The following is a 226,167-nucleotide window of genomic DNA, read 5'->3' as shown; positions in this document are numbered from 1 at the left end:
GCCTTGGCGGCGCGCGGCGTAGCGTTCGCGGCCGTGGCCGAGGCGGCCGCGGCGGTCTTGGCAAAGTTGGCCTTGGCGACTTCGGCGGTCTGCTTGGCGGCGTCCTGGAACGACTGGTAGGTATTGCTGGCCGCGGCGACGCCCGACTGCAGCAGCGCGGTCAGCGCCTCCGAACCGGCCGGCGCATTCTTGACGAAGGTGTCGACGAAAGCCTGGACGTTGCGGTTGTGCTGTTCGTACTGGGCTTCGACCGCCTTGCTCAGCTGCGCCTGGGTATTCGAGGCGATTTCATACACGTGGCGCGCATACGCCACCGCCTTCTCGGCAGCCGGCTGGGCCTGGTTGCCCTGGGCCGCGAACACTTCGCGCAAGTCCTTGCCGGCCAGCACCGCTTCGACGTTTTCCTGGCCTTCGGCGAGCGTGGTCCTGAGGGTCTGCAGGTTCAGCTCGGTCAGCTTCTGGAAACCTTCAAATGCCGTGTTCGTCAGCGCGAACAAATGGCTCACGTTGGACTTCTGCGCCGCAGCAAATTGTTCGGGCGTAAAAGGTGACATGCAGATCTCCTGTGGGTGGATCGGGACGGAATGGCGCGCCGGCGCTGGCACTTGGTCGTCGACAAGTCGTCCCGACCGTGCCGCGCCACCAATCTTGCAGCGCACCATGAAACCCGCATCCTAGAGTGTTTACTTCAATTCAGGCCCTAGGGATAAACCCAAAAAGTATTGAAGTCAGGACAAGAAAGGTGCAGCCTTCGGCGCTTAAGTTACAAGTACTTACGCTGTATTGCTGCACTGCATGACAGATGTAAGGCGGGCTTAATGCGGCGGCCGAGCGCGGCGAAGCAAAAAAAAACCGCAGCCTGAAGCTGCGGTTTTCCTGACTGCAAGTGCCGACTTGCTCAGACTTCTTCGTACAGCGGCAGCGTCAGGAACTCGGCAAAGTCCTCCGACGTCGACATCTGCTCGAAAATCTCGGCGGCGCGGTCATAGGTGCTGGTGTCGCCACCAACCAGTTCCTTGACCTTGGCCAGCTCTTCCGGGATCAGCTTGCGCACCAGCTCGGCCGTGACCTTGGTGCCGTCTTCCAGCTTGCCCTTGGGCGAGCGGATCCACTGCCACACCTGCGAGCGCGAGATCTCGGCGGTGGCGGCGTCTTCCATCAGGTTGTGGATCGGCACGCAGCCGTTGCCGGCCAGCCAGGCGCCCAGGTAGTGGATGCCGACGTTGATGTTCATGCGCAGGCCGTGCTCGGTGATCGGCGTTTCCGGCTGGAAGTTCAGCAGGTCGGCACCCTTCACCTGCACGTCCGGACGCTGCTTCTCGAACTGGTTCGGCTTATCGCCCAGCACCGCCACGAATTCCTTCATGGCCGGCTCGACCAGGCCCGGGTGCGCCACCCAGCCGCCGTCGTAGCCGTCGGTGGCATCGCGGCGCTTGTCGCTGATGATGCCTTCCATGGCGATGGCGTTCTTCTCCGGATCGTTCTTGATCGGGATCAGCGCGCTCATGCCGCCGATGGCGGGGGCGCCGCGCGAGTGGCAGGTCTTGAGCAGCAGCAGCGCATACGAGCGCATGAACGGCGCGGTCATGGTGACCTTGGCGCGGTCGGCCAGGCAGAAGTCCTTGTCGTTCTTGAACTTCTTGATGCACGAGAAGATGTAGTCCCAGCGGCCGGCGTTCAGGCCCGCGCTGTGCTCGCGCAGCTCATACAGGATCTCTTCCATCTCGAACGCGGCGAGGATGGTCTCGATCAGCACGGTGGCCTTGATGGTGCCCTGCGGCAGGCCGATTTCGTTCTGCGCCATCACGAAGATGTCGTTCCACAGGCGCGCTTCCAGATGGCTTTCCATCTTCGGCAGGTAGAAGAACGGGCCGGCGCCGCGCGCGATCTGTTCCTTGGCGTTGTGGAACAGGAACAGCGCGAAGTCGAAGATGCCGCCCGAGACGCGCTTGCCGTCGATGGTGACGTGCTTCTCGTCCAGGTGCCAGCCGCGCGGACGTACCTGCAGCGTGGCGATCTTGTCGTTCAGCTTGTACTGCTTGCCCTTGGATTCCAGGGTCAGCGTGCGGCGCACGGCGGCCTTCAGGTTGACCTGGCCCTGCAGCTGGTTGTGCCAGTTCGGGGTGTTGGAATCCTCGAAGTCGGTCATGTAGCTGTCAGCGCCCGAGTTGAAGGCGTTGATCACCATCTTGGCTTCGACCGGGCCGGTGATTTCCACGCGGCGGCATTCCAGCGCCTTGGGCACCGGGGCAACCTTCCAGTCGCCTTCGCGGATGCTCTTGGTTTCCGGCAGGAAGTCGGGCACCTCGCCGGCGTCCAGGCGCTTGGCGCGCGCGACGCGCGCGGCCAGCAGCTCCTGACGGCGCGGCTCGAAGGCGCGGTGCAGCTTGTCTACCAGGGCCAGGGCTTCCGGCGTGAGGATATCTTCGTAGGCCGGCAGGATTTCGCCGGTAATCTTCATGCCCGCGGGCAGCGTGATAGCCATCTGTGTTCTCCTGTTAAACGATAGCGATAGCTTTGGTTGTTGGGCGCCCTGCTATGCCGCCACGCCACGGGCGCGGACGAATTCGAGCAGGTCGTTCATGTCGTGCCCGGTGCCGGCGGGGGCGACATCGAGCCGCTCCGCCGGATGGCCGGCACGGTTGATCCAGAAAGTGGTGTAGCCGTACCAGGTGGCGCCGCAGGCGTCCCAGCCGTTGGACGAGACGAACAGCATCTCCTGCGCCTCCAGGCCGAAGGCCAGCGGCCCCAGCGCATAGGCGGCCGGCGCGGTCTTGTACTGGCGCACCGCATCGACCGACAGCACGTGGTCGAACAGTCCGTGCATGCCGGCGCTCTTGACCGAGATGTCGAGCATCTCCGCGTTGCCGTTGGACAGGATGCCCAGCGGCAGCCCCGCCTTGCGCAGGCGCTTCAGTGCACCCAGGTTTTCCGGGAACGCCGACAGGCACGCGTATTCCTTCAGCAGTTGCGCCTCGGCGGCTTCGTCCAGCGGCAGACCCAGGCGCTCGGCGGCGTAGCGCAGCGCGTCCACGGTGATGGCCCAGAACGGCTTGTAGTGCGCGCCGTCGGGAGCGGCCATGGTGCGGATGCGGGTGTAGTCGATCTGGCGGTCGCGCCACAGCAGCGCCAGCGCTTCGCCGCGGCCCGGGAACAGCTGCTCCGCGCGCGCGGTGACGGAATACACGTCGAACAGCGTGCCATAAGCATCGAAGACGACGGCGCGGATCTTGTTCATGGGAGCCTGGACAACTGCAACGGTACGGGGCAACTGCGTGAGCGGCGGCCAGACCACAGCTGCGTGGCTCTGTACACCATTGAATGCATCGAATTGTAGGGAGACGCTGCAGTGCGGCAAAGTGGCCGTCGGTCACTTGATCTTTTACTTTTACACAACTAATCTTGGCTGACTAAAACAAAACTCCGCACCAAATCCTCTTCACTGGTGACCAAAGGCCCGCCTTGGCACCCTTTGCGTGGCCAGCGCGGCACCCCGCGGGACCTTCCGTGCAACTCAGGCGAAACATTCGTGGACCATTTCAAACAACTGGAGACCTTTGTATCCGTCGCCTCGCGCGGCAGCCTGTCCGCCGCCGCCGCGGCCGAGGGCGTGGCGCCCGCGATCATCGGCCGGCGCATCGATGCCCTGGAAGAGCGGCTGGGCGTCAAGCTGCTGGTGCGGACCACGCGCAAGATCAGCCTGACCTTCGAGGGCTCGGCGTTCCTGGAGGATTGCCAGCGCATCCTGAACGACCTGCACAACGCCGAAGCCAGCGTCTCGGCCGGCGGCGTCAAGGCCAGCGGCCACCTGCGCGTGACCGCACCCGCAGGTTATGGGCGCAAGCACGTGGCGCCGCTGGTGCCGCTGTTTATCGAGTCGCACCCGGACGTGTCGATCACGCTGGACCTGTCCGACCGCGTGGTCGACCTGGTCAACGAAGGCTTCGACTGCGCCATCCGCCTGGGCGACCTGCCCGATTCCAGCCTGGTGTCGATCCGGCTGGCCGAAACCCGCCGCGTGGTGGTGGCCGCGCCGGAATACCTGGCGCGCGCCGGGCGCCCGAACGCGCCGGAGGACCTGCAGCGCCATAACTGCCTGGCCTTCGGCACCAGCGCCAACATGCAGCGCGGCTGGGTGTTCCAGGAAGAAGGCCGCGCCGTGACCGTGAAGGTGGGCGGCACCATGGAATGCAGCGATGGCGCGGTGCTGCACGAGTGGTGTCTGCAAGGCAACGGGCTGGCCTGGCGCTCGTGGTGGGAAGTCGGCAGCGAGATTGCCAGCGGACGGCTGGTGACGGTGCTGGACGAGTTCCAGGCGCCGCCGATCGGCATCCATGCGGTGTTTCCGCAGCGCAAGCACTTGCCGCTGCGGGTGCGGCTGTTTATCGACCACCTTAAGAACACCTACGGCAATCCGTCCTACTGGCGGCGGGCCGAGCAGGCCGCGGCGCTCCCCGTGGCGGAAGTGCTGGCGGACTGAACCGCGGCAGGCCGCGGGCGTGCCGAGGATCCATCCGGACGCCATTGACATTACGCAATGACCTTCTCGGCACACTGACTACAATGGATTCAAGACGGGCGTTGCCCGGCGCCGCGGCCCTGCCGCGAACCGGCGGGCCGCCGCCCTGCCCCGACCCTAGTCAGCAAAGGAGCCCCGCATGTTCCAACATATCCTGCTTCCCACCGACGGCTCGGAACTCTCCAAGAAAGCCATCAACGGCGGACTGGAGCTCGCCAAGGCCATCGGCGCGCGCGTCACGGCCTATGTCTGCCTGGAGGAATACCCGTACACGCCGTTCAGCGAAATCGTGGTCGAGGCCCCGCAGGCGTTCAAGGACCGCATCGAGAACCAGGCCAAGCTGTATCTGAAAGAGGTCGAGAACCTGGCCACTGCGGCCGGCGTGACCTTCGACGCGGACATGTCGACCTTTGCCGTGCCCTACCTCGGCATCATCGACGCTGCGGAGCGCCACGGCTGCGACGTCATCTTCATGGCCTCGCATGGCCGGCGCGGGCTGTCGGGCCTGCTGCTCGGCAGCGAGACGCAGAAGGTCCTGACGCATACCGACATTCCGGTGATCGTCTACCGCTGAACCAAGGCGCAGCGCGCCAAAGCAAAACCGCCCGCACCGGCATGACCGGTGCGGGCGGTTTTTTGCTTGCACGGGCGACTTACGAAGCCTTGCTGATGCGCTGCTCGATATGCTTGGCGCGGTCTTCCGAGCCCGGGTGCGACGAGAACATGCTGGACTTGCCGCCGTCGAGCTTGGCCAGCTTCTGGAACGCAGTGACCAGGCCCTTGGTGCTGGCCTTGTTCTTGGTCAGCAGGTCGAAGGAATAGTCGTCGGCCGCGGTTTCCTGCGACTGCGAGAACTGCGCGTTGATCAGCTTCTCGCCCAGTTCGCCCAGCTGCGATTGCGACAGCGCCGCCACCGCGCCATTGCCGGCCGACGCCGCCGCGCCGCGCGCCGCGGTGGCGGTATAGGCCACCTGCATGGCCTTCTTGGTGTGGCCCAGCGCCACGTGGCCCAGTTCGTGGCCCAACACGCCGCGCACCTCGTCGTCGGTCATCATGTCCATCAGGCCGCTGTAGACGCGCACGCAGCCATTGGCCATGGCCCAGGCGTTGACGTCCTTGGTCAGGTAGACCTTGGCATTGACGTTGGGCACGTCGCTGTTCTTCAGCCCGCTCATGATCTTGACCAGGCGCTTGTTGTAGGTGCTGTTGGCAGCGGCGATCTTGTTGGTCTTGTCCGATTCGGCGCAGGCCTGGTCCGACAGGCTCTTGACGTCGGCGTCCGACAGCGTGGCCGCCTTGGCCAGCGAGGTGCCGGCGCTCAGCATGCCGTCGACATTGGTGGGCATGCCACCGGAACAGCCGGCCAGCAGTGCCGCCGCGACGGCGCAGGCAGCGAGCGAGAGAGTTGCTTTCATGATGTTGTTCTGGGTGAAGTGGCTCGGAGAGTGCCGATAAAGGCTCCGGCACTTTAAGCCATCTGTCCGCGCCAGGGAATCACCCAAATGCTGCAAGCCGCCAGAAATGACAATTTGTTGCATTTGGACAATCTCTCAGATCGAAGGGGCGCAAAAAATGCGGCGGCCCCGGGCGTGTTTGCATCGATCCCGCAGCGAGACTGCGAGGTCCGGCGGCAGCCGGTCGCTCAATGCTGAGTGGCGCAATCGCACCGCAACAAACCTTTACAAATCCGTCCGTGAAATCCCGGACCGGTGCCCTAGCCTGTTCCCATGCTTTCGAGGGAGATGGCCATGCCTTCGTCAAGAGACACATTCAAATTGCGTCGACCTGGGCGTCGCACGATGAACTGGCACGACGTCGCCCTGATCGCGATTGGATGGGTTGGCCTGTGTCTCGGCGTGGGGTGGACCCTCTCCAAGGCGGCTGGCACCTTCGAGTGAATCGCCAGTACGCGCTCCTGCAGTCGGCCGCATGTACGGCAGTCGCATACGAACAAAAAAAATCGCGCCGTCCCTGAGAGAGAACGGCGCGTCGCCTAAAAGAGAGAGCGTGATGGTCGCACGCCCCCCCGATCCCGCCGGACCCACGAGCCGGCGGGAGTGACCAGGAGAGTCAGGCCACTTTCTTGTCTTCGAAGAACTGCTCGTCTTCGGTCGAACCCTTCAGCGCGGTCGTCGACGACTGGCCGCCTTCGATGGTCTGGGTCACGGCGTCGAAGTACCCGGTGCCGACTTCGCGCTGGTGCTTGACCGCGGTGAAGCCCTTCTCGGCGGCCTTGAACTCGGCTTCCTGCAGTTCGACAAACGCGCTCATCTGGTTGCGGGCATAGCCGTAGGCCAGGTTGAACATCGAATAGTTGAGCGAGTGGAAGCCGGCCAGCGTGATGAACTGGAACTTGTAGCCCATCGCGCCCAGTTCGCGCTGGAACCTGGCGATGGTGGCGTCGTCCAGGTTCTTCTTCCAGTTGAACGACGGCGAGCAGTTGTAGGCCAGCATCTTGCCCGGGAAGCGGGCGTGCACGGCCTCGGCAAACTTCTTGGCGAATTCGAGGTCCGGCTTGCCGGTTTCGCACCACACCAGGTCGGCCACCTCGGCGTAGGCCAGCGCGCGCGAGATCGACTGTTCCAGGCCGTTGCGGACGCGGTAGAAGCCTTCGACGGTGCGCTCGCCGGTGCAGAACGGCTTGTCGTTGTCGTCGATGTCCGAGGTCAGCAGGTCGGCGGCCTCGGCGTCGGTGCGGGCGATCACCAGCGTCGGCACGCCGGACACGTCGGCGGCCAGGCGGGCGGCGGTCAGCTTGGCGACGGCTTCGCGGGTCGGCACCAGCACCTTGCCGCCCATATGGCCGCACTTCTTCACCGAGGCAAGCTGGTCCTCGAAGTGCACGCCGGCGGCGCCGGCCTCGATCATGGACTTCATCAGTTCGAAGGCGTTCAGCACGCCGCCGAAGCCCGCTTCCGCGTCGGCAACGATGGGGGCGAAGAAGTCGGTGTCGCCCGTACCTTCGCTCCACTGGATCTGGTCGGCACGCTGGAAGGTGTTGTTGATGCGCTTGACCACCTGCGGCACCGAGTTGGCCGGGTACAGCGACTGGTCAGGGTACATCTCGCCAGCCAGGTTGGCGTCGCCGGCGACCTGCCAGCCCGACAGGTAGATCGCCTTCAGGCCCGCCTTGACCTGCTGCATGGCCTGGTTGCCGGTCAGCGCGCCGAGCGAGTTGACGAACGGCTCGGTATGCAGCAGGTGCCACAGCTTTTCGGCACCACGACGCGCCAGGGTGTGCTCGACCTGAACCGAACCACGCAGGCGCACCACGTCTTCGGCGGTGAAATTACGCTTGATGCCCTTCCAGCGCGGATTGGTGTCCCAGTCTTTTTGCAGGGCCTGGATCTGCTCTTGGCGGTTCATGGTCGCTCTCCTGAACGTGATTGGGAATGGCTGAGGATCTCGTGCTCGCCTGACTCGGGCTGCGTCGTGTCGCCGCTGCGTTAACCGCTGTTTTAGCGCCCGATGTCCTGTGTCTTATATAAGAGTGTAGAGAACGCTACCGCGTTGCAACAACCCCCAACCCTGCACCCCACCAAGATTTATTTTTCTTTTAAATCATTGGCTTGCAGAAAATATTTCACGATACGGGACAGAATCTTCCATCATGAGAAATGGCGTTGTGCCACGCAAACGGGGATTTTTGCGGTCCAAAACCTTTTTCCACATCGTGAAAAATCGGCGGATGTGGCGCAAGCTGCTAGTGGACGCGGCTCGTCTGCAGCGCCCTGGGCGCCGGCGCGCCGTCGATATGTTCGCCCGGGCCGCCGGTTTGCCGGGCGCATCGGCGCCCCCGCGTAAACCCCGATGAAACAGTCGGCACTTTGACAGTTTGCTGACAGCCTTCCCCACCTAGAATCCGCCCCTTGTTGATTGGGGCTGCCGCGATGTCGAAATCATCCGGCAGCGAAACGCTCACTTCACGAAAGGACAGCCAATGCAAGACCGTGCACGCGAACAGATTTCCGCCACGCTGATTCCCGGCGATGGGATCGGCCCCGAAGTGGTGGACGCAACCGTCAGGGTGCTGGATGCACTTGGCGCTCCCTTTGCCTGGGATGTCCGGCACGCGGGCATGGCTGGCATCGACTACTGCGGCGATCCCATGCCGGAAGAGACGCTGGACAGCATCCGCCGCACCGGCCTCGCCCTGAAGGGCCCGCTGACCACGCCGGTGGGAGGCGGCTTCCGCTCGGTCAATGTGCGCCTGCGCGAGACTTTCAATCTCTATGCCAATGTGCGCCCGGTGCGCACGCTGGTGCCGGGCCGCTTCGAGGATATCGACCTGGTGCTGGTGCGCGAGAACGTAGGCGGCTTCTATGTGGCGCACGACTATTACATCCCGGTCGGCGACGACCCGCATGCGGTGGCGGTGTCCACCGGCACCAACACGCGCGAGGCCTGCCGGCGCATTGCCCGCTTCGCCTTCGAGTACGCCGTCAGGAACGGCCGCAAGAAGATCACGGTGGTCCACAAGGCCAACATTCTGAAAGCGCTCACCGGCATCTTCCTTGACGCGGCACGTGAGGTGGCGAAGGACTACGCCGGCCGCGTGGATCTCGACGACATCATTGTCGACGCCTGCGCCATGCAACTGGTGCTCAACCCGTGGCGCTTCGACATGCTGCTCTGTACCAACCTGTTCGGCGACATCCTGTCGGACCAGATCGCCGGGCTCGTGGGCGGGCTTGGCATGGCACCGGGCGCCAACATCGGCGACCAGGCCGCCATCTTCGAGGCGGTGCACGGGTCGGCGCCCGACATCGCCGGCAAGGGCATTGCCAATCCGATCTCGCTGATGCTCGCCGCCGGCCTGATGCTCGACCATGTGGGCCGCCAGGACCTCGCCACGCGGCTGCGCGCGGCGATCGCGCAGACCCTCAACCAGGACCAGGTGAAGACCCGCGACCTGCAGGGCACGGCCTCCACGCTGCAGTTTGCCGACGCGGTAACGCAACGCCTCGTTTGCGCCAGCTGAATCGCGCCACGCCAGACAACCGCCACGCAGCGCCCCGCAAAGCCTGCCCGGCAATGAGATATTGAAGAAAGATGTTGACCCTGCTCGCCTACTCCATGGTGATCGTGTTCATGGCACTGATCATGACCAAGCGGCTCTCGGCGATGGTGGCGCTGATCCTTGTTCCCATTGCGTTCGGCGCGATCGGCGGCTTCGGCCCGGATCTGGGACCGATGATGCTGGATGGCGTCAAGAAGCTGGCGCCGACCGGCGTGATGCTGATGTTCGCGATCCTGTATTTCGGCCTGATGATCGATGCCGGCCTGTTCGACCCGGTAGTGCGCGTCATCCTCAAGCTGGTGGGCGGCGACCCGGTCAAGATCGTCGCCGGCACCTTCGTGCTGGCCGCGCTGGTATCGCTGGACGGCGACGGCTCGACCACCTATATGATCACCTGCGCCGCCATGCTTCCGCTCTACAAGCGGCTGGGCATCAGCAGGCTGGTGCTGGCCTGCGTGATCATGATGGCGGGCGGGCTGATGAACATCCTGCCCTGGGGCGGCCCGACCGCGCGCGCCGCAAGCGCGCTGGGCGTGGATGTGGGGTCGCTCTTCGTGCCGATGATCCTGCCGATGGTCGTCACCGGCATGTGGGGCCTGTTCGTGGCTTTCCTGCTTGGCCGGCGCGAACGCAACCGGCTCGGCCACATCGCGCTGATGACCGCCGGGGTGGGCGAATCCGGCCATGGCGCCGCGGAGGTTGCCACCGGCGATCCGCAGATCGCCAGGCCCCGGCTGCTGTGGTTCAACCTGGCGCTGACGCTCGGCCTGATGGCAATGCTGATCCTCGGCATATTTCCGCTGCCTGCGCTGTTCATCGTGGCGTGCGCCATCGCTCTGATGGTCAACTACCCGAGCCTGCATGAACAGAAGGAGCGGATCGGCGCGCATGCGGCCAATGTCGTACCGGTCGTATCGCTGATTTTTGCCGCCGGCATCTTCGTCGGCATCCTGTCGGGCACCAAAATGGTCGACGCGATCGCCAACAGCGTCATCAGCGCCGTGCCCGACTGGATGGGCCCCTACATGGCGCTCGTCACGGGCGTGCTGAGCGTACCGTTCACGTTCTTTATTTCCAACGACGCGTTCTACTTCGGCATTCTGCCGATCCTGGCCAAGGCCGCCGCCGTCTACGGCATCAGCGCCGCCGAGATCGGACGCGCCTCGCTCATTGGCCAGCAGGTTCACCTGCTGAGCCCGCTGGTCGCGTCGACGTACCTGCTGGTCGGCCTGGCTGAAGTCGAGTTCGGCGACCACCAGCGCTATACCCTGCTATGGGCGCTGTCAGCGGCGCTGGTCATGATGCTGGCCACCGTTTTCCTTGGCGTGATCCCCATCGTTGGCCAGTCTGCGTGACAGAGATCCCGGCCATTCCCTGCACTCCGGCAAGGAATGGCTCGGATCACGCAGCGGCGTGATCGCGGGCGCGGCGATAGGCCACCCAGTCGCCGCTGTCGATGCGCGGCAGCGTGGCCGCCGCGGCTTCAGCCACCGGATACAGCAGGCAGGCGACAGGCTGGCCGTTGTGCTGCACCGCCTGTTCCTCGCGCACGAACAGCGTGGCCTGGCCCGGATAGACCTCCTCGATCTCGTCCAGCACCGGCAACAGGGCGTCGGCAATCTCGTAGATATCGCCGACCACCGGCCCGCCGCCGGCGTCCAGCACCAGGCCGGGATAAGTGCCGAAGTCATAAAGCCTGCCGGCCACAGTACCCGTGCCCAGCAGCGTGGGCGCGGCAATGCCGTGGCGCAGGGCTGCGGCGTTCAGGTCGTTGACCTCGCCGGCGCGCAGCGTGCCATAGACGAAGACGCGCGGCATGCTCAGCGCTCCAGCGCTTCGTCGGCGACCAGGATCCCGTCGACATCGACATAGATCCAGTTGCCCGGGCGCACCACCGCGCCCGGCATCTGCACCGTGACCTCGCTCTCGCCCACGTTGCGCTTCTGGCTCTTCTGCGGATGCGCGGCCAGCGCGCGGATGCCGATGTCGCACACGTCGAGCTCGGCGGTATCGCGGATGCAGCCGTTGACGACGATGCCGACCCAGCCGTTCTTCTCGGCCAGCAAGCCCAGGTTGCCACCCACCAGCGCGCAGCGCAACGAGCCACCGCCGTCGACCACCAGCACGCGCCCGCGGCCCGGCGACTCCAGCGTGGCGCGCACCAGCGAGTTGTCTTCGAACACCTTGAGCGTCGCGGCCGGACCGGCAAACGCCGGCTGCTTGCCGAAGGCACGGAACACCGGCGCCATCACGCGCAGCGTGCCGTCGGCAAGGCGGTCTTCATGCGCGTCGCACAGGTCGGTGGTGACGGGCTTCATCTCGGGTCTCCTGGTCGGTAAGAAAAAATACTGTCTGGCCGCGCAGCGTCATGGCTTCTGGCTGGCCAGCGCCTGCGCCCGGATCGCGCTCAGCGTGGTGCGCGGCGTGATCACGTCCGGGTCCACCTGGATTTCGATCAGCGTCGACACCGGCGCGGCCAGCGCCTCGCGCAATGCCGGCGCAAACGCCCCGGTGGTGGTCACGGTAACGCCGCGTGCCCCATAGGCGCGCGCCAGCGCGGCAAAATCGGGATTGAGCAGCTCGGTGCCGGACACATGGGTGGGGTATTCGCGTTCCTGGTGCATGCGGATGGTGCCGTACATGCCGTTGTTGACGACGATGATGATGACCGGGGCGCCGTATTGCATCGACGTAGCAAGTTCCTGGCCATTCATCAGGAAGCAGCCGTCGCCCGCCAGTGCCACCACCGTGCGCTGCGGGAAAGCGATCTTGGCGCCAACCGCGGCCGGCACGCCATAGCCCATCGCGCCGCTGGTCGGCGCCAGCTGGCCGCGTCCGCCGCTGGTAAACGGGCGATAGTGGAAATAGCGGTGCAGCCAGCCGGCATAGTTGCCGGCGCCGTTGGTCACCACCGCGTCGGCCGGCAGCAACTGGTCCAGCGTGCGGATGACCTCGGCCATGTCGACGCCCTGCGCCGTGAACGGCGGCGGCTGCAGGTAGCGTTCGTAATCGGCGTGCGCGGCTTCGGTCCAGTCTTGCCAGCGCGGCGCGGCCAGCGGCTGCAGGCCTGCCAGGCGCGCGGCGATGGCCGGCATCGAGGCCTGGATCATCAAATCGGCCTGGTAGACGCTGCCCAGCTCTTCCGCGCCGGCATGGACATGGACCAGCGTCTGCGCCGGCCGCGGCGCCTCGATCAGCGCGTAGCCGCCGGTGGTCATCTCGCCCAGCCGCGGGCCGATCGCGAGCACCAGGTCAGCGTTGCGGATACGCTCGGCCAGCGCGGGATTGATGCCGATGCCGACATCGCCGGCGTAGTTGGGATGGCGATTGTCGAACAGGTCCTGGCCGCGGAAGGCGCAACCCACCGGCAGCGCGAAGCGCTCGGCAAAGGCCTGCAGGTCGGCGCACGCCTGCGGCGTCCAGCCGCTGCCGCCGGCCAGCACGAACGGGCGCTCGGCGGCGTGAAGCATTTCCGTCAATCGCGCCAGCTCGGCCTCGCCGGGCCAGGCCATGACGCGCTGGTAGGCCTGCAGCTGCGGCACCGCGGCGGTTTGCGCCAGCATGTCTTCGGGCAGCGCCAGCACCACCGGGCCGGGACGGCCCGAAGTCGCGGTCTGGTAGGCGCGCGCGATGTATTCGGGAATGCGCTCGACCCGGTCGATCTGCGCCACCCACTTGGCCATCTGGCCGAACATGCGGCGGTAGTCGATTTCCTGGAAGGCCTCGCGGTCCATGAAGTCTGTACCGACCTGGCCGATGAACAGGATCATCGGGGTCGAGTCCTGGAACGCCGTATGCACGCCGATGCTGGCATTGGTGGCACCCGGCCCGCGCGTGCAGAAGGCAAGCCCGGGGCGGCCGGTCAGCTTGCCGTAGGCCTCGGCCATCACCGCGGCCCCGCCCTCCTGCCGGCAGACGATGAAGCGCAGCTGGTCACGGCGGCGGTGGAAGCCGTCGAGCACCGCAAGGTAGCTCTCGCCCGGCACGCCGAAGGCCAGTTCGGCCCCGTGCGCCAGCAGCGCATCGACGAGGATATGGCCGCCCGGCAGCGGCGCGCCGCGATCGGTGTCTTCAGGCTGGGTGGCGTTGGCCGGCGTCATTGGCATGGAAACGTTCCTCAGGCAAGCGGATTCGGAAAGCGGCGGGCGGACTGGCGGGCTCGTCTAGGCGGCCTCCGCCCGTGCCGTGGCCTGGCTGCGCGAGCGGTTGCCGTTGCCCACGGTCACCGCGGTGAAGATCGACAGCAGCTGGAAGCCGCCGATCATGAAGAAGACCCAGGCCGGCAGCCTGGCGTCCATCAGCGCGCCGAAGAACAGCGGGCCGCAGGCCAGGCCGATATCCAGCCCCGAGTAGACCACGCCGTAGACGCGCCCGGTGGCGCCGGCCGGGGCCGCCGCGCGCACCAGCAGGTCGCGCGAGGGCCCGGCGGTACCGGCGCCAAAGCCGATCACGCCCATCAGCACCGGCACCAGCAGCGCCGGCACCAGGTTCAGCCCCACCAGCACCGCCATCAGCCCCGACACGGTGAAGCTGACCGCGATCAGCCGGTCATGGTTGCTGGTGCGGCTGGCGGCAAAGCCGCCGACAATCATGCCGCCGGCACTGCACAGCATGTAGACCGTGTACGACGCGGTCGCCAGCGTGAACGGCATGCCATAGAGGTAGGTCAGCGCGGTGGGCGCGAAGCTCTGGATGCCGGCGGCCGAGAACGTCGTCAGCAGGAAGAAGCCCCAGCACACCCACACCTGCGGCAGGCGCAGGAAGCCCAGCACGCTGCCGCCCGCCCCCGCGGCCCTGGCGGCGGGCCGGCCCACGGCGCCCTGCACTTCGCGCGGGTCCAGCACATGGCGCAGCGCCACCAGCACGGCCAGCACGATAAAGGCCACCGCCGAGGCCGCCGCCAGCGCCACGCGCCAGCGGGCCAGGTTGGCAATCGCCACCAGGAACAGGGGCGCCGCCGCCCAGCCCAGGTTGCCGGAAATGCCGTGCACCGAGAACGCGTGCCCCAGCCGCGGCTGCGACACATGCTTGTTCAGCAGCGTGAAGTCGGCCGGGTGGAACACGCCATTGCCCAGGCCCGCCACCGCCGCGCCCAACAGCAGTCCGGCATAGCCGCCGCTGGCCGACAGCAGCAAGGCGGCGGCGCCCAGGCAGGCCAGCCCGCCGAACAGCACCGGCCGCGCGCCGAAGCGATCCACCACGAAGCCCGACGCGGTCTGCACCACCGCCGAGACCGCGAAAAACACCGTCATCAGCAGGCCCAGCTCGGCATAGCTGAGCCCGAACTCGGCCTTGATCCACGGGAACAGCGGCGCCAGCAGCAGGTGGTAGAAGTGCGAGACCCCATGCGCCAGCCCCACCAGCCCGATCACCTGGGCGTCGTGGCGAAGGGAATTGGGCGTGGGTTCGAGGGTGGCGGTGGGCATGGCGCTGGCGTTCGGAAGGACGATGCGGTGGGCTGGGCGGCGGGCAAAAAAATACCGGCCGAAGCCCGCATCATAGAGGAAACCCCTGCCTGCCGCTGGCAGGGTGGCGGCCACGCCGCCCCGCGCCGGCCGATCCGTGCGCCGCGCGGGCCTTCACATCTGCTTGAACAGGTGCGCGTACTGGCGCGCCACCGGCAGCAGTTCCGGGCGGTCGCGCAGCCGCAGCGAGAGCCGGCCCAGCGACTGGTTGACCGCGCTGGCGACGCAACTGATGTTGACCACGGTGCCGCGATGCACCTGCCAGAAGCGCTCGGGATCGAGCTGCTGGGTCAGCTCGCGCAGGCTGGTGCGGATCAGCGCCTCGCCGGCGCCCGAGACCACGTTGACGTACTTGTCGGTGGCTTCCAGGTAGATCACTTCGTCGACCGGGATGATGCGCACCTCCTGCCCCACCAGCGCCTTGATAAAGCGCAGGTACTGGCGCTGCGGCGCGCCGGCCGCGCCCGGCGCGGCATGCTCGAGCGATTCGAGGCGCGCCAGCAACTGGCCGAGCCGGTCGGTGTCGGCCACCGCAGCCTCGTCATCGTCGTCTTCCGCTTCCGTCGAATCGGACAGCCGGGCCTTCAGGCGCTGCACGGTCGCCTCCAGCCGTTCGCGCTGCACCGGCTTGAGCACGTAGTCGACCGCGGCGCGCTCGAAGGCCTCCAGCGCAAACTGGTCGTAGGCGGTGACGAACACCACCAGCGGCGGCGCATCGAATTCGATCAGTTCGCGCGCCACGTCCATGCCGCTCATGCCAGGCATGCGGATATCGAGGAAGGCCACGCGCGGCTGGTGCTCGCGCGCCGCCGCCAGCGCGGCCACGCCGTCGTGGACCACGGACACGACCCGCGCCTCGGGCCACAGGGCCGCCAGTTCGGATTCCAGCACGCGGGCGAGCAGCGCTTCGTCGTCGGCTATCAGCAGGGTCGGGGTCATGGGGGCGTGGGGGGCGTTGGCGTTGGCAGCTTGATGGCGCTGCAGGCGCGCCGACACGGGCGAAACCTGCTGCGCTTGTTGTTTTCAGGTGAAACGACAGCGAGTGCGCGTCAGAGCCGTGGCATGGCCGGGGCAGAGACCGGGATGCCCTCCGGCACGGCGGTGACGGTCTGGGTCAAGGTGGGCGCTTCGGCCGGGCGCTCCAGCGGCAAGGTCAGCCGCACCACCACGCCGCGCGGCGTGTTCTCTTCCATCTGCATGGTTGCCGCCGCGCCGAAGATACGCGCCAGGCGCTCGCGCACATGGGTGATGCCCAGCCCCGAGCCCTTGCCTGAGGCATGACCGAACCCGACCCCGGTATCGGCGATCACCACCTGCACCGCGTTGTCGCCGGCCGCACGCGCCGACAGCCGGATATGGCCGCCGATCATGCAGGGCTCGATCCCATGCGTGACCGCGTTTTCCACCAGCGGCTGGATCAGCATCGGCGGGATTTCCACCTTCGCCAGGTCGCGCGGCAGGTCGATGTCATACGAGAGCCGCTGGCCGAAGCGCATGGCCTGGATCTCGAGATAGCTGCGCAGCAGTTCGAACTCTTGCCGCAGCGTGCATTGCTCGGCGCGGGTATGCGCCAGCGACATGCGCAGGAAGCCGATCAGCCGCTGCAGCAGCTGCCGCGCCGCCGGCGGATCGGTGGCAATCAGGCCGTCGAGGTTGGCCAGCGAGTTGAACAGGAAGTGCGGCTCGATCTGCGCCTGCAGCGCCATCAGCTGCGCGCGCACCAGCTGCTTTTCGGCTTCCTCGCGCTGCAGCGCGTCCAGCGCCGCCTGCCGCTCCAGCGATGCCAGCTTCTCGCGCGACCAGTAGAAGTAGATCATCGACGCCGCCGCCAGCATGCCCACCACCAGGCACATGCGCAGCATCCCGCCGGCCTCGTCGGCCGACTTGGGCGGCAAGTCCAGCACCACGCGCGTGGCCCAGCTGCCGAACACCACGCCGGCCGGCACCGCCGCGGCGGCCAGCAGCAGGAAGGGCCAGCGGCGCGGCCGGTCGTTCCACCAGATCACCACGCGCGGGATGTCGATCAGCACCCAGATCGACAGCCCGATCAGCTGGCTGTAGACGAAGTTGTGCCACAGCGTGCCGCCGGTCTGGAAGCCGTAGTTCAGGCTGATGGCGATCACCGAGTTCATGCACAGCACGAACAGCAGGTCGCGCCCGAGGATATTCAGGCGGGACGGAATGGCGGTGCAGGCGTGTGAGAAGCAGCGGTCCATGGCGTTCATGTTAGCGCGGCTTTCGCCATGCGCAATACAGCGGGTGATGTGACGGCGACATGGGATGCGTCAGCCGCCCTGCCCGCTCACATCGCCAGACCGCGCGGGAGCCGGCGCGGACGCAGGCGCAGGCGCCGCGCTGCGGCCCGACAGCGCGTGCCACCATTGCCCGGACAGCACATAGCGTGGAAAGGTAATCCACTGCTCGGCCAGGATGCGTCCGGCGATGTCGGCCGGTCCGGCAAACGGCTCCGGCGCATGGGCCTCGAGCCGGTGGCCGCGGCCTTGCAGCGCCATCGACATGCCCATGCACACCAGCCCCAGCGCGATCGCCGGCAGGTTCAGGCGCAGCAGGCCATAGAGGCCCAGCACGGTGCCGGCCATGAACATCGGCACGGCCACGATATGCAGCAGCAGGTTGCGGGGATGCTGGTGGTTGCGGGCATAGCCGCGCCACTGCCAGCGCAGCAGCGGTTCGTCGTCGCGCATGATCGTCTCTCTCTCCCTTGCCCGGTCCTTGCCGACCGGCGGCCGTGCGCAAACTTTGCTGCGCTGCGGTACACGTGCGGCGCCGGCCGGGATGCCAGTGCGGGCACGTGCAGGGAATGTACCCCGCGGCGCGGGGAGAAGAAAGTCTGTTGCGACGAACGGCCGGCACGGGGTGCGAACGGCACCGGGCGGGTGCGGACGGCGTGTCCGCCGGCCCGCGGGGTGGCGCCGGCGCCGCGCGCCGCTCAGGCGGCCAGGGCCTGGCGGTCCTGTTCGGACAGCGCGCTGCTTACGGTATCGCGCGACAGGTGCGGTGCGAACATGTTGATGAAGGCGTGCGCATAGCCGCGCAGGTAGGCGCCGCGGCGCACCGCCACGCTGGTGGTGTTGGGCGCGAACAGGTGGTCGGCCGAGATCCGCACCAGGCCCGAGTCCTTGCGTTCGTCATAGGCCATCGAGGCGATGATGCCGACGCCCAGGTCCAGTTCGGCATAGGTCTTGATCACGTCGGCATCGAGCGCCGTCAGCACGATTTCGGGCTGCAGGCCCGCCTCGGCAAAGGCGCTGTCGATCTTGCGGCGGCCGGTGAAGCCGGCGTCGTAGGTGATCAGCTGGAAGTTCGCGACGTCTTCGAGCGTCGGTTCCGGCAGGCGCGTGAGCGGATGGTCCGGCGACACCACCAGCACGTGCTGCCAGCTGTAGGCCTCGAACGAGGTCAGCCCGGCCTCGGTCGCGAGCGCCTCGGTGGCAATGCCGATATCGGCCTGCCCGGTCAGCAGCAGCTCGACGATATGCGTGGGCGACGCTTCCTGCAGCGCCAGCGTCACATGCGGGTATTCACGGCGGAACGCCTGGACCACGCGCGGCAAGGCATAGCGCGCCTGCGTGTGGGTGGTGGCGACGGTAAGCCGGCCGGTGTGGCGGCCGGCGTATTCGTCGCCCGCCTGGCGCAGGTTCTCGGCCTCGAGCAGCAGGCGCTCGACGATGCGCACGATCTCGCGGCCGGGCTCGGTCAGCCCGGTCAGGCGCTTGCCGTAGCGCTCGAAGATCTCCACGCCCAGTTCCTCTTCCAGCTCGCGGATCTGGCGCGACACGCCGGGCTGCGAGGTATAGAGCGCGTTGGCGACCTCGGTCAGGTTGAACTGGCGGCGCACCGCCTCGCGGATCGAACGAAGTTGCTGGAAGTTCATCGTGCGGCCTCTTGTTTTTGGGTGGGGGCGGTGCCGTTGGCTTGCGTAAAGACGCGCAGCTGGCGCGGGCGCACGGCGAGCAGCTCGCCCTCGCGGAAGCCCGCGTGGCGGAAGCGCTCCAGCGGCAGCGCCACCTCGATCACGTCCTGGTTGTCTTCACGCTCAAGTTCGAGCTGCGCCACCGGGCCCAGCGTCAGCGCGCGGCGCAGCGTCACGGCGATGCCGTCGGCGCCAGGCGAATAGCGCTCCAGGTCCAGGTCGTGCGGGCGGACATAGGCGACCGCATCGCCGGCGGTCTCGTGGCCGCTGCCGATCACCGGCAGCACCGCCTCGCCGGTATGCAGCAGGCCGCCGCTCTCGCCGACTTCCAGGCGCCCGTGGAACAGGTTCACATTGCCGAGGAAGCCGAACACGAACGGCGTGGCGGGATGGTTGTAGACCGCCTCGGGCGAGCCGTGCTGCTCGACGCGGCCGCGGTTCATCAGCACCACCTGGTCGGCCACTTCCAGCGCTTCTTCCTGGTCGTGCGTGACGAACACGCTGGTCACGTGCAGTTCGTCGTGCAGGCGCCGCAGCCAGCGGCGCAGTTCCTTGCGCACCTTGGCGTCGAGCGCGCCGAAGGGCTCGTCGAGCAGCAGCACGCGCGGCTCCACCGCCAGCGCGCGCGCCAGGGCGATGCGCTGGCGCTGGCCGCCCGACAGCTGCGCCGGGTAGCGGTCGGCGAGCCAGTCGAGCTGGACCAGGTCGAGCAGCGCATGCACCTTCTCGCGGATCTGTGCTTCGCTGGGGCGCTCGGCGCGCGGCTTCACGCGCAGGCCGAAGGCGACGTTCTCGAACACGCTCATGTGCTTGAACAGCGCGTAATGCTGGAACACGAAGCCCACCTGGCGCTGGCGCACATGCTGGTCCGACGCATCGCGCCCGGCCAGCACAATCTGGCCGGCGTCGGCGCGCTCCAGGCCGGCGATGATGCGCAGCAGCGTGGTCTTGCCGCAGCCCGAAGGCCCCAGCAGCGCGGTCAGCTCGCCCTCGTCGAAATCGAGCGAGACATTGTCCAGCGCGACGAAATCGCCAAAGCGCTTCTCTACGTTCTTGACCTGGATGCTCATGATGCTTGTCCTTGCACTGAAGCCGGCAGGCTTGCCAGCGGCCGCTCGGGCGCGGCCTCTTCGGTTTCCTTGCTGGCGCGGAATTCCACCAGCGTCTTGATGCCGAGGGTCACCAGCGCCAGCAATGTCAGCAGCGACGCCACCGCGAACGCGGCCGCGAAGTTGTACTCGTTGTAGAGGATCTCCACGTGCAGCGGCATGGTGTTGGTCAGCCCGCGGATATGGCCCGACACCACCGACACCGCACCGAACTCGCCCATCGCCCGCGCATTGCACAGGATCACGCCGTACAGCAGGCCCCAGCGGATATTGGGCAGCGTGATATGGCGGAAGGTCTGCCAGCCGGAGGCGCCCAGCACGATCGCGGCCTCTTCCTCTTCGCTGCCCTGCGCCTGCATCAGCGGGATCAGTTCGCGCGCAACAAAGGGGAAGGTCACGAAGATGGTGGCCAGCACGATGCCGGGCACCGCGAACATGATCTTGATGTCGTGCGCTTGCAGCCACGGGCCCAGCCAGCCCTGCGCGCCGAACAGCAGCACGTAGACCAGGCCCGAGATCACCGGCGACACCGAGAACGGCAGGTCGATCAGCGTGATCAGCAGGTTCTTGCCGCGGAAATCGAACTTGGCGATGGCCCACGCCGCCGCCACGCCAAACACCACGTTCAGCGGCACCGCGATCGCCGCCACCGTCAGCGTGAGCTGGATCGCGGCCAGCGCGTCGGGCTCGACCAGCGCTTCCCAGTAGGTCTGCACGCCCTTGCGCAAGGCTTCATAGAACACCGACGCCAGCGGCACGAACAGGAACAGCGTCAGGAACAGCACCGCCACCGCGATCAGCGTGTAGCGCACCCATGGCGCCTCGCCGGTGGCGTCGAAGCGGTGATGGCCTCTGGCGCCGCCCTGCCCGCCGAGGCGTCCCGAGATTGATCCGGCCATCTCAGAACTCCTTGCCCGTGGCGGGCGCTTCTGCAGCCAGCGCGGCGCGCGCGCCGGACTGGTGGCGGCGCGTCCACGCCTGCAGCAGGTTGATCAGCAGCAGCAGCGCGAACGAGATCACCAGCATCACCACCGCCACCGCGGTGGCACCGGCGTAATCGTATTGCTCCAGCTTGGAATAGATCATCAGCGGCGCGATCTCGGACACCATCGGCATGTTGCCCGAGATAAACACCACCGAGCCGTACTCGCCGGTGGCGCGCGCGAAGGACAGTGCAAACCCGGTCAGCAGCGCCGGCAGGATCGCCGGCAGGATCACGCGGCGGAACGTTTGCAGCCGGTTGGCGCCCAGGCTGGCCGCGGCTTCTTCCAGTTCCTGCTCGACGTCTTCGAGCACCGGCTGCACCGTGCGCACCACGAACGGCAGGCCGATAAAGGTCAGCGCCACCACCACGCCCAGCGGCGTAAATGCGACCTTGATGCCGAGCGGCTCCAGGTAGCGGCCGATCCAGCCGTTGCCGGCGAACAGCGCGGTCAGCGCGATGCCGGCCACCGCGGTCGGCAACGCGAACGGCAGGTCGACCAGCGCATCGATCAGGCGCTTGCCGACAAAGCGGTAGCGCACCAGCACCCACGCCACGATCAGCCCGAACACGGTATTGACGATGGCGGCGATCAGCGACGCGCCGAAGCTCAGCTGCAGCGATGCCACCACGCGCGGCGCCGTGATCGACGTCCAGAACGCGTCCCACGTCATCGTGAAGGTCTTCAGGAACGTGGCCGACAGCGGCACCAGCACGATCAGCGTCAGGTAGAACAGCGTGAACCCGAGCGACAGGCCGAAGCCCGGCAGCACGGTGAAGCGCTGCCTGGACGGGTTGCGTGGCGCGCGCGCCGAACCGGACCCGGACGCGGACTCGGGCGGGCGGGGCGCCGCCGGCGGCGTGTCCGCCAGGGAAATGGATGGAGGCATGTCGTCTCGTTTGTGAGCGGTGCGCTGCCAGGCCGATGGCCAGGTCCGGCACGCCGTTCTTTATGACACCGGCGCATATTGCGCCGGCCTACGAGACAGATTCTGCAGATCCGTCTTTATAAAAAGAACGAATCTTTATGAATTTTCTTAGAAGGTTTAGATATAAGGGACAGTCGAGGCAACTTCAACCCCGGCCTCCCAGGGGGTGATTGAAGCACTTGGAGCGCCGGCGTCGCCGGCTTGTGCAATACGCTGCACCAGGGTATCGAGCAGCGCGAGGCCCTCTGGCCACTCGCCAAGGCCCGAGTCGGCATTGATATGGCCGAGATGGCCCACGTCGACCAGCTCGCTGCCCCACAGCGTGCCCCAGGAGAATGCGGTGCGCTGCGGCATCCAGGGGTCGTTGCGGCTGGCCGCGAGTATGGTCGGGAACGGCAGCCGGTAGGCGGGCAGCAAGGCCGCCACGCCGAACTTGTCCGGGTCGGCCGGCGCCACCAGCAAGGCGCCGGCGATGCCGACCGGGTCCAGCGCCGCCTGGCGCAGCGTGGCCAGGCAGCCGAAGCTGTGCGCCACCAGCACGGCGCCGCGCGCGGCCACGCGCCGGGCCCGCATCACGCCTTCGGAAACGCGCTCGGCCCACAACGGCAGGCTCGGCCGCGACCAGTCATGCTGCTCCACCCGCTGCCAGTCCGGAAACCGCTGTTCCCAGCGGCTTTGCCAGTGCCCCGGGCCGCTCCCGTGCAAGCCGGGCACCGTCAGCACCTGCAGGTGACGGGGAATGTCCAGCCGCGTGGCACGGCCGGGTGCGGTCCTGTCCGATGGCGTCATACCGGCTCCTCGTTCAGTGCATGCAACGTCGCAGCATGGGATGCCGCGGCTGGCCGATCCGCCGCGCGCAGCGCGGCAGCTTTCACCAGCCCGCCGGCAAAGGCGCCCTGCCCCAGGCCGATGCCGGCTGCCTGCAGGCGCTCGATGCTTTCGGCGTCCTGCAGGCGCCGCCCGATCAGCGTCACGCCCGCGCTGGCAGCGCTGGCGCGCAGGCCGGACAGCTGGCGGTCGGTCCAGGTGCGGCGCATGTCCAGCTTGAGCCAGTCCGGCAGCGCATGGGCCATCAGCGCACCCGCCTCGGCCGGATCCGAGGCCTGCAGGCTCACCGCGAAGCCATTGCGGCGGTAGTTGCCCACCACATGCAGCAACAGCCCGAGATCGTCATTGGCGCTGGCCGGCACCTGGATCACAAAGCGCTCCAGCGGCAACCCCAGCGACTGCAGCGCGCGCCGGAAGGCCGCGCCGTGGTCATCGGCCACCGCGGCCAGCAGCCGGTTGTGCACGTTCAGCACCAGCTTGTGCCCGCCGTCGGCGGCAAAGTAGTTGATGGCATGGAGCAGGCGCGAGAGCCGGTCCAGTGACACCAGCGTGTGATCGTCCGCCGCCATCGCGAACAGCTTCCACGCCGCCAGGCCGAACCCGTCCTCGGCGTAGGTATGGATCGCGCCTTCGTGCGCCACCACCTGCCGGTCCGCCAGCGTGACCAGCGGCTCGAACGCGCTGGTCAGCGAGCAGTTGAAGAACTGGCCCTGCACCTGCCCGCGCGCATCGCGCCACAGTTGCCGGTCCGCCAGCGGCTGGCGCGGCAGCGATTCGAGATAGCGTTGGAGCGCAGACGCTGCGCCCGTGGGTTCATGCTCGCCTGGCATGGTGGTCCTTGGCTTGACCGGGCCAATCGGGCCCGCGGTCTGATGGGTGATGGGTGATGGGTGATGGGCAAGCGCGACGCCAGCGGCTGCCTGCCTGCTCATGATAGAAGCTCGGCGCGCGCGAGCGTATGAAGATTAAGGACTGTCGATATGCGCCGCCCGGCACTACGGCGCAAGCCTGGCCGGGCGCGCCGCCGTCAGGCCGCCCAGCTCACATTCAGTGGCGCCGGCGCCGCGGGCGCGACTGCCTGCGCACCGGCTTGCCCGGCCGCCGGCGGCGACGGCCGCATCACCCGCTGCAGCACCTCGGCTTCCAGTTGCGCAAAGCCCGCGGCACCGCGTTCGCGCGGACGCGCCAGCGCTACGCGCGTGTCCATGGCGATGCGCCCGTCCTCGATCAGCACGATGCGGTCGGCCAGCGCCACCGCTTCGGAGACATCGTGCGTGACCAGCAACGCGGTGAAGCCCAGGCGGCGCCACAGCGCTTCGATCAGCGCCTGCATTTCGATGCGCGTCAGCGCATCCAGTGCGCCCAGCGGTTCATCGAGCAGCAACAGCTGCGGGTGGTGCACCAGCGCGCGCGCCAGCGCCACGCGCTGGCGCTGGCCGCCTGACAGCCGTGCCGGCCAGGCCTGCGCGCGGTCGGCCAGCCCGACCTGGGCCAGCACCTGAGCCGCCTCCGCGCGGCGTGCGCGCGGCAGGCCCAGCGCCACGTTGTCCAGCACGCGCTTCCAGGGCAGCAGCCGCGCGTCCTGGAACATCACGCGCACGTCCGCCGACGGCGCGCGGCCCGTGGCAGCGGCCTCGCCGTCGATGGCGATGCTGCCGCCGTCGACCGCCTCTAGCCCCGCCACCAGCCGCAGCAAGGTGCTCTTGCCGCAGCCGCTGCGCCCGACGATGGCCAGGAACTCGCCCGGCGCGACGTCCAGCGCCACGTCGTGCAGCACGGTGCGGCCGTCGTAGCGCTTGACCACCTGGCTCACGCGCAGCGCCACGCCGCCCGCAGCCTTGCCGGGCACCACGTCGGCCGCGTTGGCCCCAGCGGACGCCTCGCGCCGCGCCAGGCCCGCTTCCAGCTCGGCCAGGGCCGCCTGTTCCACCGGATACATCTGCATCTCGATCTCCTTGCCTTGATTGGTTGCCGGCGCCGCTCAGGCCGCGGCGTAGCCCGGGTGCCAGCGCAGCCAGTAGCGCTCCAGCCCGCGCGACAGCCAGTCGGCCAGCTTGCCCAGCAGCGCATAGAGCAGGATGCCGACCAGCACCACGTCGGTTTGCAGGAACTCGCGGGCATTCATCGTCATGTAGCCGATGCCCGACTGCGCGGAGATGGTTTCCGCCACGATCAGCACCACCCACATCAGCCCCAGCGCGAAACGCACGCCCACCAGGATGCCCGGCAGCGCGCCGGGCAGGATCACCTCGCGATACAGCCGCCAGCCGGACAGGCCGTAGCTGCGCGCCATCTCCACCAGCCCCGCGTCGACCGAGCGGATGCCGTGGTAGGTATTCAGGTACACCGGGAAAAACACGCCCAGCGACACCAGGAACAGCTTGGCGCTCTCGTCGATGCCAAACCACAGGATCACCAGCGGGATCAGCGCCAGCGCGGGGATGTTGCGCACCATCTGCAGCGTGCTGTCGAGCAGCGTGGCGGCGGTGCGGAAGGTGCCCGTCAGCAGCCCCAGCAGCAGGCCCAGCCCGCCGCCGAGGGCAAACCCCAGCAGCGCGCGCCAGGTGCTGACGCCGACGTGCCGCCACAGCTCGCCCGAGCGCGCCAGCTCCCACGCGGCCTGCACCACGGCCAGCGGGGCCGGCAGCACGCGGCTGGACAGCCAGCCGTTCTGCGAGGCCAGCTGCCACGCGACGATCAGCAGCATCGGCACGATCCACGGCGCGGCCGCGCGCCACAATGCCTGCGGCGCCTGGCGCGGCGGTGGCAATAGCGGAGTCGTCATGGTTGCGCCTCCCCTCAGCTTTGCGCGGCGCGCGGCACGATGCCGGTCGCCATGACTTCACCGAACGGGCCGGACAGCACCTTGCCCGGCAGCGTGTCGAACGTCGCGCGCACCGTGCGCGGCAGCAGCGGGAACACCAGTTCGGCGAAACGGTAGGCTTCTTCGAGGTGCGGATAGCCGGACAGCACGAAGGTGTCGATGCCCAGCGCGGCGTATTCGCGCAGGCGCTCGGCCACGGTATGCGGGTCACCCACCAGCGCGGTGCCGGCGCCGCCACGCACCAGCCCGACGCCGGCCCACAGGTTGGGGCTGATCTCCAGCGCCTCGCGCGTGCGGCGGGTGCCGCCCGCGTGCAGTGCGGCCATGCGGCGCTGGCCTTCGGAATCCATGTTGGCGAACACGGCCTGCGCGCGCGCCACGGTGTCGTCGTCGAGCCGGCTGATCAGGTCCTCGGCCGCGGCCCATGCGGCGTCATCGGTTTCGCGCACGATCACATGCAGGCGGATGCCGAACTTCACCGTGCGGCCGTGGCGGGCGGCGTGGCGGCGCACGTCGTCCAGCTTCTGCGCCACCGCCGCGGGCGGCTCGCCCCAGGTCAGGTAGGTATCGACCTGCTCGCCGGCCAGCGCATGCGCCGGCGCCGACGAGCCGCCGAAATAAACCGGCGGATGCGGCTGCTGCAGCGGCGGGTAGAGCACGGTGGCGCCCTTCACGCTGAGGTGCCTGCCCTCGTAATCGACCTTGCCCCCGTCATGGCTGGCGGCCAGCACCTGACGCCAGATGCGCAGGAATTCGGCCGAGGCCTCGTAACGCGCGGTGTGGTCGAGGAACAGGCCGTCGCCCTCCAGTTCGGCGCGATCGCCACCGGTGACGAGGTTGACCAGCAAGCGGCCACTGGAGATGCGGTCGAAGGTCGCGGCCATGCGCGCGGCCAGGGTCGGCGCCATCAGGCCCGGGCGCACCGCGACCAGGAATTTCAGGCGCTGCGTCACCGCGGCCAGCGCCGATGCCACCACCCACGGGTCTTCGCATGAGCGGCCCGTCGGGATCAGCACGCCTTCATAGCCCAGCGTGTCGGCGGCCACGGCGACCTGCCTGAGGTAATCGAAACCGACCGCGCGCGCGCCTTCGGAAGTGCCCAGGTAACGGCTGTCGCCGTGGGTGGGGATGAACCAGAATACTTGCATGTCGTGCTCCTGTTCTTGTTGGCCGGCGTGTCAGCGCCTGGCCTGCTGCTGCGGCGGGGCCCAGCGCGCATCGGCGACCCTGACAGGTTTGGGAATCAGCTTCAGCGCGTGAAACGCATCGGCAATGCGTTGCTGCTCGGCCAGCACCTCGGCGCTGACCGGGCGCGCGCCGTACGAGAAGCGCGACACCGCAAGCGCGAGCACATCGGCCGGCAGCCCGGTTTCACCGGTGAGCACCGTGGTGGCCTCCTTCGGGTGCTGTTGCGCCCAGGTGCCCAACGTGGCCAGTTCATCCAGGATCAGGCTGACGATCTCCGGCCGGGCCTGGGCATAGGGGCGCGACGCCAGGTAGAACTGGTGGTTGCTGACCACGTTCTTGCCATCCGCACCGCGGCCATCGGCCAGCACGCGCGCGCCCAGCTGCTTCTCGGCGGCGGCCAGGAACGGGTCCCAGATCACCCACGCATCCACCGCGCCGCGCTCGAAGGCGGCGCGCGCATCGGCCGGCGGCAGGTAGACCGGCTGGATCTCGCTGTAGGGAATGCCGGCCTGCTCCAGCTGGCGCACCAGCAGGTAATGCACGTTGGAGCCCTTGTTCAGCGCCACGCGCTTGCCGCGCAGGTCGGCCACCGAGCGCAGCGCCGAGCCCTTGGGCACGACGATGGCCTCGGCCACCGGTGCCGGCGGCTCGTTGCCGACATAGGCCAGCTGCGCCCCCGCGGCCTGGGCAAAGATCGGCGGCGCCTCGCCCACGGTGCCGAAGTCGATGGCGCCGACATTAAGGCCTTCAAGCAGTTGGGGCCCCGCCGGAAACTCGGTCCACCGGACGCTGATGCCTTGCGGCGCGAGGCGCTTTTCCAGCGTGCCGCGCGCCTTCAGCAGCGTCAGCGTGCCGTACTTCTGGTAGCCGATGCGCAGCACCTTGGCATCGATCTGGTTAGACTGCGCCTCGGCGCGGCCGGGCAGCAGCCCGTAGGCCAGGCCAGTGGCAAGCACCAGCGCGGCGGTAATGAGTCGGCGGCGCTGGCTTGACGTGCGCAGCGGCTTGATCGTTGTCATGTGAAGTCCTCCTTGGCCCGCGCCGATGTGCCGCGGGCCGTGTTCGATGTCCGGGATGTTCTGGCAGCACGCCGCCCTGCCGGCCCCGCGTGACGGGTGGCATCGCGTCGCTGCCGTCGCGCCGGGCTGGCCGGCGCCACTACAGTCAAGCCATCAATTCAGGCGGAACATCGCTCGGCCGCCGCGATCGCGGCGGCGTGCCGGACGTAGGCGCCGGGCACCACGTCGAGCGGCACCTCGATGCGGGCATGCGCCAGCGCATCGCGCACGCGCAGCACGCCTTCGTCCAGCCGCGCGGCCAGCGCGGCATCGAAGCGCGCCTGGCGCGCGCCGGCGGCATCGACTGCTTCGATCTGCTGGTCCACGGCGAAGATGCCGGGCAGGATCTGGCGTGAGCCGAGCGCGGCCAGCACCGGCCGCAGCGCGTAGTCGATCGCCAGCGCATGGGCCAGGCTGCCGCCGGTGGCGATCGGCAGCACGATCTTGTCGCGCAGGCCGGTCTGCGGCAGCAGGTCCAGGAAGGCCTTGAGCAGCCCGCTGTAGGCGGCCTTGTAGACCGGCGTGGCCAGTACCACCACCTGGGCCTGCACCACCGCACGCAGGGCGCTATCGATGGCCGGGTCCTCCGTGCGCGCCGCGAGCAGCGGCCCAGCCGGAAGGTCGCGCAGGTCGAGGTGGCGGGTGCGTTCGCCTGCAGCCTCGAGCGCCGTGCGCAGGTGCGCCAGTACCAGGCCGGAGCGGGACTGGGCCGACGGACTGCCGGAGAGCGTCAGGATGGACATCGGGCTTCCTTGTTCTGGGGCACCGGCGGGCGCCGCGGCCGCCCACGCGGCCGGGTGCGCCGGTCCCGGGTTTTTACTTCTTGCCGGGCTGGTAGATCTGGTCGAACGAACCGCCATCGGCGAAGTGGGTCTTCTGCGCCTTCTGCCAGCCGCCGAACACCTCGTCGATGGTGAACAGCTTCACCTTGGGGAAATTGGCGGCGTACTTGGCCGCGACCTTCTGCGAGATCGGGCGGTAGTAGTTCTTCGCCGCGATCTCCTGCCCTTCGTCGGTGTACAGGAACTGCAGGTAGGCCTCGGCCGCCTTGCGCGTGCCCTTCTTGTCGACCACCTTGTCGACCACGGCCACCGGCGGCTCCGCCAGGATCGACACTGACGGCGCAACGATGTCGAACTTGTCCGGCCCCAGCTCCTTGATCGCCAGGATGGCTTCGTTCTCCCACGCGATCAGCACATCGCCCAGCCCGCGCTCGACAAAGGTGGTGGTGGCGCCGCGCGCGCCCGAATCCAGCACCGGCACGTGCTTGAGCAGTTCGCCGACGAACTCGCGCGCCTTGGCGTCGTTGCCGCCCGGCTGGCGCAACGCATAGCCCCACGCCGCCAGGTAGTTCCAGCGCGCGCCGCCCGAGGTCTTGGGGTTGGGCGTGATCACCTGCACGCCGGGCTTGACCAGGTCGCCCCAGTCCTTGATGCCCTTGGGATTGCCCTTGCGCACCAGGAACACGATGGTCGAGGTGTACGGCGAGGCGTTGTGCGGCAGGCGCTTCTGCCAGTCCGGCTTGATCAGGCCTTTTTCCGCGATGGCGTCGATGTCGTAGCCCAGCGCCAGCGTGACCACGTCGGCGTCGAGCCCGTCGATCACCGAGCGTGCCTGCTTGCCCGAGCCGCCGTGCGACTGGCGCACGCTCACGGCGTCGCCACCCTGGGCCTTCCAGGCCTTGGCGAAAGCGGCGTTGACATCGACATACAGTTCGCGCGTCGGATCATAGGAAACGTTCAGCAGGTTGGCAGCGCTCGCGGTCTGCGCCGCGCTGATGGCTGCCAGAACGGCCAGGCCGATGGCCAGTTTGCGGATCATCTTGTGTTGCTCCCGTCAGTGTCGTGAATGGCGCCGTGCGCCTGTTTGCGTCGCCCGCCCTGGCGGGCCGGCTGGTGTCAGGAGCAAGACTACCGACGGGGCATTCCGAACGGAACGAAGGGTTTCGCCGATCCTTCGCTGTTTTCTGCATAAGATCCGGCGGAAATATGGGCATACCCGAGATCGGGTGCATAGCGGTGCGCAAGAACGTGCGCGCAAGTGGCGCAGGCGGCACACCCAAAAGAAAACGCCCGCACCGGCAAACCGGTGCGGGCGAAGTTTCCATTCTGGAAACGGGTAGACAAGTCATGAAGAGCGCCCCCGCATCTCCATGACAGGGCAGATCTTATCGGGCCGGCCGCCGCCGCGGCTTGACCCATATCAAGTGCGCGGCAATCCCGTCAGCCGCCCTGCCGGCTCAGCAAGTCGGCCATCTCGTCGGCATGCTCCTCTTCCACCGCCAGGATCGATTCCATCAGCCGGCGCGAAGTCGGGTCGCGCTCGCCCAGGAACCGGATGATTTCCCGGTAGCTGTCGATGGCAATGCGCTCGGCCACCAGGTCTTCCTTGATCATGTCGGTCAGCGAGCTGCCGGCCACATACTCCGCATGCGAGCGGCTGGTCAACCCGTCCGGGGCAAAGTCAGGCTCGCCGCCCAGTTGCACGATGCGCTCGGCGATCTGGTCGGCATGGCCCTGCTCTTCATTCGAATGCGCCAGGAATTCATCGGCCACGCTCTTCGAGTTCGGCCCCTTGGCCATGAAGTAGTGCCGGCGGTAGCGCAACACGCAGACCAGCTCGGTCGCCAGCGCGTCGTTCAGCAGCTTCAGTACGGTGTCGCGGTCGGCCGCGTAGCCCGCGGTCACCGCGCCTTCGTCGATGTGCTGACGCGCACGCTCGCGCAGGGTCTTGACGTCTGTGAGGAAAGGCTTGTCGTTCATAAAGGGCTCCTGGGGGTGGGGGCTGCGTGGACGCAGCGCCTTGTGCGGAAACTCAACCCTTTTGCAACGCGAAAAGCGTGCCACTTGGCATCACCCTGCAATCCCTTGGCTGCCGTAGCGCCCCTTCCAATGCGCAGTGAAATATTTGCACGGGTGCCGACCGCATTACACGGCGACCAAAAAGAAAAAAAATCCCTGCGCTCGCGCGCAGGGATTGTGCGTGGCAACGCTTGTCCAGGCGTCCCCGTGTTCGGGGAGGCGCAAGCCGCCTCAGTCCAGCTTCCGCCCGAACGTGAATTCCCCGTCGACGTAATCCACCGGCACCACGTCCTTGGCGGCGAACTTGCCTTCGAGGATGGCCCGCGCCACCGGGTTCTCGATCTGCTGCTGGATCGCCCGCTTGAGCGGACGCGCCCCGAACACCGGGTCGTAGCCCGCGCTGGCGATCTTCTCCAGCGCATGATCGCTGACCTCCAGCGTCATGTCCATGCGGGCCAGGCGAGCCTGCAGGCGCTGCAGCTGGATGCGCGCGATCGACTCGATGTTCTTCTGGTCGAGCGCGTGGAACACCACGACTTCATCGATCCGGTTGAGGAACTCGGGCCGGAAATGCGTGCGCACTTCCTGCCAGACCGCGCCCTTGATCGCTTCCTGCGGCTCGCCGGTCATCGACTGGATGATCTGCGAACCCAGGTTGGACGTCATCACGATCACCGTGTTCTTGAAGTCCACCGTGCGGCCCTGGCCGTCGGTCAGGCGGCCGTCGTCCAGCACCTGCAGCAGCACGTTGAAGACGTCCGGGTGGGCCTTTTCGACTTCGTCGAGCAGCACCACGCTGTACGGCTTGCGGCGCACGGCTTCGGTCAGGTAGCCGCCTTCTTCATAGCCCACGTATCCCGGCGGCGCGCCGATCAGGCGGCTGACGCTGTGCTTCTCCATGAACTCGCTCATGTCGATGCGGATCAGGTGTTCTTCCGAATCGAACATGAACTCGGCCAGCGCCTTGCACAGCTCGGTCTTGCCGACGCCGGTCGGGCCCAGGAACAGGAACGAGCCATAGGGCCGGTTCTCGTCCGCAAGCCCGGCACGCGAACGGCGGATGGCATCGGACACCAGCCGCACGGCTTCGTCCTGGCCGACCACGCGCCCATGCAGGCGGTCTTCCATCTTCAGCAGCTTCTCGCGCTCGCCCTGCATCATCTTCGATACCGGGATGCCGGTGGCGCGGCTCACCACTTCGGCGATCTCCTCGGCGCCCACTTGCGTACGCAGCAGCTTGTTGGGCTGCTTCTGCTCGCTGGCCTCGGCATCGGTCGCGGCCTTGAGCTTGCCTTCCAGGCCCGGCAGCTTGCCGTATTGCAGCTCGGCGACCTTGTCGAGCTTGCCTTCGCGCTGCAGCCTGGAGATCTCCAGCTTGATCTTCTCGATCTCTTCCTTCAGCGCGGCCGTGCCCTGCGCGGCGCCCTTCTCGGCCTTCCAGATTTCGTCGAGGTCGGCGTACTCCTTCTCCAGGCGCGCGATCTCCTGCTCGATCAGCTCCAGGCGCTTCAGCGAAGCCTCGTCGGTCTCCTTCTTGACCGCCTCGCGCTCGATCTTCAGCTGGATGGTGCGGCGCTCGAGCTTGTCCATCGACTCCGGCTTGGAATCGATTTCCATCTTGATGCGCGCGGCAGCCTCGTCGATCAGGTCGATGGCCTTGTCAGGCAGGAAGCGGTCGGTGATATAGCGATGCGACAGCTCTGCCGCGGCGACGATGGCCGGGTCGGTGATCTCGACGCCGTGGTGCAGCTCATACTTCTCCTGCAGGCCGCGCAGGATGGCGATGGTGGCTTCCACGGTCGGTTCGTCGACCAGCACTTTCTGGAAGCGGCGCTCGAGCGCGGCGTCCTTCTCGATGTACTTGCGGTATTCGTCCAGCGTGGTGGCGCCGATGCAGTGCAGCTCGCCGCGCGCCAGCGCCGGCTTGAGCATGTTGCCAGCGTCGATCGCGCCCTCGGCCTTGCCCGCGCCCACCATGGTATGGATCTCGTCGATAAAGACGATGGTCTGGCCCTCGTCCTTGGCGACGTCGTTCAGCACGGCCTTGAGGCGTTCCTCGAACTCGCCGCGGTACTTGGCGCCGGCCAGCAGGCCGGCCATGTCCAGCACCAGCACGCGCTTGTTCTTCAGGCTCTCGGGCACTTCGCCGTTGACGATGCGCTGCGCCAGCCCTTCGACGATGGCGGTCTTGCCCACGCCCGGCTCGCCGATCAGCACCGGGTTGTTCTTGGTGCGGCGCTGCAGGATCTGGATCGCGCGGCGGATCTCGTCGTCGCGGCCGATCACGGGGTCGAGCTTGCCGATGCGGGCGCGCTCGGTCAGGTCGATGGTGTATTTCTTCAGGGCCTCGCGCTGGCCTTCGGCCTCGGCGCTGTTGACCGAATCGCCGCCGCGCACGGCCTGGATGGCCGACTCCAGCGACTTGCGGTTCAGGCCGTTTTCACGCGCGATGCGGCCGGCGTCGCCCTTGTCGTCGGCGACGGCCAGCAGGAACAGCTCGCTGGCGATGAACTGGTCGCCGCGCTTGATCGCTTCCTTTTCGGTGGCGTTGAGCAGGTTGACCAGGTCGCGGCCGATCTGGACCTCGCTGGTGCCCTGTACCTGCGGCAGGCGCTTGATGGCGGCGTCCAGCGCCGTCTGCAGGCCCTGCACGTTGACGCCTGAGCGCGCCAGCAAGGCCTTGGCGGCGCCGTCGTCCTGCGACAGCAGCGCGCGCAGCACGTGCTGCGGGTCGATGTATTGGTTGTCGTTGGCCAGGGCCAGGCTCTGCGCATCAGCCAGCGCTTCCTGGAACCGGGTGGTCAGCTTGTCAAGACGCATAAGGAATCCCTCTCTCGGATAGGTCGTGTCCTGATGCGGGGGGCGTCGGCGGCGAAGCTTGCCGCGGCGCCCGTATGCCCTGCCGGACACTCATGTCATACCGAAAGATAAGGCTTTGCCGTGACATTTCAAGGCCGCACGCCGCGCGGCGTTGCGCCCGGCCCCGCATGGCCCGCCGGCCGGCCACCATGTGATGCGCGCGATACGCGCGATACGCGCGCCCGCTACGCGGCGCGGTCGGCGCCCTTGTGCGCCAGGTTGCGCACCAGCACCAGCGACTCGCCCTGCACCACCACCCGGCCGTCCGCGCCGGTAACCAGGCTGGCCAGGTTGACGAGATCCTTGTCCGCGCGCAGCCGCACGATGCGCACGCGCGCCGTCAGCGGCTCGTCCAGCCGGGCCGGCGCGGCCAGCCGCAGCGACTGCTTCATCCAGCCGGTGCCGCGGCCGGGCAGCCGGGTGCCGAGCAGGTCCGAGAACATGCCGGCCAGCAACGGCAGCGGCACCAGCGGGCCGGCGAAACCGCGCGCGCGGGCAAAGCCCGCATCGGCGTGGAACGGGTTGGCATCGCCGGTGAGCGCGATGTACTCGTCCAGGTCCGCCGCGGTGAAGGCCCGCACCGCGCTCGCCTGCTGGCCCGGACGCAGGCCGTACAGGGCCGCATCGCCGTCCTGCGCAAACGGGTCCGCTCCGGCTGAGTGGTCGGCCAGTGCGGCAGGACTCGCGTCCGCCAGCCAGCGCGACTCGCCCACGGCCGTCACCCGCGGCGCCGGGCCTGGCCCGCCACCACAGCTGACCGTGGTGGCGTAGGCGGCAAGCCCGACGGGCGCTGGTTGCGCAGACAGCGCAAACTGCACCGCGTCGCCAACGAACGCCGGCGCCGGGAACATCAGCGTCTGTGCAACCGGCAAGGCCGGCCGTGGCAGTTGCCGCGCGCTATGCGCGCACAGCAGCGAGAACAGCAACATGCCGTGCGCCACCGTGGCACCGAAATGCGTGCCACGGGCAAAGGCCGGATCGCAGTGGATCGGGTTGTCGTCGCGCGACAGCGCGGCGAAGCGGTCGAAATCGCGCTGCGACAGCACGCGCGGCGGTTGGTCGTGCATCAGTCGGGCACCTGTACGGTATTGGCGTTGACGGTGATGGCGTTGCCCGGGGCAGGCGTGGCGGCGAACGGCGGCACGTTGGACGGCAACAGCGCCGGCGCCGGGGTGTTGAGAGTGCCGCCACGCGGGGTGGTCCGCAACACCTGCGACGGCGGCAGCGCCCTGCCCGTGGTCAGGTTGTCGTAGACCGCGTCGAGGGCCCGGTTCAGGTAGACGTGCAGCGGTACATAGCGGTTGCTGTAGCCCGGCACCACGCCGATGAAGGCATCGAAGTGCTGGGCATTCTCGACCTCCACGTAGGACAGCTTGCTGGTCACGCCCTCCTGCTGGCGATTCAGGCCCAGGTAGGGGCGCGAGGTATGGTTGACCGGCAGCAGCGCGTCGCTGCGCCCATGGACGATCAGCGCCGGCTTGCCGCGCAGGTTGCCATTGCGCAGCGTCAGCGCCTGGCCGGCCTGCAGCGCGAGTGCCGCCGCATCGGATCCGCTCAGCAGGCTGCGCAGGCAGCTGGCGCCGTCGTAGTTGAGGTCGGCGCGCTGGGTCGAGGCGGACACGGACGGCAGATTCAGGTACGGCCCATGTTGCGGATCGCCATCATTGATCAGCTGGACCGGTGCCTGCGGCGGAATGCCATTGCCGGTGGCGTACATCGACGCCAGCGCGGCGGGCGCGATCGCCGCCGGCTTCAGGTCCGTCAACGTGGCGGCAAAGCTGTAGCCGCACAGCCGGTCGGTCACGCTGGCCCGCGCATAAGCGTTGGCGTAGGTGACCGAGATCGCGGCCGCCACGTCGAACGCGGCCAGCGACGGGTGCAGGTCATCCGATTCCGCCTCCCAGCCCGCGGCGCGCAGCGCCTGCAGCGCGCTGGCGCTCTGCTGGTCGGTGTTGGCGCCGGTGACCAGCCCTTTCTCGGCCAGCGTCTGGCAGCGCGCCGCGAAGAACGGCGCCATGGTGGGGTTGGCGTAGAACGGCGCCTGCGTCAGCGCGGTGGCGCGCCCGGCGCAGTGCTGCAGCAGGTTGGCCGTGGTGGTGTAGTCGTACAGTGTCAGGCCTGAAGCCGCCACCTGTGCCGCGCCACGCCGCACCACGATGCCGGAGTTGGGCGGCATGTTCAGGTTGGGCTCAGCCACCGCCACGCCGTCGATCAGGCCGCCGGCATCCTGCTCGGCGGCGGCCACGGCGGCGCCACCGCCATTGGACACGCTCGACGCGATCACCAGCACCTTGTCCTGGTCCAGCGTACGCTGGCGCGTGCCGTTGGCCGACACGGCGCCGACGCGGTCATTGATGGCCCACAGCGCAAACTCGACCGCCTGCAGCGTGAACTTGCCCCAGTCCTTCTCGGGGTTGCGCTGCGAATGCGCGTGCTTGAACGCCAGCCGGTGCGGGTTGGCGGCGGTGAATTCCGCCAGCGAGGTGGCACCTGCCGGCGCGGCGAAGTGCGCGTTGGTGCCGGCGGCCGCGCGCGTGGTGCGGGTGCCGTCGATCAGCGCCACCGTGTCCGTATCGAGGTCATGCGGCGCGGCGCCGGTACCCTTGTCGGTATAGGCCACCGCGCAGCCGCGCTTCAGGCCCCATTCGCCGGTGCCGATGGCGCCATACACCCCGCGCGAGCCCGACGAGGTCGCGGTGATCAGGCATGGCCGGGCGGTGTTGAACGAGGCCGGTATCTGTACCAGCATGGTCACGTTCTGCTGGCCCGAGCCGTCGTCGGAGTAGGCCATGTACTCGACGCCGGCGACCTTGCCTTCCGACGCGGTGACATTGCCCTGCGCGTCGACGTTGGGCCCATAGAGCGATCCGTAGCCGCCGCCGGCACTGGTGTCGACAATGGCGCGATAGTTGGTATAGATCGCATAGCGCCGCAGTTCCGCCGCGGTTGGCGCGGCCGGGTTGAGCGGCAGCGGTGCGGTGCTGCTCGCCAGGCCGTCCTTGCCCAGCCCTGCGGTCAGCAGGTCGTCGGTGGCGCCGTCGTAGCTGTTGATGGTGACCGCGCCGATATAGGCCGGCTTGGTATTGGGGTTGCCGCCGTTGCCGTTGCCGTTGCCGTTGTCGTCGCTGGAGCCGCATGCGGCCAGCATCGATGCGGCCGCCGCCAGCGCCGTGAGCCTGAGGCCGCGGTACCGCGGCGAATGCTGCGTGGATTGCATGTCAACCTCCTTCTGTCGCCCCGTGCCGGGGCCGTCGAGACATACGTCGATGGAAGACTGCGAAAACTGCGACCGCGAACAACGGGAACGACATCAAACCACGGCAACTGGTGCGCGCTTCAGCCGCTGTTTCCGGCCAGGTCCGCACGCAGCTTGTGCTTTTCCACCTTGCCGGACGGCGTGCGCGGCAACGCGTCGAGGAAGCGTACCTCGCGCGGCACCTTGTAGCCGGCCAGGTGCGCCTTGCAATGAGCGATCACGGCATCCGCGTCAAGCGCGGCACCCGGGCGCAGCACCACCAGCGCCATGCCGACCTCGCCCCAGCGCGGGTCCGGCGTGCCGATCACCGCGGCCTCGGCCACGCCCGGCAACTGGAACAGCACGTTCTCGACCTCGGCCGGATAGACGTTCTCGCCGCCCGAGATAAACATGTCCTTGGCGCGGTCGACGATGTAGTAGTCGCCGTCCTCATCGCAATAGGCGATGTCGCCGGAATGCAGCCAGCCGTCGCGCAGCGCCTGCGCGGTGGCCTCGGGCAGGTTCCAGTAGCCCGGCGTCACGCCCGGCCCCTTGATCAGCAGTTCGCCGCGCTCGCCAGGGCCCACGTCGACGCCGAGCGGATCGACGATGCGGGTCAGCATAGATCCCACCGGCTTGCCGATACTGCCGAGCTTGCGGCGCGCGGTGTCCTCGTCGCAAACGAAGACCGTGGGGCCGGTCTCGGTCATGCCGAAGCCGAAGCGGATGGTCACGCCCTTGGCCAGGTAGGCTTCCAGCAAGGGTCGGGGCACCGGCGAGCCGCCCGCCGCCATATTGCGCACGCCGGACAGGTCCGCCTGCGCGAAGCGCGGGTGCTGGCTCAGGAACAGGTACACCGACGGCACCGCGAAGAACATGGTGATGCCCGCGCCGCTGCCGCGGTCGAGCCGGTCCAGCACGGCCTGCGGCTCGAACTGCCGCATGATGTGCACCGTGCCGCCGGCGTGCAGCACCGGGTTGGCGTACAGGTTCAGGCCGCCGGTATGGAAGAACGGCAGCACGTTGAGCAAGACGTCGTCGCGCGTGATCTGGTTGGCCAGCATCGCATTGACGGCGTTGAAGAAAACCATGCCGTAGGTCTGGATCACGCCCTTGGGCTTGCCGGTGGTGCCGGAGGTGTAGAGCAGGTGCCAGATATCGCTCTCGTCGCGGCACGGCATCTCGATGATGCGGCCGGACGCGGCATCGAGCACGGCCTCGTATTCGGTCCAGCCGCCGGGCACGTCGGCGGCTTCGTCATCGGCCAGGTGCAGCACCGCGCGCAGCGGCACGGCGCGGGCCAGCTCCGCGGCCACGCCCAGGAAACCGTCGCCCGCCACCAGCACTTGCGGCGTGCAGTCGTTCAGGATCGGCAGCAGTTCGGCCGCGGGCAGGCGCCAGTTCAGGCACACCATCACCATGCCGGCCTTGGCGCAGCCATACAGCATCTCGAGATAGTCCGAGCTGTTGTGCGCCAGCACCGCCACGCGCGTGCCCGGTGCCAGGCGCAGATGGTCGCGCAGGTATTCGGCGAAACGGCTGGCGCGCTCGTCGACATGGCGGTAGGTCACGTGGCGGCCGCTCTCCACGTCCACCAGCGCGACCTTGTCGGGGAAATGCTGCGCGTTCCGGTGCAGCCAGTCGATCACGTACATGGGCTAGCCTCCGCTCAGCTGGCGATGTCCCGGACCGGTCCGCTGCCGCGCAGCCGGCCCACCACGCCCTGCGGGAAATAGTAGACGCTCAGCACGAACAGCAGGCCCAGCCACAGCAGCCAGCGGTCCGGATGCAGCAGCGCCGACAACAGCGGCAGCGCGGCGGTGCCGTCGCTGGCCAGCTTCATCACGTCCTGCAGGTAGGTCTGCGCCAGCAGGAACAGCACGGTGCCGATCACCGCGCCGTAGAGCGTGCCCATGCCGCCGATCACAACGATCAGCAGGATGTCGACCATGATCTCGAACGACAGCGAGGTGTCAGGGCCGTTGTAGCGCAGCCAGATTGCCATCAGCACGCCCGCCAGCGTGGCGAACATCGCCGACAGCACCGTCGACACCGTGCGGTAGACCACGGTGCGGTAGCCGATCGCCTCGGCGCGGAAGTCGTTCTCGCGGATTGCCTGCAGCACCCGGCCGAACGGCGAGTTGACGATGCGCAGCAGCGCCAGGAACAGCACCAGCGCGCCGGCGAATACCAGGTAGTAGCTGAGCAGCTTGCCGCTCAGCGGCACGCCCAGCCATTCGGCGTCGCCCAGCGTGAAGCCGGGGCGCAGCGCCTCGGGCACCTTGAAGGTCAGCCCGTCCTCGCCGCCGGTCCACTCCGACAGCTGCGAGACCAGCGTGGCGAAGGCGGTCGCCACCGCCAGCGTGATCATGGCGAAGAAGATCGCCCGCACCCGCAGCGAGAACAGCCCGATCAGGAAGGCCAGCAGCGCCGATACCGCCAGCGCGCCGGCCGTGCCGGCCAGCAATGCGCCCCAGCCCGGCTCCATGCGCGACATGGCGATGGCCACGCCATAACCGCCGATGCCGAAGAACATGGTGTGGGCAAAGGAAACGATGCCGGTATAGCCCAGCAGCAGATCGTAGCTGGCCACCAGCACCACGAAGATGCAGATCTTGGCCGCCATGTTGAGCGCGCGCGCGCCCGGGAACGCGAACGGCGCGCACGCCAGCGCCACCAGGATCAGCAGCAGCAGCGCCGCCAGCACGCGGCTGCGCGGCAGGTCGCCGGAGAGAAGTCGGATCATGGTCGTTGCCCTCAGCGCCGCGCCACCGGGAACAGCCCTTGCGGGCGCCACAGCAGGATCAGCATCATCAGCAGGATGTTGGAGAACAGAGCAACCTTTGGGAACAGGAAACCGGTGTAGTTGGCCATCAGCCCCACCAGCAGTGCCCCGACAAAGCAGCCGGTGGTTGAGCCCAGTCCGCCGATGATGATCACGATGAAGATCAGCACATTGACCTGCGCCCCGATCGCCGCCGTGATGTTCTGCTGGTACAGCCCCCACAGCACGCCGCCCAGCCCCGCCAGCGCGGCGCCCGCGACGAACACGCCGACGAACAGGCGGCGCACCCGGTAGCCCAGCGCCTCGACCATCTCGCGGTTCTCCACCCCGGCGCGGATCAGCAGGCCGATGCGGGTGCGGTTGAGCAGCAACAGCATGGCGATGAAGATCACCAGCCCCAGCGCCATCGCGATCAGCCGGTACTTTTCGATTGCCGCGTCGCCCAGCAGCACCGCGCCGCGGAAGGTGGTGGGCACCTGCAGCGCAATGGTTTCCGGGCCCCAGATGGCCTTGATCAGCTGCTCGGCGACGATCATGCCGCCCATGGTGATCAGGATCTGCTTGAGGTGCTGGCCGTAGACCGGGCGCACTACCACGCGCTCGAAGAACAGGCCGACCGCACCCGCGGCCACCATGGCAGCCGCGATTGCCAGTGCAAACACGGCCAGATTCTGCGCCAGGCTGTCGGCCTCGACCCAGCCCGCCAGCGGCAGCAGCACCGAGGCCGCGACATAGGCGCCCAGTGCGATGAACGCGCCATGGCCGAAGTTGAGCACGTCCATCAGGCCGAACACCAGCGTCAGGCCGGACGACACCACGAAGATGATCATCCCCATCGCCAGGCCGGCGATGGTCAGCGTAAGCCAGGTCGACGGGCTGCCGACCAGCGGAAAGGCCAGCAGCATCAGCAGCGGCGCCAGCGCGAGCGGGGTCCAGTCGAGGCGGACGCCGGGCGGCGCGGCCGGGGTTGCGGACGGCAAGGTGGTTGATGAAGTCGTCATGTGTCTGTTCGTGCTGATTGTGTGCTCCGGCCTGCGCAAGCGCAAAGGCCTACTGGTGCGCCGCCAGCGACAACCCCAGCAGCCGCTGCTGCAGCGCCTCGTCCTCCGCCAGCGCCGCCATCGTGCCGCTATGCACCGTGCGGCCATCGTCCATCACCGCAACCGTATCGCCCACCGACTTCGCCATATGGAAGTTCTGCTCCACCAGCAGGATCGACACCTCGGTCTGCTTCAGCTCGCGGAATACATGGATCATGTTCTGGATGATCGCCGGCGCCAGTCCCTTGGTAGGCTCGTCGACAATCAGCAGCTGGCGCGGCTCGATGATGGCGCGCGCCACCGACAGCATCTGCTTCTGCCCGCCCGACAGCACGCCCGCACGCTGGTGCCAGAACGTCTTCAGCGCGGGGAACATGCGGAACACCCAGTCCAGCCGGCGTTCGTCGATGGCGCCGGTGCGCGCGGCCAGGCGCATGTTCTCGGCCACGGTCAGGTCGGAGAACACGCTCATGTTCTCGGGCACGTAGGCAATGCCGGCCTGCGCGATCGCCGGCGTGTTGTGGCGCGTGATGTCGGCGCCGTTGAAGCTGACGGTGCCGGCGCTGGCCTGCCACAGACCCATGATGGTGCGCAGCGTGGTGGTCTTGCCGGCGCCGTTGCGCCCCAGCAGCATGGTCACGCCGCCGCGCGGCACCGCGAAGCTGACGCCATGCAGGATGTGATACGGGCCGATATGGGTCTGCACGTCACGCAGTTGCAGGATCGGCTGCGCCGCGGTCGCCTCAGCCATGGCTGCCCTCCTCTTCCGGCAGGCCCAGGTAGGCCTGCTGCACCACCGGCGACGCGATCACCTCGGCCGGATCGCCATCGGCCACCAGCGTGCCGTTGTGCAGCACGATGATGCGGTCGGCCAGCGAGCGCACCACGTCCATCTTGTGCTCGACCAGCAGCACGGTCTTGCTGCGGTCCTGGCGGATCTCGCGGATCAGGTCCAGGATCACCGGCACTTCGTCGACGCTCATGCCCGCGGTGGGCTCGTCGAACATGAACACGCGCGGCTGCAGCGCGAGCAGGATGCCGACCTCCAGCTTGCGCTGGTCGCCGTGCGGCAGCGATGCCACCGTCAGCTGGCGCTTGCCGGCCAGCGCCACGCGTTCCAGGATGGCCATGGCCTGCGCCTGCAGGTTGCGGTGGCCCGACCACATCGAGAACAAATCGATGCCGCGCTGCTGCCGCGCCTGCACCGCCAGGCGCACGTTCTCCAGCACCGACAGCTGCGGGAACAGGCTGGTCAGCTGGAACGCGCGGCCGATGCCGCGCCGGGTCTTCTGCGACACAGGCAGGCGCGTCACGTCCTCGCCGTCAAGCAGGATCTGCCCGGCAGTGGGCGGCAGCTGTCCCGAGATCAGGTTGAAGTACGTGGTTTTGCCGGCGCCGTTGGGGCCCACGATGCAGGTCAGCTCGCCGGGCCGGAACGCGCACGACACCGCATTCACGGCCACATGCCCGCCAAAGCGGATGGTGAGCCCGCGCGTTTCCAGCAACGGCCGCAAGTCGGACGCCGCCGCGCCAGCGAGCTGGCCCGCCGGCTGCGAAGGCGCCGGCGCGGTCCTGGCGAAAGAGGCTGGCGCGTCCATCAGCGGTGGTTGCGCACGGGCACGTTCATTTCCTCGGGCCTGATCTCGCGCACCAGCTCCGGCACGCCCCAGGCAAAGGCCGGGTCCACCTTGATCTTGAAGTGGTACATCGACTGCATCGCCTGGTGGTCTTCCTTGCGGAAGGTCATCCTGCCCTTGGGCGTGTCGAACGACATGCCTTCCATCGCCGCAATCAGCTTCTCGGTGCCGGTTTCGCCATGCGTCTTCTTCAGGGCTTCGACCAGCGCGATGCCCGCGCTCATGCCGCCGGCGGTGAAGAAATCGGGCGGCGCCTTGAACTTGCTGTAGTGGTTGGACACCAGCCACTCGTTGGCCTTGTTTTTGGGGATGCCGAAGTAGTAATAGGTGGCACCTTCCATGCCGGGGAAGTTCTTGTAGCTGGCCATCGCGGGCAGGATGTTGCCGCCGGTGGCGATCTCGATGCCGTAGCGTTTCGGGTCCAGGTCGGCGATCTTGAACGGGTTGCCGGCGCCGGCCCAGATGATGAAGATGACCTTGCGGCCGGGCTTGTCCTTGAGCGAATCGAACAGCCGCTGCGCGCCGGCGGTGAAGTCCGTGGTGCTGGTCGGCAGGTATTCCTCATGGACGATCTTTGCGTTCTTCAACGCGCCCTTGAAGGCCTTCACGCCGTCGCGGCCGAAGGCATAGTCCTGCGCCAGCGTGGCGATCTGCACGCCCGGCTTGTCCAGCGCCACGGCATTGGAAATCGCGTCCTGCGACGAATTGCGGCCGGTGCGGAAGATGTAGCGGTTCCACTTGTCGCCGGTGATGGAATCGGCCACGGCGGGCTCGACCAGCAGCACCTTCTTGTATTCCTCGGCCACCGGCAGCATCGCCAGCGCCGTGCCGGAGGACGTCGGGCCCACCGCGATGTCGGCGCGGTCGTCGCTGTAGGCCGCGGCCAGCTGCGCCTTGGCCACGTCCGGCTTGCCCTGGGTGTCTTTCTCGATCACCACCAGCTTGTTGCCGTTGACGGTCATGGTGCCGTTGGTGGCGTATTCCAGGCCCATCATCAGGCCGGTCTGGGTCTGCTTGGCATAGGCCTCGAGCGCACCGGTCTTGTCGTAGACGTGGGCGATACGGATGTCCTTGGCCAGCGCGGCGCCGGCGCCGAGCAGCGCGGCGGCCAGGGCCAGGGCGCGCAGGGCGTGGGGGTGGTTGCGATGCATTGCGGTCTCCTGGGTTCGGTCTCGTTTGTGTTTGTAGGGATGAAACCTGCTGCAACTGCGTGGCATGCCGGCTGGCGGCGCATGCGGGCCGGTACTGCGCAATCGCGCCTATCGCGTCTGGCGCGGCTGCAGGCCGTGCGCGATCAGGTCGAACGCGGTGTCGACCACCTTCTCCATCGATGGCGGACGCTTCCAGCGCGCATAGCGCATGCCGAGGAAATTGCTGATGCCGATCAGGCACCAGGCGCGCACCTCGGCATCGCCGGGCACGATCTCGCCCTGCTCTTCGGCGCGGGTCAGGCGCCGGCTGTAGAGCTCGGCGAACACCTGGAAATAGCTGCTGTAGATGGTCTCGTCGACCGAGTAAGAATCCAGCACGATGCGGTACAGGTTCTTGTGGCGCGAAACGAAGGACAGGAACGCTTTAAGCCCCAGTCGCTCGGCCTCCATCTGGGTTTCGGCCGCGGCCACGTGCTTGCGCAGGTGCGCGCGCACCAGTTCCAGCATGTGCGCGACCAGCGCGCGGAAGATGTCTTCCTTGTCCTTGAAGTACAGGTAGAAGGTTCCCATCGCCACCTTGGCTTCCTGCGTGATCTCGGAGATCGACGCGGCGTAGTAGCCCTTCTCGCCGAACACCTTCTCGGCGGCGCGCAGCAGCGCCTCGCGTGTCTTCTGCCCGCGCGCGGTCTTGGGCGGGCCCATGCCGCCGGCCGGGCCGGTGGCGTCGACGTCGGCTATGCCGGTGTCGCCAGTATGGGTGGTGGACATCTTGTCTCCGGTGGCGCTGCGCGCCTTGTCATGGAAATGCCGACCGCTGCCTGTATTGCCGGCGCCAACCGGTTGCCGGCAGGAGCCTCCCCGCCCCTGCCGCCACCGTGCCGTCGCCCGGAACTGACATTCAGGCAAAACCTGATATCTGATTCATGTTTCATCGTATAAATTGCGCAGCGTGGATGTCAATAGAGGGGCACCCTCACCCTGGGCGGCAGCCCGGGCATCTTTTACCCCTCCAGCCAGCCGAGACACACCGTTGGACGCTTCCGATCCGGTACCCGCCAGCCCCGCCGCGCCGCCCTATGCGACTCATCCGCCGCGCGACGCCCTGCCCGGCTGGCGCGAGGTTGGCCAGGGGCGGCCCCTGCTGCTGCTGCACGGCTGGTCGGTCAACGGCGCGGCCTTTGACGGACAGCGCGCGCTGGCGCTGGCCGGCTTCCGCGTGATCGCGCCCGACCATGCCGGGCATGGCCTGTCGCGGCAGCGCGCGGGCGCGACCGTCGCGGCGCTCGCCCGCGACGTGGCCGCGCTGGTCGCGCACCTGGGGCTGGCTGACGTGGTGGTGGCGGGCTGGTCGATGGGCGCGATGGTGGCCTGGGCGCTGCTGCGCGACCAGCCGCAACTGCCGCTCGCGGCGGTGGGCAGCATCGACATGACGCCCCGCATGGTCACCGACCAGGGCTGGCCGCATGGGCTGCACGGCCATTACGACCTGGCTCATGCCCGTCAGATGGCCGAGCGCGTCCGCGCCGACTGGCCCCGGCTGGCGCCGTCGGTGGCATCAGGCTTGTGGGCGGCAGGCCGGCGACCGCACGCGGCGGCAACGCAGCGGATCGCGCACATGGCGCAGCAGTGCGATGCCGAGACACTGGCCAGCTTGTGGGAAGACATGGCGCGGCAGGATTTCCGCGATACGCTGCGCGCGGCGCGACTGCCGCTGTTCCATCTGTATGGGGAGGCCAGCCGGCTGTACGCGCCGGCGGTAGGCACGGCCACGCGGGCCTTGCACCCGGCGGCGGGGTTCAGCATGGTGGCCGGTGCCGGCCACAGTCCGCATATGGAGCAGGCGCAGGCCTTCAATGCCGCGCTGCTGGCCCTGATCCGGGACGCGGATCAGGCCAGCATGCGATAGGTCCAGAGCCCGAGCGCGGTCAGCAGCAAGGAGCCGCCGAGATGCAGCAGCAGGTGCATCGCCGCCCAGCCGTAGTCGCCGGCGATCAGGTTGGCGACAACTTCGCTTGAGAACGTAGAGAACGTGGTCAGCCCGCCCAGGAAGCCGGTAATGGCCAGCAGGCGCCATTCCGGCGGCAGGCCGGCGTGGGTATCGAAGAAGCCGACCGCCAGCCCGATCAGGTAGCCGCCCAGCAGGTTGGCCGCGAGCGTGCCGTACGGCATCGCCGGATTAATGGCATTCCACAGCACCGAGAATCCCCAGCGCAGCCATGCCCCCGCCGCGGCGCCGACACCGACCGCGACAAACCCCAACGGCCCCATCAGGGCTCGTCCTCGCCGCTGGCGTTGATCGACTGGATGCCCCAGCGCTTCAGCGCGTCTTCATCGGTCACCCGTGCATCGACCCAGCGTGCGCCCTCCGGCGTTTCTTCCTTCTTCCAGAACGGCGCTTCGGACTTGAGGTAGTCCATGATGAATTCGCACGCCGCAAACGCATTGCCGCGGTGCTTCGATGCCACCGCCACCAGCACGATCTGGTCCAGCGGCAGCAGCGGGCCGACGCGATGGATGATGGTGACGCCGAGCAGTTCCCAGCGCGCGCACGCCGCCGCCTCGATCTGCGCCAGCGCCTTCTCGGTCATGCCCGGGTAATGCTCCAGCTCCATCGCGCTGACGGCGCTGCCCTCGCTGACGTCGCGCACCGTGCCGATAAAGCTGGCCACGGCGCCGACCTGCGGGTTATCGGCGCGCAACGCCGCGACTTCCGCGCCGAGATCGAAATCCTCACGCTGCACCCTGACGCTCATCTCAGCCTCCGGTCACGGGCGGGAAAAACGCGACTTCGCAGCCGTCGGCGAGCGCGGTATCGGCGCGGGCCACGGCGTGGTCGACCGCCATGCGCAGCGCGCGGCCCTCGGCCAGGGTTTCGGCCCAGGCTCCGCCGCGCTGGCGCAGCCACTGGCGCAGCGCGCCGACGGTGCGCACCTCGGGCGGCACCTCGGCGCGCTCGGCGGACACGCCGAGCTGCTCGCGCACGCTGGCAAAGAATCGGAGTTCGATGATCATCGCTGCCTTCTGCATCGGGTCATGCCGGCCGCTACGCGAGCAGGCCGTCAAACGGAATGAACTGCACGGTGTCGCCGCGCGCGATTGCCTGGTTGGGCGGATTGTCGATCAGGCCATCGCCCCACACGGTGGAGGTCAGCACGCCCGAGCTCTGGTTGGGGAACAGGTCCAGCCCGCCCTCGGCGTTGAGGCGCGCGCGCAGGAATTCGTTGCGGCGGTCGCCCTTGTTCAGCTCGAAATCGGCGCGCAGCGGCAGGCGCCGCGGCGTCACGTCGGCCACGCCCTGCAGGCGCAGGATGAACGGGCGCACGAACAGCAGGAAGGTCACGAAGCTGGATACGGGGTTGCCAGGCAAACCCAGGAAGAACGCCGGCCCGGCGTCGTTGTTGACCTGCCCGAACGCCAGCGGCTTGCCCGGCTTGATCGCGATCTGCCACATATCGAGCCGCCCTTCGGCCTCGACCGCTGGCTTGATATGGTCTTCCTCGCCGACCGAGACGCCGCCCGAGGTAATGATCAGGTCATGGCCCTGGGCCGCGCGGCGCAGCGTCTCGCGCGTGGCGGCGAGCGTATCGGGCACGATGCCGAAGTCGCTGACCTCGCAGCCCAGGTTCTCCAGCAGGCCGCGCAGCGTGAAGCGGTTGGAGTTGTAGATCGCACCCGGCTTGAGCGCTTCGCCCGGCATCGCCAGTTCGTCGCCGGTAAAGAACACCGCCACGCGCACGCGGCGCACCACCTCCAGCTGCGCCTGGCCGACCGACGCGGCCAGCCCCAGCGCCTGCGGCGTCAGCCGCGTTCCGGCCGGCAGGATCACGCTGCCGGCTTCGATATCCTCGCCGGCACGCCGTACCCATTCGCCGGACTGCGGCACGTGGTTGACGATCACGTCGTCGCCCTCGGCCGTGCATTGCTCCTGCATCACCACGGCATCGGCGCCAGGCGGGATCAGCCCGCCGGTGAAGATGCGCGCCGCGGTACCGGGCTCCAGCGCGGTGCCGACATGGCCGGCGGGAATCCGTTGCGACACGCGCAGCCGCGTGCCCGCGACCGGGACCTCGGCGGCGCGCACAGCGTAGCCGTCCATCGAGGTATTGTCTGCCGGCGGCACGCGCAGCGTGCTCGCCACCGGCGCGGCCAGCACGCGGCCGTTGGCGGCCAGCGTATCGATCGACTCGGCCCGCGCCAGTGGCCGGGCGGCGGCAAGCAGCGCGTCGAGCGCCTGGGCCATGGTCAGCATCGGGGGACGGGAAGGTGCTGCGGCTTGAGTCATGGTGCGATGTGGGAAAGGGTTGGCCCACGAAAAACGGCCCGCGCATTGCCGGCACCCGCGCGCGGGGCTGGCAATCCGGGGACCGTGGATCGGGCCCGCAGCCTGATTGTAGCGAGTTGGACCGGACCCGGCACGCGGCGGCGCCGCAGCCACGTCCCCAGGTCCGCACCTGCGCGTTACAGGCCGGTGTGGCGGGCGATATAGGCCTTGACCTGCGCGGCGTCGGCCGGCATCACCTCGAAGCGCTGCGGCAGGCTCTCGATGCCCTCGAACTTCGCCGGGCGCTCCGGCTCGTGGCCGAGCGCTTCGCGGATGGTGTCGGCAAACTTGGCCGGCAGCGCGGTTTCCAGCACCACCATCGGCACGCCGGCGCTGAGGTGCTCGCGCGCCACCTTGATGCCGTCGGCGGTATGGGTATCGATGGTGATGCCATAGCGCGACGACAGGTCGCGGATGGTTGCCAGCCGGTCCTGGTGCGTGCTGCGGCCCGAGACGAAGCCGAACTGGCGGATGCGATCGAATTCCGGCGTGCCGGCCAGGTCGAAGCCGCCCTGTTCTTCCACGTCGCGGAACAGCGCCGCCAGCTTGCCGGCATCCTGGCCCACCAGGTCGAACACGAAGCGCTCGAAGTTCGAGGCCTTGGAGATGTCCATGCTGGGGCTGGAGGTGTGGTACGTCTCCGCCGACTTGCGCACGCGGTAAGCGCCGGTGCGGAAGAACTCGTCGAGCACGTCGTTCTCGTTGGTGGCAACCACCAGCTTGTCGATCGGCAGGCCCATCATGCGCGCAATATGGCCGGCGCAGACGTTGCCGAAGTTGCCCGAGGGCACGCAGAACGAGACCTTCTGGCCGGGACCGTCGGTCGCCAGCAGCCAGCCCTTGAAGTAGTACACCACCTGCGCCACCACGCGCGCCCAGTTGATCGAGTTGACCGTGCCGATCTTCTGGCGCGCCTTGAAGGCGTGGTCGTTCGAGACCGCCTTGACGATGTCCTGGGCGTCGTCGAACACGCCTTCGATGGCGATGTTGAAGATGTTCGGGTCCTGCAGGCTGAACATCTGCGCGGTCTGGAACGCGCTCATCTTGCGGTGCGGGCTCAGCATGAACACGCGGATGCCGCGCTTGCCGCGCATCGCGTATTCGGCGGCGCTGCCGGTGTCGCCCGAGGTCGCGCCCAGGATGTTCAGCTCCTGCCCGGCGCGCGCCAGCGCGTACTCGAACAGGTTGCCGAGCAGCTGCATCGCCATGTCCTTGAAGGCCAGCGTCGGCCCGTTGGACAGGCCCAGCAATTGCAGCTTGGTACCGCCTTCCTCGCCCAGTGTACGCAGCGGCGTGATGTCGGCGGTGTTATCGCCCTCGCGCGCGTTGCAGTACACCTCGGCGGTATAGGTCTTGCGCGTCAGCGCGCGCAGGTCCTCGGCGGGAATGTCATCGCAGAACTTGCGCAGGACCTCGTAAGCCAGGTCGGCATACGGCAGCTTGCGCCAGGCCTCCAGCTCGTCGGCCGTGACTTGCGGATACTGCTTGGGAAGGTACAGGCCGCCATCCGGGGCCAGGCCGCCGAGCAGGATCTCGGAGAACGATTGCGGCATGTCATGGCCGCGGGTCGACTGGTATTTCATGTGGCTCTGCTGTGGCTATGCTGTGGCTGCGCTTAGTTCAGTTCTTCCATGCGCAGGCGCGTCACGTCGGACAGCACGGTCGACAGCGCCTGGATCTTGGCGATGGCGGCGTTGACGTGCTTCTCGCGCGTGATGTGCGTGAGGATGATGATGTCCGTCTGCGGCTCGCCTTCGCGCGATTCCTTCTGCAGCATGGCGTCGATCGAGATGCCGCCCTCGGCCAGGATGCGGGTGATCTCGGCCAGCACGCCGGTCTCGTCGGCCACGCGCATGCGCAGGTAGTACGAGCTGTTGATCTCTTCGATCGGCAGCACCGGCACGCTCGACAGCTCGTCCGGCTGGAACGCCAGGTGCGGCACGCGGTGCTCGGGGTCGGCGGTGTGCAGGCGGGTCACATCGACCAGGTCGGCGATCACGGCCGAGGCGGTCGGCTCGGCACCGGCGCCCTTGCCGTAGTACAGCGTGGCGCCCACGGCATCGCCCTGCACCAGCACCGCGTTCATGGCGCCTTCCACATTGGCGATCAGGCGCGTGGCCGGCACCAGCGTCGGATGCACGCGCAGTTCCACGCCATCGTCGCGGCGGCGCGTGATGCCCAGCAGCTTGATGCGGTAGCCCAGTTCCTCGGCGTACTTGATGTCGGTGGCGGACAGCTTCGTGATGCCTTCCACGTGCGCGCGGTCGAACTGCACCGGCATGCCGAAGGCGATCGCGCTCATCAGCGTGACCTTGTGCGCGGCGTCGACGCCCTCGATGTCGAAGGTCGGGTCGGCCTCGGCGTAGCCCAGCTGCTGCGCTTCCTTCAGGACCACGTCGAAATCCAGGCCCTTGTCGCGCATTTCGGACAGGATGAAGTTGGTGGTGCCGTTGATGATGCCGGCGATCCACTGGATGCGGTTGGCGGTCAGGCCTTCGCGCAGCGCCTTGATGATGGGGATGCCGCCGGCCACCGCGGCTTCGAAGGCCACGATCACGCCCTTCTTGCGCGCGGCTTCGAAGATCTCGTTGCCATGCACGGCCAGCAGCGCCTTGTTGGCGGTGACCACGTGCTTGCCGTTCTCGATCGCCTTGAGCACCAGCTCGCGCGCAATGCCGTAGCCGCCGATCAGTTCGATGACGATGTCGATGTCGGGGCGGCTGACCACCGCGTTGGCGTCGCTGACGACTTCCACTTCCCCGTTGGTCAGTTCGCGCGCGCGTTCGGTGTTGAGATCGGCCACCACGGCAATCTCGATGCCGCGGCCGGCGCGGCGGCGAATTTCTTCCTGGTTGCGCTTGAGCACGTTGAACGTGCCGCTACCGACGGTACCGATGCCGAGCAGGCCAACTTTGATGGGGTTCATGGACAATCTTCTGAGTTGCTAAGGATGGGTTGCGGCGCGGCCGGCCGGATCAGGCCGCTGCCTTGCCGTGGCGTTTTCGGTAAGCCTCGAGGAAGCGCGCGATGCGGCCGATGGCCTCGCGCAGGTCTTCCTCGTGCGGCAGGAACACGATGCGAAAATGGTCGGGCCTGGCCCAGTTGAAGCCAGAGCCCTGCACCAGCAGCACCTTGGACTCCTGCAGCAGTTCATAGATGAACTCCTGGTCGTCCTGCACCGGGTACATCGACAGGTCGAGCTTGGGGAACAGGTACAGCGCCGCCTTGGGCTTGACGCAGGTGACGCCCGGGATCGCGGTGATCAGCTCGTAGGCGAGGTCACGCTGGCGGCGCAGGCGCCCGCCTTCGTTGACCAGGTCATTGATGCTCTGGTAGCCGCCCAGCGCGGTCTGGATCGCCCACTGGCCTGGCACGTTGGCGCACAGGCGCATCGACGACAGCATGTTCAGGCCCTCGATGTAGTCGATGGCCGGGCGCTTGTCGCCCGACACTACCATCCAGCCGGCGCGGTAGCCGCACGAGCGGTAGTTCTTCGACAGGCCGTTGAAGGTCACCGTCAGCACGTCGGTCGACAGCGAGGCGATCGAGGTATGGGTGTTGCCGTCGTACAGGACCTTGTCGTAGATCTCGTCGGCGAAGATGATCAGGCCGTGCTCGCGCGCGATCGCGACGATCTCCAGCAGCAGCTCATCCGAGTACAGCGCCCCGGTGGGGTTGTTCGGGTTGATGATGACGATGGCCTTGGTATGCGGCGTGATGCGCGCGCGGATATCGGCCGGATCGGGCATCCAGTCGTTGGACTCGTCGCAGATGTAGTGCACCGGCGTGCCGCCCGACAGGCTGACCGCGGCGGTCCACAGCGGGTAATCCGGCGCCGGCACCAGCACTTCGTCGCCGGTATTGAGCAGCGCGTTGACCGCCATCACGATCAGCTCGGAGGCGCCGTTGCCCACATAGATATCGTCCAGGCCGACGCCCTCGATATTTTTTTGCTGGGTATAGTGCATGATCGCCTTGCGCGCGGCGAAAATACCCTTGGAATCGGAATAACCTGCCGAATTCGGCAGGTTTCGCATCATGTCCTGCTGAATCTCTTCCGGCGCGTCAAAACCGAACACGGCCAGGTTGCCGATATTCAGCTTGATGATCTTGTGCCCCTCTTCCTCCATCTGCTTGGCCTTTTCCAGCACCGGACCGCGGATGTCGTAGCAAACGTTATTGAGTTTGTTGGATTTCTGGATGGGTTTCACGGCGATGTCGGGCAAGCGTGGCGTGCCGCGTCGGCGGCACCGGACTGGGAATCGGGGCGATCTGACAGAATCTGAAAGAATGCGGAGGCGCTGTCCGCTGCGATGCAACGCAAACGTGGCAGACAGGGAGGCAAAAGCTATAATTTATCGGATTATGACAGACTTCGGCAGGGATTCTTGCATTGCAGCGTGCGCTGTCCGCGCGCACCGCGGCCGCCTGCACGCTGTCGTCCATCCGTTGCCCATCCGTTTATCGCCCGCCCGGCCCGCCGGCCCTCCGCTCCGCGGACCCGCCCGCCGGCCCGCGCCCGCCACCGCCGAGATCCCCAAGTGAAACTCCACGCCGACCAGCCCCAGTCGCTCAACACCGTCACGGCCTACGGGCCCGGGTATATCGAAATCAACCTCGTGCGCCACACCAACTCGGTGTTGGTCATGCCGGAGGGCGAAGTCCGGCCCTGGCCGGTCGACCGCTTCGAAGACCTGGAGCCTGCGCATTTCGAGCAGCTGTCCGAACTCGGACCCGAAGTGGTGCTGCTCGGCACGGGCTCGCGGCTGCGCTTTCCGCACCCGCGCCTGACCGAATCGCTGGCGCGCCGCCATGTCGGCGTCGACGCCATGGACATGCAGGCCGCTTGCCGCACCTACAACATCCTGATGGCCGAGGGACGCAAGGTGGCGGCGGTGCTGCTGCTCGAGCCCGGGGCCACCTGACGCGCCCCCCGGCGAAAGTTGAGCAGTCGCCACGCTTGAAGTCCGCGCGAGGCGCCCCAATCTGCTCGCGCTGAGGCGGCAGCCCCTCTCCCGATTCCAACGATCTCACCGATCCCCTGCCCCTCCCCCAAGGAGCCACAAGCATGACCGTCAGTCTCAACAAGGCCATCCCCGACTTCAGCGCGCCGATGACCGGCGACGCCACCTTCCGCCTGGCCGACTACCGCGGCAAGACGGTGGTGCTGTACTTCTACCCGAAGGACAACACGCCGGGCTGCACCACGGAGGCGATGAACTTCCGCGACCAGTACGAGGATTTCGAGAAGGCCGGCGTGCATGTGTTCGGCGTCTCGCGCGACAGCCTGCGCTCGCATGAAAACTTCAAGGCCAAGCTGGAACTGCCGTTCGAACTGATCTCCGATGCCGACGAAAATGTGTGCACATTGTTCGATGTCATCAAGATGAAAAAGCTGTATGGCAAGGAGCACCGCGGCATCGAGCGCAGTACCTTTGTCATCGACGGCAAGGGCATCCTGCGACACGAGCTGCGCGGCATCAAAGTGCCCAACCACGTCGACGAAGTGCTGGAGATCGTGCGCGGCCTCTGACGCATCGCCCGCGCGCCATTTGCCCCGCCGTTGCCCGTAAAGGCTTCGATCCGGACGCGCCGTGGCAAACGTGGGAAAGCCAATTGCCAAACCCAAAGCCTTCGGATACATTGGCCCGTAATGAGTTCAGATTCCGGATGCCACGCTGTTTCGACTCCCCGGCCCAGGCGCTTCCCGCCACAGGCCGGTAGCGGACCTGCCATGTCGGCAGTCCGCCCAAGAGCCGCCAACCCTGTTCCGCAGGCATGGCGGCTTTTTTGTTTGCAGCCGCGTCTGTCCTCATGGTTGTCCGCGCCGGGCGCCTCGCGCATGCATGCCCCGGCCCGGGTCCGCCCCGCCGCCCCGAACCCGTCGCACGCTGCCGACGCCGTGCGGCGCCGCGGACCGGACCTTCCCGCCCCCTTCTTGTCCCCCTGAAAGGAAAGCCAAGCATGCCGCTGCCTACCATGCCCGCCAAGCCTGCCCAATTGCTGGACCCGAGCGAGTTTGCTCCGGTTTCCGCGGTGCCTAAGGCCAAAGCCGCCACACAGGGCAAGAAACCTGTGCCGGCGCTCGAGCGCGTGGCATTGCTGGAAACCGGCGACACGCAGGTGCCTGAAGTCAAGGCCCGCGCCGCCGGCGGCACCCGCGCCCGCAGCACCGAAACGCCCGCCGTATCGACGCCGGCCGTCAGCGCCGCGCCGGTGAGCCTGGTCAAGCCGTCGACCGGCACCACGCGCCGCGCGCGCAAGGCCGAAGGCCCGAGCAAGCTGTTCGTGCTCGACACCAACGTGCTGATGCACGACCCGGCCTCGCTGTTCCGCTTCGAAGAGCACGACATCTACCTGCCGATGATGACGCTCGAAGAGCTGGACAACCACAAGAAGGGCATGAGCGAAGTCGCGCGCAACGCGCGCATGGTCAGCCGCACGCTCGATTCCCTGGTGGGCGGCACCGACGGCGTGCTCGACGAAGGCCTGTCGCTGGCCAGCCTGGGCAACCGCGACGCGCAGGGCAAGCTGTTCTTCCAGACGCGCCTGAACGACATCAAGCTGCCCGAAGGCCTGCCGCAGGGCAAGGCCGATAACCAGATCCTGGGCGTGGTCAGCGCGCTGCAGCAGCAGTATCCCGAGCGCCAGGTGGTGCTGGTGTCGAAAGACATCAACATGCGCATCAAGGCGCGCGCCCTGGGCCTGCCGGCCGAGGACTACTTCAACGATCAGGTCCTCGAGGACAAGGACCTGCTCTACGCGGGCGTGATGCAGCTGCCCGGCGACTTCTGGGCCAAGCACGGCAAGGGCGTCGAAAGCTGGCAGGACCCCAAGTCCGGTGCCATGTTCTACCGGCTCACCGGCCCGCTGGTGCCGTCGTTCCTGGTCAACCAGTTCGTCTACCTCGAGCCCGTGGACGGCAGCCTGCCGCTCTATGCGCAGGTCAAGGAGATCAACGGCAAGACCGCGCTGCTGCAGACCCTGAAGGACTACACGCACCACAAGAACAACGTGTGGAGCGTGACCGCGCGCAACCGCGAGCAGAACTTCGCGCTCAACCTGCTGATGAACCCGGACATCGACTTCGTCACGCTGCTGGGCCAGGCCGGCACCGGCAAGACGCTGCTGGCGCTGGCGGCCGGGCTGGAGCAGGTGCTGGACCAGAAGCTCTACAACGAGATCATCGTCACCCGCGCCACCGTGCCGGTGGGCGAGGACATCGGCTTCCTGCCCGGCACCGAGGAAGAGAAGATGCAACCGTGGATGGGCGCGTTCGACGACAACCTCGAAGTGCTGCAGAAGAGCGACGACAGCGCCGGCGACTGGGGCCGCGCCGCAACGCAGGAGCTGATCCGCTCGCGCATCAAGGTCAAGAGCATGAACTTCATGCGCGGCCGCACCTTCGTCAACAAGTTCGTCATCATCGACGAGGCGCAGAACCTCACGCCCAAGCAGATGAAGACGCTGGTGACGCGCGCCGGCCCGGGCACCAAGATCATCTGCCTGGGCAATATCGCGCAGATCGACACGCCCTACCTGACCGAGGGCTCGTCGGGCCTGACCTACGTGGTCGACCGCTTCAAGGGCTGGAGCCACAGCGGCCATATCACGCTGGCACGCGGCGAACGCTCGCGCCTGGCCGACCACGCAGGCGACGTGCTCTGACGCGGACCGCGGGCCCGGGGCACCCTTCCACACGGTAGGGGCCCGGGCCCGCTGTCGTGAGCGGCAAGCGCAATGCGGCTATGATGTCCGCACGTCCGCTTGTGTCCCGCATCCCCACTGGAGGCGTCGATGAACCCACAGCATCTCCGCCTGGCCGCGCTGATCGGCGCCGCCATGTTCCTGACCAGCCCGCCTCAGGCGCGCGCGGCGGCTGACGACCTGGTGATCCGCTCCATGGGTCCGGTCAGCTATGTCTGCGGCGGCGTCGCCGAAGACGAGCGCCAGGCGCTAAGCGCGCGCGAGAAGGATTTCAATATCGGCATCCTGTTCACGCAGGGCACCGCGGGCGAATTCCTGTCCGATGTCGCGGTCAAGCTGATACGCGACGAACAGGAGGTCGCAAGCTTCCGCGCCGCCGGGCCTCGCTGCCTGATACGTGCGCCCGAAGGCAGCTACAATATCGAGGCCAGTTACAAGGGCCAGGCCAAGTCGGTCAAGGTCAGCACCGGTACGCGCAACGCCCAGCTACGCTGGTAGCGTCAAGGCTTCCGGTGCGCCGGCAGGCCGGCGACCGGAATCCAGCGATGCCATTGCGCCGTACCCGTAGTTCTTCCAGTCCTTCCACACTGCCCGGCCCGCTTGCCCGGGCCGGCCTGCCGCTGCTGTGCGCCGCCGCACTGCTGCTGGCAGCGTGCGCCAGCTCCCCACCCTCTCGCCATGGCAGCTTGCCGCGTACGCCCGGCAAGCCCATGACCGATCCCAGCGCCGGGCTGGAGGAAATCTCGATCCAGGCGATGTCGCTGGTCGGCACCCCGTACCGCTACGGTGGCAATACGCCGGATGCCGGCTTCGATTGCAGCGGCCTGGTGCGCTATGTGGTCGCGCGCGCGGCCAATGTCAGCTTGCCGCGCACCACCGAGGCCATGGGGACGCGCGGCAGCTCGCTCGACCGCAGCGAAGTCGCTTCCGGCGACCTGGTGTTCTTCAACACCACCGGACGCGCCAACTCGCACGTCGGCATCTACGTCGGCCAGAACCGCTTTGTCCATGCGCCATCGTCCGGCGGCACCGTGCGGCTGGAGGACATGGGCAAGCCCTACTGGGCCTCGCGCTACAACGGCGCGCGGCGCGTGGTGGCCGGTGCGGTCAACCTGCCGCCGGCACCGGCGACACCGGTGCCCGCGCCCGCCCCTGCGCCCCTGGTGCCGGAACCTGCCCCGCTGCCCGACGACGACGATCCCATCGCCGCCTTCGCCAACCGCTGAGAGGCTGGCGTCGACAAACAAAAAAGCCAGGCATGTGCCTGGCTTTTTGCATGAGCGTCCGATGCCGCGTTACAGGATATGGCGCCCGATCCACCATGCGATCGCCGCCATGAAGGCCGAGGCCGGAATCGTCAGCACCCAGGCCCAGACGATATTGCCGGCCACGCCCCAGCGCACCGCCGACATCTTCTGCGACGAGCCGACCCCGACGATGGCGCCGGTGATGGTATGCGTGGTCGACACCGGCACGCCCAGCGCCGAGGCAAAGAACAGCGTCAGCGCACCGCCGGTCTCGGCGCAGAAGCCGCCCACCGGCTTGAGCTTGGTGATCTTCTGGCCCATGGTGCGCACGATGCGCCAACCGCCGAACAGCGTGCCCATGCCGATGGCCACGTAGCAGCTGACGATCACCCAGGTCGGCGGCGGATCGCCGGCGAGCACGTGGCCGCTGGCGATCAGCAGCATCCAGATGATGCCGATGGTCTTCTGCGCATCATTGCCGCCATGGCCCAGGCTGTACAGCGAAGCCGAGACCAGCTGCAGCCGCCGGAACCAGCGGTCGACGCGCGATGGCGGCGTGCGGAAGAAGGTCCAGCCGACGATGACCATCATCAGCGACCCCAGCAGGAAGCCGAGGAACGGCGACACCAGGATGAACGCCACCGTCTTCAGCAGGCCGCTGGCCACCAGCGCGCCGGTGCCGGCCTTGGCCACCGCGGCACCGACCAGCCCGCCGATCAGCGCGTGCGACGACGACGACGGAATGCCGTAGTACCAGGTGATGACGTTCCACGCGATCGCCCCGACCAGCGCGCCGAAGATGACATAGTGGTCGACCACCCCGCCCTGGATGGTGCCGGTGCCGACCGTGGCCGCCACCTTCAGGTGGAACACGAAGATCGCGACGACGTTGCACATCGCCGCCATCGCCACCGCATGGTGCGGCTTGAGCACGCCCGTGGACACCACCGTCGCGATCGAGTTGGCCGCGTCGTGGAAGCCGTTCATGAAGTCGAACAGCAGTGCCAGCGCCACCAGCAAGGCGATCACCCACAGGCTCATTTGTATGGTCTGCATGCCGATTGCCGCCTCAGGCGTTTTCCAGGACGATGCCTTCGATGATGTTGGCGACGTCCTCGCACTTGTCGGTGATCGTCTCGAGCTGCTCGTAGATCGCCTTCAGCTTGATCAGGCGCTTGACGTCGGTCTCGTCGCGGAACAGCTTGGACATCGCCGAGCGCATCACGCGGTCGGCCTCGGATTCCAGCTGGTCGATCTGCTGCGCGGTCTTCAGGATGGTGCTGGCGTTGCCCATGTCCTCGAGCAGGCCCACCGCGATCTTGACCTGGTCGCAGCACTGCACGCAGATCGCGGCCAGGCGCAGCGCCTCGTCGGTCAGGTTGGTCACGTCATACAGCGAGATGGTCTCGGCCACGTCTTCCATCAGGTCCAGGATGTCGTCCATGGTCGTGATGAGCTTGTGGATCTCGTCGCGGTCCAGCGGCGTGATGAAGGTCTTGTGCAGCAGGTCGATGGTGTCGTGCGTGATCCGGTCGGCCTTCTTTTCGGTGGCCTGGACGCGCCGGGCATGGGCCTCGGCGTTGGGCAGGTCGTTGACCAGGGCCTGCAGTTCATGCGCGGCGGTCACCGCGCAGTCGGCGTGCTGGTTGAAATATTCGAAGAACTTGCCCTCGGTGGGCATGAATCGGCCGAACATGGAATGTTCCTTGTGGCAGCGTGGTATCGCTGCGGATGGTGTTGCGGGATTAAGCGGACGCGAGCATGACCGCCGCGGATGGCGGCTGTCATCAAAGCGCAATATTTTACAGGGTTAGCGGGACATTGCCCGCGTATTTGGCACAAACGAGACGGGCAGGCACGGCAAATGGCCGACCCGCTTGACTTCGTCAGGTGTCGTTGTCGAAGAAGGCCGGGCCGCCGCTGAAGTTGTCGAACTTCGTGAACTGGCCGAGGAAGGTCAGGCGCACGGTGCCGATCGGGCCGTTACGCTGCTTGCCGATGATGATTTCGGCGGTGCCCTTGTCCTGCGAGTCGGCGTTATAGACTTCGTCGCGGTAGATGAACAGGATCACGTCGGCATCCTGTTCGATAGCGCCCGATTCGCGCAGGTCCGACATCACCGGGCGCTTGTTGGGGCGCTGTTCCAGGCTGCGGTTCAGCTGCGACAGCGCGATCACCGGGCAATTCAGCTCCTTCGCGAGGCCTTTCAGGGAACGCGAAATTTCTGAAATCTCAGTGGCGCGGTTCTCGCCGCCGCCGGAGCCCGACATCAGCTGAAGGTAGTCGATGATGATCAGCCCCAGCTGCCCGCACTGGCGCGCCAGGCGCCGCGAACGGGCGCGCAGTTCCATCGGGTTCAGCGCCGGGGTTTCGTCGATGAACAGCTGGGTGTCGTTCATGCGCTGGATCGCGTGCGTCAGCCGCGGCCAGTCCTCGTCGAGCAGGCGCCCGGTGCGCAACCGGTGCTGGTCGAGCCGGCCGACCGAGCCCAGCATACGCATGGCCAGCTGCGTGCCCGCCATTTCCATCGAGAACACCGCCACCGGCAGGCCCTGCTCCACCGCCACGTGCTCGCCGATGTTCAGCGAGAACGCGGTCTTGCCCATCGACGGGCGGCCGGCAACGATGATCAGGTCGCCCGGCTGCATGCCGCTGGTCATCTTGTCCAGGTCGATAAAGCCGGTCGGCACGCCGGTGACGTCGGTGGTCGAATCGCGGTGATACAGCTCGTCGATGCGCTCCACCACCTGGGTCAGCAGCGGCTGGATTTCCTGGAAGCCTTTCTGCCCGCGCGAGCCCTCTTCGGCAATCGCGAAGACCTTGGATTCGGCCTCGTCGAGCAGTTCGCGCACCTCGCGCCCCTTGGGGGCGAATGCGGCCGAGGCGATATCGTCTGCCACCGTCACCAGCTTGCGCAGCACCGAGCGCTCGCGCACGATTTCCGCGTAGCGGCGGATATTGGCCGCGCTGGGGGTGTTCTGCGCCAGCGAGTTCAGGTACGCCAGCCCGCCCACCTCTTCGGCCTTGCCGGCCACCTGCAGCATCTCGTAGACCGTGATCACGTCGGCCGGCTTGGTCGCCGAGATCAACCGGGCGATGCTCTGAAAGATCATCCGGTGGTCGAACCGGTAGAAGTCCGCCTCGGAAAGGAAGTCCGCGATGCGGTCCCAGGCGGCATTGTCCAGCAGCAGGCCACCGAGCACCGATTGCTCGGCTTCGATGGAGTGCGGCGGAACCTTGAGGTTATCGAGTTGGGGGTCGGCGACGGGCGCGTTCATGGGGAGGGATTATAACGGCGGGTGGACACACTTCGCCGGACATTTGGCAATAGCGCCGTCCGGCGCCGCCTGGCAACCGGGCAACAAAAAAGGCAGGAGCCGGGGCTCCTGCCTTCTTGCAATGCTTGCGGGGCTTTGGCCGGCGCGGTGCGCCGGCCGGAGCGGCGCGTCCTTAGACGCTCTCGCCCACCACCGACACGGTCACGTCGACCACGACGTCCGTGTGCAGCGCAACGCTGACCGGATGGTCGCCAACCGTCTTCAGCGGACCGTTCGGCAGACGAACCTGCGCCTTTTCCAGCTTGTAGCCTTGGCCAGCCAGGGCTTCAGCGATGTCGGCGTTGGTCACCGAACCGAACAGGCGGCCGTCCACACCCGACTTCTGGGTGATCTGGACGTTCAGGCCGTTCAGCTTCTCGCCTTCGGCTTGCGCGGCGGTCAGCTTCTCGGCAGCGGCCTTTTCCAGCTCGGCGCGCTTGACTTCGAATTCGGCGATCGCGCTTTGCGTGGCGCGGCGGGCCTTCTTGCCCGGGATCAGAAAGTTACGGGCGTAACCGTCCTTCACCTTGACGATGTCACCCAGGTTGCCCAGGTTGACGACTTTTTCCAGCAGAATGATTTGCATCGTGTTCTCTCCTTGACGGACCCTGGGGCCTGATCAGTTCTTGTGCAGGTCGGTGTACGGCATCAGCGCGAGGAAACGCGCGCGCTTGATGGCCGTATCCAGCTGACGCTGATAGTGAGCCTTGGTACCGGTCAGGCGGGCCGGCGTGATCTTGCCGTTGTCGCCGATGAAGTCCTTCAGGGTGTCCAGATCCTTGTAGTCGATCTGTTCGACGCCAGCCACGGTGAAGCGGCAGAAGCGCTTGCGCTTGAACAGCGGGTTCTGTTGCTGGAAGCGCTTCTTGTTCTTGTTGTCACGTTTGACGAATGCCATGATTCAATCCTTTTCGAATGCTTTACATCCAGTGATGTGAAAGACGAGAGCCTTGCTGTTGCGGTGCTTGCGCGCCAGGAAACCTTCGCAGTCGAGCAGCGTGCCGAGCGGAAGCCGCTCCAGACGCTGGCCAACCTGGCCGATCCCCATCGCAGCGATTGCAAACTCGACCTGCCGCGGCGTCTGTGCCTCGACGGCCTCGCCGCTGTACTGCAGGATGCAGTTCACGACGGGGACCCCGGCCGGGGTATAGCGCAGGGCATCGCGTTCCGCCAGGGTGGCGGCAAGCCGAAGCTGGTTCAACGCGGGGCCTCTTGCTGGTTGCAATCGTTGCGGTTTCCGCTCGTGCCCCGGCCGACGCTGTCAGCCACGGCGCGCACCGCAGTCCGCACTCAGGCGGCCTGGCCTTCGGTGGTCGTTTGCGCGGCCTTGCGGGCTTCTTCGCGCTGCACTTCCTTCATCATCGGCGAAGGTGCGGTCTCGGCCTTCTTGGTCTGCACGATCAGGTGGCGCAGGACGGCGTCGTTGAACTTGAACGCGTGTTCCAGTTCAGCCAGGGTTTCCTTGCCGCATTCGATGTTCAGGCAAACGTAGTGAGCCTTGGCCAGCTTCTGGATCATGTAAGCCATCTGGCGACGGCCCCAGTCTTCCACGCGGTGAACGTTGCCGTTCTGCGAGGTCACGAGCTGCTTGTAGCGCTCGATCATGGCCGGCACTTGTTCGCTCTGGTCCGGGTGGACGATGAAGACGATTTCGTAATGACGCATTGACGCTCCTTTTGGGATTAGCCACCCGGGCGTCACGAGTCCGGTGTGGCAAGGTTGAATAGCCTTAAATTATAGCCCGCCCTGCATCAACAACGCAAGCCGCTGATTTCACGGGCAAATCAGGCGCTGGCAAAGACCGACTGCAGCCGCGCCGGGTCGCGCGCCAGCCCGGCATCCGCCGCCAGGGCCAGCGCCAGCAACACGCGCGCCTTATAGGGATTGAGGTCGGCAGCTGACACGAACACACCATCGGCAGGGCTAGGCTGCGGCGGGATCGCCACATGCCCCGCACCGGTGCGCGAGCTGCGCACCACCGCCACCCCGGCCGCCGCGGCATCGGCAAGGGCAGCTGCCAGCACCTCGTGGATCGAGCCATTGCCGGTCGCGGCCACAACCAGGCCGGCGACGCCGGCCCGCACCAGCGCATCCACCACCGCCCTGCCCGGCTGCGCGTAGCTTGCCAAGATCTCCACCACCGGCCACGCCGCCGGCATCGGCCCGATGGGCGCAGCCGCCCGGGGCGCCCGGGCAAAGCGCACGTAGTCGTCCTGCACGAACCCCAGCGGCCCGCACGGCGAGACAAAGGCATCGACCGCCGACGTATGCGCCTTGGCCACGTCCCGTGCCGCGTGGATCTGCTGGTTCAGCACCGCCAGCACACCCTTGCCGCGCGCATCCGGATGGGCGGCGACGCGCACCGCATCCAGCAGGTTCAGCGGCCCGTCGGCCGACAACGACGTCGACGGACGCATCGCGGCGGTCAGGACCACTGGCACCGGACACGATTGCGTCAGGTGCAGCGCCATCGCGGTTTCTTCCAGCGTGTCGGTGCCGTGCGTGATCACGATGCCCGCAACGTCAGGCTGCGCCGACCAGTGCCCGACCCGCGCCGCCAGTGTTTGCCACAGCGCGAAGGTCATGTCCTTGCTGTCGACCTGCGCCACCTGCTCGGCCTGGATGCGGGCCACCGACTGCAGGGGCGGCACCGCAGCCAGCAATGAGGACACCGGCACGGTCGCCGCCTGGTAGCGGGCGCTGCTGGCGGCGCTGCCGGCGGCGCCGGCGATGGTGCCGCCAGTGGCCAATACGACGATGCGAGGCAATTGGGTCATGGGAGCGCGCAACGATTTAGTTCTGGATAAAGGAAAGGCGATTGTAGCGGGCGGACACGCCTTGGCGGAGCCCGCATCAGGCGCCTTGACCAGCGTCCATGCGACACGCCTCAAAATTCTGCTTGCACTGACGCCGATACTGTATAAAATCACAGCATACTGTTTAAACATACAGTGCCCGGCCCGCCGGATGCTGGATGGACGGACCAGAGCCTCCGTCATCCACACCAGCGGCCCTGCACGGAACGGCGATCCCATGGCGACCCTGACACCCCGGCAGCAGCAGATTTTCGATCTGATCCGCAACACGATCCGCCGTACCGGCTTCCCCCCCACCCGCGCCGAGATCGCAGCAGAGTTCGGTTTCTCCTCGCCCAATGCCGCCGAAGAACATTTGCGGGCGCTGGCCCGCAAAGGCGTGATCGAACTGACGCCGGGCGCGTCGCGTGGCATCCGCCTGAAGGTCTCACGCAGCGATTCGGAGCTGCCGGACCAATTCTCGTTGCCAATGGCCGGCGTATTGCAGCTGACGCTGCCGCTGGTGGGCCGCGTCGCAGCCGGCAGCCCCATCCTGGCCGCCGAACATATCGACCGCCAGTACCAGGTGGATGCCTCGGTCTTCGATGAGCGACCGGATTACCTGCTGCGCGTGCGCGGGCTAAGCATGCGCGACGCCGGCATCCTCGACGGGGACCTGCTCGCCGTGCGCCGCGCCAGCGAGGCCGCCAACGGCAAGATCGTGGTGGCGCGACTGGGCGACGACGTCACCGTCAAGCGCCTGCAGCGGCGCGGTGGCCATATCGAACTGATCGCCGAGAACCCGGACTTCACCAACATCATCGTCGAGCCCGGTGAAGAGTTCTCGCTGGAAGGCATCGCCGTCGGGCTGATCCGCTCTTCCGGCTTCTAGCCGGGCACCATCGCGGGCGCTTTGCCTGCGCGGGCCCACCCGCTTCCATTGCTTTGCAGACGCCGCCCGGCTCGCCGGGTGTTGACCCCGCTTTGCCTAAAAAGAGGTGCCACCATGCCGCAAATCCACCACGTCGCCGCCCGTCGTCCGGTCAAGCCCGTGCCGTTTCGCCAGAGCAAGGGTGTACGTGTCTACCAGGGTACGCAGCGCCGTACCATGGTGGGCAGCATGGCGGCCATCTGCCGCATGCTGGAACTTGAAACCACCGAAAAGCTGGCCGCCTGACTGATATCGCCAGACGCTTGCCGCGTCGCCGGCGCTCTGTCCCGCTCAGCTACGCGCGCACGCCTTGGCTTCGGCCTCGAGTTCCGTCGGCGTCAGCTGGGGAAACCAGGTATCGGTCTTGCGTAGTTCCAGCGCCGTGCCATCGGCCTGTGCCGTCAGAGAGATCAGGTAGGCGTATTGATATTCACCGCTTGACGCGCTCTGGCCGATACGGATCTCGGTCTGGTTTTTTGCCGGCAACTGGACCAGCGTAGCTTCATCGCCCAGATTGTTGCGCAGGCATTTCGCGACTTCCGCCATCTTGACCGGCGTAAACAACCGCATCGGCGGGCGAGCGCGGACGTCCTTCTCCGAAGTGCCAGTGGCACACCCTGCCACCATGGTTGCCATCGCTGCGCCAATCAGTGCCGTTCGAACCAACATACCACCCCCGGGGAATGCAAAACGGCGCCCTTGGACGTGCCGGTATTGTGGGCGCCGGGTGCGGATTTTAACCTGCACGCGGGGCGCACGCCATCTCGATCTTTGCCATTGGCCGGCAACGGCCTTAGGCATGGCAAGGCGCTTACCAGTTACCAGCGCTTGCACTCGATCTTCTCTTCGAATTCCCCGTCGCGCTTCCATTCGCGCTCGATCAGGCAAGGGCCTTCGCGGTATTTCTGCTTCTGCTCGTAACCGCGCGGCCCGCCCTTGCACTTGCGCTCTTCCTTGTATTCGCCATCGCGCTTCTGCTCGCGCTCCACTTCGCAACCGCCGCTACGGAACTTCTCCTTGTATTCGCCGCCGCCATGGCGATAGCCACCGGGATAATCGCGATCATCGGCCTGCGCCAGCGATGGCGCCATCAAGCACAGTAACAAGGAGACAGCGGCGGCGGATGTCCGGAGCATGGGAAATAGCAGGGGCGAAATTGCGGCCAGCATAGCAACCGGCGTCACTGGCCGCTGTATCAAAGCGTTACGCCACAGCGATCGGCGCAATTCCCCCACCACGACCCACGCTATGCTCCGCTTATATCGTGGCGCAGCAAAGCTTGGCGCGGTACCCTATACTCACGTGTTTTCGCTGGCCCACCCGCGCCTGGCCTCGGCCGGGGTGCAGTGACCTGCATATGCCACCGCGCCAGTCTCAGGGGCCTGCCGACGCCGCCGTGTCCGGCCCGCACCCAATTGCCGTATTCCATGAACGTAAATCCCCGCCGCATTTCGGTTGCGCCGATGATGGACTGGACCGACCGTCATTGCCGCATGTTCCATCGCCAACTCAGCCGCCACACCTGGCTGTATACCGAGATGGTGACCACCGGCGCGCTGCTGCATGGCGACGTGCCGCGCCACCTCGACTTCGATGCGGCCGAGCATCCAGTCGCGCTGCAACTGGGTGGCAGCGAGCCGGCCGATCTCGCCATGGCGGCGAAGCTTGGCCAGCAGTGGGGCTACGCCGAAATCAACCTTAACTGCGGTTGCCCGTCCGAGCGCGTGCAGCGCGGCGCCTTCGGCGCCTGCCTGATGGCGGAACCGGAACTGGTGGCGGACTGCGTGAAGGCGATGCGCGATGCGGTGGAGATCCCGGTAACCGTGAAGCATCGCATCGGCATCGACAAGATGGAGCACTACGATTTCGTCCGCGATTTTGTCGGCAAGGTGGCGCAGGCGGGTTGCGGCACGTTTATCGTCCATGCGCGCAATGCGATCCTGAAGGGCCTGAGCCCGAAGGAAAACCGCGAGATTCCGCCGCTGCGCTATGAGGTGGCATACCAACTCAAGCGCGAATTCCCGGAGCTCGAGATCCTGATCAACGGCGGCATCGTCAGCCATGACGAAATCGCCGCTCATCTGCAGCACGTCGATGGCGTCATGATCGGACGCGAGGCATATCACCAGCCGTACATCCTTGCGGAAATGGACGCGCGCTTTTATGGCGATACCAATGCGGCAGTGCCGTCGCGGCTCGAGGTCGAACTGGCGATGCAGCGTTATATCGGCGACTTCGTTGAGCAAGGCGGATATATGGGTGCCGTGACACGGCACATGCTCGGGCTGCATCGCGGCATCGCCGGCGGACGTGGCTGGCGCCGCGTGCTGTCCGATGCGAAGCGCATGCATGCGGCGCGCACGCGGACCGACGTCGATGCGCTGTTCGAAGAAGCGCGCATGCATCTGCGGCCGCACGCACAAGAGCCGCTGGCCGCGTAAGCGCGCACGGGCGGGTGCCGTGCCGAGGCTGCGCTCTAACTTCGAATCGTGAAAATATGCATGGCGGCGCGCGGGTTCCGCGCGCCGCACATGAGATGCCCGATCGCCCGGAAACCGGCGTCCGGAAAGGGATTCCCCTAATTCGCTGAGGCAGGGCACTTTCTTACACTGTGCCTGCCCTCGAATACAGGGCTTTCTTCAACTGATTATTAGCCCGCTCCGGCGGGCTTTTTTTTCGTCGGCGATCTCGCGCTTGCGACATCGCTCTTCGTTTACCCGAATGGTGCTTTGCCCGCCTGGCAGTTACAGTGCAACGGCCTTCAGGGCATTTGAGATCGCTAAAGTTAAGAGTCCGCGCTGCGGACTCTTTTTTTGCGCGCTCGCCCGGCACCACCTGGACGACCGATTTGACCGGCCTTCCGGACAAGCGTTCCATCGGTCACGCAAAATAGATTGCGCAGGAGATGCATCGCCGTGGCTATCGCGTATGGCTGATACCGATGTCCAGCGTGCCGTAAGTCGTGATGCTCGATTCCCTGCCATCGGTGCCGCCGCCCGCGGCGCACCCGCCCAGCAAGGCCGTCAGTGCCGCCACCGCAAGAATCCTCGCCGTCCATCTACACTTGTTCTGCATGGCCTGTTCCCTGCGTCGATAACTTCGGTTGGGCTCACGCGTGACCGAGAGGTTCCATCGCAGGCGTGGTGCGGCATGAAAACGTCGGCTGCAGGGCGAAGGAAAGCAGTGGAAGGAAAAAGAGGCAGGCGGCCCCTGGGGCGGGCCGCCTGACGGGAAGGTCGAGGGGGGTCAATGTCCCTCGGACTCGAGTATCGCTTCGGGCACGTGCCGCATGAACCCTGCAGAGGTAGGGGCTGTGCGCAGCATATTTGGCTGGCGGACATGGTCCGGAACTCACCCAGGACCCGTGATACGATTTCCGCACGCTCCCCAGGCGAAATCAGGCACGGTATGCGGACCGTGCCGGCAGGGGAGGCAGCATGGACAAAGACAACGTGGAAAAAGAAGCGCCGTTCGGCGTGGTCTATGAAGACTTCAGGGTGATCTGGGTGGCCGAACAACTCCAGGATGGCAAATGGACCGCGCGCTACTGCTGGCACCCCGGCACCTCGGAAGCCGCGGGCAAAGCGTTGCAGGAAGCCGTGCTGAACGGCAAGTCGCGCCGGCTGCTGGGCCAGTTCGATACCGAGGCCGAGACCATCGCCGCGATCAAGCAGGCGGTGCTGCTCGAGGCCAAGTGGAGCCCGTCCCGTTCCTGAGCGATGCCCCTCAAAATTTTTTGTGCGGGATACTAGCCATCTCGAAAATCTGTTTGTATAATCTTGTTTTTCGTCGATCAGCGCTTCGCTGATGACCTCTACGGTGGCTGTAGCTCAGTTGGTAGAGTCCAGGATTGTGATTCCTGTCGTCGTGGGTTCGAGTCCCATCAGCCACCCCAGATCCCTGCAAAACGGCGCCTGCTTCAGGCGCCGTTTTGCTTTTCGGGCACGGCGTCGAAAGCTGACGCTGCGCGCCTCCTCAGCGCGGCGCGTTCCGTTCGATCCAGGCCGCAAACGACGTCATGAATTTGCCCAGGAAGCCCCTGGTCGACTCGTTGGCAATCCCGCCCTGCTCGTCGAACAGCTTGTCCACGCCGCTGATATACGCCTCCGGTTGCTGCAAGATGGGGATATTCAGAAACACCAGCGACTGGCGCAGATGGTGGTTGGCGCCGAAGCCGCCGATGGCGCCCGGCGATGCGCTGATGATGGCGCCGGGCTTGCCGTCCCAGACGCTGCTGCCATAGGGGCGCGAGCCCACGTCGATGGCGTTCTTCAGTGGCGCCGGCACCGAACGGTTGTATTCAGGGGTCACGAACAGCACGGCGTCGGCGCGACGGATGCGGTCGCGGAACGCGGTCCAGGCCTGGGTCGGCTTGTCGTCGAGGTCCTGGTTGTACAGCTCCAGGTTGCCGATCTCGACGATTTCCGGCCTGAGCTGCGGCGGCGCCAGCGCGATCAGCGCCTTGGCCAGCTTGCGGTTGTATGACTCCTTGCGCAGGCTTCCCACCAGTACAACGACATCACGAGGATCACTCATTGCGGCTCCTTTGACGGTGTGGACGGATTGGCACAGGCGGCGCCCGCGCGCGGCATCGCCGTGCGCGGGCGCCAGACCCTGCCCGTCACTCTACCCGAGTCGGCGCCGGCGCGTTCCGTGCAGCGAGGTCACGCAGGCTTGCCCAGTGCCGCCAGCGGGTGCTCCTCCTGGCGCCACGGGCTGTCGAAGAACGACAGCGCCTTCTCGCGGCTGACTTCGTCGAGCCGCGCGTATTGCCAGCGCGGCTTGTGGTCCTTGTCGACCGCCAGCGCGCGGATGCCTTCGACGCCGTCGCCCTTGCGGAACACGTAGTACATCATGTCCAGCTCCATGCGCAGCTCGTCTTCCAGCGACATGCTGCGCGCGCGGCGGATCTGCTCCAGCGTCACGCACAGCATCAGCGGCGAACGGCTGCGCAGCATGGCGGCGGTCTGCGCGGCCCAGTCTCCTGGCGTGTCGCTGACGGCGGCAACAATGTCCTGCGCGGTGTTGCCCGCGAACAGCGTGTCGATCTGCTCCGACAACCCGGCCAGCGTGCTCTGCGCGGGCACGCAATCGGCGCGGTGCGCGGTGGTGAAGGTTTCGATATGCGCCAGCACCGCATCGCCGCTGGCGAACTGCTGCGCGCGCAGCGAATCGACCAGTTCCGCCAGACGGTTTCCCGGCAGGTAGGCGTCGGCCAGGCCGGCATACAAGGCGTCGGCGGCGTGGATCAGGGTGCCGGTCAGGCCCAGGTATTCGCCGATGCGTCCGGGTGTGCGCGCGAGGAACCAGCCGCCGCCCACATCCGGGAACAGGCCGATATTGGTTTCGGGCATGGCCATCTTGGTGCGATCGGTGACCAGCCGCAGGCGCGCGCCCTGCGAGATGCCCATGCCGCCGCCCATCACCACGCCGTCCATCAGGGCGATATAGGGCTTGGCGTAACGGTGGATCAGGAAATTGAGCGCGTATTCCTCAACGAAAAACTGGTCGAGCAGCGGATCGCCCGCATGCGCCGCCTGATGGAAGTAGCGGATGTCGCCCCCGGCGCAGAACGCCTTGCCACCGGCACCGGCCACCACCACGGCAGCCACCTCGGGCGCTGCGGCCCAGTCCCGCAGCGCCTGCGTGATGGCGCGGATCATGTCCAGCGACAGCGCGTTGAGCGCCTGCGGGCGGTTCAGCGTCAGGTATCCGATGCCACCGCGGACCTCGGTCGTGACGAATTCAGTCATGTCGTACTCCTCCAATGCAACTTGCAATTTTACGCCAGTCATCTTGGCAAGCGCACGCGCGTGGGCAGCTTGCGGCGCATGCCGGCATGCATGCGCCCTGCCCGTTCAGGCCAGCCGGAACGTCGCCACCAGCGAGGTAAGCCGCTGCGCCTGCTCTTCCAGCGATGCCGCGGCCGCGGCGGCCTGCTCGACCAGCGCCGCATTCTGCTGCGTCATGCTGTCCATCTGCGACACCGCCACGTTGACCTGCTCGATGCCGTTGGACTGCTCGTCCGACGCCGCGCTGATATCGCCGATGATGGCGCTGACACGCTGCACCGCGTCGACGATGTCCTGCATCGCGCGCCCGGCCTCATCGACCAGCCCCGAGCCCTCGCGCACATTGGCCACCGAGGCGCCGATCAGCGCGCGGATCTCCTTGGATGCGCCGGCGCAGCGCTGCGCCAGGTCGCGCACGTCGCCCGCCACCACGGCAAAGCCGCGGCCATGCTCGCCGGCACGCGCGGCTTCCACCGCTGCGTTCAGCGCCAGGATATTGGTCTGGAACGCGATCTTCTCGATCACGTCGATGATGTCGACGATCTTGCCAGAGCTGGCGTCGATCGACTGCATGGTATTGACCACGCGCAGCACCGCATCGCTGCCGCGCCCGGCCAGGGTCGCGGCATCGCTGGCGAGCGCGCGCGCCTCGCGCGCGCTGTCCGCATTCTGGCGCACGGTGCTGGTCAGTTCTTCCATGCTCGAAGCGGTTTCCTCCAGCGACGCCGCCTGCTGCTCGGTGCGCTGCGACAGGTCCGCGTTGCCGCTGGCAATCTGCTTGCTGGCCGCGGCGATCGAATCGGCACCGCCGCGCACATCGCCCACCATGGCAACCAGGCTGGCCTGCATCCGGCCGAGCATGCCGAGCATGCGCGCGGTCTCGCTGCGCGCGGCTTCGTCGGCCAGCGCTGCGCCGGCCCGTTCGCCACCTGCAGCGGCAACGCTCAGGTCGCCACCGGCAATCCTTTCGAAGCGCGCAATCGCCGTATCCAGCGGCTGCACGATCGAGCGGCGCAGGCGCCATGCAACCACCGTGCTGAACACCAGCCCCGCTGCCAGCACGCACACGGACAGCGTGAACAGGTTGCGGTAGCGCTGCTGCGAGGCCTCGTAGACCTGTTTTGCGCTGGCCACCTGCAGCTTGTTCAGCTCGGTGTTGACGGCGGTGAAGGCGATATCGAGCTGCGGAATGGTTTCCAGCACTGCCTTCATTACGCCGTCGCGATCGCCGGCATGCAGCGCGGCGATCATCGGCGCCACGCCCTGCTTGAACAATGCATCGCGCTTGGCGGTAACGTCTTCAACCACCTTCGCTTCGTCGGCCGAACGCGGCAGCGCGAGATAGGCCTGCCAGGCCTTCTCCGAATCGCGCGCAAAGCCTTCGGCGGTCGCGGCGCGCGCCTTGGCGTCGGCGGGATCGGCGGCAAAGGTGGCCTGGTCCAGCAGCACGCGCACCAGCAACTGGTTCGAACGCGCTTCGGCCAGGTTGACCGCGGCCGACAGCTGCTGCCCATAGATCTGGTGCGTCGCCTCGTTGCTGCGCGACATGCCAAGCCAGCCAACGGCGCCGACAATCAGCAACAACAAATTTGTGACGATAGTAAGAAACCACAATCTGGCGCCGATAGTCGTGTTCCTGAACATGGATAAGGCTCCGGGGGAATAAGGAAACTGGAATGAAGGCGGCGCGCCGCGCCGCTGCCCTGTCCAACTACGGCGCCGGCGCCGCATCCTTTACCCGTATTGATGGCCTTCACACGCGTGACAGAATTGCGTGGCAGTACAGCATCGCCATCAAGTGGCGGAAGCGGCCCACCCGACACACAGCGCCACCGTTTGGAGGATGCCCTCGTGGCAATTTCCCGGCGAACGGGCACACTGCCGGGATGAACACCGCATCGCTCGATCCCGGACTCGTGCTGCTGGCCTTCGCGCCGGTCTTCGTGCTGACCATCGGCGCCGAAGCGTGGTACTGGGCGCGCCGCGACCCGGCCGTCTACAGCCTGCGCGACACGCTCTCCAACGCCGCGCTGGCGCTGATGCACCAGGCCTCGGACGCGTTCTTCCTCTGGCTGATGGTCCGCACCGTCTACACGTGGTGCTACGAGCAGGGCCTGCAGGCCGTGCCGCAGACGCTGTGGTCATTCGCGCTGCTGCTGTTGCTGCAGGACTTCCTCTACTACTGGTTCCATCGCGCCAGCCATCGCGTACGTTGGCTGTGGGCCTCGCACGTGACGCATCACTCGTCGGAGGGCATGAATTTCTCGACGGCGTTCCGGCAGAGCCTGACGTATCCGCTGTCCGGCATGTGGCTGTTCTGGATTCCGCTGGCGTATATCGGCTTCACGCCCGACTGGGTCATCCTTGCGGTGGGCCTGAACCTGGGCTTCCAGTTCTTTGTCCATACGCGACTCGGGCAACGCTGTCCCTGGGTCGAGCGGCTGCTGAACACGCCTTCGGTCCATCGCGTCCACCATGCAAAGAACCCGCAATACATCGACCGCAACTATGCCGGCGTGCTGACGATCTGGGACCGCCTGTTCGGTACCTTCGTCCCCGAACGCGAGGCGCCGGTCTACGGCATTACGCGCCAGGTGCGCAGCCATGATCCGCTGACGCTGACCTTCCACGAATGGCGCGACATGTTTGCCGATGCCTGGCGCGACCGCGACCCGCGCTACCTGTGGAAGCCGCCGGAATGGCGCAGCCCGCGCGCCGCCGCGCCGGCGACGCTGCCGGAAACGCAATAAAAAACCGCGCCTGGCAGGCGCGGTTTTTTTGGGCAGGTCCAGCTGCACAGGCGCTTATGCGCCTTCGCGGGCGGCACGCTTGCGCTCGTGCTCCTTCAGGTGGCGCTTGCGCAGGCGGATGCTCTTCGGCGTGAGCTCGACCAGTTCGTCGTCGGCGATGAATTCCACCGCGTATTCCAGCGACATCTGGATCGGCGGCACCAGGCGCACCGCTTCGTCGGTACCCGAGGCGCGCACGTTGGTCAGCTGCTTGCCCTTGATCGGGTTGACCACCAGGTCGTTGTCGCGGCTGTGGATGCCGATGATCATGCCTTCATACAGCGCATCGCCCGGCTTGACGAACATGCGGCCACGGTCCTGCAGCTTCCACAGCGCGTAGGCCACGGCGTCGCCGTCGTCCTGCGAGATCAGCACGCCGTTGTGGCGCTCGCCCAGGCCGCCTTCGCGCACCGGCGCGTAGTCGTCGAAGATATGGCTGATCAGGCCGGTGCCGCGCGTCAGCGTCAGGAACTCGCCCTGGAAGCCGATCAGGCCACGGGCCGGGATGCGGTATTCCAGGCGCGTACGGCCCTTGCCGTCCGACGCCATGTCGAGCAGTTCGCCCTTGCGGCGGCCCAGCTCTTCCATGATGCCGCCCTGGTGGCTGTCTTCGACGTCCACGGTCAGCAGTTCATACGGCTCGCACTTGACGCCGTCGATTTCCTTGAACACCACGCGCGGACGCGACACGGCCAGCTCGTAGCCTTCGCGGCGCATGTTTTCCAGCAGGATGGTCAGGTGCAGTTCGCCGCGGCCGGACACTTCGAAGATGGTGTCGTCGCCGGTATCGGCCACGCGCAGCGCCACGTTGGACTTCAGTTCGCGGTCCAGGCGCTCGCGCAGCTGGCGGCTGGTCACGAACTTGCCTTCACGGCCCGCCAGCGGCGAGGTGTTGACGCAGAAGTTCATGGTCAGCGTCGGCTCGTCCACCTTCAGCATCGGCAGCGCGTCCTGGGCCTCGGGCGCGCACACGGTGCAGCCGATGCCCAGTTCTTCGATGCCGTTGATCAGCACGATGTCGCCGGCTTCGGCTTCCTGCACGATTTCGCGCTCCAGGCCCTGGAACTTCAGCACCTGGTTGATGCGGCCCTTGATCGGGTTGCCTTCCGGGCCGAACTTGACCACCACGTCCTGCAGCGGACGGGCACGGCCACGCGAGATGCGGCCAACGCCGATCTTGCCGACGTAGCTTGAGTAGTCCAGCGAGATGATCTGCAGTTGCAGCGGACCGTCGCGGTCGTCGTCACGCACCGGCACCTTGTCGAGCACGGTCTCGAACAGCGGCTTCATGTCGCCGTCGCGCACGTCTTCGGTCAGGCCGGCAAAGCCGTTCAGGCCCGATGCGTAGATCACCGGGAAGTCCAGCTGCTCGTCGGTGGCACCGAGCTTGTCGAACAGGTCGAAGGTCTGGTTGATGACCCAGTCCGGACGCGCGCCCGGGCGGTCGATCTTGTTGACCACCACGATCGGCTTCAGGCCCAGCGCCAGCGCCTTGCGCGTGACGAAGCGGGTCTGGGGCATCGGGCCCTCGACCGCGTCGACCAGCAGCAGCACGCCGTCGACCATCGACAGCACGCGCTCCACTTCACCGCCGAAGTCGGCGTGGCCCGGGGTGTCGACGATATTGATATGGGTGCCGTTGTACTCGACGGCACAGTTCTTCGCGAGAATCGTGATCCCGCGTTCCTTTTCCAGGTCGTTCGAGTCCATCACCCGCTCGGCGACTTGCTGGTTGTCGCGGAAGGTGCCTGCCTGGCGCAGGAGCTGGTCGACCAGGGTGGTCTTGCCATGATCGACGTGGGCGATGATGGCGATATTTCGGATGGCGCGGGTCATTGCTGCGTCTCGCTAAGAACGGGGCCCTCGCATGGAGGGCCGGAGAATCTGAGGTAACCCAACATTCTAGCATGTTGCGGCGCAAGAAGCGTTGACGGGAACCGCCCCTGGCCAAGGGAAAATATTTGCTGATTCCGCAATGACCAATTTCCTTTCTTGCGGATCGTTAAACGTGAACATATATTTGCCACAGCAAAGATTGCAAAGGCAAAGATGTCACAAGCACCCGCTTCCGCTCCGCCAGCCTCCCCTGCCGGTTCGTTCGATCCCGCCCAGTACCAGATGTGCGACAGCGTCGGCTACCTGATGCAACGGGCCAAGAACATGCTGGCGCACGGCGTCGAGCAGGAGGTCAGCAGCCTGGACATCACCCACGCCCAGGCCAGCTGCCTGATGATGCTGGCCACCGGCCGTGCCTCGACCGTCACCGACCTGGGCCGCGAATTGAACACCGACATGGGCTCGGTCACGCGGCTGCTCAGCCGCATGGAAAAACGCGGCCTGATCGAGCGCCGCCGCCGCGACGCCGACCGCCGCGTGGTCGACCTGTCGGTGACGCCACAGGGCCAGGAACTGGTGCAGCAACTGCCGGCAATCTTCTGCAAGGTCCTTGCGCACCACTTTCGAGGTTTTTCCGAGGACGAGATCCAGTTGCTGCGCAGCATGCTGCGGCGGGTCATCGCCAACAGCGGGTAGCAGGCTGCGCGCCGGACTTCCGGCACGCCAGATCGTCCGCGTTGGCCGGCCCGGCCGGACACCGCTAGCAGCCCGTAGAAACCGTATGGCTCCGCCACGGAGCAACACCATGAAACCAGCTCTTTCCTTCCGATTTACCCAGCCTGCCAGTTCCCGCAAGCTGGCGCGCCGTGCCGGCACGCTCGCGCTGACCGCGATCGCGGCCGCGGCGCTGGCCGGCTGTGCGGCGCTTGGCAATTCGCACAGCACGCAGACCATGGCCGATCCGGCCGCGATGGCGACTTCGCAAACCCTGCCCGGCGAGCACGGCCAGTGGCCGTCGCAGGACTGGGTCGTCCAGTTCAAGGACCCGCAGCTGAGCGCGCTGGTCGACGAAGCGGTCAAGGACAATCCCAGCCTGCAGGCGGCCTTTGCCCGGGTGGAAGCGTCGCGCGCCATGGCCGAGGCCACGCGCAGCGCGCTCTACCCGCACCTGGAGTTCGAAGGCAGCCTGATCCGCCAGCGCTTCTCCGAGAAGGATCTGTTCGAAGGCACGCCGCTGGCGGGCTCGTGGCAGAACCAGTCGCGCCTGCAGGTGGGCCTGTCCTATGACTTCGACTTCTGGGGCAAGCACCGCGATGCGCTCGAAGCCGCGCTGTCGGATGACCGCGCCGCCGAGGCCGAAAGCCAGGCCGCGCGCCTGATCCTGGCAACGTCGATCTCGCGCAATTACGCGCGCCTGGCGGCGCTGTATGCGCAGCGCGACGTGGCCGAGCGCGCCATCGCCCAGCGCCGCGACCTGACCGAGCTGTCGCGCCAGCGCCTGGCCGCCGGACTGGACACGCAGGTGGAAACCACCCAGGCGCGCGGCACGGTGGCGGCCTCGCAGACCGACCTGCAGCGCGTCGACGAAGAGATCGCGCTGGCCCGCAACCAGCTCGCCGCGCTGCTGGGCAAGGGCCCGGACCGCGGCCTGCAGATCCAGCCGCCGGTATTGCTGGCCCAGGCCACGCCCACCCTGCCCGACGACCTGACCATCGGCCTGCTGGGCCGTCGCCCTGACCTGGTGGCGGCGCGCTGGCGCGTCGAGGCGGCATCCAAGGACATCAACGTCGCCAGGAAGGAGTTCCTGCCCGACGTCAGCCTGACCGCCTTTGCCGGCCTGGCCGCGCTGGATCCTTCGAACCTGCTGATGGGCATCAGCCGCACCTTCGGCATCGGTCCGACCGTGCGCCTGCCGATCTTCGAGGGCGGCAGGCTGCGCGCCAACCTGAAGGGCAAGTACGCCGGCTACGACATTGCCGTGGCCAACTACAACCAGGCGCTGGTCGATGCCCTGCGCGAGACCGCCGATGTCATGACCAGCATCCGCAGCGTCGACAAGCAGATCCAGACCCAGCGCGAAGCGCTGGACCTGGCCGAGCACGCCTACGCGCTGGCCACCACGCGCTACAAGGCCGGGCTCGGAACGCAGCTGACCGTGCTCAACGCGGAAAGCAACGTGCTGCAGCAGCGCCGCCTGGCGACCGACCTGCAGGCGCGGCGGCTGGACCTGCAGATGGGCCTGATGAAGGCGCTCGGCGGCGGCTACCAGGAGCCGGCCGAAGGCCGCGAGAGCGTCGCCCATGGGCCGGCGCAGCAGCCGGGCCACACCCAGGGCCACACCCAGGCGGGCGCCCGCGGCTGATCCGCGCACCCGGTGATCGCAGACAAGATTATCCAGAAGACATCATGAGCAACAACCAGCAAGCGGCCGGCACCAACACCCCCCAGCAAGCCACGGCCACCCCTCCCAACGGCAAGCGCAAGCGCATGCTGCTGTCGCTGACCGCGGCGATCGTCGTCGCCGGCATCGGCTACGGCGTGTACTGGGGACTGTATGCCCGCCATTTCGAAAGCACCGACGACGCCTATGTCGCCGGCAACGTGGTCCAGGTCACGCCGCTGGTGGCTGGCACCGTCGTGTCGATCGCGGCCGACGACACCCAGCTGGTCACCGCCGGCCAGCCGCTGATCCAGCTCGACCGCGCCGACACGCAGGTGGCGCTGGAACAGGCCGAGGCCCAGTTGGCACAGGCCGTGCGCGAAGTGCGCACGCTGTACGTCAATAACGGCTCGCTCGCCGCCAACGTGGCGCTGCGCGAAGCCGACGTGGCCAAGGCCCGCGACGACCTGCGCCGGCGCCAGGCCATCGCCGGCTCGGGCGCGGTGTCGAATGAAGAGATCTCGCACGCGCAAGCCGCGCTCAAGGGCGCCGAGTCGGCGCTGCTGGCCGCGCGCGAGCAGCTGGCATCGAACCAGGTGCTGACCGACCAGACCACGGTCGAGAACCACCCCAACGTGCAGCGCGCCGCCGCCAACCTGCGCTCGGCCTACCTGTCGTTCGCGCGCTCGGCGCTGCCGGCGCCGGTGACCGGCTACGTCGCCAAGCGCTCGGTGCAGGTCGGCCAGCGCGTGGCCGCCGGCGCGCCGCTAATGGCGGTGGTGCCGCTGGACCAGGTCTGGGTCGATGCCAACTTCAAGGAAGTGCAGATCACGCATATGCGCATCGGCCAGCCCGTGACGCTGGAAGCCGACGTCTATGGCTCCAGGGTCGAATACCGCGGCAAGGTCGCCGGCTTCTCGGCCGGCACCGGCTCGGCGTTTTCGCTGCTGCCGGCGCAGAACGCCACCGGCAACTGGATCAAGGTGGTGCAGCGCCTGCCGGTGCGCATCGCGCTGGATCCGCAGCAGCTCAAGGACCACCCGCTGCGCGTGGGCCTGTCGATGACGGTCAAGGTCGACGTGCGCCGCGAGCAAGGCGCCGCCATGACCGCCGCCGCGCCGGCCCGGCCGATGCAGACCGACGTCTATGACAAGGTGGCGCAGGATGCCGACCAGCTGATCGCGCGCATCATCGCCGCCAACAACGGCGGCCGCGGCACCGGCCTGCCCTCGGCCAGCGCCGCTCACGCCAACGCCGCCAAGTCCGCCAAGCCCGCCAATACCTGATCATGGCCACCTCCCCATCCGCCGCACCGGCCGCGCCCGCGGCGCAGCCGGGCGCCGGCCAGGCGCCGGCGCGGGCCCTGCCGCAGCAGCCGCAGCCGCTGACCGGCGGCAGGCTGGTGCTCGGCACCATCGCGCTGTCGCTGGCGACGTTCATGAACGTGCTGGACTCGTCGATCGCCAACGTGTCGATCCCGGCGATCTCGGGCGACCTGGGCGTGGCGCCCAACCAGGGCACCTGGGTCATCACCTCGTTCGCGGTGGCCAATGCGATTTCGGTGCCGCTGACCGGCTGGCTGACCACGCGCTTCGGCGCGGTGCGGCTGTTCATCACCTCGATCCTGCTGTTCGTGCTGGCGTCGTGGCTGTGCGGCGTCGCGCCCAACCTGGAGACGCTGCTGGCCGCGCGCGTGCTGCAGGGGGCGGTGGCCGGGCCGATGATCCCGCTGTCGCAGTCGCTGCTGCTGTCGAGCTATCCGCCCGCGAAGAGCACCATGGCGCTGGCGCTATGGGGCATGACCACGCTGGTGGCACCGATCATGGGCCCGCTGCTGGGCGGCTGGATCTCCGACAACATGACCTGGCCGTGGATCTTCTACATCAACGTGCCGGTAGGCATCGTCACCGCCTACGCCACCTGGGCCATCTACAAGGACCGCGAGACCCCCACCAAGGTGCTGCCGATCGACCGCATCGGCCTGGCGCTGCTGGTGATCTGGGTGGGCTCGATGCAGCTGATGCTGGACAAGGGCAAGGAGCTGGACTGGTTCCACTCGACCGAGATCGTGGTGCTGACCCTGGTGGCGATCGTCGGCTTCCTGTTCTTCCTCGCCTGGGAAACCTATGAGAAGCATCCCATTGTCGACATCAGCCTGTTCAAGGGCCGCAACTTCAGTTCCGGCGTGGTCGCGATCTCGGTGGCGTACGGGCTGTTCTTCGGCAACCTGGTGATCCTGCCGCTATGGCTGCAGACCATCGTCGGCTATACCGCGACCGACGCGGGCATCGTGATGGCGCCGGTCGGCATCTTCGCAATCCTGCTGTCGCCGGTGATCGGGCGCAACCTGCCGAAGATGGATGCACGCTGGGTGGCGACCGCGGCCTTCATCACCTTCGGCATCGTCAGCCTGATGCGCTCGGGCTTCACCACGCAGGTCGATACCTGGACGCTGATGGTGCCCACCTTGATCCAGGGCGCGGCCATGGCGATGTTCTTCATCCCGCTGACTTCGATCATCCTGTCAGGGCAGCCGCCGGAAAAGATCCCCGCCGCCTCGGGCCTGTCGAATTTCGTGCGGATCACCTTCGGCGGCATCGGCGCGTCGGTCTCGACCACCGTCTGGGAGAACCGCTCGGCGCTGCACCACGCGCAACTGGTCGAGCACGTCAACCCGTACAACCCGGCCTACCACGCCCAGCTCAACCACCTGATGCAGATGGGCATGAGCCAGGCGCAGGCGGTCGGCGTGATCGAGCGCAATATCACCCAGCAGGCCGCCATGCTCGGTGCCAACGACATCTTCTGGATCTCGGGCGTGCTGTTCTTCGCGCTGATCGGCTTTGTCTGGCTGACGCGGCCGGCCAGGGGCGGCGGTGGCGGCTCGGCAGACGCGATGGCGGCGCATTGAGCGCCCGGTGCAGCGGTACATAGGAATGGCCCCGGTTCGGGGCCATTTTTTTTTGCCCGCATCCGGCAAGGGAAATTTCCTCTTGTATTCCGGTATCCGCCGCCCTATGATTTGCAAACCAAATTATGGAACCTTGGTTCCTAAAAACGGAACCCAAGCAATGAGCGCAGGTGGAGAGACGAAGTGAGCATTCTTGAAGGCGTGGAGAGCGTGCTGGACCTGTTCGGGCACGGCCGCCACGAGATCACGTTCAACGATGTGCTGGATGAACTGGGCCTGGCCAAGAGCTCGGCATCGCGCCTGCTGGCCCAGATGGTCCGCTACCGGCTGCTTGAACTCCAGCCGGCCACGCGACGCTATCGCCCGGGCGCACTGGTGATCCGCGCGGCGCAGGCCGCCACGCAGGCGCATCCCTTCGACGACCAATGCCGCGAGATCCTCGCCGCGTTGTCGGATTCGACCGGCTTCACGGCCTACCTGTCGATGCTCGACGGCACCGACACCGTGGTGCTGCAGCGCCTGAACGGCAGCAACCCGGTGCAGGTGCTGTCGCCGCCGGGCGCGCGACGCCCGGCCTTCACGACGGCCATGGGCCGCGTGCTGCTCTCGCGCCTGCCCGAGACCGAATTCAGCGCGCGCTATGGCGCCAGCGGCACCCGCAAGCTGCCCGACGCACCGGCCGGATGTCCGGCCACCGTGTCCGAGCTGCGCGAGCGCGTGGCCACGGCCCGCGCCGAGCGCAGTGCCATCGCCGTCAACGAAGGCATGCCGGGCATCGGCGCCGTTGCCACCACGCTGGCGGACCCGCTCTCGGGAGACGTGCGCGGGCTGTGCCTGTCCTTCACCGCGATGCAGGTCAGCCAGGCCCAGGCACGCGGGTTGCGCGAAACGCTGGTGCAGGCGGTGGCGCCGGTCGGGCAGCGCCTGGGCGATCCGCTCTGGCTCCATCCCGTCGACACCGCCACCAAATAGTCATCCCGGCAGCTCAATCCCATGGAACTCCTGTTACTCAGCAACTCCTCCAGCGACGCGGGCTACCTCGCCCACGCCCACGACGCGATCCGAGAACTGGCCGGCGGCCGCACCCGTGCCTGCTTCCTGCCTTTCGCCGGCGTCACGCGCGACTGGGACAGCTACGAAGCGCTGGTGCGCGACGCGCTGGCTCCGGCCGGCATTGCAGCGCATTCGCCGCACCGGCTCTCCGATGCCGACTGCGTGCGGGCGGTGGAAGCGGCCGAACTGATCGTCATCGGTGGCGGCAACACCTTCCGGTTGCTGCAATGCCTGCGCGAGCGCGGCCTGCTGCCCGTGATTGCACGCCAGGTGGCTGCGGGCGCGGCACGCTATATCGGCTGGAGCGCCGGCACCAATGTCGCCTGCCCCACCATCCGCACCACCAACGACATGCCGGTCGCCGACCCCGGCGGCCTCGATGCGCTCGGGCTGGTGCCGTTCCAGATCAATCCGCACTACTTCAACCTGGTGGTGCCCGGCTTCCGCGGCGAAACGCGCGACCAGCGGCTGGCCGAGTTCACGGTGCTGCAGCCGCAGACGCCGGTGCTGGGCCTGCCCGAAGGCAACTGGGTGCGGGTCTCGGGCGATCACATGGAGATGGGCGGCGCGCATGGCGCACGCTGGCTCCTTGGCCAGCAGATCCTGGACGTCGCGCCCGGCGCATTGTCCGTGCCGGCCGCTGCCCTCTGAGCCTCGCCATCCAGCCAAGCAAGCAAGGAACCCCAAGCAAGATGTCCATCAAGCAGGTAATTGAATCGATCGAGCTGCTGTCCGCAGCCAACGTCGACGGCGAGAGCGTTGCCGCGTTGTTGCGCGCACGCGGCATCCGCGACGTCACGGTGACACGCGTGGAAGAGAACGGCCTTTACACCGACTTCCTCGCCTGCACCCTGCCCGGCCGCAATCCCGACGCGCCCGCGCTGGGCGTGGTCGGCCGCCTCGGCGGCGTCGGCGCGCGCCCTGCGGTGACGGGCCTGGTGTCCGATGCCGACGGCGCCATCGTCGCGGTCGCCACCGCGCTCAAGCTGGCCGACATGGCCGCCAGCGGCGATGTGCTGGCCGGCCCGGTGCGGATCCATACCCACATCTGCCCGCACGCCGCCACGCGGCCGCACCAGCCGGTGCCGATGATGAAATCGCCCTTCGCGATGCGCACGATGATGTCGCACGAGGTGCATCCCGACATGGTGGCGATCCTGTCGGTCGACACCACGCGCGGCAACCGCTTCGTCAACCGCCGCGGCGTGGCGCTGACGCCGGTGGCCAAGGAAGGCTGGCTGCTGCGCCTGCCGGAGCGGATGCTGGACCTGATGGGCTGGGTCAGCGGCGAACTGCCGTCGGTGCTGCCGCTGACCACGCAGGACATCACGCCGTATGAGAATGGCCTGTGGCATGTCAATTCGATCATGCAGCCGGCCATCGTCACCGCCGCCCCGGTCGTCGGTGTAGCGCTGACCGCGCAGACCACCGTGCCCGGATGCGCCACCGGCGTCACCAACGCCTTCGACATCGATGTGGCGACGCGCTTCTGCATCGAGGTCGCCAAGCAGTTCGGCCAGGGCCAGTGCGCCTTCTACGATGCCGAGGAATGGGCCGAGCTGCAGCGGCGCTACGGCTCGCTCGCGCACCTGCAGACCGTCGGGGCCGAGGCATGACCATGGCCGCCCCTCGCCCGCCGCGCGTGGCCTTCGTCACCATCGGGCAGTCGCCGCGGACCGACGTGGTGCCGCAAATGATGGCCGACCTGGGACTGCCGGCCGAGGTCGAAGAATTCGGCATCCTCGACGCGCTGGGCCCGGACGAGATCGCAGCGCTGGCGCCCGCCGCCGGCGAGTACCGCTTCGCCAGCCGCCTGCGCGACGGCACCCAGGCGGTGATGGGCAAGCCGGTGGCCGAGGCCATGCTGGCGCGGCTGATGACTTCGCTCGACGACGGCCGCTTCGACGCGCTGGTCCCGCTGTGTACCGGCACCGCGCTGCCGCCGATGCAGACGCTGGTGCTGGAACCGCAGCAGGTGGTGGACCACCTGACGGTAGCGCTGGCGCAGGGCTGCAAGCGGCTCGGCATCGTGCTGCCGCTGGAGACGCAGGTGAGCGGCTTTCATCTGATCCAGCCGGTGCCCTGCGAACTGCGCGTCACGCATGCATCGCCCTATACCGATAGCGCCGACAGCGATACCGGCCGCTTCGCGCAGGCGGGCGCGGCGCTGCGCGGCTGCGACCTGGTGGTGATGCACTGCATGGGCTACACCGAAGCCATGCGGGCCACGGTGGCGCGCCATGCGGGGGCTCCGGTGCTGCTGTCGAACCGCATGGTGGCACGGCTGCTGGGACAGGTACTGGCTGGTGCGGCGGCCTGATGGCGCGCACAAGACTAGCTCAGGCTACGAACGCATTCCGGGTAAGGGCAAGCCCGATGACAGATTGCCCATGACACTGCTGGAGCTGGAAGGCATGGAAAAGGTAGGAAAGTGGAGGAAGCCGCTGACACGCGGCATGATGTGGATCGGCCTGGCCGCCGCGATGGCCCCGGCCGCGCAGGCGCAGGAATGGAAGCCGGCAAAGCCGGTGCGCCTGCTGGTGGGCTTTGCCCCCGGCGGCTCGGCCGACCTGCTGGCGCGGCTGGTGCAGGCACCGTTGTCGGAAAGCCTGGGCGTGCCGGTGGTGGTGGAAAACGTGCCAGGCGCGGGCGGCAATATCGCCGCGGACAAGCTGGCCAAGGCAGCGGCCGACGGCTACACCATCGGCATGGGTGCCGCCGGCGCGATGGCGGTGACCCACGTGCTCAACCCCAAGGGCACGCCGTACAAGGCCGATGACTTCACCCCCATCGTCATGCTGGCCACGCAGCCCAATGTGGTGATCGTCAACCCGGCCCTGCCGGTCAAGACCATGGCCGACTTTGCCGCGTATGTCAAAAAGACGCCGCAGGTCACCTATGGCACCGCGGGCGTCGGCACCTCGAACCACCTGATCGCCGAGACCATGCTGCACCGCCTCGGCATCGACATGGTCCATGCGCCGTACAAGGGCGCAACGCCAGTGATCACCGATCTGATGGGCGGCCATATCGCCATGACGGTTGATAACATCACCACCGCCGCGGCGCTAGCCAAGAGCGGCAAGGTCAAGGCGCTGGCAGTCACGGGCAGCAAGCGCTCGCCGTTGCTGCCGGAGGTGCCGACGCTGGCCGAGAGCGGCCTGAAGGACTTCAACATGCCAACCTGGCAAGGCATCTTCGGGCCGAAGGACCTGCCGAAGGCGATCGTGGCCCGCTACAACCAGGCCCTGGTCAAGGCGGTGGCGAATCCGGAAGTCAGGAAGAAGATGGCTGAGTTCGGCTCGGAGCCCGTGGGCGATACGCCCGAGCACTTTGCCGGGTTCCTCGCGCAGGATCGCAAGATGTGGGCCGACGTGATCAAGACGGCCAAGGTCACATTGGAGTAAGGGCTGTTGGTTAGTGGGCGGCTACGGCGCCGTCCGCGGGCTCACAGCTTGACCAGCCGCTCCGGCCGCAACGCGCCTTCGCGCATGCGTGCCACCCCCAGCAGCCGCGCCGGCTCGCCGGCATAGACCCGTGCCAGGCCTTGCTCGGCCAGCACGGTGCCGGCCGGCAGGTCCCGCTGGGCAATGCGCTGGCCCTGCAGGAACCGCCCCGCCGCCGCCGCATCCAGCTGCACCGGCACGCATTTCTGCAGCAGGGCATCAACCGGCGCCAGCATGGCCGGGCGCTGCGCATCATCCTGTGCTTCGATCTGGGCCAGCGTCACCGCGCCGTCGAGCGTCAGGTCGCCCACGGCAATGCGGCGCAGCCCGGTCAGATGCGCGCCGCAACCCAGCGCTTCGCCGATATCCTCGGCCAGCGTGCGGATGTAGGTGCCCTTGCTGCACGTCACCCGCATCGTGAACGACGGGGCCTCGGGCAAGGCGCAATCCAGCAATGCAATCGAACGGATCGTGACGCGGCGCGCCGCGCGCTCCACGGTCTGGCCGGCGCGCGCGTATTCGTACAGCGGGCGGCCGTCCTTCTTCAGCGCCGAATGCATCGGCGGCACCTGCTCGATCTCGCCGACAAAACTTGCCAGCACACGCTCTACCGCGGCCCGGTCGCAGGTGACCGCACGCACGTCGAGCAGCTCGCCTTCGGCGTCGCCGGTGCTGGAGCGTGCGCCCAGCCGCACTTCGGCGTCATAGGTCTTGTCCGCTTCCAGCAGGTCCTGCGAAAACTTGGTGGCTTCGCCGAAGCACAGCGGCAGCAGCCCGGTGGCGAGCGGATCGAGGGTGCCGGTATGGCCGGCCTTGGCCGCGCGCAACAGGCGCTTGGCGCGCACCAGCGCGTCGTTGGACGACAGCCCCAGCGGCTTGTCGAGCAGCAGCACACCATGGACCTCGCGGCGCGGCAGGCGCGGCGGACGGTTGGCGTTGGAATCGGTCATCGGGGAACAAGCAGGAGGCGGGTGCGCAACGCGCGGCGACCGCGCCAGGAAAGCCCATGCCTGCAGGCACGGGCGCCCGGCATCAGTCTTCGTCTTTCGAACGCGTGGCGTTCGCTTCGTTGATCAGCCGGGACATCTCGATCGCGTGTTCGACCGAGGTGTCGTGATGGAAATGCAGCGTCGGCACGGTATGGATGTGCAGGCGCTTGAACAGCAGCGAGTGCAGGTAGCCGGCCTTATCGTTCAGGATGGCGGCGGCTTCGGCCGCGTCGGCGCCCAGCACGGTGAAGTAGACCTTGGCGTGAGCGTAGTCGGGCGTCAGCGTGACCGACTGCAGCGTGACCAGGCCGAGGCGCGGGTCGCGCAGCTCGCGCTGGATCATCTCGGCCAGGTCCTTCTGGATCTGGTCGGAGATGCGGAGATTGCGGGAGGAGATATTGCCTTTCTTGGCCATTCAATACAGTCTGGTCGAGATGACAACGGCAGGCCGAAGCCTGCCGTTGCTTGCGACGCCTTACAGCGTGCGCGCCACCTCTGTGATTTCGTACACCTCGAGCTGGTCGCCTTCCTGAACATCGTTGAAGTTCTTGATCGACAGACCGCACTCGAAGCCTTGCTTGACTTCCTTGACGTCGTCCTTGAAGCGCTTGAGCGAATCCAGCTCGCCGTCGTGGATGACCAGGTTGTTGCGCAGCACGCGCACCAGCGAGTTGCGCTTGACCAGGCCGTCGGTAACCATACAGCCGGCCACCGCACCGATCTTCGGCACGCGGAACACCTGGCGCACCTCGACCTGGCCGATGGTGGTTTCGCGCTTCTCCGGCGCCAGCATGCCCGACATCGCCGCCTTGATCTCGTCCACCGCATCGTAAATGATGCTGTAGTAGCGGATATCGATGCCGTTGTGCTCGGCCAGCTTGCGCGCACCAGCATCGGCACGCACGTTGAAGCCGATGATGACCGCCTTCGAAGCCGTTGCCAGGTTGACGTCGGACTCGGAGATGCCACCCACGCCGCCGTGCACGATCTGCACCCGCACTTCGGCGGTCGACAGCTTCTGCAGCGACTGCACCAGCGCTTCCTGCGAACCCTGCACGTCGGCCTTGACGATCAACGGCAGCGTCTGCACTTCGCCTTCGGCCATCTGCTCGAGCATGTTCTCGAGCTTGGCGGCCTGTTGCTTGGCCAGCTTCACGTCGCGGAACTTGCCCTGGCGGAACAGCGCGATTTCACGTGCCTTGCGCTCGTCCGGCAGCACCAGCACTTCTTCACCGGCGGCAGGCACTTCGGACAGGCCCTGGATTTCCACCGGGATCGACGGACCGGCTTCCTTGGTCGTCTTGCCGTTCTCGTCCAGCATGGCACGCACACGGCCGTAGGCGCTGCCAGCCAGCACCACATCGCCACGCTTGAGCGTGCCGCTGCTGACCAGGATGGTTGCGATCGGGCCCTTGCCCTTGTCCAGCTGGGCTTCCACCACCAGGCCCTTGGCCGGGGCATCCACCGGTGCCTTCAATTCCAGCACTTCGGCTTGCAGAAGCACTTGCTCGAGCAGGTCTTCCACACCGGTACCCATCTTGGCGGAAACCGGCACGAACGGCGAATCGCCGCCGTATTCTTCCGGCACCACCTGCTCCGCCACCAGTTCCTGCTTGACGCGGTCCGGGTTGGCATCGGGCTTGTCGATCTTGTTGATCGCCACCACGATCGGCACACCGGCAGCCTTGGCATGCGCAATGGCTTCCTTGGTCTGCGGCATCACGCCGTCGTCGGCCGCGACCACCAGGATCACGATGTCGGTGGCCTTGGCACCGCGGGCACGCATGGCCGTGAAGGCCTCGTGACCCGGGGTGTCCAGGAAGGTGATCACGCCGCGGTCGGTTTCCACATGGTAGGCACCGATATGCTGCGTAATCCCGCCGGCTTCGCCCGCGGCCACCTTGGTGCGGCGGATGTAGTCCAGCAGCGAGGTCTTGCCGTGGTCGACGTGACCCATCACGGTCACCACCGGCGGACGCGGCAGCAGTTCGGCGTCTTCGTGCTCTTCGCCGTCGACCACCAGCAGCGCTTCCGGATCGTCCAGCTTGGCGGCGTACGCCTTGTGGCCCATTTCTTCCACCACGATCATGGCGGTTTCCTGGTCCAGCACCTGGTTGATCGTCACCATCTGGCCGAGCTTCATCATCTGCTTGATGACCTCGGATGCCTTCACTGCCATCTTGTGGGCCAGGTCGGCCACCGAGATGGTTTCGGGCACGTGCACTTCGCGCACCACCGGTTCGGTCGGCGCCTGGAAGTTGCTGCGGCTGTCGTCATGCTGCTGCTGACGGCCGCCACGGCCGCGCGGGCCACCGCGCCAGCCGCCCACGCCGCCCGACGAATCGCCGCGCGTCTTCAGGCCGCTGCCCTTCTTGCGGCTGCCTTCGTCCTGCCACGTCGACGAGGTGCCGGCCTTGACGACCTTGCCCTTCTTGTCGGTGGTGGTGGTGGCGGTGGCGGTCACCGGCTTCTTCTCGCCCGGCTTGGCTTCGGTGCCGGCCGGCTTGACCGGCTTGTGCAGCGTACCGGTCTGCTCGGCCTTCTTTTCCTCGGCCTTGCGCTCGGACGGCGCCTTCAGCACGCGGGCCGGCGCGTTCAGCATCTGCTGGATCGCACGGGCTTCGGCTTCGGCAGCCTCGCGGCGCTTGCGCGCGGCGATTTCCTGCTCGGCGCGGGCCTTGTCGGCGGCAACCTTGGCCTCGTCGGCAGCCTTCTGCGCCTCGGCGCGTTCAGCGGCGACGCGGGCCTTCTCGTCCTCGGCCTTCTTGCGCGAGGCGTCCTCGTTGGCTTCGGTCACGGCGCGCGACGCGGCAGCCTCTTCCTCGGCCTTGCGGGCAGCGAGTTCGGCCTGGCGGCGCTGTTCGGCCTCGAGTGCCTCCTGGCGCGCGCGGCGCTCGGCTTCCTCGCGCTCGGCGGCCTCGCGGGCGGCCTTGGCCTCGGCTTCCTGACGCGCCAGTTGTTCTGCCTGGCGGCGTTCTTCCGCTTCGCGGCGCGCCTCCTCGGCGGCGTCGACGACCTGGGCCTGGGCCTCGGCGCCATCGGCCTGCGATTCCGGCGCAGCGTCGTCGCGCTTGATCAGCACGCGCTTCTTGCGCACTTCCACCTGGACCGTGCGGGTCTTGCCGGTGGCGTCCGACTGGCGGATCTCCGAGGTTTCGCGCTTGGTCAGTGTGATCTTCTTGCGGGCGCTGTCGTCGGCCTGGCCGTGCGAGCGCTTCAGATAGTCCAGCAGCCTGGTCTTATCCGATTCCGTGATGATGTCTTCTGGCGTCGCTTTGCCCACCCCAGCCGCCTGCAATTGTTCCAGCAGGGCAGCTGCGCTGCGACTCAGTTCTGCGGCCAGTTGGGCAACTGTTGTGCTTGCCATTCAAACCCTTTCAATGCTTGGTTTCTACGTCGGGACAAATTGTTGCGGAAAGCGCGCCCTGCCCGGTTTCAGCGGCCAGGGCGTGTCCCTCAGTTGAACCAATGTTCCCGTGCTTTCATGATCAGCGACTTGGCTTCTTCCTCGCTGACACCGGTCATCTCGACCAGCTCGTCCACGGCCAGTTCGGCCAGGTCGTCACGCGTATGGATATCGCCTTCGGCCAGCTTGCCGATCAGTTCCGGGTTGAGGCCGTCGAGCGAGCGCAGGTCCTGCGACACCTCTTCCACCTTTTCTTCCCGGGCCAGTTCCATCGTCAGGAGCGCATCACGCGCGCGATTGCGCAGCTCGTTGACGGTGTCTTCGTCAAAGGCCTCGATCTCCATCATTTCACTGATGGGGACATAAGCCACTTCTTCCAGCGTGGAGAAGCCTTCCTCGATCAGGATGTCCGCGACTTCCTCATCCACGTCCAGCTTGGACATGAACAGCTTGCGCACGACATCGCTCTCTTCGGCCTGCTTCTGCGCCGATTCTTCCTGCGTCATGATGTTGATCTGCCAGCCGGTCAGCTCGGACGCCAGGCGCACGTTCTGACCGCTGCGGCCGATGGCGACGGCGAGGTTTTCCTCGTCGACCACCACGTCCATGCTGTGCTTCTCTTCATCGACAACGATCGACTGCACCTGCGCAGGTGCCAGCGCGCCGATCACAAACTGCGCCGGGTCTTCGGACCACAGCACGATATCCACCGCCTCGCCGCCGATCTCGTTGCGCACCGCAGTGACGCGCGTGCCGCGCACGCCCACGCAGGTGCCGATCGGGTCGATGCGCTTGTCATGCGCCACCACCGCGATCTTGGCGCGCACGCCCGGGTCGCGGGCAGCCGCCTTGATCTCAAGCAGGCCCTGTTCCATTTCAGGCACTTCGTTCTCGAAGAGCTTGATCAGGAAATCGGGCGCGGTACGCGACAGTTCGATCTGCGGGCCGCGCGCGGCGCGGTCGACATTCAGGATATAGGCGCGCACGCGGTCGCCGGTGCGCAGGTTTTCCTTGGGGATGATCTGGTCGCGGGCCAGCAGCGCCTCGACGCGGCCGGACTCGACGATCAGGCCCTTCTTGTCGGCGCGCTTGACCGTGCCGGTCATGATCTTTTCGCCGCGATCGAGGTAGTCGTTCAGGATCTGCTCGCGCTCGGCATCGCGGATGCGCTGCAGGATCACCTGCTTGGCGGCCTGCGCGCCGATGCGGCCGAACTCGACCGATTCGATCTGCTGCTCGATATAGTCGCCCAGCTCGATGCTCGGGTTTTCCTCGCGGGCCTCGAACAGCAGGATCTGCTTGTCCGGCTCCTGCAGGCCCAGCTCGTCGGGAACGACCAGCCAGCGGCGGAAGGTTTCATGCTCGCCCGACTCGCGATCGATCGCGACACGGATATCCACGTCTTCCTCGAAACGCTTCTTGGTGGCCGAGGCGAGCGCCGCCTCCAGGGCACCGAATACCACATCCTTGTCGACGTTCTTCTCACGCGCAAGCGCATCGACGAGCAACAGAACTTCGCGGCTCATTGCTTGTTCCCTTTTCTTTGATTTCCTTTGAAGTCGATCACCGGCACCAGGCGTGCCTTGTCGACATCGGATACGGCAAATTCCAGCAGCGCCGGGCCATCCTTGCCCTCGAACTCCAGGCCGATCTTCTCTTCGCCCGCGGCGCCGGTGGGCTCGCGCAGGATGCCGGTGAAGTTCTTCTGTCCGTTGACGGGCAGGCGCAGCGTCACGCGCGCCTCCGCGCCGGCAAAGCGGATGAAGTCGGCCAGCTTCTTCAGCGGCCGGTCCAGTCCGGGCGACGAGACCTCGAGGCGTTCATAGTCGACGTTCTCGACCGTAAACACGTGGGTGAGCTGGCGGCTCACCTTTTCGCAATCCTCGATGGCAATGCCGGTTTCAGGCTGATCGATATAGACACGCAGCAATCCGGCCGGGGCACGCTCGAGCTCGACCAGCTCATATCCCATGCCGCTTAGGGTGGTTTCGATCAAATCTGCCAGATGCACTGTTATCCCGAGTAATGGCCATCAACACCGTGGCAGGCAAACCCCGCCGGTGCCGTCCGGGACGACCCTGCTGCAGCGCTGCCTGTCCGCCAACCCTTTCCGCCCCAGGCGGAAGCACCGAAAACGGGCGAACCAAAAAAAAATGGGCGCAATGCCCATCATTCGCCCATCCTCGGACGAGGATGGCTTTTTGAATAGACTTGAATTATACGCGGATTATGTCGAAAAGGCAAAAGCCAGACATTACCGCGGACCGCATGCGGCGCAGGCAGGCGTTATGCCCGCCATGCGCCGCGTACGGCGCTTACCGATTGCCGCCGCGGTTGCCACCACGATTGCCGCTGCCACCACGCTGCGAACGGTTGCCACCCGACTTGGCTGCCTTCGGCATCACGTTGCCATTGGCCTCGCCACCGCCGCGGCGGGCCTTGCCCTGCCCCTGGCCGGCCTGCCCCCTGGCACCGCCCATGCCGCCCATGCCAGTACCGCCGCCGCGTCCCTGGCGCGCACCGGCGCCGCGGCCCCCGCCGAGGTTCGCGGCGTGCGAGGTCAGCAACGTCGGCCCGTGGCTGATATAGCCCATCGACGTCTTCATCGGATCCGGCTGGCTGCTGCGGCTGCCGCCGCCGCCACGAGGACCGCCCTGCTCGAAGCGCGGCAGGCCGTCCATGCCGGTATGCATCGGCATGCCGGCAATCGCCGCCTCGGTGCGCTGCTTGCGCCCGCCCACCTTGGTGGCGCCCTTGGGCGCCTGCTCGCCCTTGCCCGGCACCTTCAGGCCGACGCTGGTCATCAGCGCCTTGACGTCATTCGGCTCGACTTCCTGCCAGCGGCCGCGCTTGAGCCCGCGCGGCAGCAGGAACTGGCCGTAGCGGGTGCGGATCAGGCGCGACACGGTCAGGCCGACCGCCTCGAACATGCGGCGCACTTCGCGATTGCGGCCTTCGGTCAGGGCCACGTGGTACCAATGGTTGACGCCTTCGCCGCCACCGTCGGCAATACGCAGGAAGTTGGCCTCGCCGTCATCCAGCTTGATGCCGTGCAGCAGGCGCTGGCGGTCGGCTTCGGCCAGCTCGCCCAGCGTGCGCACCGCGTATTCGCGCTCGACGCCGTAGCGCGGATGCATGAACCGGTTGGCAATATCGCCCGAGGTGGTGAAGATCAGCAGGCCTTCGGTGTTGAAGTCCAGGCGGCCCACCGCGACCCACTTGCCGGTCTTGATGCGCGGCAGGTTGTCGAACACGGTCGGGCGGCCTTCCGGATCCGACTGGCTGACGATTTCGCCGGCAGGCTTGTGATACAGCAGCACGCGCGGCGGCTTGGTCGACACCTTGCGGTGGATCAGCTTGCCGTTCACGCGGACCTGGTCGGCCGGCAGGATGCGCTGGCCGATATGGGCCGGCAGCCCGTTGACCGAGACCCGGCCCTGCAGGATCAGCTCTTCCATCTCGCGGCGCGAGCCCAGGCCGCCTTCGGCCAGAACCTTGTGCAGCTTGGGCGCGTCGTCATCGGCAGACAGCTCGCGCACGGGCTTGGCCTTGGTGCGCGGGATGACGGTGTCTTCGCTGTCGTACTGCTCGGAGATGACGAAGCGGAACAGGTCTTCGCTGCCCGCCGCGGACTTGTCGGCGCCGGCCTGGCCCTTGCGCGGTGCCTGCGGCTTGCCGCCATCCTTGCGCCGGCCCTGCTGGCGCGCGCCGGCGCCCTGGGTGTCGCCGGTGGGCGCGGGCTTGCCGCTGCGCGGGGCCTGCTTGCGCTTGCGGCCAGGCTGCTCCGGCTTGTCGGCGCCTTCGGCGCGGGCCGCGCGGTCGATCTTGTCTGCCTTGCTGCCGCCCTGGCTGCCCTGGCCGCCCTGCCCGCCTTCGCCCTGGCCCGTCTTGCGCTTGCCGCGGCCGCGCTGGCCGCCACGCCCGGCACCGGCGGCGCCCGCGCTGGCGGCGGCACCTGCCTCGCCGGCATCGCCCTGGCCGGCCGCGCCGGCGCCTTCGGCGCCCTCGGCGCGGTCCTGCGCGGCCTGGCGGCGCGATGCCACCAGGTTCCTCAGACCGCGGCGCAGCCCCTTGCGGCGGGGCGCGGCGTCGCTGCCCGTTCCGGGTTCTGCGGCGCCGGTGTCGGCGGATGCGCCCGCGTGGCGGGCGTCTTGCTCAACGGAATCAGACAAGATATTCACTATCGGATGTTGCATGTTGTTCAGTTCGGCACGCGCTCGTCGTGCTCGCTCGGGTGCGGCGGGGTGCCGTCTTCAGGCAGTTGGTCCCGCGCCCCGTCCGGAGGGGTTGCAGCCGATTCGGTGGCATCGCCCGCACCGGCCTCAACCACCGTCTCGGCAGCCGGCTGCGCGTCAAAGCCATCGGCACCGTCTTCGCGCGCGGGCGCGCTCTCGGCCGCTGACGATGTATCGGCCGGCGTGACCGGCTCGGCAAAGGCTTCCTCGTCGGCGCTGGCCGGCTTGTTCGCCGCCAGGTCTTCGAAGTTGATCGCCTGCTGCTCCAGCAAGGCGGCCTGTGCCTGCGCCTGAGCGTCTTCCAGCGGCGGCAGCTCGTCCAGCGTGCGCAGCCCGAGGTCGTCCAGGAAGGCCTTGGTGGTGGCATACAGCGCCGGGCGACCCGGCACGTCGCGATGGCCGATGACCTCGATCCAGCTGCGGTCCTCGAGCTTCTTGATCACTTCCGTGCTGACCGTCACACCGCGGATTTCCTCGATATCGCCACGGGTCACCGGCTGGCGGTAGGCGATGATCGCCAGGGTCTCCATCACCGCACGCGAGTATTTTGGCGGTTTTTCCGGATTCAGGCGGTCGAGGTATTCCCGCATTTCGGGCCGGCTCTGGAACCGCCAGCCGCTTGCCAGCGCCACCAGCTCCACGCCGCGCGGGCGCCAATCCTGGCGCAGTTCGTCCAGCAGCACGCGGATAGTGTCTGCGCCGACGTCATCGTCGAACAGGCGGCGCAGATCGTTGACGCGCAACGGTTCCTGCGCGCAGATCAGCGCCGTCTCGAGGACGATCTTCGCCTCTTGGGTATTCATGTTGATGGTGTGCAGCCTGTCTTTGCACCTGCTCCCGGACGGATCCGGGGCACCGGAGATTTTGGATACAGCGGTGCCAAAGCCACCGCCATCTCATTGCGCAGCGAGCCGGATACCTGCCGTACCCAGGCCGTGCACTTCCCATTCTTTGCATCGAGTTGCCGGGGCTTCCGGCAGGAGATCGTCCGCATGCCGTCATGGATCGGCCAGCGAACCTCTTGCGTCGCTCGTCCGCACAAACGGACATCGCGGTCGGCGAACTGAACGCCTCGGACGCAAGAAAATACGGGTATCGGGAGCAAGGCCGGCATCTACCACGCCGCAGCGCCAACCGGACTTTTGAACCAGATCTTTTGAACCGGATGGATCGCGGGGACTGGCGCTCATCGAAAGCCTTCCGCTTCCCGCGTCCCGAGCGCGCCTTCGGATAGGAAGACCGCCAGGCGCTGATCGCCGCTGCTTACCGCAGCCTGTCTGACTCCGCGCGATACCGCAATGCTGGCGATTGTATGGCATTCCCGGCTCCGCCTGCAACCATCATCCTGCTTGCGCGGGGTGCCGGCGCCGCAGGATGCCGCATGGGGCATCAAAACACCAGGCAAAAGCCCTGTTCCGCCAGCGAATGTGGCAGCAGCACCGCTCGCGCAATGCCAAGCCCGCCGAACGCCATCACGGCAAGGCCCGCGCCCAGGCGCACGCCCGGTCGCCGCGACCACAGTCTCAGATAGCCGGACAGCCCGGACAGCACCAGCAGGTTCGGCAGCGTGCCAAGCCCGAACACGCCCATCACCAGCGCGCCCGAGCCGGCATTGCCCGCCAGCAGCGCCAGCGTCAGCGCACCGTAGACCATGCCGCACGGCACCAGCCCCCAGGCCAGGCCCACGCCATAACGCCGGGCCAGCCCGCCGCGCGCCCGCACGAAGGCCGGCAACGCGCCGGCGACGCCGCCGAGCCGCCCGGCCACCGCAGCGCCGGCACGCGCCGCCAGCCGCTCCAGCCAGTTCACGGTAAAGGTACTGCCGCGCAGCAGGCGCCAGCCCGACCACAGCAGCATCAGGCTGCCGGCGCCGAACAGCCAGCGCTGCACTGGCAGGTAGTCCTGCTTCCAGGCGGTGGCGCCCGCGGCGCCCAGCGCCGCACCGAGCAGCATATAGGTGGTAATCCTGCCAAAGTGCATCAACAGTAACTCGCCGAGCCATGCAGTGCGGCTGCGCACCAGGCTGACCGGCGCTGCCTTGCCGCGCCGCTGCTCCACGGCCAGCGCCACGCCGCCGCACATGGCGGCGCAGTGCACGCCGCCCAGCAGAGCGAGCAGGAAAACGCTGATCAATACTCCAAATGTCAATTCTGTCTCCCTGCCGGATCACATCGCACGGTAAAATGCCCATATCGTGCCCCGCTGCCATTTCTAGCAGGTTCCAATTGCTCACTTCCATCCCCATTACCGAGATGTCGCCCCGCTGCTCCACCTGTGCGATGGGACAGCTGTGCCTCCCGGTTGGCATGTCGCAGCAAGACCTTGCCAAGATCGACACGCTGGTGCAGGAACGCATCCGCGTGCACAAGGGGGAAACCCTTTACCGCATGGGTGACCCGCTCACCGCGGTCTACGCCATCCGCTTCGGTACGCTCAAGACGCATGTCACCACCGAAGACGGACGCTCGCAGATTACCGGGTTCCACCTGCCCGGTGAAATCGTCGGCCTCGACGGCCTGGGCGAGATGCAGCATGCATCCGATGCGACCGCACTCGAAGATACCGAGGTATGCGTGGTCCGCATGAACGATCTGCAGACGCTGTCCGCCGACCTGCCTTCGCTGCAACAGCAGTTCCTGCGCCTGATGGGCAAGGAAATCACGCACGACCAGCTGATGCTGGTCACGCTCGGCTCGATGCGCGCCGAGGAACGCCTCGCCGCCTTCCTGATCAACCTGTCGGAACGGCTGTCGGCGCGCGGTTATTCGGCGTCCGAGTTCGTGATGCGCATGAGCCGCGAAGAGATCGGCAGCTACCTCGGGCTGAAACTCGAGACCGTGAGTCGCCTGTTCTCGCGCTTTGCCGAGGCCGGGCTGATCCAGATCCGCCAACGGCATGTCAAGCTGATCGACATCGACGGCATCAAGCAACTCTACAGCCGTAGCTGCTGAGCCACCGCGGCGTTGCCGCGCCGCCTGCGGCGCCGGCAACGCGATAGTCCTTCCCTATTCCAGTTCGTCCGTATCCGCCAGCCGCGTCGGCATGGTGTACAGCGTCAGCCCGCTGGACAACGCGCAGAACACCCACGCCAGCAGGAAGCCGACGGTATAGACCGACTCGCGCGACGATTCGATCGGATGGCCGAAGAATTTGAGGTCGCCCGGATCGACGACGGAAAAAACCGTCGCCGTCGCCAGACCCGCCATCAGGAAGCCCGGCCACAGCACCCACATCAGCCAGCGCAACCTCATGGCTGCCTCGCTGCCGCGGACTTGGGCGCCACCGCTTCCACCTTCTCGACCACCAGGCCATGCCGCGCCGCGCCCTGCACCGGCAGGTCGGGGTGTGCCGACGCCAGCCAGATCGTCACGCCGCACGCCACCATGGCCACCAGCGGACCGGCCATCAGCAGCCATGGCCACGGTTCCTTCCACCACGGATTGCCTTGCTGACTCATCTTGCCCCCTTCGTCCTGGCGACTACGTGTGAGTCGCCTAGCTTCACAAATCGCGCGGCACGATAAAACTGGTGGATTGCCGAATTTCAGCATGCCCTTGCTCCGTGCCTTCGCTCGTTACTGTTACGTTGATCTTGTGCGTGCCTTGCCTGGCGGCCTCTATCGGCACGCGGATGCGGATCGGCAGCAGCCGGTTGGAGGTTGGCGCCAGCGATTCGGCCTGCTTGTCGTATTCGACCGTCAGGTCCTTCAGTTCATCGCTGTCGGCACGCACGCGGATCTGCATCGGCGCCTCGGTGGTGTTGATCAGTTGCAGCCGATAGACGTTCTCGATCCAGCGCCCTTCCACCTCCCGGCCCAGCGCACCGCGATCGCGGATGATGTCGACCTTCAGCGGCGTGCGCAGCATGATCGACGCCATGAACCCCGCCAGCAGCGCCACCCAGATCACCGAGTAGATGATGACGCGCGGACGCAGCAGGCGCTTGCGCGATGCCGCAGCGGACAGGCCCTTGCGCATTGCGTTTTCCGAGGTGTACCGGATCAGCCCGCGCGGGTAGTCCATCTTGTCCATGACCTGGTTGCAGGCGTCGATGCAGGCGCCGCAGCCGATGCACTCGTACTGCAGGCCATCGCGGATGTCGATGCCGGTCGGGCATACCTGCACGCAGATGCTGCAGTTGACGCAATCGCCAAGCCCGGCCTGGTGATGGTCGGTCTTGCGCGAGCGGCTGCCGCGCGGCTCGCCGCGGCCGACGTCATAGGTCACGACAAAGGTGTCGCGGTCCACCATCACGCTCTGGAAACGCGCGTAGGGGCACATGTACTTGCATACTTGCTCGCGCATGAAGCCTGCGTTGCCCCACGTGGCGAACGCGTAGAACAGCATCCAGAATGCCTGCCAGGGGCCCAGCGTCAGCGCCAGTACCTCGCCGCCCAGTTCGCGGATCGGCGCAAAGTAGCCGATGAACGTGAAACCGGTCCACAGTGCGATCAGCACCCACAGGAAATGCTTGGTTGCCTTGATGCGGAATTTGCGCAGGCTCCACGGATCCCCGTCGAGGCGGATGCGGGCGATGCGGTCGCCTTCGACCCGCCGCTCGATCCACATGAAGATCTCGGTGTAGACCGTTTGCGGGCACGCGTAGCCGCAGAACAGCCGTCCCGCGATCGCCGTGAACAGGAACAGCGCCAGCGCGGAGATGACCAGCAGCACCGCCAGGTAGATCACGTCCTGCGGCCACAGCACCAGTCCGAAGATATAGAACTTGCGCTCGCCAAGGTCAAACAGCACGGCCTGGCGTCCGTTCCACTGGAGCCAGGGCGTGCCGTAGTAGATCAGCTGGGTCAGGATCACCAGCCAGACCCGCCAGCTGGAGAACGCGCCCTTCACCGAACGCGGATAGATTTTGCGGCGGACCTCGTAAAGGGTTTCTTCCGAGGTCTCGCCCGGCGCAGCGGCCGACCGTTGCAGGTCGGCCGCCCGGGCCACTTCTTCGGTCCCGGGCGCATTCATGGGCGAGTTCTCCCGCGAGCCTCGAGCGCTCGCTCACATGAGTCGTCGATCATTGCCCGGCTCCGCCTCCCGTATTGGACAACCCCCACACATAGGCCGTCAGCATGCGGATGCGTTCGGGCGTCAGGATTTCCTCGTGTGCCGGCATATGGTTGTTGTGGCCCTTCAGGATGGCCTCGACGATGCTGGCTTCCGAGCTGCCATAGAGCCAGACATTGTCCGACAGGTTCGGCGCACCGAGGGCCTGGTTGCCCTTGCCGCCGGCGCCGTGGCAGGCCACGCAGGTGGTCTTGAACGCGCCCTCGCCGCGCGACACGCGGATCGGATCCGACGACAGCCCGGACAGCGAACGCACGTACTGCGCCACGTCGCCCGCCTGCTTGGCATCGATGACAGCGCCAAACGGCGGCATCACGCCATTGCGGCCCTTGGCGATGGTCTGGCTGATGGTCTCGGGCTCGCCGCCGTACAGCCAGTCGTTGTCGGTCAGGTTGGGGAAGCCCCGGCTGCCGCGCGCATCGGAGCCATGGCACTGCGCGCAGTAGTTCAGGAACAGGCGCTGGCCGATCTCGCGTGCCTGCGGGTCCGCCGCCACCTGCTTGACGTCCATCTTCAGGTACTTGCCGTAGATCTCGTTCTGCATGCGTTCCTGCGCCGCGCGGTGCGCGGCCAGTTCGCCCTGCGTGGAGAACTTCAGCACGCCGGCGTACGAGCCCAGGCCCGGATACAGCACAAGGTAGGCCAGGCCGAAAATGCAGGCCAGCAGGAACATCCACATCCACCAGCGCGGCAGCGGGTTGTTCAGTTCACGCAGGTCGCCATCCCAGACATGGCCGGTATCTTCCGTGCCGCCTGGGGTCTTGGTGATCTTGCGTTGGGAGAACAGCAGCCATACGCACCAGACGATGCCGATGAGCGCGATGGCGGCAATGTAGTAACTCCAGAAATCGGAAATGAAATCGCTCATGGCTAGGTGTTCCGGCTCGATGTTGTCGTAGTTTCGTCAGGCAGCGCGAACGGCAGCATGGCGGATTCGCGGTTGGCGGCCTGGCGGCCGGCGGACCAGGCCCACCAGCAGATGCCGAGGAAAACGACCATGGACACGACGGTCGCGATGGCGGTGATCATGGCCATGGCTTACTCCTTCGGTGCCGCGGCGGCGGCATCGACGCGCACGTTGCGACGGTTGGTGCCGAGGCCCTGCAGGTAGGCAACCAGCGCGTCTTCCTCGGTCTTGCCTTTCAGCTCTCCCGGCGCCTTTGCGATGTCGGCGTCGGTGTACGGCACGCCCAGCTTGACCAGCGCGCGCATGCGCGCCTGGATATCGTTGGTGGGCAGCTCGGCCTTCTCCAGCCACGGGTACGACGGCATCACGGATTCCGGCACCACGTCGCGCGGGTTGCGCAAGTGGATGCGCTGCCAGTCGTCGGAGTAGCGTCCGCCCACGCGCGCCAGATCGGGGCCGGTACGCTTGGAGCCCCACAGGAACGGATGGTCGTAGACCGATTCGCCGGCGGTGGAGTAATGGCCGTAGCGCTCGGTCTCGGCCTGCAGCGTTCGCACCTGCTGCGAGTGGCAGCCGACGCAGCCTTCGCGGATATAGATATCGCGTCCCATCAGCCGCAGCGGCGAATACGGCGTGATGCCCGGATCCGGCTCGGTGGTGGAGTGCTGGAAGAACAGCGGCACGATCTGGACCAGACCCGCGATGCTGACCACGAGGATCGTGCAGATGATCAGCCAGCCGATGTTCTTCTCCAGCGTTTCGTGGGAAAAGAAGCGTTGTTTGTCGGACATCTTTCTATCCTGGATTGATCAGTGGGCGGAGGCGGCGATGCTGGCCGGAATCGGCGCATCCACGGCGGGCTTGCCGACGATGGTCTTGGCGATGTTGTAGGCCATCAGCAGCATGCCGGACAGGAAGCACATGCCACCCAGCAGGCGAATCAGATAGAACGGATATTTGGCCTTGACCGCTTCGACGAAGGCGTAGGTCAGCGTGCCGTCCGGTTGCGTGGCGCGCCACATCAGGCCTTCCATCACACCCGCGATCCACATCGAGGCGATATACAGCACCACGCCGATGGTCGCGATCCAGAAGTGCCATTCGATCAGGCGCACGCTGTACATCTGCTTCTCGCCGAACAGCCGCGGGATCAGGTAGTAGAGCGAACCGATGGAGATCATCGCGACCCAGCCCAGCGCGCCGGAGTGGACATGGCCGATGGTCCAGTCGGTGTAGTGCGACAGCGCGTTGACGGTCTTGATCGACATCATCGAGCCTTCGAAGGTCGACATGCCGTAGAACGACAGCGCCACCACCAGGAACTTCAGGATCGGGTCGGTGCGCAGCTTGTGCCAGGCGCCCGACAGCGTCATGATGCCGTTGATCATGCCGCCCCACGACGGCGCCAGCAGGATCAGCGAGAACACCATGCCGAGAGACTGTGCCCAGTCCGGCAGCGCGGTGTACTGCAGGTGGTGCGGGCCGGCCCACATGTAGGTGAAGTTCAGCGCCCAGAAGTGGACGATGGACAGGCGGTAGGAAAAGATCGGGCGCTCGGCCTGCTTGGGAATGAAGTAGTACATCATCCCCAGGAAGCTGGTGGTCAGGAAGAAGCCGACCGCGTTATGGCCGTACCACCACTGGATCATCGCGTCCTGCACGCCGGCATAGGCCGAGTAGGACTTCCACAGCGACACCGGCATCTCGATGTTGTTGACGATGTGCAGCAGCGCGATGGTCAGGATATAGGCGCCGAAGAACCAGTTGGCGACGTAGATATGCCGGGTCTTGCGCTTGACGATGGTGCCGAAGAACACGATCGCGTAGGCCACCCAGACCGCGGTGATCAGCAGGTCGATGGGCCATTCGAGTTCGGCGTATTCCTTGGAGCTGGTGATGCCCAACGGCAGCGTGATGGCGGCTGCGACGATGACCAGTTGCCAGCCCCAGAACGTGAATGCGGCCAGCGGGCCGCAGAACAGGCGCGCCTGGCAGGTGCGCTGGACCACGTAGTAGGAGGTGGCAAACAGCGCGCTGCCGCCGAAGGCGAAGATCACCGCATTGGTATGCAGCGGACGCAGCCGGCCGAACGACAGCCACGGTGTATTGAAATTGAGTTCGGGCCAGATCAGCTGTGCTGCCAGCAGCACGCCGACGGCCATGCCGACGATCCCCCAGACTACCGTCATGACAGCGAACTGTCTAACGACGCCGTAATTGAAGGTGTCGACGCGTGAAGACGCGGCAGTGACATCCATTCAGACCCCCAAAGCTTAGAGAAAATAAAAAACCTACTGACAGTGTGACTTTAGAAAAACCATGCCACGGGTGCGTTGATCTTTATCAAGCCGCTCCGGGCACGTCTTGAACCTGCGCGCGCGGCTCCGGTCCGAGGCACGCGCCGCGGGCTCACGGCTTGTCGTTGTCCAGCAGGATCGATTCGGCAGGCCGGTCCAGGTCGTCGTACTGCCCGGCATGAAGCGCCCACCACAGCGCGCCCGCGATGACCACCACGAGCACCAGGCTCATCGGCACCAGCAGGTAAAGCGTTTCCATCGTCAGGCTCCGTTATGCCGCGAGGTAGGCCGCGGCGTGCGCCGCGGCTTGCCGGCGCGCAGCAGGCGCCAGGCATTGGCGACCACCAGCAGCGAGGACAGCGACATGCCGATGCCCGCCATCCACGCCGTCACCAGCCCGGTCGCCGCCAGCGGAATGGCGACCACGTTGTAGAAAAAGGCCCAACCCAGGTTCTGGCGCACCACCCGGCGCGTCTGGCGCGACACGGCCAGCGCCGTCGCGATCTCGGCCACGCCGCCGTGCGTCAGCACCGCGTCCGCGCCGGCCTGGGCCAGCGGCGCGCCGCTGCCGATCGCAATCGATACCTGCGCCTGCGCCAGCACCGGCGCGTCGTTGATGCCGTCGCCGACGGCCAGCACCACGGCCCCGTCCTGCTGCAGCCGCGCCACGTAGTCGCGCTTGCCTTCGGGCGTGACCTCGCCGGCCATGCGCTCGATGCCGAAGTGCGCGGCCCACCAGTGCACCGCCGCCATGTTGTCGCCCGATACCAGGTGGCAGCGCACGCCCAGTTCGCGCAAGCGTGCCAGCAGCATCGGCGTTTCCTGGCGTTCGACGTCGGCCAGCACGAAGCGCGCCAGCGCGCCGGTCTCGGCGCCCAGCCAGACTACCGTGGCGCCGGGATGCATAAGGTTGTGGGCAGCGGCCGGCGCAGGCTGGCCAGCACCGCCCAGCGCCAAGACAAAATCGGCGCGGCCGAGGCGCAGGCGGCGGCCCGCGACCACCGCCTCGAGACCGGCACCGGGAACGTTGCGCATGTCGCTGACGTGCAGCGGCAGGCCGGTCAGATCGGGCGCCGCCGCCACCAGCGCGCGCGCGATCGGATGCTCGCCGCCACGCTCCATCGCTGCGGCCAGCGTCAGGCATCGAGCGGAATCGGCTTCTCCCAGCGGCTCGACCGCCGCCACGGCAAAGCGGCCCTCGGTCAGCGTGCCGGTCTTGTCGAGCACCACGTCGGTGACGCGGGCGAGCGTTTCCAGCGCGTGGCCGCGCGCCAGCAGCACGCCGCGCCGCGACAGCGCCGCGCCGGCCGCGGCCAGTGCCGCCGGCGTAGCCAGCGACAACGCGCACGGGCAGCTGACCACCAGCACCGCGATGGTCACCAGCAAGGCCCGCGAGGGATCGATCCAGAGGCCCCAGACCATGCCGGTCAGTGCCGCCAGCACCAGCAGCGTCGCCACGAACCAGCCCGCCACGCGGTCGGCCAGTGTCGCCAGGCGCGGCTTCTCGGCCAGCGCGCGGTCCAGCACCGCGACGATCTCGGCCAGGCGGGTGCCGGCGCCGACGCGGGTCACGCGCAGTTCCAGCGGGCTGGCGGTATTGAAGCTGCCGGCCAGCACGGTGTCGCCGGCGCAGCGGCGCACCGGGCGGCTTTCGCCGGTCAGCATGGATTCATCGAGTGCGCTGGTGCCCGAAGTGATCGCGCCGTCCGCCGGGACGATCTCTCCCGCCTTGACGCGGATCAGGTCGCCCGCGCGCAGCCGGGCGACCGGGATGCGCTCGCCCGCCGCACCGGCCGTGGCCAGCCGTTCGCACGTGGCGGGCAACTGGCGCGCCAGCATTTCGGCACCGCTGCGCGAGGCCTGGCGCACGCGCAGTTCCAGGTAGCGGGCCAGCAGCAGGAAGGCGACGAACATCGTCACCGAATCGAAATAGACCTCGCCCACGCCGCGCACCGTGGCCAGCGCACTGGCGGCAAAGCCCGCGGCGACGCCGATCGCCACCGGCACGTCCATGCCCATATGGCGCTGGCGCAGGCTGCGCCAGGCGCCGGCGAAGATCGGCGAGGCGGCATAGCACACCACCGGCAAGGTCAGCGCGAAGCTGGCCCAGCGCATCAGCTGCAGCTGGCCGGGATCGATGGTGGCTTCGTGGGTATAGATCGGCCATGCGTACATCATCACCTGCATCATGCCGAGCATGGCCACCGCCATGCGCATCAGCAGGCCGCGACGCGCGCGGCGGTCCTGCAGGTCGGTGCGCGAGACTTCGAAGGGCCAGGCCATGTAGCCGATGCCGGCCAGCGCCGCCAGCAGCCCCGACACCGTCTGGGCGTCGTCACGCCAGCGCACCACCACGCGCCGCGTGGCGACATTGGCGACCGCCGATTCCACGCCCGGCTGGCGCGACAGATGCTGCTCGATCAGCCACGCGCAGGCGGCGCAGCGGATATTCTCGGGAGCCAGCGTGATCTCGGCGCGGCCGCCGTCGAGCGGGCGGACAAATTGCGCGCGCAGTTCCGGGGCATCGTAGGCAGCCCAGACCGGCTCGGCCTGGCGCCGGGCATCGTCGTCGATGGGCCGGGCGAAGCGGGCTTCGTCGCCGTACAGGTGGGCAAAGCCGGCCGCATGGAGGGTCTGCGCCAGGGCCTGGCAACCGCCGCAGCAGAATACGCGGCGGCTGCCGTCCAGGTTGGCGGCGAGCGGTTCGGCATCGGTGACCGGCAACCCGCAGTGGAAGCAGGCCAGCGCCGCGCCGGCGCCGCGCGCAGCCATGTCCGCGCCATCGTGCCCGCCGGGCGGCGGAAATGGCGCCAGCATGCTGACGGAAGGACTGGTGGCTGGGGGCGGCGACATGGGGACCTTTTTCTACCCCGTCGAGGATATAGGCCGGCCCCCGATTTCAACTTGATATAGATCAAGGCGGCCCGGGTACGTCGCCCCGGGCCTGGAACACGGTCAGGTGAGCGTCGTATCCATGGTGCGGCGCTCGGATTCCAGGTACTCGCGCGACTGCATCTCGATGATGCGCGACACAGTGCGATGGAATTCGTTGGCCATCTGGCCTTCGGTATAGAGTTCGTCGGCCGGCACTTCCGCCGACATCAGCAGCTTGACCTTGTGGTCGTAGAAGACGTCGATCAGCCAGGTGAAGCGGCGTGCCTCGGACGACATCCGCGGCGTCATGCGCGGCACGTCGGACAGGATCACCGTATGGAACTGCGAGGCCAGTTCCAGGTAGTCGTTCTGCGAGCGCGGGCCGCCGCACAGCGTGGCAAAGTCGAACCACACCACCCCGTTGGCCTTGCGCAGCGAGCGCAGCTCGCGATGCTCGATATGCAGCAGCGGCGACTCGTCGGCGACGCCGGCAATCGAAGTGAAGGCATCCCGCAGCGCCGAGTTGGCCTTGGCGTCCAGCGGGGTGTGGTAGGCCTGCACCTGTTCCAGCGCGCGCTTGCGGTAGTCGATGCCGGCATCGACATTGAGCACGTCCAGCTTCTGCTGCAGCAGCGCGATGGCGGGCAGCACGCGGTCGCGGTGCAATCCATCGGTGTACAGCAGGTCGGGCCGGTAGTTGGAGGTCATCACGAACTGCACGCCGTTGTCGAACAGCTGCTGCAGCAGGCGATGCAGGATCATCGCGTCGGCGACGTCGCTGACATGGAATTCGTCGAAGCAGATCAGGCGGAAACGGCGCGCGATGCGCCTGGCCAGTTCGTCGAGCGGGTCGGGACGGCCGCGCAGCTCTTCCAGCTGGCGGTGCACCTCGCGCATGAATTCATGGAAATGCAGCCGCGTCTTGCGCACCACCGGCACGCAGGTATAAAAGCTGTCCATCAGGAACGACTTGCCGCGCCCCACCCCGCCCCACATATAGACGCCCTGCGGCACATCGGGGCGCACCAGCAGCTTTTTCAGCGCGTTGTTGCGGCGCCCCTTGTAGGCGACCCATTCGTCGTAGCACTGCTGCAGCCGGGCCACGGCGCGCAGCTGGGCCTCGTCGGACTGGTAGCCGCGCTCCTTCAGTTCCTTCTCGTAGTACTCGGTGACGTTCATGCTCGGGGCTCACGCGGCACGGGCCGCAAGTGAAAACGGCGCGCCGCAGGACGGCGCGCCGGTACTCAGGCAGCGGCGGACATGCGCCTTACATATTGAGTTGACGCTTGTCGACGGCCAGCGCGGCTTCGCGCATGACTTCCGACATCGACGGGTGCGGATGGCAGACGCGGCCGATATCCTCGCTGGCGGCCTTGAACTCCATCGCCACCACGGCTTCGGCGATCAGGTCCGAGGCGTTGGCGGCAACGATGTGCACGCCCAGGATCTCGTCGGTCTTGGCATCCGCCAGCATCTTGACGAAGCCGTCGGCGTGGCCCATGCCCAGCGCACGGCCGTTGGCCATGAACGGGAACTGGCCAGCCTTGTACTCGCGGCCTTCGGCCTTGAGCTGGGCTTCGGTCTTGCCTACCCATGCGATTTCCGGGAAGGTGTAGATCACCCACGGTACGCAGTTGTAGTCGATATGCGGCTTCTGGCCGGCGATGCGCTCGGCCACGGCCACGCCCTCGTCCTCGGCCTTGTGCGCCAGCATCGGGCCGCGCACCACGTCGCCGATGGCCCACAGGCCCGGCACCTTGGTGGCGCAATGGTCGTCCACCTCGATAAAGCCGCGCTGGTCGACCGCCAGGCCGACTGCGTCCAGGCCCAGGTTGTCGGTATTCGGCACGCGCCCGACCGACACGATCAGGCGATCGACTTCCAGCGTCTGGGAGGCGCCATCCTTGTCGGTGTACTTGACCGTCACGCCCTTCTTGCCGGTGGTGACTTCGTCCACCTTCACGCCCAGGCTGAACTTCAGGCCCTGCTTGGTCAGCTGCTTCTGCGCTTCCTTGGCCACGCCTTCGTCGGCGGCGCCCAGGAAGGCGGGCAGCGCTTCCAGCACGGTCACGTCCGAACCCAGGCGGCGCCACACCGAACCCAGCTCCAGGCCGATCACGCCGGCGCCGATCACGCCCAGCTTCTTCGGCACTGCGGGGAACTTGAGCGCGCCTTCGTTATCGCTGACCAGGTCGTTGTCGACGGTGATGCCGGGCAGGTGGCGGGCCTTCGAACCGGTGGCGATGATGACCTGCTTGGCGGTCACCACTTCACCGGCGATCTCGACCTGGAAGCCTTCGGCACTCTTGCCGACGAACTTGCCGTAGCCCTTGAGCAGCGTCACCTTGTTCTTGCGGAACAGGAACTCGATGCCCTTGGTCATCTTGCCGACGATATCGTCCTTGCGCTTGAGCATCTTGGCCACGTCGACCTTGACGTCGCCCACGGTGATGCCGTGGTCGCCCAGGTGGTGCTGGACGTTCTCGAACTCTTCCGAGGAAGCCAGCAGCGCCTTGGAGGGGATGCAGCCCACGTTCAGGCAGGTGCCGCCCAGGCGGGCTTCGCCCTTGGGATCGTCATATGCATTGCCTTCGCAGCAGGCCACGTTCAGGCCCAGCTGGCCGGCACGGATGGCGGCGATATAGCCGCCGGGGCCGGCGCCGATCACCAGCACGTCGAATTGTTTGCTCATGGAAATTCCTTGTTGGGCGCCGGCTGCAACGCGTGCCGGCGCGCCGTGATCACGGGAGCGCGCTCCCCGCGCACGCACTGGCGTGCGCGGAGGGACCGGCTGTTACAGGTCCAGCAGCAGGCGCGCCGGATCTTCCAGTGCGTCCTTCATGGCGACCAGGCCCAGCACGGCTTCGCGGCCGTCGATGATGCGGTGGTCGTAGGACATGGCCAGGTAGTTCATCGGACGGATCACGATCTGGCCGTCTTCCACCACCGGGCGGTCCTTGGTGGCGTGCACGCCCAGGATGGCCGACTGCGGCGGGTTGATGATCGGGGTCGACAGCATCGAGCCGAACACGCCGCCGTTGGAGATCGAGAAGGTGCCGCCGCTCAGCTCTTCCAGCGACAGCTTGCCGTCACGGGCCTTGACGCCGAACTCGGCGATCTTCTTCTCGATGTCGGCCAGGCTCATCTGGTCGGCGTTGCGCAGGATCGGCACCACCAGGCCACGCGGCGAACCGACGGCGATACCGATGTCGAAGTAGCCGTGGTAGACGATGTCGTTGCCGTCGATCGAGGCGTTGATCAGCGGGAACTTCTTCAGCGCGTGCACCGCGGCCTTGACGAAGAACGACATGAAGCCCAGCTTCACGCCGTGCTCCTTCTCGAAGCGGTCCTTGTACTTGTTGCGCAGGTCCATCACCGGCTTCATGTTCACTTCATTGAAGGTGGTGAGGATGGCGTTGGTGGCTTGCGACTGCAGCAGGCGCTCGGCGATGCGGGCACGCAGGCGGCTCATCGGCACGCGCTCTTCCGGGCGGTCGCCCAGGGCGGCGAAGTCGACCGGGGCCGAAACCTGCTGCAGGGCCGGCTTGGCCGCGGCCGGAGCCGGCGCTGCCTTGGCGGCCGGAGCGGCGGCGGCAATCGCGTCGCCCTTGGTGATGCGGCCGTCCTTGCCGGTGCCGGCAACCTGGCCAGCCGACAGGCCGGCTTCGGCCATCAGCTTGGCGGCCGACGGCATGGCCACGGCACCGGCGGCGGCCGGAGCGGCGGCAGCGGCCGGGGCCGGCGCGGCGGCGGCAGGAGCCGGAGCGGCGGCGGCCGGGGCGGCGGCGCCAGCGGTGGCTTCGGTGTCGATCTTGGCGATGATTTCATCGGCCACCACGGTGTCGCCGTCGTTCTTGACGATCTGCGACAGCACACCTGCCGACGGGGCCGGCACTTCCAGCACGACCTTGTCGGTTTCGATTTCGATCAGGATCTCGTCCTGGGCAACGGCTTCGCCTGGCTTCTTCTTCCAGTTGAGCATGGTCGCTTCGGCGACCGATTCGGAGAGTTGCGGAACCTTGACGTCAACGATAGCCATGGTGGTGAATTCCTCGTGTTATGCGTGTTGTCTTGATGCTGGCGAGGCCACGGGGCGCCTGCGCGCGCCGCCGTGGCTGCCGACTGATTACTTGGTCAGAACAAAGCCCTTGAGCTTGCCGAAGGCCGCGTCCAGCAGCGCCTTCTGTTGCTCGTTGTGCTTTGCGTAGTAGCCCACCGCCGGCGAAGCCGAAGCGGGGCGACCGGCATAACCGAGCTTCTGGCCGTCCGTCATGTTTTCCATGATGTAGTGCTGCACGAAGAACCAGGCGCCCTGGTTCTGCGGCTCGTCCTGGCACCACAGGATCTCGTTGGCGTTCGGGTACTTCTTCAGTTCCGCGGCCAGCGCCTTGTGCGGGAACGGGTACAGCTGTTCCAGGCGGATGATCGCGGTGTCGTTGGCCTCGCGTTCCTTGCGGGTGTTGACCAGGTCGTAGTACACCTTGCCCGAGCACATGATGACGCGCTTGACCTTGCTGGCGTTCAGTTCTTCGTGGTCGCCGATGACGGTCTCGAAATGGCCCTTGGCCAGGTCGGACAGCGGCGACACCGCATCCTTGTTACGCAGCAGCGACTTCGGCGTCATGATCACCAGCGGCTTGCGGAACAGGCGAATCATCTGGCGGCGCAGCAGGTGGAAGATCTGGGCCGGCGTGGTCGGCTGGCAGACCTGCATGTTGTGATCCGCGCACAGCTGCAGGAAGCGCTCGATGCGCGCCGAGCTGTGTTCCGGACCCTGGCCTTCGTAGCCGTGCGGCAGCATCAGCGTCAGGCCCGAGGCACGGCCCCACTTCACTTCACCCGACGAGATGAACTGGTCGATCACCACCTGGGCGCCGTTGACGAAGTCGCCGAACTGGGCTTCCCAGATCACCAGCGCGTTCGGCTCGGCGGCAGAGTAGCCGTACTCGAAGCCAAGCACGGCTTCTTCGGACAGCACCGAGTCGATCACCGTGAACGGTGCCTGGTTTTCCGACACGTTCTGCAGCGGCACGTAGCTGCCGGCATCCCAGCGCTCGCGGTTCTGGTCGTGCAGCACGGCGTGGCGGTGGGTGAAGGTGCCGCGGCCGGCGTCCTGGCCGGTGATGCGCACCGGGTAGCCCGACGACACCAGCGAGGCGAAGGCCAGGTGCTCACCCATGCCCCAGTCAAGCGGCTGGTCGCCGCGGCCCATGTTGGCGCGGTCCTTGACGACCTTCTCCACCAGCGGGTGCAGCTTCAGCGTCTCGGGCGTAGTGGTGATGCGTTCGGCCAGGCGCTTCAGTTCCGTCACCGGCACGGCGGTGTCGGCGGCGTCGGTCCACTTGCGGTTCAGGAACGGCATCCAGTCGACGGCGAACTTGTTCTTGAAGTTCGACAGCACCGGATCGGCGGTGTGCTTGCCGGCGTCCATCGCGGCGCGGTATTCCTTGACCTTCTCGTCGCCGAAATCGGCCGGGACGAGGTTTTGCGCGGCCAGCTTGTCGGCGTACAGCTTGCGCGTGCCGGGGTGCTGGGCGATCTTCTTGTACATCAGCGGCTGCGTGACCGCGGGGGTGTCCTGCTCGTTGTGACCCAGCTTGCGGAAGCAGATGATGTCGACCACGACATCCTTCTTGAACTCCATGCGGAAGTCCACCGCCAGCTGCATGGCGTACACCACGGCTTCGGGGTCGTCGCCGTTCACGTGCAGCACCGGGGCCTCGATCATCTTGACCACGTCCGTGCAATACAGCGTCGAACGGGCGTCGCGCGGGTCGGAGGTGGTGAAGCCGATCTGGTTGTTGATGACGATGTGCATCGAGCCGCCCGTGCCGTAGCCGCGGGTCTGCGCGAGGTTCAGCGTTTCCATCACCACGCCCTGGCCGGCAAAGGCGGCGTCGCCGTGCACCTGCACCGGCAGCACTTCCTTGTGGCCGACTTCGCCGCGGCGTTCCTGGCGGGCCTTGGCCGAGCCTTCGACCACCGGGTTGACGATTTCCAGGTGCGACGGGTTGAACGCCAGCGACAGGTGGACGGGGCCGCCTTCGGTCGAGACATCGCTCGAGAAGCCCTTGTGGTACTTGACGTCACCGGCCGGCAGGTCGTCGACGTGCTTGCCTTCGAATTCGGCGAACAGGTCGGCGGGCATCTTGCCCAGGGTGTTCACCAGCACGTTCAGGCGGCCGCGGTGGGCCATGCCGATCACGATTTCCTGCACGCCCTTGCTGCCGGCGTGCTGGATCAGCTCGTCCATGGCGGCGATGAAGCTTTCGCCACCTTCGAGCGAGAAGCGCTTCTGGCCGACGTACTTGGTGTGCAGGAAGCGCTCCAGGCCCTCAGCCGCGGTCAGGCGGTCCAGGATGTGCTTCTTCTTTTCCAGCGTGAACACCGGCTTGGAACGCGTGGTTTCCAGGCGCTCCTGCCACCAGCGCTTCTGCGCCTGGTCGCTCACGTACATGAATTCGAAGCCGATGGTGCCGCAGTACGTTTCGCGCAGGTTGTTGAGCAGCTCGCGCAGGCTCATCGACTCCTTGCCGAAGTAGGTATTGCTGGCGTTGAAGACGATATCGAGATCGGCTTCGGAAAAACCGTAGAAGGCGGGGTCCAGATCCGGCAGGGGCGGACGCTCCTGGCGCTTGAGCGGGTCCAGGTCGGCCCAGTGCGAACCGATGTTGCGGTAGGCGGCGATCAGCTGCGTGGCAGCGACGCGCTTGCGGCCCATGTCGGAATCGGCCGATGCAACGATGGTGCGGATGGGACCTTGCTTGGCGCGCTCGGCGAACGAGGCAACGATGGGAGCGTGGGCGATATCCCGGCCGTTCGAGCCGTCGACGGCGGGAACGTTCTGCATGGCGTCGAAGTACGCGCGCCAATTGTCGGGAACCGAGGCGGGGTTCTGGAGGTAGGCTTCGTACAGTTCTTCGACATAGGGGGCGTTACCGCCGAAGAGGTACGAATTGCTCTGATACTGCTGCATCATGGGACGCTCACTTTTCTCCGGGTCTGCCGGAGTTCAGCGGGTTATTCAACCTTCCGCGACACGGCTTGACCGGTTAGCGGATCGCAAACAACTCTTGGGAGCCTGTGGAGGCACTTACGCAAACGGCACCACCAGGGTGCCGCATGCGATGGCCGCCTCACAAGGCGCGAAAGGGCAAGTTGTGCGGGGAAGGACCTTAAGTCTTCACGCCGGTAAGGATAGCACGGATTGCGTTTGATCAATGTGGACTTTTCGCGATACGAAACACAGTCGCGCGACAATTCCAACCGCGTTCAGCGAATTCGCAACAGCCGCACAACAATTTGAATCAGGGGACGATCTGGTCGACTGCGTCGGTGATCACCCCATCGAGCCCCCATTCCAGCAACTGCGCCGCCCGCGCCGGATCGTTGACGGTGTAGGCGAGCACGCGCAGGCCGGCCGCATGTGCGGCGGCAATCACGGCGGCATCCAACTCGCGGTGGTTTGCATCGAGCGCGACGCAGCCGAGCCGGCGCACCCGCTCCAGCCAGTCGCCGGGCAGCTGGTCCAGCAGCAGCGCGCGCGGAAGGCCGGGTGCAACACGCGCCGCGGCGGCAAGCGCTTCTTCCGAAAACGAGGACAGCAGCGGCGGCACCTCGGCGCCAGCCCACAGCGACTGGGCGTCGAGCGCCACCGCGGCGCCGGTGCGCGCCTCGGCGCCGGGCATGGGCTTGATCTCGATATTGACCAGGAAGCCGTTGGCGCGGGTGTAGCGCGCGATCGCCGCCAGCGTCGGCACCGGCTCGCCGGCGAAGGCCGGGCCGTGCCAGCTGCCGGCGTCGAGCAACGCCAGTTCGCCCAGCGTCAGCGCATCGACCCTGCCCTGGCCGCTGGTGGTGCGGTCAAGGGTGGCGTCGTGCATCAGCACCGGCTTGCCGTCGGCCGACAGCTTCACGTCGAACTCGAACATGCGGTAGCCAAAGCCCGCGCCGTGTCGGAACGCGGCCAGCGTGTTCTCCGGCGCCAGCTTGCCGGCGCCGCGGTGCGCGATGTGGCTGGGATAGCGCCAGGCGTTGTCGGTTGCGGTGGTCATGTCAGGCCTCGATGCGCTTGCCGGTGTCCGGCGCAAAGAAATGCAGGTGCTCGGCCGACGAAGTCACCGGCAGGCGGTCACCGGCGCGCACGCGCGCATGACTGTCCAGCCGCACCACCACGGCCTGTCCGCCGAGCGAACCGTAGGCGAAGGAATCCGCGCCCAGCGCCTCGACCACGCGCACATCGACTTCGGCAATCGCCTCATGCGCGGCGCACGGCTCGATATGCTCCGGCCGCAGACCCAGCAGCGCCTGCTCCGGCAGGTGCAGCCCCATCGGCAGGTGACCGAGCGTGGCATTGGCGGCTTCGCCCTCCTTCGCCACCACGCGCATCTGCGCGTTGGTGTTGCCGCCGGCGTTACGCGCCACCGGGATCAGGTTCATCGGCGGCGAGCCGATAAAGCCGGCCACGAAGGTGCTGGCCGGCCGCGCATAGACTTCCAGCGGCGTACCGATCTGCTCGACCCGGCCGGCATTGAGCACCATCATGCGGTCGGCCAGCGTCATCGCCTCGACCTGGTCGTGCGTCACATAGAGGCTGGTGGTGCCCAGGCGCCGGTGCAATTCCTTCAGTTCCAGCCGCATCTGCACGCGCAGCTTGGCGTCGAGGTTGGACAGCGGCTCGTCGAACAGGAATACCGCCGGCTCGCGCACGATGGCGCGCCCCATGGCGACGCGCTGGCGCTGCCCGCCGGAAAGCTGGCGCGGCTTGCGCTCGAGCAGCGGCGCGAGCTCGAGAATGCCGGCGGCGTGGTTGACGCGCTGCGCGATCTCGGCCTTGCCCATGCCGCGGATCTTGAGGCCGTAGGCCATGTTGTCGTACACGCTCATATGCGGATAGAGCGCGTAGTTCTGGAACACCATGGCGATGTCGCGCTCGGCCGGCTCCAGCTGGTTGACCACCTTGTCGCCGATATCGATCTCGCCGCCGGTGATGGTTTCCAGCCCGGCCACCATGCGCAGCAGCGTGGACTTGCCGCAGCCCGAGGGCCCGACGATGACGATGAACTCGCCGTCGGCGATTTCCATGTCGATGCCATGCACGACCTGGGCGCCGCCGGCGTAAGTTTTCTGAACGTTGCGTAGTGACAGTTTTGCCATTGTGTTCCGCTTATTTCTCGGTTTCGACCAGGCCCTTGACGAACCACTTCTGCATCAGCACCACCACCACCGCGGGCGGGATCATGGCCAGCATCACCGTGGCCATCACCAGGTTCCAGTCGGTGGCGGCATCGCCCGAGCGCGAGATCATCTGCGTCACGCCCACCACCACCGGCGTCATCGACTTCTGCGTGGTGATCAGCAGCGGCCACAGGTACTGGTTCCAGCCGTAGATGAACTGGATCACGAACAGCGCGGCGATGCTGGTGCGCGACAGCGGCAGCACCACGTCCCAGAAAAAGCGCAGCGGCCCGGCGCCGTCGATGCGCGCGGCTTCGGCCAGCTCATCGGGAATGGTCAGGAAGAACTGGCGGAACAGGAAGGTCGCCGTCGCCGACGCGATGATCGGAATCGTCAGCCCGAAGTAGCTGTCGAGCAGCCCCAGATCCGATACCACCTTGTAGGTCGGCAGGATGCGCACCTCGACCGGCAGCATCAGCGTGATGAAGATCAGCCAGAAGAAGGTCTTGCGCAGCGGGAACTTGAAATAGACGATGGCAAAGGCCGAGATGATCGAGATCGCGATCTTTCCCAGCGCGATGCCGAGCGCCATGATCAGGCTGTTCTTCATCATGGTCGAGACCGGCGACGCGGCCTCGCCCACGCCCTGGAACAGCACGGTGCGATAGTTGTCGATCAGGTGGCTGCCGGGGATCAGCGTCATCGGCGCGTCGAGCACCTCTTCGGCGGTCAGCGTCGAGGCGACGAAGGTGAGGTACACCGGGAACACCACGATGACGATGCCGAGGATCAGCACCGCGTGGGTCAGGAAATCGAGAAAGGGACGACGTTCTACCATGGGCTGTCTCCGTCAGTACTGGACCTTGCGTTCCACGTAGCGGAACTGCACCACGGTCAGCGCGATCACGATCACCATCAGCACCACCGACTGCGCGGCCGAGCCGCCGATGTCCATGCCGCGGAAGCCGTCATGGAAGACCTTGTACACCAGCGTGTTGGTCGAATTGAACGGCCCGCCGTGCGTGACCGCGTCGATGATGGCGAAGGTATCGAAGAACGCGTAGACCACGTTGATCACCATCAGGAAGAAGGTGGTCGGCGACAGCAGCGGGAACACGATCGACCAGAAGCGGCGCCAAGGGCCCGCGCCGTCGATGGCGGCGGCCTCGATCAGCGAGCGCGGGATGCTCTGCAGCCCGGCCAGGAAGAACAGGAAGTTGTAGCTGATCTGCTTCCAGGCCGCGGCCAGCACCACCAGCAGCAGGGCCTGGTTGCCGTTGAGCAGGAAGTTCCATTCGACGCCGAGCTTGCGCAGCGCAAACGACACCACGCCCAGGGTCGGGTTGAACATGAACATCCACAGCACGCCCGCCACCGCCGGCGCCACCGCATATGGCCAGATCAGCAGAGTCTTGTAGCCCACCGCGCCGCGGATCACGCGGTCGGCAAAATAGGCCAGCGCCAGCGCGGTGGTCAGGCCGACCACGGTCACGCCCACGGCAAAGATGGCGGTGACCTGGAATGACTCGACATAGAGCGGGTCGTTCCACAGCATGCGGAAGTTGTCCAGGCCGACGAACTCCAGGTTGATGCCGAAGGCATCCTGCTGCAGCATCGACTGGTACAGGGCCTGCCCGGCGGGCAGGAAAAAGAAGATCAGCGTGATCGCGATCTGCGGCAACACCAGCAGATACGGCAGCCACGGCGAACGGAACACGACGCGTTTTTCCATGAACGGATTCCGGCGGATGCCGCGGATGGCGGCATCGGACTAGGTACGGAGTAGGTACAAAGCGGCGGGCGGCCCCGATCGGGGCCGGCCACAAAGCAAGCGGGCGGAGGTTTCGCCGCCGCCCGCCTGTCACGTCAGCCTGCTGGCAAGGCGGTGCCTTATTCGCGCGCGGTCTTCTGGAAGCGCTCCAGCAGGTCGTTGCCACGCGCCACGGCGGAGTCAAGCGCTGCCTTGGGCTCCTTCTTGCCGGCCCAGACGGCTTCCAGCTCCTCGTCGACCACGGTGCGGATCTGCACCATATTGCCCAGGCGCACGCCGCGCGACTTGTCGGTGGTCTTGACCACCATCTGCTGCACCGAGACGTCGGCGCCGGGGTTCTTGTCGTAGTAGCCCGACTTCTTGGTGGCCTCGTAGGCAGCCATCGTCACCGGCAGGTAGCCGGTGGCCTGGTGCCAGTCAGACTGGATCTCGGGGCGCGACAGGTAATTGAAGAACTTGGCGACGCCCTTGTACTCTTCAGGCTTCTTGCCGCCCATCACCCACAGCGACGCGCCGCCGATGATGGTGTTCTGCGGCGCGCCCTGCACGTCCGGATAGTACGGCAGCTGCGCCACCGCGAACGCGAACTTGGCGTTCTTGCGGATATTGGCCAGCGACGCCGACGAGCCGGTGAACATGGCGCATTCGCCGTTGTAGAACTTGGCCTGCGATTCGGCCTTGCGCCCGCCATAGCTGAAGTAGCCCTTCTTCACCATGTCCTGCAGGTTGGTGACGTGCTTGACGTGCAGCGGGCTGTTGAAGACCAGGCGCGTGTCGGTGCCGCCGAAGCCGTTGTTCTTGGTGGCGTACAGCGTGTTGTGCCAGGCCGAGAAGCTCTCCAGGTGGACCCAGCCCTGCCAGTCGGTGGTGTAGGCGCAGTTGGTGCCGGAGGCCTTGAGCTTGGCCGAATACTGCATCACCTCGGGCCAGGTCTTGGGCGGCTTTTCCGGATCCAGGCCGGCCTTCTTGAAGGCGTCCTTGTTGTAGTAGAACACCGTGGTCGAGCTGTTGAACGGGAACGACAGCATCTCGCCCTTGGACGAGGTGTAGTAGCCCGCCACGGCCGGGATGTAAGCCTTCTGGTCGAACTTCTCGCCGGCGTCCTTCATCACGGTCGACACCGGCTTGATCGCGCCCTTGGCGCTCATCATGGTGGCGGTGCCGACCTCGAACACCTGCAGGATCGCCGGCGCGCCGCCGGCGCGGAAGGCGGCGATGCCCGCCGCCATGGTCTCGTCGTAATTGCCCTTGTTGACCGGCACCACCTTGTATTCGGACTGGCTGGCGTTGAACTTGTTGGCGATTTCGTTCACCTTGTCGTTCAGCGCGCCCTGCATGGCGTGCCACCACTGGATTTCAACAGCGGCGTGCGCGCTGCCGGCCCCGGTCAGGGCGGCCAGCGCGGCGAGTTGGAGCACGGTACGGGATACGGACATCGAGGCTCTCCTTGGGTCTGTCTGTTGCAGTCGGTTGAAAATCCGACAGCATGTGATTTTTTTGTGACAGCGGCATGTTACGCCCGTCGCACCTGCGCAAGCAAATCAGCAGATTCACCAGTATGGCCGTCTGACTGCTTTTTGCAGTGCAATAAACGAATTTGGCCGCAGATCCACGGTTACAATGGCCCGCCATGCAATCCCTGAACAAGCTCTCTAATACGGCGCTGCGCAACGTGCGCGGCGTGCTGACCGACATCGACGGCACCCTGACCACCGACGGGCGGCTGCCGGCCTCGACCTACCTGGCCCTCGACGGCCTGCGCCGGGCCGGCCTGCACGTGATCCCGGTGACCGGGCGCTGCATCGCGTGGGCCGAGATCCTGACGCGGCTATGGCCGGTCGATGCGATCATCGGCGAGAACGGCGCGTTCTATTCGCACCTGCACAACGGCCGGCTGCAGACCCGCTTCCTCGACGACGCAGAGACGCGCGCGCGCAACCTCGAGCGCATCCACGCATTGGGTCAGCGCATCGTGCGCGAGGTGCCCGGCTGCGCGCTGGCTTCCGACCAGGCCTGGCACGCCGCCGACCTGGCCATAGACCATGCCGAGGACGTGGTGCCGCTGCCCGAGGACGCCGTCGCGCGCATTGCTGCGCTGATGCGCGAGGCCGGCATGACCGCCACCGTCAGTTCCATCCATGTCAACGGCTGGTTCGGCCGGCATGACAAGCTGTCGATGAGCAAGCTGTGCGTGGCCGAGCTGCTGGGCGAGGACGTCGATGCACGGCGCGACCAGTGGCTGTTTATCGGCGACTCGGCCAACGATGCCTCGATGTTTGCGCATTTCCCGCTGTCGGTGGGGGTGGCCAACGTGCGCGATATCCTGCCGCAGCTGCCGGTGCCGCCGGCTTACATCACCACCGCCGCGGGTGGCGAGGGTTTTGCGGAGATGGCGCGGCGGCTGATCGAGGCGCGCGGCTGAACCCGGCCCCGCAAAAGAAAAAACGGCCGGGAATAATCCCGGCCGTTTTTCTTCTTTGCCTTGTGCGCACCGTGGTGGCTCAGTCGAAGCCCAGCTCCTGCAGCTTGCGCGTGATGGTGTTGCGCCCGATCCCGAGCCGGGTCGCGGCTTCGACGCGGCGGCCGCGGGTAACGCCCAGCGCGGCTTCCAGCACCGCCTTTTCGAACCGGCGCGTCAGCAGGTCCATCACTTCGGGCTGGCCGGCTTCCAGCATGGCGCGCGCCTCGGCGGCAAGCAGGCTTTCCCATCCGGCCGCCGCCGGTGCCTGCACCGGCGCCTGGGCCACCGCTGCGGCCGGCGCGGGGCGGACCACCGTGGCCGTGTCGGCCTCGGCCACCGGCACCGCAAACCCGCCATAGTCGGCCAGTTCCTGGGCGCCTTCATACTCGGCCACGCGCAGGTCGGGCGCGCGCTCCGGCCGCGGCGCATTGACCGGCTCGCTGGTGCCCGCTTCCAGCATCTCGCGCGGCAGGTCCTTGACCTCGATGGTCTGCGCCGGCGCCATCACGGTGAGCCAGTTGCAGAGGTTTTCCAGCTGGCGCACGTTGCCCGGGAACGGCAGCGTGCTGACATAGGCCAGTGCCTCGTCCGACATGCGCTTGGGCTCGACGCCAAGCTCCTTGGCGCTCTTCTGCAGGAAATGGCGCGCCAGCAGCGTGATGTCCTCGGGCCGCTCGCGCAGCGGCGGCAGGCGCAGCCGGATCACGTTCAGGCGGTGGAACAAGTCCTCGCGGAACAGCCCTTCCTTGACGCGCAGCTCCAGGTTCTGGTGCGTGGCGGCAATCACGCGCACATTGGCACGCAAGGGGTTGTGGCCGCCGACGCGATAGAAATTGCCGTCGGACAGCACGCGCAGCAGGCGGGTCTGCAGGTCGAACGGCATGTCGCCGATTTCATCGAGGAACAGCGTGCCGCCCTCGGCCTGCTCGAAGCGGCCGCGGCGCATGGTCTGCGCGCCGGTGAAGGCGCCGCGCTCGTGGCCGAACAGTTCGGATTCGAGCAGATCCTTCGGAATGGCCGCGGTATTGAGCGCGATGAACGGGCCGTTGGCGCGCGGGCTGTGCTTATGCAGCGCGCGCGCCACCAGTTCCTTGCCGGTGCCGGACTCGCCGGTGATCATCACCGTCACGTTGGATTGCGACAGCCGGCCGATGGCGCGGAACACGTCCTGCATCGCCGGTGCCTGGCCGAGGATCTCGGGCGCGTCGAGCAGGCGGTCGTCCATTTCTTCTTCGCGCAGGCTTTCTTCCAGCGCGCGGCGGATCAGCTCGACCGCCTTGTCGACATCGAAGGGCTTGGCCAGGTATTCGAAGGCGCCGCCCTGGAACGCTGCCACCGCGCTGTCCAGGTCGGAGTACGCCGTCATCACGATGACCGGCAGGCCCGGGTGCCGCGCCTTGATCGCCTGCAGCAGGTCGAGGCCGGAACCGCCGGGCATGCGGATATCCGAGATCAGCACCTGCGGCTGGTCTTCCTCCAGCGCGGCCAGCGCGTCCCGCACATTGGTGAAGCTGCGCGAGAGCAGGCTTTCACGGGCGAGGGCCTTTTCCAGGACCCAGCGGATTGATTGATCGTCGTCGACTATCCAGATCGGCTTCATGTGCGTCGCTTGTCTGCTCGGTGTCAGTTGGTCTTCCGCATGCCCTGGCCACGTCGGTGCACGCGCTTGCGGACGCCGGCAAAGGCTAGTGCAGCGGCAGCAGGATACGGAAGTCGGTACAGCCCGGCCTGCTCTCGCATTCGATCAAGCCCTCGTGCTGCTGCACGAAGGTTTGAGCGAGTGTGAGACCCAGTCCGCTGCCGCCATCCCTGCCCGATACCAGCGGATAGAAGATGCGCTCGCGGATGTCTTCGGGGATGCCCGGGCCGTTGTCGATCACATGCAAGTCCAATGCCAGCTTGAACAGGCGCTTGGCGATGGTGACCTGGCGCGCGATGCGCGTGCGCAGCACGATCTGCGCGTCGCCGCGCGCGATGCGGTCGGCCAGCGCCTGCGCGGCGTTGTGGACGATGTTGAGCACGGCCTGGATCAGCTGCTCCATGTCGCCCTGCAGCTCGGGCAGGCTGGCGTCGTAGTCGCGCACGATCTCCAGCCCGTTGGGAAACTCGGCCAGCACCACCGAGCGCACGCGCTCGAGCACCTCGTGGATATTCAGGCTCGATACGATATGCGGATGCCGGTGCGGCTCCAGCAGCCGGTCCACCAGCGTCTGCAGCCGGTCCGACTCCTTGATGATGACCTGCGTGTACTCGCGCAGCGAGCGCTCCGGCAGCTCGAACTCCAGCAGCTGCGCCGCGCCGCGGATGCCGCCCAGCGGGTTCTTGATCTCGTGGGCGAGGTTGCGGATCAGCTCCTTGTTGGCCGAGGTCAGGTCCAGGATGCGTTCCTCGCGGTCGCTGCGCACCTTCTGCTCGTTGGGCAGGATCTCGACCACCACGGTGTCGCCGACCGCCTCGAGCGCGGCGATCACCACGTGCACATGGAGCGGGTCCTGTAGCGGCGGATGCAGGATCAGGTCCTGCCGGCGCACGTCGAACTGCCGCGTGACCACGGTGTCGAGCATGTTGTGCAACTCATCCGATTTGCCGAACAGGTCCGGCAGCGTCAGTTCGACCATGCCCTTGCGCGACACGCCGAAGGTGGCCTCGGCGGCCGGATTCGCGTAGACCACGCGCAGCCCCGGCTGGCGCACCAGCAGCACCGGGTTGGCGACCACATCCAGGCCGGCATGGAACGCCGCCGCGCCGATGCTGAGCACGCGCGCGCCGGTTTCGGACGATGCCGGGTTCGCCGCGGGCGGCTCGGCCCGCGCGCCATCGGCACTGCCGGCCTTGCGTGACACTCCGCGAATCAGGCGACGCATAAGACTAGTCCTTCAGGTTGCCGAGCTCGCGCCGCAGCGACGCCGCGTTGGCCTCGCTGCGGGCAATGTCGTCGCGCAGCGCGGCGGTGCGGTCGAGGTATTTCTGGTAGTTGCGCTCGTTGCCCTGGCGCTCCGGCTGGCCGTTGTTGTATTCGGCGCGCAGCCCCTGCAGCTTGGCCTCCTCGGCCTGCAGCTCCTGGGTCAGCACGGTGCGACGCTCGCTGTCGCGGCTGCGCTGGGTGGCGCTGTCCACGCGCGGGAAACCGGTGCTGGCGGCGGTCGTGGCGCTGCTGCCGGCACTCTTGGCCGGTGCGGCAATGCGCCCGCCCGGCACGGTCACGACCTCGGGCAAGTTCAGCTTCTTGCAGCCCTTGCCGGCATTGCCGTTGCGGTACTCCGGCACGCCATTGGGCCCGGTGCAGACATAGACATCCGAGGACTGCGCCAGCGACGGCGCGGCCCACACGCCCAGCGCCAGCGCCGCGGCGCTCACCAGAACGGGGAATCGGCGTCGGCTTTGGTGCACGGAACGAGGCATGGCATGAGTCCGGCGGGCCGTGCGGGAAAAGGCATCCATGGGCATGGCGTCAGGTTAGAACGGGAATGGATCGGGACAGAATCGGATTCCCCATTCTAGCGAGCAAAGCAAAAAGGGACAGCCGAAGCCGCCCCCTTGTGGTGCAACTGTTGCCCGGTCACAACCTGCGTCATGGCCGGGCACGGGCTGCTTACAGCGAGTAGTACATCTCGAACTCGACCGGGTGCGTGGTCATGCGGAAACGCGTGACTTCTTCCATCTTCAGTTCGATGTAGGCATCGATCATCGAGTTCGAGAACACGCCGCCGCGGGTCAGGAACTCGCGGTCGTTGTCCAGGTACTCGAGCGCCTGGTCCAGGCTCGAGCACACGGTCGGGATCTTTGCGTCCTCTTCCGGCGGCAGGTCATACAGGTTCTTGTCGGCGGCTTCGCCCGGGTGGATCTTGTTCATCACGCCATCCAGGCCGGCCATCAGCAGCGCCGAGAAGCCCAGGTACGGGTTCATCAGCGGATCCGGGAAGCGGGTCTCGATGCGGCGGCCCTTCGGATTGGCCACATACGGGATGCGGATCGAAGCCGAACGGTTGCGGGCCGAGTAGGCCAGCTTGACCGGAGCCTCGAAGCCCGGCACCAGGCGCTTGTACGAGTTCGTGCCCGGGTTGGTGATGGCGTTCAGGGCGCGGGCGTGCTTGATGATGCCGCCGATGTAGTACAGCGCGAATTCCGACAGGCCGGCGTAGCCGTTGCCCGCGAACAGGTTCTGGCCGTCCTTCCACACCGACTGGTGCACGTGCATGCCCGAGCCGTTGTCGCCGACGATGGGCTTCGGCATGAACGTGGCGGTCTTGCCGTAGGTGTGGGCCACGTTCTGGATCACGTACTTCTGCAGCTGGGTCCAGTCGGCGCGCTGCACCAGGGTGCTGAACCTGGTGCCGATTTCGTTCTGGCCCTGGCCCGCCACTTCGTGGTGGTGGACTTCAACGGGGATGCCCAGCGATTCCAGGATCAGGCACATTTCCGAACGCATGTCCTGGAAGGTGTCGATCGGGGCGACCGGGAAGTAGCCGCCCTTCTTGCCCGGACGGTGGCCGCTGTTGCCGTGCTCGAATTCCTTGGCCGACGACCACGGGGCTTCTTCGGAATGGATCTTGACGAAGCAGCCTTGCATGTCGACGTTCCAGGTCACGCCGTCGAAGATGAAGAACTCGGGCTCCGGGCCGAAGAAGGCGGTGTCGCCCAGGCCGGTGCTCTTCAGGTAGGCTTCGGCGCGCTTGGCGATGGAACGCGGATCGCGGTCGTAGCCCTTGCCGTCCGACGGCTCGATCACGTCGCACGACAGCACCAGCGTCGGCTCTTCGTAGAACGGGTCGATGTGGGCCGTGTTCGAATCGGGCATCAGCAGCATGTCCGAAGCTTCGATACCCTTCCAGCCGGCGATCGACGAGCCGTCGAAAGCGTGGCCGCTCTCGAACTTGTCTTCATCGAAGTGCGACACGGGCACGGACACGTGTTGCTCCTTGCCTTTGGTATCGGTGAAGCGGAAATCGACGAACTTGACGTCGTTTTCCTTCACCAGCTTCATCACGTCTGCAACGCTGTGGGCCATGCCAATCTCCTGGGTATTCGGCAAATGTCTGTGAAAGCCAATTCTTGGGACTGTCGCCAGCGGCGCCGCTGCATGTTGCCGCGCCTGACTGGCCTCGCCGCGAAAGGACGACGGATGTTAGCAGAAAGCGTGCCAACCAAACGTCCCTCGCGGCGCCGGGCCCGAAAATTGTGCAACTCCGGCGAATCGCGCACCATGCTGGCCGGCGGCGAAAACGCCTTCCAGCCAGGCGGGGGCTGATGTGGCGCTGCCGCGACACGCGCAACCACGGTTGCCAGCGTCATGGAACACCATCATGGTGCAAACATCAAGCGCCAGCACCGTAATAGTGCGTACGCACCAAAATCGGTCGGCTCTCGCCCTCGGGCGGCGCTTTCCGGGCTCTCCCGGCCAGCACCGCCACCGCCTCGCCGCCGCGGCGCTATAGAATAACGGGTTGCGGCCCTTGCGCCACGATTCCACCCATTCAATTTGTCACGCCGATGACCACCCGAGACGATCTCCTCCAGGCCGCCCGCCAGCGCCAGGAACAAAACCAGTTGCCGTACTTCGGCGCGCTGTCGCCGCAGGAAGCCTATGCCCTGCTGCAGAACGACCCTGCCGCCGTGCTGGTGGACGTGCGCACGCAGGCCGAGCTGGACTGGGTCGGCGGCGTCGACGTGCCCGACGCGCAGTTCGCCCATGTCGAATGGATGTCCTACCCGGGCGGCGCGCAGAACGCGCGCTTTGTCGAGGAACTGCGCGCGCGCGTGCCGTCCGACGTGCCGGTGCTGTTCCTGTGCCGCAGCGCGGCGCGCTCCAAGCACGCGGCGCGGGTGGCCACCGAAGCCGGCTACCACTTCGCCATGGACGTGCTGGAAGGTTTCGAAGGCAACCGCGACGACCACCACCACCGCAAGACCGTCGAGGGCTGGTGCGTGCGCGGCCTGCCGTGGCATGGCGCCTGATTGCGTCCGGACCGGAATGCAAAGGGGCAGCCAAAGCTGCCCCTTTTTCTTGTCCGGCCGGAACGTCTAGGCCTGCGTTGCCTGACGCGGCGGCTGCTCCACGGTCTCGTACCCCATCGCCTGCACGCCTTCGAGCAGCATCGCATAGGCCGGGGCCAGCAGCTCGGCCGGGCCCTTGACGCCCAGGTCGATATGGCGGCGCGCGAAGCGGTCGCCGCGCTGCACGTCGCCGACCGACGGCAGGCTGAACACGCGGATGCCCGGATGCGCCGACTCGACCTTCTCCATCAGCGGGGTCAGCGTCGACTCCGGCGCCTCGAACACGTAGAAGGCCCGCTCCTGCTGCGAGACCTGGTGGAACAGGTGCGCATAGTCGTGGTCCAGCACCCACTCCATCATCGGCCACGCCATTACCGGGAAGCCCGGCATGAAATGATGGTGGCCGACCGAGAAGCCGGGGATGCGGTTATAGCTGTTGGGAATGATGCGCGCGCCCTCTGGGAACTCGCCCATCTTGAAGCGGTGCTGGTTCTCCGGCAGCGTCAGGTCGCCCTTGACCGGGTCGCCCCCGGCGGTTTCGGCAATGCGCAGCGCGATCAGTTCGCGCGCCTCGGGATGCAGCACCAGCGACACGCCCAGCGCCGCAGCCGCGCACTGGCGCGTGTGGTCGTCGGGCGTGGCGCCGATGCCGCCGGTGCAGAACACCACGTCGGGGCCGGCCAGCGTGCGCCGCAGCGTGGCGGTGATACGGGCGCGGTCGTCGCCGACATACTCGGCCCAGTCCAGCGCCAGGCCGCGCGCGCCCAGCAGTTCGATGGTGCGGCGCAGGTGCTTGTCTTCGCGCCGCCCGGACAGAATCTCGTCGCCAATCACGATCAGGCCGAAACCCATATTGCCCTCGCTTCAGGAGTTTTCGATGCGGCGCACGTCGTGCGGCGCCAGGTCAATGACGTCCCCGCCCGACGGCGGGGCGGCAGGCGGCCGGGCCGGCACGGCCGCGCGTTCGGCGCGCAGCTGCGCCAGCGCGCGCAGGCAGAAATGGCCGAACCACAACGCCGAGAAAATAAAGATCAGCACATAGAGCCAGAGCGTGCCGGCCAGCACGAACGGGAACAGGAAGATCACCGCCGCCGAAGACACCCACAGTATCGTCGGCGCCGAGCCCAGCAGCCCCACCGCCACGCCGATCACCAGCAGCGGCGTGCGATGGCGCCGCACCAGCGTCTTGCGCTCTTCGGCGCTGGCGTGGTCGGCGAGCGCGTCATACGTCATCACGCGGTAGGTCAGCCAGCCCCACAGCACCGGCGGAATCAGCGCAAAGAACGGCGGGATCAGCCACAGCGGCAGCGTCACCAGCACCAGCGACAGGAACACCAGGGTGCTGCCGAGCGAGTGGAACACGCTGCCCAGCACGCTGCCGCCGTGGGCCTTGGCCAGCTCCGGGTAGCTGCGCTCGAGGTGGCGCACCACCGCCGGCACCGAGAACACGCCGATGAACATCAGCATCGAGGCGATCACCAGTGGGATCGCCAGCGCCGCGACGAACAGCGGCGCCACGATGGAGCGCATCGATTGCAGCCCGAACCAGTCGAGCGCGCTGTAGATCCAGCTGGTCAGGATCGAGGTTTCCAGGAAGCTGCGCGTGGCGCCCATGATGGGGTCCCAGCCCCACCAGAGCAGGCCGCCCCACAGCAGCGTGGCCAGGACGAAAGGCAGCACGGTCAGCATCAGCATGCGCGGATGCAGCTGGCTGACCAGCGCGCGGCCAAACGAGCGGAAGATATCGTTCATGCAGTCGAAGGCAAGACAGGAAAGTCGCGGGGGGCCGGCCAGGTCAGCAGGGCGACGGGCCGGCGGCAACCCGGAACACTAGCATACGCCGCTTGCCGCCATGGTGCGGCGGCGGCCGAAGCCGCTGGAGGATGGCCTCGCATGCACCGTCAGCCCAGCGGTCAACGCACCCGTCAGCGCAGCCGCAGCAGCCGCTTGATGCCGTACCACTGGTGGGCCAGGAAGCCCGTGCCGTAGTCGTGGCCCTTGCCCACCGGCGGCGGCAGCTGATCGCGGATGCCGGTGGGATGGTAGGTCTCGGTGAAGACCGCGGTGCCGAACAGCATGTCCCACCAGGGAAAGATCACGCCGTAGTTGCAGCCGCCCAGCTTTGCCGGCGCACCGTCGGCTTCATGGCCGATGCCGACCGCGTGGTGGGTGCGGTGGAAGCGCGGCGAAATCAGCAGCCGCTCGCCGAGGGTGCCGAAGTGCAGCCGCAGGTTGGCATGCTGCAGGCTCTGCAGCAGCTGCGACAGCGCCACCAGCAGCACATACTGCGACGGCTCCACGCCCACTCCCAGCGCCACCAGCGCAAACACCAGGTCGCGCAGCATGTCGTCGAGCAGATGGTTGCGGTTGTCGCTCCACAGCGTCATCTGGCGCTGGCTGTGGTGCACCGCATGCAGGTGCCACCACCAGCGGAACGAGTGCGACAGCCGGTGATACCAGTAATCGAGCAGGTCGAACAGCAGCAGGTAGACAAAGAAGCTGACCAGCGGCACCGAGGTCACGCCCGGCCACCAGTCTTCCACATTGATGCGGTGCCAGCCCATCAGCCGCAGGTGGCCTTCGAGCGCGTCGGTCAGCGGCGCCAGCAGGAAGAACATCGCCAGCCGGAACAGGCCGAGGCGGTGGATCACGGTGTAGAGGATGTCGGTGCGGATCGCGGCCCGGTCGGCCACGGCCTCGACCGGGCGCCATTTCTCCAGCGGACCGAGGATCAGTGCCATCACCGCGATCTGCACCAGCCCCACCAGCAGCCATTCGGTGCCGGTGAAGGCTTCCTCGGCATAGCGGCCGAAGCCGAGGTCATAGACCACGGGCAGCACCAGATCCTGGAACAGCGTGCCTTCGATCTGGCCGATCCAGCCGTTCAGCGTCTCCCACATCAGCGTGCGCCCTCCTGGGTTCCAATGGGCCGCGCGATCCAGTCGCGATAGGCCGGGTGTTCGCGCAGCGTCGCGAAGCAGAAGCCCTTGCGCTCCAGGCCGGTCAGCAGCGGCTCGAGCACCGCCGGCGCCCACGGGTCCTGCCGCGACCAGATGCCGAGGTGCGCCATGGCGATATCGCCGTCGCGCAGGCTGGACAGCGCGCGCTGCAGCAGCACGGCGTTGGGATAGCGCTCCGAAGACAGCTCATCGCCCAGAAAGCCGGCCGGCGCCCAGCCGACATGGCGGAAGCCGCATTGTTCGGCCCATTGCAGCGTCTGCGGCGCGGTGCGGCCGCCCGGGGCGCGCCACAGCGGCACCATGTCCGCTCCGGTCATGGCGCGCAGCGCCTCGGCGCTGCGCCGCAATTCCTTGCAGAAGCCGGCCTGGTCCATGGCCACGTCCTGGCCCGCCCGCGCGCCGAACTGCGGCCGCATGGTCACCTGGCCGGCGCGCACGCTGCGCAGATAGACATGATCGAAGGTGTGCGTGCCGAAGGCGTGGCCGTCGGCCACCAGCGACTTCCAGTAAGGGGCCCATGACGGTTCGAGCGAACCGTCCTTGCGCACCGTCGGCTCGTTGGCCAGGAAGAAGGTGGCGCGGATCTGGTGGCGCCGCAGCGTGTCGGCGATCAGCTGCGCCTGGCTCATGCTGCCGGTGTCGAAGGTCAGGTAGAGCGTGCCGGCCGGGCAGGCCCTGGTGGCCGGCGCGGCAGCGGCTTGCTGCGCCAGCGGCATGCCGCACGCCAGCACCACAGCGGCCAGCCACTTGTTGATCGTCGCGGAGCGCAATGCCCTGATCCGTGCCATGGTCCCTGCCCTGCCCGCTTTGCGTCAGTACAGCGGCGCGCGCGTGCGGAAATAGATCCCGTGCGGCGAGCGCCCGACCCGCACGGTCTTGACCAGCTTGCGGCTGGCCACGTCGACCAGCCCGACCGAGCGCGCCCAGCGGAAGGTCACCCACAGGGTCTTGCCGTCGGCGGTCAGCTCCATGTCGTCGGGCCCCGGTGGCAGGCCGGTGATGTCGCCGACCTTGCTCAGCGTCTGCTGGTCGATGATGCTGATGCTGCCGGTGACGCGGTTGCTGAGGAACAGGTGGCGCCGGTCGCCGACGGCGCGGAAATTGTGCGCGCCCTTGCCGGTCTGGATCTGCTTGACCACGGTGCGGGTGCGCCAGTCGATCACGGCGACGTAGTCGGCCCCGGTCATCCCCACCAGCAGGTATTTCTGGTCCGGCGTGACCCAGATCCCCGCCGGCGCCGAACCGGTTTCCATGCGCCACATTACGTTCTGCGTGACCAGGTCGATGGCAGCTACTTCGTTGGAATCCTGCAGCGTGATGAAGGCGATGCGGCTGTCGGCGGTAAAGGCGATATGGCTGGGCGTCTTGGCCAGCGGATACTGCTTGGCCAGCTTCAGCGCCTTGCCATCCCAGCGGTACACGTCGACGCGGTCGAGCCGGTTGCCGGTGGCGACAAACCACTTCTGGTCCGGCGAGAAGCCGATCTGGTACGGGTCGTCGACATTGGGCACGCGCTGCTGGACCTTGCCGCTGACCGGATCCAGGAAGACCAGGTCGTTGCCGACCGCATTGGCGACGATCAGCGATTTGTCGTCGGGCGTGGCGATCAGGTGGTGAGGCTCCTTGCCGATCGGGAAGGTCTCGAGCACCTTCTGCGTGTCCTTGTCGATCAGCGTGACGGTGGCATCACCCGAGTTGAGGATCACCACCACTTCCGCCCGAGCCGGCACCGCCATCAGGCCCAGCGCGACCGCGCCCACCGTGATCCCACCAGCCACCCACCGCCGCAATGCGAACATAAGACCCGCTACCAGAAGAACTGAATCGGCGATTCTAACGTTTGGCCGGCTAATTCCGCTGACGTCGCGGCTGGCGGCAGACAAGTATTTGGCAGATTGTTGCGCCGGCACGACCATTTACCGCCATGCCGGCGCGCGGACCTCAGCGCTGCATCGATTCCCACACCTTCTGCAGCCGCTTGACCGAGATCGGTACCGGCGTGCGCAGTTCCTGGGCGAACAGCGCGATGCGCAGCTCTTCCAGCATCCAGCGGAATTCCTCCAGCCGCGCATCCTCGCCGCCGCGGCCCTGGGTGCGCAGCTGCTTCTCGGCCCGCTGCCACTGCTGCACCAGCGGCGCCATCTCCTGCAGGCGCTGGCTGTCGCGGGCCGGATCGCCCTTGAGCTTGTCGACGCGCATGGCGATGCCCTTCAGGTAGCGCGGGAAATGGACCAGCTGCGTATACGGGGTTTCGTCGATAAAGCGCTTGCTCATCAGCCGGCCCAGCTGGGCTTCCATGTCCGCATGGGCGCCGGGGAACGGCTTGGCCTGCAGCAGCTTGCGCGGCAGCCCGGCGTATTCGGCAAGGATGGCGCCCGCCAGCCGCGCGATTTCCTGCGCCAGCAGCGACAGCCGGGTACGGCCTTCGTCCTTGCGGGCATTGAACTCGGCGTCGTTGCGCGGCAGCGGCGCCTGCATGCAGGCGCGCTCCAGCGCCAGCATCACGATCTGCTCGCGCAGCATCTCCTGCGTGCCCAGCGTCATGTACTGCATCGCCATCTGCTGCAGCCCCGGGATGTTCTTCTCGATGAACTTGACCTGCTCGCGCAACTGCAGCGCGAACAGCCGGCGCAGCCCCAGGTGGTGGGTGCGGGCCGCTTCCTGCGGATCGTCGAAGACCTCGATGTCGCAATGCGTGCCGCGGTCGACCAGCGCCGGATAGCCGAACAGGGTCTGGCTGCCCTTGCGGATCTCGAGCAGCTCCGGCAGCTCGCCGAAGCTCCAGCCGGTCAGGCCCTCGTACTTGCCGGGTTCCGCCGCGGCCAGCACTGGCGCCTGCTCCGGTGCCTGCCCCGGGGGCTGGGTGGCGGCGGCCTGGGCCGCGGCCTGCGCGGCTACGCGCTGAAACGACTGCTGCGCCTGCCCGCCCAGTTCGGCGCGCAGCTGGGCCAGGTTGCGGCCCATGTCGAGCTGGCGCCCGTGCTCGTCGATCACCTTGAAATTCATGGCGTGGTGCGCGGGCAGCGTTTCCAGCTTGAAGTCCGCGCGCCGGACCATGGTGCCGGTCTGCTCGCGGATATCGGCGATCAGCACGTCCAGCAGCTCGCCTTCGCCAAACGGCTGGCGCGCGACAAAGCCCGCGGCATAGTCCGGCAGCGGCACGCAGTGGCGGCGCAGCTTCTGCGGCAGCGACTTCAGCAGCAGGTGCACCTTCTCCTTGATCATGCCCGGCACCAGCCAGTCGGCACGCTCGGGGCGCACCTGGTTGAGCGCGTACAGCGGCACGGTCAGGGTCACGCCGTCGCGGTGGCTGCCTGGCTCGAAGTGGTAGGTCAGGCCCATGTCCACGCCGGCCACGGCCATGGTCTTGGGAAACAGGTCGGTGGTGATGCCGGCGGCCTCGTGCCGCATCAGTTCGTCGCGGTTCAGGTACAGCAGCTTGCGGTCTTGCGCGCTCTCGGCCTGATACCACTGCTCGAACGCGGCCTGCTGGCAGATGTCGGCCGGGATCGCGCGGTCGTAGAAGGCGTAGATCAGCTCATCGTCGACCAGCACGTCCTGGCGCCGCGACTTGTGCTCCAGGTTCTCGATCTCGCGCACCAGGCGCTGGTTGTGCGCGTAGAACGGCAGGCGCGTGTCGAACTCGCCCTCGACCAGCGCGCGGCGGATAAACAGCTCGCGCGCCTCGCGCGGGTTCATCGGGCCGTAGTGCACGCGGCGGTGCTGGTAGACCACCAGCCCGTACAGCGTGGCGCGCTCCAGCGCCAGCACCTGGCCGGCCTTCTTCTCCCAGTGCGGATCGCTCCAGCTGACCTTGAGCAGGTGGCGGCCCACCTGTTCCAGCCATTCCGGCTCGATGCGCGCCAGCGTGCGCGCGAACAGCCGGCTGGTCTCTACCAGCTCGGCCGCGACCACCCAGCGCCCGACCTTGCGCGCGATCAGCGAGCCCGGCCACAGGTGGAACTTGATGCCGCGCGCGCCGAGGTATTCGCGGCCCTTGCCGTCACCATCCTCGATGCGGCAGCCGACGTTGCCCAGCAGGCCGGTCAGCAGGGCCTGGTGCACCTGCTCGTAGGTCGGCTCGCTGTCGTTCAGGCGCCAGCCCTGCTCGGTCACCGTGGTCAGCAGCTGGGAATGCACGTCGCGCCATTCGCGCAGCCGCAGGTGCGACAGGAAGTGCGCGCGGCACTGGTCCTGCAGCTGGCGGTTGGACTTCTTGTGCGCAACCGCGTCCTCGAACCACTTCCACAGCCTGACCCAGCCGAGGAACTCGGACTTCTCGTCCATGAACTTGCGGTGGGCCTGGTCGGCGGCCTCCTGTGCTTCCTGCGGGCGCTCGCGCGGGTCCTGCACCGACAGCGCGCTGGCGATGATCAGCACCTCGCGCAGGCACTGGTGCTCGCGCGCGGCCAGGATCATGCGCGCCACGCGCGGGTCGAGCGGCAGCTTGGCCAGCTGGCGGCCGATGCCGGTCAGCTGGTTGGCATCGTCGACCGCGCCCAGTTCCTGCAGCAGCTGGTAGCCGTCGGCCACCGCGCGGCCCAGCGGCGGCTCGATGAACGGGAACGCCTCGATATCGGTCAGGCGCAGCGCCTTCATGCGCAGGATCACCGCGGCCAGCGACGAGCGCAGGATTTCGGGATCGGTAAAGCGCGGCCGTCCGGTGAAATCCGCTTCCTCGTACAGCCGGATGCACACCCCATTGGCCACCCGGCCGCAGCGGCCGGCGCGCTGGTTGGCGGCGGCCTGCGAAATCGCCTCGACCTGCAGCTGCTCGACCTTGTTGCGGTACGAATAGCGCTTGACGCGCGCCAGCCCGGTATCGACCACGTAGCGAATGCCCGGCACCGTCAGCGAGGTTTCGGCGACGTTGGTCGCCAGCACGATGCGGCGCGCATTCGACGGCTTGAACACCCGCTCCTGCTCCTGCACCGACAGCCGCGCGAACAGCGGCAGGATCTCGGTATGCGGCGGGTGGTGCTTGCGCAGCGCCTCGGCGGCCTCGCGGATCTCGCGCTCGCCGGGCAGGAACACCAGCACGTCGCCGGGGCCGGCGCGGCACAGCTCGTCGACGGCATCGACGATGCCGTCGTACAGGTCGCGCTCGCGCGCCTGCGGGCTGCGCGGCGCCCCGGCGGCGGGCGCGTCGTCGGCGATCGGGCGGTAGCGCACCTCCACCGGGTACAGCCGGCCGCTGACCTCGATCACCGGCGCCGGCTTGTCCCCGGTGGCGAAATGCTTGGCAAAGCGCTGCGCGTCGATGGTGGCCGAGGTGATGATCACCTTCAGGTCAGGCCGCTTCGGCAGGATCTGGCGCAGGTAGCCGATCAGGAAGTCGATATTGAGGCTGCGCTCGTGCGCCTCGTCGATGATCAGCGTGTCGTAGGCTCGCAGCAGCGGGTCGTTCTGGGTTTCGGCGAGCAGGATGCCGTCGGTCATCAGCTTGACCGACGCGCCCGACGACATGGTGTCGTTGAAGCGCACCTGGTAGCCCACATGCTCGCCCAGCGGCGTGCCCAACTCCTGCGCAATCCGCTTGGCGGTCGAGGTGGCCGCGATGCGGCGCGGCTGGGTGTGGCCGATCAGCCCCCCGCCCTCGCGGCCGGGACCGCGCCCGATCGACAGGCAGATCTTGGGCAGCTGCGTGGTCTTGCCGGACCCGGTCTCGCCGGAAACGATCACCACCTGGTTGGCCAGCAGCGCCGCGGCGATCTCGTCGCGGCGCGCCGATACCGGCAGGGCTTCGGGGAAGGTGATCGGCGGCAGCGGATTGGCCTGGCGCGGGGGCCGCGGCGGCCGCGCGCCACGAGGTGGGCGCGGGCCGCCCTCAGTGGCGGGCCGCGCACCGGCCGGCCTTGCCGGGCCGGCCTGCTGCGGCCTGGCCGGGCCGGGCGCCGGGCGGGACTGGGCGGGGGAGGCGGGCTGGCCGGCACCGGCGCGCTGGCGCGGCGACACCGGTGGTTTGGGCTTGACGGGGCGTTGTTCTGACATTGGCCGGGATTATAATCCGCGGCATGAACGCCAGAACCGACGCGCCGCAGACGGCGCCTGCCTCCGCTCCCGCTGCTCCGACCGACCCGGCCGCGCCGGCGCAGGCGGAGCCTCCTGCCGCGGCAGAGCTCCCCGCCCCCGCCCCGACCTCCCCCGTGCCGGTCACGGCCGATCCGGATCGCAGCGGCCCTGACCACCAGCAGTTCGTCGACTGGCTGCGCATGGTGGCGCCGTATATCCATGCCTTCCGCGGCAAGACCTTCGTGATCGCCTTCGCCGGCGAACTGGTCAAGTCGGGCGTGCTCAATGCGCTGGTCAACGACGTCGCGCTGCTGCATGCCATGGGCATGCAGATCGTGCTGGTGCACGGCTCGCGGCCGCAGGTGGAAGAGCAGCTGGCGCTGCGCCATGTCGAGTCGCAATTCGTCGACGGCGTGCGCGTCACCGACAACGCCGCGCTCGAATGCGCCAAGGAAGCCGCCGGCGAACTGCGCCTGGATATCGAGGCCGCGTTCAGCCAGGGCCTGCCCAACACGCCGATGGCCGGCGCCCAGCTGTCGGTGATCTCCGGCAACTTCGTCACCGCGCGCCCGGTCGGCATCGTCAACGGTACCGACTACCAGCACACCGGGCTGGTGCGCAAGATCGACGCCGAATCCGTGCGCATGTCGCTGTCGCACGGCAAGGTGGTGCTGCTGTCGCCGCTGGGCTTCTCGCCCACCGGCCAGGCCTTCAACCTGTCGATGGAAGACGTGGCCAGCGCCACCGCCACCGCGCTCAAGGCCGACAAGCTGATCTTCATTACCGAAGTGCCGGGCGTGCCCGACCCGGTCGGCAAGATGATGCAGGAAATGTCGCTGCGCACCGCGGTGGAACGGCTGCAGAACAACCACCTGCCGCCAGACGTGGCCAATTACCTGCAGCACCTGGTCAAGGCGCTCAAGGGCGGCGTGCCGCGCGCCCACCTGATCCCCTACTCGCTCGACGGCGCGGTGCTGCTGGAGCTGTTCCTGCACGACGGCGTCGGCACCATGCTGTCCGACACCGACCTGGAAAGCCTGCGCGAGGCCACGCTGGACGACGTCGGCGGCATCGTGCAGCTGATCGCGCCGCTGGAGCAGGACGGCACGCTGGTGCCGCGCGGGCGCCACCTGATCGAGCGCGATATCGCCAACTTCTCGGTGATCGAGCACGACGGCGTGCTGTTCGGCTGTGCCGCGCTGTACGACTATCCGCGCGAGAACATGGGCGAGATGGCGTGCCTGACGGTATCGCAGGAAGCCCAGGGCACCGGCGACGGCGAGCGCCTGCTCAAGCGCATCGAGCGCCGCGCCCGCGCGCTGGGGCTGGAGCGGCTGTTCGTGCTCACCACCCGCACCGAGCACTGGTTCCTCAAGCGCGGCTTCGTCCACGCCACGGTCGACGACCTGCCCGAGGACAAGCGCAAGCTCTACAACTGGCAGCGCAAGTCGATGGTGCTGATGAAAAAGCTGTGACGGCGTAGGGGCAATCGCCGCCGCGCCGCGGCCGGCCTCCCTGCTTGGCTACAATAGCGCCAGCGCTGAAGCTCTCACGAACATACCAAGGAGTCCCCATGGCCCGCACGGTCCATTGCATCAAGCTGAACAAGGAAGCCGAAGGTCTCGACTTCCCGCCGCTGCCCGGCGAACTGGGCAAGAAGATCTGGCAGAACGTGTCCAAGGAAGCCTGGGCCGGCTGGCTCAAGCACCAGACCATGCTGATCAACGAAAACCGCCTGAACATGGCCGATGCGCGTGCGCGCCAGTACCTGCTCAAGCAGACCGAGAAGTACTTCTTCGGCGAAGGCGCCGACCAGGCCCAGGGTTACGTGCCGCCGCAGTCCTGAGCCGGTCTTGCGATCATGAAAAATGGGGTGCCTCGGGCACCCCATTTTGCTTGGTGACTGACGCCGGCGCCGGGCCGTGCGTTCAGTAGTCCGTGCGCTGCACGCCGTCGCCGGTGCCGAGCAGCAGCACGTCGGCGCCGCGCAGCGCGAATAGCCCCACCGTGACCACGCCCGGCACCTGGTTGACGGTCTGCTCCAGGCCGCGCGGATCGTCGATCTTCAGGCCTGCCACGTCGAGGATCACATTGCCGTTGTCGGTCTTGTAGATCCCGCCTTCCTTGGTCATGCGCAGGCGCGGCTGGCCGCCCAGGGCCTGCAGCTTGCGCGCCACCGCGGCACGTGCCATCGGCACCACCTCGACCGGCAGCGGGAAGGTGCCCATGGTCTGGACCAGCTTGCTGCCGTCGGCGATGCAGACAAAGCGTTTGGCCACCGAGGCGACGATCTTCTCGCGCGTCAGCGCGCCACCGCCACCCTTGATCATGGCGCCGCTGGCATCGATCTCGTCGGCGCCGTCGACATACACCGGGATCTCGTCGACCTCGTTCAGGTCCAGCACCTTGAAGCCTTGCTGCTGCAGGCGCCGCGTGGAAGCCTCGGAGCTCGACACCGCACCCGCGAAGCGCTCCTTGAACGCCGCCACGGCGTCGATGAATAGGTTGGCGGTGGAGCCGGTGCCCACGCCGAGCACGGCCCCTTCGGGCACTTCCTGCTTCACGTAGTCGGCGGCGGCTTGCGCGACCAGCGCCTTGAGTTCATCCTGAGTCATGACAACAGCCAGATTGCGTTGGGGGAAAAGGCGTAGTGTAGCGGATTGCGGTGGCGCGCCGCGCGGGTGGCGGCAACCGCGCAGGTACAATGGACCGCACCGGTGCCGCATGCGCCCCCTTACAGCCCGCGAACGCTTTTTGCAGACGCCCAAGCAGACGACCTAGCGACCATGAACCAGCTCGAACAACTCAGGCAGTTCACCACGGTGGTGGCCGATACCGGCGACTTCCAGCTGATGAAGCAGTACACCCCGCAGGACGCGACCACCAATCCGTCGCTGATCCTGAAGGCGGTACAGAAACCCGAATACCGCCACCTGCTGGAGCGCGCGGTGCAGGACCACCACGGCAACGGCGGCGTCGACGCGGTGATGGACGAAGTGCTGATCGCATTCGGCTGCGAGATCCTGGCGCTCGTCCCAGGCCGCGTCTCGACCGAGGTCGATGCGCGCCTGTCGTTCGACACCACCGCCACGGTGAACAAGGCGCGCCACCTGATCCAGCTGTACGAGCAGCGCGGCATCGCGCGCGAGCGCGTGCTGATCAAGATCGCCTCCACCTGGGAAGGCATCCGCGCCGCCGAGATCCTGCAGCGCGACGGCATCCGCTGCAACATGACGCTGCTGTTCTCGCTGGTGCAGGCAGTCGCCTGCGCGGAGGCCGGCGCCCAGCTGATCTCGCCGTTCGTCGGCCGCATCTTCGACTGGTACAAGAAGCAGGCGGGCGAGCAATGGGACGCAGCGGCCAACGGCGGCGACAACGATCCGGGCGTGCGCTCGGTGCGCCAGATCTACGACTACTACAAGAAGTTCGGCTATCCCACCGAGGTGATGGGAGCGAGCTTCCGCAGCACCGCGCAGATCCTGTCGCTGGCCGGCTGCGACCTGCTGACCATCAGCCCCGAACTGCTCGAGCAGCTCGCCGGCGGCGACGGTCCGGTGGTGCACAAGCTGTCGGTGGACCAGGCCCAGGCGGCCAACATCGCCCGCATCACCGCGGACGAGCCGTCGTTCCGCTGGCAGCTCAACGAAGACGCCATGGCGACGGAGAAACTGGCCGAGGGCATCCGCCTGTTTGCCGCGGATGCGGTCAAGCTGGAGAAGCTGATCGCCGGGCTGGCGCAGCAATAAGCACCGCCGCGCGCCGGCGCGCGGCCCCGCGCTTCAGCCGGCCGATGGCGCCGGCTGCGACCACAGCCGGGGCAGGCAGGCGCCAGCCGCGGCCGACAGCACGATGTCGGCGGTCTGGTCCAGCGCCGACGGCTGCGGATTGACCACGATCACCGGCGCGCCATGCTCGCGCGCCACGCCCGGCAGCCCCGCCGCCGGGTACACCAGCCCCGAGGTGCCGACCACCAGGCACAGGTCGCAGGTCTGCGCCGCATGCTCGGCGCGGTAGCGCGCCACGCGCGGCAGGTCTTCGCCGAACCACACCACGCCCGGGCGCATCAGCGCGCCGCACAGGTTGCAGCGCGGCGGCATGCCGGGCAGCGCGGCCGCCTCGCTGCAGCGGCCGCAGCCATCCAGCCACTTGTTGGCGAACAGGTTGCCGTGCAGTTCGATCACGCCGGCGCTGCCCGCGCGCTGGTGCAGGCCATCAACGTTCTGTGTCACCAGCGTGACCGGCTTCTGCGCGGCCAGCGCCACCAGCGCATGGTGCGCCGGATTAGGATGCACCGCCGCCACCAGTTCGCGCCGATGCTGGTACCACTGCCACACCAGCGCCGGCTGGCGGCGGTAGGCCGCCTCGCTGGCCAGCTCTTCCGGATCGAACTGTTCCCACAGCCCGGTCATGGCGTCGCGGAAGGTCGGCACGCCGGATTCGGCGGAAATACCGGCGCCGGTCAGCACGAAGATATTGCTGGCACGGTCGATCAGCCGACGCGCTTCCTCGAGCCCCGGGAGTGCCGGCAGACGCGACTCGTCGGCCATGGTCTCAGCGTGGCAGGCGCCGCTGGCGCACGGCCTCGTACAGGCACACGCCGCTGGCCACCGACACGTTCAGGCTTTCCACGCCGCCCGCCATCGGGATGCCGACCAGCTCGTCGCAGGTTTCGCGCGTCAGGCGGCGCATGCCCTCCCCCTCGGCGCCCATTACGATCGCGGTCGGTCCCTTGAAATCGATGTCGTACAGCGACTTCTCGGTGCCGTCGGCGGTGCCGATCACCCAGATGCCGCGCTCCTGCAGTTCGCGCAGGGTGCGGGCCAGGTTGGTCACGGTGATGTAGGGCACGGTTTCGGCCGCGCCGCTGGCGACCTTGGCCACGGTGGCGTTCAGGCCGACGCTGCGGTCCTTGGGCGCGATCACGGCGTGCGCGCCGGCACCGTCGGCCACGCGCAGGCAGGCGCCCAGGTTGTGCGGGTCGGTGACGCCGTCCAGCACCAGCAGCAGCGGCGTGCCTTCGATGCCGTCGAGCAACTCGTCCAGGTTCAGCGCCAGTGCCACGTCCTCGGCACGCGCCACCACGCCCTGGTGGCGGTCGGTGCCTGCCATGCCGCGCAGGCGCTCGGCATCGACCGGATGCAGGCGCACGCCCAGGCTTTCGGCCAGGCGCACGAAGTCCTGCATGCGCCGGTCGCGGCGGGCGGATTCAATGTAGATATCGGACACGCCCTTGGGGTCTTGCCGCAGGCGCGCGGTCACGGCGTGAAAGCCGATCAGGAGTTTTTGTTTAGCCATGGGCGCGATTGTACCCGCCCGGCCGCCGTCCCCGCGTGGGCGGGGGCGGCAACCCGACGGCAATCCAGCGCCGATCCGCTAGCGCTTGCGCGGCGTGCGCTTGGCGGCGGTCTTGCCTGCCGGCTTGGCCGGGTGCGCCTTGGAGGCCGGCTTGCGCGGCTTTTCCAGGTGCGCGGGCTTGGGCTTGGCGGCGCGCTTGCCCGGCTTGCCGGTCTTCAGATGCGGCTTGAGCGGCGTGATCACCGCCTCGAACACCGGTTGCTCTTCGATCACCCGGTCCAGGGTTTCGTCGAACGACTCTTCCGGTTTGGAGGAACCGCCCAGCAGCGCGGCCAGCTGGCGGCCCTTCTTGCGCGCCGGCACCGCATGCGCGGCCGGCACGCGCGGCTGGGTCTCGGCGCCCGTAACCCGCGCGCGCAGAGTCTTCGCCGACGGCTCCTGCACCAGGCGGAAATCGATCTTGCGCGCATCCAGGTCGACGCGCGACACCTGCACGCGCACGCGGTCAGTAAGCCGGTAGCGGATGCCGGTGCGCTCGCCGCGCAGCTCGTTGCGGGCCTCGTCGTACTGGAAGTAGTCGCTGCCCAGCTCGGTCACGTGGACCAGGCCCTCCACGTACAGCTCGTCGAGCTGCACGAAGATGCCGAACGAGGTCACGGCGCTGATGGTGCCGGCATAGTCGCTGCCCAGCTTGTCGCGCATGAAGTAGCACTTGAGCCAGGCCTCGACATCGCGCGAGGCCTCGTCGGCGCGGCGCTCGTTGGCGGAGCAGTGCAGGCCCAGCTCGTCCCAGATGGCCTCGTTGCGGCGGGCGCGCGCAGCGGTCAGCTCGGCCTTTTGCTCCGCGTCCTTCGCCTGCAGCCTGCGCGCCTTCGGCGAGATCGCGGTGTTCAGCTCGGTGCCGTGGGCAAATGCGGGCTGGTACTTGGTGTGCGCCAGCACCGCCTTGATCGCGCGGTGCACCAGCAGGTCGGGATAGCGGCGGATCGGGCTGGTGAAGTGCGCGTAGGCCTCGTACGCCAGGCCGAAGTGGCCGATATTGTCGGGGCTGTACACCGCCTGCTGCATCGAGCGCAGCAGCATGGTCTGCAGCATCGGCGCGTCCGGGCGGGACTTGATCTTGTCCATCACCTCGGCATAGTCCGACGCCTGCGGCTTGTCGCCGCCGCCCAGCGACAGGCCGGCGGTGCGCAGGAAGTCGCGCAGGTTCTTCAGCTTCTCGTCGCTGGGGCCGGCGTGGATGCGGTACAGCGCCGGGTGCTTGAAGCGTTCGAGGAAATCGGCCGCGCACACGTTGGCGGTCAGCATGCATTCCTCGATCAGCCGGTGCGCATCGTTGCGCGTGCGCGGCAGGATCTGCTCGATCTTGCCCTGCGCATTGCAGACGATATAGGTTTCGGTGGTGTCGAAGTCGATCGCGCCGCGCGCGCGCCGCGCCTTGAGCAGGACCTGGAACAGTTCGTACAGGTTCTGCAGGTGCGGCACCAGCTCGCTGCGCTTGTGCGCCTCGGGGCCCTTGGTGTTGGACAACACCGCCCAGACCTCGTTGTAGGTCAGCCGCGCCGTCGAGTGCATCACCGCCGGATAGAACTGGTAGCCCTTGAGCTCGCCCTTGGCGGTGATTACGGCATCGCACACCATGCACAGCCGGTCCACGTGCGGATTGAGCGAGCACAGTCCGTTGGACAGCTTCTCCGGCAGCATCGGGATCACGCGCCGCGGGAAATACACCGAGGTGGCGCGGTCGAGCGCATCGGCATCGAGCGGCGTGCCCGGACGCACGTAGTGCGACACGTCGGCGATCGCCACGATCAGGCGCCAGCCCTTGGCGCGGCCGATCTTGACCGGCTCGCAATAGACCGCGTCGTCGAAGTCGCGCGCGTCTTCGCCGTCGATGGTGACCAGCGGGATGTCGCGCAGGTCGATGCGGTGGTCCAGGTCGGCCTGGCGCACCTCGTCGGGCAGCCCGGCGGCTTCCTGGGCAGCGGCCGGAGAGAACTGGTGCGGCACGCCGTACTTGCGCACGGCGATCTCGATCTCCATGCCGGGGTCGTCGATTTCGCCCAGCACTTCCACCACGCGGCCAACCGGCTGCACGTAGCGGTCAGGGAATTCGGTCAGCTCGACGCTGACCACCTGCCCCACGCGCGCCTTGCCCTGCGCCTTGGGCGGGATCAGGATGTCCTGGCTGATGCGCTTGTCTTCGGGCGCGACCACCAGCACGCCGCCCTCGCTGAGCAGGCGGCCGATGACAAAGCGGTTGGCGCGCTCGATGATCTCGACGATCTGCCCTTCAGGACGACCGCGCCGGTCATAGCCCACCACGCGCACTTGCGCGCGGTCGTTGTGCATGGCCTTCTGCAGCTCGCGCTCGGGCAGGAAGATATCGTCCTCGCCGTCGTCGCGGATCAGGAAGCCGAAGCCGTCGCGGTGGCCCTGCACCCGGCCGGTGACGAAGTTGGGCTGGTGGGCCAGCTCGTAGCGGCCCTTGCGGTTGAGCTCGATCTGGCCGTCGCGCTCCATCGCGGCCAGGCGCTTCTGGAAGCCGTCATGCTCCTTGCGCGTGACCGCCAGCGCCTTGGCGATATCGCCTGCCGACTGGGGGGATCCCGACGTTCTCAGCACGCCCAGGATTTCTTCCCGGCTGGGGATCGGATAGTTATTCTGATTCAATTTTTTCTGGAAACTATTTGACAAAATTCTCGCGCTCTCTATAATGAGCGCTTCGGTTGTTTCGACACCTGCCCAGGTGGCGGAATTGGTAGACGCACTAGGTTCAGGTCCTAGCGGTGGCAACACTGTGGAGGTTCGAGTCCTCTCCTGGGCACCAAATTACCGGAAAACCCGCAGCGCTTTCGAGCCCTGCGGGTTTTTTGTTTTCTACGCCTGTTTCGCGCATCAGATCCGGCAACTTGCACTCCTTGCTTGGCGGCACCGCCGCGATGTCATACCTGCGAGCGTACGGGTTTTTTCCCGTCCGTGAAACCGCGCACCGTACCCCGCGCGGCAGCCGCACCACAAGGTTACGGCAATGTCGGGGAGTGTAACAGCTTCAGTGGCGATTCCGGCATTCCGGCGGCCAGTGCAAAACCATTTCACCGCAACCGCCTTCTCCCGATACTTGACGTTGCCTCCAATGTGTAACTATCATGGTTTCACATCGCACCCGACATCATGAGCACAAGCAGCCGGTTTGCCGTCGCCGTTCATATCCTCACCCTGCTGGCCAGTTCCGCCGAGCCGGTGCCGTCGTCGCTGATTGCCGGCAGCGTCGGCACCAACCCGGCGCTGATCCGGCGCCTGGTCGGCCAGCTGGCGGAGGCGGGACTGGTGGCCACCACCATGGGCAGCACCGGCGGCGCCGCGCTGGCGCGGCCGGCCGCGTCGATCACGCTGCTGGAGGTGTTCCGCGTGGTCGAAACCACCGCGCTGATCACGCTACACCAGAGTGCGCCCAATCCGGCCTGCATGGTCGGGCGCGAAATCACGGGCGCGCTGCGCAAGGTTGCCGACCGCGCGCAGGCGGCCATGGACGAGACCCTGGCCGGCATCACCATCGCCAGCATGCTGGCCGATGTCGAGCGCGGCAGCCAGCGCCGCAAGCGCTGATTTTTTTACCCCGATGTGTAACCACATCAGTTTCATATACAACTGACTCAACCAAGGAGTGACCATGAAGATCGCCATCATTGGAGCCAGCGGCCGCGTTGGCACGCGCCTGACCGACGAAGCCGTGCGCCGCGGCCACCAGGTGACCGCCATCGCGCGCCAGGCCAGCCGTTTGCCCGCGCGCGCAGGGGTGACCAGCAAGGATGTGGATGCGACCGACAGCGCGGCACTGAGCGCCGCCCTCGCCGGCCATGATGCCGTCATCAGCACCGCGCGCTTCGCCCAGCTGAACGCGCAGCAGGTAACCACGGCGGTGCGCCAGGCGGGCGTGCCGCGGCTGCTGGTGGTGGGCGGTGCCGGCAGCCTCCATGTCGCGCCGGGCGTGCAGCTGGTCGACACCCCCAACTTTCCCGACGCCTACAAGGCCGAGGCGCTGGCCGGCCGCGACTTCCTGAACGCGCTGCGCGGCGAGCAGCAGATCGACTGGACCTTCCTGTCGCCGTCCGCGCTGTTCGAGCCGGGCGAGCGCACCGGCCATTTCCGCATCGGCAAGGAAGACCTGCTGAGCGACGCAGCAGGCAAGAGCTGGATCTCGATGGAAGACTATGCCATCGCGATGCTCGATGAAATCGAGACGCCGGCGCATTCGCGCCAGCGCTTCACGGTGGGCTACTGAGCCGGACCGCGCTCAGTCGCGCCCGCCGTCGTCCAGCAGGCTGGCGCGCCTGCCGCGCTTGAGCCAAGCCGCGAGGTTGTGCGGGCGCAGCGTGTCGTACTCTTCGAACGGCTGGTGGATCCAGGGATTCGACTCGAGGAAGGTGACGTGATAGTCCGGCTCCACCTTGGAGCACGCCTTGTACCACAGCACCGCCGAGCGCACTTCGGTCACCGCCGGATAGCGTTCCTTGAGGTGGCGGCCCACGCGCTCGAGCGTGATGCCCGAGTCCACCAGGTCGTCGACCAGCAGGATCTTGCCGCTCAACTCGCCACGGGTCATGGTGATGTACTGCGCGATGTCGAGATCGCCCTGCTGCGTGCCGGCGGCCTCGCGGTAGCTGCTGGTGGCCAGGATGGCCAGCGGCACGTCGAAGATGCGCGACATCTGGTCGCCCACGCGCAGCCCGCCGCGTGCGAGGCACAGGATCTTGTCGAACTTCCAGCCCGACTCATGCACGTTCAGCGACAGGCGTGCGATCAGGCGATGGTATTCGTCCCAGGAGACCCACAGGTTCTCGTCATCGTTGGTAGGCAGGTTCATCGTTTTGCTCGTGATATCGTGCGGTCGGTTGACCGATATGGCTCGGCCCGCTTGCGCGGGCCGATTTATTTTCTGGCGGGCCGCGGCGCTCGTGGCGCGCGGCCCTGCGGGTAGTGCGCAGGCGCTCAGGCCTTGTACGGATGGCGCAGCAGGATGGTCTCGTCGCGATCGGGGCCGGTCGAGATCATGTCGATCGGAATGCCGACCACTTCTTCCACGCGCTTCAGGTAGACACGGGCCTGCTCGGGCAGTGCGTCCCACGTCTTCACGCCGAAGGTGGACTCGTTCCAGCCCGGGAATTCTTCGTAGACCGGCTCGCAGCGCGCCACGGCATCCGAGCCGCGCGGCAGGATGTCGACGGTGCTGCCGTCGAGCGTATAACCGACGCACAGCTTGATGCTTTCGAGGCCGTCGAGCACGTCCAGCTTGGTCATGCACAGGCCCGACACGCCGTTGATCTGCACCGAGCGCTTGAGGGCGGCCGCATCCAGCCAGCCGGTGCGGCGCGGACGGCCGGTGACCGAGCCGAACTCCTTGCCGACGTTGGCCAGGCGCACGCCCACCGGGTCCTGGCGCGACGGATTGTCGTTGTCGTACAGCTCGCTCGGGAACGGGCCGGCACCGACGCGGGTGCAATAGGCCTTGGTGATGCCGAGGATGTAGTTCAGGCGGCCCGGGCCCACGCCCGCGCCGGCCGCGGCGGCACCGGCCACGCAGTTGCTCGAGGTGACGAACGGATAGGTGCCGTGGTCGACGTCGAGCAGCGTGCCCTGCGCGCCTTCGAACATCAGGTTGCCGCCGGCGGCGTTGACCGCGTACAGCTCGGCCGAGACATCGGCGACCATCGGTGCCAGGCGCGGCGCGTAGGACAGCGCCTCATCGAGGGTCTGCTGGAAGTCGACGGCTTCGGCGCCCAGGTACTGGGTCAGCATGAAGTTGTGGAAGTCCAGGTTTTCGCGCAGGCGTTCGGCGAACTGCTGCGGGTCGAACAGGTCCTGCACGCGCAGCGCGCGGCGTGCCACCTTGTCTTCATAGGCCGGACCGATGCCGCGGCCGGTGGTGCCGATCTTGGCCGCGCCGCGGCGCGCTTCGCGCGCCTTGTCGATGGCGACGTGGTACGGCAGGATCAGCGTGGCCGCCTCGGAAATGCGCAGGCGGCTCTGCACCTGCAGCCCGGCACTTTCGAGTTCTTCGATTTCACGGAACAAAGCTTCGGGCGACAGCACCACACCGTTGCCGATGTAGCAGACCGTGCCGGCGCGCATGATGCCCGAGGGGATCAGCCGGAGAATGGTCTTCTTGCCGCCGATGATCAGCGTGTGGCCAGCGTTGTGGCCACCCTGGAACCGCACCACGCCCTTTGCATGGTCGGTAAGCCAATCGACGATTTTTCCTTTGCCTTCGTCACCCCACTGGGTGCCGATCACGACGACATTGCGTCCCTGGCCTACTGCGGATGCGGACATATTGCTTTGGTCAATAGGTTAAAAACGTATTCTACTCTTGTTGCCGGGCGATTCCGGGTTTTTGGACCGCCGCGGCGTCGATGCGTCAGCGCGGCACCACGGCCCAGCCGGCATCCTTGCGCACCAACTGCCGGTCGCAATTGAATTCATCGAGCTCATGCGTGTGGCCGGGCAGCGACTGGATCACGATCTCGCCCGCGGCGCGCAGCGCGGCGATCGCGGCACGAAGTGCCGGGTCCGCATCCCAGGGGGCGAAAATCGCCAGCGCACGCACCTCGACGGGTGACAGCGCCGCCACTTCACGCAGGTCCAGCGAGAAACCCGTGGCCGGACGCGCGCGGCCGAAGGCCTCGCCCACCTTGTCGTAGCGGCCGCCCCGAGCCACGTAGTTGGGCAGGCCCGCCACGTAGGCCGCGAACATCACGCCGCTGTGGTAGTGGTAGCCGCGCAGGTCCGACAGGTCGATATTGACGCTGGCGCCGCGCACCTGCACCGCCAGCGCCGCCAGTTCATCGAGCGCACGGCCGATGGCCGGGCTTGCCGGCAGCGTCGCGCGGGCGCGCTCGATCACCTCGACGCCGCCGTACAGCGTCGGCAGCGCCAGCAGCGCGTCGCGCTCGGTCTGCGGCATGCCCGCGGTCAGTTCGCGCAGGGCCGGCACGTCCTTGGTTTCCAGCGCGGCAAACAACGCGTCCTCGATCTTCCGGATCGACGGCAGGCCAGCCAGCAGCGCCTCCAGGATGCCGGCATGGCACAGGTCGATACGAATATCCGACAGGCCTGCCGCGGTCAGCGCGGCCAGCATCAGCTCCTGGATCTCGACGTCGGCTTCCAGGCCGGCATGGCCATAGATCTCGGCGCCGATCTGGATCGGCTCACGGGTGGCGTGGAACCCCGCCGGGCGCGCGTGCAGCACGTTGCCGGCGTAGCACAGCCGGGTCACGCCGGGACGGTTCAGCAAGTGGGCATCGATGCGCGCCACCTGCGGCGTGATATCGGCGCGCAGCCCCATGGTGCGGCCCGACAGCTGGTCGACCAGCTTGAGCGTGCGCAGGTCGAGGTCATGGCCGGTGCCGGTCAGCAGCGACTCGAGGTATTCCAGCATCGGCGGCATCACCAGCTCGTAGCCGTAGGTGCGGAACAGGTCCAGCATGCGGCGGCGCAGCTCTTCGATCTTGCGCGCTTCCGACGGCAGCACGTCGGCAATGTTTTCTGGCAGCAGCCAATGGTTGGACATGGTGAATCTCTTCTCAGTCATTCAGTTGCCTGCCGGCGCAGCGCCTGCAGGGACCGGGCCTGGCCCGGCAAAAAACCTGGGTGCGGGCACCGCGCGCCCGCGCCATCACTCCGCAGCGACGGCTCCAGCCGGACAAAACCCCGGCAAGCCGGGGTTTTGTCAGTTCGCCACACGGACAGGCGACGGTGCTAGCGCTTGCCTCCGCCATTGCCCGAAGCCGCGGCCGCGGCGCCGCCGCTGGAACGCATGTAGCGGAAGAACTCGGAATTGGGCTCGAGCACCAGCACGTCGCGCTTGTCGCGGAAGGTGTTGCGGTAGGCCTCCATGCTGCGCCAGAACTGCGCGAACTGGGGATCGCGGCCAAACGCCTCGCCATAGATCTGCGACGCCTTGGCATCGCCCTCGCCCTTGATCATCTGCGCATCGCGATAGGCCTGGGCCAGCACCACTTCGCGCTGGCGGTCGGCGTCGGCACGGATCTTCTCGCCCTCGGCGGCGCCGGTGGAGCGCAGCTCGTTGGCCACGCGCTTGCGCTCGGCCTCCATGCGGCGATACACCGATTCGCTGATGGCGGGCAGCAGGTCGACGCGCTTCAGGCGCACGTCGAGAATCTCGACGCCGACCGACTTGGCGTACTCGCTCATGCCGTTGCGGATGGACTGCATCACCTGCTCGCGCTCGCCCGCGACCACGTCGGCGACGGTGCGCTTGCCGAACTCCTCGCGCGCCACCGAGTCGATGCGCTGCGTCATGCGGTCCTGCGCGCCGCGCAGGTTGCCGCCGAAGGCGACGAAGAACTTGCGCGGATCGGTGATGCGCCATTTGACGAACCAGTCCACCACCATGCTCTTCTTCTCGGCGGTCAGGAAGCGCTCGTTGGCGGCCACGTCGATGGTCTGCAGGCGGCGGTCCATGAACACCACGTTCTGGAACGGCGGCGGCAGCTTGAAGTGCAGGCCCGGCTCGCGCACCACCTCCTTGATCTGGCCGAAGGCGAACACCACGGCGTACTGGCGCTGGTCGACCACGAACAGCATGGACGAGACCACGGCGAGCAGGATGAAAAAGCCGATCGCGAAGGAAATCAGTCGGTTCATGACGGTCTCCTCAGCGCGAGTCGCGGTCGCGGTTGCGCAGCGATTCGCGCGACCGGTTGTCCGTCGAGGCATCCGGCGCGGGCGCCGGCGTGCCCGCCGCGCCGGGCTGGCCCGGCTGCGGCGTGGCGCGGCCCTCGGCCTGCGCCATCAGCTTGTCCAGCGGCAGGTAGAGCAGGTTGTTGCCCTGGCGCGCGTCGACCAGCACCTTGGTCGAATTGGTGTAGATCTGCTGCATGGTCTCCAGATAGATACGGTCGCGCGTCACCTGCGGCGCCTTGGCATATTCGGCCTGCACCGAACGGAAGCGCGACGCATCGCCCTCGGCCTGCGCCACCACGCGGGCGCGATAGGCTTCGGATTCTTCCTTCAGGCGCGCCGCCGTACCCTTGGCGCGCGGGATGATGTCGTTGGCGTAGGCCTGGCCCTCGCTGATGGCGCGCTCGCGGTCCTGGCTGGCCTTGTTGACGTCGTCGAAGGCGGCCTGCACCTGCTCGGGCGGCTGCACGCTCTGCACGTTCACGGACAGCACGCGGATGCCGGTCTTGTACGCCGACAGGATGGCCTGGATCGACTTGGCCAGCTGCTGCGCGATCTGTTCGCGGTTTTCGTACAGCACCGCGTCCATCTTGTTGCGGCCGACGATCTCGCGCACCGAGGTTTCGGCCGCCTGCGTCACCAGCTCTTCATCGCCACCCCGGTCGGTCTTGTTGAAGAACAGGAATTCGCTGGCGTCCTGGATCACGTACTGCACGGTGAAGCGCACGTCGATGATGTTCTCGTCCTGCGTCAGCATCGACGAGTCTTTCAGGTTGCTGTCCTTGATCGAGGTGGAGCGGCCGACCTCGACCGAGCGCACCGCCGACAGGTTGACCACCTCGGCCGACTGGATCGGCCAGGGCATGCGCCAGTTGATGCCGGGACCGGCGGAGTACTTGAATTTACCGAACTGCAGGATCACCGCGGTCTGGCCTTCCTGCACCATGAAGAAGCCGCTGGCCAGCCAGATGCCCACCACCGCGGCCACGATCACGCCGGCGCCGACGCTCGAGCCCTTGCCCGGGGTGCGCGGGCCGCCGAAGCCCTGGTTGCCGTTGCCGCCGTTGTCCTTGCGGCCGAGCAGGCCGTTCAGGCGGCGGTTGAAGTCGCGCCACAGTTCGTCAAGGTCCGGCGGGCCGCCATCCTGCTGCGGACGCTGGTTTTGCTGGCGGTTGTCGTCGCGGCCGTCCTTCTTGTCATCGTCCTGCCCGTCCCGACCCCAGCGCGGATCGTTCAGCGAGAAGATGGCGCGCAGGCGCTGCCAGCCCGCGCGCAGCGCGAGGCGGCCGCCTGGTGTCAGGCTCGAATCAGCATTCCGGGGAAACTGGGGCATGAAGTGCACGGGTCCGGGGAAGTTTGTAACAGGGGGATTCTAGCAGTCATCGGCGCCACTTTTGGCCAATTCGCGCAATCCCCGCGGCAACCGCACCGGAATTGGGCAGAACCGGCGCCGAACCGGCACCATAGCGGCCTGGTGCGGCGGCTGGCCACCAGGGCCCTACAGCCGGCGCGCGTCCGCCGCATCGGCATCGTCGCCCTCGTCCGCCACGCCGCCGTCAACGCCATCGTGGTCGCCATCGCCGGCGTCATCGGACTGCGCCACCTCGTCCAGGCGCGGATCATAGGGTTGCGGCTCGGGCGGGCGGCTGGCCAGCCATTGCGCCACCTCGACCACGGCCTCGCGCAGCGCGTCCAGGCCCAGGCCCTCGCGCGCGCTCAGGAACACGCGGGTGGGGATGCCGTCCGCGTCGCGCTCGATACGCGGGCCGCCGCCCAGCAGTTCGGGCGCGGCGTCGATCTTGTTCATCACCACGATCTGCGGGATGTCGAGCGCATTGATTTCGGCCAGCACCCGGTTGACCTGCTCGATCTGCTCGTGGCGCACCGGGCTCGAGGCGTCCACCACATGCAGCAGCAGGTCGGCATGCACGGTCTCGTCCAGCGTGGCACGGAACGCCGCCACCAGCTGCGTCGGCAGGTCGCGGATAAAGCCGACCGTGTCCGACAGCACCACGTTGCCCAGGCCATCCAGGAACAGCCGGCGCGAAGTGGTGTCGAGCGTGGCGAAGAGCTGGTTGGCCGCATACGCGCCGGCCTTGGTCAGCGCGTTGAACAGCGTCGACTTGCCGGCGTTGGTATAGCCGACCAGCGAGATGCTGAGGGTGTCGTTGCGCGCGCGCGCGCGCCGCTGCGTGCTGTGCTGGCGCTGCAGCCGCGACAGATCGGACTTGAGCCGCTTGGCGCGCTCGTCCAGCATGCGGCGGTCCAGTTCCAGCTGGCGCTCGCCGGGGCCGCCGCGCATGCCGATACCGCCCTTCTGCCGCTCCAGGTGGCTCCACGCGCGAACCAGCCGCGACGCGCGGTACTGCACCTGCGCCAGCTCCACCTGCACCTTGCCCACGTGGCTCTGCGCGCGCTGTCCGAAGATGTCGAGGATCAGGCCGGTGCGGTCGATCACGTGGCGTTGCAGGAAGCGCTCCAGGTTGCGCTGCTGCGCCGGGCTCAGCGCGTGGTTGAAGACCACCACGTCGGCGTCCAGCGCATCGGCTGCCTCCTTCAGCTCCTCGGCCTTGCCCGAGCCGATGAACAAGGCCGGGTCCGGCCGCGCGCGGCGGCCCGTCAGCGTATGCACCGGCAGCGAGCCGGCGGTGGTGGTCAGCAGCGCCAGTTCGCTGAGGCTTTCCTGGAAATCATGCTTGCCGAAGTCGACGCCGACGAGGATGGCGCGCGAAGGGGCGGTATTGGAGGTGGCTCTGGGGTCCAAGGGCGGGCGCGAATGCGCAGGGAAATTCGGGTTCAGGGGAAGGGATGGCGGATCTCGGACACTGTCCTGGCCCCTGCCGGGACAGGCCGCCGCATGATGCGGAACGTGGCGGCGGGCGCATTGGCAACCGCGGGGCCTCGCGACACCGGGTGCGGCGGCACGCGGGCGCGGGGCTTCGTGGCGGCGCCGCCTGGCGCCGCCACGATGCCCTGGGGCAGATCGGTCAGATCAGGCCTCGGCGGAATCATCCACGCGGAAATTGACCGCGCGTGCCGGCACGACGGTGGAAATCGCATGCTTGTAGACCATCTGGGTCACGGTGTTGCGCAGCAGGACGACATACTGGTCGAACGATTCGATATTGCCTTGCAGCTTGATGCCATTGACGAGATAGATGGAAACCGGCACGTGCTCTTTGCGCAGCGCGTTCAGGAACGGGTCTTGTAGCAGTTGCCCTTTGTTGCTCATGGCACACTCCAAATTTATAGGTTTAGTGGTGAATGATGGGGATGGAAATCCCCGGTTCAAGTCAGGCGGCGCAAAAACGCGCCAGAAAAAAGATCAAAACGGTACCAAGTTGGCGTCAATGCACAGGGAACCCCCTGCTACCGTGAATTTAGCCGCAGTTCCAAACGAACGCAAACGAAAACTGGCCCGCCACGGATCCGATTCCGGACTCACTCCTTCGAGTCCGCGTACGGATTTTTGTTCGTGCGAAATTCAATGCGCAGGGGCGTGCCCTTGAGCTTGAAGGCCGCACGGAAACGGTTTTCCAGGTAGCGCCGGTAGGTCTCGGCCACGCCCGACAGCGCATTGCCGTGAATCACGATGATGGGCGGATTCGAGCCGCCCTGGTGCGCATAGCGCAGCTTGGGCCGCGATGCACCGACGCGCTTGGGCTGCTGGAATTCCACCGCTTCCTGCAGTACGCGCGTGAGCTGCGGAGTCGGTAGCTTGACCATCGCCGCGGCATACGCATCGTCGACCGAGCGCATCAGCGCGCCGATGCCGGTGCGTTCGCGCGCCGACACAAAGTGGACATTGGCAAAGCTGAGGAATTGCAGCTTGCGCTCGAGGTCGTGCTTGATGCGGTCGCGCGTATGGCCGTCCAGGCCGTCCCACTTGTTGACGCCCACCACCAGCGCGCGACCGGACTCGACGATAAAGCCGGCAATATGCGCATCCTGATCGGAAATATCCTGCTGCGCGTCGAGCAGCAGGATCACCACGTTGGCGTCCGCGATCGACTGCAGCGTCTTGACCACCGAGAATTTCTCGATCGCCTCGAACACCTTGCCGCGCCGGCGCAGGCCGGCGGTATCGATCAGCGTATAGGGCTTGCCGCCACGCTCGAACTCCACGTAGATGGCGTCGCGGGTGGTGCCGGGCATGTCGAAGGCGATCACGCGCTCTTCGCCGATCAGCGTGTTGACCAGCGTGGATTTGCCCACATTGGGACGCCCGACGATGGCGATCTTGACACCCTTGCCCTCGTCCGAGGCTTCCTCGGCCAGCTCGGGGCGCTCCTGCACTGCCAGCTCGATGGCTTCATCGACCAGCTCGCGCACGCCGTCACCATGGGCGGCGGAGATCGCGTACGGATCGCCCATGCCCAGCTCATAGAAATCGGCCGCCACCGAGGTGTACTTCATGCCCTCGGCCTTGTTGACCGCCAGCATGATGCGCCGGCCGGTCTTGCGCAGGTAGTCGGCGATGGCGCGGTCCTGCGGCGCCAGGCCCAGGCGGCCGTCGACGATAAAGATCACCACGTCGGCCTCGACCACCGCCTGCTTGGTCTGCTTGGCCATCTCGGCGACGATGCCTTCCTTGACCACGGGTTCGAAGCCGCCGGTATCGATGGCGATGAACGGACGTTCGCCGATGCGCCCTTCGCCGTAATGGCGGTCGCGCGTCAGGCCCGGCAGGTCGGCGACGAGCGCGTCGCGCGAGCGGGTCATGCGGTTGAATAGCGTCGACTTGCCCACATTGGGGCGGCCGACAAGTGCGATAACTGGTTTCATGCCATAAACGGAAACGGGGGCCGGCAACTGCCGCCCCCCGGTAACTCCGGAGTCAAGGGTTCCAACGGCAGCCCGCGCCACCTGGGCGCGGGCTGCCGCTTGTCCTGTCGGGCGCGGCGCGGGTCACCGACCCGCTGCAACTGCCGCGCCAAGGATCATGCTACCGGATTCGGCGCCGGCCGTACCGACAGGTGTACGGCAGCGCGCATAGGGTCCTGTCAGCCAGGCTGGAAACCGTAGACGTCGCCGTCGCGCGTCTGGATCACCAGGGTCTGCCCCGCCACCACGGGCGCGGCGGTGATGGCGCTGCCATCGGTCTTCATGCGTGCCACCACCTGGCCGTCTTCGCGCGACAGGAAGTGGACATAGCCTTCGAAGTCGCCCATCACCACCGAGCGGCCCAGCGCCAGCGGCGCGCCCAGGCGGCGGTTACGCAGGTCGATGTTCTTCCAGCGCTCGCTGCCGTTCTGGCGGTCGAAGGCATGCACCACGGATTGCTCGTCGCTGGCGTAAAGCGCATTGTCATCCTGCGCGGGGCCCGCCGGCGAAGAGAAATCCTTGCCCCACTGCGGCTGGCCGCTGGCCAGCTCCAGGCAGGCGACGCGGCCCTGGAAGGTGGTGGCGCAGACCTGGCGACCGCTGACCATGGGCAGGCCGGTGACGTCGTTCAGGCGCTCGATCTCCGACACGCCCTTGGGGTACGAAATCGCGCTTTCCCAGCGCAGCACGCCGTTGCCCGGCGTCAGCACGCCGAGCTTGCCACCGGGGAAGCCCATCACGATGCCGTCGCCGGCGAACACCATGCCCATCGCCGCGCGCAGGTTCAGCGGGGTCTGCGAACGCTGGTAGATCCAGCGGCGCTCGCCGGTCTCGGCATCCAGGCCGAACACCCGGGTATCGGTGGTGCGCACCACCACCAGGCCGTTGCCGACCAGCGGCGCGGACAGGACCTCGCCATTGACCTGCTTCTTCCAGATCTGCTTGCCGCTGGCGTCGAAGGCATAGACCGCGCCCTTCTCGCCCGCGACCGCGGTGACCGAGCCGTCGCTGCCCGGCCCGGAGGTCAGGTCCACGTCAGTCTTGGCCTTCCACAGCACGCGGCCGCTGGCGCCTTCGAGCGCCATCACGTTGCCGTTGTTGGACGACACGTAGACATTGTTGCCCGCCGCGGCCGGCTGCATCGAATAGGCGCCGCTCTTGCCGACATCGGCCTTCCAGGCCTGGCGCACCGCCAGCGTGGCCGAAACCGGCTTGAGTTCGGCGGGCGGGTGCTTGTTTTCCTTGCTGAACAGCGCGCAGCCGCCCAGCGTGGCCAGGCAGGCAGCCGCCACCAGCGCACGCGAAACGGTGCGGGCGGGCTGGCGATGTACGGCACGGGAAAGCACTGACGTCATAACTTTACGGTCCTGTTGTTCGATCCGCGGATCAACGTATGGCAACGGTATGGCAATGGTTCAGGCGGCAGCCGGATCAGGCCGCGCCCAGCGCATCGAGCTTGAACTGGATGATCTGGCGCATCGCCGGCTCGGCCTGGCCCAGCTTGTCCAGCGCCTTGCGATAGGCGGTGCGGGCATCGTCGCGCTTGTCCTGCGCGGCGAGCAGGTCGCCACGGCGGTCCGCGTACAGCGCGACGAACGCAGCCGGCGGCTCGTCCTTGAGCAGCGCCAGGCCCTGGTCATAGGCCTTCTCGTCGAGCAGCACCCCGGCCAGGCGCACGCGCGCCAGGTGCGAATACTCTTCGTCGCCGTGGTCGATGGCCCATTGCAACTGGCTCTTGGCGGCAGTCAGGTCGCCCGCATCGTACAGCACGCGGCCGGCGACGAGTGCGCTCATCTGGCCGTAGGCGGTACGGCCGTACTTGCCTTCCAGGTCGGTCGCGGCGCGCTTGATGCGCTCGGCATCGCGGGCCTCGGCGGCCTTCAGCACCTGCTCGTACAGCACCGCGGCTTCGCCGGCCTGCTTGCGCTCCCAGTACTTCCAGCCGTTCCAGCCGGCAAAGGCCAGCAGCGCGATGATCAGCGCCCAGGTCAGCGCATTGCCATACTGGCGCCACCAGGCCTTCAGATTCTCAAGCTGTTCCTGTTCTTCTAGATCGTAAGCCATGTCGAGGCAATCACCTGCGTTGGTTGGATACTCGTGGTGTGAGGCTGCGGCGCGAGGTTATTCGCTGGCGCCGACCATGGCGTCGATCAGGTAATCGACCAGACCCTCGGCCGGCACGGTGGCCTGTTGCCCACCGCCTTCGGCCTGCTCGCGCTGGCGAAGTTCCTTGACCTGGACCACGCCGGCGGCCACTTCGTGGTCGCCAATGATAACGGCATAGGCCGCGCCGCTTGCGTCGGCGCGCTTCATCTGCGACTTGAAGCTGCCGCCCTTGCCGTCCGGGCTGGCGTGCAGCACCACGTCGACGCCGGCGTCACGCAGGCGCTCGGCCGCGACCATCGCCTGCTGCGCGGCGGCTTCGCCCTGGTGCACGAAATAAACGTCGCAACCGACCGCATCGGGCACCACGCCCTCTTCGCGGATCAGCTCGATGATGCGCTCGATGCCCATGGCCCAGCCGCAAGCCGGCGCCGGCTTGCCGCCCATCTGCGCGATCAGCGGGTCATAGCGGCCGCCGCCGGCGATGGTGCCCTGCGCGCCCAGCTTGTCGGTGATCCACTCGAACACCGTCAGGTTGTAGTAATCGAGGCCGCGCACCAGGCGCGGGTTGATCTTGAACGGGATGTTGTTGGCCTTCAGCAGGCGCTGCACGCCCTCGAAGTGCGCCAGCGATGCTTCGCCCAGGAAGTCGATCAGCTTGGGCGCGTTGGCCGCCATCTCCTGCAGCGCCGGGTTCTTGGTGTCGAGCACGCGCAGCGGGTTGGTGTACAGGCGGCGCTTGCTGTCGTCGTCGAGGATGTCCTGGAAGCCTTCCAGGTACTTGATCAGCTGTTCGCGGTGCGCCGCGCGCTCGTCGGCCTGCCCCAGCGAATTGATTTCGAGGCGCACGCCGGTCAGGCCCAGGTCGTCCCACAGGCGCTGGCACATCAGGATGATCTCGGCATCCACGTCCGGCCCGGCAAAACCCAGCGCCTCGGCGCCGAGCTGGTGGAACTGGCGATAGCGGCCGCGCTGCGGACGCTCGTGGCGGAACATCGGGCCGGTGTACCACAGGCGCTTCGGGCCGTCGTACAGCAGGTTGTGCTCGATGGTGGCGCGCACGGCCGCCGCGGTGCCCTCGGGGCGCAGCGTCAGCTGCTCGCCGTTGAGGGAATCGGTGAAGGAGTACATCTCCTTCTCGACGATGTCGGTGACCTCGCCGATGCCGCGCACGAACAGCTGGGTGTGCTCGACGATGGGCGTGCGGATCTGCTGGTAGCCGTAGGCACGCAGCATCGCGCGCGCGGCATTCTCGAAATGCTCCCACAGCGGCGCGTCGGCCGGCAGCATGTCGTTCATGCCCTTCACGCCCTGCAGGGCCTTGGCGGGGCGTGCCTTCGGTTCGTTCTTGGCGGCGCCGGCGGCGGCCATGGTCTCGGTTTGCGTCATTCTGTTCTAGTCAGGCTGCTGGTCCCGGCCGGTCCGGCTCAGGCTGCCACTTCTTTGCCGGCCCGCGCAGCGCCCGGGCCGTAATGCGTGCGAACGTATTCATCTACGATCGCCTGGAATTCTTCCGCGATGCGCTCGCCGCGCAGCGTCTTCACCTTGACGCCGTCGACGAACACCGGCGCGGCCGGGGATTCGCCCGAGCCCGGCAGCGAAATGCCGATATTGGCGTGCTTGCTTTCGCCCGGGCCGTTGACGATGCAGCCCATCACGGCCACGTCCATTTCCTCGACGCCCGGGTAGGCGGTCTTCCATTGCGGCATCTGCTCGCGCAGGTAGGCCTGGATGCTGGCCGCCAGCTCCTGGAACACCGTGCTGGTGGTGCGGCCGCAGCCGGGGCAGGCAATCACCATCGGGGTGAAATTGCGCAGGCCCATGGTCTGCAGGATTTCCTGACCGACGTACACCTCTTTCTCGCGCGGCGCGCCCGGTTCTGGCGTCAGCGAGATGCGGATGGTGTCGCCGATGCCTTCCTGCAGCAGCACCGACAGCGCCGCGGTGGAAGCCACGATGCCCTTGCTGCCCATGCCGGCCTCGGTCAGGCCGAGGTGCAGCGCGTAGTCGCAGCGGCGCGCCAGCTCGCGGTAGACCGCGACCAGCTCCTGCACCTGCGACACCTTGCACGACAGGATGATCTGGCTGCCCGGCAGGCCGATCTCCTCGGCCTTCCTGGCCGAATCGATCGCCGAGGTGATCAGCGCCTCGATCATCACGCTCTGCGCCGGCCACGGCTCGGCGCGCCCGGCGTTCTCGTCCATGATGCGTGCCAGCAGGTCCTGGTCCAGGCTGCCCCAGTTCACGCCGATGCGCACGGGCTTGTTGTAGCGGCACGCCATCTCGATCATCTGCGCGAACTGGGTATCGCGCTTGGCGCCCTGGCCGACGTTGCCCGGGTTGATGCGGTACTTGGACAGCGCCTCGGCGCAGGCCGGATAATCCTGCAGCAGCTTGTGGCCGTTGTAGTGGAAATCTCCCACCAGCGGCACGTCGACACCCATCCGGTCGAGCTGCTCGCGGATCGACGGCACGGCGGCCGCGGCCTCGGGCGTGTTCACCGTGATGCGCACGATCTCTGAACCCGCGCGCGCCAGCTCCTTGACCTGGATCGCGGTGCCAATGGCGTCGACCGTGTCGGTATTGGTCATCGACTGCACCCGCACCGGCGCATCGCCACCGATGGTCACCACATTGTCGCCCCACGCGACCCGCGCCTGGCGGGTCTGGCGGCGCGGCAGCGGGCCCGGCAGGACCGGGAGACAGAGCTGTTGGTTCATAGCGTTACCACCTTGCAAAGACGCACCTTGCCGCACCTCGCACCCGCGTCAGGGCAGCGTCAGGCGCGCCACGTTGTTGCGGTTGGCTGCCTTCAGGTCGACCGGCGTGCCGCCGCGCGTGAACGCTTCGACGCCCTTGACGTTGCCGATCACCACCTTGTACGGGGCCGTGCCGCCACCAGCCATGGTCTGGCCGGCCCTGGCGGTGCCGCCCATGACGACCTTGCCGCTATTGTCGCGGATTTCAAACCAGGTATCGGCGGCAAAGCGGATCTGCAGTTCACCCTCGCCGACCGCCGCGGCGGATGCCGCCGGGGCTGCCGGTGCCGATGCGGCCGGCGCCGCGGTGGCTGCCGCCGCTGCCGGGGCTGCCACCGTCGCCGAAGCGGCTGCGGCGCTGGCCGGAACGGTTTCGGCGGACGGTGCCGGCGAGTCGCTGGCTGCCATCACCGGCGGCAGCGCCGCGGTCACGATACCGGCTTCCGTGCTCGCGTTGTCCGCGGCCGGTGCCTCGGCCGCCACCGTTTCGGCGGCGCTGCTGCGCGCATCGATCCACGCGCGGATATGATCGAGCCCGAACCAGATGCCCGCGGCCACCACCACCGCCACCAGCGCCAGCCAGACCCAGCGGCCGCCATTGCCGCCGGAGCGGAAGCGGTTGCGGTCGTCGAAGGCGGCGTTGATGCCGCCTTCGCGCTGGCGGGCGATTTCCGCCACCTGCGCCACCGCGCGCGGCTGGAAACGCGCCAGCAGCGGGTCGATATCGACATGGAGCATGCGGGCATAGGCGCGCATCACGCCCTTGGCGAAGGTCACGTCGGGCAGCGCCTTCAGGTCGGCCGCCTCGATCGCGCGCAGCTTGCTGGCCGCCACCTTGAGCCGTGCGCTGACGTCCTCGACGGACATCCGCTGCGCCTCGCGCTCGCGCGCCAGCGCCGCGCCGATCTCGCGCGCCGCGGCTTCACGTTCTCCTTCATGCGCGCCTCCGCCGACTGCTTGCGTCGGTACGGCCTGGCCTGCGGCGCGGTCGTGCTCACTCATCCCATGCTCCTTGTTCGTAGGCGGCCACCTCGCGCGAGTCGGGGAAGCGGCTGCGCAGCTGCGCCCCCAGCGCATCCTGCGTGCGGCCGTCGCCCTGTCGGTGGGCAATGCGCGCTCCCAGCCAGAGGGATTGCGCAGTGACAAATTGGCTGTTGTTGACGCGCTGGACGTACTGGCGCGCCTGGACGTAATCGCCGCGCCGGTAGAACACCAGCGCCAGGTTGGTGTTCGCCACCGGGTTGTTGCGGTCGTAGCCCAGCGCGGCCTTCAGGTTCTTCTCCGCCTCGGCGCTGTGGCCCTGGCGCAGTTCGCACGCGCCCAGGCTGATCAGCGGCTTGACCGCGCCACCGGCCGACGGCGCGGACACGGCGCGCTGCAGCATGGGCACGGCCTCGCCGTAGCGCCCCTGCTGGCACAGGAACCAGCCGTAGTTGTTAAGCAGGTCGCCGTCATTGGCGCGCATCGACGCCGCGGTGCGGAAGCTGTCCTCGGCCAGCGTCGGTTCATTCATGCTCATGTAGATCAGCGCCCGCACATGGTAGGCGTCGGCCATCGACGGATCGATGGCGATGGCCTGCTTGATCTCGTCAAGCGCGACCGCGGTCTGGCCGGCCTCGAGGTAATTGGTGGCCAGTTGCAGCCGGATGCCGGCCCGGCGCCTGGCCTCGGTCTGGTCGGAAGCGGTCTGGAGATCCTGCGCCGGCGCATGCGGCAGCTGGCACCCGGACAACATCAGCAGCCCCAGCAGGGCCGCAGCGATCAGACGGATCATGCAGGGCGCGCCTCCCGCGGCTGGCCGCTGGCAGTGACCGGCACCAGCGGCGTGATCTTGCCGAACTTGCCGCGTTCGGCAAGGCGGGTGCGGTCCTTCACTTCCCCGGCCAGCTGGCCGCAGGCGGCGTCGATGTCGTCGCCACGGGTCTTGCGGATGGTGGTGACAATGCCCGCGTCCATCAGCACCTGGGCGAAACGGCGGATCTGCTCGTTGTTGGAGCGCTTCAGGCCCGATTCCGGGAAGGGGTTGAACGGGATCAGGTTGAACTTGCACGGCACGTCGGCGACAAGCTTCAGCAGCTCCCGCGCATGCTCGACGCCGTCGTTGACGCCATCCAGCATGCAGTATTCGAAAGTAATGAAATCGCGCGGCGCGAACTCCAGGTAGCGGCGGCATGCCGCCATCAGTTCGGCCAGCGGGTACTTCTTGTTCAGCGGCACCAGCACGTCGCGCAGGGCGTCGTTGGACGCATGCAGCGACACGGCCAGGGCGACCGGCAAATCTTTGGACAAGCGGTCCATCATAGGCACCACGCCCGAGGTGGACAGCGTCACGCGGCGGCGCGACAGGCCGTAGGCGTTGTCGTCGAGCATCAGCCGCATGGCCGGCACGACCGCGTCGTAGTTCAGCAGCGGCTCGCCCATGCCCATCATCACCACGTTGGAGATGACGCGGTCATCCTTGGGGCCGCGGCCCAGTTGCTCGCGCATGGCGAACTCGGCCATCCACAGCTGTCCGATGATCTCACCGGTGCTGAGGTTGCGCGAAAAGCCCTGCTTGCCGGTGGAACAGAACCGGCAGTTGACGGCGCATCCCGCCTGCGAGGAAACGCACAGCGTGCCACGCGTTTCCTCGGGGATGTACACCGTCTCCACCGCGTTGCCCTCGCCCACGTCGAGCAGCCACTTGCGCGTGCCGTCGGCCGACAGGTTGTCGGTGATGGCGGCCGGCGCGCGGATCTCGGCGCGGGTCGCGAGCTTTTCGCGCAGCGACTTGGCGAGATCCGACATGGCGTCGAAGCGGCTGGCACCGTAGTGGTGGATCCAGCGTTGCAGTTGCCGCGCACGGAACGGCTTCTCGCCGAGCTCGCCGCAATAGGCGGTGAGCGCGTCCGCGTCGAGGTCGAGCAGGTTGACGAGATCGTTCATGACGGCAAACTCGGCTTGGTGTCGGTCAGCAGCCGATCAGCGGCTGTAGACGTTCATGCCCGGGAAGAAGAATGCCACTTCCACGGCAGCGGTTTCAGCGGCGTCCGAGCCGTGCACGGCGTTGGCGTCGATGCTGTCGGCGAAGTCGGCGCGGATGGTGCCCTTCTCGGCCTTCTTCGGGTCGGTGGCGCCCATCAGGTCGCGGTTCTTGGCAATGGCGTTTTCGCCTTCCAGCGCCTGGATCATGACCGGGCCCGACACCATGAAGTCGACCAGGTCCTTGAAGAACGGACGCTCCTTGTGGACAGCGTAGAACTGCTCGGCTTCGCCGCGCGACAGGTGCACCATCTTGGCAGCAACGATCTTCAGGCCGGCGGCCTCGAAACGGGCGTAGATCTGGCCAATCACGTTCTTGGCCACGGCATCCGGCTTGATAATCGACAGGGTGCGTTCGATCGCCATGAAAAACTCCGAAAAATGAAGGGGTTACAAATGGATTAAACGTGCAATTCTAGCACGAAGACTATGACCGTTTCGAGGGTCTTGCAGACCTCCGGACGGGCCCGCCCGCCCCTCGCGCACATGCCTTCAGGGAGTTGCACAAACTGCACATTACAACCTTGTCATCCCTGGAACGCAGCGCCGCCGCTAACATCCAATGTGAGCGGCGTCGAACGGACGTGAGTCAGCGGCAGGTGACGATTGAATTACCGCGCCCTTGCAATCCGGCCTGCCCGATGCCACATTGACGATGGTTCCGTCCGGCTTCCATACGAGTCTTCGCATTTGAGGTCTCGCAACGCCGGCGCCTCACCGTTTTGAGACAGGAGTCACCATGGATAACAAGCTGAACACCTACGGTTTCGGCAACAGTGCGTCGACCGTCACTGACGTCGTCGTTCGCAACCGGGTCTTGCGCAACACTTACTGGCTGCTGGCGCTCTCGATGATCCCCACCGTGCTCGGTGCGTGGATCGGCGTGGCCACCGGCTTCAGCTTCATGGCGGGCAGCCCCGGCCTGTCGCTGATACTGTTCCTGGCGATCGCGTTCGGGTTCTTCTTTGCCATCGAGAAGACCAAGAACAGCAGCATGGGCGTGGTCCTGCTGCTGGCCTTTACCTTCTTCATGGGCCTGATGCTGTCGCGACTGATCAGCGTCACCTTGTCGTTCTCGAACGGCCCGGCATTGATCATGTACGCCTTTGGCGGCACCGCGGCCGTGTTCGGCGCGATGGCATCGATCGCCACCGTCAGCAAGCGTGATTTCTCCGGCCTGGGCAAGTTCCTGTTCGTCGGCGTGATCCTGCTGATCCTGGCCAGCGTGGCCAACATCTGGCTGCAGCTGCCGGCGCTGATGATCACGGTGTCGGTGATCGCGATCGGCATCTTCTCGGCCTACATCCTGTTCGACGTGCAGCGCGTGGTGAACGGCGGCGAGACCAACTACATTACCGCCACGCTGGCGATCTACCTGGACGTGTACAACGTGTTCGCCAACCTGCTGGCTCTGCTGGGCATCTTCGGCGGCAACCGCGAATGACGGCAGTCGCCGCGGCATGAAAAGAGCCGGCCAGTTGGCCGGCTTTTCTTTTGGTCGCTGCGATCAGTCGCGGTCGAACACCGCGATCGATTCCACGTGCGACGTATGCGGGAACATGTTGACCACGCCGGCGCCGCTCAGGCGGTAGCCCGCCTCGTGCACCAGCAGGCCGGCGTCGCGCGCCAGCGTGGCGGGGCTGCACGACACATAGACAATGCGCCGCGGCAGCAAGTCGCTGCCCTGCTGCGCCAGCTCGCCGAGCGCCTTGCATACCGCCAGCGCGCCTTCGCGCGGCGGATCGACCAGCCAGCGGTCGAAGCGGCCCAGCGCGGCAATGTCTTCCGCGGAGACCTCGAACAGGTTGCGGCACGCGAACTCGGTCTTGGCGGCGAGTCCGTTGTATTCCGCATTGGCGAGCGCGCGCGTGGTCAGCGCCTCGCTGCCTTCGATGCCCATCACCGACTTGCCCTGCGTCGCCAGCGGCAGCGTGAAGTTGCCGATGCCGCAGAACAGGTCGAGCAGGCGGTCCTGCGGCTGGGCATCGAGCAGGCGCAGCGCGCGGCCGATCAGCACGCGGTTGATCTGGTGGTTCACCTGGGTGAAGTCGGTCGGCTTGAACGGCATGCGGATGCCGAACTCGGGCAGCGTGTAGGCCAGCTCGGCGTCGGCCGGGTAGAACGGATAGACCGTATCGGGGCCCTTCGGCTGCAGCCAGAACTGCACTTTGTGCGCATCGGCGAAGGCGCGCAGCAGGTCCTTGTCGGCTTCCGTCAGGGGTTCCAGGATGCGCAACACCAGCGCGGTCACTTCCTGGCCCACGGCCAGCTCGATCTGCGGCATGCGCTCGCGGATCGACAGCCCCATCACCAGCTCGCGCAGCGGCACCAGCATCGCTGACACATGCGGCGGCAGGATCTCGCAGCGCGTCATGTCGGCGACGTAGCTGCTCTTGCGCTCATGGAAGCCGACCAGCACCCCGCCCTTCTTGGCCACATGGCGCACCGTCAGCCGCGCGCGGTAGCGATAGCCCCAGTCCGGCCCCGCGATCGGGCGGAACACCACGTCGGGCTTCACCTTGGACAAGTGCCACAGGTTGTCTTCCAGCACGCGCTGCTTGATGGCGAGCTGCGCGCGCGAATCCAGATGCTGCATCGAGCACCCGCCGCAGACGCCAAAGTGCTGGCAGCCCGGCTCGACGCGCATCACCGAGGCTTGTCGCACTTCGCCCAGGTGAGCCTGCTCGTAGCTGGGCTTGCGGCGATAGCTGCGGTAGCTGACGGTCTCGCCGGGCAGCGCGCCCTCGACGAAGATCACCTTGCCGGGTGTGCCATCCTCGTTGACCAGCCGGCCGACGCCGCGCGCTTCCATGTCGAGGCTGTCGATCGTCACCACGGGGTCGTCCGCGGGCGTACCGCCCTGGGCGGCACCACGGCCACGGGAATTCTTTGCGACGGGGGCAGCACCTTCGACGGCCGCAGCAGCCGGCACAGCCGGCGTTTCTTGTGGGGAGGACACGGCTTGGGACACCAGATAAAACCTGACGTATTGTTTTACGAAAGCGCGATTGTATGCCAGACCGGGCCGGCTCCGTTGGCGTACGTCCGGGCCAACGACGGAGAGCAGGCATGGAACTGATTTCGTGGAACATCCAGTGGGGGCGCGGGGCCGACGGGCGCGTCGACCTGGCGCGGCAGGTACAGACGCTGCGCGCCATGGCCGATGCCGACGTGCTGTGCCTGCAGGAGGTGACGCGCGGCTTTGGCGAACTGCGCGGCGAGCCCGGCGCCGACCAGGTGTCCGAGCTGACCGCTCTGCTGCCCGGCTATCACCTGCTCTATGCGCCGGCGGTCGAGCGGCGTGGCCGCACCGGCGAGCTCAAGCAGTTCGGCAACCTGATCGCCACCCGGCTGCCGGTGCGCGAAGTGTTCCGCCACGCATTGCCCTGGCCGGCGGATCCGGAGGTGGCATCGATGCCGCGGGTGGCGCTGGAAGCCACGGTCGAGGCCGGCAGCGCGCGGCTGCGCGTGATCTGCACCCACCTGGAATATTATTCGGCGACCCAGCGCACGGCGCAGGCCGAAGCCCTGCGCGACTGGCATGCCGAGGCTTGCGCTCACGCCCGCCGCCCCGGCCGCAGCGAGCAGTGGCCGGGCCCGTTCACGCCGGAGCCGCGGCCCGCCGAAGCCATCCTGTGCGGCGACTTCAACAGCAAACCCGACGATATCGCCTATCGGCGCATGCTGGAACCGTTCGACGACGGCACTCTGCCCTGGCGCGACGCCTGGCTGCATGCGCACCCCGGCCAGCCGCATGCCCCTACCTGCGCGCTGCACGACAAGGAACAATGGCCCGAGCCGCCCTTTGCCTGCGACTTCATGCTGGTGACCGAGCCGCTCGTTGCCCGCATCCGGCGCTGCGAGGTCAACGCCGACACCGATGCCTCGGACCACCAGCCGATCCTGCTGTCGCTGGACCTCTAGGCCGGTCTAGGCCGGTCCAGGCCGGGCTAGCGGCTGCCGTCGTCAGTCTTCGAGGTCTTCGGCTTCGGGCGTCAGGCGCTGCAGGCGGAAGGCCTGCAGGTATTCCATCCACTGTTCGCCCGGCAGCTCGGCCAGCGATTCCTGGACGAATTCCATCTCGAGGTCGAACTCGCGCGGCGACAGCCCGCCGCGCATCAGCTGGAAGCGGCAGTACATCAGGTAGGTATTGACGACATCGGTCTCGCAGTAAGCGCGGATCTCGTCGAGCTGCCCGGCCTGGAAGGCCTGCCACACCTTGCTGCCGTCCATCCCCATCTTGCCGGGAAAGCCGCACAGCTTGGCGAGGTCATCGAGCGGGGCGCTGGCGCGCGGCTGGTACATCGCCAGCAGGTCCATCAGGTCCAGGTGCCGCATGTGGTAGCGGCTGATGTAGTTGTTCCACTTGAAGTCGCGGCTGTCCTCGTCGCGGCCCTCGCCCATCTCCCAGTAGCGCGGCGCGGTGATGCCGTTGACCAGGCCGCGGTAGTGCAGCACCGGCAGGTCGAAGCCGCCGCCATTCCACGACACCAGCTGCGGGCTGTAGCGCGCGATCAGTTCATAGAACTTCTGGATCAGCGTGGCCTCGCCGTCCTGCGGCGTGCCGAGCGAGCCGACATGGAACACGGCCGAGCCATCGCGGTGCGTGCGCCGCAGCACGCAGGAAATCGCGGCGACACGCTGCAGGTAGTGCGGGAGGAAATCGCTGCCGGTCTTTTCCCGGCGGGCGGAGAACGCATGCTCGGCGACTTCGGCGTCGCTCATCGCATCGGGATGGTCATGCAAACGGCGCAGGCCGGCGACATCGGGAATGGTCTCGATGTCGAATACCAGCACAGGGGTCATAGAACGGCGTCCTTCCTGACACCTTGCGAAGCGAAATGCCGCTTGAGCTTGACCAGCGCCTCCTGCTGGATCTGCCGCACGCGCTCGCGCGTCAGGCCCATCTCCTCGGCAAGCTCTTCCAGCGTGGCGGGCTCGATGTGGTTGAGGCCGAAGCGGCGCTCGACCACGTAGCGATGCTTTTCCGACAGGCGCGCCAGCCAGAGCTTCATCAGCCCTTCCAGCTCGCGGTGCGCCACCTCCTGGTCGGGGGCGGCGTTGTGCTCGTCGGAGAGGAAATCCAGGAGGCTCGAGCCGGGATCGAGATCGAACGGCGTATCGAGCGAGGTGGTGTGTTCGTTGAGGGCCAGGACGTCCTGCACTTCGTCCGGCGTCTTGCCCAGCAGGTGGGCGATGTCTTCCAGGCTGGCGTCGCGCCCGTCGGTGCCGCCCTTCTCCAGATGGCGCTTGGCGCGCAGCACCTGGTTGAGTTCGCGGATCACGTGGACCGGCAGGCGGACCGTGCGGGCCTGGTTCATGATGGCGCGCTCGATGCTCTGGCGGATCCACCACGTTGCGTAGGTCGAAAAGCGGAAACCGCGCGACGGATCGAACTTCTCGATCGCGTGCATCAGGCCCAGGTTGCCCTCCTCGATCAGGTCGAGCAGCGGCACGCCGCGATTGAGATAGCCCTTGGCGATGCTGACCACCAGCCGCAGGTTGCGCTCGATCATGACCTGGCGCGCGGCAAAGTCGCCATCCTTGGCCAGCGTGGAGAAATGCAGTTCTTCCGGCGCCGACAGCAGCGGCTTGATGCTGATGCGGTTCAGGTAGTGCTGGACGGTGTCGGCGGCCAGCTCGGTATGCAGCACCGTGCGGAAATCGTCATGCTCGGCGGCGGCGCTTTCGGTGCCGTTTTCCGCGCCGTCTTCGTCCTCGTCTTCCGACTCGTCCTCGTCGTCGTCGCGCAGATGGCGCTCGTTGCGATCATTGTCGTCGCCGAGCAGGTCGGCCTCGCGCAGGCCCACCGAAGCGGAGGTGGCGATGGGCTCGTCGGTCACGGGAAGCATCTCGGCGGCGAGATCGGGCTCGAAGCCCTCTGCATCGGCGTGTTCGTCGGGATGCGCCACACCAGCCTTCACTTCCGGCTGCTTGGGACGGCGAGCCCTGCTGACGGTTCCGGAGGAGACGGTTTTCTGGCGTGGCATGAACCCTCACTGTGGCGGCAGGTACCGCATCGGATCAACCGGTTTTCCGTTCTTGCGAACTTCGAAGTGAAGCTTCACCCGGTCGGTATCACTGTTGCCCATCTCTGCAATCTTCTGGCCTTTTCGGACCGTGGATTGCTCAGCGACGAGCACCTTGTCGTTGTGCCCGTAAGCGGTAAGAAATGTCTCGTTGTGTTTGATGATGACAAGATTCCCGTAGCCGCGCAAGGGGCCTACGTGAATCACCCGACCGTCATCCGCGGCCAGCACCGAATCGCCCTTCTTGCCCGCAATATCGATGCCTTTATTGCCCTTGTCGTCGAATTTGCCGACCATCTGGCCGGTCGCCGGCCAGCTCAGCTTCATCGAGCCATCGGCCATCGGCGCCGATGCCGGCGCGGTCGCGGCGGGCGCTGCCGCCGGCGCCGAAGCCGCGGCCGCAGGCGTGGCCGGCGGCGGCACCGGCGTGCCGTTCGGACGGGCCTGGTCGATCGGCTGGGCCTGCACCGTGCCCGGCGCCACCGGCATGGTGGCCACGCCAGGCGCAGTGTTGACGTCGGCACCCGGCGGCACGATGCGCAGCAGCTGGCCGACCTCGATCTGGTTCACGTTGGTCAGGTTGTTCCACGCCGCCACATCGCGATACGACTGGCCGTTCTCCAGCGCGATACGGTAAAGGGTATCGCCTCGCTTGACCCGATAGTACCCGGGCGGCGCCGGTTCCAGCGTCGCCGCGGCGGTACCGGAGGTGGAGGTACGGTCCACGACCGGCGCCGGCATCGGCGAATTGGCGCAGGCGGCCAGCAGGGCCGCGAGCGAGGTCGCCGCAAAAAGTTGTCCGGCGCGTGCGAAATTTTGCGATTTCACGATGTTGTGCATAGTTCGACTCAGATGGTGCCCGATTTTAAGGGCACAAAGAAAACGGCTTCAAGCGCGGTTCGGTGAAAGCGATGGCGGTTGCGCCGCTCGATCAGCAGCAGCTGCTGCGTCACGGTCTGGCCGGGCACGCCTGCCGGCGGCATCACCGCGACCGGGGCGATCAGCCGCCCGCCGATGGCCAGTTGCTCCAGCAGCGCCTCGGGCACCTCCATGCCGGCCGCGGCGAGGATGATGGACGAGAACGGCGCGGCCTGCGGCAGGCCCAGCATGCCGTCGCCGTAATGCAGGCGCAGGTTGGGCACGCGCAAGGGCCGCAGGTTCGCCTTGGCCTGTTCGTGCAGCGGCCGGATGCGCTCGATCGAGAAGACTTCGCGCGCCACCTGGGCCAGCACCGCGGCCTGGTAGCCGCAGCCGGTGCCGATCTCGAGCACGCGCTCCAGCGGCGCCTCGGCGCCCAGGCCCTCGCGCAGCAGTTCGATCATGCGCGCCACCACCGATGGCTTGGAGATGGTCTGCTGATGGCCGATCGGCAGCGCCGCGTCTTCATACGCCTGCGACGCCAGTCCCGGCTCGACGAACAGGTGGCGCGGCACCGTGGCGATGGCCGACAGCACGCGCTCGTCGCGGATGCCCGCGGCGCGCAGCCGCGCCGCCAGTGCCACGCGCGCGCGCGCCGAGGCCATGCCGCCTCCGCCCGCGGTGGCCGCCGAGGCGCGCTGCTCGACCGCGCTGGCAGGCACCGGCGCGGGTGCCGGTGCCGCGGTGCGCGGCAGGCGCGGCTTGGCTGGCGTCGCGGGCGGCGGCACGGGCGCGGCCGGACGCGGCGCGCCCACGGCGGGAATGCCGGCGGTGCGCGCGGGCGCGGGCTTGCGCTCGACCACCGCATCCAGCGGCAGCGGGAACTTGTTGCGAGGGGGCGTGGAACTCATCGGGGGCGCGACGCGGCGATTCTGCGGCTCGGGCGGCTCGGGTGGCTTGGGACCGGCGGCCCTACTTCAGCCACTGGTCGAGCGCGTCGAGCTGCCCGCGATGGGTCAGGTCCAGCTGCAACGGCGTGAGCGAGACATAGCCCTGCGCGGTCGCGTGGAAGTCGGTGCCCTCGCTGGCATCGCGCGCGTCGCCGGCCGGGCCGATCCAGTAATTGGTATCGCCGCGCGGATTGACCTGCGTGATCACCGGCTGCGACGGATGGCGCTTGCCCAGACGCGTGGCGCGATAGCCCTGGATATGTTCGAACGGCAGGTTCGGGATATTGACGTTGAGCAGAAACGGCTCGGCCGGCGGCGTGTCGATGATGCGCTCGACCACGGTGCGCGCGACGCGCGCGGCGGCATCGAGGTGTTCCCAGCCCTTGTCGACCTGCGATAAGGCCACCGAGGGAATCCCCAGCAGGTAGCCCTCGATCGCGGCTGCGACGGTGCCGGAGTAGAGCACGTCCTCGCCCATGTTCTGGCCCTGGTTGATGCCGGACACCACCAGGTCGGGTTTTTCGTCGAGCAGCCCGGTCAGCGCGATATGCACGCAGTCCGTGGGCGTGCCGTTGACGAAGCGAAAACCTTTTTGCACGCCTTCGCGCGCCTCGTAGATCGACAGCGGACGCTGCAGGGTCAGGGAATTGGAAGCGCCGCTATGGTTCTGCTCCGGCGCGATGACCGTGATCCGGCCCAGCGGCGCGAGCGCAGCATGCAAAACGGCCAGTCCCGGCGCGAGATAACCGTCGTCGTTGGCGAGAAGGATATGCATGCCGCGATTGTACCTGAGCGCCGGCGCGCAAGCGGCCTGCGCGCCGCCCGATCTGGCCATCTGCGGCGCCGGCACCGGCACTGTATGCAGGCCGCAAATGACCGCCTCCACGGCTTCGGCATGAAACAGAACGACCGTGCTATTCCTGCGCTACACTTGCCCCGCCGGCCCGCGTAAGCTTGACTGGCGCGGCATGCCAACCACACCACCGGAGACAAGATGAAAGCCGTACTGTGCAAAGCCTGGGGTCCGCCCGATTCGCTGACCCTCGAAACCCTGCCCGACCTGGTGCCCGGCAAGGGCGAAGTGGTCATCGACGTCAAGGCGGCCGCGGTCAACTTCCCGGATGTGCTGATCATCCAGAACAAGTACCAGGCCAAGCCCGAGCTGCCGTTCACCCCGGGTTCGGAACTCGCCGGCGTGGTCAACGCGGTGGGCGAAGGCGTCACCCACGTCAAGCCCGGCGACAAGGTCATCGCCTACCTGGGCAATGGCGCTTTCGCCAGCCAGGCCAGGGCGCCGGCGGCGTCGGTGGTGCCGATGCCGCCCGGCATCGACTTCGAGACCGCGGCCGCCTTCACGCTGACCTACGGCACCTCGCACCACGCGGTAATCGACCGCGGCGAGCTCAAAGCCGGCCAGACCATGCTGGTGCTGGGCGCGGCCGGCGGCGTGGGCCTCGCGGCGATCGAGATCGGCAAGGCCATCGGTGCGCGCGTGATCGCGGCGGCGTCGACCGACGAAAAGCTGGAGGTGTGCAAGCAGCATGGCGCCGACGCCTTGATCAACTACAGCACCGAAGACCTGCGCGAGCGCATCAAGGCGCTGACCGACGGCAAGGGTCCGGACGTGATCTACGACCCGGTCGGCGGCATCTATGCCGAGCCGGCGTTCCGCTCGATCGGCTGGCGCGGCCGCTACCTGGTGGTGGGCTTCGCCAACGGCGAGATCCCGAGGCTGCCGCTGAACCTGGCGCTGCTCAAGGGCGCGTCGCTGGTAGGCGTGTTCTGGGGCGATTTCGTGCGGCGCGAGCCCAAGGCCAACCAGGCCAACATGGCGCAGATGCTGGGCTGGATGAAGGAAGGCAAGATCCGCCCGCATATCTCGGCGCGCTATCCGCTGGAGCAGGCTGCGCAGGCGCTCAAGGACATGGAAGCGCGCAAGGTCACCGGCAAGATCGTGATCGTGCCCTGAGCGGCACGCACGCCGGCGGCGCGCCCTGCCCGCCGGTAAAAGAAGGGCGCAAGGCGTGCGGCTACGCCCTGCGCCCGGCTGAGGCAACGCGCCTCAAGCTGCCAGCCGCCCTCGATGGCGCACACCCATGCGCCAGGCGGCGGGCAGTTCCCAACAGGCCGATGAGGCCATTCCGGCCATTCAGGCCGCCCCTTCCTCAGAAGCGATGCTGCAGGCCGGCCATGACGCCGGTCTGGTTGTTGGCGAAGCCGACCAGGTCGCGCGAGACGCTGACGTTCTGCCCGTTGCGCGCATCGGCATAGCCCACCGACAGGTAGGCCAGCGTGCGCTTGGACAGCGCGTACTGGCCGCGCAGCGAGAACAGGATCGGGTCGGCGTTGTTGCCGCCCTTGATGTTCTGCTTGTAGACCGCGCCATACAGCGTGAAGGCCGGCGTGAAGTCATAGCTGGCGCCGCCCCAGTACATGTCGCTGCGGTCCGTCGCCGCGCCGGTGGTGAAGGTGCGCTTGTAGTTGCGGTAGCCGGCAAACAGCTTCAGGTCGCCGAAGTCATAGCTGGCGCCGGCATGGATGCCCTGGATGTAGTCGGTGCTGTCGGCCGGCGTGGTGCTGCTGCCGGCGCCGTTCTGGCGGTCCCAGGTGGCCGCCGCGGCAAACTTGCCGGCGCTGTAGCCCACCCCCAGCGCGTACTTGGACGAGCTCTTGAAGTCCCCCGCCACTTCGCCCATGGCCACGGTTGCGCCCAGCTTCAGGCCGCCGAAGCTGCCGTCGTAGCGGACCGCGTTCGAGGCGCGCGAGAACAGGCCGTCCTTGCGGCCGCCGGTGGCGGTCGACGAAGTGGCCCACGAATAGGCCGGCGCGTAGCCCATCGGGTCGAACGGCAGCATGAAGTCGTAGGTCGTGGTAAAGGTGCGGCCCAGCACCACCTGGCCGTAGCGGCTTGCCAGGCCCACCGTGGCACGGCGATCGAACAGCGTGTTGTCGGTGTCCAGCCTGCCGGTGTCGATGGTGATGCCGCTTTCCAGGGCGAAGATCGCCTTCAGGCCGCCGCCCAGGTCTTCGCTGCCGCGGATGCCCCAGCGCGAGGTGTTCTTGCCGCCCGAGGTCAGCTTGACCGCCGAGCCGTCCGGACCCGCGTGGCTGACATATTCGATGCCGGCGTCCACCAGGCCATACATGGTCACGCTCGATTGGGCGGATGCCGATCCGGCCGCAGCCAGACCCATCGCTGCGAATGCCAATGCCGTACGCTTCATGCTATCTCCTTGCTTGTGCTTGTTGTGTGAATCATTAGCCGGCCGGATGGTAGGGGACGCGCACTTTCAGTTCGCTTTCGGAATGCAGGCTTTTCGCGGGCACCGCGCCGCTGCGGGACTGGGGGTTTCCCTAGCTTCTAAGCCGGCGCACTTCCCTGTATCTGTCTGGCCTCGGCCGTTCCGGCCGGTTTTCCGTATTGCCGCCTGACTGCCCTGCCCCATGCGTATCCTGCTTGCCGAAGACAATGTGATGCTGGCCAATTCCCTGAGCCAGGCCCTGGGCCAGGCCGGCTTCACGGTCGACTGCATGCACGACGGCCGCAGCGCCGACAACCTGCTCAGCACGCAGGACTACGCGCTGCTGATCCTGGACCTGGGCTTGCCCGGACTGGACGGCCTGGAAGTGCTGCGCCGCCTGCGCCAGCGCCGCAACCCGCTGCCGGTGCTGATCCTGACCGCGCACGGCTCGGTCGAAGACCGCGTGCGCGGCCTGGACCTGGGCGCCGACGACTACCTGGCCAAGCCCTTCGACCTGTCCGAACTGGAAGCGCGCGCCCGCGCGCTGATCCGCCGTGCCCACGGGCATGAGAGCACGCAGATCGCCTGCGGCCCGCTGCACTACGACAGCGTCAGCCGTGCCGTCCTGCTGCACGGCGAACTGCTGCCGCTGACCGGGCGCGAACGCGCCGTGCTCGAGGTGCTGCTGCTGCGCGATGGGCGCGCGGTGAACAAGGCGGCGCTGTCGGAGAAGATCTTCGGCATCGACGAATCGGTCAACCCGGATGCGATCGAGATCTACGTGCACCGGCTGCGCAAGAAGCTCGACGGCAGCGGCGTCGCCATCGTCACGCTGCGCGGGCTGGGCTATCTGCTCGAAGCGCGGCCGGCGGCATGAGGCTCCCACGACAGGCGCCCAGCCTGCGCCTGCAGCTGTCGCTATGGCTGCTGCTGCCGCTGATGGCCCTGCTCGCCTTCGATGCGTGGCTGACCTATGAGCGCGCCATGTCGGCCGCGCATATCGCCTTCGACCGCACGCTGGAGGCGTCGCTGCGCGCAATGCGCGAAGGCATCCGCCTGCGCGAGGGGCGGCTCCAGGTCGACGTGCCAAACCTCGCGCTGGAACTCTTCGACGACCAGGCCGGCCCGCGCATCTTCTACCGCATCCGCGACGAGGACGGCGCCACCGTGACCGGCTACGACGACTTGCCGATGCCGGCCGAGGCGCCGCTGCGGCTGTACCGCACCGAGTTCTACGACACTGTCTTCCGCGAGCACCCGCTGCGCATGGCGGCCCAGGCGCTGCCGGTGTACGACGTGGGCTCGGCGCGCACGCGCCTGGTGTGGGTGCTGGTGGGCGAAACCATCGAGCCGCGCCAGCTGCTGGCGCGCGACATCCTGATCGGCTCGCTGCTGCAGGAGCTGATGCTGGTGACGCTGGCGCTGGGCATCGTCTGGCTCGGCGTGCGGCGCGGGCTGCGGCCGCTGAACCGGCTCTCCGACACGGTGGCGCGACGCGGCACGCAGCTCGACCCGATCGAGCAGAAGGACCTGCCCGCCGAGATGAAGCCGCTGGTGCAGGCGCTGAACCAGTACATGGACCGGCTCCACGGCATGGTGCAGGCGCGCAAGCGCTTCTTTGCCGATGCTGCGCACCAGCTCAAGACGCCGCTGGCGATCATCCAGGCGCAGTCCGAGCTGGCGCTGCGCGAGCGCGACGCCGAACGCGTGCGCGAGCATATGCGGCTGCTGCACGGCACCGTGCGCCATGCCTCCAAGGGCGTGCAGCAGCTGCTGTCGCTGTCGCGGCTGGAGCCTGATGCGGGCTATATGCCCACGCTCAGGCCGCTGCGGCTCGATGCGCTGGCGCAAGGCGTGGCACTGGACTGGGCGCCGGTGGCGCGTGGCAGCGAAGTCGACCTGGGCTTCGAGCAGGTAGGCCCGGTGCAGGTCTCCGGGCAGGCCGAGCTGCTGCAGGAGCTGACTGGCAACCTGATCGACAACGCGATCCGCTATGCGGGGCGCGGTGCGGTGGTCACGGTGCGCGTGGCGCTGCACGGCGGCGTGCCGTGGCTGCAGGTGATCGACAACGGCCCCGGCATTGCGCCGGCAGAGCGCGATGCGGTGTTCCGGCGCTTCTATCGCGGCGAGAGCGGACAGTCCGTGGAAGGAACCGGGCTGGGGCTGTCGATCGTGCGCGAGATCGCGCGGCTGCATGGTGCGGCGGTGGTGCTGGGGGATACGCCGGGAGGCGGGCTGACCGTATCGGTCTGCTTTGATGCGCCTGAGGCAAGCGCCGCAGGCTGAGCGCTGCCGGCAAAGCAAAAGGGCGGCCGCAGCCGCCCTTCCCTTCGCTTCGCTTCGCGCTTCAATTCAAAGCTTCTCCGTCTCCCCGCTCTGCGGCTGCCACTTCATCAGCCGCTTCTCGCCGATGCCGACCATCCAGTCCAGCACCAGCGCAAACGCGGTCAGCACCACGATGCCGGCAAACACGGTATTGATATCGAAGGTGCCCTCGGCCTGCAGGATCAGATAACCCACGCCGCGCGCCGAGCCCAGGTATTCGCCCACCACCGCGCCGACGAAGGCCAGGCCCACCGAGGTATGCAGCGACGAGAACACCCAGCTGGTCGCGCTCGGCAGGTAGACATGGCGCAGCAGCTGCTTCTGGCTCGCGCCCAGCATGCGCGCATTGGCCAGCACCACCGGGCTCACTTCCTTGACGCCTTGGTAGACGTTGAAGAAGACGATGAAGAACACCAGCGTCACCGCCAGCGCCACCTTCGACCAGATGCCCAGGCCGAACCAGACCGCGAAGATCGGCGCCAGGATCACGCGCGGCATCGAGTTCATGGCCTTGACGTAGGGATCGAGGATGGCGGAGGTCAGCGGGCTCAGCGCCAGCCACAGGCCGACGCCCAGCCCCGCCACCGTGCCGATGCCGAAGGCCAGCACGGTTTCGATCAGGGTCACGCCCAGGTGCAGGTAGATATCGCGCTCGACGATAAACCAGTTCCAGATGCGTTGCGCCACCATCAGCGGCTCGCCAAAGAAAAACGCGACCTGCTGCGAGCGCGTGGCCACGTGCCACACGCCGAGGATCACCACCAGGACCAGCAGCTGCCAGACGCGCAGCATGCCCTTGGAATCAGTACGGAATGCCATCGGGATTCAGTTCTTGTTTTGAATGGGGACGCAGGGCCGGTCAGGCTACCTTGCGCTGCTGGGCGTAGCCCTTGAGCACTTCCTCGCGCAGCACGTCCCAGATCGCGGCGTGCAGCTCGACAAAGCGCGGGTGGTTGCGGATCTCGGCCACGTCGCGCGGGCGCGGCAGGTCGATCGCGAACTCGCCGATCGGATGCGTGCCGGGGCCGGCCGACAGCACCACCACGCGGTCGCTCATGGCAATGGCTTCGTCCAGGTCGTGGGTGATGAAGAGCACGGCCTTGCGCTTGGCGGCCCACAGCTCCAGCACTTCGTTCTCCATCAGCTGGCGGGTCTGGATGTCGAGCGCGGAGAACGGCTCGTCCATCAGGATGATGTCCGGGTCCAGCACCAGCGTCTGCGCCAGCGCCACGCGCTTGCGCATGCCGCCCGACAGCTGGTGCGGGTAGCGGTCGCCAAACCCGCCCAGGCCCACGCGGCGCAGCCATTCCTCGCCCTGCTGCACCGCCTCGGCGCGCGCCGTGCCGCGGAATTCCAGGCCGGCGACGACGTTGTCGAGCGCGCTGCGCCACGGCATCAGCGCCTCGGTCTGGAACATGTAGCCGGCGCGCCGGTTGATGCCGCGCAGCGGCTCGCCGAACACGCGCACCTCGCCGCTGGAAGGCTCCAGCAGGCCGGCGCCGACATTCAGCAGCGTCGACTTGCCGCAGCCGGTGGGACCCACCACCGATACGAATTCGCCGGGCTGGATCGACAGCGTGACGTCCTTGACCGCGGTATAGCGCTGGCTGCGGTCATCGCGCGAGACAAAGGTACAGGTGACCTGGTCGAGTGAAAGTGCGGGAATGCTCATGATGAACCGTCTCAGACCCGCCGTGGCGCGCACAGCGCGGCGCGGGCGAGTGATGATGGATAAGCCGTCGCTGCCGCAAAGCAAAGGCCCGCTGCGGGCAGCGGGCCGATGGCGTCGACGGCAGGGAAATTACTTGTACTTGGCGTTGGCCTTCTGCACGAAGGCGTTGGTGTAGGTCTCTTCCAGCTTGATCGACTTGCCCTTCAGTTCGGCGTCGAACTGGCCCAGCGCGTTGAGCGCGGTGCGCGGGCCGTCGGCCGGCATGGTGCCGTCCGGCGAGATCGCTTCCTTGACCTTTTCCCAAGCGGCCAGGTACAGCGCGCGGTCGCCCAGCAGGTAGCTTTCCGGCACGGTCTTGACGATGTCGGACGGACCCGCCTTCTGCAGCCACTTGAGCGCGCGCACCATGGCGTTGGTGAGCGCCTGCGTGGTGTTCGGGTTCTGCTGGATAAACGCCTGCGACGCATACAGGCAGCCCGACGGCATATTGCCGCCGAACACCGCCTGGGTGTCCTTGAGCGTGCGGGTGTCCGAGGCAATGCGCACCTCGTTCTTCTGCGTCAGCATCGACACCACCGGGTCCAGGTTGGCCATGGCATCGATCTGGCCCGAACGCATCGCCGCCACCGCGCCGGCGCTGGCGCCCACGCCGATGAACGACACGTCCGAGGGCTTCAGGCCGGCCTTGGCCAGCACGAAGTTGGCCATCATGTTGGTCGATGAGCCCGGCGCGGTCACGCCGATCTTCTTGCCCTTCAGGTCGGCGATCGACTTGAAGTTGGGCATGGTCTTGTTCGACACCACCAGCACGATCTGCGGGGCGCGGCCCTGCAAAACGAACTCCTGGTAGCGCTGGCCCTTGGCCTGCAGGTTGATGGTGTGCTCGTAGGCGCCCGAGACCACGTCGGCGCTGCCGCCCACCACGGCCTGCAGCGCCTTGGCGCCGCCGGCGAAGTCGACGATCTCGACCTCCAGCCCTTCTTCCTTGAAGTAGCCGAGGCGCTCGGCGATGGTCAGCGGCAGGTAATAGAACAGGTTCTTGCCGCCCACCGCGATGGTGACCTTGGTCTTCTCGGGCTTGCCCTGTGCCAGGGCATGGCCGAAGGTAAACCAGCCGGCCAGGAACAGCGCCAGCGCGATCAGGAATTGCTTCCAGAATTTCTTGTTATACATGCGAGATCTCCTACCCGTGTGGACTGGCGCCGCGGCAGATGCGCGTGAAGGGGGGCGCGCCGCGGTGCGGCAATTTGCGATGCTACCGGACGGTGCGACGCACCGCATCGGTATCAATACCTAGCAAACCCGCCAGCTTAGCCCCCTTACCTTTCGATCACCTTGCCGCAACGCTGGCGTCATTCGGCGTGGATATCGGCGGACTTGATCACCTTGGCCCAGCGCGCCAGCTCGGCCTTCTGGTATTGCGCCAGCTGCTGCGGGTTCATGTATTTCGCCTCGGCGCCCAGTTCCTCGGCCTTCTTGCGGAAGGCCTCGGTGCGCATGATCTTGTCGATCTCGCCAGTCAGCTTGTCGACCACCGGCTTGGGCGTGCCCGCCGGCGCGTACATCGCAAACCACGACGACACGTCCAGGTCGGGGTAGCCGGCCTCGGGCGCCGACGGCACGTCCTTCAGGCTGGGCAGGCGGGTCTTGCTGGTCACCACCAGCGGGCGCAGCTTGCCGGCGGCGATATGGGCCATCAGCGGCGGCGGCGTGGTGATGGTCAGGTCGACCGAGCCGCCGAGCAGGTCGGTCATGGCCGGGCCGGTGCCCTTGTAGGGCACGTGCGTGATTTTCGTGCCGGCCATCTGGTTCAGCAGCTCGGTCGAGACGTGCTGCAGCGAGCCGTTGCCCGACGAGGCGTAGTTGAGCTTGTCCGGGTTGGCCTTGGCGTAGGCCACCAGTTCCTTCAGCGACTTGACCGGCAGGCTCGGGCGCACCACCAGCACCTGCGGCGCCGACAGGATATTGGCCACCGGCGCGAAGTCCTTGACCGGGTCCCACGACAGGTTCTTGACCAGCAGCGGCGTGATCACGTGGAAGCCCGAGTACTGCAGCATCAGCGTGTAGCCGTCCGGCTTGGCCCGCGCCACCAGTTGCGCCGCGATGCTGCCGTTGCCGCCGGGACGGTTGTCCACCACCACCGGCTGGCCGAGCGCCTTGGACAGCGGCTCGGCAATCATGCGTGCGGCGAGGTCGGTGGTGCCGCCGGCCGCGGCCGATACCACCAGCGTTACCGGGCGCGCGGGATAGCCGCCCTCCTGCGCCAGTGCCGCCGGGGCGAACCATGCGGTGCCGATGGCGGCCAGCGTCGCGGCCACGGCCTTGCGCCGTGCCGGCATGGCGGGCTGGTGTTGATGGGCTTGCTTCATGAGGGTCTCCGTTTGGTCTTGTGGATACGTTGTTGTGGTGCGCGTGCAGGGCTACGCCTGCCCGGCAAAATGCTCGGCCAGCCAGGCCGGCGCCTGGTGCGTGCGCAGGCGCGGTCCCGCGCTGAGCAGCTGGCTAGGCAGGTCGCGGCCGACCAGTTCCGGCATGCCGGCCACCACGTCGAGCAGCGCGCCGAGGTCGACACCGGTCTGCACGCCCATGCAGTCGAACATGTGGACCAGGTCTTCGGTGCTGACGTTGCCGCTGGCACCGGGCGCATAAGGGCATCCGCCCAGGCCGCCGGCGGCGGCGTCGAAGCGCGTCACGCCGGTCTGCCAGGCGGCCACGGCATTGGCCAGGCCCATGCCGCGGGTGTTGTGCAGGTGGATGGTCAGGCCGGTGGCGGGCAGCGCGGCCTGGAAGGCCTGGCACAGCGCCGCGACCTGGTTCGGATAGGCCATGCCGGTGGTGTCGCACAGCGTGATGCCGGCCGCGCCGGCGTCGGCGAAGGCACTGGCCAGCGCCATTACCTCGGCGACATCGACTTCGCCCTCGAACGGGCAGCCGAATACCGTCGACAGCGACACGTTGACCGGCACGCCGGCCGCACCCGCCTCGGCAATCATCGCCAGCAGCTGCTGCCGCGACTGCGCGCGCGTCATGCGCAGGTTGGCGCGGTTGTGGGTCTCGCTGGCCGACATCACCAGGTTGACCTCGTCGGGCCGGCACGACAGCGCGCGCTCGAGCCCGCGCAGGTTGGGCACCAGCGCGGTGTAGCGCACGCCCGGCTGGCGCCGCATGCGGTGCATCAGCGCCTCGGCGTCGGCCAGCGCGGGAATGGCGCGCGCCGAGGTGAACGAGGTGGCCTCGATGCGCGCGAAGCCGCAGGCCGAAAGCGCATCGACAAAGGCCACCTTGGCGTCGGTCGGCACCACCACCGGCTCGATCTGCAGGCCATCGCGCGGCGCGACTTCATTGATCTCGACGCGGGCCGGGCCGCGCAACGGGTTGGCGGCGGCGCTCATGCGATCACCTTGCGCGCGCGCAGGTCGGCAATGGCAGCGTCGTCGAAGCCGGCCTGCTTCAGCACCGCATCGGTATGCTCGCCCAGCGCCGGCGCGCGGTCATGGATGGCTCCTGGGCTGGCCGACAGCTTCGGCACCACCCCCGGCACTTCGACGGTCAGGCCGCCGGCCGAGGTCACCGACTCGATCACGCCGCGGGCGCGGTAGTGCGGGTCTTCGGCGATGTCCTTGACGGTATAGATGCGGCCCGACGGCACCTGCGCGTCGCGCAGCACCGCCAGCACCGACTCCACCGTCTGCGTGCGGGTCCAGTCGGCGATCGCGGCGTCGATCTCGTCGACGCGCGCGACGCGGCCGTCGTTGCGCTCCAGCGCGGGATCGTCGGCCAGGTCGGCGCGGCCGATGGCAAGCATCATGCGCTTGAAGATGGCGTCGCCGTTGGCCGCCACCAGCACGTATTCGCCGCTGGCGCAGGGATAGGCGTTGGACGGCGCGATCCCCGGCAGCGCGCCGCCGGCGGGCTGGCGCACCGCGCCGAAAGCCGAGTATTCCGGCAGCAGGCTCTCGCTCAGGTTGAACAGCGACTCGTACAGCGCCACGTCGATCACCTGCCCTTCGCCGCCGCGCGCATCGCGCTGGTACAGCGCCAGCAGCACGCCCATCGCGCCATGCAGCCCGGCGATGGTGTCGCCCAGCGACAGGCCGGCGCGCACCGGCGCGCGGCCGGGCTCGCCGGTCAGGTGGCGCAGGCCGGCCATGGCCTCGGCCACCGCGGCAAAGCCGGGCTCGTCCTTCTTCGGGCCGGTCTGGCCGTAGCCCGACACGCGCAGCATGATCAGGCGCGGGTTGTCGGCATGCAGCACGTCCCAGCCCAGGCCCCACTTCTCCATGGTGCCGGGGCGGAAATTCTCGATCAGCACATCGGCCTCGGCGGCCAGCTTGCGCACCAGCGCCTGCCCTTCCGGCTGGCGCAGGTCGATGCAGACCGATTCCTTGTTGCGCGACTGCGCCTCCCACCACACCGAGGTGCCTTCATGCAGCATGCGCCATTTGCGCAGCGGGTCGCCCTGCCCGGGCGGCTCCACCTTGATGATGTGGGCGCCAAAGTCAGCCAGGGTCTTGGCGGCAAAGGGGCCGGCGATGAGTTGTCCGAGTTCGAGGACGCGAATGCCCTCCAGGATCTGTTGCGCCATGGGTGTCTCCGTGCGTTGCGGCAGTCTTGTTGCAGTGCGGCAACACCATTGACTGGCATGCCATACATTGCGTTCGGACGGAGTTTGCCCCAGCGCGGGGCTGGCCAGGAATCGGCAATCGGAGAAGCGGGCTTTCTCGGAACGCGAAAGGCTGCGTCGAGCTACCGCACGGACGCCCTAGAACGGCGCCCGGTCCCCGCACAGGTGGGTGATCAGCAGCCGCGCCGAGACCGTCAGGCCGGCCGGGTCGCGCAGCCCGATCAGCAGCGAGCGGCGCGCCCAGGCATCCTGCAGGGTCACCAGCGACAGCCCCATCGACTTGACGTGGGGCTCGGCCGCGATGCGCGGCAGCACGCCCACGCCCAGCCCGGCCATCACCATGCGGCACATGGCGTCGAAGCTGCGCACCTGGATGCGCAGCCGGAACGGCCGGTCCAGCCGGCTGCTCTCTTCCAGCAGGCGCGCGGCCAGCGAGGTTTCCTGCGGCAGGCTGACGAAATCGAATTCCAGCGTATCGGCGTAGCGCACCGGCCCGCGCGCGGCGAGCGGATGGTTGGGCGGGGTGATGATGACCAGCTCGTCCTGGCGGTATTCGACCGTCATCAGCCCCGCCGCCGGAGTACGGTCGGCAAAGATCCCGACGTCGGCGCGGTTCTCGACCAGCGCGGCAACGATGTCGCGCGAGTTCTGCTCTTCCAGCTCGATGCGGATGGTCGGGTGGCGCTGCATGAACGAGGCCAGGTCATCGGGCAGGAACTGCGTGATCGCCGAGGTGTTGGCGCACACGCGCACCTGCCCGCGCACGCCCGAAGCATAGTCCGACATCACGCCGGCCATGCGCTCGACATCCTGCAGGATGGTCAGCGCATGGTGGAAGCAGGCCTGGCCGGCCTCGGTCAGCTGCACGCCGGCGGCATGGCGAAAGAACAGCGGCGCGCCGACCGCGGTCTCCAGGTCAGAAATACGCTTGCTCGCGGCCGCCACGGCCAGGTGCGACTGGCGCGCGCCGGCCGAGATGCTGCCCTGCCGGGCCACGGCAACGAACAAGCCAAGCGTGACGAGATCGAAGCGGGCCAGGTTCATGGGGCGGACAGGAAATGGAGGCGGAGCGCGCCGGTGGCGGTGGCCGCGGCAGCCACGCCAGGCGGCGCGACGGCGTTCAGAGGTTGCGGCGGTCCATCACCGCGCGGGCGATGGTGCCGGCATCGACATACTCCAGCTCGCCGCCCACCGGCACGCCGCGCGCCAGGCGCGACACCCTGAGGCCGCGCGCCTTGAGCATCTCGCCGATGTAGTGCGCGGTGGCCTCGCCTTCGCTGGTGAAATTGGTGGCGACGATGACCTCGCCGACCGGGCCGCCCAGCTCGGGCTCGGTGGCGCGCGCCAGCAGCCGGTCCAGGTGGATCTCGCGCGGACCGATGCCGTCCAGCGGCGAGAGCCGGCCCATCAGCACGAAATACTTGCCGCGGTAGGTCAGGGTCTGCTCGATCATGACCTGGTCGGCCGGCGTTTCCACCACGCACAGCACCGAGGCGTCGCGGCGGTCGTCCAGGCAGGTCTCGCAGATCTCCTGCTCGGTGAAGGTATTGCAGCGCTGGCAGTGGCGGATATGGTCCGCCGCGCCGCGCAGCGCATCGCCAAGCTTGCGCGCGCCCTCGCGGTCGTGCTGCAGCAGGTGGTAGGCCATGCGCTGGGCGGACTTGGGCCCGACGCCGGGCAGCACCCGCAGCGCCTCGACCAGCGCCTGCAGCGAAGTCGGCGACGACGCTTTCACAATGGCCTTAGAACGGCAGCTTGAAGCCCGGGGGCAGCGGCAGGCCCGAGGTCATCGAGCCCATCTTTTCCTGCGTGGTGGCCTCGGCCTTGCGCACGGCATCGTTGAAGGCCGCGGCGACCAGGTCTTCCAGCAGGTCCTTGTCCTCGCCCTCGGCCAGCAGGCTGGGGTCGATGGTGACGCGCTTGACGTCGTTCTTGCAGGTCATCACCACCTTGACGAGACCGGCGCCGGACTGGCCCTCGACCTCGATCAGGGCCAGCTGCTCCTGCATCTTCTTCATGTTTTCCTGCATCTGCTGGGCCTGCTTCATCAGCCCGGCGAGTTGACCTTTCATCATGATGGAATGCTCCTGGATTCGGTAAGAGTTCGGTGACGGAAATTCAGTAACGCCAGCCGCCGCTCAGGCGGCGCGCGGCTGGATCGAGCCTGGCACGATCTGGCCGCCGAAGTCGCGCAGCAGCCCCTGCACGAAAGGATCGGCCTCGATCGCGGCCTCGGCCTGGCGCTGGCGTTCGGCACGGGCCTCGGCATCGGCGGCGGCGGCGGTGACCGTGACCCCGCCGACTTCGCAGAGCACGCGCACCGGCTCGCCGAAGTGGTCGGACAGCGCCTGTTGCAGCCGGTCGGCGACGCCGTTTTCGCCCAGCGCCGCGACCGGGATGCGCAGATGGAAGGTTCGCCCGACCACCTGCGTCAGCTCGCTCTGGTAAGCCAGTTGCTGCGCCAGGCCCTTCAGCGGCAGGCCGGCCGCCAGCACCGGCCATGCGCCGGTGAACACCGGCGGGGTGCCGTCCTCGCCCGCGGCGGGCGGGCGCGGCGCGACGAATTTGGCCGATTCCGCGGGCGCCGCCGGCACGGCAGCCCCCTCGCGCGCCGGTTCGGACTCGCGGGCCGGGGCCGATGCCGGGCGTGCGGCGCCGTGGCGCGGCGCGGTGGCGCGCGGTGCGGGATCGCTGAAGCCGTAGTCGTTGTAGCCCGGATCGCTGTCATAAGGCCCGATCACCGGCAGGTCGGGCGGCAGCTCTTCCCACGGCGGCACATCGCTGCCGCCGGCAACTTCCCATGGCGGCACGGATTCTTGCTGCGGTTTGGCAGCCACGGGGCGTGCCGCGGACGCTGCCGCCGGTGCGGGCGGCTGCGGCGCCGACGGCCGCGAAACAGGGGCCGCTGCCGGGGCCGGTGCCGGTGCCGCAGCGGGACGGCTCGCGGCTACGGCCGCGGGGGCGCGCAACGGTTGCGCCGGCGGCCGCTGCGCAGCGGCCGGCGCGGCGGGCATGGCCGATGCCGGCGCCTTGCGGGCGCCGCCGCGGGCGGCGGAAGCCTGGCGCGCGGCGGCCAGCGCCGCGGCCGCTGGCGACATGGCGCCGCCTGCCGCGCGCGCCGGCGCGGGTTCGGCCGCGGCAGCCTGCGCCGACGCGGCGGCAGGCCCGGCTACGGGCGCAGGTGGCGCAACCGTGGGCGGCACCGCGGCTGGCGCCGGAGTGGAATCGGTAATGGAATCAGCGGGAGCAGCCGGCGCAGCGGCGGCAGTCGCCGCCTGGCTTGCCTCGGCCGGTCGCGCCGCGGTCGGCATGCCGGCACTGCGCGGTCGCGCGGGCGCTGCGCCGCCGCCCTGCCCGGTCGTGGCGGCCGGTTCGGACGACGGCCGGAATGCCAGCATGCGCAGCAGCGTCATGGTAAAGCCAGCGTACTCGTCCGGCGCCAGCGCCAGCTCGCTGCGGCCAAGATTGGCGATCTGGTAGAACAGCTGCACTTCCTGCGCGTCGAACACGCCGGCCAGGCGCCGCACCTCGTCGGCTTCGGGCCATTCGTCCTGCACCGACGCCGGCACGGCCTGCGCCAGCGCCACCTTGTGCAGCAGCGAACCGAGGTCCTGCAGCGCGCCGGCAAACGACAGGCTGCGGTCGGCCATGGCATCGGCGATCGCCAGCATGGCGGCACCATCCTCGGCGGCCAGCGCATCCAGCAGCTGCACCAGGTAACTTTGATCGATCGCGCCCAGCATGCCGCGCACGGCTTCCTCCGACACCTGCCCCGCGCTGTAGGCGATGGCCTGGTCGGTCAGCGACAGCGCATCGCGCATCGAGCCATGCGCGGCCTGGGCCAGCAGCCGCAGCGCGTTGCCGTCGTGGGCGATGCCTTCCTGCGCCAGGATATGGTCAAGGTGCGAGACGATATGTCCCGGCGGCATCTGCTTCAGGTTGAACTGCAGGCAGCGCGACAGCACCGTGACCGGGATCTTCTGCGGGTCGGTGGTGGCGAGGATGAACTTGACGTGCCCGGGCGGCTCTTCCAGCGTCTTCAGCATGGCGTTGAAGGCGTGGTTGGTCAGCATGTGCACTTCGTCGATCATGTAGACCTTGAAGCGCCCGGCAGTGGGAGCGTAAACGGCCTTGTCCAGCAACTGGGCCATTTCGTCGACGCCGCGGTTGGACGCGGCGTCCATCTCGATGTAGTCGACGAAGCGGCCGCTGTCGATTTCCTGGCAGGCCTTGCACTGCCCGCACGGCTCGGCGGTGATGCCGCCGCTGCCGTCAGGGCCGGTGCAGTTCAGGGCCTTGGCCAGGATCCGCGACAGCGTGGTCTTGCCGACCCCGCGCGTGCCGGTGAACAGGTAGGCGTGGTGCAGCCGCTGTTGTTCCAGCGCGTGCGTGAGCGCGCGGACCACGTGCTCCTGGCCGACCAGCGTGGTGAAATCCCTGGGGCGCCATTTGCGCGCTAGAACTTGATAACTCATGGCGGCGATTGTAGCAAAAGGCGGCCCCGCTCCGGCCGCCCGGTGGCCGGCCCCGGCGTCTTTATCCGGGCCCGGCGCCGGCGGCCCGCGCCGGTGGCCACCGGCCGCCCGCGGCGCGGTTCAGCCGCACTCGCCGACGTAGCCGCAATTGGCGCATTTGGCGCAACCGTCGACCTTGTGCAAGGCGTGCGCACCACACTCCGGACAAGGCTTGCCGGTGCCCACGCCGGGCACGCCGGGCGCCGCACCGGGGGTGCCGGCCAAGTCCGCCCCGGCCGCCAGCGCCAGGCCGCCGCCGTCGCGCTGCGCCAGCCGCGCGGCCAGCGCCGCCACCGGCACCTGGCCGCCGTCGGCGTCCAGGAAGCCGCGCTTGATCAGGATGCGCTGCAGCGCATAGCCCAACGCCGCCACCTCGGAATCATGGAAGCGCGGCACCTCGGTGCCGTCCTGGCGCACCAGCGTGCCGTAGCGCACCGTGCCCTTGTCCCACACCACGTTGCGCATGTCGGCCAGCGCCTTGGCCACCGAACCGCCCGAGCGCGCCACCATCGACAACAGCCGCATGGTCGAGGTGATCCATTGTTGGCCCTCGCTGCGCTGGCCCGCCGGCATGAAGAACTCCACCGGGCGCTCGATCTCCACCGGCCTGCCTTCGGCCACGCCGGCGACGCGCATGAAGTTGACGGTCAGGTAGACGGTCTTGTGGCCCTCGTAGGTCAGGTATTCGACCTTGGACGTCACGCCCTCCAGGTCGCCCACCGGCCGGCTGCCGAACGGGCGCACCAGCGGGTTGTCGTCGGCCGTGGGCACGGCCGGCGCGGCGGGCGCCTCGACCGACAGCACCGCGCCCAGCACCGAGTTCGGGCGATACGTCGCCAGCCCCTTCAGACCGGCCTTCCAGGCCTCGAGGTACAGGTTGCGGAAAGCTTCGTACGGATAGTCCTCCGGCACGTTGACGGTCTTGCTGATGCTGGTGTCGATATACGGCTGCACCGCTTCGAGCATCCGCATATGGTCCAGCGCCGACATCTGCAGCGCCGTAACGAACGCGTCCGGCAGCTGCGCCATGTCGGCCCCCATGTGACGGTAGAGCCGCCAGGCATGGTCCGCCACCTCGAAGCTGCGGTAGCTGTTGTCCGGCATGCGCTTCCTGCGGTTGTAGGTCCACGAGAAGGCCGGCTCGATGCCATTGGACGCATTGTCGGCAAAGGCCAGCGTGATGGTGCCGGTGGGCGCGATCGACAGCAGGTGCGAGTTGCGCAGCCCGTGGCGGCCGATGGCCTCGCGCACCGGCTCCGGCAGCCGGCTGGCGAAGCCGCTCTGCAGGTAGGCGCCGGCATCGAACAGGGGAAAGGCACCCTTCTGCACCGCCAGTTCGGTCGAGGCCAGGTAGGCCTCGTCGCGCATGCGCTCCGAGATCCGCGCCGCCAGTTGCCGCGCCGGCTCGGTGTCGTAGCGCAGGCCCAGCATCACCAGCGCGCTGCCCAGCCCGAGGAAGCCCAGGCCGACGCGGCGCTTGGCGTGGGCCTCGGCCTGCTGTTCGGGCAACGGCCAGAAGGTCACGTCGAGCACGTTGTCGAGCATGCGGGTGGCCACGCGCACCACTTCGGCAAAGGCGTCGAAATCGAATTCGGCCTGCGGCGTGAAGGGCTGGCGCACGAAGCGGGTCAGGTTGATCGAGCCCAGGCAGCAGCAGCCATAGGACGGCAGCGGCTGCTCGGCGCAGGGGTTGGTGGCCTCGATGCGCTCGCAGTAATAGAGGTTGTTGTCGGCGTTGATCTGCGACAGGAACAGGATGCCCGGCTCGGCATGGTCGTAGGTGGCCTGCATGACCTGGTCCCACAGGTTGCGCGCCGGCACGCGCCGGTACACCCATTGCCCGTCGTCGCGGCGATACGCGCCGGCGGCGATCATGTCGGCGCCGGGCTCGGCCTCGTGCACCAGCTCGATCTCGGCATCGGCCTGCACCGCCTGCATGAAGTCGTCGGTGACGCCGATGGAGATATTGAAGTTGCTGAGCTCGCCCTTGTCCTTGGCGTGGATAAAGCTCTCGATATCCGGATGGTCGCAGCGCAGCACGCCCATCTGCGCGCCGCGGCGCGCGCCGGCCGATTCCACCGTGGCGCACGAGGCGTCGAACACCTTCATGAACGACACCGGCCCCGACGCGCGCGAATGCGTGGCGCGCACCAGCGCCCCGGCCGGGCGGATCGCCGAAAAGTCATAGCCCACGCCGCCGCCGCGGCGCATGGTTTCCGCGGCCTGCGCCACCGCGGTGTAGATGCTGGGGCGGCCATCGCGCGGCTCCGACACCGAGTCCCCCACCGGCTGCACGAAGCAGTTGATCAGCGTGGCCTGGATCCCGGTGCCCGCCGCGGAATTGATTCGTCCGGCCGGCACGAAGCCGTTTTCCTGCGCCCACAGGAAGCGCGCGCTCCAGGCTTCGCGCTGGTCCTCGGGCTCGGCCTGCGCCAGCGCGCGCGCCACGCGCTGCCTGACCTCGGCGATGCTGCGCTCTTCGCCCTTGGCGTATTTTTCGAGCAGGACTTCGGTGGAGATTTCCTGCGGCGCCAGCGCGCCGCGAATGATCTGGTCGTTTGCGTTCATGTATTGGCTCACCATGTGTGCGGGTTGGTGAATGGTCGGGCCAGCGCGGCGCGCATCGCCTGCGCCAGATCAACCCGGCGCCATGGCGCGGGCAATGACCCGCGCGTGCCAAGGGCATTCGATGCAAATTCTGCGCGCACGCACGCTCTGGGGTACAATGCCGCTCGGACGGGCCTCCTCGCATGGTGGCGCGGTCAACCTGGTCAGGTCGGGAACGAAGCAGCCACAGCCGTTTTCCGCCAGTGCCGAGGGTCAGGCTCGTCCACCTCACACTTCCCTTCCGCAGTACCGCTTCCCGCTTATCCGTCTACGCCACGCCACGCAGCATCCCGCGCGCCAGCGGCTCGCAGCGCCGTCCCTGTCACTTTAGTACAGCCGGGCCGCCACCGCGCGCGCCATGCGCCCCATTTTGCGCCGATTCCGCTGCCCTTGCCGGCGCGCCGCGCCAGCCTTCAGAACAGCGAACCCTGTTGCGGAACCGGCGGCGCCAGGCGCTCGGCGGGAATCCATTCGCCCTCGGCGGTAGCCACGCCCGCCTCGACGCGCTTGCCCGGGAACATCGGCGCGATCGCCGCCGCGTAGCGGCCCAGTTGCGCGCGATAGGCGGCGTGCTCCTGCGGCAGCAGGCGCAGCTTGTAGTCGACGACGACGACGCGGTCGTCGAATTCCACCAGCCGGTCGATACGCAGCAGCCGTCCACGCGCGTCGTACAGTTCAACCTCGTTACGCGCGCTGCACGCATCATGCGCCGCCAATAGCGGCGCCAGCGCCGGAGCACGCAGCATTGCGGCCACCGCCGCCAGCGCCTCTTCCACCTGTTGCCGCCAGGCTGACCGTGCCGCGTCGGTGTGCGCGCCGGTCAGCGGGAACCACCGCAATACCGTATCGAGCGCGGGCACGCCGGCAAAGGCTTCGGGATAGCGCGTCAGGCGTTCCAGCAGCGCGTGCACCAGTTCGCCATGGCGTGCCGCGGCGGCGTTGAAGACGATGCCGTCGGACTCGCCCTCCCCCTCGGCGTCGTCGTCGGCAAAGCCTGCCTGGCGCGGATCCTCGACGGCATCGCGGTAGCGCAGCCGGAAATCGGTGAAGCGCACCGGCTCGCTCAGTCGCGCGGGCAGCAAGGCTTGCGCGCCGGCCGCATCGCCCTGGGCGTCCGGATAAGCCGGCACCATTTCGCCGACGCCCGCGGCCTGCAGCCGCACATACCAGCTGCCGGCGATCTCGGCATTGCCGTCGCCCGCACCGGCGCGGCTGGCGCGCCCCTTGACGCCGCTGACCAGCAGGCCCTGCTGCGCGCGCGTCATGGCCACGTACAGCAGGTTCCAGTTCTCGCGCTCGCCCAGCGCCGCCTCGGCTTCGAACAGCGGCGCGCGCGCCAGCCCGCGCTCGCTGCGCTTGCCGTAGGCGGAGAAATGGCGCGGCACCGGCGACGACGGCGGCCAGTCGACCAGGATGCCGCCGCGGTCCGCGGCCGGCTCGCTGTGGTTGGCATCGAGCAGCACCACGAACGGCGCTTCCAGTCCCTTGGCGGCATGCACGGTCAGGATATGGACCGCGTCGAGGCCGGCGTAGGCCGGATCGTCGTCGGCCGGCTCGAGATCTTCGGCGCGCTCGCCCATGCCGCCTTCGTCGGGGCTTTCGCCTTCGTCGCCGCGGCGGATTTCCTGCAGCTCGTCGATAAACTTCGGCAGGCTCGGATAGCGCCCGCCATCGAGGTCGAGCGACAGCTTCAGGAAGGCGTCGAGGTTGGCCAGCACCTGCTCGCGGATATCCGGCGGCGCGGCCTCGGCGTAGCGCCGCCGCACCTCGCCGCCGTGGAAGATCTGGTCGATCAGGTCATGCACCGGCTGGTGCGGCGCGACGCGCAGCCACTGCCGCAGTCGCGGCACGCCTTCGCGCAGCGCGTCGGAAACCTGCGGCGGCAGCCCGGTGGCCTCGATGCGCGCCCACCAGCCGCCCTCGCCCTCCATTTGCGCGAGCGCCAGCAGATCATCGTCGCTCGCGCCCACCAGCGGGCTCTTCAGCACATGCGCCAGGTCCAGGTCCGACTCGGGCGTCATCAGGAACGCCAGCAGCGCCGACAGGTCCAGCGCCTCTAGCGTGGCCAGCAGGCCGCCGCGGCGTGGGCTCAGGCACGGGATGCCGGCCTCGCGCAGCGCGCGCTCGTAGTCGGCCAGATGGGTCTTGCGGCGCACCAGCAGGTGCATGTCGCTCCAGCGCGCGGGCCGCTGGGTGTTGCCTTCGTGCACCGGCACGGTATCGCGCACCAGCCGCAGCCACGCCGCCACGCGCCGCCCTTCTTCCAGCCGCAGCGAATCGCCGGCCTGCCGGCGCGGCTGCAGCAGCGTGTCGCGATGCGCGCCGGCGGCTTGCGCCGGTTCATCGTCCGCATCCTCCGCGGCGCTTTCTCTGGCGTCATCGGACTCCACCAGCGGCAACAGCCACACCGGCCCGCCGCAGCCGCCCAGCGCCGTGGTCTGGGTCGAGTACAGCGGATAGCGGCCCTCGGCGCGCGCGCTGTCGAACACGGCGTTGACCCAGTCCAGCACTTCGGCGCGATTGCGCCGGGTCCGGTTGGTGCGCAGCACGGTGGCGCCGAACGCATCGCGCAGCATCTCGCCGGCGGCGCCGAACAGCCTGGCATCGGCGCGGCGGAAACGGTAGATCGACTGCTTGGGATCGCCCACCAGGAACACCGTCGGGCGCTCGCCCAGCCCCGCATAGCCGGCCAGCCATCCTTGCAGGATGCGCCATTGCAGCGGGTTGGTGTCCTGGAACTCGTCGAGCAGCAGGTGGCGGTAGCGCGCATCTAGCCGCACCTGCAGGTAGGTGGCGGTTTCCTCGTCCGACATCAGTCGCGCGGCCTGCCATTCGAGGTCGGCGAAATCCATCGCGCGCTGCTCGTCCTTGTGCTGCTGGTAGCGCGTCAGCAGCGCATCGCCGATGCGGAACAGGGCCTGGTTGATCGCCAGCACGGCTGCTTCGCAGCAGCGCGCGCTGATGTCGTCGAGCATCGCGCAGATCGCCGCATGCTCGTCCAGCAGCGCATCGACCATACCCTCACCGCCCGCGGCCTTGGCCAGCGCCGCGGTACGCCGCAGCGAGCGCGGCCCGCCCGTGGTGGTGAAGAACGCCGCGCGCAGCTGCGCGAACACGCGTTCGGCGGGCTTGCCGGGCGCGGCGCCGGCCTCGCGCCAGGCGGCGATCGCCATCAGCGCCTCGGTGATGCGGCCGGCGTGGGTCTGCTCGCTCTTGCCGGCCGCGCCCAGGCGCGCCGCCAGCGCTTCGCAGGCATCGCGCCAGCCTTCGTCGGCCAGCGCCTGCAGCAACACGTCGCCTTGCGCGTCCTCGCCCAGGCAGTCGGACAGCGCCTGCAGCGGGTCGCCGCCCTCCTGCATCGCCCACCATTCGCTGCGGGCGTGGAACATCGCGTCAAGCAGCGCGCGCGCCTGGAAGTCGCCCACGGTATCGACCAGCGTTTCCCACGCGGCGCGCAGCTCGGCGTAGGGCGGCGTGGCCAGCGCGCGCCATACCGGAGCCCAGGCTTCGCGCTTCATGCGCAGCGCATCCTCGCGCAGCGCCGCGCCCGGCACGATGCCCGACGCCAGCGGCGCGCCGCGCAGCAGCGTGCCGAACCAGCCGTGGAAGGTGTCGATCGCCATGCGCCCCGGCGCCGCCAGCACCTGCGCATGCAGCCGGCGCGCGCGCGGCAGCGCCTCGCGCGCGGCTTCGGCCGAAAGGCCGCGCTGCACCAGCGCGGCGATCACGTCGTCATCGCTGTCGCGCGACAGCTGCGCCAGCACCTCGAGCAGGCGGTCGCGCATTTCTTCGGCGGCCTTGCGCGTAAAGGTGATCGCCAGGATCTCGTGCGGCGCGGCGCCGGCCAGCAGCAGTCGCACCAGCCGCGCCACCAGCAGCCAGGTCTTGCCGCTGCCGGCGCAGGCTTCGACCACCACCGAACGCGCCGGATCGCAGGCCGCGCGCGTGAATTCCGCTTCGGAAACCGGCGCGCCATCGCGCTGGTAAGGCTGGACCTCGTGCAGATCGTGAGGCGTCATGATGTCAGCGCCGGCACGGCGGTGGAGTCCCAGAAACCCTTGCGGCACAGGCCGCGGGCGGTGCAATACACACAGGCCGAGGCATCGCCGAAGGCCGGCAGCCGCGCGCCCTGGCGCAGGCGCATCACGTCGTCGCGCATCTGGCGTTCCAGCCAGGTGACCGCGGCCTCGAAGTCCGGCAGGGCGACCTCGCGCTGCGCCGCCGGCGCGCCCTCGCGCGCACCCTCGAGCGAGACCCAGCTGCCCGCCGCAGCATCGGCGCGCAGCAGGCCGTAGAACGGCAGCTGGCAGTCTTCCTCGACCTCGGCCAGCTTGCGCTTCAGGCGCGTGGCGCTCTGGGTCTTGTAGTCGAGCACGGCATGCGCGCCGCCTGGCCCCTGGTCGAGCCGGTCGATGCGCCCGGTCAGGCGCAGCGGCTGGCCGTCCGGCATCGGCAGGTCGATGCCGGCGTCGAGTTCGCCGCCACGCCAGAACCAGCCCTCGGCCTCGCGCGCGGACTGCCACGCGACATACGACGGCAGCACCTCGCGCCAGCGCCGGTAGTAGGCAATGGCGTTGCCATCCTCGGCCATCAGCGCGCCGAAGACCTCATCGGAGATCTCGCCCAGGCGCGCCAGGCGCTGGTCTTCGCTCGGCGTCTCGCCGCGCTCGCGCCGCGCCTGCAGCTCCTTGTGGTAGGTCAGCAGCACGCGGTGCAGGGTCTCGCCGATGTCGCGCTTCTCCAGCTCGTCGCTGACCGTCTCCAGCCCGGCCAGGCCCAGCATGCGGCCGGCGAAGAACTGGTAGGGGCAGCGCCGCAGCGCGTTGTACGCCTGCGCGCTCCAGCGCACCGGCACCAGCGCGGGCTCGGCCGCCGGGGCCGGCATCCCGCGCACATCGGCAAAGGTCTCGTGCGCCTGCGGCACGGCGGCGCCTTCGATGCTGACCCCGGCGCGCGCGCAGCACGCGGCCAGCCGCTCGATCCAGCCCGACACGTGGTGCGGCTCGCCGCGGCTGCCGTAGCGCTGCCAGGTCAGCACCACGTCGTCGTTGTTCAGCAGCACCTCGGCCAGGTCGCGCGCCTGCTGCGCAAAGCGTGCCTCGCGGTCTTCCAGGTCCAGCTCGCGCCGCATCTGGTTGGAGAAGAACATCAGCTCGGCGGCGCTGGACGGCAGCTGGGCGTCGTCGCAGCCGACGATCACCACGCCCTCGAAGCGCCGCATGCGCGCGCCGTTCAGCGGCAGGATGGTGATGCGCGCCGGCCCGCTGCCCGACGGTTCCTTGTAGGCCACCGATTCCAGCAGCGCCGACAGCATCGCGCGGAACTCGCCCTGCGACAGCGTGGCATGGCCGCCGGTCTCGTCGCGCGGCAGCTCCTGCAGCCGCGCCAGCGCATCGAGCAGCTGGCTGCCGGCATCGTCCGCGGCCAGCGCGGCGCGCATGCCGAGGCCATCGAGCATGCCGTCGAGCCGCTCCAGCCAGGTCGCCAGCGGATGCTGGGCGAAACCGCGCGGCCAGCGCGCGGCCTCGTCGGCAAGCACGGCGATCAGCGCACGGGCCGCGCGGCGCGGCGCCTGCTCGGCTTCCTCGTCGTCCCCGGCGGCCTGCTGCGTGTTGGCCGGTGCGTGCGCGAACATCTGGCGCAGCCGCGCCCAGCCGCCGGTAATGCCCTCGCGCCGCACCTGGCGCTCGAGCAGCGCGATGGCCGCGCCGCGCGCGGCCACATCGGGCAGGCAGAACGGGCTCTTGAGCAGGTCCAGCAGCGCGGCGGTATCGCCATCGCGCACCAGCAGGTCGAACCAGCGCATCAGCGCGGCGGCGGCGCGCGTGGTCGAGAGCTTCCAGCCGGTCTCGTCGCGCACCGGCGCGCCGGCGCGTGCCAGCAGCGCGCGCGCGCGGCGCGCCACCACGCGGTCGTGCGCGACCAGCGCCACCTGGCGGCGGCCCTCATTGAGCCATTGCACCAGCTGCGCGGCCGCGGCGGCGGCTTCGTCCTCGAAGCGGGCACAGCCGACCACGCGCACCGACGGGCGCTGCGGCGGCAGCGCGGGCATCGCCGGCGAGGTCGCGTGGAGCGCGGCCTCATCGTCGCCGGCGATCCTGGATTCCGGCCACAATGCCAGCAACGCGTGATACCAACCGGCCTCGCCTTGATCCTGCCCGCTCCAGTCATAGCCCACCTGCAGCACCGGCACCAGTTCGCCGGCATCGCGCAGGAACGCGGCCTCCAGCGGCGTGGGCGGGGTCGGCGCAATCCAGACCACCGGACCGCGCAGCTGCTGCGACAGTTCGCGCAGCGCGCGGCGCTTCGCCGGCAGCGGATCGTCGGGCCCGGACAGCGCCTGCCAGAAGGCCAGCACGATGCGCGCTTCTTCGCCCAGGAAACGTTCCGACAGATGCACATAGGTCCGCGCCAGCGCGCCCTGCAGCAGGCCCGCGCGATCGTCGCCGTCGACCTCGTCGTCGTCGCGGATGGCGGCGTCTTCGAGCCAGCGCGCGCTAAGCTCGTCGCAGATCGCCAGCAGTGTCTGCGACAAGCCCCAGGCCGCGGTTTCGTTCTGCGCGCCGAAGGCGCGGCGCAGCCAGTCCTGGCCGCGCACCGCCTGCTGCACGGCGAGCAGGCGCGCAGCCGGGCTGCGCACCGGCGCGCCCTCGGGCGGCAGGTCGAGCAGCCAGTGGCCCAGCGTCAGCACGCGCGGCAACAGCCGCGGCCGCCCGGCCGCACGCGCCGCGGCGTCCAGCGCCTGGCGCACGCCCGGAATCTGCGCGGCGGTCGGCACGACTACGTGCGCGCCCGCCTCGGACACACCGCAGCGGTCGAGGAAATACCAGGCAGCCGTGGCCGCCTGCTCGAGAAAATCGGGGCCGGGGCGAAAGCTAAGCGACGTCATGGGCCGTCATGGAGGCGTTGGCCGCAAAGGCTGCGGGAACGGCTTCGATCGGAAACGTATCGGGAAACAATGAAAGACAACAAAGGCGCGGCGCCGCCAGCCGGCGCGTCCGGCGGCGCGGCACCGCGGTATGGGAGCAGCCCCGCCGCTTCAGTCAGAACCGCCTTCCAGCCGGGCCCGGATTTCGCGCGCGGTTTCGAGCAGGCCTTCGTATCCCGAGCGCGCATGCTCGGGCAGGTCGGGGTCGCCCACCAGCGTGCCGAGCGTTTCGATGATGCTGTAGACCAGCCCGCGCGCGGCGCCGCTGGCGATGCTGTTGGTCTCCACGGCGCTGCTGAGATGGTCCAGCGCATCGCTCAGGTGGTCGACGTCCGGCGCCTGGCCGGGCTCGGACTGCGAAGGCTTGCGGGGATCGGTGTTCATGTCGATGACCTAGTCAGGGGGCGCAGCTGCATGGATGGCGCCGCGGGTCGCCCGGCGGGCGTCGTGCGGACCGCTTCTATTCTACGCGCACGCTGCACGCATCCGGCACCCCGGCGCGCGCAAGTGCATTGCATGGCACCCACCACAGGTGGGGCTTGGCGATTGCGCAAATCTCTCGCCGCCATTGAAAATAAGCATTTCAATGAATTAAACCTTTGCACCAGAATGACGGCATTGTTTGCGGCCCCTTATGCCCCGCTGCCGCAGTTTGCCGGATGTGCCGGCGGCCGGTCTTGAAAATCGGCAAACTGGTAACATATCGGCAGCACCGGGCGCGGCAGCGGCCTCCACCGCTTGCTTCAGGCGTAAAGAGGCGGCCCGACGGGTCCGCGCAATCTCGTGTAAGGTAACGGTTCGGCCGTCCAGCCTTCAACATAAACAGAGCGAAACCAGAGGTTTTCCGCCATGAGCGAACAAATCAAGTATGTGAGCGACGCCTCGTTCGACGCTGACGTCCTCCAGTCCGACAAGCCCGTCCTGCTCGATTTCTGGGCGGAATGGTGCGGCCCGTGCAAGATGATCGCGCCGATCCTGGACGAAGTCGCCAAGGACTACGGCGACAAGCTGCAGGTCGCCAAGATCAATGTCGATGAAAACCAGCAGGTGCCGGCCAAGTTCGGCATCCGCGGCATCCCGACGCTGATCCTGTTCAAGAACGGCGCGGTCGCGGCCCAGAAGGTCGGCGCGCTGTCCAAGTCGCAACTGACTGCCTTCCTCGACGGCAACCTGTAAGCTGCGCGCCGGGACCCGACCCGCGGTCCCGGTTTCGTCACGATCCGACGTGCGTGCGCCACACCCTGGCGCGCCGGTCGGATTGTGCTAAGATGCCACCAACAACTCCCCGAGCGTTCGCTCATTTTCTCCCCCTTCCTTTACGTCTCGCCCGTCCGGGCCCATCTGTACCCCTCGTCTATGCACCTGACAGAACTCAAATCGCTTCACGTGTCTGCGCTTCTCGAAATGGCGGCTACGCTCGAGATCGACAACGCACAGCGGATGCGCAAACAAGAACTGATGTTTGCGATCCTGAAGAAGCGCGCCAAGATGGGCGAAACCATCTACGGAGACGGCACCCTGGAAGTTCTGCCTGACGGCTTCGGTTTCCTGCGCTCGCCCGAGACCTCCTACCTGGCCAGCACCGACGACATCTACATCAGCCCGTCGCAGATCCGCCGCTTCAACCTGCACACCGGCGATTCGATCGAGGGCGAGGTGCGCACGCCCAAGGACGGCGAACGCTATTTCGCGCTGGTGAAGGTGGACAAGGTCAACGGGCAGGCGCCCGAAGCGGTCAAGAACCGCATCATGTTCGAGAACCTGACGCCGCTGCATCCGAACCGGCCGCTCACGCTCGAACGCGATATCAAGGCGGAAGAAAACATCACCGGCCGCATCATCGACATGATCGCGCCGATCGGCCGTGGCCAGCGCGCGCTGCTGGTGGCGTCGCCCAAGTCGGGCAAGACCGTGATGCTGCAACACATTGCACACGCGATCGCCAACAATCATCCCGAAGCCGACCTGTTCGTGCTGCTGATCGACGAGCGTCCGGAAGAAGTGACCGAGATGCAGCGCTCGGTGCGCGGCGAGGTGGTGGCCTCCACCTTCGACGAACCCGCCATCCGCCACGTCCAGGTCGCCGAAATGGTGATCGAGAAAGCCAAGCGCCTGGTCGAGCTGAAGCGCGACGTGGTGATCCTGCTGGACTCGATCACGCGCCTGGCGCGCGCCTACAACACGGTGGTGCCGGCCTCGGGCAAGGTGCTGACCGGTGGTGTCGACGCCAACGCGCTGCAGCGCCCCAAGCGCTTCTTCGGCGCCGCGCGCAACCTCGAGGAAGGCGGCTCGCTGACCATCATCGCCACCGCGCTGATCGAGACCGGCAGCCGCATGGACGACGTGATCTACGAAGAGTTCAAGGGCACCGGCAACATGGAAGTGCACCTGGAACGCCGCCTGGCCGAAAAGCGCGTCTATCCGTCGATCAACCTGAACAAGTCCGGCACGCGCCGCGAAGAGCTGCTGATCAAGCCGGACATCCTGCAGAAGATCTGGGTGCTGCGCAAGTTCATCTCGGACATGGACGAAGTGCAGGCGATGGAATTCATCATGGACAAGATGAAGGCCACGAAGAACAACGCAGAGTTTTTCGATATGATGCGCCGAGGCGGCTGAGCCTCGCTGCGGCCGTGCCGCAACGCAGACAGGAAGGCGTGCCGCGGCACGCCTTTTTTGTTTTTTCGACGACGCCATGCTGGGCAAACTGACCACATTCCTGCGCTCGCGCTCGCGCGCCCGCAAGCTCGAGCACTACGCCATCCCCGACGCGCTCTGGGCACGCACCGTGGCCAAGCTGCCGTTCGTGCAGCGCTACGGCAGCGCCGACCTGGCGGCGCTGCGCGAGCTGGCGACGCTGTTCATTGCCGAGAAGGAATACTCCACCGCGCACGATCTGCCGCTGGACGACGACATGGTGGTCAGCGTCGCGGTGCAGGCCTGCGTGCCGATCCTGAAGCTGGGGCTGCCGTGGTACCGCGGCTGGCATGGCATCGTGCTCTATCCGGGCGAGTTCATCATCCGTCGGACCGTGCAGGACGAGATCGGCCTGGTCCACGGCGTGGTCGAGGAAGCCAGCGGCGAAGCGTGGGAGCACGGACCCGTGATCCTGTCCTGGCCCGACGTGCACAGCCCCGGCGCGGGCATCGACAGCGACCATGAACTGCCAGCGGACACCTATAACGTGGTGATCCACGAATTCGCCCACAAGCTCGACATGCTCGACGGCGAGCCCGACGGCGTGCCGGCGTTCTCGCGCGTGCTGCATCCGGAGGTCGACGCCGAGGCCTGGGCCGAGACCTTCCTGAGCGAGTACGATCGCTTCGCCGAAGCCTGGGACGCGCGCGACGAGGCCGACTGGGAGCACCCGGAGCGCCTGCCGGCCGCGCTGCGCATCATTGACCCGTATGGCAGCGAGGCGCCCAGCGAGTTCTTTGCCGTGACGTCAGAGGCATTTTTCGTTGAACCTGTCGGACTGGCGCGGCATTGGCCGGTGGTATACCAGTCACTGACGGCGTTTTACCGGCAGGATCCGGCCGCGATGTGAAATAGGCGCCCCTTTTTGGGCGCAACACTTTGTGCGGCCGAGGCGCTTGCGCCCTTCCCCAAGTCTTTGTTTTTCTGCCATAATCCCGGTTTGCCCGTAATCGGCAAGTGGTTCGTTCGTGGCCGCACCATCTCTTCTCCCTGGCGGAGAACCGCGGATTACAACGGACTGGCTACCCAACCAGAAAGGACTCATCATGAAAGAAGGCATTCACCCGAATTACCGCGAAGTCGTGTTCCAGGACATGTCCAGCGACTTCAGCTTCATCACCCGCTCGACCATCCAGACCAAGGACACGATCGTGAAGGACGGCAAGGAATACCCGCTGGCCAAGATCGAAGTCTCGTCGGAATCGCACCCGTTCTACACCGGCACCCAGAAGATCATGGACACCGCCGGCCGCGTCGAAAAGTTCCGCCAGAAGTTCGGCAACAAGCTGGGCAAGGCTGCGAAGTAATCGCTTTCAGCGACCCCGCTTCGCGCCAGCCGCGGACAAGTTCCGGGCGTGCGCGAACCAGCAAAGAGGCAGCATCGGCTGCCTCTTTGCATTTGTGCCGGAGCGCTTTGGCCAGCGCCACCGACCCCGCCCGCCATTCGGATTTACCCCCACATTCCGTGAGGCTTCCACGCCATGCCACGGCCACGCGGCCGCCGCATGCGCGATACTGTGGCCTTCGCGCCATGGCGCCACGGCCCGACCTGAGCATCGATGCGTCAAGCCAACACCTCACCCGTCCAGTTGACCGCAGCCGCCACCGGTGCACTGCCGCGCGCGCTGCTGCTGGCCATCTGCATCATCTACGGCCTGGTCGGCCTGTTCGGGCGCGACCCGTGGAAGAACGAGGACGCCGCCGGCTTCGGCGTGATGTGGCAACTCGCCACTGGCAGCACGCACGACTGGCTGATGCCGAACATCGTCGGCCGCCCGTACAGCGAGGACGGTCCGCTGGTGTTCTGGATCGGCGCGCTGATGATCCGCGGCTTTGGCGGCTGGCTGGGCGCGACCGACGCGGCGCGGCTGGCGACGGCGCTGTTCTTCTTCGCCACCTGCGCCTGCATCTGGTACACCACCTACCTGCTGGGCCGGCGCGATGAGGTCCAGCCCTTTGCCTATGCCTTCGGCGGCCAGCCCAATGCGCGCGACTACGGCCGCACGCTGGCCGACGGTGCGCTGCTGATCTTCCTCGCCTGCGTGGGCCTGGCCATGCGCGGGCACGAGACCACGCCGCAGGTCGGCCAGGTCGCGTTCATCGCGCTGGCGCTGTACGGCATGGTGCGCAGCCTCGACAAGCCCACCCAGGGCAGCCTGATCTATGGCGCCGCGCTGGGCGGCCTGACGCTGGCCAGCGGGCCGCTGCTGGCGCTGGCGCTGCTGCTCGGCACCGCGGTGTGCGCGCTGGTGTGCAAGCCGCTGCCATGGCGACGGCTTGCCGCCGTCGCGATTCCGCTGGCGCTGCTGATCGTGGCGGCATGGCTGGCGGCCGCCTATTTCGGCGCGGCCGACCGCAACGAGGCCGTGACCTTTATCCGCGAATGGTCGCGCTATGACCGCCGCAGCTACGGCTCGCCGAACATGGCGACGTTCGGCTTCAACATGCGCAACCTGTTCCTGTACACGTGGCCGGTGTGGCCGATCGCGGGCTGGGCCTGGATCGCCTGGACCGGCATGCGCCGGGCACCCCATGTCGCGGCGCCGCTGGCGCTGCTGCTGCCGGTGGTGGTGCTGCTGTTCCTGCAGCGCAGTGCCGGCGACGTCCAGTTCATCCTGCTGCTGCCGCCGATGGCCGTGCTGGCCGCCTTTGCCCTGCCCACGCTGGCGCGCGGCGTGATCAACGCCATCGACTGGTTCGCGCTGCTGTTCTTCACCATCTTCGGCGGCACGGTCTGGTTCATGTGGATCGCCAAGACTACCGGCTGGCCGCCGCGCATCGCGCGCAACGTGTTCCGCCAGCTGCCGGGCTACCAGCATGAATTCACCATCGCGGCGGTGGTGTTCGCGCTGGCGGCGACCGTGGCCTGGGTGCTGATCGTGCGCTGGCGCCTGTCGCGCGCGCCCAAGCAGATCTGGCGCCCGGTGGTGATTTCGGCGGCAGGCACCACGCTGATGTGGGTCATGGCGATGACGCTGTGGCTGCCCTCGATCAACTACGGCAAGACCTATCGCGACGTGGCCCAGGCGGCGTCGATGGCGCTGCCGCCGGCCTACCAGTGCGTGCAGCCGATCCGCATGGGCGATGCGCAGCTGGCGTCGTTCGCCTACTTCGGCCATATTCGCTTCGGCGGGCCCAACGACGGCTGCGACGTGCTGCTGCGGCATGATTCGGTCGACTACGGCGAGCCCGGCAATATCTCGCACTTCGAGTGGCGGCTGATCTGGGAAGGCCGGCGCCCGGCCGACCGTGACGAGCGCTTCCGCATGTACCGCCTTGTCGATACCGCCCGCGCCGTCCACCCGCGCCCCGACCTGCCGCGACGCCGGCTGCCGCGCCAGCCTTAAGCCTTGTCTGCTCGCCGTCGCCACTAGCCGCACCCCGATACACCGCAGCGCCTGACGCGCCCACGAACCATTCCGGCCGCAGGCGGCTGCGGGGCTGGATTTCCAGCCCGCCCCTGCCGAGCCCTGAATGACACTGTTCCAAGACCTTCGCCGCATTGCCGCCCTGGCCGCACCCGTGCTGGCCGGGCAACTCGCCGTGATCGCCTTCGGCGTGATCGATACCGTGATGGCCGGACGCGCGTCCGCCACCGACCTCGCCGCCGTGGGCCTGGGCGGGTCGATCTACGTGACCATCTATATCAGCCTGATGGGCGTGCTGCAGGCGCTCTCACCCATCGCCGGCCAGCTCTATGGCGCCGGCCGCCTCGAAGCCATCGGCGCGGAAGTGCGGCAGGCAGCGTGGCTTGGCCTGGCGCTGGCGGTGCCGGGCGTGCTGCTGCTGGCCTTTCCGGGACCGTTGCTGGCGTTCGCCAAGGCGCCGCCGGAGCTGGTGGAGAAGGCCAGCGCTTACCTGCATTTCGGCGCCTTCGGCTTGCCGGCGGCCCTGGCCTTCCGCATCTACTCGGCGCTGAACAATGCGCTGTCCCGGCCGATCATGGTGACGGTGCTGCAGGTCGCGGGGCTGGCACTGAAGGTGCCGCTCAATGCCTGGTTCATTCATGGCGGCCTGGGCGTGCCGGCGATGGGCGGTCCCGGCTGCGGCCTGGCCTCGACGCTGATCAGCTGGGCCTGGTGCATCTCCGGGGTGCTGATCCTGCGTTATGGCAGCGCCTATCGTGCGCTGCGCATCTTCACCTGGAGTTGGCCCGCCGCCGCGCCGCTGCGTGCGCTGTTGCGCCTGGGCGTACCGATGGGGCTGACCTACCTGATCGAGATCACGTCGTTCACGCTGATGTCGATCTTCATCACGCGCCTGGGCACGGTGACGCTCGCCGGTCACCAGATTATCGCCAACCTCGGCGCGGTGGCCTACATGCTGCCGCTGTCGCTGGGCATTGCCACCTCGACGCTGGTGGCGCAGCACCTTGGCGCGCGCGACCGGGCCGGGGCCAGCCGCCTCGCCTGGCGGGGCATCCGCATGGCGGTGGTGCTGGCGGTGCTGACCGGCGCGATGCTGTGGCTGCTGCGCAAGCCCGTGCTCGACGCCTATGCCAGCGATCCCGCGGTGGTCGCCGCAGCGCTGCCGCTGGTGCTGTTCGTGGCGTTCTACCAGGCCTTCGACGCGGTGCAGGTGATGACGGCCTTTATCCTGCGCGCGTACAAGATCGCGCTGATCCCCACGGTAATCTACGCCGGCTCGCTGTGGGGCATCGGCCTGGGGGGCGGATATGTGCTGGGCTTCGGCCTGATCGACGGCATGCCGGCCTTCACGCGCGGCGCCAGCGGGTTCTGGCTGGCCAACAGCATCAGCCTGGCGATTGCCGGCGTGCTGCTGGTGCGGTATTTCAGCCGGGTCAGCAGGGATCCGGCAAACTGAATCGCGCACAAGGCCGCCCCAGGCGGGGGGCTAGAAATTTGAGGAGTAGCAAAGAAAAAGCCCGCTTGCGCGGGCTTTTCAAAATTGGCGGAGTGGACGGGACTCGCCTACGTGCCGCAGGCCGCTACTGCGCCTGCAGGCGCAGCCCTTCTCGTCCCGCCGCGAGCCGCGCAGGCGGCTCGCTCCACTCCGTACAAAAAAAAAAGCCCGCTTGCGCGGGCTTTTCAAAATTGGCGGAGTGGACGGGACTCGAACCCGCGACCCCCGGCGTGACAGGCCGGTATTCTAACCGACTGAACTACCACTCCTTAGTCGGCTGCCGGCTCGAGCGACTGCTCGAGACGACATGCTGGACGTCTGATTACGCCCGGCTGTTTTGGCGTCCCCTAGGGGATTCGAACCCCTGTACTCACCGTGAAAGGGTGATGTCCTAGGCCTCTAGACGAAGGGGACAGAAACTTGTTCTTCAACGCGTTTTCTGTCTTGCGCTGGAAAGACCGCCATCATAGCAGGCTTTTTCGCGCTTGGGAAGCTTCTTTTCAGACGCTTCCCAGATTCTGGTGGAGCTAAGCGGGATCGAACCGCTGACCTCTTGCATGCCATGCAAGCGCTCTCCCAGCTGAGCTATAGCCCCGTATCCGATACTCTGGACGGTTACTGCCTGATTCTTTCGCCGCCGCCGCTTGCGCAGCGTTTGTAGCGAAGACAAGATTATATAGCGATTTTCACAACGAATGCAACATATTTTATTGCATTTACCGCGATTCAAAACATAATCCCTCACCCAAAAGAAAAACCCGCATGGTGCATACACCATGCGGGTTTAGTTTTGGCGGAGTGGACGGGACTCGAACCCGCGACCCCCGGCGTGACAGGCCGGTATTCTAACCGACTGAACTACCACTCCTTAGTCGGCTGCCGGCTCAAGCTATCGCTTGAGACGACATGCTGGACGTCTGATTACGCCCGGCTGTTTTGGCGTCCCCTAGGGGATTCGAACCCCTGTACTCACCGTGAAAGGGTGATGTCCTAGGCCTCTAGACGAAGGGGACAGAAACTTGTCTTTCAACACGTTCCGTCTGGCACCAACCGATACTGCCTGGCTGAAGCCTGAATCTTGGTGGAGCTAAGCGGGATCGAACCGCTGACCTCTTGCATGCCATGCAAGCGCTCTCCCAGCTGAGCTATAGCCCCATGGTACTTCCATTTACTGCACTTGCTGCGTTTTCGCCTGAATTAACTACCGTTTCAAGCGAAGCCAAGATTATATATCAATCATTAATCTTTGCAAGTTCCCGTTTCAGCTTTTTTCGCTTGCCCTGCCCTTCAATAATCCGGCCAGAGAAAACGAAGGATCCTTGCGGATCCGCCGGCCCGCTTGGCTGCTTTGTAGCTGCCGCGCTGCAGGGAGAACGAGATTATGCGCAAGTCCTGGCCGAAGCGCAAGCCCCGGCCCGGACTTTTTTTTGCGTCTTTTGAGGCAGCGCTCAGGCCGCGGCGGCCAGGCGGCGCAGCACCGTGTCGCGGCCGAACAGTTCCAGCACCGCGTCGATGCTCGGCGTCTGCAGCTGCCCCGCCACCAGCAGCCGCACCGGCATGGCCAGCTTGGGCATCTTCAGCCCGAACTCGGCCAGCACGGCCTTGAAGGTGGCGCTGATCTCTTCGCGGGTCCACGCCGGCAGCGCGGCGAGCCGGGTCGACAGTGCGGCCAGCGCCGGCTGGATCTCCGGAGTCAGGTGTTCCGCCTTGAGCGCGGCATCGGCCTGCGGCTCCCCGCGATAGAACAGCAACGCGGCCTGCGCGACTTCCTTCAGCGTGTTGGCGCGGTCCTTCACCAGCGCGATCACGCCGACAAGATCCGCCCCTTCCACCTTGCCGCCCAGCGCTTCGATAAAGGGCTGCGTCAGCGTGGCCAGGCGCTGGTTGTCACCAACCTTGATGTAGTGATTGTTGAGCCAGGCCAGCTTCTCGGGGTTGTACTGGGCGGGCGACTTGCCCAGGTGTTCCAGGTCGAACCACTCGACGAACTGCTCGCGCGAGAAGATCTCGGCATCGCCGTGCGCCCAGCCCAGCCGCGCCAGATAGTTCAGCACCGCCTCCGGCAGGTAGCCTTCGTCACGGTACCCGGTCACGCTCATCGCACCATGGCGCTTGCTCATCTTTTCGCCCTGCTCGTTGAGCACGGTCGGCAAATGGGCATAGACCGGGGGCGTGCCGCCCAGCGCGCGGATGATGTTGATCTGGCGCGGCGTGTTGTTGACGTGGTCGTCGCCGCGGATCACGTGCGTGATGCGCATGTCGAGATCGTCGACCACCACGCAGAAGTTGTAGGTGGGCGTGCCGTCGGGGCGCGCGATCACCAGGTCGTCGAGTTCGTCGTTGGCAATCTCGATGCGGCCCTTGACCGCGTCATCCCACACCACGCTGCCGCCGATGGGGTTCTTGAAGCGGATCACCGGATCCACGCCGGCCGGCGGTTCGGGCAGCACCTTGCCCGGCTCCGGGCGCCAGAAGCCGTTGTAGCGCGGCTTCTCGCCGCGCTCGCGCTGGGCTTCGCGCAGCGCGTCCAGTTCGGCCGTGCTCATGTAGCAGCGGTAGGCCAGCCCGGCCTCGACCATCTGCGCCACCACCTCGCGATAGCGGTCCATGCGCTGCATCTGGTAGAACGGCCCTTCGTCGATATCCAGTTCCAGCCAGGCCATGCTTTCCAGGATCACGTCCACCGCTTCCTGCGACGAACGCTCGACGTCGGTGTCCTCGATGCGCAGGATGAAGTCGCCTTGCATGCGGCGGGCAAAGGCCCAGGGATAGAGCGCGGAGCGGATGTTGCCGAGGTGGATGAAGCCGGTCGGGCTCGGCGCAAAGCGGGTGCGGACGCGTTGAGTCATGGTCAGGGGAAAACAAGAAAGCCCGCGCGTCGTGGCGCGCAGGCTGGTGTATGTGCGGGCCCTGCATTATACCAACGCGTATTGCCGGGCCTCGCCCCTCGCCCGACCCGTTGCGCGCACCGGCCCCGCGCGGAATCATTTATGCTTGCGCCGGTCTGAGCTGTGGCCGGCAGCCAGGCCGAGCGATGCGAACGTGGATGGAGAAGCACCCGCATCGCATCGCCGCCGCCGGTCCCACCTTGTTACCGATCCCCCGCTGCATGCAACGACGTCATTTTCTCGGCATCTCCGCCGCCGCCCTGCTGGCGGGCTGCGCCTTCGGCCCGCGCCCCGCACCACCGGTCGCGACCACACCGCCCTCCCCACCCACCCCGCGGCCCATCAAGATCGGCCTGGCGCTGGGCGGCGGCGCCGCGCGCGGCTTCGCCCATATCGGCGTGATCAAGGCGCTCGAGGCCCAGGGCATTCGCGCCGACCTGGTCACCGGCACCAGCGCCGGCGCGGTGGTGGCGGCGCTGTACGCGAGCGGGCTCAATGGCTTCGAGCTGAACAAGCTGGCCCTGACCATGGACGAAGCCGCGATTGCCGACTGGGCGCTGCCGTTCGGCACCCGCTTCGGCGGCTGGCTCAAGGGCGAGGCGCTGCAGAACTACGTCAACCGGCTGGTGCAGAACCGCCCCATCGAAGCCATGAAGCTGCCGCTGGGCATCGTCGCCACCGACCTGAAGAGCGGCGACAAGATCCTGTTCCGCCGCGGCAACACGGGCCAGGCCGTGCGCGCTTCCAGCAGCGTGCCGGGCGTGTTCCAGCCGGTATCGATCCAGGGGCACGACTATGTCGACGGCGGCCTGGTTGAGCCGGTGCCGGTGGATTCCGCGCGCGCCATGGGCGCGGACTTCGTCATCGCGGTCAATATCTCGGCCGACCCGTCGGCGCAGCAGCACGCCGGCCAGAGCGGCGTGCTGCTGCAGACCACCGCGATCATGGGTCAGTCGATCAACAAGATGGCGCTGGCGCGCGCCGACGTGGTGATCCGGCCCGAGCTGCCCGACATGGGCGGCAGCGACTTCAACGCGCGCAACCGCGCCGTGCTGGCGGGCGAGCAGGCGACCGCGGCGGTCATGGCAACGCTGCGGCAGCGGCTGGAACAGGCCCGGCTGGCGCCGGCCGGCAAGGTCGCGGCACAGTAACCGCGCCGCCGCTGCTTCGGAAAATAAAAAGGACTGCCGCAGCAGTCCTCTGTCGTTTGACGCGTCGCCAGCCGTCAGCCGCCGTACATCGACGCGCGCGCCGCCTTGGGATCGTAGCGCTTGAGCGTCTCGACCATGTCGCCCAGGCCCTCGGCACTGCGCTCCTTACCTTCGTCGATGCGGCGGGCGCCGTTGTAGCGGGTCACCCAATAGGCCGCACGCATGTCGTCGACGCGGATCTTGCTGCCGGTGGACGGCGCATGCACGAACTTGTTGTCGCCGATATAGATGCCGACATGCGAGAAGGTCTGGCGCATGGTGTTGAAGAACACCAGGTCGCCCGGACGCAGGTCGCTGGTGGCCACGGTGGTGCCGACGCGGCTGATTTCGACGGAGCGGCGCGGCAGCATGAAGCCGAAGGTGTCGTGGAACACGTAGCGGACAAAGCCGCTGCAATCGAGGCCGGATTCGGGCGTGTTGCCGCCGAAGCGGTAACGCACGCCGATCAGGCCCAGCGCGTTCATGACCAGGTCGCCGGCCTTGCTGGCGACGTTGCTGGTGGAATTCACCACCGACGACAGCAAGCCGCGCTTGCCTTCCGGATGCGCATCCACGGCCTGGGCCGCGGACTCGATACGGGTGTCGGCATCCTTGAATACCGTATCCGCCAGCACTCCATTCGACACAGTCGCACCGCAGGCAAGGGCAAATCCGACGGCGGCGCGCGCCAGGGAATGAAGCACCGATCGCTGCATTGGTTCTCCTGTTGATCGTTCCAAAGCAAGCCCCGGCACAAGGTCCGGGGCAGCTGGGTATTGGGTGGATGTCGCGCGAACGTTTCAATGACGTCGGGCGATCATCATGTGAACTATGGAGCCGAATCCTACGCAACCTTCGCGCCAGGCCGTCGTGCCGGCTGCCGCACCGCATTTGTGCGCGGCATGCGCAAATGCGCCGGGCGGACCACCCCCAAAACTAGTTCTGGCGGGATGGTAAAGGGTTGTCATTCACATGTCAAAGTTCGTTACAAATTCGACGGATTTGACTTCCGAATCAACGATATAGACCGGTTTTCGCATCTTCTTTGTCGGATTAATCATATCGTTCGGTGCTAGCCGGCGAAGGCCGGCATGGTCGCCGCACCGCGGCAAACAACCCCTGCCGGTTACGCTGCGCCGACCTGCGCCGCCGCCATCAGCTTGCGCGTATAGGGATGCTGCGGCGCCCCCAGCACCACTTCGGTATCGCCCGCCTCGACCACCTCGCCCGCCTTCATCACGATGACGCGATGCGCCATGGCGCGGATCACCGCCAGGTCGTGGCTGATGAAGAGGTAGCTGAGGTTGTACTTGTGCTGCAGCTGGGACAGCAGCGCCAGCACCTGCTGCTGGATCGACACGTCCAGCGCCGAGGTGGGCTCGTCCAGCACCAGTATCTGGGGCTTGAGGATCAGCACGCGGGCGATGGCAATGCGCTGGCGCTGCCCGCCCGAGAACTCGTGCGGGTAGCGGCCCAGCGCGGTACGGTCGAGGCCGACCTCGCGCAGCGCCTCGATCACGCGCTGGCGCGTGGCCTCGCGCGACAACCCGGGCTGGTGCAGCGCCAGGCCTTCGCCGACGATCTGCTCGATGGTCATGCGCGGCGCCAGCGAGCCGAACGGGTCCTGGAACACCACCTGCATGCGCGCGCGCAGCTTGCGGCGGTCGTCGCGCGTGGCGCTGTCGAAGCTGCGCCCCAGGAAATGGATGGTGCCAGCGCTCTTGCGCTGCAGCGCCAGCACGGTATGCGCCAGCGTGGTCTTGCCCGAGCCGGATTCGCCGACGATGCCCAGGGTCTCGCCCTCGCGCAGCTGGAAGTCGACATCCTTGACCGCCACGAACTGGTCCTTGCCGAACCAGCCTGCCAGGCCGCGGCGCTTGCGCGCATAGCTGACGCCGAGCTTGTTCGCCTCGAGCAGCACCGGCGCCAGCGGCACCAGCGGCAGCACCTCGCGCCGCGGGCGGCTGTCGATCAGCTTGCGGGTATAGGGGTGCTGGGGCGCGGCGAACACGCTGGCGGTCTCGCCGGTTTCCACCAGCACGCCCTTCTCCATCACGCCCACCCGTTGCGCGAAGGCGCGCACCAGGTTGAGGTCATGGGTGATCAGCATCACCGCCATGCCGAACTCGGCCTGCAGGTCGCGCAGCAGGTCGAGGATCTGGGCGCGGATGGTGACATCCAGCGCCGTGGTCGGCTCATCGGCCAGCAACAGCTTGGGCCGGCACGCCAGCGCCATCGCGATCATGGCGCGCTGGCGCTGGCCGCCCGAGAGCTGGTGCGGGAAGCTGTCGAAGCGATGCGCGGCATCGCTGATGCCGGTGCGCTCCAGCAGCGCAATGGCGCGCTCGCGCGCGGCGCGGCGGTCCAGGCCTTCGTGCAGGGCCAGGGTCTCGACGATCTGGTTGCCGATGGTGTATAGCGGATTCAACGCGGTCATCGGCTCCTGGAAGATCATCGCGATCTCGGCACCGCGGATCGCGCGCATCTCGCGGTCGGAGACCTCGAGCAGGTTCTTGCCCTCGAAACGGATCGCGCCATCGTAGTACGCGTCTTCCACCAGCCGCAGCATGGCCAGCGCCGTCACGGTCTTGCCCGAGCCCGACTCGCCCACCAGCGCATAGCGCTCGCCGGCGCGCAGGTCGAAGCTGACGTCGCGCACCGCGCGGGTGGCATGCTCGCCATGGCCGAAGGTGACGGACAGCTTGTCCACGCACATCAGCATGGAACCCGGTGCGGGCATCGGCGCCGGCTCCACGTCCGGCAAGGTCATCGGCGACACCGCGGTCATGGCGTGGCCTCCGGTGCCGCGCCGGTGGGCGCCCCGGCGGGAACCTTGGGCTCGACGCGGCCGCGCAGCGCGGCCAGGCCCAGCCGGGTATCGAAGGCATCGCGCAGCGCGTCGCCCATGAAGGTGAGCAGCAGCAGCGTCACCACCAGCACCGCGAAGGTCGACAGCGAGATCCACCACGCGTCGAGGTTGGCCTTGCCCTGCGCCAGCAGCTCGCCCAGGCTGGGCGTGGTGGGCGGCACGCCCAGGCCGAGGAAGTCCAGGCTGGTCAGCGCCAGGATGGCCGCGCTCATGCGGAATGGCAGGAAGGTGATCACCGGGGTCAGGCTGTTGGGCAGGATGTGGCGCCACATGATCTGCACGTTGGATAGTCCGAGCGCGCGCGCGGCCTTGACGTAGTCGAGCGAGCGGTTGCGATAGAACTCGGCGCGCACGTAGTCGGACAGGCCCATCCAGCCGAACAGCGACAGCAGGATGATCAGCAGCGCCAGGCTGGGCTCGAAGATGGAGGCGAAGATGATCAGCAGGTACAACTCGGGCATCGAGCTCCAGATCTCGATGGCGCGTTGCGAGAACAGGTCGAAGCGCCCCCCGAAGAAGCCCATCAGCGCCCCGGTCAGGGTGCCGACCAGCACCCCGATGACGGTCAGCGCCAGCGCGAACAGCACCGACACGCGGAAGCCATACAGCAGCCGCGCCAGCACGTCGCGGCCGCGATCGTCGGTGCCGAGCCAGTTCTCGGCTGAAGGCGGCGCCGGGTTGGGTTCCTTGGCGAAGTAGTTGAGCGAGTCGTACGAATACCGGTTCAGCGGAAATACCGCGAAATTGCCGTTGGTGGTGATGCGGTCGCGGATATACGGGTCCAGGTAGTCGGCCGGCGTGGGGAAATCGCCGTCGAAGGTGGTTTCCGGATAGACCTTGACGATGGGGAAATACCATTCGCCCTTGTAGTGCACCACCAGCGGCCGGTTGCTCGACAGCAGTTCGGCGCCGAGGCTGAGCACGAAGATGAAGACGAAGATCACCAGGCTCCAGTAGCCGCGCCGGTTGCGGCGAAAGCGCTGCCAGGCGCGCTGGCGCGGCGAAGGCGAATGCGGCAGGCCGTTGGGCGCCGCGTGCGAGAACGGTTTCATCGATGCAAGCCCTCGAAGTGGATGCGCGGATCCACCAGCACGTAGCAGACGTCGGAGATCAGGCGCGTGACCAGCCCGATCAGCGTGAACAGGTAGAGCGTGCCGAGCACCACCGGGTAGTCGCGCCGCAGCACCGCCTCATAAGACAGCAGGCCCAACCCGTCGAGCGAGAACAGCGTCTCGATCAGCAGCGAGCCGGTAAAGAAGGCGCCGATGAACGCCGCCGGGAAGCCCGTCACCAGCGGGATCAGGGCATTGCGGAAGACGTGCTTCCACAGCACGCGGCGCTCGCCCAGGCCCTTGGCGCGCGCGGTCAGCACATACTGCTTGCGGATTTCCTCGAGGAAGGCGTTCTTGGTCAGCATGGTCACGACCGCAAAGCTGCCCACCACCGACGCGGTGATCGGCAGCACCAGGTGCCACAGGTAGTCCATCACCTTGCCCATCAGCGACAGCTGCTCCCAGTTGTCGGAAGTCAGCCCGCGCAGCGGGAACCACTGCACGAAGGTGCCGCCGCCGAACAACACCAGCAGCAGCACGCCCAGCACGAAGCCGGGAATGGCATAGCCCACCAGCACGATGACGCTGGTCACCACGTCGAAGCGGCTGCCCGCCTGGATCGCCTTCGAGATGCCGAGCGGCACCGATATCAGGTAGGTCAGGAAGAAGGTCCACAGGCCCAGGCTGACCGATACCGGCAGCTTGGACTTGACCAGCTCCCATACGCTGCGGTGCTGGAAATAGCTCTGGCCCAGGTCGAACTGGGCAAAGCGCTTGAGCATCAGCAAGTAGCGCTCCAGCGGCGGCTTGTCGAAGCCGTAGAGCGCCTGGATCTCCTTGATCTTGTCGGGGTCGACGCCGCGCCGCCCGCGGTATTCGGCGCCACCGCCGCTGGCTTCGCCAGCGCCGCCGCGCCCTTTCAGCTCCATCATCATCTGCTCGACCGGGCCGCCCGGCACGAACTGGATCACGACGAAGGTCAGCGTGATGACCCCGACCAGCGTCGGAATCATCAGCAGAATGCGTTTAAGCAGATAGGCAAGCATGGGGGCCGTCTCTTTCCTTGTCCGCGCTGAAGCTGCCAGCGCCTGAGCGCCTCAGCGGGCTTGCGCCTGCATGTCGGTGCGCCACCAGTGGCTGAGGATCCAGCCTTCCGCCGTGTAGAAATACGGCAGCCGCTCCGGGTACGCCAGCGTCTTGCGGTAGGCGACCCGGTGCGACGCGCTGTACCAGTTCGGCACGATGTAATAGCCATGCATCAGTACCCGGTCGAGCGCGCGGCCGGCGGTGACCAGTTCCTGCCGGGTATCGGCGCGCAGCACGTTGTCGACCAGCTTGTCGACCACCGGCGACTTCAGCCCGAACAGGTTGTCGGAGCCAGGCGTGCCGGCGGCCTCGCTGGAGAAGCGGTCGCGCAGCTCATTGCCCGGGCTTTGCGAATCGGGGAAGCGGATCGACACCATGTCGAAGTCGAAGTCTTCGAGCCGCTTCTGGTACAGCGCGAAATCCGTGGTGCGCTGGTGCACCTGGATGCCGAGCTTCTCGAGGTTGCGCACGTAGGTGGTGATCACGCGACTCATGGCGCCGCCGTCGTCGAGGAACTCGAATACCAGCGGCTCGCCCTTGGCGTTGCGCAGCGCGCCGTCGGTATAGGTCCAGCCGGCCTGGGCCAGCAGGCGCCGCGCCAGGCGCAGGTTGTCGCGCAGCGAGCGCGGCGGCGCGGTGCTGGGCTGGACCACGTCGGGGCCGAACACCTCCGGCGGCAGCTGCGCGCGCAGCGGTTCGAGCAGCTGCATTTCGCCGGGACCGGGACGGCCGTCGAAGGTAGCACTGGCCGACAGTTCGCTGTTGGAGAACCAGCTGTCCAGGCGCTTGTAGGCGCCGTAAAACAGCTGCCGGTTGAGCCATTCGAAATCCAGCGCGAGGATCAGCGCCTGGCGTACGCGCACGTCCTGGAACACCGGCTTGCGCAGGTTCATGACATAGCCCTGCATGCCGGCGCCGTTGCGGTGCGGGAACTCGGTCTTGAGCAGCTCGCCGTTGCGAAAGCGCGTGCCCTGGTAGCTCTTGGCCCAGTTCTTGGCCTTGTATTCGACGATGGCGTCGAACTCGCCGGCCTTGAAGGCCTCGAGGCGGGCGGTCTCGTCCTTGTACAGGCGGTAGACCACGCGCGCGAAATTGAAGGTGCCGCGCCGCACCGCGAGGTCCTTGCCCCAGTACTTCGGGTCGCGCTGGAAGATGATGCCGCGGCCGGCGTCGAAACGCTCGATCAGGTAGGGGCCGCTGGTCACCGGCGGCTCGAAGGTCAGCTTCTCGAACGGAACCTTGGCGGTCCACTTGCGCGAGAACACCGGCAGCGAGCCGACGATCAGCGGCAGCTCGCGGTTGCGCTGCTTGAAATCGAAGCGCACGGTGCGCTCGCCGGTCACGACCACCGCCTTCACGTCGGTGCACATGCTGCGATAGCCCGGGCTCGAGGCCTTGCTCATCAGCATGTCGTAGGAGTACTTGACGTCCGAGGCCAGCACCGGATCGCCATTGGAGAAGCGCGCCTGCGGGCGGATCGTGAAGGTGACCGACAACTCGTCGGGCGCCACCGTGACGTCCTCGGCCAGCAAGCCGTAGGCGCTGGCGCTTTCGTCGGCGCTGCTGATCAGCAGCGACTCGAACATCAGCGCGTTCAGGCCCGGGGCCGAAGTGCCCTTGAGCGTGAACGGATTGAACTTGTCGAAGCTGGTGCGCCGGTCAGGATTGGCGAGCGTCAGCGTGCCGCCGACCGGCGCGTTGGGATTGGCGTATTCGAAGTGCGAGAAATTCGGCTGGTACTTCAGGTCCCCATGCAGCGCAAAGCCATGCGCCGCCCATGCCGGATCAGAAAAGAGCGAGACCCCCGCCGCCAGCGTCAGCGCCAGCTTCATTGCCGCCCAACCACGCAGTACTGCATCCCGCCGGAAGCACTGCCATGCCGCCTGAAGCGGCCAACGTGCTTGAATAGGCATCCTGTTGGATTCCTCCACTGTCACCTGTGGGGCCCGGCGTTCTGCGGCCGGGCCAAGTATGAGACAATTTTACATGCGTCCGGGGTGGCCCCAGCCATCCGGACATTCCCTCTGCGCGGCGCAATAAAAGGGCCGCAGGACAGCCCGGCACCCGCACGGCCGCACGGCGGACGCACGAAGCGTGCCTGATACACCACCTTGGAGAATTTATGGGATTTCTGGCAGGTAAGCGGATCCTGATCACCGGCTTGCTTTCGAACCGCTCGATCGCCTACGGCATTGCCTCGGCGTGCAAGCGCGAAGGCGCCGAACTGGCCTTCACCTACGTCGGCGAACGGTTCAAGGACCGGATCAGCGACTTTGCCAAGGAATTCGGCAGCGACCTGGTTTTCGAATGCGACGTCGGCAGCGACGAGCAGATTGCCGCCACCTTCGCCGCGCTGGGCCAGCGCTGGGAAAAGTTTGACGGCCTGGTGCATTCGATCGGCTTCGCGCCGCGTGAAGCGATCGCGGGCGATTTCCTCGACGGCCTGTCGCGCGAAGGCTTCCGCATCGCCCACGATATTTCCGCGTACAGCTTCCCGGCGCTGGCCAAGGCCGCCCTGCCGCTGCTGTCGGACAAGGCCTCGCTGCTGACGCTGACTTACCTCGGCGCCGAGCGCGTGGTCCCCAACTACAACACCATGGGCCTGGCCAAGGCCTCGCTCGAAGCCAGCGTGCGCTACCTGGCCTCGTCGGTCGGCCCGCGCGGGATCCGTGCCAACGGCATCTCGGCCGGCCCGATCAAGACCCTGGCCGCTTCGGGCATCAAGGGCTTCGGCAAGCTGCTCGGCCACTTCGAGCAAGCCGCGCCGCTGCGCCGCAATGTCACCATCGAAGAAGTCGGCAACGTCGCCGCCTTCCTGCTGTCGGACCTGGCCAGCGGCGTGACCGGCGAGATCACCTATGTCGATGGTGGCTTCAACGTGGTCGGCGCGAGCGTGGCCGACGCGGAGTAAATCCGGCGCCGGCAACTCGCGCGATAAAAAAGGGGGTGCCGTTATGGCACCCCCTTTTTTGCTTCGGGATTCCGACCAGGCGTACACACCAGCCTGCTACGCCGCGGCGGGGACGCGCCGCTCCATGCTCAGCATCGACCAGGCATAGATCACCAGCCCGCCCAGCGCCAGCAGCAGGCCGACCCAGCCGGTCGATTCCCAGCCGAAGCCGGCGGCAATGGTCAGCCCACCCAGCCAGGCGCCCAGCGCATTGGCCAGGTTGAAGGCCGAATGGTTGAGCGCCGCCGCCAGCGTCTGCGCATCGCCTGCAACGTCCATCAGCCGGATCTGCAGCGCCGGGCCCAGCGCCACGGCGGTGCCGACCAGCAGCACATTGAAGGCGGCCAGCCAGGCGTGCGACGCGGTCAAGGTAAAGGCGCCCAGCACCAGCGCGGTCCAGACCAGCACCCCGCCCACCGTGGGCATCAACGCCTTGTCGGCGAGCTTCGCGCCGGCCAGGTTGCCCGCCACCATGCCGATGCCGAACAGCGCCAGCACCACCGGGATGCCGGCCGCCGGCATATGCGCCAGCTCCAGCATGGTCGGCTTGATATAGCTGAACACCGCGAACATGCCGCCAAACCCGATCGCACCGATGCCCAGCGTCAGCCAGACCTGCTTGCGCCCGAGTGCGGACAACTCGCGCAGCGGACTGGCACGACGGTCGGCCGGCACGAACGGCACCCAGCGCCATACCAGCAGCGCCGTCAGCGCGCCGAGCGCGCCTACGATCACGAAGGCCGAACGCCAGCCCAGCCAGGTGCCGACCGCGGCCGCGATCGGCACGCCGACCAGCGTGGCGGTGGTCAGGCCAAGCATCACCAGCCCCACCGCCTGCGCGCGCCGCTCACGCGGCACCAGGCTGGCCGCGACCAGCGCCGCGACGCCGAAGTACGTGCCGTGCGGAAAGCCCGTGAGCAGGCGCGCCACCATCATCGACAGGTACGACGGCGCCAGCGCGCTGGCGATATTGCCGGCGGCAAACACCGCCATCAGGGCAATCAGCAGGTTGCGCCGCGGCCAGCGTGCGCCCAGCACCGCCAGCAGCGGTGCGCCGACGACCACGCCGAGCGCATAGGCGCTGATCAGGTGGCCGGCTTGCGGGATCGAGATGCCGAGGTCGGTGGCGGCATCGGGCAGCAGGCCCATGATGACGAACTCGCCGGTGCCGATGGCGAAGCTGCCGACCCCCAATGCCAGTAGCGGCAGCGGGCCGGACGGGTGGTGATCGCGGGAAGACAGGGAAGCGTCGGCGCCGCGGTCGGGATCCGCGGCGGATTGTGCATGTGGGGCGGCCATGTACAGGATTTGCAGGGTTCAACGAAATGCCGCCCGCTGACGGGCGAGGTAGTCCTCGCCTCTGATCGATCCAGCGTGCTCCTGTGCGGCGCGCAGGCCGTATTGTGCGGCAAAAACGCGAATCCTGCCGGCGCTGCTCCCGCACCCGCGGGACCGCGACGCGCCCGGCCCGGGCGCGGCATCCCGGCGCTATGGCTCGACGTCCTCGCCCAGGCTGGCCAGGTTTTGCTTGATCACCTCCAGCACCGCCGCCGTCATCACGGAACTGGAGACGCCGTACATCAGGATGCCGTTGGCCGCCTCCAGCGGCCCCAGCAGGCGCCACGCGGGAGACATGACGATATCGCCATAGCCCAGCGTGGCAAAGTTGACGCCCGAGTGATACAGCGCGGTCGCGAAATCGGCGAACTCGCCCAGCAGCATGAAGAGGATGGCCCAGATCGCCATCTGGACGAAGTTGCCGCTCAGGGTCAGCACCATCACCACCGACAGCAGCAGGATTTCCTGGCCCAGCGAAAAGTGCCCGTGCCGCGCATGCTTGAAGCGCGCGTAGTAGCGCAGGCAGACGGCCACGAACACCGCCTGCAACAGCAGGCAGGCCAGCATCACGGGAACGCCGAGCGCCAGGTTGTGCAGCATGACCGCCCCTTTCATCCAGACAATTGCCGCGCGTCGCGGGGCTGATCGAGCCATGCGACCATCAGCCAGGCATACAGCGTGACGCCGACAAACAGGCCCATGCGCACGGCAAAGGCGGTATAGACGTCCTTCCCGGCGGCGCTGTCCTGCACGGACTGGCCCAGCAGGATAATCAGGGTCACGAGGGTGTTGACCCAGAAGCCTGGCGGGTACCGCGACGGGCTCAGGCGATACAGCCTGCGCCCCACCAGCAGGCCAAACAGCAGCATCCACAGGAAGTACATCCACAAGTGCACGAACAGGCTGAGCGCGGCCCAGAACAGGATCGCCAGCACGCCGCCAAGCAGGGTCGACCCCAGCAGTTCCCGCCCCGCGCCGCGTGCCGAAGTAGTGCAGGTTTGCCGGCCCAGCGTGGCCGCCTTCATGATGACCGGCAGGTAGGCCGACGGATCGTTCAGCGCCAGCAGGAATGCCGGCATGACCACCAGCGCGGCGCGCAGCGCGATCCGGGCGGCCTGCTCTTCCGGCAGGTCCGCGGCTGCAGGCGGCGCGCCCGCGCCAGCCGGTTCGGGAAACAGCCAGTGACCAATCCCCAGCGCCATCAGGGCGACCAGCAGTCCCTTGACCAGCGCTTCGATCACCGTGACCGCCAGTCCGAAATCAAAGGTGCCCGCCGCCGAGATCATGGTCAGCCCCACCACCAGGAAGGTCGACACCAGGCCGTTGCCGCCGCGCAATCCGTAGCGAAAGGCCAGGAACAGGCACAGGCCGACCAGCAGCACGCCACTGGCAGGGTAATGGCGCAGCAGGGGGATCAGCAGCAGGCCGATGCCGGTGGTCAGCATCACCACCAGTGCCAGGCCCAGTCCCGCCCCGAGCGACATCGGCCGGTTGAGCGTCGCCAGCAGGAACACGCCGAGCACCGGCGCGACCATGGGCACCGGCAGGGCCAGTCCGAAGCTGATCGTCAGGCACAGCGCGGTGCCGCTGGCCAGGCGCAGGCAACGTCGGCTGCGTGGATCGCGCGCGGGCCATGGCGACGCCTGGCTGTCAGTAGACATAGGAAAGCCAGCTCATCAGGTACAGGAACAAGCGGCCCAGCGGATTGAGCGGGTTGCCCTCGGTGGGAAACGCCATGACCTCGGCCTGCCCGCCCACGCGAATGCCACGCAGGGGGGGAAACTCGCCGCGGTCGAGCTCGACAATGACCGGGAAGCGTTGCGCCGGGCGCAGCCAGTCACGACTGTTCTGCACCGTCGGCAGGCTGCCCGGCGGCGTGCTTGTCCCGGCGTTGACGCCGTAGCCGACGCTGCGCACCCGGCCTTTGAAGACCCTGCCCGGCAAGGCATCCAGCACGATGGCAACCGGCGTGCCGGGCTCGACGCGGCCGAGGTTGTTTTCGGTCATTTCGGCGTTGATCCAGACATCGTGGATGGCGATCAGCGTCATGACCGGATTGCCGGCCGCGGCAAACTGGCCGACATCGGTGCGCAGGTCGGTGACCAGCCCGGCGGCGCGCGCCCGCACCTGCGTGTTGGCCAGGTCCAGCTCGGCCTTTTCCAGCGCCGCGGCGGCGCTGCGCAGCTTGGCGTTGTCTGCGTCGCTGCCGCCCTCCTGCTCGCGCGCACGCTGAACCTCGGCCCTGGCAGCGGCGACCTGGCTGACGGCCTGCTCCAGGCTGGCCCGCGCCACCTCCAGGCGCCGCAGCGAGATGGTGCCGGGGTCCTCGCGGTACAGCCGCTCGAGGCGCTCGCTATCCTGCCGCGCCTTGACTTCGTTGGCACGGGCCGCGCGCAGCGATGCCTGCGCCGACTCGATACCCGCCGTGCTGGCCCCGATCTGCCGGCGCGTCGACTCCAGATCGGCACGGGCGCGGTCCACCGCGATGCGGTATTGCTGCGGATCCACCTCGAACAGCACCGTGCCCGTCGCCACGTCCTGATTGTTGCGCACGTGCACCTTGGTCACGCGGCCGGACACTTCCGCGGCCACCGGCACCACGAAGGCCTGCACCCGCGCCTGTTGCGTATACGGGGTCAGGCGGTCGGCCAGCAGGTACCAGGCGAGACTGATCACGATCAGCAGCAGCACCCAGCGCACGCCCTTCTTTGACGAGTCGGCCGCGGGCGGCGGCGGCGCGGGGGTCGGCGTAAGCGTCGGCGCCTCGGAGGGCTGCGGGGTGTCGTTCATCGGCACTCGCTCAGGGATTACCGTTGCCTGACAGGGAAACCGGCGCGGACCCTGGCTCGTCGAGCAGGGTTCCCCAGTCAGTACGTTGCCGCATCTGCTCGCGCGTGGCAGGGTCGAGCAGCGGCTGTTCGCTGGACCAGCCACCGCCGAGCGCCTTGTACACGGCGATCAGGTCGCTGACGGCATTGCTGCGGTTGACCACGTAGGCATCCTGCTGGGCCGCCAGCGCGCGCTGCGCATCCAGCACGCGCTGGAAGTCCGAGTAGCCCTCGCGGTAAAGCGCGTTGGCCAGCGTCAGCGAACGCCTCGCGGCCAGCGCGCTGTCACGCAGGATCTGCTCACGCTCCAGCGCCTTGATCAGCGCGCTCGCGGCATCGTCGGCTTCGCGCGCCGCCTGTCGCACGGCATCCTGGTAGGCGATGATCAACTGCTGCAGCCGGGCGTCCTGCACCCGCACGGTGTTCTTGATGCGGCCATAGTCGAACACATTCCAGCGCAGGCTCGGCCCGCCGACCAGCGCCAGGCTGTTGGGCGTGCCCGCCAGTGTGCTGGCGGACCAGACAATGCTGCCCAGCAGCGTCAGCGACGGATAGAGATCGGCCTCGGCCACACCGATCAGCGCCGATTGCGCGGCGATCTGCAACTCGGCGGCGCGGATATCCGGCCGGCGCTGCAGCAGGCTGGCGGGCACGTCCTGCAGCACGGCGCGATCGATCAGCGGCATCAGGCCCTCCTTGCCGGACAGCTCCGGCAACTCCGGCAACGGCCCCGGCGGGCGGCCCACCAGCACCGCAAGGGCATTGCGGGTGCGCGTGATCTGGCTTTCGAATTCGGGGACGGTGCTCAGGGTGCCCAGGTACTGGGTCTTGGCTTGCTGCAGGTCGAGTTCGTCGGTCTCGCCGCTCTTGAACAGCCGCTCGGTGATTTCAAGGCTGCGCCGCTGCAGGGCCGCGTTGTCGCGGGCGATGCGCAGGCGTGCCTCGGCCGTGCGCAAGGCAAAGTAGGTCTCCGCGACTTGGGCGCGCAGCAGCACCAGCACGTCCTCGCGGTTGGCGCGGGCCGCAAAGTAGGCGGCATCGGCGGATTCGATGGCGCGGCTGAAGCGCCCCCAGAAATCCAGCTCCCAGCCGATGTCGAAGCCCGCGCTGTATTGCCAGAAGCGATTGTTCTGAGGATTGCGGCCGCCGGCCTGCCGGCGATCTGTGTACAGGACGTCGGCACTGGCCTGCTGCAATTGGGGGAATCGTCCGCTCTGGGCAATGCCCAGCTGGGCGCGCGCTTCCATTACGCGCAGGCCGGCAATCTTCAGGCTGGCATTGTGGGCATCGGCTTCGGCGATCAGGCGTTCGAGTGCCGGGTCGCCGAAGACCTGCCACCACTCGCGGATGTCGGGCAGGGCTCGCTGCACCGTAGCCTGCTCGAGCGCCGGGCTGCGCCACTGCTGCGTCCACGGTTCCTGCTGCGGCTGGAAATCCGGCCCGAGGCGCGCGCAGCCCCCCACGCAGCACGCGGCGGCCAGCAATGCGCGCAGAGGACGGTGCCGGCGCGTCATGGGCGGCCCGGATGGCTTCAGGTCTGTTGCTGGCTGCCAGGCTCGGTCTGCGGCGGCGGATCTTCCACCCATTGCCAGAACAGCTGATAGCCGACCGCCAGCACCACCGGGCCGATGAACAGGCCGATCACGCCGCCGGTCACCATCCCGCCCAGCGCGCCGATCAACACCACCGGCATCGGCACGTCGACGCCCCGCCCGAGCAACAGCGGCTTGAGCACGTTATCGGCCAGCCCCGCCACGAACACATAGATGGCGAAGACGATGGTGGCCACGCTGGCCCCTTCGCTGGCAAAGACATAGATGATCACCGGCACGGTGATCAGCGTGGCCGGCAACTGCGCAATGCCCAGCAGCAGCACCACCAGGGCCAGCACGCCCGCAGCCGGGACACCCTTGACCACGAAGGCAACGCCGACCAGCAGCATCTGGATAAAGGCGATACCGACCACGCCCTGGGCCACCGCGCGAATGGTCGCCGTGCACAGCGAGGCGATGCGCTGGCCCCGCTCCGGGCCAAAGACGCGCGCGGCAATCTGCACGGCGCTACGGTTGCCGGCCTCGCCGTAGGCCATGAAGATGCCCCCGATGATCAGGGCGAAGACAAATATCAGCAGCCCCTTGCCGATGCCGGCCGCGGCGGCGAGCACGGCCAGGCTGATTTCCCGCACCTGGGGCGCGTGGGTCTGGATCACGCCGGTCAGGTCGGAGGCGGCCTGCAGCCAGACGTCATACAGGCGCTGGCCCACCAGCGGCCAGCTGGCGACCGACTCGGCCGGTGGCGGAATATGCAAGCCTTCTTTCTTGACCATGGCCATGGCACTGGCCACCGAGTCGACCATGGCGGCGCCCAGCAGGTAGGCCGGCAGCGCGATGATGGCAATCGCGGCCAGGACGATCAGCGTGGCGGCGCGTCCGTCCTTGTTGCCCAGCTTGCGCCTGAGCCTGACCTGCAGCGGATAGATGGTCACGGCCAGGATCACCGACCAGACAATGAGATCGAGAAAGGGCCGGAATATCTGAAAGCAGAAGATCGCCAGCACCGCGATCAGCCCCGCGCGGATCAGCACATCGAGTAGCCCGCGCGACAGCAAGCGCTCCGAAGTTGGCGTAGGCATCATGCTTGTCTCCCTGCAGATCACCACCAAGACCCAGGACCGGCAACCGCGCCGCCGCGCATTCGGCAGGTCAGGTTAAGTACTGACCGCTTGGACGGATGAAATCCAGTCTAGATGAGGGGTGAGGCCTGGACAACCTCAAAAGGTATGCCTATCGCTACATGGCATCCATGCGTTGCGATATGGCTTGGCGACTGGCCTTGGACAACCCATGGGAAACCGCAGGATGGCGCCGGGATGATGTCGGCGAAGCGGCAGGGACTGGACCCGGGACGATTCGGCGCCCCGAATCCGTGGGCTTTGGCGCGTCCTAGAGGATTCGAACCTCTGACCGCTCGCTTAGAAGGCGAGTGCTCTATCCAACTGAGCTAAGGACGCGAAGGCGTGCATTCTACCGCAGCGCCCGGCCGCGGTGACAAGCGATGCGCCTCAGGACGCGGCGCGGGGCTGGCCGCGCGTGACGTAGCGGCCGGCGCCGGCGGAGTCGGAGGCCGATTCCGCGGCATCGCCGCCCGCCGGGTGCAGCGACACGCAGTTGCGCCCCTTCAGCTTGGCGTCATACAGCGCGCCGTCCGCGCGGCGCATCAGCGCATCGGCACCCTCGCCGGGCTGGCGCGCGGCCACGCCGATGCTGACGGTATAGGCAATCGGATCGGGTTCCGACGGGCACGGCGTGGCGCGCACCGCCGTGGCCAGCCGCAGGCAGGCAAGCCGGCCGGTTTCCAGCGCGGTATCCGGCATCACGATGGCGAACTCCTCGCCGCCCAGGCGCCCCGCCAGGTCGCCGTGTCCGAGCGTCTTGCGCAACAGGCCGGCAAAGTGCCGCAGCACGCTGTCGCCGGCCAGGTGGCCATAGACATCGTTGATCGCCTTGAAGTGGTCGAGGTCGACAAACGCGACCGTCATCGGCTTGCGCTGCCGCTCGGCCTGCAGGCAGGCGGCCTCCAGTTCCTCCCAGAAGGCGCCGCGCAGCAGCACATCGGTCAGGTCGTCGTGCCGCGCGCGCCGCTCCAGCATGCGGCGCAGCCGGTCGTGCGCCATCAGGGCAAAGCTGACCGACACCCCCACCAGGGCAAAGACGTTGAACACGGCCAGCTCGCCGTCCCACGGCATCGGCCGCGGCCAGGCGCCGCCCTGCGCCAGTGCCGCCAGCGGCCGCAACACGGTCCAGGCATTGATGGCCGCCGCGGCGATCACGATCGCCGCCAGCGACCACGCCGCCAGCCGGCCGGTGCCGCGCGTTGCCGGCACCGCCGGCACCACGCTGCGCGCGAGATCCAGCAGCAGCACGATATGGCAGGCGCTCAGCACCGGCGCCAGATCGGGCAGCGCCACCGTCGTGGCCAGGTAGCGCGGCGCCAGGTCGCCCCAGGCCACCGCTGCCGCGGCCGCGAGGTTCAGCCCCAGCAGGCCCGCGGCACGGCCCGGCCGTTGCGCAAAGTGCCGCGCGCCCACTGCCATCACCGAAAGCGCGGCAAGCAGCGCCAGGTCGGTCGACTCCGGCACCAGCCACATCGGCCGCAATGCCTGCACCGCCGCGAGCGCCGCGGCAAAGGCCGCCAGCACGCTGCCCAGCGCCCAGGATGTCAGGCCGCTGCGCTCCATGCCCGACGACCGGCGCAACACCACGCAAACCACCGCCATCTGCAAGGCAAACAGCCCCGCGATGAGCACAACCACGTGCGACTGAAACATCTTTATTCCCGTCCAAGGCAAGCAGCGGCGCTCCGCATGCCACCGCTCTTCCCTGCATGTTTTGCCGATCCTGTGCCGGATCGTTGTGATCGAATGCCGCACCTCCTGTTTCAGGCCGCCCGTGCCGCCAATTGGCGAACGCAGACAGACCGAGCCGCTCGCCCAGGGCGGGGAGCGCCGTTCTTGTTGTGGTGATCAGGTCAGTCCGGAAGGAACTACGCGAAACCGGGCGTTCCCAACAGCACGCCGGTCGGACTGGAGCGGTGTGCGGATTATCGCAGCGCGCAAACCCAAGTCAAGACAAAGCGCCCCCGCCAGAAGGGGGAGCATTGCGGCGCACTCGTCCGACCCGAACCCATCGGCATCGACGCACATTGACCGTGGCTTGCCAACGCGGCTACAATGGCCGGCTTCGGAGCGTAGCGCAGCCTGGTAGCGCATCTGATTTGGGATCAGAGGGTCGTAGGTTCGAATCCTATCGCTCCGACCAGAAATACCCAAAGGAAACAACGGCTTGGATCGAAAGATCCAGGCCGTTTTTCTATTCTTCCAACGGACTTCCAATACGCAGGCGGTCCGCTTCCAATATCCAGTCCTTATACAGCCTGTATTTCCATACAGCCCAGAGTCCGCCTGGCAGCCCGACAGCGCCGACTTCTGCGCTCTACTTTCCTTTGGATGGCGGGTTGTTACCTCTGCCGCCTCCTGACTTATTCCCAGTACGACTCGGCCAATTGGGATTTGATGGGGCAGGCTGCTGGCCGGCACAAGGCATCGCGAACATGGTGCGCCTCCTGGCATATCAGAGAGAACAATTCACACAATAGGTGCACCGATCGGGCGCGGGTACTGTATATTCATACAGTACCTTGTTGATCCGAGAGGGGCCCCATGCCCGCACCCACCACCACGATTTTTCTCGAAGCCCACTACTTCGGTGAAGACAGCGAAGAGTTCCGGCTGCCCTGCGACGCTGTCGTGGCTACGGCTGGCGGCCTGGTCGTCGCCGGCGTCGAGGCCCGGCACCTACGCGCCTTGAAGTGGCGGCCTGACTACATCTCATACTGGTCTGATGGTCAGCTGCTGAGGCTAGCCATCGGCACTTGGTCAGCGCTGGACGACGTCACGGTCCGCTTCACGCTGCGATGAGTCGGCGCCATGGATACATCCGTCTACGCCATCCCCGAGAATTGGGATCGCATCTACATCCTCGACGACAACCGTAGGCCTGTCCGCGTCTTCAACTTCACCGAGAGCACGGCATGGCGAGTCGGCATCGGGAAGCAGTACGAGCTACGCGACGAGATGCCAGAGTACGGTGTAGTTGTCCGCACCTACTTTTCCGGGTGGGCGAGCATGCACGACGACAAGCCGCCTATGTTCTGGACCGTTCTCAAGGGGAACGGCCTGGATCGAACCTACGAGTCCAGCACATGGGAAGAGGCAAACGACAAACACAGGCGGGTGGTGGGGAAGGTGCAGCGCGCGCTGCCACGCAAGGATGTTTTGCAAGCGCCAACCACCGAGTAGATGTTATGGCAAACCGAGCCCGAAAAATAGACAAAGCGGCAATGAGAGTAGATGTGTTCTGCCCGCCGCTGCGCCGGCATGCCGCCTCGCACGTTGTAGCATCAAACTCCACCGACTCACGAGGTCGCTATGTGCACGAACTACGCCCCAGTGCAGCGCCTGATCCTGCGGGACATCTTTGGCGTCGAGCCGCCCCCGGCGGAATGGAAGCCCGAGGCCTGGCCCGACTATGCTGCGCCGATCGTGCGCATGGACGGCAACGGCCGGCGCGACAGCGTTCTGGCGACCTTCGGCTTGGTGCCCCGCTCACGCGTTCCGCAAGGCGTCCGCCCGTACGACACCATGAACGCCAGGTCAGAGACGGTGGGCGAGAAGCGGACGTTCAGCGGCCCATGGAAAAAGGGGCAGCTCTGCCTGATTCCGGCCACCGCAGTCTACGAACCCAACTACGAGGCCGGGCCCAAGTCGACGCGGTACAAGATCTGGTTCCCTGGCGAGCCGGCCTTTGGCATCGCCGGCCTCTGGCGCGACTGGCCCGACGGCGCCTACTCGTTCACCATGCTGACCGTGAACGCGGACAAGCACCCGGTTATGAACAGGATGCACGCCCCCGGCAAGGAGAAGCGTTCAGTGGTCATCGTGCCGCGGCAGCAGTGGGACGAGTGGCTGGCGTGCCGCGACCCCGAAGTCGCCCGGACCTTCATGACTCTCTTGCCGGCCGAGTCTATGGCCACCGAGCCTGCGCCCATCGTCCGGCGAACGAAGGAATCCCCTCCCGCGGCCGCGCCAGAACTGCCGTTCTAGGCGCTTCCGCTCGCCTACTGTCGGACGGCGCCTGATAGCGCCCGCCGGACGGCAAGCAGAGACTGGCTGCATCAACAGCCAGGAGACAGCCATGCCAGGCAAGAACATCCACGTCCTGCCCGCCGGCGACCAAGGGTGGGCGGTCGCAGTTGAAGGCACCGACGGCGCGACCACGCACTATCCCAGCCAGGAAGAGGCAATCGCGGCCGGAACCGAGAAGGCGAAGCAGGACAAGGTCGAGCTGCTGATCCACGGCCGCGATGGGCAAATCCGCGAGCGCAACTCATTCGGGCACGATCCCCGCAACATCAAGGGCTGATACGATTTCAGCACGGGGTGGCATCTATCGTCGCAGGCAGGCGACGTCTTTGGAGTTGGCGATGCCAGGAAAAAGTATCAACGTTGTGCCCGCCGAACAGGGCTGGGCGCTCGAAATTGACGGCTCGCCAGAGCCGCGTCAGTTGTTCGCTACGCTTGAAGACGCGATAAGCGCGGGCTGGGCTCGCGCCCGGCGCGAGAACATCGAACTACATATCCAGTCGCTGGCCGGCGGCGTGCGACTGCGCGCAGAGGAAGCCAATCCGGCGGACTTCGTTGGGTAACGGCCATGGCTGGCCTGCCATCGGCACCGACGCTGGCCGAGCTGCGGCCCATGCTCCTGTGCGAGCGGAAGACCATCCCGCGTGAGCCCGGCTGGCACTTCGAGATTAAATACGACGGCTATCGGCTGCTGGCCAGCACCGGCGACCCGCCGCGGCTGAAGTCCCGCAACGGGGCGAACGCCACTACCTGGTTTCCTGAGCTCGTCGAAGCGCTGGCCGCCCTACCCGCCGGCTCTATTCTGGACGGCGAGGTCTGCGTGCTGGACGACATCGGTCGGAGCGACTTCGAGCTGCTGCACTCCCGCGCCCGGCGCAAGGGCTGGTATCGCGGCGCCGATCCGGTGGCGTACTGCGTCTTCGACCTGCTGGTCGGCAAAGGAAGGGATCTGAGGGAGCAGCCGATCGAGCGGCGCAAGGCCGCGCTGCGGAAGTTGTTGGGCGAGCCGCCGCACGGGCTGCTCTATGTGGACGGCGTCGAGGACGGTGCTTGGCTGTACGGCCACGCGCTGGCGCTGGGATTGGAGGGAGTGGTAGGGAAACGCGCCGGCTCGCCTTATCGTGACGGCGAGTGGTCGCGCGATTGGATCAAGGTCAAGCGGCCGGGCGCAGTACCACCGGATAGGTTTCGTCGCTAGCACCCCCACTTAGGTGGGGTCACCCGAAGATCCTCATCTGTCAAAATCCCATCAGCATTAGTTATGGGATATCAAAAAAAATAATGAACGAGAAAATAAATACGAATCGCCTGATCGACGCCAAAAACAAATGGAACAACATTTACGAAGGTCTTCCGGCGGAGTTACCAGCTCACAATGGAATTTCCATTCCGAAAGAAAATTTCTCTGAATGGTGGGATATCATTATCAGCAGCATGGATGCAGCTGAGGGAATAGGCCTTGATCCCGGCTTGAAATCAATATATTGGTCAAATATGGAAACTCATATTGGCGGCTTAATTTCGCACATGACCACTGCGGAAAGCCAAGGTTCAAACTGGATGCAAGCGAACAGTTCGCAACTCCACTCCTATCTTTGGCAGATCCGATCAGCCCTATCTTGGTTTACTCCTCTCTCAATAGAAAAGCTAACCGCCGCAGATGCAAAGAAATTTGCTGACTTACAGTCAATAGCATCTTCAATGCGGCAGACCAGAGCCGAAATACTAACTGACCAGAAAAGCATTCAATCGATCCTCGTGGAAGCCGAGGAGAAGCAAGTCGAACTTGAAAAACTGATAGCCAAAATCGAAGGGCATGAGCGCACTGCCTCCACTGCGCAGACGAACGCCGCAGCAAGTGCTACAGCAGCTGAGACGGAAAAGTCCAAGGCCGAGCAAGCCTTTATTCGGTTAGATGGCGGGGCCACGCAGCAGCAAACGCTGTTCGACTTCTTTGAAGAAAAACGCCAGTTTGTTGAGAGCACATTACAGGGGGCCAGTAAAGTGGCCCTCGCAAAAGCTTTCAAGGACCGACGAGTTACCTTAGATTCGACGAAAATTTTCTGGGGACTTGCCTTTATTTTCGGGATTATTATACTCCTCGGTGGCAGCGTACTTATCTGGAAAGGAATGGTTTCTGCGCTAAATGTAATTGACGAAAACGGGAAGAAAGTAGCCACGGACCCGCAGATCTTTTTGCTCCATTTGTCGAGATATCTCGTCCTGACCCCCGCCATTTGGCTCACTTGGTTTTCTGCGCGACAGTACGGTCACGCATTGAAGCTCGCCGAAGATTACGCATTTAAGGAGGCAGCTGCGCATTCATTCATCGGATACCGATCTGAAATGGGCGACGATGGCGACATGCTGAAATTGCTTCGGGAGCACGCTGTCAAAAATTTCGGTGCCAATCCCGTCAGGATATTGGACAAGAATGAACCTGCCACCCCATTCAACGAAGCAATCAATAATGCGATAGACAAAATTTCTCCGGACAAGCTAATCGACCTATTACGAGACGCCGTGTCCAAACAATCCAAGTAGTAGACCGGATTGTCACCGCAACGTTTCGTTGCTGACAGCCGGGTTTAGCGCGTCGTAGCTTCGTTCACAGGCGAGCCCTGCGACCCTGGCGTGATCGGCATACTCAGCCAATTCGCCCGCTCTTTGGTCAGCCCGGCTGAGCACGTCGGTAAGCACATCGAGGGGGTCTCCGGCTGCCTGGCCTCCTCCGGCAGCGGCGGAATGGCTGGCGGCGCGGGCAGCCGCGGCAAGCTGGGCAACTCGCACGCGCAGCTGCTCAGCAACAGCGCCAGCAGTGCGAGCATCAGCCAGGGCCTGGTCACGTTCCTTCGCTGCAGCATTGGCAATCCCCCTCTGTTCTGCTGTCCTGCGTTGTTCTTCGGCTCGCGCAGCTTCGGACGCCGCGGCCAGGGCCGTGGCCTGCCCTTCCCGCTCTTTTGCCTGGGCGGTCTTCATCTGTTGGATCTGGCCTCCCAGACGCCAGCCATTCACGGTCCAGCCGGCGGCAAACAAGCATGCCCCCACCACCAGGGCAACAGCGGCGTGCCACGGGAAGGCGGACAGCGCCGCGCGCGCGGTGGCGATCTGGATCATGGCTTTGCCGCGCACTGCGCGTAGAGATCCGCCGCTACTCGGATGTGGTTGATCATGTCAGCGCGGGCTGCGCCCTGCTTCAGCGTCGGCA

At 67.2% G+C, this 226,167-nt stretch carries 201 protein-coding genes, 10 tRNA genes and 1 other RNA gene (2 of these 212 running past the window's edge); 56 read left to right on the top strand and 156 right to left on the bottom strand.

The window, feature by feature from the left end:
- The 3 genes from phaP3 to AC3FMM_RS07165 all read right to left on the bottom strand — a co-directional run.
- On the bottom strand, positions 1-554 hold the 5' portion of the coding sequence (phaP3, locus tag AC3FMM_RS07175; RefSeq protein WP_115709813.1) for a TIGR01841 family phasin PhaP3. Its footprint begins 4 nt before the window's first position; only the first 554 of its 558 coding nucleotides appear in the window; its start codon is at positions 552-554; its stop codon lies beyond the left edge, outside the window.
- Positions 555-898: 344 nt separating this feature from the next.
- Positions 899-2,485, bottom strand: coding sequence for a malate synthase A (aceB, locus tag AC3FMM_RS07170; protein WP_414247500.1), 1,587 nt, complete (start codon positions 2,483-2,485; stop codon positions 899-901).
- A 51-nt stretch (positions 2,486-2,536) separates the two neighbouring features.
- Entirely contained in the window at positions 2,537-3,238 is a 702-nt protein-coding gene (locus AC3FMM_RS07165; protein ID WP_018007656.1) for a haloacid dehalogenase type II, read from the bottom strand.
- Positions 3,239-3,529: 291 nt separating this feature from the next.
- Here AC3FMM_RS07165 and AC3FMM_RS07160 point away from each other — a divergent pair, with 291 nt between their 5' ends.
- Both AC3FMM_RS07160 and AC3FMM_RS07155 read left to right on the top strand, forming a co-directional pair.
- Entirely contained in the window at positions 3,530-4,480 is a 951-nt protein-coding gene (locus AC3FMM_RS07160; RefSeq protein WP_115709818.1) for a LysR family transcriptional regulator, read from the top strand.
- 178 nt (positions 4,481-4,658) lie between these two features.
- Complete coding sequence (locus AC3FMM_RS07155) at positions 4,659-5,093, top strand: universal stress protein (RefSeq protein WP_012353026.1); 435 nt, start codon at positions 4,659-4,661, stop codon at positions 5,091-5,093.
- 79 nt (positions 5,094-5,172) lie between these two features.
- Here AC3FMM_RS07155 and loiP read toward each other — a convergent pair whose 3' ends face one another.
- Together loiP and aceA are read right to left on the bottom strand one after the other, a co-directional pair.
- On the bottom strand, positions 5,173-5,934 hold the full coding sequence (loiP, locus tag AC3FMM_RS07150; RefSeq protein WP_326346927.1) for a metalloprotease LoiP: 762 nt from the start codon (positions 5,932-5,934) through the stop codon (positions 5,173-5,175).
- A gap of 655 nt (positions 5,935-6,589) precedes the next feature.
- A complete protein-coding gene (gene aceA / locus AC3FMM_RS07145; protein ID WP_115680433.1) occupies positions 6,590-7,885 on the bottom strand; it encodes an isocitrate lyase in 1,296 nt (431 codons plus the stop codon).
- Between the two features lie 574 nt (positions 7,886-8,459).
- Between aceA and AC3FMM_RS07140 the strand changes: the two genes are divergently transcribed.
- Together AC3FMM_RS07140 and AC3FMM_RS07135 are read left to right on the top strand one after the other, a co-directional pair.
- Positions 8,460-9,500 carry an isocitrate/isopropylmalate dehydrogenase family protein gene (locus AC3FMM_RS07140; protein ID WP_116312692.1) on the top strand — a complete coding sequence of 347 codons (1,041 nt, stop codon included), beginning with the start codon at positions 8,460-8,462 and terminating at the stop codon, positions 9,498-9,500.
- A gap of 71 nt (positions 9,501-9,571) precedes the next feature.
- Entirely contained in the window at positions 9,572-10,894 is a 1,323-nt protein-coding gene (locus AC3FMM_RS07135) for a CitMHS family transporter (RefSeq protein WP_326346928.1), read from the top strand.
- A gap of 46 nt (positions 10,895-10,940) precedes the next feature.
- Here the strand turns inward: AC3FMM_RS07135 and AC3FMM_RS07130 are convergent, their stop codons facing one another.
- The 30 genes from AC3FMM_RS07130 to AC3FMM_RS06985 form a co-directional block, all read right to left on the bottom strand.
- Entirely contained in the window at positions 10,941-11,357 is a 417-nt protein-coding gene (locus AC3FMM_RS07130) for a gamma-glutamylcyclotransferase family protein (RefSeq protein ID WP_116312694.1), read from the bottom strand.
- 2 nt (positions 11,358-11,359) lie between these two features.
- A complete protein-coding gene (gene rraA, locus AC3FMM_RS07125) occupies positions 11,360-11,857 on the bottom strand; it encodes a ribonuclease E activity regulator RraA (RefSeq protein WP_115709826.1) in 498 nt (165 codons plus the stop codon).
- Positions 11,858-11,905: 48 nt separating this feature from the next.
- Positions 11,906-13,645, bottom strand: a complete 1,740-nt coding sequence (locus tag AC3FMM_RS07120; protein ID WP_414247504.1) for a thiamine pyrophosphate-binding protein — start codon at positions 13,643-13,645, stop codon at positions 11,906-11,908.
- Between the two features lie 57 nt (positions 13,646-13,702).
- Positions 13,703-14,965, bottom strand: coding sequence for an MFS transporter (locus AC3FMM_RS07115; protein WP_488686340.1), 1,263 nt, complete (start codon positions 14,963-14,965; stop codon positions 13,703-13,705).
- Positions 14,966-15,118: 153 nt separating this feature from the next.
- Entirely contained in the window at positions 15,119-15,943 is an 825-nt protein-coding gene (locus AC3FMM_RS07110) for a LytR/AlgR family response regulator transcription factor (protein WP_012353034.1), read from the bottom strand.
- A 110-nt stretch (positions 15,944-16,053) separates the two neighbouring features.
- Positions 16,054-17,229 carry a sensor histidine kinase gene (locus AC3FMM_RS07105; RefSeq protein ID WP_488686339.1) on the bottom strand — a complete coding sequence of 392 codons (1,176 nt, stop codon included), beginning with the start codon at positions 17,227-17,229 and terminating at the stop codon, positions 16,054-16,056.
- 60 nt (positions 17,230-17,289) lie between these two features.
- Complete coding sequence (locus AC3FMM_RS07100; RefSeq protein WP_115709834.1) at positions 17,290-17,709, bottom strand: DUF962 domain-containing protein; 420 nt, start codon at positions 17,707-17,709, stop codon at positions 17,290-17,292.
- A 245-nt stretch (positions 17,710-17,954) separates the two neighbouring features.
- A complete protein-coding gene (locus AC3FMM_RS07095; RefSeq protein WP_111517800.1) occupies positions 17,955-18,899 on the bottom strand; it encodes a CysB family HTH-type transcriptional regulator in 945 nt (314 codons plus the stop codon).
- Complete coding sequence (locus tag AC3FMM_RS07090; RefSeq protein WP_115709836.1) at positions 18,896-20,008, bottom strand: sulfate/molybdate ABC transporter ATP-binding protein; 1,113 nt, start codon at positions 20,006-20,008, stop codon at positions 18,896-18,898. The genes AC3FMM_RS07095 and AC3FMM_RS07090 overlap by 4 nt, the downstream gene beginning before the upstream one ends.
- Entirely contained in the window at positions 20,005-20,946 is a 942-nt protein-coding gene (gene cysW / locus AC3FMM_RS07085) for a sulfate ABC transporter permease subunit CysW (protein WP_488686338.1), read from the bottom strand. Before cysW ends, AC3FMM_RS07090 begins: the two co-directional genes overlap by 4 nt.
- 1 nt (position 20,947) lies before the next feature.
- On the bottom strand, positions 20,948-21,919 hold the full coding sequence (gene cysT / locus AC3FMM_RS07080; RefSeq protein WP_116312696.1) for a sulfate ABC transporter permease subunit CysT: 972 nt from the start codon (positions 21,917-21,919) through the stop codon (positions 20,948-20,950).
- Between the two features lie 156 nt (positions 21,920-22,075).
- Complete coding sequence (locus tag AC3FMM_RS07075) at positions 22,076-22,747, bottom strand: RBBP9/YdeN family alpha/beta hydrolase (RefSeq protein WP_488686337.1); 672 nt, start codon at positions 22,745-22,747, stop codon at positions 22,076-22,078.
- Entirely contained in the window at positions 22,744-23,616 is an 873-nt protein-coding gene (locus tag AC3FMM_RS07070) for an EAL domain-containing protein (RefSeq protein ID WP_115709844.1), read from the bottom strand. Before AC3FMM_RS07070 ends, AC3FMM_RS07075 begins: the two co-directional genes overlap by 4 nt.
- Positions 23,617-23,813: 197 nt before the next feature.
- Positions 23,814-24,731 (bottom strand): ATP-binding cassette domain-containing protein, encoded by a 918-nt coding sequence (locus AC3FMM_RS07065; protein ID WP_488686336.1) that lies wholly within the window; start codon positions 24,729-24,731, stop codon positions 23,814-23,816.
- 36 nt (positions 24,732-24,767) lie between these two features.
- On the bottom strand, positions 24,768-25,571 hold the full coding sequence (gene ssuC / locus AC3FMM_RS07060; protein ID WP_116312700.1) for an aliphatic sulfonate ABC transporter permease SsuC: 804 nt from the start codon (positions 25,569-25,571) through the stop codon (positions 24,768-24,770).
- A gap of 14 nt (positions 25,572-25,585) precedes the next feature.
- On the bottom strand, positions 25,586-26,758 hold the full coding sequence (ssuD, locus tag AC3FMM_RS07055; protein ID WP_115709850.1) for an FMNH2-dependent alkanesulfonate monooxygenase: 1,173 nt from the start codon (positions 26,756-26,758) through the stop codon (positions 25,586-25,588).
- A gap of 30 nt (positions 26,759-26,788) precedes the next feature.
- Positions 26,789-27,817 (bottom strand): sulfonate ABC transporter substrate-binding protein, encoded by a 1,029-nt coding sequence (locus tag AC3FMM_RS07050; protein WP_115709852.1) that lies wholly within the window; start codon positions 27,815-27,817, stop codon positions 26,789-26,791.
- Positions 27,818-27,975: 158 nt separating this feature from the next.
- Entirely contained in the window at positions 27,976-28,599 is a 624-nt protein-coding gene (gene ssuE, locus AC3FMM_RS07045) for an NADPH-dependent FMN reductase (protein ID WP_473704325.1), read from the bottom strand.
- Positions 28,600-28,672: 73 nt separating this feature from the next.
- A complete protein-coding gene (locus AC3FMM_RS07040; RefSeq protein WP_115709856.1) occupies positions 28,673-29,677 on the bottom strand; it encodes a sulfate ABC transporter substrate-binding protein in 1,005 nt (334 codons plus the stop codon).
- A 401-nt stretch (positions 29,678-30,078) separates the two neighbouring features.
- Positions 30,079-30,618, bottom strand: a complete 540-nt coding sequence (locus AC3FMM_RS07035) for a ferritin-like domain-containing protein (RefSeq protein WP_115709858.1) — start codon at positions 30,616-30,618, stop codon at positions 30,079-30,081.
- Positions 30,619-30,888: 270 nt separating this feature from the next.
- Complete coding sequence (gene clpB / locus AC3FMM_RS07030) at positions 30,889-33,477, bottom strand: ATP-dependent chaperone ClpB (RefSeq protein ID WP_473704324.1); 2,589 nt, start codon at positions 33,475-33,477, stop codon at positions 30,889-30,891.
- 224 nt (positions 33,478-33,701) lie between these two features.
- The gene (locus tag AC3FMM_RS07025; RefSeq protein ID WP_326346936.1) at positions 33,702-34,583 is read right to left on the bottom strand and encodes a MaoC/PaaZ C-terminal domain-containing protein; all 882 of its coding nucleotides are present in this window, start codon (positions 34,581-34,583) and stop codon (positions 33,702-33,704) included.
- Positions 34,583-36,733, bottom strand: coding sequence for a D-(-)-3-hydroxybutyrate oligomer hydrolase (locus AC3FMM_RS07020; protein WP_488686334.1), 2,151 nt, complete (start codon positions 36,731-36,733; stop codon positions 34,583-34,585). Before AC3FMM_RS07020 ends, AC3FMM_RS07025 begins: the two co-directional genes overlap by 1 nt.
- Positions 36,734-36,852: 119 nt before the next feature.
- Positions 36,853-38,406 (bottom strand): acyl-CoA synthetase, encoded by a 1,554-nt coding sequence (locus AC3FMM_RS07015; RefSeq protein WP_115709865.1) that lies wholly within the window; start codon positions 38,404-38,406, stop codon positions 36,853-36,855.
- Positions 38,407-38,420: 14 nt separating this feature from the next.
- Positions 38,421-39,497 (bottom strand): branched-chain amino acid ABC transporter permease, encoded by a 1,077-nt coding sequence (locus AC3FMM_RS07010; protein ID WP_326346939.1) that lies wholly within the window; start codon positions 39,495-39,497, stop codon positions 38,421-38,423.
- Between the two features lie 11 nt (positions 39,498-39,508).
- A complete protein-coding gene (locus tag AC3FMM_RS07005) occupies positions 39,509-40,537 on the bottom strand; it encodes a branched-chain amino acid ABC transporter permease (RefSeq protein WP_115709869.1) in 1,029 nt (342 codons plus the stop codon).
- 49 nt (positions 40,538-40,586) lie between these two features.
- Entirely contained in the window at positions 40,587-41,327 is a 741-nt protein-coding gene (locus tag AC3FMM_RS07000; RefSeq protein ID WP_414247517.1) for an ABC transporter ATP-binding protein, read from the bottom strand.
- Positions 41,320-42,081, bottom strand: coding sequence for an ABC transporter ATP-binding protein (locus AC3FMM_RS06995; RefSeq protein WP_115711672.1), 762 nt, complete (start codon positions 42,079-42,081; stop codon positions 41,320-41,322). The genes AC3FMM_RS07000 and AC3FMM_RS06995 overlap by 8 nt, the downstream gene beginning before the upstream one ends.
- A 92-nt stretch (positions 42,082-42,173) precedes the next feature.
- On the bottom strand, positions 42,174-43,364 hold the full coding sequence (locus AC3FMM_RS06990) for a substrate-binding domain-containing protein (RefSeq protein WP_115709872.1): 1,191 nt from the start codon (positions 43,362-43,364) through the stop codon (positions 42,174-42,176).
- A gap of 108 nt (positions 43,365-43,472) precedes the next feature.
- A complete protein-coding gene (locus tag AC3FMM_RS06985) occupies positions 43,473-44,132 on the bottom strand; it encodes a TetR/AcrR family transcriptional regulator (protein ID WP_115709874.1) in 660 nt (219 codons plus the stop codon).
- Between the two features lie 262 nt (positions 44,133-44,394).
- Here AC3FMM_RS06985 and AC3FMM_RS06980 point away from each other — a divergent pair, with 262 nt between their 5' ends.
- Positions 44,395-45,270, top strand: a complete 876-nt coding sequence (locus AC3FMM_RS06980; RefSeq protein WP_488686333.1) for an alpha/beta fold hydrolase — start codon at positions 44,395-44,397, stop codon at positions 45,268-45,270.
- On the opposite strand, the gene crcB is transcribed toward AC3FMM_RS06980, so the two are convergent.
- The 7 genes from crcB to AC3FMM_RS06945 all read right to left on the bottom strand — a co-directional run bounded on the left by crcB (position 45,252) and on the right by AC3FMM_RS06945 (position 51,896).
- A complete protein-coding gene (crcB, locus tag AC3FMM_RS06975) occupies positions 45,252-45,632 on the bottom strand; it encodes a fluoride efflux transporter CrcB (RefSeq protein ID WP_012353067.1) in 381 nt (126 codons plus the stop codon). The genes AC3FMM_RS06980 and crcB overlap by 19 nt on opposite strands.
- The gene (moaE, locus tag AC3FMM_RS06970; protein WP_116312708.1) at positions 45,632-46,117 is read right to left on the bottom strand and encodes a molybdopterin synthase catalytic subunit MoaE; all 486 of its coding nucleotides are present in this window, start codon (positions 46,115-46,117) and stop codon (positions 45,632-45,634) included. The genes crcB and moaE overlap by 1 nt, the downstream gene beginning before the upstream one ends.
- Position 46,118: 1 nt before the next feature.
- On the bottom strand, positions 46,119-46,376 hold the full coding sequence (gene moaD / locus AC3FMM_RS06965) for a molybdopterin converting factor subunit 1 (protein ID WP_012353069.1): 258 nt from the start codon (positions 46,374-46,376) through the stop codon (positions 46,119-46,121).
- 31 nt (positions 46,377-46,407) lie between these two features.
- The gene (locus tag AC3FMM_RS06960; protein ID WP_488686332.1) at positions 46,408-47,646 is read right to left on the bottom strand and encodes a molybdopterin molybdotransferase MoeA; all 1,239 of its coding nucleotides are present in this window, start codon (positions 47,644-47,646) and stop codon (positions 46,408-46,410) included.
- Between the two features lie 176 nt (positions 47,647-47,822).
- Positions 47,823-49,268 carry a threonine synthase gene (gene thrC / locus AC3FMM_RS06955; RefSeq protein ID WP_488686331.1) on the bottom strand — a complete coding sequence of 482 codons (1,446 nt, stop codon included), beginning with the start codon at positions 49,266-49,268 and terminating at the stop codon, positions 47,823-47,825.
- Positions 49,269-49,300: 32 nt separating this feature from the next.
- Complete coding sequence (locus AC3FMM_RS06950) at positions 49,301-50,611, bottom strand: homoserine dehydrogenase (RefSeq protein WP_488686330.1); 1,311 nt, start codon at positions 50,609-50,611, stop codon at positions 49,301-49,303.
- A 49-nt stretch (positions 50,612-50,660) separates the two neighbouring features.
- A complete protein-coding gene (locus AC3FMM_RS06945; RefSeq protein ID WP_115681459.1) occupies positions 50,661-51,896 on the bottom strand; it encodes a pyridoxal phosphate-dependent aminotransferase in 1,236 nt (411 codons plus the stop codon).
- A gap of 330 nt (positions 51,897-52,226) precedes the next feature.
- Between AC3FMM_RS06945 and AC3FMM_RS06940 the strand changes: the two genes are divergently transcribed.
- From AC3FMM_RS06940 to AC3FMM_RS06920, 5 genes are all read left to right on the top strand, one after another.
- Positions 52,227-52,610 carry an Mth938-like domain-containing protein gene (locus tag AC3FMM_RS06940; RefSeq protein WP_115709883.1) on the top strand — a complete coding sequence of 128 codons (384 nt, stop codon included), beginning with the start codon at positions 52,227-52,229 and terminating at the stop codon, positions 52,608-52,610.
- Between the two features lie 143 nt (positions 52,611-52,753).
- The gene (locus tag AC3FMM_RS06935; protein ID WP_115680469.1) at positions 52,754-53,218 is read left to right on the top strand and encodes a peroxiredoxin; all 465 of its coding nucleotides are present in this window, start codon (positions 52,754-52,756) and stop codon (positions 53,216-53,218) included.
- 431 nt (positions 53,219-53,649) lie between these two features.
- The gene (locus AC3FMM_RS06930; protein ID WP_115680470.1) at positions 53,650-55,353 is read left to right on the top strand and encodes a PhoH family protein; all 1,704 of its coding nucleotides are present in this window, start codon (positions 53,650-53,652) and stop codon (positions 55,351-55,353) included.
- Between the two features lie 129 nt (positions 55,354-55,482).
- Entirely contained in the window at positions 55,483-55,890 is a 408-nt protein-coding gene (locus AC3FMM_RS06925) for a hypothetical protein (RefSeq protein WP_488686329.1), read from the top strand.
- 47 nt (positions 55,891-55,937) lie between these two features.
- A complete protein-coding gene (locus AC3FMM_RS06920) occupies positions 55,938-56,618 on the top strand; it encodes a C40 family peptidase (RefSeq protein WP_115709887.1) in 681 nt (226 codons plus the stop codon).
- Positions 56,619-56,687: 69 nt separating this feature from the next.
- Here the strand turns inward: AC3FMM_RS06920 and AC3FMM_RS06915 are convergent, their stop codons facing one another.
- The 8 genes from AC3FMM_RS06915 to AC3FMM_RS06880 form a co-directional block, all read right to left on the bottom strand.
- Positions 56,688-57,695 carry an inorganic phosphate transporter gene (locus tag AC3FMM_RS06915; protein WP_012353079.1) on the bottom strand — a complete coding sequence of 336 codons (1,008 nt, stop codon included), beginning with the start codon at positions 57,693-57,695 and terminating at the stop codon, positions 56,688-56,690.
- Positions 57,696-57,708: 13 nt separating this feature from the next.
- Positions 57,709-58,335: a DUF47 domain-containing protein gene (locus AC3FMM_RS06910; RefSeq protein ID WP_010809517.1), complete on the bottom strand. Its 627-nt coding sequence runs from the start codon at positions 58,333-58,335 to the stop codon at positions 57,709-57,711.
- A 190-nt stretch (positions 58,336-58,525) separates the two neighbouring features.
- Entirely contained in the window at positions 58,526-59,917 is a 1,392-nt protein-coding gene (locus AC3FMM_RS06905; RefSeq protein ID WP_018007703.1) for a replicative DNA helicase, read from the bottom strand.
- Between the two features lie 172 nt (positions 59,918-60,089).
- Positions 60,090-60,542: a 50S ribosomal protein L9 gene (gene rplI / locus AC3FMM_RS06900; protein WP_488686328.1), complete on the bottom strand. Its 453-nt coding sequence runs from the start codon at positions 60,540-60,542 to the stop codon at positions 60,090-60,092.
- Positions 60,543-60,575: 33 nt separating this feature from the next.
- Positions 60,576-60,854 (bottom strand): 30S ribosomal protein S18, encoded by a 279-nt coding sequence (gene rpsR, locus AC3FMM_RS06895; RefSeq protein ID WP_006163606.1) that lies wholly within the window; start codon positions 60,852-60,854, stop codon positions 60,576-60,578.
- Positions 60,855-60,857: 3 nt separating this feature from the next.
- Entirely contained in the window at positions 60,858-61,157 is a 300-nt protein-coding gene (priB, locus tag AC3FMM_RS06890) for a primosomal replication protein N (RefSeq protein WP_012353082.1), read from the bottom strand.
- Positions 61,158-61,246: 89 nt separating this feature from the next.
- Positions 61,247-61,621: a 30S ribosomal protein S6 gene (rpsF, locus tag AC3FMM_RS06885; protein WP_010809513.1), complete on the bottom strand. Its 375-nt coding sequence runs from the start codon at positions 61,619-61,621 to the stop codon at positions 61,247-61,249.
- A 119-nt stretch (positions 61,622-61,740) separates the two neighbouring features.
- The gene (locus AC3FMM_RS06880; RefSeq protein ID WP_488686327.1) at positions 61,741-62,733 is read right to left on the bottom strand and encodes an asparaginase; all 993 of its coding nucleotides are present in this window, start codon (positions 62,731-62,733) and stop codon (positions 61,741-61,743) included.
- A 256-nt stretch (positions 62,734-62,989) separates the two neighbouring features.
- On the opposite strand from AC3FMM_RS06880, the gene lexA reads away from it, so the two are divergent.
- Together lexA and AC3FMM_RS06870 are read left to right on the top strand one after the other, a co-directional pair.
- A complete protein-coding gene (gene lexA, locus AC3FMM_RS06875; RefSeq protein ID WP_012353084.1) occupies positions 62,990-63,643 on the top strand; it encodes a transcriptional repressor LexA in 654 nt (217 codons plus the stop codon).
- A gap of 114 nt (positions 63,644-63,757) precedes the next feature.
- Positions 63,758-63,928: a hypothetical protein gene (locus AC3FMM_RS06870; protein WP_012353085.1), complete on the top strand. Its 171-nt coding sequence runs from the start codon at positions 63,758-63,760 to the stop codon at positions 63,926-63,928.
- Positions 63,929-63,973: 45 nt separating this feature from the next.
- On the opposite strand, the gene AC3FMM_RS06865 is transcribed toward AC3FMM_RS06870, so the two are convergent.
- Both AC3FMM_RS06865 and AC3FMM_RS06860 read right to left on the bottom strand, forming a co-directional pair.
- Positions 63,974-64,318 (bottom strand): hypothetical protein, encoded by a 345-nt coding sequence (locus AC3FMM_RS06865; protein WP_240987675.1) that lies wholly within the window; start codon positions 64,316-64,318, stop codon positions 63,974-63,976.
- 182 nt (positions 64,319-64,500) lie between these two features.
- Positions 64,501-64,851 (bottom strand): hypothetical protein, encoded by a 351-nt coding sequence (locus tag AC3FMM_RS06860; RefSeq protein WP_488686326.1) that lies wholly within the window; start codon positions 64,849-64,851, stop codon positions 64,501-64,503.
- Between the two features lie 258 nt (positions 64,852-65,109).
- Between AC3FMM_RS06860 and dusA the strand changes: the two genes are divergently transcribed.
- A complete protein-coding gene (gene dusA, locus AC3FMM_RS06855; RefSeq protein WP_488686325.1) occupies positions 65,110-66,123 on the top strand; it encodes a tRNA dihydrouridine(20/20a) synthase DusA in 1,014 nt (337 codons plus the stop codon).
- Positions 66,124-66,601: 478 nt separating this feature from the next.
- Here dusA and AC3FMM_RS06850 read toward each other — a convergent pair whose 3' ends face one another.
- Positions 66,602-66,757 carry a hypothetical protein gene (locus AC3FMM_RS06850; protein WP_488686324.1) on the bottom strand — a complete coding sequence of 52 codons (156 nt, stop codon included), beginning with the start codon at positions 66,755-66,757 and terminating at the stop codon, positions 66,602-66,604.
- 362 nt (positions 66,758-67,119) lie between these two features.
- On the opposite strand from AC3FMM_RS06850, the gene AC3FMM_RS06845 reads away from it, so the two are divergent.
- Together AC3FMM_RS06845 and AC3FMM_RS06840 are read left to right on the top strand one after the other, a co-directional pair.
- Positions 67,120-67,398: a hypothetical protein gene (locus AC3FMM_RS06845; protein ID WP_026164422.1), complete on the top strand. Its 279-nt coding sequence runs from the start codon at positions 67,120-67,122 to the stop codon at positions 67,396-67,398.
- Between the two features lie 103 nt (positions 67,399-67,501).
- Positions 67,502-67,577 (top strand) — tRNA-His (locus tag AC3FMM_RS06840).
- An 80-nt stretch (positions 67,578-67,657) separates the two neighbouring features.
- Here AC3FMM_RS06840 and AC3FMM_RS06835 read toward each other — a convergent pair.
- From AC3FMM_RS06835 to AC3FMM_RS06825, 3 genes are all read right to left on the bottom strand, one after another.
- Entirely contained in the window at positions 67,658-68,218 is a 561-nt protein-coding gene (locus tag AC3FMM_RS06835; protein WP_488686323.1) for an NADPH-dependent FMN reductase, read from the bottom strand.
- A 128-nt stretch (positions 68,219-68,346) separates the two neighbouring features.
- Positions 68,347-69,435 (bottom strand): enoyl-CoA hydratase/isomerase family protein, encoded by a 1,089-nt coding sequence (locus tag AC3FMM_RS06830; RefSeq protein ID WP_488686322.1) that lies wholly within the window; start codon positions 69,433-69,435, stop codon positions 68,347-68,349.
- A gap of 105 nt (positions 69,436-69,540) precedes the next feature.
- Positions 69,541-71,118 carry a methyl-accepting chemotaxis protein gene (locus AC3FMM_RS06825; RefSeq protein ID WP_116312716.1) on the bottom strand — a complete coding sequence of 526 codons (1,578 nt, stop codon included), beginning with the start codon at positions 71,116-71,118 and terminating at the stop codon, positions 69,541-69,543.
- A gap of 242 nt (positions 71,119-71,360) precedes the next feature.
- On the opposite strand from AC3FMM_RS06825, the gene AC3FMM_RS06820 reads away from it, so the two are divergent.
- Positions 71,361-72,224, top strand: coding sequence for a sterol desaturase family protein (locus AC3FMM_RS06820; protein WP_116312717.1), 864 nt, complete (start codon positions 71,361-71,363; stop codon positions 72,222-72,224).
- Positions 72,225-72,278: 54 nt separating this feature from the next.
- Here the strand turns inward: AC3FMM_RS06820 and typA are convergent, their stop codons facing one another.
- Entirely contained in the window at positions 72,279-74,099 is a 1,821-nt protein-coding gene (typA, locus tag AC3FMM_RS06815; protein WP_092309077.1) for a translational GTPase TypA, read from the bottom strand.
- Between the two features lie 213 nt (positions 74,100-74,312).
- On the opposite strand from typA, the gene AC3FMM_RS06810 reads away from it, so the two are divergent.
- From AC3FMM_RS06810 to AC3FMM_RS06770, 9 genes are all read left to right on the top strand, one after another.
- The gene (locus AC3FMM_RS06810; RefSeq protein WP_115709910.1) at positions 74,313-74,795 is read left to right on the top strand and encodes a MarR family winged helix-turn-helix transcriptional regulator; all 483 of its coding nucleotides are present in this window, start codon (positions 74,313-74,315) and stop codon (positions 74,793-74,795) included.
- A 109-nt stretch (positions 74,796-74,904) separates the two neighbouring features.
- Positions 74,905-76,461, top strand: a complete 1,557-nt coding sequence (locus AC3FMM_RS06805; protein WP_488686321.1) for an efflux transporter outer membrane subunit — start codon at positions 74,905-74,907, stop codon at positions 76,459-76,461.
- Between the two features lie 44 nt (positions 76,462-76,505).
- A complete protein-coding gene (locus AC3FMM_RS06800) occupies positions 76,506-77,765 on the top strand; it encodes an EmrA/EmrK family multidrug efflux transporter periplasmic adaptor subunit (protein ID WP_488686320.1) in 1,260 nt (419 codons plus the stop codon).
- 2 nt (positions 77,766-77,767) lie between these two features.
- Positions 77,768-79,390, top strand: coding sequence for a DHA2 family efflux MFS transporter permease subunit (locus AC3FMM_RS06795; RefSeq protein WP_116312719.1), 1,623 nt, complete (start codon positions 77,768-77,770; stop codon positions 79,388-79,390).
- Between the two features lie 183 nt (positions 79,391-79,573).
- Positions 79,574-80,362: an IclR family transcriptional regulator gene (locus AC3FMM_RS06790; protein WP_115709917.1), complete on the top strand. Its 789-nt coding sequence runs from the start codon at positions 79,574-79,576 to the stop codon at positions 80,360-80,362.
- 21 nt (positions 80,363-80,383) lie between these two features.
- Positions 80,384-81,094, top strand: a complete 711-nt coding sequence (gene pepE / locus AC3FMM_RS06785; RefSeq protein ID WP_488686319.1) for a dipeptidase PepE — start codon at positions 80,384-80,386, stop codon at positions 81,092-81,094.
- Between the two features lie 41 nt (positions 81,095-81,135).
- A complete protein-coding gene (locus AC3FMM_RS06780) occupies positions 81,136-82,059 on the top strand; it encodes a DUF1177 domain-containing protein (protein WP_115709921.1) in 924 nt (307 codons plus the stop codon).
- Entirely contained in the window at positions 82,056-82,763 is a 708-nt protein-coding gene (locus tag AC3FMM_RS06775; protein WP_488686318.1) for an AroM family protein, read from the top strand. Before AC3FMM_RS06780 ends, AC3FMM_RS06775 begins: the two co-directional genes overlap by 4 nt.
- Positions 82,764-82,857: 94 nt before the next feature.
- Positions 82,858-83,850 (top strand): Bug family tripartite tricarboxylate transporter substrate binding protein, encoded by a 993-nt coding sequence (locus AC3FMM_RS06770; protein ID WP_488686408.1) that lies wholly within the window; start codon positions 82,858-82,860, stop codon positions 83,848-83,850.
- Between the two features lie 41 nt (positions 83,851-83,891).
- Here AC3FMM_RS06770 and truB read toward each other — a convergent pair whose 3' ends face one another.
- The 8 genes from truB to AC3FMM_RS06730 all read right to left on the bottom strand — a co-directional run bounded on the left by truB (position 83,892) and on the right by AC3FMM_RS06730 (position 94,667).
- A complete protein-coding gene (gene truB / locus AC3FMM_RS06765) occupies positions 83,892-84,839 on the bottom strand; it encodes a tRNA pseudouridine(55) synthase TruB (protein WP_116312722.1) in 948 nt (315 codons plus the stop codon).
- A gap of 82 nt (positions 84,840-84,921) precedes the next feature.
- Positions 84,922-85,293, bottom strand: coding sequence for a 30S ribosome-binding factor RbfA (rbfA, locus tag AC3FMM_RS06760; protein WP_115709927.1), 372 nt, complete (start codon positions 85,291-85,293; stop codon positions 84,922-84,924).
- 60 nt (positions 85,294-85,353) lie between these two features.
- Positions 85,354-88,245, bottom strand: coding sequence for a translation initiation factor IF-2 (infB, locus tag AC3FMM_RS06755; protein WP_115709929.1), 2,892 nt, complete (start codon positions 88,243-88,245; stop codon positions 85,354-85,356).
- Between the two features lie 89 nt (positions 88,246-88,334).
- Complete coding sequence (nusA, locus tag AC3FMM_RS06750; RefSeq protein WP_012353109.1) at positions 88,335-89,810, bottom strand: transcription termination factor NusA; 1,476 nt, start codon at positions 89,808-89,810, stop codon at positions 88,335-88,337.
- On the bottom strand, positions 89,807-90,295 hold the full coding sequence (gene rimP / locus AC3FMM_RS06745) for a ribosome maturation factor RimP (RefSeq protein WP_018007726.1): 489 nt from the start codon (positions 90,293-90,295) through the stop codon (positions 89,807-89,809). Before rimP ends, nusA begins: the two co-directional genes overlap by 4 nt.
- A 304-nt stretch (positions 90,296-90,599) precedes the next feature.
- Positions 90,600-92,480 (bottom strand): 23S rRNA pseudouridine(2605) synthase RluB, encoded by a 1,881-nt coding sequence (rluB, locus tag AC3FMM_RS06740; RefSeq protein ID WP_488686317.1) that lies wholly within the window; start codon positions 92,478-92,480, stop codon positions 90,600-90,602.
- Positions 92,481-92,485: 5 nt separating this feature from the next.
- Complete coding sequence (scpB, locus tag AC3FMM_RS06735) at positions 92,486-93,322, bottom strand: SMC-Scp complex subunit ScpB (protein ID WP_326346947.1); 837 nt, start codon at positions 93,320-93,322, stop codon at positions 92,486-92,488.
- 586 nt (positions 93,323-93,908) lie between these two features.
- On the bottom strand, positions 93,909-94,667 hold the full coding sequence (locus tag AC3FMM_RS06730; RefSeq protein ID WP_115709935.1) for a sulfite exporter TauE/SafE family protein: 759 nt from the start codon (positions 94,665-94,667) through the stop codon (positions 93,909-93,911).
- A gap of 77 nt (positions 94,668-94,744) precedes the next feature.
- On the opposite strand from AC3FMM_RS06730, the gene fnr reads away from it, so the two are divergent.
- On the top strand, positions 94,745-95,470 hold the full coding sequence (gene fnr / locus AC3FMM_RS06725; RefSeq protein WP_018007730.1) for a fumarate/nitrate reduction transcriptional regulator Fnr: 726 nt from the start codon (positions 94,745-94,747) through the stop codon (positions 95,468-95,470).
- Between the two features lie 54 nt (positions 95,471-95,524).
- Here the strand turns inward: fnr and AC3FMM_RS06720 are convergent, their stop codons facing one another.
- From AC3FMM_RS06720 to ugpB, 18 genes are all read right to left on the bottom strand, one after another.
- Positions 95,525-95,770, bottom strand: coding sequence for a hypothetical protein (locus AC3FMM_RS06720; RefSeq protein ID WP_012353116.1), 246 nt, complete (start codon positions 95,768-95,770; stop codon positions 95,525-95,527).
- Entirely contained in the window at positions 95,767-95,976 is a 210-nt protein-coding gene (locus tag AC3FMM_RS06715) for a FixH family protein (RefSeq protein ID WP_115709938.1), read from the bottom strand. The genes AC3FMM_RS06720 and AC3FMM_RS06715 overlap by 4 nt, the downstream gene beginning before the upstream one ends.
- A gap of 43 nt (positions 95,977-96,019) precedes the next feature.
- Positions 96,020-97,492 (bottom strand): cytochrome c oxidase accessory protein CcoG, encoded by a 1,473-nt coding sequence (gene ccoG / locus AC3FMM_RS06710; RefSeq protein WP_115680492.1) that lies wholly within the window; start codon positions 97,490-97,492, stop codon positions 96,020-96,022.
- A gap of 49 nt (positions 97,493-97,541) precedes the next feature.
- A complete protein-coding gene (gene ccoP, locus AC3FMM_RS06705) occupies positions 97,542-98,459 on the bottom strand; it encodes a cytochrome-c oxidase, cbb3-type subunit III (protein ID WP_111517746.1) in 918 nt (305 codons plus the stop codon).
- A 2-nt stretch (positions 98,460-98,461) separates the two neighbouring features.
- Positions 98,462-98,626, bottom strand: coding sequence for a cbb3-type cytochrome oxidase subunit 3 (locus AC3FMM_RS06700; protein WP_010809472.1), 165 nt, complete (start codon positions 98,624-98,626; stop codon positions 98,462-98,464).
- Between the two features lie 3 nt (positions 98,627-98,629).
- Entirely contained in the window at positions 98,630-99,289 is a 660-nt protein-coding gene (gene ccoO / locus AC3FMM_RS06695; RefSeq protein ID WP_115709942.1) for a cytochrome-c oxidase, cbb3-type subunit II, read from the bottom strand.
- A gap of 18 nt (positions 99,290-99,307) precedes the next feature.
- Positions 99,308-100,756: a cytochrome-c oxidase, cbb3-type subunit I gene (gene ccoN, locus AC3FMM_RS06690; RefSeq protein WP_115709943.1), complete on the bottom strand. Its 1,449-nt coding sequence runs from the start codon at positions 100,754-100,756 to the stop codon at positions 99,308-99,310.
- Positions 100,757-100,907: 151 nt separating this feature from the next.
- A complete protein-coding gene (ccoS, locus tag AC3FMM_RS06685; protein WP_010809469.1) occupies positions 100,908-101,054 on the bottom strand; it encodes a cbb3-type cytochrome oxidase assembly protein CcoS in 147 nt (48 codons plus the stop codon).
- 2 nt (positions 101,055-101,056) lie between these two features.
- Positions 101,057-103,648 carry a heavy metal translocating P-type ATPase gene (locus AC3FMM_RS06680; protein WP_488686316.1) on the bottom strand — a complete coding sequence of 864 codons (2,592 nt, stop codon included), beginning with the start codon at positions 103,646-103,648 and terminating at the stop codon, positions 101,057-101,059.
- 102 nt (positions 103,649-103,750) lie between these two features.
- On the bottom strand, positions 103,751-104,848 hold the full coding sequence (zapE, locus tag AC3FMM_RS06675; protein ID WP_115680496.1) for a cell division protein ZapE: 1,098 nt from the start codon (positions 104,846-104,848) through the stop codon (positions 103,751-103,753).
- 88 nt (positions 104,849-104,936) lie between these two features.
- Positions 104,937-106,361 carry a dihydrolipoyl dehydrogenase gene (gene lpdA, locus AC3FMM_RS06670; RefSeq protein ID WP_115709947.1) on the bottom strand — a complete coding sequence of 475 codons (1,425 nt, stop codon included), beginning with the start codon at positions 106,359-106,361 and terminating at the stop codon, positions 104,937-104,939.
- 102 nt (positions 106,362-106,463) lie between these two features.
- Entirely contained in the window at positions 106,464-107,708 is a 1,245-nt protein-coding gene (gene odhB, locus AC3FMM_RS06665; protein ID WP_116312726.1) for a 2-oxoglutarate dehydrogenase complex dihydrolipoyllysine-residue succinyltransferase, read from the bottom strand.
- An 87-nt stretch (positions 107,709-107,795) separates the two neighbouring features.
- The gene (locus AC3FMM_RS06660; protein WP_115709951.1) at positions 107,796-110,648 is read right to left on the bottom strand and encodes a 2-oxoglutarate dehydrogenase E1 component; all 2,853 of its coding nucleotides are present in this window, start codon (positions 110,646-110,648) and stop codon (positions 107,796-107,798) included.
- 328 nt (positions 110,649-110,976) lie between these two features.
- Complete coding sequence (gene ugpQ / locus AC3FMM_RS06655; RefSeq protein ID WP_488686315.1) at positions 110,977-111,723, bottom strand: glycerophosphodiester phosphodiesterase; 747 nt, start codon at positions 111,721-111,723, stop codon at positions 110,977-110,979.
- Between the two features lies 1 nt (position 111,724).
- Positions 111,725-112,825, bottom strand: coding sequence for a sn-glycerol-3-phosphate import ATP-binding protein UgpC (locus AC3FMM_RS06650; RefSeq protein WP_115709955.1), 1,101 nt, complete (start codon positions 112,823-112,825; stop codon positions 111,725-111,727).
- Between the two features lie 10 nt (positions 112,826-112,835).
- On the bottom strand, positions 112,836-113,684 hold the full coding sequence (ugpE, locus tag AC3FMM_RS06645; protein WP_092309164.1) for a sn-glycerol-3-phosphate ABC transporter permease UgpE: 849 nt from the start codon (positions 113,682-113,684) through the stop codon (positions 112,836-112,838).
- A gap of 12 nt (positions 113,685-113,696) precedes the next feature.
- A complete protein-coding gene (gene ugpA, locus AC3FMM_RS06640; RefSeq protein ID WP_062800547.1) occupies positions 113,697-114,578 on the bottom strand; it encodes a sn-glycerol-3-phosphate ABC transporter permease UgpA in 882 nt (293 codons plus the stop codon).
- A 158-nt stretch (positions 114,579-114,736) separates the two neighbouring features.
- Positions 114,737-116,053, bottom strand: coding sequence for a sn-glycerol-3-phosphate ABC transporter substrate-binding protein UgpB (ugpB, locus tag AC3FMM_RS06635; RefSeq protein WP_115703631.1), 1,317 nt, complete (start codon positions 116,051-116,053; stop codon positions 114,737-114,739).
- Between the two features lie 194 nt (positions 116,054-116,247).
- Between ugpB and AC3FMM_RS06630 the strand changes: the two genes are divergently transcribed.
- Positions 116,248-117,039, top strand: a complete 792-nt coding sequence (locus AC3FMM_RS06630) for an HAD-IIB family hydrolase (protein ID WP_326346955.1) — start codon at positions 116,248-116,250, stop codon at positions 117,037-117,039.
- A 79-nt stretch (positions 117,040-117,118) separates the two neighbouring features.
- On the opposite strand, the gene ntrC is transcribed toward AC3FMM_RS06630, so the two are convergent.
- The 4 genes from ntrC to AC3FMM_RS06610 all read right to left on the bottom strand — a co-directional run bounded on the left by ntrC (position 117,119) and on the right by AC3FMM_RS06610 (position 122,086).
- Positions 117,119-118,678: a nitrogen regulation protein NR(I) gene (gene ntrC, locus AC3FMM_RS06625; protein WP_116312730.1), complete on the bottom strand. Its 1,560-nt coding sequence runs from the start codon at positions 118,676-118,678 to the stop codon at positions 117,119-117,121.
- Positions 118,679-118,763: 85 nt separating this feature from the next.
- The gene (glnL, locus tag AC3FMM_RS06620) at positions 118,764-119,942 is read right to left on the bottom strand and encodes a nitrogen regulation protein NR(II) (protein ID WP_115709961.1); all 1,179 of its coding nucleotides are present in this window, start codon (positions 119,940-119,942) and stop codon (positions 118,764-118,766) included.
- A gap of 4 nt (positions 119,943-119,946) precedes the next feature.
- Positions 119,947-120,519: a DUF4124 domain-containing protein gene (locus AC3FMM_RS06615; protein WP_115680506.1), complete on the bottom strand. Its 573-nt coding sequence runs from the start codon at positions 120,517-120,519 to the stop codon at positions 119,947-119,949.
- 151 nt (positions 120,520-120,670) lie between these two features.
- A complete protein-coding gene (locus tag AC3FMM_RS06610) occupies positions 120,671-122,086 on the bottom strand; it encodes a 3-hydroxylaminophenol mutase (protein ID WP_115709963.1) in 1,416 nt (471 codons plus the stop codon).
- Positions 122,087-122,568: 482 nt separating this feature from the next.
- Between AC3FMM_RS06610 and AC3FMM_RS06605 the strand changes: the two genes are divergently transcribed.
- The gene (locus AC3FMM_RS06605; RefSeq protein ID WP_115709965.1) at positions 122,569-123,033 is read left to right on the top strand and encodes a rhodanese-like domain-containing protein; all 465 of its coding nucleotides are present in this window, start codon (positions 122,569-122,571) and stop codon (positions 123,031-123,033) included.
- A gap of 66 nt (positions 123,034-123,099) precedes the next feature.
- Here AC3FMM_RS06605 and AC3FMM_RS06600 read toward each other — a convergent pair whose 3' ends face one another.
- The 6 genes from AC3FMM_RS06600 to hrpA all read right to left on the bottom strand — a co-directional run bounded on the left by AC3FMM_RS06600 (position 123,100) and on the right by hrpA (position 132,023).
- A complete protein-coding gene (locus AC3FMM_RS06600) occupies positions 123,100-123,924 on the bottom strand; it encodes a competence/damage-inducible protein A (RefSeq protein ID WP_115680509.1) in 825 nt (274 codons plus the stop codon).
- A 12-nt stretch (positions 123,925-123,936) separates the two neighbouring features.
- Positions 123,937-124,824 carry an EI24 domain-containing protein gene (locus AC3FMM_RS06595; protein WP_115680510.1) on the bottom strand — a complete coding sequence of 296 codons (888 nt, stop codon included), beginning with the start codon at positions 124,822-124,824 and terminating at the stop codon, positions 123,937-123,939.
- Positions 124,825-124,997: 173 nt separating this feature from the next.
- Positions 124,998-125,972: a sterol desaturase family protein gene (locus AC3FMM_RS06590; RefSeq protein ID WP_115709967.1), complete on the bottom strand. Its 975-nt coding sequence runs from the start codon at positions 125,970-125,972 to the stop codon at positions 124,998-125,000.
- On the bottom strand, positions 125,972-126,820 hold the full coding sequence (locus AC3FMM_RS06585; RefSeq protein WP_488686314.1) for a polysaccharide deacetylase family protein: 849 nt from the start codon (positions 126,818-126,820) through the stop codon (positions 125,972-125,974). The genes AC3FMM_RS06590 and AC3FMM_RS06585 overlap by 1 nt, the downstream gene beginning before the upstream one ends.
- 24 nt (positions 126,821-126,844) lie before the next feature.
- On the bottom strand, positions 126,845-127,831 hold the full coding sequence (locus AC3FMM_RS06580; RefSeq protein ID WP_115709970.1) for a YVTN family beta-propeller repeat protein: 987 nt from the start codon (positions 127,829-127,831) through the stop codon (positions 126,845-126,847).
- Positions 127,832-127,973: 142 nt separating this feature from the next.
- Positions 127,974-132,023 carry an ATP-dependent RNA helicase HrpA gene (gene hrpA, locus AC3FMM_RS06575; RefSeq protein ID WP_488686313.1) on the bottom strand — a complete coding sequence of 1,350 codons (4,050 nt, stop codon included), beginning with the start codon at positions 132,021-132,023 and terminating at the stop codon, positions 127,974-127,976.
- Between the two features lie 23 nt (positions 132,024-132,046).
- Here hrpA and argA point away from each other — a divergent pair, with 23 nt between their 5' ends.
- Both argA and AC3FMM_RS06565 read left to right on the top strand, forming a co-directional pair.
- The gene (gene argA, locus AC3FMM_RS06570; protein ID WP_488686312.1) at positions 132,047-133,519 is read left to right on the top strand and encodes an amino-acid N-acetyltransferase; all 1,473 of its coding nucleotides are present in this window, start codon (positions 132,047-132,049) and stop codon (positions 133,517-133,519) included.
- A gap of 98 nt (positions 133,520-133,617) precedes the next feature.
- Positions 133,618-133,890, top strand: coding sequence for an oxidative damage protection protein (locus tag AC3FMM_RS06565; RefSeq protein ID WP_018007757.1), 273 nt, complete (start codon positions 133,618-133,620; stop codon positions 133,888-133,890).
- A gap of 82 nt (positions 133,891-133,972) precedes the next feature.
- Here the strand turns inward: AC3FMM_RS06565 and rpiA are convergent, their stop codons facing one another.
- The gene (gene rpiA / locus AC3FMM_RS06560) at positions 133,973-134,659 is read right to left on the bottom strand and encodes a ribose-5-phosphate isomerase RpiA (protein ID WP_488686311.1); all 687 of its coding nucleotides are present in this window, start codon (positions 134,657-134,659) and stop codon (positions 133,973-133,975) included.
- A gap of 171 nt (positions 134,660-134,830) precedes the next feature.
- On the opposite strand from rpiA, the gene tal reads away from it, so the two are divergent.
- The gene (gene tal / locus AC3FMM_RS06555; RefSeq protein WP_116312735.1) at positions 134,831-135,790 is read left to right on the top strand and encodes a transaldolase; all 960 of its coding nucleotides are present in this window, start codon (positions 134,831-134,833) and stop codon (positions 135,788-135,790) included.
- Between the two features lie 33 nt (positions 135,791-135,823).
- Here the strand turns inward: tal and AC3FMM_RS06550 are convergent, their stop codons facing one another.
- The 3 genes from AC3FMM_RS06550 to rnr form a co-directional block, all read right to left on the bottom strand.
- Positions 135,824-136,591, bottom strand: a complete 768-nt coding sequence (locus AC3FMM_RS06550) for an SIR2 family NAD-dependent protein deacylase (RefSeq protein ID WP_488686310.1) — start codon at positions 136,589-136,591, stop codon at positions 135,824-135,826.
- 4 nt (positions 136,592-136,595) lie between these two features.
- Positions 136,596-137,339: a 23S rRNA (guanosine(2251)-2'-O)-methyltransferase RlmB gene (gene rlmB / locus AC3FMM_RS06545; protein ID WP_012353149.1), complete on the bottom strand. Its 744-nt coding sequence runs from the start codon at positions 137,337-137,339 to the stop codon at positions 136,596-136,598.
- Between the two features lie 78 nt (positions 137,340-137,417).
- The gene (gene rnr / locus AC3FMM_RS06540) at positions 137,418-140,012 is read right to left on the bottom strand and encodes a ribonuclease R (protein WP_326346957.1); all 2,595 of its coding nucleotides are present in this window, start codon (positions 140,010-140,012) and stop codon (positions 137,418-137,420) included.
- Positions 140,013-140,082: 70 nt separating this feature from the next.
- Here rnr and AC3FMM_RS06535 point away from each other — a divergent pair.
- The 3 genes from AC3FMM_RS06535 (at position 140,083) to AC3FMM_RS06525 (ending at position 141,624) form a co-directional block, all read left to right on the top strand.
- Positions 140,083-140,169 (top strand) — tRNA-Leu (locus AC3FMM_RS06535).
- Between the two features lie 344 nt (positions 140,170-140,513).
- Positions 140,514-140,948 carry an Rrf2 family transcriptional regulator gene (locus AC3FMM_RS06530; protein WP_326346958.1) on the top strand — a complete coding sequence of 145 codons (435 nt, stop codon included), beginning with the start codon at positions 140,514-140,516 and terminating at the stop codon, positions 140,946-140,948.
- 64 nt (positions 140,949-141,012) lie between these two features.
- The gene (locus AC3FMM_RS06525; RefSeq protein WP_326346959.1) at positions 141,013-141,624 is read left to right on the top strand and encodes an NAD(P)-dependent oxidoreductase; all 612 of its coding nucleotides are present in this window, start codon (positions 141,013-141,015) and stop codon (positions 141,622-141,624) included.
- A gap of 12 nt (positions 141,625-141,636) precedes the next feature.
- On the opposite strand, the gene AC3FMM_RS06520 is transcribed toward AC3FMM_RS06525, so the two are convergent.
- From AC3FMM_RS06520 to ndk, 16 genes are all read right to left on the bottom strand, one after another.
- Complete coding sequence (locus AC3FMM_RS06520) at positions 141,637-142,206, bottom strand: phosphoribosyltransferase (RefSeq protein ID WP_115709988.1); 570 nt, start codon at positions 142,204-142,206, stop codon at positions 141,637-141,639.
- Positions 142,207-142,331: 125 nt separating this feature from the next.
- Positions 142,332-143,672, bottom strand: a complete 1,341-nt coding sequence (locus AC3FMM_RS06515) for an adenylosuccinate synthase (protein WP_488686309.1) — start codon at positions 143,670-143,672, stop codon at positions 142,332-142,334.
- Between the two features lie 85 nt (positions 143,673-143,757).
- Positions 143,758-144,909 (bottom strand): ATP phosphoribosyltransferase regulatory subunit, encoded by a 1,152-nt coding sequence (locus AC3FMM_RS06510; RefSeq protein WP_116309329.1) that lies wholly within the window; start codon positions 144,907-144,909, stop codon positions 143,758-143,760.
- 188 nt (positions 144,910-145,097) lie between these two features.
- Positions 145,098-146,006 carry a protease modulator HflC gene (gene hflC / locus AC3FMM_RS06505; protein ID WP_115709992.1) on the bottom strand — a complete coding sequence of 303 codons (909 nt, stop codon included), beginning with the start codon at positions 146,004-146,006 and terminating at the stop codon, positions 145,098-145,100.
- Positions 146,007-146,016: 10 nt separating this feature from the next.
- Entirely contained in the window at positions 146,017-147,375 is a 1,359-nt protein-coding gene (gene hflK, locus AC3FMM_RS06500; RefSeq protein WP_115711680.1) for an FtsH protease activity modulator HflK, read from the bottom strand.
- Positions 147,376-147,540: 165 nt separating this feature from the next.
- Entirely contained in the window at positions 147,541-148,806 is a 1,266-nt protein-coding gene (gene hflX, locus AC3FMM_RS06495) for a GTPase HflX (RefSeq protein WP_488686308.1), read from the bottom strand.
- A gap of 228 nt (positions 148,807-149,034) precedes the next feature.
- The gene (hfq, locus tag AC3FMM_RS06490; RefSeq protein ID WP_012353158.1) at positions 149,035-149,274 is read right to left on the bottom strand and encodes an RNA chaperone Hfq; all 240 of its coding nucleotides are present in this window, start codon (positions 149,272-149,274) and stop codon (positions 149,035-149,037) included.
- A 209-nt stretch (positions 149,275-149,483) separates the two neighbouring features.
- Positions 149,484-150,827 (bottom strand): ribosome biogenesis GTPase Der, encoded by a 1,344-nt coding sequence (gene der / locus AC3FMM_RS06485; RefSeq protein WP_116312741.1) that lies wholly within the window; start codon positions 150,825-150,827, stop codon positions 149,484-149,486.
- Positions 150,828-151,045: 218 nt separating this feature from the next.
- Positions 151,046-152,221, bottom strand: coding sequence for an outer membrane protein assembly factor BamB (gene bamB / locus AC3FMM_RS06480; protein WP_115709997.1), 1,176 nt, complete (start codon positions 152,219-152,221; stop codon positions 151,046-151,048).
- A gap of 76 nt (positions 152,222-152,297) precedes the next feature.
- Positions 152,298-152,930, bottom strand: coding sequence for a YfgM family protein (locus tag AC3FMM_RS06475; RefSeq protein ID WP_115680528.1), 633 nt, complete (start codon positions 152,928-152,930; stop codon positions 152,298-152,300).
- 57 nt (positions 152,931-152,987) lie between these two features.
- Positions 152,988-154,358 (bottom strand): histidine--tRNA ligase, encoded by a 1,371-nt coding sequence (gene hisS / locus AC3FMM_RS06470; protein WP_488686307.1) that lies wholly within the window; start codon positions 154,356-154,358, stop codon positions 152,988-152,990.
- A gap of 38 nt (positions 154,359-154,396) precedes the next feature.
- The gene (gene ispG, locus AC3FMM_RS06465) at positions 154,397-155,689 is read right to left on the bottom strand and encodes a flavodoxin-dependent (E)-4-hydroxy-3-methylbut-2-enyl-diphosphate synthase (RefSeq protein ID WP_018007774.1); all 1,293 of its coding nucleotides are present in this window, start codon (positions 155,687-155,689) and stop codon (positions 154,397-154,399) included.
- 48 nt (positions 155,690-155,737) lie between these two features.
- The gene (locus AC3FMM_RS06460) at positions 155,738-156,730 is read right to left on the bottom strand and encodes a RodZ domain-containing protein (protein WP_115710001.1); all 993 of its coding nucleotides are present in this window, start codon (positions 156,728-156,730) and stop codon (positions 155,738-155,740) included.
- Positions 156,723-157,502 carry a type IV pilus biogenesis/stability protein PilW gene (gene pilW / locus AC3FMM_RS06455; RefSeq protein ID WP_116312742.1) on the bottom strand — a complete coding sequence of 260 codons (780 nt, stop codon included), beginning with the start codon at positions 157,500-157,502 and terminating at the stop codon, positions 156,723-156,725. The genes AC3FMM_RS06460 and pilW overlap by 8 nt, the downstream gene beginning before the upstream one ends.
- The gene (gene rlmN / locus AC3FMM_RS06450) at positions 157,499-158,653 is read right to left on the bottom strand and encodes a dual-specificity RNA methyltransferase RlmN (protein WP_115710005.1); all 1,155 of its coding nucleotides are present in this window, start codon (positions 158,651-158,653) and stop codon (positions 157,499-157,501) included. The genes pilW and rlmN overlap by 4 nt, the downstream gene beginning before the upstream one ends.
- Positions 158,654-158,689: 36 nt before the next feature.
- Positions 158,690-159,115 (bottom strand): nucleoside-diphosphate kinase, encoded by a 426-nt coding sequence (ndk, locus tag AC3FMM_RS06445; RefSeq protein ID WP_012353167.1) that lies wholly within the window; start codon positions 159,113-159,115, stop codon positions 158,690-158,692.
- Between the two features lie 373 nt (positions 159,116-159,488).
- On the opposite strand from ndk, the gene AC3FMM_RS06440 reads away from it, so the two are divergent.
- On the top strand, positions 159,489-160,193 hold the full coding sequence (locus tag AC3FMM_RS06440; RefSeq protein WP_012353168.1) for a Bax inhibitor-1/YccA family protein: 705 nt from the start codon (positions 159,489-159,491) through the stop codon (positions 160,191-160,193).
- A gap of 63 nt (positions 160,194-160,256) precedes the next feature.
- On the opposite strand, the gene rlmD is transcribed toward AC3FMM_RS06440, so the two are convergent.
- Positions 160,257-161,585 (bottom strand): 23S rRNA (uracil(1939)-C(5))-methyltransferase RlmD, encoded by a 1,329-nt coding sequence (rlmD, locus tag AC3FMM_RS06435; RefSeq protein WP_115710007.1) that lies wholly within the window; start codon positions 161,583-161,585, stop codon positions 160,257-160,259.
- Positions 161,586-161,818: 233 nt separating this feature from the next.
- On the opposite strand from rlmD, the gene AC3FMM_RS06430 reads away from it, so the two are divergent.
- Positions 161,819-162,673 carry an endonuclease/exonuclease/phosphatase family protein gene (locus AC3FMM_RS06430; protein WP_326346962.1) on the top strand — a complete coding sequence of 285 codons (855 nt, stop codon included), beginning with the start codon at positions 161,819-161,821 and terminating at the stop codon, positions 162,671-162,673.
- Between the two features lie 42 nt (positions 162,674-162,715).
- On the opposite strand, the gene AC3FMM_RS06425 is transcribed toward AC3FMM_RS06430, so the two are convergent.
- From AC3FMM_RS06425 to surE, 5 genes are all read right to left on the bottom strand, one after another.
- The gene (locus tag AC3FMM_RS06425) at positions 162,716-163,555 is read right to left on the bottom strand and encodes a 3'-5' exonuclease (RefSeq protein WP_018007781.1); all 840 of its coding nucleotides are present in this window, start codon (positions 163,553-163,555) and stop codon (positions 162,716-162,718) included.
- Positions 163,552-164,739, bottom strand: coding sequence for an RNA polymerase sigma factor RpoS (gene rpoS / locus AC3FMM_RS06420; protein ID WP_115680535.1), 1,188 nt, complete (start codon positions 164,737-164,739; stop codon positions 163,552-163,554). Before rpoS ends, AC3FMM_RS06425 begins: the two co-directional genes overlap by 4 nt.
- A 6-nt stretch (positions 164,740-164,745) precedes the next feature.
- The gene (locus AC3FMM_RS06415) at positions 164,746-165,618 is read right to left on the bottom strand and encodes a peptidoglycan DD-metalloendopeptidase family protein (RefSeq protein ID WP_488686306.1); all 873 of its coding nucleotides are present in this window, start codon (positions 165,616-165,618) and stop codon (positions 164,746-164,748) included.
- Positions 165,619-165,626: 8 nt separating this feature from the next.
- The gene (locus tag AC3FMM_RS06410; RefSeq protein ID WP_115680537.1) at positions 165,627-166,547 is read right to left on the bottom strand and encodes a protein-L-isoaspartate(D-aspartate) O-methyltransferase; all 921 of its coding nucleotides are present in this window, start codon (positions 166,545-166,547) and stop codon (positions 165,627-165,629) included.
- 61 nt (positions 166,548-166,608) lie between these two features.
- A complete protein-coding gene (gene surE, locus AC3FMM_RS06405) occupies positions 166,609-167,361 on the bottom strand; it encodes a 5'/3'-nucleotidase SurE (protein ID WP_488686304.1) in 753 nt (250 codons plus the stop codon).
- A 219-nt stretch (positions 167,362-167,580) separates the two neighbouring features.
- Here surE and AC3FMM_RS06400 point away from each other — a divergent pair, with 219 nt between their 5' ends.
- Entirely contained in the window at positions 167,581-168,555 is a 975-nt protein-coding gene (locus AC3FMM_RS06400) for an NADPH:quinone oxidoreductase family protein (RefSeq protein ID WP_111517704.1), read from the top strand.
- A gap of 196 nt (positions 168,556-168,751) precedes the next feature.
- Here AC3FMM_RS06400 and AC3FMM_RS06395 read toward each other — a convergent pair whose 3' ends face one another.
- Entirely contained in the window at positions 168,752-169,810 is a 1,059-nt protein-coding gene (locus AC3FMM_RS06395) for a porin (protein WP_116312743.1), read from the bottom strand.
- 220 nt (positions 169,811-170,030) lie between these two features.
- Here AC3FMM_RS06395 and AC3FMM_RS06390 point away from each other — a divergent pair, with 220 nt between their 5' ends.
- Positions 170,031-170,705 (top strand): response regulator, encoded by a 675-nt coding sequence (locus AC3FMM_RS06390; protein WP_010814248.1) that lies wholly within the window; start codon positions 170,031-170,033, stop codon positions 170,703-170,705.
- Entirely contained in the window at positions 170,702-172,114 is a 1,413-nt protein-coding gene (locus AC3FMM_RS06385) for a sensor histidine kinase (RefSeq protein ID WP_116312744.1), read from the top strand. Before AC3FMM_RS06390 ends, AC3FMM_RS06385 begins: the two co-directional genes overlap by 4 nt.
- Before the next feature lie 66 nt (positions 172,115-172,180).
- On the opposite strand, the gene AC3FMM_RS06380 is transcribed toward AC3FMM_RS06385, so the two are convergent.
- From AC3FMM_RS06380 to AC3FMM_RS06330, 11 genes are all read right to left on the bottom strand, one after another.
- Positions 172,181-172,972 carry an ABC transporter permease gene (locus tag AC3FMM_RS06380; RefSeq protein ID WP_115680539.1) on the bottom strand — a complete coding sequence of 264 codons (792 nt, stop codon included), beginning with the start codon at positions 172,970-172,972 and terminating at the stop codon, positions 172,181-172,183.
- 40 nt (positions 172,973-173,012) lie between these two features.
- Positions 173,013-173,825 (bottom strand): ABC transporter ATP-binding protein, encoded by an 813-nt coding sequence (locus AC3FMM_RS06375; protein ID WP_018007788.1) that lies wholly within the window; start codon positions 173,823-173,825, stop codon positions 173,013-173,015.
- 129 nt (positions 173,826-173,954) lie between these two features.
- Positions 173,955-174,998: an ABC transporter substrate-binding protein gene (locus AC3FMM_RS06370; RefSeq protein ID WP_116312745.1), complete on the bottom strand. Its 1,044-nt coding sequence runs from the start codon at positions 174,996-174,998 to the stop codon at positions 173,955-173,957.
- 179 nt (positions 174,999-175,177) lie between these two features.
- Positions 175,178-176,194, bottom strand: a complete 1,017-nt coding sequence (locus tag AC3FMM_RS06365; protein ID WP_115710016.1) for a Bug family tripartite tricarboxylate transporter substrate binding protein — start codon at positions 176,192-176,194, stop codon at positions 175,178-175,180.
- Between the two features lie 51 nt (positions 176,195-176,245).
- On the bottom strand, positions 176,246-177,217 hold the full coding sequence (locus AC3FMM_RS06360; RefSeq protein ID WP_116312746.1) for a hydroxymethylglutaryl-CoA lyase: 972 nt from the start codon (positions 177,215-177,217) through the stop codon (positions 176,246-176,248).
- Positions 177,214-178,410, bottom strand: a complete 1,197-nt coding sequence (locus tag AC3FMM_RS06355; RefSeq protein WP_115710020.1) for a CaiB/BaiF CoA transferase family protein — start codon at positions 178,408-178,410, stop codon at positions 177,214-177,216. Before AC3FMM_RS06355 ends, AC3FMM_RS06360 begins: the two co-directional genes overlap by 4 nt.
- Before the next feature lie 177 nt (positions 178,411-178,587).
- Positions 178,588-179,493: a LysR family transcriptional regulator gene (locus AC3FMM_RS06350; protein WP_115680544.1), complete on the bottom strand. Its 906-nt coding sequence runs from the start codon at positions 179,491-179,493 to the stop codon at positions 178,588-178,590.
- A gap of 76 nt (positions 179,494-179,569) precedes the next feature.
- Entirely contained in the window at positions 179,570-180,184 is a 615-nt protein-coding gene (recR, locus tag AC3FMM_RS06345; RefSeq protein WP_115680545.1) for a recombination mediator RecR, read from the bottom strand.
- A 7-nt stretch (positions 180,185-180,191) separates the two neighbouring features.
- Positions 180,192-180,524, bottom strand: a complete 333-nt coding sequence (locus tag AC3FMM_RS06340; protein ID WP_062800650.1) for a YbaB/EbfC family nucleoid-associated protein — start codon at positions 180,522-180,524, stop codon at positions 180,192-180,194.
- Between the two features lie 63 nt (positions 180,525-180,587).
- Complete coding sequence (locus AC3FMM_RS06335) at positions 180,588-182,924, bottom strand: DNA polymerase III subunit gamma/tau (RefSeq protein WP_116312747.1); 2,337 nt, start codon at positions 182,922-182,924, stop codon at positions 180,588-180,590.
- 120 nt (positions 182,925-183,044) lie between these two features.
- Positions 183,045-185,531, bottom strand: a complete 2,487-nt coding sequence (locus AC3FMM_RS06330) for an adenosylcobalamin-dependent ribonucleoside-diphosphate reductase (RefSeq protein ID WP_473703702.1) — start codon at positions 185,529-185,531, stop codon at positions 183,045-183,047.
- A gap of 167 nt (positions 185,532-185,698) precedes the next feature.
- On the opposite strand from AC3FMM_RS06330, the gene ffs reads away from it, so the two are divergent.
- Positions 185,699-185,797: signal recognition particle sRNA small type (ffs, locus tag AC3FMM_RS06325), an RNA gene on the top strand.
- Between the two features lie 186 nt (positions 185,798-185,983).
- Here ffs and AC3FMM_RS06320 read toward each other — a convergent pair.
- The 3 genes from AC3FMM_RS06320 to AC3FMM_RS06310 form a co-directional block, all read right to left on the bottom strand.
- Positions 185,984-189,589, bottom strand: coding sequence for a UvrD-helicase domain-containing protein (locus tag AC3FMM_RS06320; RefSeq protein WP_116312749.1), 3,606 nt, complete (start codon positions 189,587-189,589; stop codon positions 185,984-185,986).
- Entirely contained in the window at positions 189,586-192,459 is a 2,874-nt protein-coding gene (locus AC3FMM_RS06315; RefSeq protein WP_488686303.1) for a PD-(D/E)XK nuclease family protein, read from the bottom strand. Before AC3FMM_RS06315 ends, AC3FMM_RS06320 begins: the two co-directional genes overlap by 4 nt.
- Positions 192,460-192,609: 150 nt before the next feature.
- Positions 192,610-192,882, bottom strand: coding sequence for a hypothetical protein (locus AC3FMM_RS06310; RefSeq protein WP_111517692.1), 273 nt, complete (start codon positions 192,880-192,882; stop codon positions 192,610-192,612).
- A gap of 465 nt (positions 192,883-193,347) precedes the next feature.
- Between AC3FMM_RS06310 and trxA the strand changes: the two genes are divergently transcribed.
- The 6 genes from trxA to AC3FMM_RS06280 all read left to right on the top strand — a co-directional run bounded on the left by trxA (position 193,348) and on the right by AC3FMM_RS06280 (position 200,019).
- Positions 193,348-193,674, top strand: coding sequence for a thioredoxin TrxA (gene trxA, locus AC3FMM_RS06305; protein ID WP_029046118.1), 327 nt, complete (start codon positions 193,348-193,350; stop codon positions 193,672-193,674).
- A gap of 180 nt (positions 193,675-193,854) precedes the next feature.
- Positions 193,855-195,117, top strand: a complete 1,263-nt coding sequence (gene rho / locus AC3FMM_RS06300; protein ID WP_012353193.1) for a transcription termination factor Rho — start codon at positions 193,855-193,857, stop codon at positions 195,115-195,117.
- A gap of 76 nt (positions 195,118-195,193) precedes the next feature.
- Positions 195,194-196,045 (top strand): M90 family metallopeptidase, encoded by an 852-nt coding sequence (locus AC3FMM_RS06295; protein ID WP_116312751.1) that lies wholly within the window; start codon positions 195,194-195,196, stop codon positions 196,043-196,045.
- Between the two features lie 196 nt (positions 196,046-196,241).
- On the top strand, positions 196,242-196,502 hold the full coding sequence (locus AC3FMM_RS06290; RefSeq protein ID WP_012353195.1) for a type B 50S ribosomal protein L31: 261 nt from the start codon (positions 196,242-196,244) through the stop codon (positions 196,500-196,502).
- 252 nt (positions 196,503-196,754) lie between these two features.
- Positions 196,755-198,542 (top strand): ArnT family glycosyltransferase, encoded by a 1,788-nt coding sequence (locus AC3FMM_RS06285; protein ID WP_115710027.1) that lies wholly within the window; start codon positions 196,755-196,757, stop codon positions 198,540-198,542.
- A gap of 127 nt (positions 198,543-198,669) precedes the next feature.
- A complete protein-coding gene (locus AC3FMM_RS06280) occupies positions 198,670-200,019 on the top strand; it encodes an MATE family efflux transporter (protein ID WP_115710028.1) in 1,350 nt (449 codons plus the stop codon).
- 231 nt (positions 200,020-200,250) lie between these two features.
- Here AC3FMM_RS06280 and AC3FMM_RS06275 read toward each other — a convergent pair.
- The 7 genes from AC3FMM_RS06275 to gltX all read right to left on the bottom strand — a co-directional run bounded on the left by AC3FMM_RS06275 (position 200,251) and on the right by gltX (position 202,907).
- A tRNA-Asp gene (locus AC3FMM_RS06275) sits at positions 200,251-200,327 on the bottom strand.
- 69 nt (positions 200,328-200,396) lie between these two features.
- Positions 200,397-200,472, bottom strand: a tRNA-Glu gene (locus tag AC3FMM_RS06270).
- A 105-nt stretch (positions 200,473-200,577) separates the two neighbouring features.
- Positions 200,578-200,653 (bottom strand) — tRNA-Ala (locus AC3FMM_RS06265).
- A gap of 196 nt (positions 200,654-200,849) precedes the next feature.
- Positions 200,850-200,926 (bottom strand) — tRNA-Asp (locus AC3FMM_RS06260).
- Positions 200,927-200,995: 69 nt separating this feature from the next.
- Positions 200,996-201,071 (bottom strand) — tRNA-Glu (locus AC3FMM_RS06255).
- A 66-nt stretch (positions 201,072-201,137) separates the two neighbouring features.
- A tRNA-Ala gene (locus AC3FMM_RS06250) sits at positions 201,138-201,213 on the bottom strand.
- A 293-nt stretch (positions 201,214-201,506) separates the two neighbouring features.
- The gene (gene gltX / locus AC3FMM_RS06245) at positions 201,507-202,907 is read right to left on the bottom strand and encodes a glutamate--tRNA ligase (RefSeq protein ID WP_115680552.1); all 1,401 of its coding nucleotides are present in this window, start codon (positions 202,905-202,907) and stop codon (positions 201,507-201,509) included.
- A gap of 260 nt (positions 202,908-203,167) precedes the next feature.
- Here gltX and AC3FMM_RS06240 point away from each other — a divergent pair, with 260 nt between their 5' ends.
- On the top strand, positions 203,168-204,097 hold the full coding sequence (locus AC3FMM_RS06240) for a patatin-like phospholipase family protein (RefSeq protein ID WP_111518090.1): 930 nt from the start codon (positions 203,168-203,170) through the stop codon (positions 204,095-204,097).
- A 74-nt stretch (positions 204,098-204,171) separates the two neighbouring features.
- Here the strand turns inward: AC3FMM_RS06240 and AC3FMM_RS06235 are convergent, their stop codons facing one another.
- From AC3FMM_RS06235 to AC3FMM_RS06215, 5 genes are all read right to left on the bottom strand, one after another.
- A complete protein-coding gene (locus AC3FMM_RS06235) occupies positions 204,172-204,852 on the bottom strand; it encodes a C40 family peptidase (RefSeq protein WP_111517688.1) in 681 nt (226 codons plus the stop codon).
- A 410-nt stretch (positions 204,853-205,262) separates the two neighbouring features.
- Positions 205,263-206,924, bottom strand: coding sequence for an ABC transporter ATP-binding protein (locus AC3FMM_RS06230; protein ID WP_115680553.1), 1,662 nt, complete (start codon positions 206,922-206,924; stop codon positions 205,263-205,265).
- Positions 206,921-208,057: an ABC transporter permease gene (locus AC3FMM_RS06225; RefSeq protein WP_012353203.1), complete on the bottom strand. Its 1,137-nt coding sequence runs from the start codon at positions 208,055-208,057 to the stop codon at positions 206,921-206,923. The genes AC3FMM_RS06230 and AC3FMM_RS06225 overlap by 4 nt, the downstream gene beginning before the upstream one ends.
- Positions 208,054-209,103, bottom strand: a complete 1,050-nt coding sequence (locus AC3FMM_RS06220; protein ID WP_488686302.1) for a microcin C ABC transporter permease YejB — start codon at positions 209,101-209,103, stop codon at positions 208,054-208,056. The genes AC3FMM_RS06225 and AC3FMM_RS06220 overlap by 4 nt, the downstream gene beginning before the upstream one ends.
- A 51-nt stretch (positions 209,104-209,154) precedes the next feature.
- On the bottom strand, positions 209,155-211,056 hold the full coding sequence (locus AC3FMM_RS06215; RefSeq protein ID WP_115710031.1) for an extracellular solute-binding protein: 1,902 nt from the start codon (positions 211,054-211,056) through the stop codon (positions 209,155-209,157).
- 209 nt (positions 211,057-211,265) lie between these two features.
- On the opposite strand from AC3FMM_RS06215, the gene fabI reads away from it, so the two are divergent.
- Positions 211,266-212,054, top strand: a complete 789-nt coding sequence (fabI, locus tag AC3FMM_RS06210; protein WP_062800677.1) for an enoyl-ACP reductase FabI — start codon at positions 211,266-211,268, stop codon at positions 212,052-212,054.
- A gap of 96 nt (positions 212,055-212,150) precedes the next feature.
- On the opposite strand, the gene AC3FMM_RS06205 is transcribed toward fabI, so the two are convergent.
- The 8 genes from AC3FMM_RS06205 to AC3FMM_RS06170 all read right to left on the bottom strand — a co-directional run bounded on the left by AC3FMM_RS06205 (position 212,151) and on the right by AC3FMM_RS06170 (position 220,586).
- Positions 212,151-213,392 carry an MFS transporter gene (locus tag AC3FMM_RS06205; RefSeq protein WP_116312753.1) on the bottom strand — a complete coding sequence of 414 codons (1,242 nt, stop codon included), beginning with the start codon at positions 213,390-213,392 and terminating at the stop codon, positions 212,151-212,153.
- Positions 213,393-213,581: 189 nt separating this feature from the next.
- Entirely contained in the window at positions 213,582-214,031 is a 450-nt protein-coding gene (locus AC3FMM_RS06200; protein ID WP_488686301.1) for an ion channel, read from the bottom strand.
- A gap of 11 nt (positions 214,032-214,042) precedes the next feature.
- Complete coding sequence (locus tag AC3FMM_RS06195) at positions 214,043-215,092, bottom strand: DUF2955 domain-containing protein (RefSeq protein WP_115710036.1); 1,050 nt, start codon at positions 215,090-215,092, stop codon at positions 214,043-214,045.
- Positions 215,082-216,221 carry an HlyD family secretion protein gene (locus tag AC3FMM_RS06190; protein WP_115710038.1) on the bottom strand — a complete coding sequence of 380 codons (1,140 nt, stop codon included), beginning with the start codon at positions 216,219-216,221 and terminating at the stop codon, positions 215,082-215,084. Before AC3FMM_RS06190 ends, AC3FMM_RS06195 begins: the two co-directional genes overlap by 11 nt.
- Before the next feature lie 10 nt (positions 216,222-216,231).
- Positions 216,232-217,773: an efflux transporter outer membrane subunit gene (locus AC3FMM_RS06185; protein WP_115710040.1), complete on the bottom strand. Its 1,542-nt coding sequence runs from the start codon at positions 217,771-217,773 to the stop codon at positions 216,232-216,234.
- A 17-nt stretch (positions 217,774-217,790) separates the two neighbouring features.
- Positions 217,791-218,894: an AI-2E family transporter gene (locus AC3FMM_RS06180; protein ID WP_115710042.1), complete on the bottom strand. Its 1,104-nt coding sequence runs from the start codon at positions 218,892-218,894 to the stop codon at positions 217,791-217,793.
- 298 nt (positions 218,895-219,192) lie between these two features.
- Positions 219,193-219,269: transfer RNA gene (locus AC3FMM_RS06175), tRNA-Arg, on the bottom strand.
- Between the two features lie 51 nt (positions 219,270-219,320).
- A complete protein-coding gene (locus AC3FMM_RS06170; RefSeq protein WP_488686300.1) occupies positions 219,321-220,586 on the bottom strand; it encodes a GGDEF domain-containing protein in 1,266 nt (421 codons plus the stop codon).
- 413 nt (positions 220,587-220,999) lie between these two features.
- On the opposite strand from AC3FMM_RS06170, the gene AC3FMM_RS06165 reads away from it, so the two are divergent.
- The 8 genes from AC3FMM_RS06165 (at position 221,000) to AC3FMM_RS06130 (ending at position 225,503) form a co-directional block, all read left to right on the top strand.
- Positions 221,000-221,076: transfer RNA gene (locus AC3FMM_RS06165), tRNA-Pro, on the top strand.
- A 401-nt stretch (positions 221,077-221,477) separates the two neighbouring features.
- On the top strand, positions 221,478-221,735 hold the full coding sequence (locus AC3FMM_RS06160; protein ID WP_488686299.1) for a hypothetical protein: 258 nt from the start codon (positions 221,478-221,480) through the stop codon (positions 221,733-221,735).
- A gap of 9 nt (positions 221,736-221,744) precedes the next feature.
- Complete coding sequence (locus AC3FMM_RS06155) at positions 221,745-222,116, top strand: hypothetical protein (protein WP_488686298.1); 372 nt, start codon at positions 221,745-221,747, stop codon at positions 222,114-222,116.
- 129 nt (positions 222,117-222,245) lie between these two features.
- Entirely contained in the window at positions 222,246-222,920 is a 675-nt protein-coding gene (locus AC3FMM_RS06150) for an SOS response-associated peptidase (protein WP_488686297.1), read from the top strand.
- A gap of 91 nt (positions 222,921-223,011) precedes the next feature.
- Positions 223,012-223,239: a DUF2188 domain-containing protein gene (locus tag AC3FMM_RS06145; RefSeq protein WP_488686296.1), complete on the top strand. Its 228-nt coding sequence runs from the start codon at positions 223,012-223,014 to the stop codon at positions 223,237-223,239.
- A 61-nt stretch (positions 223,240-223,300) separates the two neighbouring features.
- The gene (locus AC3FMM_RS06140; RefSeq protein WP_488686295.1) at positions 223,301-223,522 is read left to right on the top strand and encodes a DUF2188 domain-containing protein; all 222 of its coding nucleotides are present in this window, start codon (positions 223,301-223,303) and stop codon (positions 223,520-223,522) included.
- 5 nt (positions 223,523-223,527) lie between these two features.
- Positions 223,528-224,157, top strand: a complete 630-nt coding sequence (locus AC3FMM_RS06135) for an ATP-dependent DNA ligase (protein ID WP_488686294.1) — start codon at positions 223,528-223,530, stop codon at positions 224,155-224,157.
- A gap of 83 nt (positions 224,158-224,240) precedes the next feature.
- Positions 224,241-225,503: a hypothetical protein gene (locus tag AC3FMM_RS06130; protein WP_488686293.1), complete on the top strand. Its 1,263-nt coding sequence runs from the start codon at positions 224,241-224,243 to the stop codon at positions 225,501-225,503.
- A 12-nt stretch (positions 225,504-225,515) separates the two neighbouring features.
- Here the strand turns inward: AC3FMM_RS06130 and AC3FMM_RS06125 are convergent, their stop codons facing one another.
- Both AC3FMM_RS06125 and AC3FMM_RS06120 read right to left on the bottom strand, forming a co-directional pair.
- Positions 225,516-226,076 (bottom strand): DUF2514 family protein, encoded by a 561-nt coding sequence (locus AC3FMM_RS06125; RefSeq protein ID WP_488686292.1) that lies wholly within the window; start codon positions 226,074-226,076, stop codon positions 225,516-225,518.
- Positions 226,073-226,167, bottom strand: the 3' portion of a protein-coding gene (locus AC3FMM_RS06120; protein ID WP_488686291.1) for a hypothetical protein. The gene runs 70 nt beyond the window's last position; 95 of the gene's 165 nt are visible here — the last part of the coding sequence; the start codon falls outside the window, past its right edge; the stop codon is at positions 226,073-226,075. Before AC3FMM_RS06120 ends, AC3FMM_RS06125 begins: the two co-directional genes overlap by 4 nt.

This window comes from Cupriavidus sp. 207A1 (assembly GCF_057798955.1).
Note: the sequence above shows the minus strand (reverse complement) of the source record. Positions and strands in the feature narration are given on the sequence as shown.

Bases quoted from the DNA above. Each gene is read 5' to 3' on its own strand.
- aceB (WP_414247500.1), bottom strand. From the start codon at position 2,485: ATGGCTATCACGCTGCCCGCGGGCATGAAGATTACCGGCGAAATCCTG.
- AC3FMM_RS07165 (WP_018007656.1), bottom strand. From the start codon at position 3,238: ATGAACAAGATCCGCGCCGTCGTCTTCGATGCTTATGGCACGCTGTTC.
- AC3FMM_RS07155 (WP_012353026.1), top strand. From the start codon at position 4,659: ATGTTCCAACATATCCTGCTTCCCACCGACGGCTCGGAACTCTCCAAG.
- loiP (WP_326346927.1), bottom strand. From the start codon at position 5,934: ATGAAAGCAACTCTCTCGCTCGCTGCCTGCGCCGTCGCGGCGGCACTG.
- aceA (WP_115680433.1), bottom strand. From the start codon at position 7,885: ATGAACCGCCAAGAGCAGATCCAGGCCCTGCAAAAAGACTGGGACACC.
- AC3FMM_RS07140 (WP_116312692.1), top strand. From the start codon at position 8,460: ATGCAAGACCGTGCACGCGAACAGATTTCCGCCACGCTGATTCCCGGC.
- AC3FMM_RS07135 (WP_326346928.1), top strand. From the start codon at position 9,572: ATGTTGACCCTGCTCGCCTACTCCATGGTGATCGTGTTCATGGCACTG.
- AC3FMM_RS07130 (WP_116312694.1), bottom strand. From the start codon at position 11,357: ATGCCGCGCGTCTTCGTCTATGGCACGCTGCGCGCCGGCGAGGTCAAC.
- rraA (WP_115709826.1), bottom strand. From the start codon at position 11,857: ATGAAGCCCGTCACCACCGACCTGTGCGACGCGCATGAAGACCGCCTT.
- AC3FMM_RS07120 (WP_414247504.1), bottom strand. From the start codon at position 13,645: ATGCCAATGACGCCGGCCAACGCCACCCAGCCTGAAGACACCGATCGC.
- AC3FMM_RS07115 (WP_488686340.1), bottom strand. From the start codon at position 14,965: ATGCCCACCGCCACCCTCGAACCCACGCCCAATTCCCTTCGCCACGAC.
- AC3FMM_RS07110 (WP_012353034.1), bottom strand. From the start codon at position 15,943: ATGACCCCGACCCTGCTGATAGCCGACGACGAAGCGCTGCTCGCCCGC.
- AC3FMM_RS07105 (WP_488686339.1), bottom strand. From the start codon at position 17,229: ATGAACGCCATGGACCGCTGCTTCTCACACGCCTGCACCGCCATTCCG.
- AC3FMM_RS07100 (WP_115709834.1), bottom strand. From the start codon at position 17,709: ATGCGCGACGACGAACCGCTGCTGCGCTGGCAGTGGCGCGGCTATGCC.
- AC3FMM_RS07095 (WP_111517800.1), bottom strand. From the start codon at position 18,899: ATGAACTTCCAGCAACTTCGTTCGATCCGCGAGGCGGTGCGCCGCCAG.
- AC3FMM_RS07090 (WP_115709836.1), bottom strand. From the start codon at position 20,008: ATGAGCATCCAGGTCAAGAACGTAGAGAAGCGCTTTGGCGATTTCGTC.
- cysW (WP_488686338.1), bottom strand. From the start codon at position 20,946: ATGGCCGGATCAATCTCGGGACGCCTCGGCGGGCAGGGCGGCGCCAGA.
- cysT (WP_116312696.1), bottom strand. From the start codon at position 21,919: ATGCCTCCATCCATTTCCCTGGCGGACACGCCGCCGGCGGCGCCCCGC.
- AC3FMM_RS07075 (WP_488686337.1), bottom strand. From the start codon at position 22,747: ATGACGCCATCGGACAGGACCGCACCCGGCCGTGCCACGCGGCTGGAC.
- AC3FMM_RS07070 (WP_115709844.1), bottom strand. From the start codon at position 23,616: ATGCCAGGCGAGCATGAACCCACGGGCGCAGCGTCTGCGCTCCAACGC.
- AC3FMM_RS07065 (WP_488686336.1), bottom strand. From the start codon at position 24,731: ATGCAGATGTATCCGGTGGAACAGGCGGCCCTGGCCGAGCTGGAAGCG.
- ssuC (WP_116312700.1), bottom strand. From the start codon at position 25,571: ATGACGACTCCGCTATTGCCACCGCCGCGCCAGGCGCCGCAGGCATTG.
- ssuD (WP_115709850.1), bottom strand. From the start codon at position 26,758: ATGCAAGTATTCTGGTTCATCCCCACCCACGGCGACAGCCGTTACCTG.
- AC3FMM_RS07050 (WP_115709852.1), bottom strand. From the start codon at position 27,817: ATGACAACGATCAAGCCGCTGCGCACGTCAAGCCAGCGCCGCCGACTC.
- ssuE (WP_473704325.1), bottom strand. From the start codon at position 28,599: ATGTCCATCCTGACGCTCTCCGGCAGTCCGTCGGCCCAGTCCCGCTCC.
- AC3FMM_RS07040 (WP_115709856.1), bottom strand. From the start codon at position 29,677: ATGATCCGCAAACTGGCCATCGGCCTGGCCGTTCTGGCAGCCATCAGC.
- AC3FMM_RS07035 (WP_115709858.1), bottom strand. From the start codon at position 30,618: ATGAACGACAAGCCTTTCCTCACAGACGTCAAGACCCTGCGCGAGCGT.
- clpB (WP_473704324.1), bottom strand. From the start codon at position 33,477: ATGCGTCTTGACAAGCTGACCACCCGGTTCCAGGAAGCGCTGGCTGAT.
- AC3FMM_RS07025 (WP_326346936.1), bottom strand. From the start codon at position 34,583: ATGCACGACCAACCGCCGCGCGTGCTGTCGCAGCGCGATTTCGACCGC.
- AC3FMM_RS07020 (WP_488686334.1), bottom strand. From the start codon at position 36,733: ATGCAATCCACGCAGCATTCGCCGCGGTACCGCGGCCTCAGGCTCACG.
- AC3FMM_RS07015 (WP_115709865.1), bottom strand. From the start codon at position 38,406: ATGTACGTGATCGACTGGCTGCACCGGAACGCGCAGCATTTCCCCGAC.
- AC3FMM_RS07010 (WP_326346939.1), bottom strand. From the start codon at position 39,497: ATGATCCGACTTCTCTCCGGCGACCTGCCGCGCAGCCGCGTGCTGGCG.
- AC3FMM_RS07005 (WP_115709869.1), bottom strand. From the start codon at position 40,537: ATGACGACTTCATCAACCACCTTGCCGTCCGCAACCCCGGCCGCGCCG.
- AC3FMM_RS07000 (WP_414247517.1), bottom strand. From the start codon at position 41,327: ATGGCTGAGGCGACCGCGGCGCAGCCGATCCTGCAACTGCGTGACGTG.
- AC3FMM_RS06990 (WP_115709872.1), bottom strand. From the start codon at position 43,364: ATGCATCGCAACCACCCCCACGCCCTGCGCGCCCTGGCCCTGGCCGCC.
- AC3FMM_RS06985 (WP_115709874.1), bottom strand. From the start codon at position 44,132: ATGTCCACCACCCATACTGGCGACACCGGCATAGCCGACGTCGACGCC.
- crcB (WP_012353067.1), bottom strand. From the start codon at position 45,632: ATGGGGCCGTTGGGGTTTGTCGCGGTCGGTGTCGGCGCCGCGGCGGGG.
- moaE (WP_116312708.1), bottom strand. From the start codon at position 46,117: ATGAGCGTCAGGGTGCAGCGTGAGGATTTCGATCTCGGCGCGGAAGTC.
- moaD (WP_012353069.1), bottom strand. From the start codon at position 46,376: ATGATCATCGAACTCCGATTCTTTGCCAGCGTGCGCGAGCAGCTCGGC.
- AC3FMM_RS06960 (WP_488686332.1), bottom strand. From the start codon at position 47,646: ATGACTCAAGCCGCAGCACCTTCCCGTCCCCCGATGCTGACCATGGCC.
- thrC (WP_488686331.1), bottom strand. From the start codon at position 49,268: ATGAAATACCAGTCGACCCGCGGCCATGACATGCCGCAATCGTTCTCC.
- AC3FMM_RS06950 (WP_488686330.1), bottom strand. From the start codon at position 50,611: ATGAACCCCATCAAAGTTGGCCTGCTCGGCATCGGTACCGTCGGTAGC.
- AC3FMM_RS06935 (WP_115680469.1), top strand. From the start codon at position 52,754: ATGACCGTCAGTCTCAACAAGGCCATCCCCGACTTCAGCGCGCCGATG.
- AC3FMM_RS06930 (WP_115680470.1), top strand. From the start codon at position 53,650: ATGCCGCTGCCTACCATGCCCGCCAAGCCTGCCCAATTGCTGGACCCG.
- AC3FMM_RS06925 (WP_488686329.1), top strand. From the start codon at position 55,483: ATGAACCCACAGCATCTCCGCCTGGCCGCGCTGATCGGCGCCGCCATG.
- AC3FMM_RS06920 (WP_115709887.1), top strand. From the start codon at position 55,938: ATGCCATTGCGCCGTACCCGTAGTTCTTCCAGTCCTTCCACACTGCCC.
- AC3FMM_RS06915 (WP_012353079.1), bottom strand. From the start codon at position 57,695: ATGCAGACCATACAAATGAGCCTGTGGGTGATCGCCTTGCTGGTGGCG.
- AC3FMM_RS06910 (WP_010809517.1), bottom strand. From the start codon at position 58,335: ATGTTCGGCCGATTCATGCCCACCGAGGGCAAGTTCTTCGAATATTTC.
- AC3FMM_RS06905 (WP_018007703.1), bottom strand. From the start codon at position 59,917: ATGAACGCGCCCGTCGCCGACCCCCAACTCGATAACCTCAAGGTTCCG.
- rplI (WP_488686328.1), bottom strand. From the start codon at position 60,542: ATGCAAATCATTCTGCTGGAAAAAGTCGTCAACCTGGGCAACCTGGGT.
- rpsR (WP_006163606.1), bottom strand. From the start codon at position 60,854: ATGGCATTCGTCAAACGTGACAACAAGAACAAGAAGCGCTTCCAGCAA.
- rpsF (WP_010809513.1), bottom strand. From the start codon at position 61,621: ATGCGTCATTACGAAATCGTCTTCATCGTCCACCCGGACCAGAGCGAA.
- AC3FMM_RS06880 (WP_488686327.1), bottom strand. From the start codon at position 62,733: ATGACCCAATTGCCTCGCATCGTCGTATTGGCCACTGGCGGCACCATC.
- lexA (WP_012353084.1), top strand. From the start codon at position 62,990: ATGGCGACCCTGACACCCCGGCAGCAGCAGATTTTCGATCTGATCCGC.
- AC3FMM_RS06870 (WP_012353085.1), top strand. From the start codon at position 63,758: ATGCCGCAAATCCACCACGTCGCCGCCCGTCGTCCGGTCAAGCCCGTG.
- AC3FMM_RS06865 (WP_240987675.1), bottom strand. From the start codon at position 64,318: ATGGCAACCATGGTGGCAGGGTGTGCCACTGGCACTTCGGAGAAGGAC.
- AC3FMM_RS06860 (WP_488686326.1), bottom strand. From the start codon at position 64,851: ATGCTGGCCGCAATTTCGCCCCTGCTATTTCCCATGCTCCGGACATCC.
- dusA (WP_488686325.1), top strand. From the start codon at position 65,110: ATGAACGTAAATCCCCGCCGCATTTCGGTTGCGCCGATGATGGACTGG.
- AC3FMM_RS06850 (WP_488686324.1), bottom strand. From the start codon at position 66,757: ATGCAGAACAAGTGTAGATGGACGGCGAGGATTCTTGCGGTGGCGGCA.
- AC3FMM_RS06845 (WP_026164422.1), top strand. From the start codon at position 67,120: ATGGACAAAGACAACGTGGAAAAAGAAGCGCCGTTCGGCGTGGTCTAT.
- AC3FMM_RS06835 (WP_488686323.1), bottom strand. From the start codon at position 68,218: ATGAGTGATCCTCGTGATGTCGTTGTACTGGTGGGAAGCCTGCGCAAG.
- AC3FMM_RS06830 (WP_488686322.1), bottom strand. From the start codon at position 69,435: ATGACTGAATTCGTCACGACCGAGGTCCGCGGTGGCATCGGATACCTG.
- AC3FMM_RS06825 (WP_116312716.1), bottom strand. From the start codon at position 71,118: ATGTTCAGGAACACGACTATCGGCGCCAGATTGTGGTTTCTTACTATC.
- AC3FMM_RS06820 (WP_116312717.1), top strand. From the start codon at position 71,361: ATGAACACCGCATCGCTCGATCCCGGACTCGTGCTGCTGGCCTTCGCG.
- typA (WP_092309077.1), bottom strand. From the start codon at position 74,099: ATGACCCGCGCCATCCGAAATATCGCCATCATCGCCCACGTCGATCAT.
- AC3FMM_RS06810 (WP_115709910.1), top strand. From the start codon at position 74,313: ATGTCACAAGCACCCGCTTCCGCTCCGCCAGCCTCCCCTGCCGGTTCG.
- AC3FMM_RS06805 (WP_488686321.1), top strand. From the start codon at position 74,905: ATGAAACCAGCTCTTTCCTTCCGATTTACCCAGCCTGCCAGTTCCCGC.
- AC3FMM_RS06800 (WP_488686320.1), top strand. From the start codon at position 76,506: ATGAGCAACAACCAGCAAGCGGCCGGCACCAACACCCCCCAGCAAGCC.
- AC3FMM_RS06795 (WP_116312719.1), top strand. From the start codon at position 77,768: ATGGCCACCTCCCCATCCGCCGCACCGGCCGCGCCCGCGGCGCAGCCG.
- pepE (WP_488686319.1), top strand. From the start codon at position 80,384: ATGGAACTCCTGTTACTCAGCAACTCCTCCAGCGACGCGGGCTACCTC.
- AC3FMM_RS06780 (WP_115709921.1), top strand. From the start codon at position 81,136: ATGTCCATCAAGCAGGTAATTGAATCGATCGAGCTGCTGTCCGCAGCC.
- AC3FMM_RS06775 (WP_488686318.1), top strand. From the start codon at position 82,056: ATGACCATGGCCGCCCCTCGCCCGCCGCGCGTGGCCTTCGTCACCATC.
- AC3FMM_RS06770 (WP_488686408.1), top strand. From the start codon at position 82,858: ATGGAAAAGGTAGGAAAGTGGAGGAAGCCGCTGACACGCGGCATGATG.
- truB (WP_116312722.1), bottom strand. From the start codon at position 84,839: ATGACCGATTCCAACGCCAACCGTCCGCCGCGCCTGCCGCGCCGCGAG.
- rbfA (WP_115709927.1), bottom strand. From the start codon at position 85,293: ATGGCCAAGAAAGGCAATATCTCCTCCCGCAATCTCCGCATCTCCGAC.
- infB (WP_115709929.1), bottom strand. From the start codon at position 88,245: ATGGCAAGCACAACAGTTGCCCAACTGGCCGCAGAACTGAGTCGCAGC.
- nusA (WP_012353109.1), bottom strand. From the start codon at position 89,810: ATGAGCCGCGAAGTTCTGTTGCTCGTCGATGCGCTTGCGCGTGAGAAG.
- rluB (WP_488686317.1), bottom strand. From the start codon at position 92,480: ATGCAACATCCGATAGTGAATATCTTGTCTGATTCCGTTGAGCAAGAC.
- scpB (WP_326346947.1), bottom strand. From the start codon at position 93,322: ATGAATACCCAAGAGGCGAAGATCGTCCTCGAGACGGCGCTGATCTGC.
- AC3FMM_RS06720 (WP_012353116.1), bottom strand. From the start codon at position 95,770: ATGAGGTTGCGCTGGCTGATGTGGGTGCTGTGGCCGGGCTTCCTGATG.
- AC3FMM_RS06715 (WP_115709938.1), bottom strand. From the start codon at position 95,976: ATGAGTCAGCAAGGCAATCCGTGGTGGAAGGAACCGTGGCCATGGCTG.
- ccoG (WP_115680492.1), bottom strand. From the start codon at position 97,492: ATGAATGCGCCCGGGACCGAAGAAGTGGCCCGGGCGGCCGACCTGCAA.
- ccoP (WP_111517746.1), bottom strand. From the start codon at position 98,459: ATGAGCGATTTCATTTCCGATTTCTGGAGTTACTACATTGCCGCCATC.
- AC3FMM_RS06700 (WP_010809472.1), bottom strand. From the start codon at position 98,626: ATGGCCATGATCACCGCCATCGCGACCGTCGTGTCCATGGTCGTTTTC.
- ccoO (WP_115709942.1), bottom strand. From the start codon at position 99,289: ATGTCCGACAAACAACGCTTCTTTTCCCACGAAACGCTGGAGAAGAAC.
- ccoN (WP_115709943.1), bottom strand. From the start codon at position 100,756: ATGGATGTCACTGCCGCGTCTTCACGCGTCGACACCTTCAATTACGGC.
- ccoS (WP_010809469.1), bottom strand. From the start codon at position 101,054: ATGGAAACGCTTTACCTGCTGGTGCCGATGAGCCTGGTGCTCGTGGTG.
- AC3FMM_RS06680 (WP_488686316.1), bottom strand. From the start codon at position 103,648: ATGTCGCCGCCCCCAGCCACCAGTCCTTCCGTCAGCATGCTGGCGCCA.
- zapE (WP_115680496.1), bottom strand. From the start codon at position 104,848: ATGAACGTCACCGAGTACTACGAGAAGGAACTGAAGGAGCGCGGCTAC.
- lpdA (WP_115709947.1), bottom strand. From the start codon at position 106,361: ATGAGCAAACAATTCGACGTGCTGGTGATCGGCGCCGGCCCCGGCGGC.
- odhB (WP_116312726.1), bottom strand. From the start codon at position 107,708: ATGGCTATCGTTGACGTCAAGGTTCCGCAACTCTCCGAATCGGTCGCC.
- AC3FMM_RS06660 (WP_115709951.1), bottom strand. From the start codon at position 110,648: ATGATGCAGCAGTATCAGAGCAATTCGTACCTCTTCGGCGGTAACGCC.
- ugpQ (WP_488686315.1), bottom strand. From the start codon at position 111,723: ATGACCACCGCAACCGACAACGCCTGGCGCTATCCCAGCCACATCGCG.
- AC3FMM_RS06650 (WP_115709955.1), bottom strand. From the start codon at position 112,825: ATGGCAAAACTGTCACTACGCAACGTTCAGAAAACTTACGCCGGCGGC.
- ugpE (WP_092309164.1), bottom strand. From the start codon at position 113,684: ATGGTAGAACGTCGTCCCTTTCTCGATTTCCTGACCCACGCGGTGCTG.
- ugpA (WP_062800547.1), bottom strand. From the start codon at position 114,578: ATGGAAAAACGCGTCGTGTTCCGTTCGCCGTGGCTGCCGTATCTGCTG.
- ugpB (WP_115703631.1), bottom strand. From the start codon at position 116,053: ATGTCCGTATCCCGTACCGTGCTCCAACTCGCCGCGCTGGCCGCCCTG.
- AC3FMM_RS06630 (WP_326346955.1), top strand. From the start codon at position 116,248: ATGCAATCCCTGAACAAGCTCTCTAATACGGCGCTGCGCAACGTGCGC.
- ntrC (WP_116312730.1), bottom strand. From the start codon at position 118,678: ATGAAGCCGATCTGGATAGTCGACGACGATCAATCAATCCGCTGGGTC.
- glnL (WP_115709961.1), bottom strand. From the start codon at position 119,942: ATGCGTCGCCTGATTCGCGGAGTGTCACGCAAGGCCGGCAGTGCCGAT.
- AC3FMM_RS06615 (WP_115680506.1), bottom strand. From the start codon at position 120,519: ATGGATGCCTTTTCCCGCACGGCCCGCCGGACTCATGCCATGCCTCGT.
- AC3FMM_RS06610 (WP_115709963.1), bottom strand. From the start codon at position 122,086: ATGGCCCACAGCGTTGCAGACGTGATGAAGCTGGTGAAGGAAAACGAC.
- AC3FMM_RS06605 (WP_115709965.1), top strand. From the start codon at position 122,569: ATGACCACCCGAGACGATCTCCTCCAGGCCGCCCGCCAGCGCCAGGAA.
- AC3FMM_RS06600 (WP_115680509.1), bottom strand. From the start codon at position 123,924: ATGGGTTTCGGCCTGATCGTGATTGGCGACGAGATTCTGTCCGGGCGG.
- AC3FMM_RS06595 (WP_115680510.1), bottom strand. From the start codon at position 124,824: ATGAACGATATCTTCCGCTCGTTTGGCCGCGCGCTGGTCAGCCAGCTG.
- AC3FMM_RS06590 (WP_115709967.1), bottom strand. From the start codon at position 125,972: ATGTGGGAGACGCTGAACGGCTGGATCGGCCAGATCGAAGGCACGCTG.
- AC3FMM_RS06585 (WP_488686314.1), bottom strand. From the start codon at position 126,820: ATGGCACGGATCAGGGCATTGCGCTCCGCGACGATCAACAAGTGGCTG.
- AC3FMM_RS06580 (WP_115709970.1), bottom strand. From the start codon at position 127,831: ATGTTCGCATTGCGGCGGTGGGTGGCTGGTGGGATCACGGTGGGCGCG.
- hrpA (WP_488686313.1), bottom strand. From the start codon at position 132,023: ATGTCAGAACAACGCCCCGTCAAGCCCAAACCACCGGTGTCGCCGCGC.
- argA (WP_488686312.1), top strand. From the start codon at position 132,047: ATGAACGCCAGAACCGACGCGCCGCAGACGGCGCCTGCCTCCGCTCCC.
- AC3FMM_RS06565 (WP_018007757.1), top strand. From the start codon at position 133,618: ATGGCCCGCACGGTCCATTGCATCAAGCTGAACAAGGAAGCCGAAGGT.
- rpiA (WP_488686311.1), bottom strand. From the start codon at position 134,659: ATGACTCAGGATGAACTCAAGGCGCTGGTCGCGCAAGCCGCCGCCGAC.
- tal (WP_116312735.1), top strand. From the start codon at position 134,831: ATGAACCAGCTCGAACAACTCAGGCAGTTCACCACGGTGGTGGCCGAT.
- AC3FMM_RS06550 (WP_488686310.1), bottom strand. From the start codon at position 136,591: ATGGCCGACGAGTCGCGTCTGCCGGCACTCCCGGGGCTCGAGGAAGCG.
- rlmB (WP_012353149.1), bottom strand. From the start codon at position 137,339: ATGGCTAAACAAAAACTCCTGATCGGCTTTCACGCCGTGACCGCGCGC.
- AC3FMM_RS06530 (WP_326346958.1), top strand. From the start codon at position 140,514: ATGAGCACAAGCAGCCGGTTTGCCGTCGCCGTTCATATCCTCACCCTG.
- AC3FMM_RS06525 (WP_326346959.1), top strand. From the start codon at position 141,013: ATGAAGATCGCCATCATTGGAGCCAGCGGCCGCGTTGGCACGCGCCTG.
- AC3FMM_RS06520 (WP_115709988.1), bottom strand. From the start codon at position 142,206: ATGAACCTGCCTACCAACGATGACGAGAACCTGTGGGTCTCCTGGGAC.
- AC3FMM_RS06515 (WP_488686309.1), bottom strand. From the start codon at position 143,672: ATGTCCGCATCCGCAGTAGGCCAGGGACGCAATGTCGTCGTGATCGGC.
- AC3FMM_RS06510 (WP_116309329.1), bottom strand. From the start codon at position 144,909: ATGTCCAACCATTGGCTGCTGCCAGAAAACATTGCCGACGTGCTGCCG.
- hflC (WP_115709992.1), bottom strand. From the start codon at position 146,006: ATGAACCGACTGATTTCCTTCGCGATCGGCTTTTTCATCCTGCTCGCC.
- hflK (WP_115711680.1), bottom strand. From the start codon at position 147,375: ATGCCCCAGTTTCCCCGGAATGCTGATTCGAGCCTGACACCAGGCGGC.
- hfq (WP_012353158.1), bottom strand. From the start codon at position 149,274: ATGAGCAACAAAGGGCAACTGCTACAAGACCCGTTCCTGAACGCGCTG.
- der (WP_116312741.1), bottom strand. From the start codon at position 150,827: ATGAAACCAGTTATCGCACTTGTCGGCCGCCCCAATGTGGGCAAGTCG.
- bamB (WP_115709997.1), bottom strand. From the start codon at position 152,221: ATGACGTCAGTGCTTTCCCGTGCCGTACATCGCCAGCCCGCCCGCACC.
- AC3FMM_RS06475 (WP_115680528.1), bottom strand. From the start codon at position 152,930: ATGGCTTACGATCTAGAAGAACAGGAACAGCTTGAGAATCTGAAGGCC.
- hisS (WP_488686307.1), bottom strand. From the start codon at position 154,358: ATGACGCAAACCGAGACCATGGCCGCCGCCGGCGCCGCCAAGAACGAA.
- ispG (WP_018007774.1), bottom strand. From the start codon at position 155,689: ATGAACCAACAGCTCTGTCTCCCGGTCCTGCCGGGCCCGCTGCCGCGC.
- AC3FMM_RS06460 (WP_115710001.1), bottom strand. From the start codon at position 156,730: ATGAGTGAGCACGACCGCGCCGCAGGCCAGGCCGTACCGACGCAAGCA.
- pilW (WP_116312742.1), bottom strand. From the start codon at position 157,502: ATGATCCGTCTGATCGCTGCGGCCCTGCTGGGGCTGCTGATGTTGTCC.
- rlmN (WP_115710005.1), bottom strand. From the start codon at position 158,653: ATGAACGATCTCGTCAACCTGCTCGACCTCGACGCGGACGCGCTCACC.
- ndk (WP_012353167.1), bottom strand. From the start codon at position 159,115: ATGGCGATCGAACGCACCCTGTCGATTATCAAGCCGGATGCCGTGGCC.
- AC3FMM_RS06440 (WP_012353168.1), top strand. From the start codon at position 159,489: ATGGATAACAAGCTGAACACCTACGGTTTCGGCAACAGTGCGTCGACC.
- AC3FMM_RS06430 (WP_326346962.1), top strand. From the start codon at position 161,819: ATGGAACTGATTTCGTGGAACATCCAGTGGGGGCGCGGGGCCGACGGG.
- AC3FMM_RS06425 (WP_018007781.1), bottom strand. From the start codon at position 163,555: ATGACCCCTGTGCTGGTATTCGACATCGAGACCATTCCCGATGTCGCC.
- rpoS (WP_115680535.1), bottom strand. From the start codon at position 164,739: ATGCCACGCCAGAAAACCGTCTCCTCCGGAACCGTCAGCAGGGCTCGC.
- AC3FMM_RS06415 (WP_488686306.1), bottom strand. From the start codon at position 165,618: ATGCACAACATCGTGAAATCGCAAAATTTCGCACGCGCCGGACAACTT.
- AC3FMM_RS06410 (WP_115680537.1), bottom strand. From the start codon at position 166,547: ATGAGTTCCACGCCCCCTCGCAACAAGTTCCCGCTGCCGCTGGATGCG.
- surE (WP_488686304.1), bottom strand. From the start codon at position 167,361: ATGCATATCCTTCTCGCCAACGACGACGGTTATCTCGCGCCGGGACTG.
- AC3FMM_RS06400 (WP_111517704.1), top strand. From the start codon at position 167,581: ATGAAAGCCGTACTGTGCAAAGCCTGGGGTCCGCCCGATTCGCTGACC.
- AC3FMM_RS06395 (WP_116312743.1), bottom strand. From the start codon at position 169,810: ATGAAGCGTACGGCATTGGCATTCGCAGCGATGGGTCTGGCTGCGGCC.
- AC3FMM_RS06390 (WP_010814248.1), top strand. From the start codon at position 170,031: ATGCGTATCCTGCTTGCCGAAGACAATGTGATGCTGGCCAATTCCCTG.
- AC3FMM_RS06385 (WP_116312744.1), top strand. From the start codon at position 170,702: ATGAGGCTCCCACGACAGGCGCCCAGCCTGCGCCTGCAGCTGTCGCTA.
- AC3FMM_RS06380 (WP_115680539.1), bottom strand. From the start codon at position 172,972: ATGGCATTCCGTACTGATTCCAAGGGCATGCTGCGCGTCTGGCAGCTG.
- AC3FMM_RS06375 (WP_018007788.1), bottom strand. From the start codon at position 173,825: ATGAGCATTCCCGCACTTTCACTCGACCAGGTCACCTGTACCTTTGTC.
- AC3FMM_RS06370 (WP_116312745.1), bottom strand. From the start codon at position 174,998: ATGTATAACAAGAAATTCTGGAAGCAATTCCTGATCGCGCTGGCGCTG.
- AC3FMM_RS06365 (WP_115710016.1), bottom strand. From the start codon at position 176,194: ATGAAGCAAGCCCATCAACACCAGCCCGCCATGCCGGCACGGCGCAAG.
- AC3FMM_RS06360 (WP_116312746.1), bottom strand. From the start codon at position 177,217: ATGAGCGCCGCCGCCAACCCGTTGCGCGGCCCGGCCCGCGTCGAGATC.
- AC3FMM_RS06355 (WP_115710020.1), bottom strand. From the start codon at position 178,410: ATGGCGCAACAGATCCTGGAGGGCATTCGCGTCCTCGAACTCGGACAA.
- AC3FMM_RS06350 (WP_115680544.1), bottom strand. From the start codon at position 179,493: ATGAACCTGGCCCGCTTCGATCTCGTCACGCTTGGCTTGTTCGTTGCC.
- AC3FMM_RS06340 (WP_062800650.1), bottom strand. From the start codon at position 180,524: ATGATGAAAGGTCAACTCGCCGGGCTGATGAAGCAGGCCCAGCAGATG.
- AC3FMM_RS06335 (WP_116312747.1), bottom strand. From the start codon at position 182,924: ATGAGTTATCAAGTTCTAGCGCGCAAATGGCGCCCCAGGGATTTCACC.
- AC3FMM_RS06330 (WP_473703702.1), bottom strand. From the start codon at position 185,531: ATGAACGCAAACGACCAGATCATTCGCGGCGCGCTGGCGCCGCAGGAA.
- AC3FMM_RS06320 (WP_116312749.1), bottom strand. From the start codon at position 189,589: ATGACGCCTCACGATCTGCACGAGGTCCAGCCTTACCAGCGCGATGGC.
- AC3FMM_RS06315 (WP_488686303.1), bottom strand. From the start codon at position 192,459: ATGACGTCGCTTAGCTTTCGCCCCGGCCCCGATTTTCTCGAGCAGGCG.
- AC3FMM_RS06310 (WP_111517692.1), bottom strand. From the start codon at position 192,882: ATGAACACCGATCCCCGCAAGCCTTCGCAGTCCGAGCCCGGCCAGGCG.
- trxA (WP_029046118.1), top strand. From the start codon at position 193,348: ATGAGCGAACAAATCAAGTATGTGAGCGACGCCTCGTTCGACGCTGAC.
- rho (WP_012353193.1), top strand. From the start codon at position 193,855: ATGCACCTGACAGAACTCAAATCGCTTCACGTGTCTGCGCTTCTCGAA.
- AC3FMM_RS06295 (WP_116312751.1), top strand. From the start codon at position 195,194: ATGCTGGGCAAACTGACCACATTCCTGCGCTCGCGCTCGCGCGCCCGC.
- AC3FMM_RS06290 (WP_012353195.1), top strand. From the start codon at position 196,242: ATGAAAGAAGGCATTCACCCGAATTACCGCGAAGTCGTGTTCCAGGAC.
- AC3FMM_RS06285 (WP_115710027.1), top strand. From the start codon at position 196,755: ATGCGTCAAGCCAACACCTCACCCGTCCAGTTGACCGCAGCCGCCACC.
- AC3FMM_RS06280 (WP_115710028.1), top strand. From the start codon at position 198,670: ATGACACTGTTCCAAGACCTTCGCCGCATTGCCGCCCTGGCCGCACCC.
- gltX (WP_115680552.1), bottom strand. From the start codon at position 202,907: ATGACTCAACGCGTCCGCACCCGCTTTGCGCCGAGCCCGACCGGCTTC.
- AC3FMM_RS06240 (WP_111518090.1), top strand. From the start codon at position 203,168: ATGCAACGACGTCATTTTCTCGGCATCTCCGCCGCCGCCCTGCTGGCG.
- AC3FMM_RS06235 (WP_111517688.1), bottom strand. From the start codon at position 204,852: ATGCAGCGATCGGTGCTTCATTCCCTGGCGCGCGCCGCCGTCGGATTT.
- AC3FMM_RS06230 (WP_115680553.1), bottom strand. From the start codon at position 206,924: ATGACCGCGGTGTCGCCGATGACCTTGCCGGACGTGGAGCCGGCGCCG.
- AC3FMM_RS06225 (WP_012353203.1), bottom strand. From the start codon at position 208,057: ATGAAACCGTTCTCGCACGCGGCGCCCAACGGCCTGCCGCATTCGCCT.
- AC3FMM_RS06220 (WP_488686302.1), bottom strand. From the start codon at position 209,103: ATGCTTGCCTATCTGCTTAAACGCATTCTGCTGATGATTCCGACGCTG.
- AC3FMM_RS06215 (WP_115710031.1), bottom strand. From the start codon at position 211,056: ATGCCTATTCAAGCACGTTGGCCGCTTCAGGCGGCATGGCAGTGCTTC.
- fabI (WP_062800677.1), top strand. From the start codon at position 211,266: ATGGGATTTCTGGCAGGTAAGCGGATCCTGATCACCGGCTTGCTTTCG.
- AC3FMM_RS06205 (WP_116312753.1), bottom strand. From the start codon at position 213,392: ATGGCCGCCCCACATGCACAATCCGCCGCGGATCCCGACCGCGGCGCC.
- AC3FMM_RS06200 (WP_488686301.1), bottom strand. From the start codon at position 214,031: ATGCTGCACAACCTGGCGCTCGGCGTTCCCGTGATGCTGGCCTGCCTG.
- AC3FMM_RS06195 (WP_115710036.1), bottom strand. From the start codon at position 215,092: ATGTCTACTGACAGCCAGGCGTCGCCATGGCCCGCGCGCGATCCACGC.
- AC3FMM_RS06190 (WP_115710038.1), bottom strand. From the start codon at position 216,221: ATGAACGACACCCCGCAGCCCTCCGAGGCGCCGACGCTTACGCCGACC.
- AC3FMM_RS06185 (WP_115710040.1), bottom strand. From the start codon at position 217,773: ATGACGCGCCGGCACCGTCCTCTGCGCGCATTGCTGGCCGCCGCGTGC.
- AC3FMM_RS06180 (WP_115710042.1), bottom strand. From the start codon at position 218,894: ATGATGCCTACGCCAACTTCGGAGCGCTTGCTGTCGCGCGGGCTACTC.
- AC3FMM_RS06170 (WP_488686300.1), bottom strand. From the start codon at position 220,586: ATGTTTCAGTCGCACGTGGTTGTGCTCATCGCGGGGCTGTTTGCCTTG.
- AC3FMM_RS06160 (WP_488686299.1), top strand. From the start codon at position 221,478: ATGCCCGCACCCACCACCACGATTTTTCTCGAAGCCCACTACTTCGGT.
- AC3FMM_RS06155 (WP_488686298.1), top strand. From the start codon at position 221,745: ATGGATACATCCGTCTACGCCATCCCCGAGAATTGGGATCGCATCTAC.
- AC3FMM_RS06150 (WP_488686297.1), top strand. From the start codon at position 222,246: ATGTGCACGAACTACGCCCCAGTGCAGCGCCTGATCCTGCGGGACATC.
- AC3FMM_RS06145 (WP_488686296.1), top strand. From the start codon at position 223,012: ATGCCAGGCAAGAACATCCACGTCCTGCCCGCCGGCGACCAAGGGTGG.
- AC3FMM_RS06140 (WP_488686295.1), top strand. From the start codon at position 223,301: ATGCCAGGAAAAAGTATCAACGTTGTGCCCGCCGAACAGGGCTGGGCG.
- AC3FMM_RS06135 (WP_488686294.1), top strand. From the start codon at position 223,528: ATGGCTGGCCTGCCATCGGCACCGACGCTGGCCGAGCTGCGGCCCATG.
- AC3FMM_RS06130 (WP_488686293.1), top strand. From the start codon at position 224,241: ATGAACGAGAAAATAAATACGAATCGCCTGATCGACGCCAAAAACAAA.
- AC3FMM_RS06125 (WP_488686292.1), bottom strand. From the start codon at position 226,076: ATGATCCAGATCGCCACCGCGCGCGCGGCGCTGTCCGCCTTCCCGTGG.